Genomic DNA, 228,003 nt, shown 5'->3' with positions numbered 1-228,003 from the left:
GCCCTGCACCCGACACACCACCACCGGCACCGGCGTCTCGCCCCGCACGTAGCGCACCCCCACCAGCCAGCCATCGGCACTGCCGATCATCAGCGTCGCACGCGCCACACCGATCTTGCGCGTGCCCAGTGCCTGCATCTGTTGGCGCAGGCGCTGACGCTCGCGCTTGATCAGCGGGTCGCCGTCCAGGTCCTTGCGTTCGCGCTTGTGCTCGGAGCGCGTCATGCGCATGTCGCGGCCGAACAGCCAACGCTGCATGAGCACGTCGAATCCGCCGACCAGCAGGAACGCGAGGATCACCGTCACCACCAGCGGGGTGAGAAACGCGTAGAAGGTCGCCTCGACACATCCCGCACCGCACAGCGAGGAAGTCAGCAGCGCCTGCAGGGCCAGCCGGCCGATCACGTAGAAGGCGGTCGCCAGCGCCACGACCTTGAACAGCCCCTTGAGAAACTCCACCAGGTTGCGCATGGCGAAGATGCGCTTGAGGCCTTCGACCGGATTGATGCGCTTGAAGTCCGGCTTGACCGGCTCGGCGGAGAACAGCGCGCCGCCCATGCTGATGACGTTGGTGAGCACGCTGGTACCGAGCGTCACCGCCAGCAGCGGCAGCGTCAGGGTCAGCACCAGTTGCTCGGCGGCATCCAGCAGCCGCGGCCAGACGCTGGCGAAAGGCTCGAGGTAGATCTGCGTGGTCAGGTCGATCAGTTCGCGCAGCTGCGCCTCGGCACGCGGCACCAATACGATCAGGCAGAGGGTGCAACCGAGCAGGGACATGGCCGACACCATGTCCTGGCTCTTGGCGACCTGCCCCTTGTCCCGTGCATCGCGCAGCTTTTTCGGCGAGGCCGGCTGGGATTTCTCCTCGCTGGGCTCAGCCATCCGCGCCTGCCAGGGTCTTGAGCAGCTCGATGGTGCCGCGGAATTCGCTGAGCTGGTCGAGCATCAGCGGGATCAGGAAGCCGACGTAGAGCACCATCAGCACGGCGAAGATGAGGTTCTTCACCGCCAGCGACAGGTCGAAGATGTTCAGCTGCGGCGCCATGCGGGCCAGGTAGGCGAGCATCATGTCCACCACCAGCAAGGCGATGACCAATGGAGCGACCAGCAGCACCCCGATGCGCATCACCTGATCGAGGATCGCCAGCACCGCCTCCAGTGCGGGCGCCGCGATCACCGGCGTGAAGGAGGTGACCGGCCAGAACCGGTAGCTGTGGTAGTAGCCGTCGACCATCAGGATGAAGCCGCCGGACATGAAGAACAGCGTGATCAGCGTGACGGTGAGCAGCGTGGACGACACACCGGATTCGCCGCTCGCCAGTGGATCGAGCAGCTGCGCCATGGTCGAGCCGCGCTGCAGGTCGATCAGCTCGCCGGCCACCTCAGCAGCCCAGAACGGGATGCCGAACAGCAATCCCACCGTCAGGCCGATCAGCAGTTCCTTGAGCAGGAGCCCGACGAGCAGCAGCCCACCCTGCTCCGGCCCGCTGCTGAGCGAGGCGAACACGGGCAGGAACATCGGCACCGAGATCGCCACCGCCACGCAGGAGCGCAGCATGCCCGTCAACCCGAGGCGGTTGAACGCCGGCGTGATCATCACCACGCCCAGCGCACGGGCGGCCGCCAGGGCCGCCGCGGCGATCACCGGATAGGCGACTTCGACGATGCTGAGCCCGAGGCCGGCGTCCATGCGTCAGCGAGTCCAGGCCGCGAAGTTGTTCAGCACCAGATCGCCGAGCGCGACCACCTGCCCGGCCAGCAACGGGCCGGTAAAGATCAGCAGGAGCAGTACCCCGACCAGCTTCACGGCCTGCGGCAGCGTCTGGTCCTGCACCTGGGTCAGCGCCTGGATCAACCCGACACTCAGACCGATGAGGATGGCCAGGCCCAGCGCTGGCGCCGACAGCAGCAATACCGTCATCAGCGCCTGGTTCATCACGGTGAGAAAGACGTCCTGCCCCATGGATCACCCGTAGCTGAGGATCAGCCCGTGCATCAGGCGCGACCAGCCGCTCAACGCCACGAACAGAAAGATTTTTAGGGGAATGGAGATCAGCGTGGGCGAGACCATCATCATGCCCATCGCCATCAGCACGTTGGAGACCAGCAGGTCGATCACCAGAAACGGAATGTAGAGCAGGAAGCCGATCTCGAAGGCGCGCGTCAGCTCCGAGCTGACGAAGGCCGGGATCAGCACCAGCAGGTCGTCTTCCTGAAGTTCCGCACGCGCCTCTTCGGACCAGATGGTTTCGGTGGCCTGCATGAAGAACTGGCGCTCGGACTCGTTGGCATAGCGCGACAGGTGCGCCTGCAAGGGTTCGCGCAGCGCCCCGCCGAGCGCCTTGAGGTCATCGACTCGCTCGACGCTCAACGAGCGCCCCTCCACCGCGCGGTACATGTCGCCGATCAGCGGCGTGGTGACGTACACCGAAAGGATCAGCGCGATGCCGTAGAGCACCAGATTCGGTGGCGTCTGCTGCACGCCTAGGGCGTTGCGGATGAGGAAGAGCACCACCGATATCTTCAGAAAGCCGGTGAGCGTGACCACCGCCAGCGGGATCAACCCGATCGTCGCGACGACCAGGATGATCTCGATGAGATTGGGCTGGTAGTCGGTCATGGGCGCGCAAGACTGATGATTCGAACGCCGAGGCCTTCGCCGATGCGCACCAGTTGGCCACGCCCGACCCGACAACCGTTCACCGTGAGATCGACCGCATCCGGCTCCCGTGCCGCCAGGGGCAACACGCTGCCCTCGCCCAGCTCGCGAAGCTCGGCGAGCGACAACTGGCTGCTGCCCAGCTGACAGACCAGCTGCAATTGCAGGTCGTCCAGCGCGGTGTCCGCTCCCGGGGCGATGGCGGCTTCATTGTTCATGGGAGTCTCCAAAGATGATTGTAGAAATTGCTGGAGGTGCAGGCCGTCGGCCCTGGGCACGCAGAGCGCCTGCAGCTGGTCCTGAATCGACAGGCGCAGCGCGCCGTTTCCGGGGTGATCGAGCATGACCACGTCGCCCGGTTCGAGGCTGTGCAGTTCGCCCAGCGTCAACCATTGCCAACCGGCCTCGACGCGCCGCTGCAGCGGCCATTCATCGAAGGCGTGACGCTGCATCGGGCAGCTCTCGAGCAGCCCGAGCACGCGCTCGGCGACCGCCGCGCTCAGGTGCAGCTCCATCCCTAGGGTCGGCGCATCGCCCAGGGTCAGGCCGACCTTCAGGCGCAACGGCAAGGGCGAGCCCTCGGGCTCGCCGACATCGACCACGCGGATGGCACCGCCAAGCGCCTGCTCGAGCGGCTGGATCAGGTCCAGCAGGGCCTGCTCGGCCAGCAGCGCCCGCGCCAGCCCCGGGGGAACGGACGACGGCAGTTCTACCAGCGCTCCCGGAATGCACAGGCGCAGCGGTTGATCGTCGAGCGTCAGCGAGAGCGCAACCGGCCGCTCGATCGGCGCCGCCACGCATGGCCAGTGCAGCCGTAGCGGCTGATCGCGATAGCGCAGGTCCGGCAGATGGCGACAGCGATGCAGACGGTTGTGCAGCGCCAGCCAGCGCGGGTCGAAGATTTCGCGAGGCCGGTACGGCAACAGCGCCAGTCCGGGGATGGGTTCGGCCAGCATCATCGGGTCACCTCCTGGAACGACCAGGGCCGCTCGCCCTGCTCCTGCTCGTCGTGGCATTCCTCGGCGCGCCAGGCCGCCTGGCGGGCACGCCCCAGCAGGCTGTCCCACGCCTGAAGGCGACGCTGGCAGCGGCGCAATTCACGATCTCGCTCGAGCTGATATTCACGTTGCTGCGAACGTGCCTGGCGCGCGGCCTCGACCGCCTCCAGCGAGGCCAGGTAACACTCGCGCTGCGCCTCGACCTCGGCCTGCGCCGCCAGCCACTGGGGCACCGGCAACGCAGCGGCGACAGCGCTGGCGTTCAGCCTGTCGGCGCGCTGCTGCAGTGCTTGGCGCAGCGCCTCGGCCTCGTCACGCGCATCGGCCAGTGCCGCCTGCGCCGCCGCACAGGCCTGGCGCTGCAACGCGCTGGCGCTGGCCGCCTGCTGTTCACGGCGCTGACGCACAGCGTGCAGCTGCTGCAGGTCGCGCGGTGTCATGCCAACACCTTGCGCATCTGGCGCAGCATGTCGTGCCGGCTGCAGGCCCCATCGGGTTGGCGAAGAAAAGCGTCGATCGCCTCGCGTCGGGCAATCGCCTCGTCCGCCAGGGCGTCGCTGCCGGTGCTGTACTCGCCGATACGCATCAGCAATTCGACCTCGTCGTAGCGCGCCATCAGCTCACGAATGCGACCGGCCATGCGCCGGTGATCGGGGTCGGCGACCCGCTCCATGAGGCGGCTGCGGCTGTGCAGCACGTCGATGGCGGGAAAATGCTCGCGCTGCGCCAGGGCAGCACTGAGCACGATGTGGCCGTCGAGAATCGAACGGGCTTCCTCGGCCACCGGGTCCAGGCTCGCCTCGCCTTCGGTGAGCACCGTGTAGATCGCGGTGATGCTGCCTCGCGCGGCCGGCCCGGCGCGTTCCAGCAGGCGTGGTAGGGCCGAAAAGAAGGAAGGTGGATAGCCGCGGCGGGTCGGCGGCTCGCCCACGGCCAGGCCAATCTCGCGCTGCGCCCGGGCGAAGCGCGTCAGGCTGTCCATCAGCAGCAGCACGTGCCGGCCCTGGTCGCGGTGGTACTCGGCCATCGCGGTGGCGACATAGGCCGCCTTGACCCGCTCGGTCGCCGGCCGGTCCGAGGTGGCGACCACCGCCACGCTGCGCGCCCGCGCCTTGGCATCGAGCCCCTGCTCGAGCAGCTCGCGCACCTCGCGGCCACGCTCGCCGATCAGCCCGATGACGATCACCTCGGCCTCGCAGCCACGCACGATGTTCGCCAGCAGCGAGGACTTGCCCACGCCCGGCTCGCCGAACAGGCCGACGCGCTGGCCACGGGCGACGGTCATCAGGCCGTCGATGGCTCGGATGCCCAGCGGCATGGCCTGGTCGATGGGTTGGCGCGCGAAGGGCGCCGGCGGCTCGGCATGCAGTGGATAACGAGCAAACCCTGCCGAGCTCGAGGGCGGCCGGCCATCCAGGCATTCACCCAACGGGCTGACCACCCTGCCGAGCAGCGCATCGCCGACCCGCACGCTCAGGCTGGCGCCACTGGGGATGACCTCGGTGCGGCTCGACAGCCCATCCAGCGAGCCGATCGGCGCGAGGATCGCGTGCTCGCCGTCGAAGCCGACGACTTCGGCCTGCAGCGCCTGCCCACTCAGCGGATCGTGCAGGTGGCAGAGCTCCCCGATGCTGACGCACGCCACGCTGGCGTGTACCAGCGTGCCGCGGATGCTGATGATGCGTCCACGTGGCGGGCGCGGTTGGGCATCTTGCAGGCGCCGGGTCAGACGCGGCAGCAGGTCCTGCAATGCCGCGTTCATGGCTGGCGCTCCGGCAACGCATGCGGCAGCAGCGCTTCGCGCACCGCCTGCAGTTGGGCATCGACGTCCAGTTCGACCGCGGCCGCCGGACTGGACAGGCGCGCCTGCCCGTCGGCCAGCGTGCGGTCGGCGATCAGGGTCAGCGAGGCGAGCCCGGCGTCCTGCAAGCGCTGACGAACGCCGTCGAGCAACGCTGGCGGCACATGCAGGTCGAGCGCCTGCCCTTCTCGGAAATCGGACAACGCCGCGCGCGTCAGTCGCGCCAGGCGCTCGTCAGGGGCGTATTCGCCGAGCAAACGGCGGGTGATATCCAGGGCGAGGTCGGCCAGCGCCGGCTCCAGCTCGGCCAGGTAGCGGTCGACCTGCGCCTGGGTCCGCGCGAGCAAACCGGCGGCGGCCTGCAAGCCCTCCGCGCGGCCAGCGTCGTAGCCTTCGCGTCGAGCGGCCTCGAGGGCTTCGCGGCGTTCGGTCTCCACTCGATCCGCCTGGGCCTGGGCAGCGTCGAGAAAGGCGAAGCCGTCTGTCCAGGCATCCGCTTCGGCCGCCCGCAGGATGCGCTGGGGCGGCCGGGTGGGCAATCCGCTCATGGCTGCTCCTCCTTGCTTTCGGCGGCCAGCACCCGCGCGACCAGGCGCACGATCTCGCCGGCCCGGGCGTCCGTCGAGGCGGGCAACCCCGGGAGGATCAAGCGGGCCCAGCCCTGCGCGGCCGGGGCCAAGGTCTCGACCCAGGCCCCCAGGCAGGCCTGCCCGTCGCGATCGATGGCGGCAACCAGCGCCTCGGCTTCGAGCAGCAGGTTGGCGCTACGGCCCAGCGTTCGTTGCGCCACGGCAAAGGCGAACAGTTCCCGGCCCAGTTGCTGTTGCAGCAGGGCGACCTGCTCGCGACGAATCTCCCGGGCCAGCGTGGCGCCGTGCAATACCGCGCCACACCAACGCGGCAGCCGGGCCAGCGCCGGCGCCGGCAGCTGCAACACCTGCAGGTCCGCCTCCGACAGCCCCTCGATTGCCTGCTCCAGGTTCGCCAACTCGAAACGTTGCGCGACCAGCTGGGCGATGCGTCCGCGAAAGCGTGACGGCGCGGCGAGCGCCTGGGCCTGCTCCGGCGACAGCGCACCGCCAAAGCACTCGGCCAGACGTTCGGCCGGCAGCCAGGCGGATAGGTCGGCCATCTGCTCGCGCAGCGGCAGCGTTGCCGTGCTCATTCGCTCACCTTCAGGCGGTACAGCGCGCCGCCCTGGCGCTCGCGCCAGAATTGCCAGCCCAGCGCGCCGCCGAGCGCGACGACCAGGCCGGCCAGCACGCCGAACAGCAGTCGTGCCCGTGACAGGTTGGCCTCCAGCACCCAGATGCCGAGAAAGGAGACCATCGGCGGGCGACTGTCGCCGGCCGAGCGGCTGGCCGCCTCGACCGCTGTCACCGACACGCCTTCGTAGCTGAGGCCGGAAATGCCGTTGGCGACCAGGGTCTTGATCTGTGGTATCAGCTGGTCGACCGCCGTGCTGGCCTCGTAGCGGACCAGGACCGAGGCTGACGAGGGTGCGATCACCCGCTTGAGCAGGTCGTTGTCCGGCAGCACCACGTGTACCCGCGCCGAGACCACGCCGTCGATCTGCGACACGGTGTGCGACAGCTCCTCGCTCAGCGCATAGACCATCTGCGCCCGCTCCTGCACCGGCGAGGAGACCAGGCCGTTGTTCTTGAACACCTCGCCCATGTTGGAAAAACGCTGCCGTGGCAGGCCAGCCTGATCGAGCACTTCCATGGCTTCGGCGAAACGGTCCTTCGGCACGCTGAGCGTGATCTGCCCGTCGCTCACCTTGCGCTCGGCCGGTATGCCTTCGCGCAGCAAGGTCGCCAGCATGCTGTTGGCCTCGCGCTCGCTGAGGTTGGTGTACAGGTCGGTGTCGCACGCCTGCAGCAGCAGCGCGAAGACGACGACCAGCACATGACGCCAGGGCGATCCGCTCATCTCATTGCCCCCGCAACAGGGTATTGGCCGAACCGGACACCTGTGTGGCGCCGCGCACCACCATCTGCGTCTCGATGGAGTAGTCGAACATCAGGCTCAGCGAGTGCATCAGTTGGTTGACCTGGGGCTCTGCCACCGTGGCCGGCGCCGGACGGGTCAGCCCGTCGCCCGCAGCGGCCTGCGCCACGGGTGGTTGGTCGACCAGACCGCCGTCGACCCGCTCACTGAAGCGGCGGGAACGGTCGATGAACCCATCGAGCCGCGACATCAGGTTATCGCCGATCTGGTTCGGGCTGGCGCCCTGAGGCATGCCCTGGGCCCGGCCGGCCATGTGCTCGAAGAGGTTCTGCGAGGCCTGCAGCACCTCCTGCCCGCTCCCGGCCGGCACCGCCGTGGTGATTGCCGCACTCGCTGCGCTGGCTGTCATCGTGGGCCTCCGTTATTCATCGTCCTCGCCGGACATGGCTTCGTTGAGGATGTTCTGTGCCATCGGCATGAGGATGAACTGCCCGCCGATGGTGATCGCGCCGGTGATCATCTGTTCTTCGAACTCGGCATCGGTCAGCTCGGTTTCGGCGTTGTCCACCGCCGCGTTGAACTCCGCTTCGGGACTGGTAGGGGTGATAACGCTGTTGTCGACAGGATTGACGGCCATGGGCTTTTCCTCCGCTTTCAGGGTGTCTGGGCTGTGCCCGTTGGGTTGCTCACTTCGCTGACGCTGCCACGAAACACGCGCACGCCGCGCTCACGGGTCTGTCCGCGGGCGACGACGTCAGGGGCCGGGCGGCGCCGTTCGATCCATTGCTCGACCAGCGCCATATAGGGCGGTGGGCCGGAAACCATCACCGGCTCGCCGTCGGCGCCGCCGCGAATGGCCAGGTGATTGCCGGCGACGCCGAGTGCGTCGAGCGCCTGCTCGAGCTCGATCGCCTCGAAGCCATCCGCCATGAACTGGCGGATCTCGACCTCTTCGTCACGCGTGACATGCAGCACGCCGCCGTCGTAGAACCAGGTCAGGCCGTTGTGGGCACACAGGGTGTCGAGGAAGTCGCCAGCGCTGTCGGCACGCAGGTTGCTCGGCGCCTTGCCGCCGACCTGCTTGGCGATCACCACCGGAACGCCGAGGTTGCGGCCGAAGGCTTCCAGCGCGTCACGCAGGCTCTGGTCGATCACCACGTACCCGTAGGGCTGGTCGTACCAGTAAGGCTCCACCGCCCCGACGGCACGCCCGGCCAGGCCGCCGAGCAGCACGATCAGCAACAGCGCAGCGCCGATGCCGCGACAAGGGCTCGATATTGGGCGCGACGGCACTGGCCTGGCGCCGCGCGGCTTGTACAATGGCCGCCCGGTCGCCACCGCGACCGCGCCTGCCGCCCCCGCCGCCAAGGAGCCATGCGTTTGCCCACTCTCAAACCTGTTCGGCCATTGCTGCTCTGCCTGTTGCTCGGCGCTTGCGCGTCCGGCCCGACCGACGACAGCCACGCGCGCCTGATGACCCTTGCACAGGACGTCGAGCGCCGCGGCGATTCGGCCAGCGCCGCCTCGTTGTACCAGCAGGCGACCCAGCAGCCCGGTGCGAACGCCGAAAGCTGGCAGCGCCTGGCTAGAGCCCGCCTCGACAGTGGTGACGCGCGCGGTGCCGAGCTGGCTTACCGGCAGGCGCTGGAGCTGGCCCCGGACGATGCCGAGCTGTTGCTGGGTCTGGGCACCGCACAACTGCACCTGGGCGAACTCGCGCGCGCCGCCACGACGCTCGCCAGCGCGGCGTCCCGTCTGGACGTGCCTGTCGCCCATAGCCGCCTGGGCGTCGTCGAGGCGTTGCGTGGGCAACCGGCTGCCGCCCAAGCTGCCTTCGCACGGGCGGTCGCGCTCGATCCTGACGACCTGGACGCGCGTTACAACCTGGCGCTGGCCTATGCGTTGAATGGGCAGCCGGACAAGGCCCTGAGGGAAATCGCCGACCTCGACCAGTCGCCGCGCATCCTGCCGCGCCATCAACGCAATACCCTGCTGATCCTCGTGCTCAGCGGGCAGCCGGAACGGGCCGCCAGTCTGCGTCTGGATAACGCCACAGCCGCGGAACGCGACGCCCTGATCGCCCAGGCGCAACGCATCGCCGCGATCACAGACCCCGCGGCCCGGGCACGCGCCCTGGGCCTGATCAAAACGGAATAACGTCACCCGCCTCATTGTGCCCCCCGGCGGGTGTCGGTCTGGCTTTGCTGTTCCTGCTGGCGACGCCGCTGTTCCTCGGTCTGCACACCATTGAGATACAGCTGCGCCGCGCGGCCGACCGGCGCGGCCATGGCCGGCCCGGTTTGCCGGCCTTCGAGCAGGTCTTCGCGGCGCTCGACCATCTGCAGCAGGTTGAGGCTGTTGGCGCAGCCGGGCGGAAGCATCGGCGCCGAACCGTCACCTGGCTGATCGACCACGACAGGCTCCAGACACGCCTGTGGCACCAACAGGGTCCGGCCATCGGTGCCGGTCAAGGTGCCATAGCCCTTGGGATATTCACGCGGCTCGAGATGCGTCTGGCAGCCGGCTAGAAGCGCACCGAACAGCACCACGCTGGCCACATTCATCGATAAGCGCCTCATTGGATGTAGAACCCGAACGGGCCGCTGGACAGGTGCGTCACCCCGCTGGCGGTCGCTGGCGCACCGTCCAGCGGCGTGGCCAGCGACGGTTGGCGAACCGGGTCGACCAGGTAGGGCGTGATCAGGATGACCAGTTCGGTCTCGTTGCGCTGGAAGCGCTTGGAGCGGAACAGGTTGCCCAGCACCGGCATGTCGCCGAGCAGCGGCAGCTTCTCGATGTCCTGGCTGCTGTCACGCTGGAACAGCCCGGCGATGGCGAAGGTTTGCCCGCTGCCGACCTCGACACGGGTATCGGCGCGGCGCACACGAAACGCCGGCACGCGAAAGCCCGAGATGTCCACCGGGCTGGTGCCCATTAGGCTGCTCACCTCGGGGCGCACCTGCAGCGCAATGCGACCGCTGGGCAGCAGCGTCGGGTTGAACAGCAGCGAAACGCCGTAGGGCTTGTATTCGATGCCCACCATCTCGCTGTTGACCGGCACCGGAATCGGCACCTCGCCGCCGGCGAGGAAGCTGGCCGTCTCCCCGGTCATGGCGGTGATGTTGGGCTCGGCAAGGATTTCCAGCACCCCGTTGCTCTGCAGTGCCTCGAGCATCGCGTCGATGTTGACGTTGCCCGAGCTGACGCCGGCGCTGATCAGGTTCGCCGCACCGGTCAGGCCGCTGCTGGTGACCAGCCCAAAGGAGAAGGTGCCGTTGTTGAACAGCGCGCTCCAGTTGACGCCGTAGCGCAACAGCTCCTCGCGCGATACCTCGGCGAAGCGCACGCGGATATTGACCTGCGCCGACTGGTCGAGGGTCGCGGCGTTGACCGGCTCTTCGCTCGCCGGATCGAGCAGGGCATTGAGGCTGAGCGCCTCGCCGACGCTGCCCACCTCGCCGCCGGCCATCAGACGGCCGCCGGCGCCGGCCAGGGTGACGCCTGTCTTCGGGTCGAGCCGTCGCATCGCTTCGGCGGCCGGCTGCGCGTTGGCGCTGACCGACAGTTTCAGCGAAGCCAGTTCACGTTCGCCGCTGTCCAGCGCGATCAGGCTGGTCTGCCCGGGCCGCTTGCCAAACACGTAGATCGTCCCGGCGGACACGACCTGCAGATCGGCGATACCGGGCTCAGCCACCAGCACCGAATCCACCGGCGACTCGAAGCGCAGCACGCGCCCCTCGCCCGCCGCCAGCTCGACCGTCGCGGTGCTGCCACGGCCGATCGTCTGGGCGCTCAGCGGGGCGGCGAAAACCAACGCAAGCCACAGGGCGACACATCGAGCAAAGATCGTCATGACGCACTCGCCAGGCTGGTGGTCTTGCGGGAGGCCGTCTCCGGCCGGGAGGCCTGGGGCAGCGCCAGGCTGGCCAGCGCGTGCAGGCTGTATTCGGGCGCCAGTTCACGATAGGAGAGCACGCTCAGTTCGAGTGACTCGCGCAGCGCCAGGCGCCGAATGCAGCGTCGCAGTTCCGGGCGCACCACCAGCACGCCGCGCTGGCCATCCGGCAGCTCGGTGCAGGCCTGCCGTAGGCTCGCGGCCAGGGGGCGGACGAGCTCCTCGGGAAGCATTTCACGAGACGAATCGAGCCGCCGTATGGCGCCGCGCAACCGTTCCTCGGATTCGGGCTGCAAGACCCAGGCGGCGATCACGCGGTTGCGGTCGGCATGCTGATGGCTTATCTGCCGGGCCAGCGAGGCCCGCAGGTGCTCGACCAGCCGCACCACGTCGGCATCCCGCCCACCCCATTCGACCATCGACTCGAGCAGCGCACGCTGGTTGCGAATCGACACGCCCTCCTCGACCAGCAGCCGCAGCGCCTCGGCCATGCGCTGCAAGGAGACCAGGCGCAGCGCTTCCTTGACCAACTCACCGTAGCTCGGCTCGATGCGCTCGAGCAGCTGGCGGGTTTCCTGGATACCGAGAAAGTCCCCGGCATACTGGCGCAGCGTGCGATCGAGCACCTCGCGCAGCAGTTCATCCACGCGCAGGTAACCGATGCCCGCCTGCTGCAGCTGCGCCTCGTGCTCACGCGCCACCCAATGCGCGGCGCGGCGCGTCAGTGGGGAGGTCGCCTCCAGGCTCGGCACGTTCATCAATTCCAGATGCAACGGGTCGTCCTGCAACAGCAGGTGGCCGGCCGGCACCTCACCCTCGGCGACCGGCACGCCTTCGAGGGCGATGCTGAAACGATCCTCGGCGCTGCCGATCTCGACATACAGGCCCGGTACCGGGAAGTTGAGCCCGAGCTCGCTCTGCAGCTGATGACAGAGCGCCTCGAGGCGCTGCTGCATGGGCTGTTGCGGCACCATCGCCGCGAGCCCCGTGCCCAGCGTGAGCAGCACCCGGCAGTCCGGTGCGGGCATCGGCACGGGTGCCGACTCGCTGTCGTCGGCATCCGCCTGCGGCGCCGGTCCCGGCTCCGGCTGCGCCTCGTCGGCAGCCGCTGTGCTGCGGCGCGACAACCGATACGCCGCCACCCCGAGGATCAACGCCAGGCTGAGGAATACCACTGCAGGGAAGCCCGGCAACAGACTCACACCGGCGAGGATCGCCGCGGTCAGCCCCATGGCCCGGGCGCTGGAACCGAGCTGGTGGAAGATCTCGGTGCCCAGGTCCTGATCGGAGCCCTCGTTCTTGACCCGGGTGACCACGGTCCCGGCCGCCACGGAGATCAGCAGCGCCGGAATCTGTGCAATCAAACCATCACCGACGGTGAGCAGCGAATAGGTGTGCACCGCGTCGGAGAAACTCATGCCGCGGTCGAGCATGCCGATGAGCAGGCCGCCGATCAGGTTGACCGCGAGGATCACCAACCCAGCGATGGCGTCGCCCTTGACGAACTTCATCGCCCCGTCCATGGCACCGAACAGCTGGCTCTCGCGTTCGAGGTCCGAACGCCGCTGGCGGGCCGTGGCCTGGTCGATGTCGCCGTTACGCAGATCGTTGTCGATGCTCATCTGCTTGCCCGGCATGGCATCGAGAGTGAAGCGCGCCGCGACCTCGGCGACGCGCTCGGCGCCCTTGGTGATCACCACGAACTGCGCCACGGTGATGATCAGGAAGATCACCAGGCCGACGACCACCTCGCCAGCAATGACGAAGTCTCCGAACGCCTTGACGATGTTGCCCGCATCGCCATCGAGGAGGATCAGGCGGGTGGTGGTGATCGACAGAGACAGCCGGAACAGCGTGCTCAGCAGGATCAACGGCGGCAACGCCGAGAGCTCGACGGCACGGGTGATGTAGAACGCGACGATGAGGATCAGGATGCTCAGTGCGATGTTCGTCCCGATCAGCAGATCCACCAGGTAGGTCGGCAGCGGGATGATCATCATGGTCACGGCCATGAGCATGAACGCCGCGATGACCACGTCGGTACGCTGCGACGCGAGCCGTGCCAGGCCGTTGAGTCGGGAGGTCAAGGTCATGCGCGCCGGCGCTCCTGCAGGTAGTGCTCGAAACTGTCGCGGGCGTCCTGGGGCCGTCCGGCATGCCAGCAGGCGCGGCTGCGCAGCAACCAGGTCGCCGGCGATTCGCCTTCGAGCGCGATCAGTTGGTCCAGGGCGCGCAAGGCCCGTTCGCCATCGCCCTGCGCGGTGAAGGCGATGACCAGGTTGCGCAGCAACGTGGTGTCGCCGGGCAGCACCTGGCTGGCCAGGAGAAACATGACCAGCGCCTTCTGCGCCTGGCCGCAGCGCTGGTAGATCTCGCCCAGCCCTTGCAGCAGCTGGGCCGCCTCGCGGTCGCGTGTCGACATCAGGCCTCCTCCTCGTGTCGATAGCCATCGAGCAGCTGCCGCCACTCGATTTCCTGCGCCAGCACCGCATCGGCCAGTGCGCGGGTCTGCGGGTCGGTCTGCAGGGCGGGAACGATGTGCTCGCGGGCATGTTCGAGCAGGGCCAGGGCTCGCGAGCTGGAAAACAGCGAAGGCTCGACGCTGCCGACCTCGCCGAGCCGCTGCAGGCCGTGCTGCAGCGATCGCCGCTCGCCGGCACCGCGGCCTTTGAGCAGCGCTTCGAAGTCGGCTGTGCGATTGGGCGACTCGGTGCGCGCAGGCGCCTCCGCCGGGCGGACCGGGGCGGAGGACGGGCGAACCGCGGGATCGACCCTCATGCTCAACCTTCGTCCGTACCGGGGCCGTCCAGGGTGAACGCGAAGCGCTCTTCGCCACGCGCCAGCACGAGCCGATCCGCCTCGATCGCTTGGAGAATCCAGCCGTCCTCGAGCGCGGCGCCGGGATACAGATGTTCGCCGGCGGCATCGATCACATAGGGGTTGGCGCCGAACCAGACCGCCTGGAGCCGCACCCGGGGCTGCTTGAACGGCTCGCGCAGGCTGACCTCGCTGTGCAGCGGCACATGGCGACCATGGCGGCCGTCGAATGCGCGCTGCAGCTCGGCCCACTGTGCCTGCTGCTCGGGAGCGACGCTGCCGCGCGCAACGAGGTGGCCGCCCTGGAGAGTGATGCTCACGCCCTCCAACCCGGCGGCCTGGACGTCGCGTTCGAGCTCGGCGCGTATCGCGTCGGGCGCGGGCCGGTCCACCACTGGCCGGATCGCATCCGCCTCACGTGCCAGGCCCGCCTGCACCGGCGCGGCCTCTTCGCGCAGCACGGCCAGGGCGCCGGCACAGATGAACATGAACAGGATGGCCATCATCCATTGCAGGGTGCCGTTCCACACCGGCGGTGCGGCGACCTCCCCTTCACGACCAGGCGCCGCGAGCGCCAGTCGGGCCTGGCCAACCATGAGCTGGAGCGGCAGACGGGCTCGATAGCCGCTGCCCTGAGCGACCGACACCCTGCGGCCATTCGCTGTGATGACGCTGACGTCGCCACCCAGCGCCTCCACCGAAACGTGACGCGCGGCCAATCGCAGCGTCACGTGAAGCTCGGCGACACCTGGGTCACCGAGTACCAGATCCGATTGCTGACCTGCGCCAATGCTGCAGGCCGCCATATCCAGAGGCAGGGACACGCCCTGATGAACCCCTTCGAGCACGGTGAGCATCGAGGTGTGATGGTGTTCAGCGCCTGACGGGAAGGAAGCCATGGCTGTCATCTGGATCACCTATCGAAACCAAACGCGGGCGGGACCAAGCGCTGCGAGGGACGGCCAAACCGTCGTCTCGCAGGCCGTGACGAGAAACGCGTGAGCGATGCCAGGCACCGCCCACGCGCCCAGGTCAGTTCTGAGGACGCTGCTTGGTGGCGTCGAGCTCAGCCTTCTTCGCCGTGGTGATCTCGGTGATCTTGGCGGACTTCTCAATGGCCATGTCGAACACAGCTTCCATCTTGGCGATGGCTGCGTCGGTGTTGCCGCTGCTCACTGGGGGAGTCGTGCTCATCGGTGTCTCCTGAGAATGTGAAAGGCATTTCAGATGAGGTGATGCGGGTGCATCGCGTTACCGCTGCATATCGACACCCGCTTGTGGCGGGCCTGATCGGCGGCGGTGATTTCATCCTAGGAGCAGGCGCCGACGGCCTGTTGTGAAAGGTTGTGAAAGCTCATGAAGCTAAGCCTTGCAAAGCAGTGACTTAGCGTTGCCAACGAATGAGCGTCAAAAATCGGACAGACTTCGAACCGGCCCTACCACTACTGCAGGCCGTACTTCTTGACCTTGTCGAACAGCGTGGTCTTGGCCAGGCGCAGGGCCACGCTGGCCTGGCTGAGGTTGCCACCGTGGCGCTCCAGGGCGGCGGCCAGCAGGCTGCGCTCGAAGGCTTCCACCGCCTCGGCGAAGCCGGGCCCGGGCACGTCGCCAAGTTGGCCCGGCTTCTTGAAGATGGGCAGGCCCAGGGCGAAGCGCTCGGCGACGTTGCGCAGCTCGCGCACGTTGCCTGGCCAGTCGTGCGCCAGCAGCGCCGCCAGGGTCGGACGGTCGAGTTCCGGCGGCTGCCGGTCGAAACGCAGGGCGGATTGCTGCAGGAAATGCTCGAACAACAGCGGAATGTCCTCGCGACGCTCGCGCAGCGGCGGCAGTTCCAGAGTGACCACGTCGAGCCGGTAGTAGAGGTCGCTGCGAAATTCGCCGGTACGGCCCATCTCGGCCAGGTCCGCCTTGGTTGCAGCGATGATGCGGCAGTCCAGCGCGATCGACTCGTTGGAACCGAGCCGCTCCAGGCAATGCTCCTGCAGCACCCGCAGCAGCTTGATCTGCAGATTGAGCGGCATGCTTTCGATCTCGTCGAGAAACAGGGTGCCGCCGTTGGCGTATTCCATCTTGCCGATGCGCCGCTTGCTCGCGCCGGTAAAGGCATGCGCCTCGTGGCCGAAGATTTCGCTTTCGAAGAGATTTTCCGGCAGGCCGCCGCAGTTCAGCGCCACGTACGGCCGGCCGCGTCGCCCACTGCTGTCGTGCAGGCAACGGGCGATCAGCTCCTTGCCGGTGCCGGTCTCGCCAACGATCAACACGTTGGCATCGGTGTCGGCGACGTTGCTGATGAGCCCGCGCAGCTGCTCGATCGCTGGCGAGCGACCGATGATGCGCTGCTCCAGCGCCTGGCGCCCGGCCAGGTGACGCCGCAGTTGCGAGACTTCGCGCGCCAGGGCGCGCTGTTCCAGGGCCCGACGGGTCACCTCGACGAGACGCTCGGGCGAGAAGGGTTTTTCGATGAAGTCATAGGCACCGTTGCGCATCGCGCTGACCGCCATGCCGATGTCGCCGTGGCCGGTGATCAGCACCACCGGCAGCGCCGGATCGTCCTGATGCAGCCGCTCCAGCAGTTGCAGACCGTCCATGCGCGGCAGCCGGATGTCACTGATGACGATGCCAGCGAAGTCCTGGCCGATCTGCTTGAGCGCCTCCTCCGCGCTGGCTACGCCGATGCACGCGATGTCCTCGAGCTCGAGTGCCTGGCGACAGCCGAGCAATACATGGGGGTCGTCTTCGACGATCAGAACGGTCAGGGTTTCGGTCATGAGGCGCGGCTATCCGGGCTCGAACATTGCGTGGACCGCGGCAGGGTGAGGACGAACGCGGCGCCTCCCTCCGGCGGATGAGTGACCGTCAGGGTACCGTTGGCGGCCGCCGCGAGGCTTGCCGAAAGGGTCAGCCCGAGGCCCAGGCCGGCATCGCCGGGTTTGGTGGTGTAGAACAGCTCGAACAGATGATCGCGCGCCTGCGGCGGGACACCGGGACCGTTGTCACGCACCTCGACGGCGTATTCATCGCCGCGCTGCCGCCCGGTGAGCCACAGCCGGGGCGCTTGCTGCTCCCTTACCGCATCGAGCGCATTGGCGATGAGATTGACCAGGATCTGCTCGAGACGTGTCTGGTCGATCGGCAGCTCCACCTGGTCGTAATCCCGCTCGATCAGCGGACGCACCGTCTCGAGGCGCGGATGCAACATCAGCAAAGATGTCTCGATTGCCGTGTGCAGCTGCGCATGACCGGTGTCGTCCGTGCCGCGGGCGAAGGCCCGCAGGCTGCCGGTGATCTTGCCCACACGATCGACCAGTTCGCTGATGGACTCGAGGTTGGCGCTGGCCGTATCGATCGCCCCGCGTTGCAGGAAGCGCACCGCGTTGGCCGACAGCGTACGCAGGGCGGCGAGCGGCTGGTTGATCTCATGCGCGAGGTTGGTGGACATCTGGCCGATGACCGCCAGCTTGCCGGCGCGCACCAGTTCGTCCTGGGCCATGCGCAGGGTCTGCTCGGCCTGCAGCCGCTCGCGAATCTCGGCCTTGAGGCGCTCATTGGTGGCGCACAGATCGGCCGTGCGCACGTCGATCCGCAACTCCAGTTCGCGATTGGCGCGCTCGAGCGCTTCGCGGGCATCCAGGCGGGTGGTGATGACCTTGCGCCGCTGGTTCCAGACGATCAGCAGCACGATCAGCAGCGCGCAGGCAGCCGCGGCCAGCATGGCGTTGCTCAGGGCGTTGCGCCGGACCTCCTGCAACGGAGTCAGCAGGGTCAGGTGCCAGGGCGTGTCGTCCAGCTGCAAGCTCTGCGAGAGGTAGTCGACATCCGAGGCGACAGGGTCGGGCAGCCCGCTGTCGTAGCGAACCTGCTCGAGCCCGTCGCCCAGCGAGTCGCGCGCGCGCAGCCGTAGCTCATCGAGACGCCACCAGGAATATTGCTGACTGTTGGCCAGTCGCTCGCGCGTCGCCAGGCTCAACGGGCGCAAGGACTTGAGCCGCATCGCCGGATCGCTGGACAGGATGATCACGCCGTTCTCATCGCTGATGTAGGCCTTCACCTGGGCGCGTGACCAGCGCTCCTCGAGGGTATCGAGGCGGACCTTGACCACCGCGACGCCGTAGATGTGGCCCTGCGCATCGGCCAGGCCGTGCGCCAGGTAATAGCCGGCCTCGCCGCGGGTGCTGCCGATGCCGTAGAAGCGCCCCGGCAAGCCGGCAATGGCCTCCTGGTAGTAGGGTCTGAAGGACAGGTCCTCCCCCATGTAACTGTCCGGCGCCAACCAGTTGCTGGTCGCCACCACCTGCCCCGCCCGGTCCAGCACGTAGACCGCCAGGCTTCCACCACGCTCGTTGAGGCCCTGCAGGTAGCGATTGACCTGTCGCTGCTGCTCGAGATCGTCGGGGGCGTTCAGCAACCGCCTGATGCCATCGTCAAGTTCCAGCAGGCTGGGCAGATAGATGTACTTGCTGATTTCGCTCTCCACCGCCCGGGCATTGAGCTCCAATTGTCGCTCACCGGTTTCGGCCAGCCGGTCGATGCCGGCCTGCTCGCTGGCGATGAACGCCACGTAACCGCAGGCGAACACCGGCAGCAGCAACAGCAAGGGCAGCAGCAGGCGGGTGGTTGAGCGCGGTTTCACTGTGAATGGCATGCCGAGGCGAAATCCTTTGCAATGACCCCATCCAGTTGCGGGGCGTTCCTCGGCAGGGGCCAGCGGTCGAACGAGCGGAGCGAGTGGTCATCGCGGCGCACTGTGCCGTACAGGCGCTGCGTCTCGTTCGAGTCTTCAGAATGGCTCAGCGCACCTGATCGAGCCACTTGTCCAGATCGCGACGGCTGATCTTGCCGTCGTCCTTGGTGTTGTTGGCGTGGTAGCGGATGGTATCGAGAAACTCGAAGAATTCTGAGTTCTCCATCAGAAAACGTACGGCCTCGCGTTGCTCCTCGGTGGTCTCGAGCTTGCCACTGAGCAGCTTCTCGAAATCCTTGTCGCTGACGATGTCATCGCTGCCCTTCCAGTCAGCCCAGTCATCCCAGCTGTCGACGAGGAGGTCGATCTTGTCCTTGTGCTCCTCGTAGAAGGCCGTGTCGAACCGACTGCTGTGCACCACCAGGTCCTTGGTGGTGTCACGGAACCAGTCGTCACCGATGCGCTTGTCCTTCTCGACCTTCTCGGTGAATTCCTTGAAGTGTTCGGGCTGCGCCTCCCACACCGGCATGGACTCGGGAAACCACTCGCGGTACTGCTCGTTGTTCTTCAGGAAGGTGTAGTTATGCTCGTAACGCACGTGAATGAGGTAGTTGAGCTTGTCGCCCCACCCCTCTTCCAGCACACCGTCTTTCTCCAGCCCGCGGAAGAAATCGCGCACCCCTTCGGCGGTGTTCTCGTTGCGTTTCATCGCGGTGACCCCGCCAATGATCGCCGCGATCAGGCCGATCACCGAGCCCGCAGCGCCCAGCACGGAGGACGCGATGGCCGCGCCGCCCACCCCGAACGCCGCCGCGATACCCGTGATACCCATCCCGGTGCCGAACGCGCCGGCGCCGATCTGCAGACCCTTGGCAGCGAATTCCTCGGGCGTGCCGCCTTCCTTGATGAGCTTGTCCAGGCCCATGCCACCCAGCACGATGTCGAGAATGCCGCCGGCCGAGTCGGCCATGCCGCCAATGGCCGACAGCGCGCCGCCGATCCATTGCAGGCGTTGGTTCTTGGGCACCGAGTCCGCGTCCGGGGCGTTGTTGCTGATCGCATCGACGTGGCTGCTGACACGATCGCGCTGATCGTCCGGCAAGGCGGTGATGGTGTCCTCCAGTGCGGGTCGCGAGGCGGTCAGGCGATTATCGAAGGCCTCCCAGAAATTCTCGGGCGTGAAGGGCTTGCCCAGGTCCGGATCCGGGACCTGCGGTTTGACGTCGGGTGCGCCCAGTGCCGGGTCGAGCATCTGCAGCGGGATATCGCTGGTCAGGTCCGGTTTCTTGGGTGGATGGCGCTTGTCCCAAACGGTTTCCCTCAGGTCCTTGCCGATGCCCAGCGCGTCGGCAAGTCCGGCGTTCTTGAACAGTTGATCGAAGGCGCCAGTGACCATGGTGGCCGTCGGCGCCAGCACACCGACGAACGAGAGGAAGTTGCGCGCCACCTCGATCCGCTCCGCCGCGGTTTCGCCGAAATTCAGCCCGCCATCGGACATCTTGTAGATCCCGGCGACCATGCCCAGCATCCCGGCCGACGAGCTCAGCACGCCATGCTTGGCCAGCGACCCGAGCACCCCACCGACTCCGCCGCGCTGATCCAGCGGGATCTTGGCCTTGTCCATGGCCTTGTTCAGCTCGTCGCCGGTGATGGGCTTGGGCTGGGCACTGGGGTCGTTGAGGTTCGCCACGGCACGATCGCGTACCACCTGCTCGATGGCGGGCCTGGCGTTGGTCAGGTTCTCGACCATTTTCTGTTCGCTGGGCTTGAGCTCCAGCTTTTCCTGACCTTTTTCCTTACCGCCGCCGAAGTAGTAGTTGAAGATGTCCGAGCCACGCTTGGACCCGAACAGGGTGGACATGGTGGTGGCGATCATCGTGGTGACGACGTCGCTGGTGGCCTTGTCGAGGTTTTCCGACCCGACACCCTCGGCCCCATCCTCGAATATCTCGTTGAGCTGCTCGATGGGCACGCCGAACTTCAGTTCGATATCGATCTGCTCGGCGAGGTCGGGGTCCAGCGCACGCAAGGACTGCATGTCGCTCGCGTAGCGTGCTTCGGCGACTTCGCCCTTGCCGTCCGCCTTCAGTTCCTCGAGCGCCTCCTGATATTCGGGGTCGCGCATGGTGTCGGCGATCTTGTCGCGCAGCTCGTCCTTGTCCTTGACCTTGTCGACTGCTTCTTTGAAGAACTTCTCGTTGTCCTCGATGATCTCCGGCTCATTGGCCAGCCGTAGCAACTCTTCACCCAGCGCGCTCTCATCCATCAGCCCGCGCATGTCGGCCGGATCCATGTCGACCTGATCAGGCAGGTACGAGGTGTTGTCGCCCGTGCCGAATGCGTTGCGATTGGTCGTGTATGGCAGATACTTGAAGCCCCCGCTGAGGGTCGCCTGGGCTTCGAGCAGCCGCAGGTACTTGGCCTTGTCGGAATCTTCCGGTTCGTCCTTGTAGGCTTCCTTGAGCTTTTCGTAATAGAGCTCGCCGACCGTCTTGTCCTTCTCGGTGGTCTTGGCCCGCATCAGATCGGTTTCTTCAGCGGTGGGCAGGTCCTTGTCCTTGAACACATCGTCCGCGCCCGACTGCTGGCCTTCCACCTGGTCGCCATGCAGCGTGGCGAACTGATCCGGCGTCAGGCTCTCGATCACGATGAACTTGCCGCGCCCCGGCACCTCGATGGCCTTGACGCCATCGGCCAGGGTTTCGACTTTCGAGTCGCCGGTGATGACGGGAGTGTCTTCGTCCGGCTGCAGCACCGAATACCCCTCGTCGTCGATCTTCTCCATGATCGCCTTCTGCTGCTCGTCCATCTTCTTGAGTTCTTCGTACGCCTCGGCGTTGTATTCCTTGGACACGGCGTAACGCTTGCCGTCGCCGGTTTCGAATATCGCCGTGCCGTGTTCGAACAGGTAGCCGTCGCCCTTCTCGGCCACGGTCAGGTTGAAGCCGGTGTCGAAATAGACGGCCGCATCCATGTCCAGAAAGCCGGGGCCGATGAAGCGCAGCGAGCCGAGTTCCGGTAGCGAATCCCCCGGCTCGACCACTTCGAACCCGCGCGCCTCGTACTGCCCGAGCCACTTGGCGTGCTCCTCCGACAGCCCGGCCTTTTCCCAGGCAGGGCCGCCCTCGACCTCGCCGTTGTCGAGCATCGCCTTGGCCTGCTCGTGGAGTTCGGGATGCAGGTCCGGGTGGATCAAGACTTCCTTGCCGTCCTTGTCGGTGACGAGCAGCATGTCGTCCCACAGCAACAGGCGGTCACCGGTACGGGCCTGCCAGTGATCGTCGACGTTGGCGATGTCGTCCTCGTCGAGCGTGAAGTCGTTCTCCGCCAGCGGCGGCTTGTTGTCCAGGTAGGGGCCACGATCTTCGAGGATTTCCTCGCGCCGCTGATCGCGTGCCTTGCCCTCATCGGCACGCTTGAGGATGGCTTCGAAGACATCCATCAGGATATTTTTTTCAGGCAGGGTCTGGGTATCGCGATTGACGACCGGATCGGTTTTGCTCATGGCACGGGGCTCCCTGGGCCAGGACGAGGGGCGCAGGACGACTACGAGGAATGCACCCGGCCACTGCCGTCAGAGCGAAACAAACGCTGATCTACTGCGTCGTGGACGTCCTTATCGATCGGTCCGAGTCGAGCAACCGGCCATGAGCATCCCTCATGTCCGCTGGTTTCGGATCATTGAAGCAACCGCTCCGACCCCGCTCAACGCACAACTGTCATATTTCACAGGTTTTCACAGCCTGACCTGAAAGGCCCGAGCCCTGACGCCCTCTACGCACGCTCGCTCAGCCCCAGACGAACGCCAAGACCGATCAGCACCGAGCCCAGCACCCGGTCCAGCCACAGACCCAAGCGCCGGTTCGCTCGCAGGGCCGAGCTGGCCCGCGCCGCCAGCAGGACCAGCGCGCATTCGATGACGATCGCCACGAGCACGACCAGCCCGCCCAGGACCAGCAATTGCACGGCCACCGCGCCCTGCTCCGGTCGCACGAACTGGGGCAGAAAGGCCATGAAGAAAATCGCCGCCTTGGGATTGAGAATGTCGACGAGGATGCCCTGCCGATACGCCTGCAGCGCGGAGGTACGCGGCGCCGGACGCAGGTTGAACTGGCCGCCGGCCGAACGCAGCGCCTGGATCCCCAGGTACAGGAGATAGGCTGCGCCGACGTACTTGACCACCGCGAAGGCGAGCGCCGAGGTCGCCAGGATCGCCGACAAGCCCAGCGCCGCCGCGGCGACGTGCACCAGTGCCCCGCTGCAGACGCCGCATGCCGAGGCCACCCCGATGCGCCGGCCGCCGCTGAGCGTACGCGACAAGACGAACAGCAGGTCAGGCCCCGGCGCAAGGTTCAGCGCCAGCGCCGCCGAGAAGAACACCCACCAATAGGCTGCATCGGACATAGCGCCCTCCCACCTCAGCCGGCATGAACACAGGGCTGCCGCCCGGTTCGAAGGCGAAGCCGTTGCGGCGCTTCGCCACGCCTTTTTGCCCCGAAAGCGATCAATGTAGTCCCGCTGCCTGAAAGGTGCCAGGCGACGCTCATCCAGATTTACGAAGCAGTTCGTCGGAAAACCGGCACAAGCTCGCGTTTCCGACTATTTATTGTCACAACCCTGAACTACTTTTCGATGACAATTGTCGAAGCCGTCAGCCCGCGGCAGGGAACAGGGCACCCCAGGCGTGCCCACTCAAAGCAAAGGAAATGCTCATGAACGACAAAGCGTGCTCAGCCCTCGTATCCACTCCCTCGCGAGTCACCCTGTTGTCCCACAGCGAAGTTCTGGACACCGCCCTGCGCCAATACCTGCATGAACTGCCGCACCTGCGCATGAATCGCAGCGCCACCGTGCGCACAGACCAGGCCGACGCCGAGCTGGTACTGGTGGATGTCGCCAGCTTCGACAACGCCGAGTGCGAACGCATCCTGCGCAAACTGCGTGACGTGCCCATCGCGCTGCTCAATGCGCAACCGGACCAGGCCCGCCTGCTGCTGGTCAAGCACCCCTGGGTCAGAGGCGTGTTCTACCCCTCGACCACACGCAGCATCCTGCACCGCGGCGTCACGACGATCCTCGAGGGCGGCGACTGGCTGCCCCGCGCGCTGATGGAAAAACTGCTGGGCCGTTACCGCGAGCTGACCAGTGCCTCGCGTGCCATCGACGACCTGTCCGAGCGCGAAAAGCAGATCCTCGCGCTTGCCGGTAAAGGCCTGTCGAACGCCGAGATCGCCGAACGCCTGCACCTGAGCACCCACACCATCAAGAGCCACATCCACAATGCCTTGGGCAAGCTGGGTGCCTCCAATCGGGCCCAGGGCGCATCCCTGGTGCTCGGCCACGCTGGCGAGGCGCTGAGTTGACAGCCGTCGCGCGTGGTCTGGCCCGGCTCGGCAGGGCTCCAGCGACCGGCACCGGCCCGCGCGACATTTCCCCTCCCTTCCTGCACGACATCCAGCGTCCCGCTCGGGAGGACGCTGCGCTGTCGCGCACGATGAATCGTAACGAGATCAACGCATCGTTCGAACACGACCCTGAACTTGCGAAGGAGCTGTCATGAACCGGCGATACCTCCCCGGCGGCCTGCTGGCCAGCCTGTTGCTCAGCACCAGCGTCGGTGCGACCGAACTGGTCTACACCCCGGTCAACCCCTCGTTCGGCGGCAACCCGCTCAATGGCGCCTGGCTGCTGGGTAACGCCCAGGCGCAGAACGACACCAAGGACCCGGACGCGATCGACCGCTCGTCACTGACCGGCACCTCCGCGCTGGACCGTTTCACCAGCCAGCTCGAGTCCCGCCTGCTGTCGGATCTGCTCGGCGACGTGCGCGACGGCAAGACCGGCTCGATCACCACCGATGACTTCATCGTCAACATCATCAACGACGACCTGGGCAACCTGGTCGTGAACATCACCGACCGGTTGACCGGCGAAACCTCCGAAATCGTGATCGGACAGAACTGACCGGGAGCTTAAAAGGCCATGAGAAGCCTATTCGTCGCCGTCGGGATGATGGCCTTGCTGCAGGGGTGCGCCGTACGCGAACCCATGTCCGCCGACCAGGAAACCCCCACCCTGACGCCGCGCACCTCGACCTACCAGGACCTGCTTGAACTGCCTCGCCCCAAAGGCCCGCTGGTGGCCGCCGTGTATGGCTTCCGCGACCAGACCGGGCAATACAAACCGAGCCCGGCAAGCTCGTTCTCCACTGCCGTGACCCAGGGAGCGGCCAGTATGCTGGTCGATGCCATGCAAGCCAGCGGCTGGTTCATCGTGCTCGAGCGCGAAGGCCTGCAGAACGTGCTCACCGAGCGCAAGATCATCCGCGCCTCGCAGGCCAAGCCCGACGTGGCGCCGAACATCCAGAACGAGCTGCCGTCGCTGCTGGCGGCGAACATCATCATGGAAGGCGCCATCGTCGCCTACGAGACCAACGTGCGCAGCGGCGGCCAGGGTGCGCGTTACCTGGGCATCGGCGTGTCGCAGGAATACCGGGTCGACCAGGTGACGGTGAACCTGCGCGCAGTGGACGTGCGCAGCGGTCAGGTGCTGTCGAACGTCATGACGACCAAGACGATTTATTCCATCGGCCGCAACGCCAACGTCTACAAGTTCATCGAGTTCAAGGAACTGCTCGAGGCCGAGGCCGGCTACACCACCAACGAACCCGCCCAGCTCTGTGTGTTGTCGGCCATCGAAGCAGCCGTCGCGCACCTGATCGCACAAGGCGTGGACAGGCGCCTCTGGCAAACCGCTGACAGCTCACCGGCGGTCAAGGACGCCCTGGCCAAATACCGCAGCGTGCCGGCCAAACTCTGACCCATCCCCCGCCGCCGGTCTGGCGGCGGGTCCCTCCCGCCCCCCTCACGCCCTAAAACGGAGCAGCCTGTCTGCCCGCTCCGCTTATTTGAGGCATCGGTCAGGAAATTGCGCCCGGACGGGCTACGCCCAGCGACCTCATCGCCATCGCAATCCCATGAAATAAAAGGGTTTCTGTGTTATTTACGCTGCGCCTTATCACTTGGCGCGGGCATTGCTTTACGAGCAAAGCCTGACCGCTTGGACAACTAATACAAGCAGTCTCAACTGCACCCCAAGGAGCACACGATGAAACGCAGCCTCACCACCGCCGCCTTCGCGGCCGGGTTGATCCTCAGCGGCCAAGCCATGGCCGCGCCGATGCTGTGGCAGAACAACAGCCTGACGTACCTGTACGGCAAGAACTTCGCCGTCGACGCCGGCGAAATCCAGCAGACCATCACGTTCGAACACGCCAGCGGCTGGACCTGGGGCGACATGTTCCTGTTCGTCGACAACAAGTGGTACAACGGCATCTCCGGCAGCGACGGCCACACCTACTACGGCGAATTCAGCCCGCGCCTGTCGCTGGGCAAGCTCACCGGCACGGACCTGTCGTTCGGCCCGGTAACCGACATCTTGCTCTCGGCCACCTACGAGCGCGGCGAAGGCCGTAACCGCAACTACCTGCTCGGCCCAGCCGTCGACCTGAAGGTGCCCGGTTTCGACCGCCTGGCGATCAACACCTACTACCGCAAGCCCGACGGCATCACCGGCAAGCCGGGCGGCCAGTGGCAGATCACGCCGACCTGGGCCATCACCGTGCCGGTCGGCAAGTCCGATATCCTCATCGACGGCTACATCGACTGGGTCGTCAACGACGCCGGCTCCAAGTCTAGGGGCGACTACCTCGCCAAGAATTTGCACATCAACCCACAGGTGAAGTACGACCTGGGCAAGGCGCTGGATTACACCCCCGGCAAGCTCTACGTCGGTATCGAGTACGACTACTGGTCGAACAAGTACGGCATCGAGGACAGCAGCGCTTTCAACACCGACAACAACGTCACCAACTTCATCGTCAAGGCGCACTTCTAAGGCAACGGCCCGCCGGGCCGCCCGTCCTTACGACAAACGATCAACGGCCGCTGGCAGACCCCAGCGGCCGTTTTTCATCCCACCCGATCAGGCGGAGGCCAGGATTGACTAGGCACCCGCCCGCGTCATGAGCCGTGCCACCGCCTCGCGCGATTGCCGACCCAGCTCGGCCAGGTCCAGCCCGGGGAGGCGGTCATCTTCGACCACCCGGCGCCCACCGACGAGCAGCGCCTTGAGCGGCGCACGCCCACCGCTGGCGATGGGGCCGATGGCCGGGTCGTGCAGGCCGAAATAGCGCGGGTCATCCAGCCGGTAGATCGCCAGGTCCGCGGCCTGGCCGACCGCCAGCGTACCGATGGCATCGAGCCCCAGCACCTTGGCCCCACCGGCAGATCCCCAGCGCAACACATCCTCGATGCTGGCCGCATCGGCGCCGCCTTCGAACTTGCCGCCTGCGTAGCGCGGCCGCGCCTGTTCGCCCTTGCGCGCCCGCTGCAGCAGCCAGGCGGCATGGGCTTCGGACTGCATGTCTGCCGCTTCATTGGAGGCAGCGCCGTCGACACCCAGCGACACCGTGACACCGGCCGCTTCCAGCGCCGGCAGGTCGGCGATGCCGCTGCCCAGGCGACCGTTGCTCTGCGGGCAGCTGGCGATGCCGGTGCCGGTTTCACCGAGCAGCCGGATCTCCTCGGGCAGCAGCTTGACCAGGTGCGCGAACCAGACATCCGACCCGAGCCAGCCCTGCTCGGCGCAGAACTGCACCGGTGTCATGCCGAACTTGCCGCGCGCGGCGTCCAGGTAATCGACCGTCTCGGACAGGTGGCTGTGCAGGCGGATGCCGAGTCGGCGCGCCACGTCCGCCGTCAGGCGCAGCTCGTCCGGTGTGGTGGAATGCAACGTCGTGGTAGGGGCCATCACCACGCGGCGCCAGGCGTCGGCCGCCGGGTCGTGATAGCGCGAGACCAGCCGCTCGACATCCGCCAGGTAATCATCGATACGCTCCGGGCGCAGCGCCTGCGGCAGGTCGGCTTCGAGCTGCCGCGTCTGGGTCGCACCGCCACGGCAGAGCACGAAGCGCACTCCCAACGCCTCGGCCTCCTCGAACAGAATGGCCGCGCTGTCGAAGGGCATGCCGGGGTAATAGAGGTAGTGATGATCGGCCACGGTGCCGCAACCCGAACGCACCAGCTCGACCAGGCCGATGCGCGCGGCCAGCCGGAAGCTGTCCTCGTCGAAGGCTCCGCGGAAGCGATAGGGCGTGGCCGCGAGCCAGGGGGTCAGTGTCTGGTTCAGGCCCTGGGGCTCGCCCTTGAGCAGCGACTGGAACAGGTGATGATGGGTGTTGACCCACGCCGGGTAGATCACGCAATCGCGGGCGTCGATGAGGGGTTCGCCGGGCTGGGCTTCGAGCGAGCCGATGGCCGCGATGCGACCGTCGACGACGCGGATGTCGGGCCCGATGTGCCGCGCCCCGTCGTCCGGCAGGCCGGTGAGAATGGCGCTGGCGTTGCGGATCAGCCAGTTGTTCATTTGCATCTGTGTTGTCCTGTCAGAAAAAGAATCGGGCCGGTTTGGTCCGGAAGGACGGTGCCGGTGCGGACTCAGCGTGGCGCTTATCGTCGCAGTGAAGATGGAAGTGCACAGCGACATCCCCCTGCCGCGGCCTCGGCTTCGACGTAGGGTGGAAAACCGCACCGCGTTCTCCACCGCCCGCCTGCATCGCTTGCCGCCCTACCCCTGCTCGCTCTCATGCCAGTGCCCGAGGCTCGCCCGCGCCAGCATGGCCATCAGGCTGAACAGCAGCACGCCGGTCAGGGCGATGAGAAAGAGCGCGGCGAACAGCCGCGGGATGTTCAGCTGAAAGCCGGCCTGCAGGATCTGGTAGGCCAGCCCGGCGCCCGTGCCGCCGGTGCCGGCGACGAACTCGGCGACCACCGCGCCGATCAGTGCCAGGCCCGAAGCGATGCGCAGCCCCCCGAAGAAGTATGGCAAGGCGCTGGGGATGCGCAGGCGCACCAGCGTTTGCCAGCGGCTCGCGCGGTTGAGCCGGAACAGGTTCAGCAGCCCCGGATTGACGCTGCGCAGACCGAGCACGGTGTTGGAAATGATCGGAAAGATCGCCACCAGCGTGGCGCAGATGGTCAGCGCCAGCGTGGTGTTGCTCACCCAGATGATGATCAGTGGTGCGATGGCGACCACCGGCGTCACCTGCAGCAGAATCGCGTAGGGGAACAGGCTCGCTTCGATCACCCGGCTCTGCACGAACAGAAACGCCGCGACCACGCCGAGCACCACAGCCAGCGCGAACGAGAGAAAGGTGATCTTCAGCGTCACCAGCAGCGCGCCGAACAGCATCGGCCCGTCGGCGACCAGCGTACGGGCGATGTCCACCGGCGTCGGCACCAGATAGGTCGGCACCTTCAGCGCCACGCAGAGGAACTGCCAGAGGCCCAGCAGTACCAGGCCGACCAGCAGCGGTGCGGCGACGCGCTGGATGCGCGGGTTGGCCAGCAGGGGTTGGGTGCGTTCGTTCATGTCGTCACCTCAGTGGCCGGCATCGGCGTTGGCTTCGGCGAGCAGCCGGGACAGCTGCGCGCACTGCTGGATAAAAGCGGCGCTGGTGGCGAAACGCCTCGTCGCGCTCGTCCGGCCCTTCAATGGCGACATCGGCCAGCACCCGCCCCGGTCGCGCGCCCATCACCACCACGCGCGACGACAGAAACACTGCCTCGTAAATACTGTGCGTGACGAACACCACGGTCAGGTCGCGTGCCCGCCAGAGCTCGCGCAGATCGCTGTCCAGGCGGTTACGGGTGAATTCGTCGAGCGCGCCGAACGGTTCATCCATCAGGAGCAGGTTGGGCTGGGTTGCCAGCGCGCGGGCGATGGAGGCGCGCATCTGCATGCCACCGGACAGTTCGCGCGGATAAACGCCGCCGAACTTGCCCAACCCAACCAGCTCCAGCGCAGCCTGCACGCGCTCGTTGCCCTCGGCCTTCGGCACACCGGCCAGATCCAGCGGCAGGCGCGCGTTGTCGGCTACCCGCGCCCAGGGCATCAGCGTCGCCTCCTGAAACACCATGGCCATGCGCTGGCCGGTTTCGGAGGCATTCAGGTCACCCTTGCCCCACCAGCGCACGTGCCCCGCCGAGGGCGCCTCGAGCCCGGCGAACATCTTCAGCAGGGTGCTCTTGCCGCAGCCGGACGGGCCGAGCAGCGAGACGAACTCACCGCGGCCAATCGACAGTTTCAGCCGCTGCAACGCCTGGGTGCCGTTGGGATAGGTCTTCTCGACGCCGTTCGCCAGCAGCACCGGCAAGGGTTCGTGGGCGGCCGCACCCAGCGCGGGGTGGGCCGTGTCGACAGGGATCGAGTGCATCAGCATGACGGCACGCTCCGTTCAGGGTGCAGGAAGGCAACAGGCGTGGCGCGGCGTGTGGATCGGATCGGGTTCATGCACGGTTCTCCAAGGCGGTTGGGCATCCGGCCGGCTCGTCTTTGCGAGCGGGGCCGGGGACGCTAGGCAGTCATGAAGATTTCGCTTTCGCCGTGCGCCTCCAGCAGCGCCAGCAATTGCTTGCGGATCACGATGCCGGGCTTGTCCGATGGCATGTGGAATTCCACCCGCCGACGGGTATCGACGCAGGCGTCGTATTCGGTGGCTTCAAGGATCTCGCGGTCCTCGGCAGTGATCGCCGCGTCCCAGTCGATCAATTCCTGGGTCGGGCATTGCGCTTCGCTGTCGTTGCGGTAGAGCCACTGCACCAGCATCAGCCGGCCGTCGTCGATAGGCGTGGCGCAGTTGTAGATGATGTGGTGGATGCCGCTGTCCGGGTACATGCAGCCAAAACGCCGCGAGAACGGCAGGTAGTAGCGGTTGATCAGATGGCGGTTGGTGATCGGCGCGGTGGTGCCGGTGATGCGATAACTCGCCTCGGGGTTGCGGATCGGCACCAGCGTTTCGGCCTCGAAGCCGTAATCGGTCTCGCGGAACTCGTAGGAGGACGGCTTGGGCTGGTCGAACAGGCCGAAATTGGCCTTGTGCACGAAGGAGAAGTGCGAGTTGTCGAAGGAGTTCTCCATGACCCGCAGCGGGCTGGTCTTCCACTCCTCGTAGAACTGGAAGATGCGTCGGTAGCCGGGCGCGCCGTCTTCCGGAAAGTCCGGGATCGGCCGTAGCGGGTCCTCGAGCGCGACCCAGACGTAGCCGTAGCGGTCCTGGCAGTGGAAGGTCTCGACCTTGGCGCCAGGCGGAATCATCCCTTCGGGATTTTGCGGGATCTTCACGCAGGCGCCGCTGCAGTCGTACTCCCAGCCGTGGTAGCCGCAGGCCAGGTTGCCGTCTTCGCTGATGAAGCCTTTCGACAGCTTGGCGGTGCGGTGGCAGCAGCGGTCGCGCATGGCGACCGGCGTGCCGTCCGGCTTCTGCCACAGCACCAGCGGCTCGCCGAGCAGGGTGAAGGGTTGCGGTCCCTCGGCGAGTTTCGCGGTGGGCATGAGCGCGTACCAGAAGCGGCGCAGTACGGGTTGTTTGGTGACCAGCATAGCGGTGTCCTCATCGATCTTGGCGTGGCCCGGCTTCAGGCGCCGGGCTCGTAATTGGCCCGGGCGGGTTACGGCAGCACCTTCTGCGCGCCCTGGACGAAACGCAGGTCGTAGCCCTGCTTGTAATCGACGCCCGCGCCGAGCAGGCCGGCCTCGACCATGTAGTCGCGGGTCTTCTGCCAGCGCGCGGCGGTCATCACACCGATGCCCGCGGTGGCCGCATCGCCCCCGGTGACCAACTGAAATTCCTTCATCCGTTCGAGGCCCCAGGCGATCTGCGCATCGCTCATGTTGGGGTTGTCCTGCTTGATCAACGCGTTGCCCGGCGCGGGATTGGCCAGGTAGCTTTTCCAGCCTTCCATGGTGGCGTCGTAGAAGCGCTGCAGCACCTCGGGCCGCGCTTCGATCAGGTCGCGGCGGGTCACCAAGGTCGAGCCGTAAGGCGGATAGCCGTGGTCGGCGAACAGATAGAAGTTGGCCTCCACCCCCTGCTGCCGGGCCTGGAACAGCTCGGAGCTGGCGTAGGCCTGCTGCGCCACGTTCGGGTCGGCGAAGAACGGCTGCAGGTTGAAGGTGTAGGGGCGGGTCTGGCTGTCGTTCAGCCCGTACTTGGCCTTGAGCCAGGGCCACCAGGACGTCTGCCCGGAGGTGGCGACCAGGATGGTCTTGTCCTTCAGGCCGTCCAGGCCCTTGACGTCGCCATGGGTGAGCAACCCCTGCGGATCGCCCTGGAAGCAGGCGCCGATGGCCACCACCGGCAGGCCCTGCTCGAGATTCTTCAGCACCTGGAAGTCGTAGCCGACGATCACATCGGCCTTGCGCGCCAGCAACAGCTGCATGCCGTTGACCTGCGGCCCACCCATCTTCACGGTCACGTCCAACCCGTGCTTTTCGTAAATGCCCTCGGCCACCGCCTGGTAGAAGCCGCCGTGCTCAGCCTGGGCGTACCAGGAGGTGAGCAAGGTGAGCTTGTCGTTGGCGTGCGCCGAGGCAGCCGCCAGCGTGGCGCCCAGCAGGATAGCGGGCCACAGGGCCCGACGCAGCAGCGTGCGCAGCGGGGACGCGGCGCGTCCCGATTCCGTCGTTTTCATAGGGTGAACTCCATCGGCAAGGCACGGGAATGCCGCCGGCTGCAAAAAGCGGCCGGCAGGCGAACGAAGCAAGGGAAAGCGAGGCGAAGGCATCCGGCCGGTCGGCACGGGTGGGCTGAAGCGAACGAGCGGCACGGCATGATGCATGGCGGTGGTCCTCTCTCCTGTCGAACCCTGGCGGGCATGAACAAGCACCCGCAAACGGGGTGTGCGGCCATGGAGCCGCAAGAGCAATGTCCCGCGCCACCGGCGAACCGGGCGGCGCTAACCGCTTCTACTCGAAGGGTCACGTAGCAGAAGCTGTGCCAGATCGATGTGGCGCGCGGAGCACGGCGCGCCAGGGCCGATAGTTGACGGATCGGCCAGTTTCGCCGCCGCGCTGGCTGCGTCATGGCGCGCCGGTACGCGCGCGACAAAACCGAGCAGCCCGTCTTCACCGGAGCCGCGTTTTGGTGCAAGAAGCGCAAAGCCACCCATGGCGAAGGTCCTCCATCTGATCCGCCCGCACGACCCACGACGCCCGTCAGCTCCCCATCTGACGCGGGCTGGCGATGCATGCGGCGCGCGTTCCAGCGATAAAACCTAAGCAAGTGGTCAGCTTCTTGCACTCACCCGGCTACCGAGACAGGCACGCGAGCCTGCAACCACCGTTGTCGCATTTCGAGGCCACTGCCATGCACGAACGAACCGAAGCCGACCTGATCCACGGGCTGGACGACCGCCCCGCTCCCCTGCCCGCCCTGTTCGCCGCCGTCCAGCACCTGCTCGCCAGCTTCGTCGGGATCATCACCCCGCCGCTGGTGATCGGCGCCGTGCTCGGCCTTGGCGAGCATCTGCCATACCTGATCAGCATGGCGCTGATGGTCTCCGGTGTCGGCACGTTCATCCAGGCGCGCAGCCCCTTCGGCATCGGTGCCGGGATGATCTGCCTGCAAGGCACCAGCTTCGCCTTTCTTGGCGCAGTGCTCTCCGCCGGCCTGTTGGTCAAAGGCCGCGGCGGCAGCCCTGACGACATCCTGGCGATGATCTTCGGCGTGTGCTTCTTCGGTGCCTCCGTGCAGATCGTGCTGAGCCGCTTCATCGGCCAGCTGCGCCGCGTGATCACCCCGCTGGTGACCGGAATCGTCATCACCCTGATCGGCGTCAGCCTGATCAAGGTCGGCATCACCGACCTGGGCGGCGGCTTCAAGGCCGACGACTTCGGCGCGCCGCGCAATCTGGCGCTCGGCGCGCTGGTGCTGCTGACCATCATCCTGCTCAACCGCTCGCAGCAACCGTGGCTGCGCCTGTCAGCCATCGTCATCGGCCTGGGCGTGGGCAGCCTCGCGGCCCTGTTCAGCGGCAAGCTGGTTCCGCAGCCTCTGCCCGACCTGCCGCTGGTGAGCCTACCGGTGCCCTTCCGTTTCGGCTTCGCCTTCGACTGGACGGCATTCGTCCCGGTGGCGCTCATCTACGTCATCAGCACCATCGAAACGGTCGGCGACCTGACCGCCAACTGCATGCTTTCGCGCCAGCCGATCGAAGGCCCGAGCTACCTGCGCCGCCTGCGCGGCGGGATTCTCGGTGACGGCGTCAGCTGCCTGATCGCCGCCACTTTCAGCGCTTTTCCCAACACGACCTTCGCGCAGAACAACGGCGTGATCCAGATGACCGGCGTGGCCAGCCGCCATGTCGGGCTGTACATCGGCGCCCTGCTCTTCGCCCTCGGCCTGTTCCCGCTGCTCGGCGCGGTGCTGCAGCAGATCCCTAAGCCGGTGCTCGGCGGCGCCACCCTGATCATGTTCGGCAGCGTCGCCGCCGCCGGCATCCGCATCCTGGCCCAGATCGAACTGGACCGGCGCAGCATGCTGATCATCGCCGCCTCGCTTGGAGTCGGCCTGGGAATTGCTGCGCAACCGGAGCTGCTGCATCAGATGCCCACCCTGGTACGGAATCTGTTCGAGTCGGCCATCACCTGCGGCGGCCTGACCGCGATCCTGCTGGACCTGCTGTTGCCGCGCGATCGAAGCGAAGCGGTTATCGTCGCCCACTCCCATCAGGCATGATCACCACCACGGTGGCGGCCGGACGCCACCGCCTCACGGGGCAAAGGGACCAATGAACAAGAACGAAGCCACACTGCCGCTCTACACTTCGACCGGAAAGCCCGCTGGACGCATTCGCCAGAAGAACGAGGAAACCATCCTCGCCGCTGCAGCGGAGGAGTTCGCCCGCCACGGATTCAAAGGCACCAGCATGAGCGCCATCGCGCTGCGCGCCGGGTTGCCGAAGGCCAACCTGCACTATTACTTCACCAGCAAGCTGGGGCTGTACGTCGAGGTCATGCGCCACATTCTGGAACTCTGGGATACGGCCTTCGACGATTTGACCGTCGACGACGACCCGGCCCAGGCGCTGGCCAACTACATCCGCGTGAAGATGGAGTTCTCCCGACGCAACCCCGAGGCGTCGAAGATCTTCGCGATGGAGGTCATCAGCGGCTGCGAGTGCCTGTCGGAGCACTTCAACCAGGACTACCGCAACTGGTTCCGTGGCCGTGCCGCCGTGTTCGACGCCTGGATCGCCGCCGGCAAGATGGACCCGGTCGATCCGACGCATTTGATCTTCCTGATCTGGAGCGCCACGCAGCACTACGCGGACTTCTCGCACCAGATCCAGCGCGTCACCGGCAACAAGCGCATGACCCGCGCCGACTACACGCTGGCGACCGACAACCTGATCCACATCATCCTCAAGGGCTGCGGGCTGACGCCGCCTCCCCCGACGAGTTGAGCTTCAGACCGGCGGAAGGCGCCGGAACACCAGCGCCTTCAAGCCGCTCTCCGGGCTGATATCGGGAAATTCCGGCGGGTTTTCCAGGCGCGACTGGAAGGCCAGCTCGGGCGCTTCGGCGGCCATGCCCTGAATCAGGAAATCCGGACCCGTGTCCGGATCATTGATGCAGGCCAGGACGCTGCCGGTGTCGGTCAGCAGCTCGGGCAAGCGGCGCAGGATCTTGGCGTAATCCCGGCTGAGCGCGAAGCTGCCCTTCTGGAAGGACGGCGGGTCGATGATCACCAGGTCGTAGGGGCCGGTCTTTCTGACCTTGCCCCAGGACTTGAACAGCTCGTGACCGAGAAAGCTCACCCGGCCCAGGTCCTGGGCGTTGAGGCGATGGTTCTCCCGCCCGCGGGTCAATGCGGCTCGCGCCATGTCCAGATTGACCACCTGCTCGGCACCCCCGGCCATGGCCGCCACGGAAAAGCCACAGGTATAGGCGAACAGGTTGAGCACCCGCTTGCCCCGGGCCTGCTCGCGAACCCAGCGCCGGCCGTAGCGCATGTCGAGGAACAGGCCATTGTTCTGCTTGGTGCCGAGATCGAGCCGGTAGCGCAGCCCGTCCTCGGTAATCACCCACGCTTCGACCGGTTCACCAATCAGCGGCTGCATGAGGCTGTCGGGCCGGTAGCGATGCTGCAGCAGCAGGGTATGCGCCCCACTCGCCTGCCAGGGTTGCCCATCGGCAAGCGACACGAGCAGGCGAATCAGCGCGTCGAGCTCCGCCTCGGCCGGCTGGCGAAACAGCGAGACCAATACCACCCCCTGCAGCCAGTCCACGGTGATCTGCTCGAGCCCGGGCCAGCAGCGCCCGCGCCCGTGGAACAGCCGCCGGGCTTCGTCCGGCACCCGCGTCAGCGCCTGGGTGAGGTGATCGTGGAGCGTGGCAAGAGCGTCAGGGTGCATGGGTGGCGTGCCGTTCGGAAAGGCCGCGCATTCTAAACCCCAAGAGCCAGCGCTGCAGCCTGACGGGTCAGGCCGGGCTGGCTGCCTCGGCCGGGCGCCGACCGCGGGAGGCCGGCTTGCCAGCCTTGCGCTTCTTCTTCCAGGGCGCGCCGCGCCCGGCCGGCACCGCGGGACCGCTGATGGACAGGCGCACCGCCTTGCACCGCTCGACCTGCTTGCTCATCCACGCCGACTGCTTGGCGACGAACTCCTCGAGGCTCATCTCGCCGCTCTGCACCATGTCCAGTGCCTGTTCCCAGATCGCCGTGGTGCCCGGATCGGCGATGGCGCGCGGCACCGCGTCGATCAGGCTGAAGGCCGCTGGCGTCGCGGCCAGCGCCTTGCCCTGCTTGGTCAGGTAACCGCGATCGAGCAACCCCTGGATGATGCCGGCGCGAGTCGCCTCGGTGCCGATGCCGGTGGTGTCCTTGAGCTTTTGCTTCAGCTTGGGGTCTTCCACCAGCTTGGCAACGTTCTTCATCGCCTTGATCAGGTCGCCTTCGGTGAAGGGCTTGGGTGGCTGGGTCCAGAGGTCCTTGGTCTGCATGTCGAAGATCGGGCACCGCTGCCCCTGACGCAGCGCGGGCAAGGGTTGTGGCGAAGGCGCCTCACGTCCACGACTGGCCGCCAGCGCTTCAGGCAGTGCCCGCTTCCAGCCAGGCTCGACGATCTGCTTGCCCACCGCCCGCAACGCCTCGCCGGCACATTCGAAGTCGGCCTGGGTGCGATCGTATTCATGATGAGGCAGGAACTGCGCGAGATACCGCGCGCGAATCAGCGTGTAGACCGCCCTCGGCTTGCCTGTCAGCTGTGCGAACCCCCGTGCTGCCGCGGTGGGAATGATGCCGTGGTGCGCGCCGACCTTGGCATCGTTCCAGGCGCGGGACTTGCGCTGGGGCTCGAGGTGCGGCCTGAGCGCTGCCAGCGACGGGTCGGCGTCGGCCAGCGCCGCAAGAATGCCGGCCGCCTCGCCATGCTGGCTGAGCGGCAGGTAACCGCAATCGCTGCGCGGATAGGTGATCAGCTTGTGGGTCTCGTAGAGCGCCTGTGCGATATCGAGCGTCTCCTGCGCACCAAGGCCGAGCTTCTTCGAGCAGACTTCCTGCAAGGTACCGAGGTCGAACGGCAGCGGTGGCGCTTCGCGCACGCGCTCGGTCTTGAGCGCCTGCAGCACCGCGCTGCCCTCCGCGCGCATGGCGTCGGCGGCACGCAGCGCGAGGGCCTGATCGAGGCAACGGCCCTGGTCATCGCAGTGCTCATCCGGCGCGCGCCATTGCGCGGTAAAGGGGGTGGGATCATCGCCAAGCAGCTGCACCTCGATGGTCCAGAACGGCTGCGGGACGAAGTCGGCGATGCTGCGATCACGGTCGACCACCAGCCGCAGCGTCGGTGTCTGGACGCGGCCTACCGGCAGCACGCCCTGGTAACCGGATTGCCGCCCGAGCAGGGTGAACAGCCGGCTCATGTTCATGCCGATCAGCCAGTCCGCCCGCGACCGGCCCAGCGCCGACTGATAGAGATTGAAGGTATCCGCCCCGGCTCGCAGCGCGCCGAGTGCCTTGCGGATCGAGGCTTCGTCCAGCGCCGACAACCACAAGCGCTGGATAGGCCCGCGGTAACGACAGTGCTCGACCAGCTCACGGGCAATCATTTCGCCCTCGCGGTCGGCGTCGGTGGCGATCACCAGCTCGCTGGCCTCCCCCAGCAGCCGCTTGACCGCCTTGTACTGGCTCGCCGTCTTGGGCTTGACCTGCATCTTCCAGCGTTCCGGCACGATCGGCAGGTCAGCCAATACCCAGCGTTTGTAGCGGGCGTCGTAGCTGTCCGGCGGCGCGGTTTCCAGCAGATGCCCGATGCACCAGGTCACGGTCACACCGGCGCCCATCCAGCAGCCCTCCCCGCGCCGCCTGGCGCCGAGCACCTGGGCGATGTCCTTGGCCTGGGAAGGTTTTTCGCAGAGAAACAGCCGCATCACGTGATCACTGGGTCATTTGCCTGGCGCATAGCATGCGCAGCGGCAGGCATGCAGGCAAGAAATATCTGTATGGATATACAGATATATGACGGCGACGGCGATGCCGAGACGCGCCCGCAATGGTGCCGCTCGGGCTTCGCATGATCACAGGGATGCCGAGCGCGAGCCTCGGCATCCCTGAGCTGCTTTCAGGCCCGGCGCGCGGGTGGCTGGATACGGCCGCAGCCGCCCCGTCGGGGTCAGACCTGAACCACACCGATCGCCACGGCGAAGGCGAGCATCACCAGGCTCACACCCCACGCCCAGAAGAATGTGAAGGCGATGTGCTTGCGCAACTCCACGCCGGCCAGCGCCAGGGCCAGGTAGACGCTTGGCACCACCGGGCTGATGGCGAAGCCGGTGTTCTCGCCGATCAGCATGGCGCGGGCGACGGCTTCAAGCGGTACGCCGGCGGCAACAGCCACGTCACGAATGACCGGCAGCAGCGCGAAGTAATAGGCATCAGGGGAGAAGATCATCCCCAGCGGCACGCCGAACGCACCTATGATCAGGTGCAGATACTGCGCTGAGCCCGCCGGCAGCACATCGATCAACGCCAGAGCCATTCCGTCGGACATCTTCGTGCCGGAAAGCACGCCCAACAGAACCGCCGCGGCCATCATGACCAGCACCATCTGCAGCGCATCGGCGGCGTGGGCACGCAAACGCCCGGCCTGCTCGTCCAGCGAGCTGAAGTTGAGTGGGAGTGCGATCCCCAGGCCGACCATGAAGCAGGCATAGAGCGGGAAGATGCCCGTGAACAAACAGCCGAGGATGGCGGCCGTCAGTGCTACGTTGAGCCAGTAGCGAGGCGTCCGTGGCGAGAGGGCGAACTCGCGAGGCTCGCTTTGGGTTGGCGCGAAGTCGATGGTCGCGGCGGCGCCCAGGGAGACCGGCTGCTGGCGCCGCGCCCGATTGCCGAGGTAGGCGGCCACCAGCAGCATGCATGCAAGGCCCACCAGTTGCACCGGCACTAGGCCGAGCCAGAGCTCGGTGGCATCGAGCCCGGCAACGGCCGCGGCACGCGCTGTCGTGCCGCCCCAGGGGACCATGTTGCCGACACCGGCGGTGGTGCCTACCAGACAGAGCAGCATGACCGGGCTCATGTTGAGGCGACGGTACAGCGGAAGCAGCGCCGGGATCGTCAACAGGAAGGTGGCGGCGCCAACGCCATCCAGATGCACCACCGCCGTGATCAGCACCGTTACCAGGGCCACGGCGAGAGGCTTACCTCCTGTGCTGCGGATCAGCAGCCCGACCAGCGGATCGAACAGCCCGCGATCGCGCATGATGCCGAAGTACAGGATGGCGAAGAGAAACAGCGCGGCGGTAGGCGCCACGGTAGTCAGACCCGCCTTGATGAACTCGCCGATCTGCGGCGGCGTGAAGCCCGCCAGCAGGCAGATCGCAACGGGAATCGTGGTGAAGGCCACGACCGGAGAGATGCGGCGCAGCAGGATCAGGACGATGATGCCGAGCATCATTACAAAACCCAGGGTGGTGATCATTGGAGCCTCGTCTTGTTCTTATTGTTGGGGCCGGCAAGCGCGCCGGCGGGAAAGATCGCCTCACGCCTCCGGAGGGGTGGGCAGACGCATCGACAGCAGCAGGTAACTCAGGCTCTTGCCATGACGGTCGAGCCCGGCGCTGCGGTTGACGCCACCCTCGAGCGCATCCTCAAGAACGAAGTTGAGCGCCCGCAGGTTGTCTAGCGCGTAGCGTCGCACCGTGCTCGGGCGGCGAGTGGCGAACTGTTCGGCGACCCGTTCGCAGGTCAGCTCATGCAGCAGCCATGCATAGTGCGCGTCGTCCAATGGGAAGACGGCGATGCTCAGGACATTGCCCTTGTCGCCGGCGCGGGCGTGGGCATAGTCGGCCAGGGTGACGAAGGTGTTCATCAGTACCACTCCAGCTCGGTTTGGATTTGCGTACGCGGGATCAGGAACGCTTGCGTGGTGATGCTTTCGGCGATGTGCCGCCGTACGCCACCGCCGCCGGCCGGGCCGTTGGTGTAGAGCGACTCGACTTCGGCCAGCAGGACATCGATAACGCCGCGTTCGTCATGCACCAGCCCGACCCGCAGGCGAACGTCCTGCAACGGCTGCATCTGCTCCAGCTGCTGGTTGAGGTAGAGGCCGGCGTGATCGTTGAACAGGCTCGCGACGCCGGACAGATCGATCCAGGGCTGTACCTGTGGCGCCAGCAGGTCGAAGCGCTGCAGCAGAATCTGCCGCGCCAGGGCGGCCCGTTCCAGCGCCGCCGGGCCGGCATAGGAAATCTCGCCCTCGCCGAACCACAGCCCACGCAGGCCAAGCAAGCCCTTGAGTTGATCCGGTCTCCGGTGCCCGGCAATGCCGCCAATCGCCACGCGGTCCTTGCCGGCCTGGCGTACCCAGGCGCTGCCCAGATCGAGCATCACGTCGGGGGTGAGGTAGCAGCGCGGGTCATGCACCTCGTACAGCAGCTGCTCGCGAACGGTGCGCTCGGTGACGAAGCCGCCGCTCGTTGCGGTCTTGGTCAGAACCAGGCTGCCATCGCTGCTGATCTCGGCGATAGGGCAGCCGAGATTAGCCAGGTCGGGAACATCCTTGATGCCGGGGTGTGCGAAATAGCCGCCCGTGACTTGGGTGCAGCATTCCAGGAGGTGGCCGGCGACAGTGGCAATGGCGATCTTGTCCCAGTCGTCGGCGACCCAACCCAGCCCATGCCGCACCGGGCCGACCGCAAGCGACGGGTCAGCGACGCGGCCACAGATGACGACATCCGCACCTTCGGCGAGCGCCATGGCGATGCCGTCGGCACCGGTGTACACGTTGACCGACACCACGCGGTCGCCAGCAACCTCGCCCGGCAGCCAGCCATGCAGGGCGTCCGGCTCCCGGCCTCGCAGGTCATCACCCAGTACGCAGGCGATCCGTGCCTCGCGCTGGCGCGCGTCGAGAATGTCTCGCAGCCGACGCGCGGCCGCCTGGGGATTGGCTGCGCCACCGTTGGTGACAATCGGAATCCGTTGCGACAGGCAGGTTTCCAGGATCGGCTCGAGAAAGTCGAACAGCCTCGTCGAATAACCGGCGTCAGGGTCGACGTCCTTGCGCAATTGCGCTTCAGCCAGGGTGCGTTCGGCGAGCAACTCCAGGATCAGGTAGCGCTGCCCGGCGCGCTGGGCCAGATCTTCGGCCAAGCGACGCGCCGCGTCGGGGCGGTCGTTGGCGAAGCCAGCGCCGCAGCCGATGTGAATAGTTGTAGTCATCGGTGACCCCTCTCGTTTGCATGCATCCTGGCGCTCGGTCATTCTTTTGTGAATTCGAAAGGAATTACCAATTCATCAAATTGCTTTATAGGCGGCTTATGAATGTTTCGTTTCGGCAGTTGCGCGCCCTGGTCATGGTCGCCGAGAGCGCCAGCTTTACCCGGGCGGCCGAACGCCTCCACCTGTCGCAGCCGGCGCTGAGCTACACCATCCGCAAGCTGGAGGACGCCCTTGGCCTGCAACTGCTGGCACGCAACACGCGTATCGTCGAGCTGACGCCGGCCGGGCAGCATTTTCTGCTCCAGGCCCGGCGGATGCTGCGTGACATGGACGACGCCGTGCGTGACGCCAGGGATACCGTCGCTCTGACCCGCGGCGTGGTCCGCCTCGCCGCGCTGCCAACGGTCGCGGCATCCCTGCTGCCGCAGGCGATCGCCGACTTCGCCCAGATTCATCCTGGCATCGAGGTCAAACTGCGCGATGGTCGCGCGGGCGAGATGCTGCGCTGGGTCAGGGACGGCGACGTGGATGCCGGTATCACTTCCGCCCTGGATGACGCCGCGGGGCTCAGCTTCGAACCGCTGTTCGACGACAACCTGATGCTGCTGGTACGCGAGGATGGGCAACGGCTGGCACGCTGGACCTCGTTGCCCTACATCGCGCTGCTGCCCGATACGAGCATTCGCCCCCTGGCCGATGCCGCGCTTCGCGCCGTAAACGTCGACCCGAAGCCGGCCTGGGAAGTGGCTCACATGAGTTCGGCGGTCGCGCTGGTGAGGGCTGGGCTCGGGTTCTCCCTGCTGCCTTCAAGCTGTGCCGCGGTGTTCAACATGCAGAGCTGCAGTGTAGTGGCGCTCGAACACCCGGCCTCACGCACGATCGGCCTGCTGGAAACTCGCCCAGTCGCCCGCTCGCCATCGCTGGCCGCGTTTTTGCAATTTTTCAAAGCGCGGCTGGCCGAGGCGCAGACGTACGGCAACTGAACTGGGCAAACGAACAGCGCATCGCGGCTCCCACCGAAGCGCTCCAGCGGAACCAGCCGATGACGCGCTAGATCGAGCGCTGCGGCCGCAATATCGAGCACGTCATCGGTGTAACGGGGCGGATGCTGTACTTGCGCAGGCAGGCTGCGCCGCTGCGTGCCGCGGCTCGCTGATAGGATTGGGCAATACTCCAATCCGATCCCGCATAGTGCTTCGACCCTCCTCGCCCTAGCATGGCCGCACCCCATCTGTTCAGGAGTGTGAGCCATGAATGCAGTCAAAACCCTGTTTGTTACGGGCGTCAGCAGCGGCTTCGGTCAGGCCCTGGCCAGAGAATCGCTCAACCAGGGCCATCGAGTAATCGGCACTGTTCGCAGTGAATCCGCCCGGGCAGCCTTCGAGGCGCTGTCGCCGGAGCGGGCCCATGCTGTGCTGCTGGATGTGACCCACTTCGATGCCATCGACGCGGTGGTCGCCAAGGTGGAGGCCCAGCACGGCCCCGTGGATGTGCTGGTCAACAATGCCGGCTATGGCCATGAAGGCGTGTTCGAAGAGTCGTCGCTGGCGCAGATGCGCCAGCAGTTCGACGTAAACGTGTTTGGCGCGGTGGCGGTGACGAAGGCCTTTGTGCCGTACTTTCGCCAACGGCGGGCGGGGCATATTCTCAATATCACCTCCATGGGCGGCCATATAACCATGCCAGGCATCGCCTATTACTGCGGCAGCAAATTTGCCCTGGAAGGCATCTCCGACACCCTGAGCAAGGAGCTGGCGCCCTTCAACATCTTCGTCACCGCCGTGGCGCCAGGCTCGTTCCGCACCGACTGGGCCGGTCGCTCGATGCAGCGCACGCCGAGAAGTATCAGCGACTACGACGCAAGCTTTGACCCGGTGCGCAAAGCCCGTGAGGAGAAAAGCGGCCACCAACTGGGCGACCCGCAGAAAGCCGCCCGCGCCATGTTGACGATCATCGCCACCCCCAACCCGCCAGCTCACCTGCTGCTAGGCAGCGACGCCCTGGCCCTGGTGCGTGACAAGCTGCAACGCACAGCGGAGAGTATTGAGCAATGGCAGGCGCTCAGCTGCTCCACCGATGGCTGAGCATTGACGGGATAACAGGGCAGCCAATGGCCAAAGCCAAAGACCCGAGCACCGCGCGCATGGTGCAGTTGATAAGCCAGTTGGCGCCGCTGGAGGGCTACAACCTGAGCCCGCTGGACGATGTGCGTTTTCTGCGCTCCAACCGTCCGCTGACGCGCACGCCGGTGCTCTACGAACCGGGCATCGTCATCCTCTGCCAAGGGCGGAAGCGCGGCTATCTGGGGGATGAGGTTTACGTGTACGACGCCCAGCACTATCTGGTGGTTTCGGTACCGGTGCCCTTCACCATGGAGACTGATGCCAGCGAAGCGGAGCCAATGCTGGCGGTGTACCTGCGACTGGATTTCACCCTGGCTGCCGAGCTGATACAGCAAGTGGATGAAGTACGCGGCTTCGCTACAGCCGAGCCGATGGGCATGTACGCCTCACCTATGGATGAACCGCTGCGGCAGTCGACGCTACGTTTTCTGCAGGTAATGGCTGACAGCACCGACGCGCAGATCCTCGGGCTGGCCATGCTGCGCGAACTCTATTACCGCATTCTCACCGGCGAACAGGGCGGCACCCTGCGCGCGGCCATCGCCCAGCAAGGTCATTTCGGCAAAGTGACGCGTGCCATTCACAAGATCCATCGTTGCTACCACGAGCACCTGAACGTCGAAACCCTGGCCCGGGAAGCGCAAATGAGCGTGCCCAACTTTCACCTTCACTTTCGAAAAGTGACCGACTCCTCGCCGATGCAATACCTCAAATCCACACGGTTGCATCAGGCAAGGCTATTGATGCTGCGTAACGACATTACGGCAGCCAAGGCCGCGTATCTGGTGGGCTACGAAAGCGCCTCGCAATTCAGCCGCGACTTCAAACGCCTCTTTGGTCGTACTCCGCTGTCGGAGGTAGCTTGGATGAAAGCAGCGTATGCGTTGCCCGTTCCGCAGACCCCGTCGCCCTTTGTGTCATCACATTAAAACTGCGTCGACTCAACCACGGCTCGTGCGTGATCAGACCCAGCCGCCCGCCCCGTATCAACATGAGAAACCGCTACTGGCCGCTTTTGGCTGATAGCGGGCGGATAGGCCGCTACCGGCCAAGAGCAGTCATCGGGCGGATTCAGCGCAATGACCGCTTCCGGCTGGGCCGTACACCTGTTGAAAAAACGTGCCAAGAGTAGCTGTCCGACGCGCGGCTAGATGCGGGCGTCAGGAATGCTGCGGGCGTTGTTCTTCTGCAGAATCACCGACGCTTCGTTGTAGGCATGCTGGAAGGTGTCGCCGCCGATCCAGGCCACTGCCGCGTCTTCGTCTTCATCGTGGAAGATCCCACGATAGGTAACCAGCAGACCCATCATAAAGTCGATGGCAGCGTCTTCAGCTTCCTCAGCGACCACCAGCTCCAGCACTGGGTATTGCAGGAATACCAGGCACATCGCTAGCAGGCTGATGCCTTCACCGACGTTCATCGCCTGGAACAGGTCGTCGAAGTCCGCGGGGTCGAAACCATTTTCCTCAATGTCTTTGAAGTCGAAGGTGCTCAGGTCGATTTCGACATCGTCGAACGGCTCGTTGACCAGTGGATTGGCCAGCAGCGGATGGACGACATTGGCTTTGGTCTTGCCCGAACGGTTCTGCTTGGCCTTGGCTTTGGCCCGCTGGGCGCGTTTTTGCTGTTTATTTGGGGAGGCCATGGAGGCGAGTTCCTTGATCGAGGCAGCCATATTCATGGCCCAGGGTAGTCGGGCACATATTCTATTCAGTCCTGGCTGGGGGCGTCGGCTAAAGGGAACAGATTTTCCCTGCTTTAGACTTCCGCTTTCGGCAGCTGGCGGACGCGATAATTGAGCACCCGGCATCAGACCCCATTACCACTCCAACTATTACGCGCCTTATATATTGGCCTCTGACGGAGTGAATCTGGAAGCCGTTTGCCATCTACCGGCTTAAACGCCGGGGTCTGTACCCGCCCCAACTGGACCACTGCTAGGGCAACCTTCATCGATCTGGTCCTGCATCGCTAGAGCTTAGATGATGGACGCCCTGGCTCACGGTTGAGACCGGCCGCAAGGCGTGCTGATGATCGAGACCAGACGACACTTTCGGCGAGCACCATCGCGGCCCATCTAATCTCCCATCTGCTCACCAATGGTGCGCAATGATCTTCGCTCAGCCCATTTTTCCCATCCGGCAACCTGTCCACAGGCTGGCACGCTTCATGCTCTTGTACATTTATTCAAGTTGCTTGAATAAATATCCATCTCTTCAAGAAGAGGTCTTGCCATGCAACGCCGTGCCGTGAAAAACCTGACATTTGCCCTGGCCACTCTGCTCGCCAGCTCCCTGGCCCACGCCGACGACCTGCTGCAACGCGTCCAGCAGAAGAAGCAAATTACCATCGCCACCGAAGCCCGCTTCGCACCGTTCGAATCGGTGGAGAACGGCAAGATCGTCGGCTATGGCGCTGATCTGATGACCTACGTGCTCAAGGATCTGCCGGAGGTCAAGGTCAAGCAACTCGACCTACCCTTCCAAGGCATTTTGCCGGGTCTGGATACAGGCAAGTTCGATTTCGTGGTGACCTCTGTGACCGTCAACAAGGCGCGCTTCGAACAATTCGCCTTCACCGTGCCGATCGCCGAGTCCACCGTTGCACTGCTCAAGCGTGGCAATGACGACTCGATCAGCAGCCTGAACGATCTCAACGGCAAGGTGGTCGGTTCGCAGAGCGGCTCCGGCCAATTGCAGGTTCTGCAGGCCTATGACCAGAAACTCAAGGACGCCGGCCAGCCTGGCCTCAAGGCCATTCGTGAGTACGTCAGCTTCGACGAGGCGTACGCCGATCTAGCGCTGGGCCGCCTGGATGGCGTTGCCCAGTCGCTGTCCAACCTCGGCCCGCTGATCAAGTCGCGTCCTGGCGTGTTCAGCACGCTCAGCGACATGCTCGGCCCGCAGACCTATTACGGTTGGGTCGGCCGCAAGGATGCCGACAGCGCCAGCCTGGTCAAACTGTTCAGCGACGGTATCGCCCGTGCTAACCGTGACGGCACCATGAAGGCTCTGCAGGAAAAATGGTTCGGCTTCACCATGGATGTGCCGGCCGACGCCATGCCCGAGCCGAGCATCTGAGTCGCTGACCATGGATGACTTCGGCGTTCGCTTCGCACTCTACTGGCCTGCTCTGCTCGACGGTGCGCTCACCACACTGTGGCTGTGCCTGGCCGGGATGCTGCTGGGCTTCGTTCTCGGCGTGCTGATCTATCTGCTGGGCAGCAGTCGCAGCCGAGGTTGCGTAGCGTTCGCCAGGGTTTATGTGAGTTTCTTCCGTGGCACGCCGATGTTGGCGCAGTTGCTGCTGCTCTTCTATTTGCCTGCCGGGCTGGGCATGGACGTGCCGGCGCTGGTCGCCGCCGGTCTGGCATTGGCCCTGAATACTGGGGCCTACCAATCGCAAATCCTGCGTAGCGGTTTCGCTGCTATCCCGGCAGGGCAGCTGGAGGCCGCTGCGGTGTTCAGCATCGGTCGCTGGCGCACGCTGCTGCACATCCAGTTGCCGCAAGTGGTACGTCTGACCCTGCCGGCGCTGATTTCCGAGCTGATCGATGTGATCAAGGTGTCGGCAGTGGTCTCGGTGATCTCCATCACCGACCTGATGCGGGTCAGCCAGCAACTGGTTTCGCAGACTTACCGCCCGCTGGAGGTATATCTCGTCGCCGCACTGTTCTACCTGGCGCTGACCAGCCTGCTGGCTCTGCTCGGGCGCCAGCTGGAGCGTCGCTGGCAGGCGCGCAGCTGATGGAGAACTGGATGAATCACCTTCCCGATTTCGGCCATGCGCTGCTGGTCACCCTTGGCATCAGTTTTTCCGGTGCGGCGCTGGGCCTGCTGCTGGGCTTTACCCTCAACGCGTTGCGCCTGGCGGTACCTGGCTTCATTGCTGTGTATCGGTTGTATGTCTGGCTGGTGCGCGGCACACCGTTCCTCGCGCAACTGTTGCTGATCTACTTCGGTCTGCCAGTGCTTGGTGTGACCCTGGACGCCATCGAGGCCAGCATTCTTGCACTGTGCCTCTACAGCGCGGCCTATTTCGCCGAGTTGCTTCGTTCGGCCTGGGCCAGCGTGCCGATTGGTCAGCTAGAGGCCGCGCAGGTGCATGGTCTGAGCGGCATCCAGACCTTCTGGCACATTCAGACGCCCCAGGCGCTGGCGTTCGCGCTGCCGCTTTTGGGCAATCAGGTGATCCTGACCATCAAGGAAAGCGCGGTGGCGTCGATCATTACCGTGCCGGAGCTGACCATGACCGCCGGACAGATCGTGTCCAACACCTTTTCCTATGTCGTGCCCTACGTGCTGCTGGTGCTTTCGTACTGGCTGCTGACGCTGCTGGTGGGTTTCGCCGCCGCTGCGCTCGGCCGTCGCGCAACGCGCTACCTGCGAGGATGACCCGATGAGCAACCTGCCCCTTCTTGAACTGCGCGGCGTGGGCAAGTCCTACGGCGCCAATACCGTACTGCAGCGCTTCGACCTCAGTGTCCGGGCTGGTGAGATCGTCTCGCTCATCGGCCCCTCCGGCTCCGGCAAGACCACTGCCCTGCGCTGCATGAATTTCCTCGAAGCCTATGACCAGGGCGAGGTATGGATCGATGGCCAGCTGCTTGGTTACAGCGGCCCCGGACGGCGCCCAACCGACCAAGACAGCGCCGCCATCATCGCCGAGGTACGTCGACCGCTGGCCATGGTGTTTCAGCAATTCAATCTCTGGCCGCACATGACGGTGCTCGAAAACGTCATGGCGCCGTTGCTGCTGGGCAAGCGTCTGAACCGAACCGACGCGCGCTCGCTGGCCGAGGCCGCTCTGCAAAGGGTTGGCCTGGCAGCCAAGATTGGCGCCTATCCGGCACGACTGTCCGGTGGGCAGCAACAGCGCGTCGGTATCGCCCGGGCGCTGGCGGTCAAGCCTCGCCTAATGCTGCTCGACGAGCCGACGTCGGCGCTTGATCCGGAATTGGTAGAAGAGGTACTGCAGGTAATTCGCGGCCTGGCCAGCGACGGCATGACCATGGTCATGGTAACCCACGAGATGAGTTTCGCCGCACAGATATCCAGCCAGGTGGTGTTCATGGAAGCTGGGCAGATCGTCGAAACCGGTGCGCCGGCGACGATGTTCCAGGCACCCGCCACCGACCGCCTGAGGCAGTTCCTCAAACCCTGGTTCAACCGCAGCCTGACGCCACGCCAGGAGATGTGCCAATGAATGCCGAACGGGTGATGGCGGCGGTGCGTGCCGAGCGTCTGCATGGCCTGCTCGATACCCTGGCCGGGTTCGGCGCGTTACAGGCCGGCGGGATGAATCGCCAAGCGCTTTCCGCAGAAGATTTCGAGGCGCGTGCCTGGCTGATCGGCGAGGCGCAGCGTATCGGTTGCCGCGTATGGACGGATGCCTGCGCCAATCTGTTCATCCGCCTCGACGGCCTGGAGGATCTGCCGCCAGTGATGACCGGCAGCCATATCGATACCCAGCCCAGCGGTGGTCATCTGGACGGCTGCTACGGCGTGATGGCCGGTCTGGAGTGCCTGCTGGCGCTGCACGATCAGGGCTTGCGCACGCGCCGCCCCATCGAATTGGTGGTGTGGACGAACGAAGAGGGAAGTCGTTTCAGCCCCGGAGCCATGGGCTCCAGCGCCTTCGTCGAACCGACCCGCATGGCTGCCTATCGAGACAGCCTGGATGCTTCGGGCGTCAGTGTCGGTGAGGCTCTGGACGAGCATGCCCGACGTTTCGCCGGGCTACCGCTGCGCGACAGGATCGCCGCGCATGCTTTCATCGAACTGCATATCGAACAGGGGCCGGTGCTGGAACGCGCGGGTGTGCCGCTTGGCGTGGTATCCGGCATTCAGGGTGTGCGCTGGTACCAGGTCCGCTGCCATGGGGCCTCCGCCCATGCCGGCACCACGCCGATGGACATGCGTCAGGATGCGATGCTGCTGGCTACCGGCTGCCTGCCAGCCATCGACGCCCTGGCCGAGCGCCTGGCGGGCACCGACAAGCGCCTGACCTTCGGACGCTGGCACGTGCTGCCCAACTCGATCAACACAATAGCCGGAGAGGTGACTTTCAGCATCGACTTCCGGCACGCCGACAGTGCCGTGCTGGACGCCTTCGACGCGGCGCTGGCCGATTGCCTGCCCGCGCAGGCCGAACTGCAGATGCTCTTTAGTCATCCGCCAGTGGCGTTCGATGCAGCTGTCGTCGACGTGCTTCAGCAGGCCGCCGACGCCACTGGCGAAGCATCCCTGAGCCTGCGCTCGGGCGCCTTTCACGATGCCATGTACCTGGCGACGCATTGCCCGACCGGCATGCTATTCGTGCCGAGCCGCGACGGCATCAGCCACAACCCCAAGGAATACACCGAACCTTCCCAGCTCGAAGTCGGCGCCCGTGCGCTGGCCTGGAGCCTCGTCCAACTGGCTGAACAAGCCTGACCTGTCCTTGCCCACCTAGGAGCGACCATGAGCCATTCGAACCACGCCCACGATTACCCCGCCTGCTGCCAGCTCGACAACGGCGCCTCGCTGGGCACCAACGCCACCCTCAACGAGCCGCTGTCGGCCGACGGTACGCCGGAACTCGGCAAGACATACACCGTGCCGGCACGCTGCGGCCGTGCCGTGCGCTTGAAGGCGGGTGAGGTCATCAAGATCATCAACACCCACGGCACCCAGGTGTGCGACACCTGGCTGTTCAATGCCAAAGACCTCAGTGAATTTCTCTCCATGGAACATGCCCGCGCGCATATCGACCGAATCATTCCGAAGGCGGGTGACGAGCTGTTCAGCAACCGCCGCCGGTCCATCGGCACGCTGCTCACCGACACCTCGCCAGGCGTGCACGACACCCTGATCGCCGCCTGCGATCTGCATCGCTACACCAACCTCGGTGTTGAGGGTTACCACGATAGCTGCGCCGACAATATGCGCCTGGCCTTGCAGGCCATCGGTTTGCGTGCCCGCGAAGTCCCTCAGCCATTCAACCTGTGGATGAACATTCCGGTCAATTCGGACTACAGCATCGAGTGGCTGCCTCCGGTATCCAAGGCCGGTGACTACGTGGAGATCCAGGCAGCTATAGACTGCGTGGTGGTCATGTCGGCCTGCCCACAGGACATCGTGCCGATCAACGACCTGAATCCGGTGGAAGTGCACTTTGTGGTCAGTGCCGGCTAATCGGCTGGCAGGTTTGAGCCCTCTGGCACGGGCTTGGCTTGACGGCTAGCAGTGGCGGTGAGGTGGGCACGGCTTAAACTTCGCGCCCGCCTTGGACGATACTGCGCCGCTCATGGCTGCTCCCCTTCGTCACTCATTGATTGAGATGCGCATGCGTAAACCCAGTCCTACCCCTTCTTTCAAGGCTCACCACACCGACGGTCTGCCCAGCCTGGGCATGCGCCTGCGCCATGCACGCAAGGTTGCCGGGCTGACCCTCAAGCAGGTGGCCGTCGCCGCCAGCTGCTCGGAGAGTCTGATCTCCAAGCTGGAGAACGATGCTGCGTCACCTTCGCTGGCGATGCTTCACCGCCTGGCAGGGGCCCTGGGTAGCAACGTGTCGACACTTACATCGGAGGAGTGGGTATCCGATGAGCCGGTGCTGCGTGCTGGAGACAGGCCGGTGAAGCGTTTCGTCAAACGCAACAAGGATGGCGAGATCGGTCTGGAGCGCATCACCCATCTGCAGAAGGGCGGCCTGCTGCAGGGCAATATCCATATTGTGGCTCCAGGGGTGGCCAGCGATGGTCTGATTGAGCATCCCGGCGAGGAAATGGGTTACGTACTCACGGGCAGTATCGAGCTTACTATCGGTGAGCACACCTACAGCCTGACGGCGGGCGATGCTTTTCATTTCCCCAGCAACCTACCCCATGGTTACCGAAACGGTGGCGATAGCGAAGCGCGTATTCTCTGGGTCAATACCCCAGTTACGTTCTGATCGTGTGTCCCTCTGCCTGCCAGGAAATGGCGCAACGAGCTGCCAGCCAGGCGCTACTCGCCAAGAGGCCGCGGCAGATGCCCTCTCTAGCGTCCAGTCAGCGCCCTACGAGACAACGGGAACCGTTGCCGTCCAGCCATCTCCGGTCGAGTCAGTTGATGCATTGGAAGCCGCAGCTAACACCGTAGCGAACCTTGACAGTCAAGTGGGACTGCCATCTAAAGCCCGCTTTTGGCCGGTTAGCGACGGCCTGGCTTCGACCGTCGCTATGCATGGTCAAACCTCGGTCTGTTCCGCCATCTCTAGGGCATCATCGACCTCAATCCCCAGATATCGAACGGTGCTCTCCAGCTTCGTATGGCCGAGCAACAGTTGAACTGCCCGCAAGTTCTTCGTCCTGCGATAGATCAGCGATGCCTTCGTACGTCTCATTGTGTGAGTGCCATACAGAGCTGGATCAAGGCCAATGGCTTTCACCCAACCTTTGACGATACGAGCGTATTGACGAGTGGATAGATGGTCTGAGATATGCAGCCGGCTCGGAAAAAGGCAATCCTCGCTGCGGAGCTGGGCTTGATGTATCCAGGCCGCGAGAGCAGACCGTGTTTGCTCAGTGATCTCGAACTGCACCGGCCGCTGCGTTTCTGCTGCATAACCATGGCTCGTGATGACACGTGCTCACCATGAGCAACGTCGCGCACACGAAGTTTGGTTAAGTCGCAGGCTCGAAGCTTGCTGTCGATGGCCAGATCGAAGAGAGCCAGATCCCGTGTTTTTTCCGCAATTTGCAGCCTGACTCGGATGGCCCAAATATCTCTAAGTCGGAGCGGGATTTTCTGCCCGACCAGTTTTCCTTTGTTCCAGGGCTGACGGCTGCAGGTAGCGATGGCGTTCATGGCAAGTCCTCCACGTGTGGGAGGACAAGGATGGCTAGCCAGAGCAGTGGTCGCTAACCGGCCAGAAGCGGCCGGTCAGCAGCGCTCGTAACGGCGGCGCGTCGTCACCCCGAACGCATTTGCAATGCCCGCACACTCGCCGCTCAGCGTTATTCGCGTAAGAAAATCTCAATGCTGCCCTGCTTGCGCGGCTCAAAGATGCATCTCGCCGTGTAGCCGATCTCCGTACCATAAACGTTCTTGGCATCAAAGTTTAAGAGCACCTGGACGTTCCCGGTGGTCTTGGCGGTCGTTGCACTGGTACCAGTGAAACTGTGGAAGCTGACCGAGCTCGGGATGGTCGCGCTCCGTTTCGTCATGTCCCTACACGCAACAATGGCCTCACCTTCGTCCCAAGAGTTTTCTGCCTGTGTACGCACCTCGGCGCCGCTCTTAAGTTCAGCCTCGGTCAGGTAGATCCGGTTCTCGTTGGCGCAGTCAATGAAGAACTTGAGTGATCGCAGCGAGCTTTCGTCGCTGAGCTGGACATTCTCGACGTAGTCGCATTTGCTGCTGTCAATCACGCGCTCAGCCGCTGTGCGGCGGAAGTTTTTAATCTCCGTTAGCCGGCTGCGATATTTGGCCGTGAGCTTCGGATACTGTGCCGAAGTGTACTCGTCGATCGCGTAGTCTCGGATGCGAGTGGTGTAGTTCTCCTGGCGCTTCCGCTCGGCCTTGGCAGCGGCCTCCTTGGCTTCGAAGGCTTCCTTTTTCAGTTCGTATTCACCCTTGAGCGCGACCAGATCAAAATCAGAAACCGCGCTGTACTTGTCCATGATCGCTTTCGCGTCCGTAAATCGCTCTTTTTGGATGGCCCGACTTAGGTTATCGAGGACCTCTAAGCGCTTCGCCGCGAACTCATTGGTGGCTTGAGCCTCTGCCGCCAGCCTTTTCTGTTCGGCATCCACGCGACGCTGCTCGGCAACTCTCTGTTGCTCAACCGTCCGCTGCTTTTGCTGTTCGGCAAGGAGGGCCTGGCTCTCGTCGTAGACCGCCTGGGCATGCTGAAAGTAGGAGATGTTGGCCAGTAACACGATGCCCAGAATCACCCAAACTCCGAGGTTGTATCGGTCGTACCACGGTGCTTTCTGTACCAGTTTCTGGTGTGTCAGCGGGTTGAACACCAAGCCGGCAACCAGCATCAGTAAGGCCCCCAGCCAGCCTTGGTGGATGGCGGTGTAGACCGCGACGGCGACGAACACTATCGAGAAAAGCCAGCGGGCCGGGATCAACAACTTTTCAGCCTCGCCGGCCGGCTGGATCGCGCCGGCTGCATACTCTTCGACAGGGAACTGACGGGGGAACACATCGCCGTCCAACAGTTGGAGAAGCATGGTCGTGGCGAATTGGTGGAAGACAGCCTGATCGGCCCGGGTCCTGATGAAACCCTCGACCTTCGGGCGGACGATCATAGTGATGAACTTGTCGAGCTCAGCTTTCCACTTCGAGTCGTCGACTACCTGATATCCCTTATCTTCGACCAGCAAAACCGACTTGTCTTTCAGCTCAACGTAATGCGTTTCAACGGCGGCCATCACCGCCTTGCCGTAGGCGACCCCCTTTTTCTTGGTCTGCATCGCAGCCAGTTGTTCACGGGTCAGCCAGAAAAGGTAAGCACCCAGCGCCAGCAGCACCAGAACGAGATAGAGCTTGGGACTCATGCGGAACTCCTTTTCAGAGCATTTGTTTGCGGTTCTTTTGCACACACACCATAGCATTCCGCCAGCAGCGGGAGCTCGCCTGCATGGGTAGTTGTTGTTACATATCCGAGGAAGCGTGGGGCTGTGGGAAAAGGCAAAAGGGGCCAGATTTACTTTCCTAACCTTAACGCCCGTTCCTGGCCGGTTAGCGACGGCCTGGCCTCGACCGTCGCGCTGCATTGCATTGTCAAACTTCAGTCTGTTCCGCCATTTCCAAGGCGTCATCGACCTCAATCCCCAGATATCGTACGGTGCTCTCCAGCTTCGTATGGCCGAGTAGCAGTTGAACCGCCCGCAGGTTTTTCGTCCTGCGATAGATCAGTGAGGCCTTCGTACGTCTCATTGTGTGAGTGCCATACATGGCTGGATCAAGGCCAATGGCTTTCACCCAACCTTTGACGATACGAGCGTATTGACGAGTGGATAGATGGTCTGAGGCATGCAGCCGGCTCGGGAAAAGGCAGTCCTCGCTGCGGAGCTTGGCTTGATGTATCCAGGCCGCAAGAGCAGACCGTGTTTGCTCAGTTATCTCAAACTGCACTGGCCTCTGCGTTTTCTGCTGCATCACCATGGCTCGTGATGACACATGCTCGCCGTGTGCAACGTCTCGCACACGGAGCTTAGTTAAGTCGCAGGCTCGAAGCTTGCTGTCGATGGCTAGATTGAACAGAGCCAGATCTCGGGTTCGTTCTGCAATTTGAAGCCTTACTCGGATGGCCCAGATATCTCTCAATCGGAGCGGGGTTTTCTGCCCGACCAGCTTTCCTTTGTTCCAAGGCTGACGGCTGCAGGTAGCAATGATTTTCATGGCAAGTTCTCCACATGCGGAGAACAAGCATGGCTAGCCAGAGCAGTGGTCGCTAACCGGCCAGAAGCGGACATTAGCGAGCAGCTGCTTCTGACCCATTGCTGCCTGTCGCTGGTGAGCGACAGTTTCCGATCCGTTCCCGCTTCGAAGTCATTCTCAGCTCTCTGTAGAGGCACTTTGCCCGCAGTGGTATGTATCTTCTCATGGCATCATCAATTCCTCTAACTGCGTAGCCAGGGAAGACAGCCAGTGATTTCTATCGGCGACATCTATAACCAAGACATCAATTTTCTATTCGGATCGGGTGCATCGTTCGGTCTGCTCCCAACCCTCCAATTGCAGGTTCAGACCGGTGAGGGCGACTCTCGCTATACGCTGGAAGATCTAGCAACCAAGTTTGAGCGTGAGCACGACCGGCGTCTGATCCCGCTGTTCATGCACTACTACGCCAGTTGCATACGTCCCGCCGAGCGGCTCAGCCTGGAACAGGCGTTGGCCGGAGAGCCAGGCGCCACGGTTATTAAGAACTACCGCATGTTTCTAACTACAGCACTTGAAATGGTGAAGCGCCGCAAAGCGCTGGATCGTCGCTGCAATGTGTTCACAACGAACTACGACGGCTGTTTCCCGCTCGTGGCTGACGCGCTTATCAAGGAGGGCAACATTGACTTCGTGCTGAATGACGGCGCGCGAGGATTCACGCAGCGCATCCTACAGGCCCGAAACTTCGGGTCTTACCTTTGCCAAGCCGGCGTCTTTGGGCGTTATCAGAACAGCATCCCTCAGATCAACCTGATCCATTTGCATGGGTCGGTCTACTGGAGCAAGTTGGATGCCGCTATTAAGGTTGGCTACGACCTGTTTGGCCGCGAAGGCCTGCTGGATGACGACGCGATGGAGTTATTGCAACCATTTTCGGCGGCACTTAATAATCCTGCATCGACACTTGCCGACGTGCCAGACACAGATTTTTCCGATGCGGAGCTGGAAGCGTTCTGGGCAAAGTACGAGCAGATCCCTATCGTCAACCCTACCAAATGGAAGTTCCACGAGACGGTATACGAGGAACATTACTATCAGATGCTGCGGTTGCTCAGCTACGAGCTTGAGAAGCCCAACGCCGTACTCATCACCTTCGGCTTCTCGTTTGCCGACGAGCACATCCTCAATTTGGTGATGCGTTCTCTTTCCAATCCAGGCCTGCAGGTGTTTGTCTGCTGCTACAGCACGTCAGGACACGCGGCGATGGAAGATAAGTTCAAGGGACACCGCAACGTCGAGTGCCTGATGTTGCAAGGTAGCGAGATGGACTTCACCGCGTTCAATGAGCAGGTATTGGTCTGGCCGAAAGCCGCGGTTCTTAAATCGAATACACACGCAGCTCCCGCTCGCGCGCTCCCGCCTGCGCCCGATGCAGATGTCGAGGATTTGATATGAGCATCCGGGTTGGCGAGGTCATCGCGGTCCATGGCACCAAATTGGTTTTGAAGATCGACGAGCAGTCGAGCAAGGAAACGCTGTTCTATGAGGGAGAGAAATACAAAGGGGTCTCAATTCGCGAATACTTGTCCATCCAGCGCGGCTTCCGTGACATCGTCTGCATGGTCGAAGGCGAGTTCCTAGACGAAAGCCGCACTGAGATGCATGAGGGCCGGCAGACGTTTGTGCGGAAGGTAGAGGCTAGGCCGATTGGGTACTTTGACAGCTCTGGCTTCACTCAGGGCATCAAGTATTTGCCAATGATCCAGGATGCGGCCTACCTGCTTTCCGAGGAAAAAATCAGATCCATCTTCGACCGCAAAGCGGATAGCGATTTCAAGATCGGCTCCATGCTTAAAGAGGAGATAGCGGTCGGACTGCCATGGAAGCGCCTCTTCAACAGTCATATTGGCATATTCGGCAATACCGGAAGCGGCAAGTCGAATACGCTGGCGAAGTTATATACCGTTCTTTTCGATCAGAAACTCCCTCTTATTACAGGTAAGAGCCGCTTCATCATCCTAGACTTCAATGGTGAGTATGGAGGCGAGCAGCTCGCTGCGGCAGATCACAAGACCGTCTACCAACTGTCAACACTAACCAACCCAGACCTGACCGACCCCACTTCCCGCTTTCCGCTGGCACTGCGGGAGTTCTGGCAGCTAGAAACTATGTCCCTGCTCTTTCAAGCCACGCCCAACACACAAAAACCTTTCCTCAACCGCGTCATCTCAGGCTGGGAGCGCTATGGGGCAATTCCTGGCTCACTTGCGAACTATGCGAAGTGGACGTTCAAAGCGTCGTTCTGTGCCGGAGAGGTCAAGCCAGCGACTCTGGATTTGATGCGAACCGTCGCGCGACGAATGGAAAACCAGCAAGTGCTGGACATGTTGACAAACGTCACTTGGCACCGGACTGGCGGCCGCTTCACTTACAACGGAGCGTTCATCGGTACCGATGGCGCGCAATACGCAATGCACATAGCTCCAACCGTGGAAACGCTTGACGTTGTAGGTCTCGATGAATTCGACCAGCTTGTACTGCGCGTCAACCTGCAGCTGATTTCCGACCTGAACTCCGGGTACGTTCAGGTCGAGCATATTCAGCCACTTCTGAAACGCGTCGAGTCCTCGCTCGCCAGCCTGCGTAAGGTTCTGTCGGTATCAGATGTTCCGCCAGAGGAGCACCTGCTGACAGTCATCTCAATGCGCCGCTGCAATAACGAAGTCAAGAAGGTTCTACCTCTGCTGTTCGCCAAGCACTACTACAACAGCCACAAGAATACGGTCGCCAATCCGCCCAACCGCACCATCCATCTCATCGTTGATGAGGCCCACAACATTCTGTCCGACCAGTCGGCGAGAGAAAGCGAAACGTGGAAAGACTATCGGCTTGAGCAGTTCGAGGAGATCATTAAGGAGGGACGCAAGTTCGGTATGTTCATCACTATCGCCAGCCAGCGCCCAGCAGACATATCGCCCACTATCGTCTCGCAACTCCACAATTTCTTCATTCACCGCTTGGTGAATGACCGCGACCTGTACTTAGTCGACAACACGATCTCTACGCTGGATGCTCTGTCACGCAACCTTATCCCTGGGCTCTCACAAGGATGTTGCGTGGTCACTGGCACCGCCTTTGAGCTGCCAATGGTGATCCAAGTTGATCGGCTGCCAAGCAGCAAGCAGCCTGCCAGCGAGGATGTCGATCTCGAAAAGCTGTGGAGCGATGATCTGGCAGTTGAGGCGGAGTAATCTATGCAGGCGAACCCGATAGGTATTACAGCGGAGGGTGAATAGCCAGCGCTTTTGAATTCTCAGCCAACGGTGCGGCACAGCGGACCATAGCGAGCGTCCGCTTCTGGCCGACAGCCGCCTTCCAAGAACAGTCGTTACCGCCCAGAAGCGCCCCCTCTTTCGACGACAACCAATCTCCTTAGCCGAGGCCCGTCGCGCTCCAGCATCACCGAAACTGCCGATACAGGATCGGCACCAGGCGTACCGCATCTTTGGCGTAGCGCTTGGTCAGGCGCCGGGGTTCGGTGCACATCCGATGCAGCCACTCGAGCGACATGCGTTGCATCCATCTCGGCGCTCGCCTGACCTTGCCGGAGAGAAAGTCGATGGAGGCGCCCACGCAGAGCCCCACCCCTCGCGCTCGGCCATCGGCCTGGATGAGCCGTCCGAGAATTTCCTGACGTGGGCAACCCACGGCCAGCACGACCAGCTCGGCGGGGTGATCGATGACGAAGTCCAGGCACGCCTGGACGTCCTGTGAATGGTCAAAAAAGCCCATGGGCGGGTTGTGATGGAAGAAGGTCACGTTCGGGTACAACCGACGCATCGTTCGTATTTGCGACGGGTCGCTGCCGATGACCGTGACTCGCCACCTCTTCGCCTCGGCGAGGTCCATCAGTTCCCCAGTCAGGCTGCTGCCGGGGATGACGTCCGGGACTGGGATGCGCAGCAGCGTCATCAACCCTCTGAGCACCTGGCTGTCGCAGATCCGGTGGCTGGCGTTTGCATAGGCGCGGCGAAGCTCGGAGTCCTCCTCGAGCCGGACCACGTGGTTGACGTTCGGGGTGACGATATAGCTGAACTCGCGGCTGCTCGCCTCGATGATGTGGTCGATGAGTTCAGCATTCGATCCGTCGAAGAAATCGATATCGAACCCTCTTATGGTGCGTTGTCTGCTGCAACAGGACGGTCGCTCGTCTGCATGAGCCTCCTTGCGTCCCAGGTGCTTTTGCAAAAGATTGGTCCTCGTTCGGCACGTGGCACGGCATCCAGGTGCGTTCAAATCAACCCGGCGTTGCCACTGCTGTAGCGTTCGTTGTCTTTAAACTGAACCCAGTCGAGCGCAGAGGTTCGTGTCAAAGACCGAGAAACGGACCCCGGCCAGCGGGATCAAGGGCCGTTTTGCAGGGCCCGCGCATGAGGTACGAGCCCCGCTTCCGCTGGTGGTGAAGGCGATGCGCACTCAGCAGATGCCCACACAGCTGCCAGTAATAGTCCGGCGTGCGGGCCACGACCTGTTCCGCTGACCATGGCGCCTAGCCCCATTGCCCTTCAACGGATGCGAGGCGGCGCAAGCCTCGTCCCTACCAGGGCAACGCGTCGCCGCTGTACGCATGGAACTCACCGCTCGCGTCCGGCCCCAGCCCATCGATCACCCGCAACAGGTCCTGCGCGGCATCGGCGGGTGCGCGGCCGATTTCGGCGCCGCGGAAGGGCTGCGACAAGCGGGAGTTCACGGTGCCCGGGTGCAGCGCGAGCAATACCGCGTTGGGCTGGCTGCGGCGCACCTCGATGGACGCGGTCTTGATCAGCATGTTGAGCGCGGCCTTGGAGGCGCGGTAGCTGTACCAGCCGCCGAGGCGGTTGTCGCCGATGCTGCCGACCTTGGCCGACAGCATCGCCAGCACCCCGCGCTGACGGTCCAGCAGCCCGCAGAAGTGACGCAGCAGCAACGCCGGGCCGAACGTGTTGATCTGGAAGGTGGCCAGCAGTTGGGCCTGGTCGAGATCGGCGAGGCGCTTTTCCGGCATGAAATCCGCGCTGTGCAGCACGCCGGCGGCGTTGACGATCAGGTGGAACGGCCCCTGCCCCGCCACGGCGTTCGCGGCCCGTTCGATGCTCGCCGGGTCGGCGAGATCGAGTGCCGGGTCGGACGCGCGGCTCAGCCCGATCACCGCCGCGCTGCGCGGATCGGCCTGCAGAGCCGCCACCAGCGCCGCACCAATGCCACCGGAAGCGCCGATCACCAGCGCACGAAACCCATCGGGGAAAGACTGCAGCGGCATGGCGAACTCCAATATCAAGGCCGAGAGGCGTCGGCTCCGTTGCGCCAGCGCGCGATGTGCTCGGCGAGCAGGTCGGCGATGGGCAGGCAGGCGCCCAGTCGGTAGAGGTTCCAGTAGTGGCCTTCGAGGGTGCGGTTGATCAGCAACGTGCCGGAGGCCGGTTGCAGGCTGCCCAGCGCGGACATCAGCAAGGGGAACAGCTCGGACAACTGCTGGTGGAGCGCCGCACTGCGGAAATCCCACTGCGCACCGGGTTGCAGCAAGGGGTGCAGCATCAGATGAATGCGCCGGTATAGCCCATGCGGCGGCGTGCTGCCCGGCTGGCGTCCGCCGAGCATCTGGAAGCCCGCCTCGAGCGCCTCGCTGGACGGGCCGCGCAGCGCCTCGAATATCTGCACGTAGCCAGCCAGCAAGCGCGGCTCCAGGCGCAGTACGCTGCCGAAGTCGTAGACCACCAGCGCGCCGGTCTCGGTCCAGGCCAGGTTGCCCGGGTGCGGATCGGTGTGCAGCTGCTGCAGACCAAAGACCTGCTCGGCCAACCACTGGCAGAGGGTTTCGGCCAGACGTTGGCGCACGTCGGCAGGCGCCTGTTCGACGTCGGCCATGGAGCGCCCGGGCCGGTCTTCCAGCACCAGCACGCCGGGGCGGCAGAGTTCGGCGGCGGCGAAAGGGATCGCGATGCCGGGCCAGTCGTCGAAGTGGCGGCGGAAGGTATCGAGGTTGTCGCGTTCGGCCGCGTAATCGAGTTCCTCGTCGATCGCTCGTTTCAGTTCGCTGTACACCGCCTCCAGCCGCGCCGGCGGGGTGCCGAACAGGCGCCCGAGCGGCATCAGGCGGCGCAGCTGGCGCAGATCGGCCGCGCAAATGGCGTGGATGCCCGGGTACTGGACCTTCATGACCAGTGCCCTGCCCTGGCGATCCCGCGCACGGTGCACCTGCCCCAGCGAGGCAGCCGCGGCGGGCGTCGGCTCGATGGACTCGAACAGCTCATAGAGTCGGCCGTCGTAGAGCCGCTGGAGGTTGGTTTCCAGCGCCGTGAACGGCAGCGAGGGTACCTGGTTCTGCAACCGCGCCAGCGCAGCGCTGACCGGTTCGGGCAGGAGGTCCTGCCATTGCGAGGCCTGCTGGCCGAGCTTGAGCACCGGACCTTTCATCTGCCCGAGCGCATCGCCCAGCAGGGCGCCCACCGGTTCCCAGTCGACACCCGCCCTGCCGGGGGTGATGCGCTGCACCAGCAGGTTGCAGGCGATGCGCGCACCGGTTCCGCCCAGCCGCAGGAAGCGGCCCAGCGCGGAAGCCGAAGGGCGCGAAGATCGAGACATGCCGGCCACCTGAAAAGGCAAAGGCCGATCATGGAACAGCCGAGGCCTCGTTCCAAGGTGCAATGGTTGCAGCCTGTTGCGTTGCGGCGGCGACTCAGCCCTGCCGAAGGGCGGAAAACCATCTGGGGAACAGACGCGTCGGCGTCGCCACGCGGAACGGCGCGGCAAAAGTCCAGTCGGAGTAGGTGACTGCGCCCCTCGGTTATCGCCTGCCGAACTCGTCCGCACTGAGACACCGGCCTCGTCACGGCGAACCGCATCGGGGGCTTTTTGCCCGGCCGCAGTGCGGCATTGACGGGCGCGTTCCACTCACCTGCCGCCGTCCAAGCGCGAGGTGTGGAACCCAGGACAACGCAGCCTCTGCAGAGACGTCTGCGTAAGGAGTATGGATATGACCGATTCTCCCGATCTTCACGTCCCCATGGACGACGAAACCACGCGCATTTCGACGGGCAGCGAGGGGCTGGATAACATCCTCGGCGGTGGCCTGGACCCCAACCGCATGTACCTCTATGAGGGCAGCCCGGGCTCGGGCAAGACCACCATTGCGCTGCAATTTCTGCTCGAAGGGGTCCGTCATGGCGAGCGCGTGCTCTACGTGACCCTTTCTGAAACCCAAGCCGAGCTTGAGCTCGTCGCCAAGCGGCACGGCTGGAGCCTCGAGGGGATCGACGTTTTCGAGCTGGTGACCCCGGAAGCCAGCCTCGACCCCGAGCTGGAGCTGACGGTGCTGCATCCGGCGGAAATGGAGCTGACCGAAACCACCCAGCAGGTCTTCGACCGGGTCAGCGAAACCAACCCCACGCGGGTGATCTTCGACAGCCTTTCGGAAATGCGCTTGCTGGCACAGAGCCCGCTGCGCTACCGCCGACAGGTGCTGGCGCTCAAGCACTTTTTCACCACGCGCCGCTGCACGGTGATCCTGCTCGATGACCAGACCTCGGAGATGGGCGACCTGCAGTTGCACTCCATCTCCCACGGCGTCGTCCTGCTGGAGCAGCTGGCCATCGACTATGGTGCCGAGCGCCGGCGTCTGCGGGTGGTCAAGATGCGCGGCATTCAGTTCCGCGGGGGGTATCATGATTTCATCATCCGCAAGGGTGGCTTGCAGATATTCCCTCGCCTGATCGCGGCCGAGCATCACTCGAGCTTCATCGGTGCGCTGGCGTCTTCGGGCAATGCTGAGCTGGACCGTACGCTGGGGGGTGGCCTGGAGCGCGGCACCAATGCGCTGCTGGTGGGGGCTGCGGGCGTCGGCAAGTCTTCCCTGGCGCTGGGCTTCGCCGTGGCGGCGTGCCAGCGCGGCGAGCACGTGGCGTTTTTCGTCTTCGATGAAAATACCGCCACGCTGCGAGCCCGTGGCAAGGCGTTGGGGATGGACATCCAGCCCTGGATCGACTGCGGCCTGCTGCATCTGCAACAGGTCGACCCGGCCGAGCTCTCCCCTGGCGAATTCACCGCGGCGGTACGCCACAGCGTCGAAGAGCAGGGCTCGAGCCTGGTGGTGCTGGACAGCCTGAACGGCTACCTGCACGCCATGCCGGACGGCAGGTTCCTGATCCTGCAGATGCACGAGCTGTTGAGCTATCTGGGGCAGAAAGGCGCCATCACCATCATGGTGCTCGCCCAGCACGGCCTGGTTGGCATGATGGATACGCCGATCGATATCAGCTACCTCAGCGACGCGGTTATCATGCAGCGCTATTTCGAGCACGCGGGCGTCGTTCGCCGAGCCTTGTCAGTGGTGAAAAAGCGCAGCGGGCGACACGAGAACACCATTCGCGAGTATCGCTTCAGCTCGACGGGTATCCAGGTCGGGCCGCCACTCAGCCAGTTCAACGGCATCCTATCGGGCATACCGGAATACGCCGGCGATGCGACCCAGTTACTGACAGACGAGCATGACGACGCCCATTAAACGAGAAACCCCCACCGTAGTCGTCTATGCCCCCATCGGCCGGGACGGTCCCGCCTCGGCCGACCTCTTCAGCCGCAGCGGAATGGACGCCGTGGTCTGCCACAGCGTCGAGGAGGTGCTGCACCGCGCGGAAACCGACGCCGATGCCGTCTTCATCGCCGAAGAAGGCCTGTTTGGCCAGGACCTGCAAAAGCTCGCCGCCTGGGTGGACGGACAACCGGCCTGGTCCGACTTTCCTTTCGTGGTGCTCACCAGCAAGCATGAGCAGCCGGCCGTGGCCGCCTGGCGTCAGCGCATGGTTGCCGCGCTGCGCAACGTCTCGCTGCTGGAGCGCCCGGTACAGAGCATTACCCTCACCAGCGCAATGAAAGCCGCGCTGCGTGGGCGGCATCGACAGTACGAAGTGCGGGCCCTGCTGGAGGCGCGCGAGCGGGCCTCCAACGAGCTGGAGGCCCTGGTCGTCGAGCGCACCATCGAGCTGGAACGGGCCAACCAGGAGTTGCGCACCCAGATGGCCGAGCGCGCCCGCATCGAAGAAACCCTGCGCCAGGCGCAGAAGATCGAGGCGATCGGCCAGCTGACCGGTGGCATCGCCCACGACTTCAACAACCTGCTGATGGTCATCGCCGGTGGGCTCGACATGCTCGACCGCCGCGCCGACCCCGAGCGCCGCGAACGGCTGATGGCCGGGATGCGCCAGGCGGCCCAGCGTGGCACCGCCCTCACCCGCCAGCTGCTGGCCTTTTCCCGTCGCCAGTCTTTGGCGCCCGAATCCGTCGACCTGGTGCTGCGCATCGGACGCATGCGCGAGCTGCTCGATCGCAGCCTGAGCGGCGACGTGCACGTGGATGTGCAGTTCAGCCCGGACCTCTGGCCGGTGGAGGTCGATCCGGGCGAGCTGGAACTGGTGATCCTCAACCTGGCAGTCAATGCCCGCGACGCCATGCCGGACGGTGGCTCGATCCTGATCGAAGCCAGTAACGCGCCCAATGAAACGGTGCAGGGCCATCAGGGTGATTTCGTCCGCCTGACGGTGACCGACTCGGGCACCGGCATCCCGGAGGAAGTTCGCGCCCGGGTATTCGATCCCTTCTTCACCACCAAGGAGATTGGCAAGGGTTCTGGGCTTGGGCTCGCCCAGGTCTACGGCTTCGCCCGCCAGTCCGGCGGTACTGTCTGGATCGAGAGCGAGTGCGGCCGCGGCACCCGCGTGATCATGCTCCTGCCGCGTTCGACGCGCGTGCCCGAGCAGCCCGCCGCTGACGAGCGTGGCGTGGACACCCCCGGTGACCCCTCCATCGGCCGCGTGCTGCTGGTGGACGACGACGAAGAAGTGGCGGCCCTGGTCGGGGAGATGCTGGAACACCTGGGTTACCGAGTCACCCATGCGGCCAGTGCTGCGGCCGCCCTGAGTACCTTGGCCAACGGCTGCCGGGTGGACGTCGTGTTCTCTGACGTGATGATGCCCGGCGGCATGAACGGCGTTGAGCTGGCGCGGGAAATCCGCACCCGCGACTTCGGCGTTCCGGTGCTGCTCACCAGCGGCTACGCCGAGGCCGCACAGCAGTCGGCTGCAGCCGAAGGCGTGCTCGTGCTGGCCAAGCCGTACCGCCTCGAAGAACTGGCGACGGCGATGCGTGACGCCATGGAGCGCCCCGGCTGAGGCGCCGGCGATAGTTGTCGTGATGTAACGACCGGCGAACTCATCCACCCCCTTACCGTCGAAACGCCAGCCAGAGCCGCTCCCGGAGCGGCCCGCCCCTGCACTGACAGAAGGATCCCGCCATGCGCGTTTCGTGGCACGCGGCCTATTCCCTTACCCCTCGCCCCTCCGGCAAACGCCGCGCCGCGCTGGTCGGCGCCCTGCTGATCGGCTGCTCGTTCGGCGTGGTCGCGGCCGACGCGAACCTCGCCGAGCGCGATGCCCGCAACAAGCGCCTTACCGCCGAACGGGTCGAAGCCCCCAACAGGCTGTCACCGGAGCTCAGCGCGAAGTACAACCACATCGTCACCTTCGGCCAATCCCTCGCCTCGGGCGCCGAAGGCTGGCCAGCGCTGAGCACCGAGCCGGGCTACGACAACCTGATGCTGGGCGAGGCGACTCGTTCGGCGACCTACAGCGGTGACCGCTTCGTTCCCGTCGGCGGTCCGGTGTTCAAGCCGTTGAAGGCGGTGGTGCAGCGCAAGACCGATCCCAAGGAGCTGCTGACCGAGCAGGAGGTGGCCCAACTGGAGAAGCATGCCCAGGAAGAAGGTGAGTCGGTGGAGGTCGGTGCATTGAACCTTGCGCGCCGCCTGTATCTGGAGGGCAAGGGGGTCGAGTCCGATCCCGAGCACCTGTTCGTCGCCAGCAATGCGGCCACCTCCGGACGGTCGATCGCCCAGCTGTCGAAGGTGGGCGGGACCCACGAATACCGACGCGTGCTGCAAGCGGTGGATCAGGCCCGTCAGGCTGCCGAAGCCGAGGGCGGCCGCTACGCGCTGAGTGCCTTCTTCTGGCTGCAGGGGGAGCACGACTATGCCGAGGTGCAGGGCGGCATCAACGACAAGGCGACCTACAAGCGCATGCTGCGCCAGCTCCGCGAGAACCTGAACGAGGACACCGCCAGGGCTATCGGCCAGGCGCGGATGCCGGCGTTCATTACCTACCAGACCGATGCCAAGTCCTCGGTGGTCAATGGCAGTCTCGACATCGGCATGGCGCAGTGGGAGCTCGCCCAGCAAGAGCCAAACTGGTACCTGGCCGGACCGGTCTACCCCTACGTCGACAAGGGCGTGCACCTGTCCGCCAACGGCTACCGCTGGTTCGGCCAGATGCTCGGTAAGGTCTATCACCGGGTAGTGATCGAGCGCCGGGGCTGGGTGCCGCTGTCACCGATCGGGGCGACGGTCGAAGGTCGCGAGATACTCATCGACTTTCACGTACCGCACCCGCCGCTGGCGTTCGACGAACCCTACCTGGGCCACCAGGCACGGATGATCGAAAACTATGGCTTCGTGCTGACCGACGCGAAGGGCAAGGTCCCGGTCGAATCGATCGAGGCGGTCGCCGACACCGTGGTACGGCTGGTCGTGGCGCGTGACCTCGTGGGTGCGCCGACCATCCGCTACGCCAGCCATGAAACGGGCGGGGCCGGCGAGCTGCACGACAGCGACCCGACCCAGGCGGACGCCCGCTACGAGTACCTGCCCGAGCAGGGCATGCCGCCCGAAGCGGACGTCGAGGCGCTCGTCGGCAAGCCCTATCCGTTGCACAACTGGAGCATCGCCTTCGAGCTCCAGGCTCGCGAGGGCCACGATCGGGCGCGCTGATTCCGCCCTGCCCCGTCTTGACGCGACCCTGGCCCGCGCCTGCCCGTAAAGGGTGCAGGCCGGCCATTTCCTGTTGCCAGCCCGGCTGCGGCAAACGTCCGCAGGCGGGCCTGCAGGCCCCGGTACATCAGCATTTGCGCCAACTGGCGAAATTTTGTGTACGCAAGCGTGCCAAATCTGTCGCGCTTATTGCATACGGTTTGAAGCCAACAGCCTTCAAGGAATCGCCGCATGCTCAAGCACACCCTGGTCGCCAGCGCCCTGCTGGCCCTGCTTTCCCAATCAGCACTGGCCGCGGACAAGATCCGCTGGCTCAACGACTGGCTGCCAGCCGGCGATAAGGCCGCGATCTACCTGGGCGTCGAACAGGGGCTGTTCGCCGCCGAAGGCATCGAGGTGGAGATCGCCAGTGCTCGCGGTGGCAGCGACGTGGTGACCAAGCTGGCGACCGCCAGCGCCGACTTCGGCTCCGCCGGCCTGGCCTCGGTGCTGCAGGCCAAGGCGCAAGGTGACGTGCCGGTCGTGGCCGTCGCGCCGATCTACAACAAGCAGCCCGATGCCTTCTTCACCACCGAAGGCTCGGGCATCGAAGGCTTCAAGGACATCGTCGGCAAGACGGTCGCCACGCCGACCTTCTCCGCCTCGAACGTGGTCTGGCCGCTGCTGCTCGAACGCAACGGCATTGCCGCCGACAGCGTCAAGCTGCTCAAGCTCGACCCCGGCGCGCTCGCCCCCATGCTCGCCACCGGCAAGGTGGACGCCACCATCAACTGGATCCCCGTCGCGCCGGGCTTCGAGCGCGCGCTGGGTGAGGCGAACAAGACACTGAAGATCCTGCCCTGGTCCGAATACGGCTTCGAAGGCTACGGCCTGTCGCTGGTCGCCTCGCAACGCTTCCTGCAGAGCAACCCGGACCTGGCCAAACGCTTCGTGAAGGCCTACCTGCAGGCCAACGCCAATGCCATCGCCGATCCCGCTGCCGCCGCTGCCGCGCTGAAGAAAAGGGTGCCGGAGGTGGATCAGCAACAGGCCGAAGAGCAGTTCGCGGCATCCGTGGCACTGATGCAGAACGAGATCAGCGAAGCCGAAGGCAAGGGCTTCGACGCCAAGCGTCTGGCCACCACCTGGGACTGGGTCGCCCGCGCCCAGGGCCTCGCTCCGGACAGCCTGGACCCGGCGAGCGCCATCGACTCACGCTTCGCCGAGTGACGCCATGACCGCTGCCCTGCAAACCAGCCGCCCGAGCATCGTCTTCGATGGCGTCACCCAGGTCTTCACCTCCTCCGATGGCAGCGAGGTGACGGCCCTGGACAACGCCAGCTTCGGCATCGGCCGGCATGAATTCATCGCCGTCATCGGCCCGTCCGGCTGCGGCAAGTCCACGCTGCTGCGCATCCTCGCCGGGCTGGTCCGGCCAACCCGCGGCGAGGTGAGCATCTACGGCAAACCGGTCACCGGCCCGCGCGACGAGATCGGCATCGTCTTCCAGAAGCCGACGCTGCTGCCTTGGCTCAGCATTCGCGACAACCTGACCTTCCCCATGCGCCACAAGTACGGTCGCGTCACGCCGCAAGAAGAGCAGCGCGGCGAGGAGCTGCTGGAGATGGTCGGGCTCGGTGAGTTCGGCGGGAAGCGGCCGGACGAACTCTCCGGTGGCATGCAGCAGCGTGCTGCGATCGCCCGTGCGCTGCTGCACGATCCGGAGATCCTGCTGATGGACGAGCCCTTCTCCGCGCTGGATGCCCTGACCCGCGACGAGCTGAGCCTGGAGCTGTTGCGCATCTGGACTCAGCGCCCGAAGACGGTGCTGTTCATCACCCACTCGATTCCCGAGGCGCTGCTGCTGGCCGACCGCATCCTGGTGATGTCGGCGCGCCCCGGCCGCGTGCAGGAAATCATCGACGTCGACCTGCCGCGCCCGCGGTCCCTGGAAACCCTGACGGAGCCCCGCTTCAATGAGCTCGCCAACCATATCCGCCGGCAGGTCTTTTCCCGCCATGTCGTTGTTTAAGGGCTTCGGTGGGCGACTCGCGCCCTGGCTGGCGTTGCTGGCCTTGCTGCTGGTCTGGGAGGCCGCCTGCCGGTTGTTCAAATTGCCGAGCTTCGTCCTGCCCTCGCCCAGCGCGATCGTTGCGGCGACTGCCAAGGTCGGCTTCGCTGGCTGGGTCGAGCACATCTTCGCCACCCTGCGCGTGACGCTGATGGGTTACGCGCTGTCGATCCTGATCGGCATTCCGCTGGCCATCGCCCTGGCGTCGTCGAAGCTGCTGTCGCGCACGCTCTATCCGCTGCTGGTCATCGTGCAATCGACGCCCATCGTCGCGGTGGCGCCGATCATCGTGGTGGTGATGGGTGCCGGCGACCTGCCGCGCGTGTTCATCACCTTTCTGATCGCCTTCTTCCCGATCGTGGTGTCCTGCGTCACCGGGCTGCTGGCGACGCCGGAGGAACTGGTCGAACTGTCGCGCTCGCTGGGTGCGCCGCGCTCGCGTGAGTACCGCAACATCCGCCTGCCCTACGCCATCCCGCACCTGTTCTCGGCGCTGCGCATCTCCATCACCCTCGCGGTAATCGGCGCGGTGGTGGCCGAGTTCGTCGCAGCGGAAAAGGGCCTGGGTTACTTCATCAACTTTTCGACCTCGATGTTCCAGGTCCCCCAGGCGTTCGCGGCGCTGATGATGCTGGTGGTGATCAGCCTGGTGCTGTTCCACCTGATCGGCATGCTGCAGAAGTTGCTGTTCCCCTGGAGCCTGCCGAAGGGACAACCGGCATGAGTGTCGGGGTTGTGTAGGGGATGAACGTGTTCGCCCGCTGGGGTGCGATGTCCCGCTTGGGCACCGTTGCCCGGCTGGGCGCTGATGGGCGAATGAATTCGCCCCTACAAGGTGTGCATGGCCGAGGACGGCGTCCACGGTCGCTCGGAGACGACCTGTAGGGGCGAACTTGTTCGCCCGCTGGGGTGCGATGTCCCGCGTGGGCACCGTTGCCCGGCTGGGCGCTGATGGGCGACTGAATTCGCCCCTACAAGGTGTGCATGGCCGAGGGCGGCGTCCACGGTCGCTCGGAGACGACCTGTAGGGGCGAACTTGTTCGCGCGCTGGGGTGCGATGGCCGCTTGGGCGCTGATGCCCGGCTGGACGCTGATGGACGAATGAATTCGCCCCTACAAGGTGTGCCTGGCCGGGGACGGCGTCCGTGGTCGTTCGGAGAACGACCTGTAGGGGGCGAACGTGTTCGCCCGCGGGGGTGCGATGGCCGCTTGGGCGCTGATGCCCGGCTGGACGCTGATGGACGAATGAATTCGCCCCTACACGGTGTGCCTGGCCGGGGACGGCGTCCGTGGGCGTTCGGAGAACGACCTGTAGGGGCGAACGTGTTCGCCCACTTAGGTTGCGATGGCCGCGTTGACGCCGATGCACGGCTGGACGCTGATGGGCGAATGAATTCGCCCCTACAAGGTGTGCATGGCCGAGGGGTGGCGTCCATGGGTCGTTCGGAGACCGACCTGTAGGGGCGTACGTGTTCGCCCACTTCGGGTGCGATGGCCGCGTGGGCGCTGCTGCCCGGCTGGACGCTGATGGGCGAAGGAATTCGCCCCTACAAGTTCGGTGCATGGCCGAGGGGCGTCCATGGGTCGTGCGGAGAACGACCTGTAGGGGGCGAACGTGTTCGCCCGCTGGGGTGCGATGGCCGCTTGGGCGCAGATGCCCGGCTGGACGCTGATGGGGAATGACTTCGCCCCTACAAGTTAGGTGCATGGCCGAGGGGCGTCCATGGGTCGTTCGGAGAACGACCGGTAGGGGCGAACTTGTTCGCCCGCAGGGGGTGCGATGTCCGCTTGGGCGCCGAGGCCCGGCTGAAGTCGATGGGCGAATGAATTCGCCCCTACAAGTTCGGTGCATGGCCGAGGGGCGTCCATGGGTCGTTCGGAGAACGACCTGGAGGGGCGAACTTGTTCGCCCGCTGGGGGTGCGATGTCCGCTTGGGCGCCGATGCCCGGCTGAAGTCGATGGGCGAATGAATTCGCCCCTACAAGATGTCCCTGGCCGACGGCCCTCGGTCGTTCGGAGACGACCTGTAGGGGCGAACTTGGTCGCCCGCTGGGGTGCGATGGCCGCTTGGGCGCCGATGCCCGGCTGACGTCGATGGGCGAATGAATTCGCCCCTACAAGATGTCCCTGGCCGACGGCCATCGGTCGTTCGGAGACGACCTGTAGGGGCGAACTTGTTCGCCCGCTGGGGGTGCGATGTCCGCTTGGGCGCCGAGGCCCGGCTGAAGTCGATGGGCGACTGCATTCGCCCCTACCAGAGGTCCCGGGGCGACGGCCATCGGTCGTTCGGAGACGACCTGTAGGGGCGAACTGGGTCGCCCGCGGGGGGTGCGATGGCCGCTTGGGCGCTGATGCCCGGCTGAAGCCGATGGGCGAATGAATTCGCCCCTACAAGTTAGGTGCATGGCCGGCGTCCATGGGTCGTTCGGAGAACGACCTGTAGGGGCAAACGAATGAAATCAACAAAGGCAGTGCCCACAGGCCTGCCCACCCGTAACGATGATGAGGTGTACATGACTGACCGAGACCTTACCCTTCTGCGCCAGAGCTTCGACGTGGCACGTCGGGCGCTCGAAAGCGGCACCCACCCCTTTGGCGCGCTGCTTGCCGGGCCGGACGGTGAGGTGCTGATGGAACAGGGGAACGCCTACCTGCCCGATCACGACATGACCGGCCACGCCGAGCGGGTGCTGATGACCCGCGCGTCCACGACCTATACGCCCGATTTCCTCGCCGGTTGCACGCTGTATACCTCGGCCGAGCCCTGTGCCATGTGCGCAGGCGCGGCCTACTGGGCCGGGATCGGTCGGGTCGTCTACGGCCTGTCCGAACACCGGCTCAAACAGCTCACCGGCGATCACCCGGAGAATCCGACGCTGGATCTGCCTTGTCGCGTCGTCTTCGGCAGCGGACAGCGTGCTGTCGAGGTCGTGGGTCCGCTGCTCGAAGACGAGGCGGCCGCGCTGCACGATGGCGTCTGGTGACGCCAGAATCAGGCAAGCACCTCACAGGATCAGCCTAACGCCCGCCCGCTCACCTCCCTAACCTGTGATCCACGGCACCGCGATGCCGAATCAACTGCAACGGGAGGTACGCTCATGTCCAATATCGAAGGAAAAGTCATTGTCATCACCGGTGCCAGCAGCGGCATCGGCGAAGCCACCGCTCGCCTGCTGGCGCGCCAGGGTGCGCAGGTCGTGCTGGGCGCACGCCGGCTCGATCGGCTCGACGCGCTGGCCAAGAAAATCAATGCCGCCGGCGGCACCGCCGTCGCGCGCGCCCTTGACGTCACCCGACTCGATGACATGCAGGCCTTCATCGATAGCGCCGAGCAGCGCTTCGGCCGGGTCGATGTGATCATCAACAACGCTGGCGTCATGCCGCTCTCGAAGCTCGAAATGCTGAAGGTCGACGAATGGGATCGCATGATCGACGTGAACATTCGTGGCGTACTGCACGGGATCGCCGCCGGCCTGCCCCTGATGCAACGCCAGCGCAGCGGACAGTTCATCAATATCGCCTCGATCGGCGCCTATGCGGTGAGCCCGACGGCCGCGGTGTACTGCGCCACCAAATACGCCGTGCGCGCCATCAGCGAAGGGCTGCGGCAGGAGGTCGGCGGCGACATCCGGGTCACCCTGATCGCGCCCGGCGTGACCGAATCCGAACTGGCCGACAGCATCTCCGACGAGGGCGCCCGCGCCGCCATGCGGGAGTTTCGCAAGGGAGCCATCCCGGCCGACGCCATCGCCCGGGCCATCGCCTACGCCGTCGACCAGCCCGCGGATGTGGACGTCAGCGAGCTGATCGTGCGCCCGACGGCCAGCCCCTACTGAGTGCAGCCGCTCAGGCGATGCGGCGCAGGCGGGCCATGTCCTTGACCGGGGAAGCGCCGAACAGCCGGCTGTATTCGCGGCTGAACTGCGACGGGCTTTCGTAGCCGACCCGGTAGCCCGCAGCCGCCACGTCGAGCCCCTCGGCCATCAGCAGGCGTCGGGCTTCCTGCAAGCGCAGCTGTTTCTGATATTGCAGGGGGCTCATGGCGGTCAGCGCCTTGAAACGGTGGTGCAGGCTGGAGGTGCTCAGGTTGACCCGCCGCGCCAGCTCGTCGATACGCAGCGGCTCGACATAGTTGTGGTTGAGCCACTCGATGGCGTCATTGACCCGGTGCGACTGGCTGCCCTGCAGGACCACCGCCTGCAGGCGTCCGCTCTGGGGACCTCGCAGCAACCGGTAGAAGATCTCGCGCAAAGCCAGCGGCGCCAGCACCGGGATGTCGTCCGGTGCATTCAGCAGCCGGACCAGCCGTAGCATGGCGTCCAGCAACGGCGCGTCGATACGGTCGAGGTACAGGCCTCGCACATCGCATTCGACCGCTGCCGGCACGGGATCGACTTCCGTCACCAGTCCGGCGATGAGTGCGGGATCGATATCCAGGCGGATGCACAGGTAGGGCTCGTCCGCGGAGGCGCGGATCACGCAGCCCGCGACAGGCAGCGGCACCGAGACCACCAGGTAATGCAACGGGTCGTAACGGTAATGTTCCTCGGCCAGCCTGACGTCCTTGCCGCCCTGCACGATGATGCACAACGCAGGCTTGTGCACCCCATAAACCGTCTCGCCAGGGTTCGCACAGCGGACCAGATGCAGCGGCTCGATGGCCGTCGCGTGTACGCCGTCATCGTCGACCAGCCCCTCGATCAGCCGCGCCAGTTCCGCACGCTGCGCGCCAACGCCGTCGTCGAGAGGAGTGATGAAAGAATTCATGAGGCCGCCTCCTGGACACGAAGGCGGAAAGCTTAGCAGCTCACCGATGATTCGCACGCCCCAGGGGGCGCCTTCCGCAGGCTGAGGCTTTTCGAGGATAGGCGCGGCCGGCGTTGCCCGCCAGGGCGGGGCCCATACAGGCGCCGCGCGAACGCAGCATCCCGGGCCCGCCCTCGGCGGAAACTTTCAGGCGCTGTCAGCTGCGAGCGCGTTCAGCGTCGCGCAGCGCCTTCACCTGGTCATGGTTGCGTTGCACGCCCTGCATCTGGCGCTCGACCACGGCGCGAACGTCGGTCGGCAGGTCCTTCTCGAGAGCCTTGCGGTAGCTCTTGAGGGCAACGTCCTCACCGCGTTCGCATTCGTTGAGGATGGCCTTGTCATCCTTGCCGGTGATCATCGACTTCAGGTCGACCCAGCGACGATGCATGTCGGCGGCGGTGCTGGTGCTGGTTTCCGGATCGCCACCGAGCGAACGAACCAGCTGCTGCAATTCGGCAGCCGCGGTCGCGCAGTCCTGGGCACGCTGGGTCATGGTGGTCTTGAGCTCTGGGTTCTTCAGGTCATCGGCGCATTCGCGGAAGCCCTTTTCCCCATCCTTGCAGGTTTCGATGAGGTCATTGAGCACGGAAACGGTGTCTTTGGTATCCACTGACGATTCTCCATTTGCGTTGACGATGGGCCAAGGCGAATCTCGGCCAGCCTGAAAAGTCGACTGCCCCGTTTCGGCAAAGGTTCAGGCGTCCCGCCCGACGGGGCCCCGCTTGACGAGCCAATCACGCTAAATTTGAATAATTCTCAATAACGGCCGTAGACTACTCGCGTTCGTATGCACCGGCCGCTTCTCATGTCCCAGGATTGCCACGACCTCCATCACCTGCTGCATATCGCCGCGCGGGCCCTGCCCGGCCTGACGGGCGAGATCGGTATGGCCGACCGGCACCAGCTCATCTGCGGCGAGCCGGGCAATACGACACGGGTCGCACAGCTCCACGCCCATTGGCAACGCTCGCATCCAGAAGCCGGCCCGCACTACTGGTCGGCACGCAGCTGGTCCCTGCTGATCTGGCAGCCGATCTACCTGAGCGTCCTGGCCGTGTACCTGTGCGGCCGCGCACCCTGCCTGGCGAACATGGGCCAGTCGATGAACGAGGGCTCGGTGCATGGCTTCCGACTGCCAGCCCACTGCCCGTATCGCGGCGATCGCAAGGCACTGATGGGCTGCGCCAGCGAGCAGTTGACGGCCTTCGTCGAAACCCAGCTCGCGGAATTCAACCTGGTCGCCACGATCTACCCGAAGATGGCTCGCCTGCTAGCTGCCGATTGCCTGCGCGCCGCCCTGCTCCTGGCGCAGCGCAACGAACCGATCAGCGACGAAGCCTTGCTCGAAGCCGAGCGCGACTGGCTCGGCGCATTGGGCCTGCCAGGGGGTGGCGCCCTGGCCGTGCTGGACCTGGATGACGGCCGCACCTGCCTGGGCATGGGTCGCAAGGTCTGCTGCCAGCACTTTCGCCGCGCCGATGGCGAGCTCTGCGACAGCTGCCCGAAACTCGACCGCGACGAGCGGCTGCAACGCTTGCGAGCGCTGGCATGCTGAGCCTGCAGGACATCGAGGTGCGCCGCGACGGGCGCAGTGTGCTGGCGCTCGATGCGCTGCAGCTGGAGGCCGGCAGCTTCACGGTCATCCTCGGCCACAACGGCTCCGGCAAGTCGACCCTGATGAACCTGCTCGCCCGGCAATTCCCGCCGGATCGCGGTCGCATCGAACTCGACGGCAAGCCGCTGGCCAGCTACCGCCAGCGCAACTTCGCGCAGAAAGTGGCTTTCCTGCCGCAGCATCTGCCGGACGTCGCCGGGCTCACCGTGCGCGAGCTGGTGCGCCTCGGGCGCTTCCCCTGGCGCGGCCTGCTGGCTCGCTGGCAGCCCGAGGATGAGCACGCCATCGACCAGGCGCTGCAGCAGACCGACATCGCCCACTACGCCGACCACCTGGCTGACAGCCTGTCCGGCGGTGAGCGACAGCGCGCCTGGGTCGCCATGCTGCTGGCCCAGCAGGCGCCACTGCTGCTGCTCGACGAACCCACCTCGGCGCTCGACCTGGCCCACCAGTACGGGCTGATGACCCTGCTGCGCGCGCTCAACCGCGAGACGGGCCGGGCCATCGTCGCCATCCTGCATGACGTCAACCTCGCCGCGCGCTTCGCCGACCGCATCGTCGCGCTCAAGGGCGGTCGCTGCTTCTTTGACGGCTCGCCGGACCAGCTGCTCTCGGGCGAGCGCCTGAGCGCGCTCTACGACGTCGAGATCCGCCTCGTCGAGCAGCCCGGTCAGGCCAGAAAGATCGCCGTGGTGCAGTGATGCACGCAACGTCCCTTTCTGCCCGGTTCGCCCCGCCGTCCGTGCCCCTGCGCTATTTGCTCGCCCTCGCGGCCATCGCGCTGCTCGCGCCGCTGCACCTTAACCTCGGTATGACGCACTGGGCGCCGGCGCAATGGTCGTTGAGCCCGCCGGCCAAGGGCAGCTTCGATGCGCTGGAGTTCGGCCTGTCTGTGCTGCCGCGGCTGGTCATGGCCTTGCTGGTCGGCGCGGCGCTGGGGCTGTCCGGCAGCGTGCTGCAGCAACTGACGCAGAACCGCCTGGCCTCACCGATGACGCTGGGCGCCGCCGCTGGCGCCTGGCTCGGGTTGACGGCCACGGCACTTTTCGCCCCGGCCCTGGCGGCCACGCACGGGCATTGGGCGGCGCTGGGCGGTGCGCTGGGGGCGGTCGGGCTGGCGCTCTTGATCGCCGGCCGCAATGGTGCGTCGGGATTGCCGTTCATTCTCGCAGGGATGGCGCTGAACCTCCTGCTCGGCGCCATCGCCACTGCCATCCTGCTGGTGCACACCAAGCAGAGCCGCGGGCTGTTCCTCTGGGGCGCGGGTGACCTGGGGCAGATCGATTGGCACTGGGTGCAGTGGTTGTGGCCGAAGCTGCTGGTCGGCCTGGTACTGATCGCCCTGGCGCCGCGCCCGCTGACGCTGCTGCAGCTCGGCGGCGCCGGCGCGCGAGCCAGAGGGCTGTCGCTGTTCCCGGTGATGCTGGCGCTGTTCCTCGCTTGCCTGTGGCTGACCTCGGTGGCCATCACCGCGGTGGGGCTGATCGGTTTCATCGGCCTGATCACGCCGAACCTGGCGCGGCTCTGTGGCGCCCGTACCGCGCGCGACGAACTGCTGTTCAGCGCCCTGCTCGGCGCGTTGCTGCTGCTCGGCGCCGATGCCATCACCCTCGCCCTGAACCGCTGGTTCTCCGCGCTGATTCCGAGCGGCGCGGCGGCCGCGCTGATCGGCGCCCCGGCGCTGCTGTGGTTGTCGCGGCGCCAGCTGGGTGCCGAGGATCGCCAGAGCCTGACGCTGCCGCCGGGCGCGGAATCACTGAATCGACAGCGGCTGGCGTGGCTGCTGCTGGTCGGCGCTGCCGTCACGATGCTCACGCTGCTCCTGCAGCGCGCCCCGGATGGCTGGCAGCTGGGCTGGCCCTCGACGGTACTCTGGTCGCTGCGCTGGCCCCGCCTGCTGGCGGCCGTTGCGGCGGGCAGCGGGCTCGCTGTCGCCGGGATGATGCTGCAGCGGCTGTTGCGCAATCCGCTGGCAAGCCCGGACATTCTCGGCCTGACCGCTGGCGCGACCTTGGCCGTCGTCGCCGCAGTGATGCTGTTCGGCGCCGGCATGATGCAGCAGGTCGCGCCCGTTGCCGCCTTCGGCGGTAGCCTGCTGGTGCTGGGCCTGCTCATGTTGTTCGGCCGCCGCCATCGTTATTCACCGGGGATCATGGTGCTGGTGGGCGTATCGCTGACCGCGCTGCTGAACACCGCGCTGCAGATCGGCCTGACCCGCGGCGAGTCCGATGCCCTGGCCCTGCTCGGCTGGCTGGCCGGTTCGACCTACCGGATCGAGGCGGGCGAGGCGGTCATGCTGAGTCTGGCAGTCGCCGCCCTGGTCGCCCTCAGCCTGCTCTTTCACCGCGCGCTGACACTGGTCTCGATAGGCGACGGGGTGGCGGTCAGCCGCGGGCTGGATGTGCCCCGTGCCCGCCTGGCATTGCTGCTCCTGGTGTCGTTGCTCTGCGCCGTGGTCACCAGCGTGCTCGGGCCGGTGGCCTTTCTCGGTTTGCTCGCGCCGCACATGGCCGCGCTGCTCGGTGCCCGGCGGGTGCTGCCGCAACTCTGGCTCGCGGCCCTGCTCGGCGGCTGGCTGATGCTGGTTTCCGACTGGCTCGGCCGTTCGGCGCTCTACCCGCTGGAGGTGCCGGTCGGGCTGGTCGCCTCCATCCTCTGCGGGCTGTATTTCCTCTACCTGCTCATCCGGCAGCGCCTCGCATGAAGGCCTGGCTCGCACTCCTCACCCTTTCGCTGCTGCTCATCGGAGCGCCGGCGCGTGCCGACGACCCGCCACGCATCGCCGCGCTCAGCTGGGAGCCGATCGAGCATCTGCTCATGCTTGGCGTCACGCCGGTGGCGGTCGCCGACAGCAATGACTACCGCGCCTGGGTGGTGCGCCCGCCCCTGCCCGACGCGGTGATCGATGTCGGCACCCGTACCGAACCGAACCTGGAGCTGCTGGCCCAGCTCGACCTCGACCTGATCGTCATCACCCCACTGCTGGAGGACCTGCGTGACAAGCTCGAGCGCATCGCGCCGGTGGTGGCCTACGGCGATTTCACTCAAGAACGCGACAATTACCAGATGCAGCGGGAGAACTACCGGGCGCTGGCCGAGCGCATCGACCGGCTCGACCGGGCCCGTGGGACGCTCGAGGAAATGGACGCCCGCCTGGAAGAGTTGCGCACCCGGCTGCGCGCCCACTTCGGCGAACGCCTGCCGGAGGTGACGGTGGTGCGTTTCTCGACGCCGACGGCGGTGCTGGTCTACGGACCGAACTCGATGCCCTGGCACGCGCTGGACCTGCTCGGGCTGGGCAATGCCTACGCCACGCCGGTCAGCCGCTGGGGCAACCTGCAGCTGCCGGTAACGGTGCTCAGCGAGATCGATGAGGGTGTGGTGCTGCACATCGAACCCTTCGCGGTCGGCGAGCGGCTGTTCAGCAGCCCGCTGTGGCAGGGCATGCCGGTGGTGCGCGGCGGGCGTTTCACCGGCATGCGCCCTACCTGGACCCACGGCGGCGTGTTCTGCGTGCAGTTCCTCGCCGAAGCCATCACCGAGGCGTTGTTGAAGATTCCGCCCACCGCCGTGCAGGCGGCGGGCGGCGAGCCTGCGCTGTCGGCTCAGTAGGCCCAGCTCAACGTAACCGTCGCGTTGCGCGGCGCCGCGTAGTAGGTCTGCTCCCAGTAGAGGCTGGTGTAGTACTTCTCGTCGAACAGGTTGTTGACGTTCAGCGCCACGTTGAAGTGCTCGTCGATGTCGTAGCTGGCCATGGCATTGACCACCGCATAGCTGTCCTGGCGGGTGACGATGGTGTCGCCGCCGGCCGTGGTGCCCTGCTCGCGGGAGATGTCGTCCTGCCAGGTGACGCTGCCGCCGACCTTCAGGCCCTGCACCACCGGGACCTTGTAGGTGGTCGCCAGGTGCAGGTAGTTGCGCGGCACGTAGGTGCGCACCGTGCGGCCTTCTTCATCCTCCAGCGAGAAGAGGTGGGTAAAGCCGGCGCTGGCTTCCCAGTTGTCGGTCAGCTGCCCGGCGACGGTCAGCTCGTAGCCCTGGGAAATGGCGTCCACGGTGTTGTAGTAGGACACCCCGGCGCCCGCGTCGAAGCCGCCGTATTCCGGCGTGTTCTGCTGCTTGGTGCGGAACGCCCCGGCGCTGGCATTCAGCCGGCCGCCGAACCACTCGCCCTTGACCCCGCCCTCGACGCTGTGGCCCTCGATCGGGTCGAGCAGCGTCAGGTTCTCGCCCAGCTGGTGCTGTGGGCTGAAGATCTTGGTGTAGCTGGCGTAGGCCGAATAATGCTCGCCGAAGTCGTAGGTGGCGCCGGCGTAGGGCGTGGTCTTCGATTCGGTGTAGTTGTGCTCGTCGCCGACCTGGTAACCGTTACTGTCGAGCCGGGTGTGGTTGGCGCCAAGGATCAGCTTGAGCCGGTCGGTCACGCTGAAGTGCCCGGCGCTGTAGAAGCTGCGGCGGTAGGTGGTGTAGTCCGCGCCGCTGGTCAGGCCGTTGTCGAAATCCGGCCGCGGGAAGTCACCGTCGAAGCCGGCCGGCAGCGGGACGTTGATGGCGTCATCAAAGGACGACCAGCGCGAGGTCGAGCGCGACCAATTGGCCCCGACCACCGCCTCGTGCGTGCGGCCGAACAGCACGAACGGCCCCTTCAGATAGGCGTCGCCCAGCAGCTGGCGCTCGATGCGGTCGTACTTGGAGGCATAACTGAACAGCCCCGTCCCGGTGCCGGCATCCGGCACGCCGTAGCCAAGGAACTGCTCGGCGTCGGAGGTGATTTCCCGATAGTTCAGCGACAGCCGCGATTGCCAGCCGCCGCCCCACTGGGTGGTCAGCTCGGTGAAGGCCTGTTTGTCCTTGGTATCCCAGTAGGTCCAGTCCGGCGAATAGCTCTTCGAGCGGCTGTAGTCGATCGGGTTGCCTTCGCTGTCGTACACCGACAGCGCGCCCCACATGATGCCGTTGGGCCGGTTGCGTTGTTCCGAATAGCCGAACAGCGCCGTGTTGCGGTCGTTCAGGTCCGCCTCGAGCATGGCAGAGAACACCGTCTTTTCCAGCGAATAACGGTCCAGGTAGGAATCGCCGTCCTGCTGCACGGCGAGCACGCGACCGCGGATGCGACCGGCCTCGTCCAGCGGGCCGGAGACGTCCAGCTCGCCGCGCGCGGTGTCCCAGGAGCCATAGCTCAGCGAGGCCCCGGCCTGGACGTCGCGCGTGGGGCGCTTGCGCACGAAGTTGACGGTCGCCGCCGGATTGCCCGGGTTGGCGGTCAGGCCGTTGGCGCCCTTGAGTACCTCGATGTGGTCGTAGAGAAAGGTGTCGATGTCGCCCATCTGCTCTTCGGTGGTGAACGGCAGGCCGAGGCCGTCGACCTGGAAGTTCGACACGTCGAAGCCGCGCACCGAGTAGTAGGTGCGATCGGTCTCTACCCGCTGCACGTTGACGCCCGCCGCCTGCAGCGCACCGGTGGCGTTGGTCAGGTCGAAATCGTCGAGCTGCTCGCGGGTCAGGGTGATGGTGGTCTGCGGGGTCTCGCGCGGTGCCAGATCCAGGCGCGTGGCGGTGCTGGTCGCGCCGATGGTGTAGGAGTCGCTGCGCTCGGTCACGGTCGGCGCGGCCTGTTCGGCGGTGACGTTCACCGGCTCGAGCTGCAACGGGTCTTCGCTTTCCTGGGCGAGCGCCAGCGGCGAGGCGAGCATAAGCGCGAGGGGCGCCAGCCGGCAGGCCAACGCCAGAGCGGACGGATGCGAGACGGGGATGGCGGCCTGTGCCGACAGGTTGGGGATCACTTCGGTCATGGTCTTGAGTTCTAGTCGGTTGACGTTCGGGTGCTTGCGGAGAAAGGGGTCGAGTCAGCTCATGGAATCCGTTCCTGCGTGGGTCAGAGGGTGGCGTCATGCCGGTGTCGGCTGGGTTTGCATGACCGCCCGATACCAGCCGTGGAAGTGCTGCATGCCCTCCTCCAACGGCACCTGGTAGGGCCCGCGGTCATCTTCGCCACGGCGGTAGAGCGCGCGGCGGCCGGCGTCGGTGCGCTCGGCGATCTCGTCGTCTTCCAGAGCGGTTTCCAGGTAGGCGGCACGATGCGCCTCGCACAGCTCGCGGTTGGTCTGGCGCAGCTCGGCGGGGTAATAGAACTCGATGACGTTGAGCGTCTCGTGGACCCCCTGCGGGTACAGCGTCGACAGCACCAGCGCGTGCGGAAAGACCTCGATCATGTGGGTCGGGTAGTAGCTGGCCCAGATCGCGCCGAAGTCCGGCGAGCGACCGCCGAAATGCGCCATCAGCCCCTCGTGCCACGCGCGGTAGGCCTCGGTGCCGGCACGCGCGAGGTTGGGCGCCACCGCGATGCGCTGCAGGCTGTACCAGTCGCCGTATTCCCAGCTCAGCCCGCCGCTGTGCACGTAGCGGCGCAGGCCGGGATGGAAGGAGGCGATGTGGTAGTCGTCGTTGTAGATTTCGATGAAGGTTTTCCAATTGCAGTGGCAGGGGTGCGCCTCGACGTGGTCGAGCTCGTAGTCGGCGAAGTCCATCTCCGGGCGATCGAACAGCGGGCCGATGTCAGCGGCAGGATCGCGTTCACCCTCGAAGAGAAAGCCGCCCACGTTGAACAGCGGGTAGCGCGGCAGGTTGCGGCAGGGCCGCTCGGGAAACTTCGGCGCGCCGACGATCAGGCCCTGGCTGTCGTAGGTCCAGGCGTGCAGCGGGCAGAGAATGCGCCCGCCAGTGGCGCGCAGGTTGCCGCGGCGAATGGCGCAGGGGTCGCTGTCGAGGCTGTGGTCGCCGAGCATCAGCGCCTGGCGGTGCCGGCAGACGTTGGAGATCAGCTCGACGCCGTTTTCGTTGCGCACGAGGATGCGGCTGTGCGCGTCCTGCGGCAGCGCGTACCAGTCGCCGGGGCTCGGGACCATCTTCTCGTGGCCGACATAGCGCGCGCTGCGACGGAAGATCAGCGCCTGCTCGCGTTCGTAGATCGCCGGGTCGCAGTAATCACGCACGGTCAGCTGCGGCAGATCGTCGGCCAGGCGCATGGGCGGTTCGGACAGTCTGTTGGGGTTGAACATGCAAGGCTCCTTGATGCGGGCCCGGCGCACCGCATTCGATCGAACGCGGGCGGCTGGGCCGGCATGGGCTTCTCGAGTTCGCCGGCGCAGGGCCGGTCGCAGGGGGCTACACCGTCAGCGCGGATTCACTGCTGGTTTCGCGCCGCTGCCGGGCCGGCCCATACGGCGCCACCGGGTTGTCCAGCGGGTCGGCCATGATCAGGCTGCCGGCCGGGTTGGCCAGGTCGACCATCTGCAGGTTGTTCTTCAGCTGCAGCCGGTTGAGGCACGAGTGCAGGAAGGTCGGCGCGAAGAAGTCGTAGCGCGCGAATCGCTCGGCCAACTCCGGGTGCGCACGCTGGTAGTCGAGCACCGACTCGGCGACGGTGCGCCAGAACCGCGCCTCCTCCAGCGTGCCGCTGTCGTCGAGCAGCTGGGCCATGTGGCGGAACACGCCGTCGAAGATGTCGATGAAGATGCCGAGGATCTTGAAGTCCTCCGGCACGTCGACCGCCAGGCGCTCGAGCCCTTCGGGCATCTGCGCGTCCTTGTCGAGAATGGCCGACTCCTCGGCGATGTCCTTCATGAACACCCGTGTCGGCACGTGGCCTTCGAGCACCAGGATGAGGTTCTCGCCGTGAGGCATGAACACCAGGTGATGCGCATAGAAGCAGTGCACCACCGGGATCAAGAAGGCCTCGAGATAGCGCCGCAGCCAGGCCGTCGCGGTGAGCCCCGAACGGCGGATCAGCTCGGGCAGCAGCGGCGCGCCTTGCGGGTCGACATGCAGCAGCGCGGCCATGGTCATCAGCCGCTCGCCGGGTTGCAGCCGCGGGATCGGGCTTTCGCGCCAGAGCGCCGAGAGCATTTTCTTGTAGGGGCTGTCGGTTTCCAGCGCCGCCTCGTAGTAGCGGTTGCGATAGCCGACCGAGGCCACCTCGCGCAGGATGCCGAAGCCGTAGGCCTGCAACACCGGGTCGGCGCTGATCAGGGCGTCGAGGTAGGCGTTTATCGCCGGCGTACCGGCCATGTAGTACGGCGACAGCCCGCGCATGAAGCCCATGTTGAGCACCGACAGGGACGTTTTCACGTAGCAGCGCTCGGGCGCGGACAGGTTGAAGTAGGTGCGCACCGACTGCTGCGCACAGTAGCGATCCTCGCTGAGCCCGAGCGGCACGATGCGGCGCTCGGCGACATCGGCGGCGAACATGATCGACAGCTTGTTGAGCCACTGCCAGGGATGCGCCGGTATGAACAGGTAGCTGGCCGGGTCCAGTCCCTCCCCGGCCAGCTGCTGGCGGAACGAGATGAGGCGCTCATCGCCCAGCTCCTGACGTAGCAGGGCTTCATGGTCGAGCCCGGGCACGGCGGCGAAGTGCGCGTTGTCCCGGTGCACCGCCAGCCAGACGATGGCAAATCGGCCGCCGGTTTCCGGCGCGTAGGCGTGGTAGTCGAGCGCGTCGAAGCCCAGCCGCCCGTTGTTGGCGACGAAGCCGGGATGGCCTTCGATCATTGCCGCCTCGAGCGTCTGGTAGTCGGCATCGGCCAGCTCGGCGCTGCTCAACCCCGGGCGCGAATGCTTGTAAGCGGCGCCATAAAGCGTGCTGCTGATCTCGTCGAGGTACACCGGCAGCTTGTCGGCAGGAATGCCCAGGGTGCGCTTGAAGTCGATGACGAAGGTCAGCGCATCGAGCGGCTGCGGCTGCCCGTCCAGCTCGCGTTCGATGCTGGCCGCGTCCACATGCCAGTGGCGGAGCGCCATGCGCCGGGCCTTGAAGCGGTAGCGGCAACCGGGCGTGTCGGCAACCAGCTCGTAGCGGCTCCAGGCCCCGGCCGCGTCCTCATCCAGGCGCGACGGCGCGAACACCTGCTCATGGGCGAACTCGGCGATTGCCTTGCGCACCAGCAGCCGGTTGACCTTGCGCCAGACGTCGGGGTGCAGATGCGTGACCGCCGATGCGGGGCGATCGAGACTCGGGGACATCGTCATGGGGCCTGTTCCTCCAGTGAGTGAGCGAAATCGTGGGGCGTGCAGAACGCCAGCCGGGCGGTCTTGCCCGGCAGCTGGACGGTGCCGGCGTCGACGAAGCCGACCAGCCGGTTGAGGCGGTGTACCCGTTCGTTGCGCGCATCCGGCTCGACCACCACCCGCTCGGCGCCGAGCGCATCGAAGAGGAAGGCCATGACGGTGCGCAGCACGTCGCGGGTGTAATGGCGGATCGGCCGCTGGGCCGGGCCGACGAAGAAATGCATGCCGATGTCGCCGGGCTGCACCGGGTAGCAGTCGCCGAGCGGGTCGCGGCGCGGGTCGTAGCACTCCATGACGAACGCCGGGCGACCTTCATGGAAGCCCAGATAGGCCTGCAGGCCATGGCCCGCGGCATCGCGATAGAAGTCGGCAGTCGCCTCGACGCTCATGTTCTGCATGTTCCAGAAGTGCGCGTAGTCCATCTGGTACCAGGGCTGGATGATCGCGATGTCTTCATCGAGGCGCAGCGGGCGCAGGCCGAAGGCCGCGTTGAGCGCGGCACGGTTGTCCGCCGGGGTGATCAGTTCAGGCATGGCAGGCCTCCGCCGGCGTGCGATGGCGGCGGTCGACCCCGAACCAGCCGCGGTCGATGGCGGCGGTCAGCAGCATGCCGGCCGCCGCGATGGCGAAGCTGGCCGGCACGCCGACCCAATCGACCAGGTAGCCGGCACTGAATGACGAGAGCAGCACGCCGAGGTTCTGGAAGAAGTTGGTCACGCCGAAATCGCGCGCATACATCGGCGGTGTGCTGACCTTGAACAGCGTGACCTCGAGCTTGACGATCACCTGGTACAGCGCCCAGCCGTACAGACAGCGACCCAGCACGATCAACCACAGGGATTCGCTCGCCTGCAGGGCCAGCCCCACCGCGCCGAGCAGCAGGTTGAGCAGGGTGTGGTCCACCCAGCGCGGCTGGCTCGCCATGCGGTGGCGCAGCGCCAGGGCGACCAGTGCGACGATGCCGGGAATGGCGAACACCACGCCGGTCAGCATCTGCTCGGAAATCCCGGTGCGTGCTTCCCAGTACACCGTGAAGAACGGCCGCACCAGGTAGGCGCTGAAGTCGAACAGGAACATCAGCAGGCTCAGCTTGAGCAACGCCGAGAGTGCCTCGGGTGTGCGTCGCGGAGCCGGTGCGGCGCGTTCGGCCGCATCCTCGGACAGCACGCGCACCACCCGCCCGCTGCGGATCAGGTAGGTGCACAGGCCGAACTGGGCGAGATCGCCCGCCGCCATCAGCGCCACGCAGAAACGCGGGCCGAATTCCTGCAGCGCCAGCCCGCCCACCGCGGCGCCGAAGATGGCACCGATGTGAATCACCACCGACAGCAGCCCGATGGTCACGCTGTGCCGGTCGGCCGGCTCCAGGCGCATCAGGTAGGGGAACATCAGCAGGTAGCTGGCCTTGGTCATGAACATCAGCATGGTCAGCAGCCAGTACGCCTCGACCGTCGGCGCCCAGATCGCCAGCAGGCAGAAACCGGTGGCGGCCAGCTGCGTCCAGGCCAGCAGATGCATGGTCTCGACGTGCCGCGCCACACGGGCCCAGACCGGCAGCATGCACATCACCGCGATGGAGATGGCGGCGATGTAGGCGCCTACGTGCACCGAGCTGGTCAGGCCATAGCGGAGCTCGAAGAACTGGGGGTAGAAGGCGATGAGGATCGAGTCGCTGATCACGCCGAAGGCGGACATGATCAGGATGGTGGTACGCAGCGTCACGAGCCGACGGCCTCCCGCTCCAGCGCGACGAAGCCGCTGTCCTCGCCCGGTACGAACTCCTGGAACGCGGTGCGCGGCTCGCTCGGGTAGTGATCATGGCCGGTCAGCTCGGCCAGCAAGCGGCTGTTGCGGTGACACGCCAGGCCCAGGTCGGGGTTGGTCAGCCCGTGGCTCTGCAAGCCGACGTTCTGCACATAGATGTCCTGGTTCAGGTGGTCCACCGCCCAGCGCCTGGACGGGACGTACTGGCCCGCGCCATTCCAACGGATGCGGTCCCGGATGCCGTCGACGAAGGCCGGCACCTGATAGCGATAACCGGTGGCGAACACCACGGCATCGACGCGGTGGCGGTAGCGCCGGCCGAGCTGGGTGTGGTGGAAATCCAGCTCCCAGCCACGACCGTCCGGGGCGCGGCGGCAGCCGTCCAGCGCCATGCAGGTCAGCAGGTGCGTCGGCGGCGCGTCGCGGTGGCGGCGCTCGTCGAGCAGCGCGTAGAGGCGTTCGATCAGTGACTGGTTGATGCCGTTGTAGATGCTGCGCTGGTCATCGAGCACCTCGGCCTTGGTCGCCGAATCGAGGTCATAGAAGTAGTCGCCGTATTCGGGGGTGATGAGTTCGAGGGTGAGCTTGGCGTCTTCCATCTGGAAGAAACGCGGCGCACGGGTGACCCAGTTGAGCGTGTAGCCGTGGCGCTCGGATGCCTGCAGCAGATCGTGATAGACCTCCGCCCCGCTCTGCCCGCTGCCGATCACCGTGATGCTGCGCCCGGCCTGCAAACGTGCGCGCGCGGCGAGGTAGCCGCTGCTATGCACCAGTTGCGCCTGGTCGTGCACGGTGCAGCCATCCGGAAAGCGCGGCACGCCGCCGATGCCGATCACCAGCTTGCGTGCCTGGTAGCCGAACGACGCGCCGTCAGCCGTCTGGCCGGCGACGTGGTACAGGCCGGTCTGCGCATCGTGGTGGATGGCACGCACCTCGTGGCCGCAGCGCAGGTTGTCCAGGCGCGACGCGGCCCAGCGGCAGTAGCGGTCGAACTCCTGACGGTCGAGGTACCAGTTTTCGCGGATGTAATAGGTGTAGAGCCGGCCCTGCTGCTTGCAGTAGTTGAGGTAGCTGAACGGGCTGGTGGGATCGGCCATCGAGACCAGATCGGCGAGAAAGGGGTTCTGCAGCGTGGTGCCGTCGAGCAGCATCCCCGGGTGCCAGCTGAACGCCGGCTTGCGTTCGAGAAACAGGCTGCGCACGCCGGGCAAGGGCGCCGTCAGGCACGCCAGCCCGAGATTGCAGGGGCCAACGCCAATCGCGATGAAGTCGTAGGGCGACTCGGTCATCGGTCGTCATCTCCGCTCAACCATTCAAGGTCAACGGAGGCTAGACTTAATGAGAATCATTGTCAAAGGTCAATGTTTATCATGACGCTTTGCCAGCATGATCTTCCGCGTGGCCCGTACGGCCCGGACGCCTATCCGACGTCAGCCAGCGGCATGGGCCGTCCCAGCAGGTACCCCTGCGCCTTGCTGACTTGCAACTCGCGAAGGATGTCCAGCTCGGCTTCCGTTTCCACGCATTCGGCGACGATCTTGCTGCCGGTTTCCTGTCCGAAGCGGATCAGTGCCGAGGCCAGCGCACGGCAGTCGCGGTTGCTATCGATGTCGCGGATCAGGCTGCCATCGAGCTTGATGACGTCCGGTTTGAGCTTGAGGATGTGGCGAAAGCTGGCATAGCCGGCCCCGGCGTCATCCACCGCCAGCTTCAAGCCCCGGGCACGCATCGGCTCGAGGGTTTGTGCGATGAGGCCGTAGTCGCGCACCGAGGCGTGCTCGGTCACCTCGAGCATCAGGCGTTCGAGCGGCTGGTCTTGCAACAACTGCCCCACCGCGCCACCAATGATGGTGTCCGGCGAGACGTTCAGCGACAGGTAGCGATCCGCGCGAATGTCGGCCAGGCCTTTGAGTGCCTGGGCGACCAGGGCGATCTCCAGCTCGCACTGCAGGCCGACCTTTTCCGCCTCGTTGAACCAGTGCTCCGGGCTGCGCAACGGACGGCCCGCGAAGCGCGCCAGCGCCTCGTAGCCGACCACCTCGTTATGCATCAGGTTGACGATTGGCTGGTAGACCACCTCATAGGCCCGCTCGTCGAGCACACCGCGGATGCGGGCGGTTCTCTCGTCGCGCTCGCGCTGTTCGCTGGACTGGGTTTCCAACAAACGCCCGGCGAAATCGGCGAACAGCCGCAAGGTGTCGAGGTCGCGCTCGTTAAGCGTCTCGTCGGGCTTGGCGCTGAAACAGCAGAACATTCCGTACAGGCGTCCGTCGCTGAAGCGGATCGGCACGCTGATGTAGGAGCCGATGGCGAGGATCGCCGTGATCGGCAGGCTCGCCGCCTCGGGCAACTGGCTGGTGTCTGGGATGAGCTGTGGTAACCGCCCATCGATGACCCGCTGGCAATAACTGTCCGAGAGCGGATCGGCACCTCCCACGCAGATCGGCAGGGGATCGCTGCGACCGTCCACATGACGGAACACCCGCAAACCCTGCACCACCTCCGCCACGAAGGCGACGTCCATATCCAGGTGCGAACGGACCGAGCGCAGCACCTCGCAGAGCATGTCGCCCACCGAATGCCCGGCTGATTCGATATTGCGCAGCATTGCGGCCGGATCGCCGGCCGTTTCGAACATCTCGGGGCCCAGCCGAACGTTCTGAAGCATCCACACCTCCGGTGAAAAGCGCCGTTTCGCATCGACGGCTGATGGCTGACCACCCGCGCCCAGCGGCAGACGGGCCTCTCAGCAGTGTCGTCGGTTTCCCTGGTGCCGGCGTCCTAACGGACGACCGGTCGTCGCCGAGTCTGACCACATCGGCACATCCCGCTGTACTGACCGATGGCAACCGTCGGCCAGACCGCCCGCCTTCTCCCGTCCGCCGGGTTTGACAGATGACGCCGGGGATTCCTAGTATCGGTCGCAGATGCAAAACTCAGTACCGCACTGCAAAACAATAAGAGGCTTTCCAAAGCCGAGGAGTGAACATGCGTCGCCTTGCCCGTCCTTTCCTGATTGCATCCCTACCTGTCTGCCTGAGCCTCGCGACGACCCTCGAGGCAAGAGAGATCGAACTCCCCCGAACCATGGCCTGGACCGCCTATGGCACCAACTCCAGCGGTTACGCGCAGGCGGTCGCGATTGGCGGCATGCTGCAGAAGGAGTACGGGACGTCGGTGCGCGTCCTGCCGGGCGACAACGACGTCTCGCGCATGACCCCGCTGAAGAACGGCCGCGTGCAGCTCTGTGCCTGCGGCATCGCCAGCTACTACGGCGCCGAAGGCGTGCTGATGTTCGCCAACCGCGATTGGGGCCCGCAGCCGCTGCGGGTGCTGACCACCTCCAGCGCCACCTTCGCCCTGTCGCTGGCGGTGGCCGGCGACCTCGGCGTGAAGACCCCGGAGGACCTCAAGGGCAAGCGCATCGCCTATATCCGCGGTGACGACGCGCTGAACAAGGGCACCGAGGCCTTTCTCGCCTTCGGCGGCCTGACCTGGGACGACGTGACCCGCGTGGATTACCCCGGCTACGCCCGCTCGTTCGACGGCATCATCGCCGGCGACGTGGATGCCTCCTTCACCACCACCGTCACCCCGCCCGCCCAGCAGCTGGCCAGCAGCCCGCGCGGCGTGACCTGGCCGGTGCTGGACCCGAACGATGAGGCCGGCTGGCAGCGCATGAAGGCTGTGGCGCCCTACTTCCAGCCACTGAAAGCCACCTCGGGCGCCGGCGGCATTTCGCCGGACACCCCGGTCGATAGCGCGAGCTACCCCTACCCCATCGTCGTCGCCAACGCCGACCTCGACGACAACACCGCCTACGGCCTGGTCAAGGCGCTGCAGGACAACTACGACAGCTACAAGAACAGCGCCCCCGGCGCTGCGGGTTATGCCGCCGACAACCAGGACATGACCTGGGTGGTGCCGTTCCATGACGCCGTGGTCGAGTACTACAAGGAAATCGGCACCTGGACCGACGAGATGCAGGCCCACCAGGACCAGCTGATCAAGCGCCAGAACCTGCTGCTCGACACCTGGAAAACCTTCACGGCTGGCGACACGCCCGATGACGAAGAAGCCTTTGCCGCGGCCTGGATGAAGACGCGCGCCGCCGCGCTGACCGAGGCCGGCTTCACGCCTGTCTTCGAGTAACCACGCGGTCCGAACCTGACCCGGCCCCGTGCCGGGTCACCTCGTCGCCACCCTCGGCAGCCCAGCACGGAACATCCCCATGAATAGCGAGACCCCAGAAGCCAAAGCGGTCGAAGCCAAGGAAATGATCAGCCGCGTGCGCACCTTGCCACGCGCGCTGCGCTGGTTGCCCGCCGCGGTCACCGTGGCGCTTGTGCTGATGACCCTGGACTACCTGTTCAACATCGGTCTGCTGCGCGTCATCACCGGGCTGGAGACCCAGTTCTACTACGCCGTGGTCGCGCTGCTGCTGCCGCTGGTCTACCTGCTGTGGCCGGCATCGGCTTCCGGCCAGGACAAGCCGGTGCCCTGGTACGACTACCTCTTGTTCGTCGCCACGGCCATCGTCAGCGGCTTTTTCGTGGTCAATGCCGAAGCCATCCTCGAGCGTGGCTGGGGCTTCGACGCCCCGACCCATGCGGTCTGGTTCAGCTACGCCTTCTGGATCCTGATTATCGAAGCGGCGCGGCGCGCCGGCGGCTGGCCCATCGCGGCCATCGTCGCGGTGTTCTCCTGTTACCCGATGGTCGCCGACATCATGCCCGGCCCGATCCAGGCCTTCCCCTCAACGCTGGAACAGGCCGCGGTCTACCACACCATGAGCACCGAAAGCGTCATGGGGGTGCCGCTGCAGGCCTTTGCCGGGCTGGTCATCGGCTTCCTGATTTTTGGTGTGGTGCTGCAGAAGTCCGGGGGCGGCGCCTTCTTCATCAACCTCGCCTTCGCCCTGCTGGGGCACGTGCGCGGCGGGCCGGCCAAGGTGTCGATCTTCGCCAGTGGCCTGATGGGCTCGATGAGCGGCAGCGTCATCACCAACGTGCTGACCACCGGTGTGCTGTCGATACCTGCCATGCGCCGCATCGGTATGAGCCGCTCGTTCGCCGGGGGCGTCGAGGCCTGCGCCTCCACAGGCGGTGTGCTGATGCCTCCCGTGATGGGCGCCACGGCGTTCGTCATGGCGATGTTCCTCGACGTGCCCTACGCGGCGGTCGCGCTGGCCGCGGTGATCCCGTCGGTGCTGTATTTCCTCGGCCTGTTCATCCAGATCGATGCCTACGCCGCGCGCCACAAGATCGAAGGCCTGCCGGAAGCCGAGCTGCCGTCGGTGAAGCAGACGCTAAAGGAAGGCTGGTACTTCATCTTCGTCTTCGCCCTGCTGGTCTGGATGCTGCTGGTGATGCAGCGCGAAGCGGTGGCGCCCTTCTACGCCACGGCGCTGCTGCTGGTGATGAATCAATTCTCGAAAAAGCACCGCTGGGGCTGGAGCGAAGTGGGCGACACCCTGGGCTCGGCGGCGAAGCTGTTCGCCGAGCTGATCGCCATCCTCGCCGGGGTCGGCATGCTGGTCGGCGCCCTGTCGATGACGGGCCTGTCGGGCACCATCGCCAACGACTTCATCCACCTGGCCGGCGGCAGCGTGCCGCTGCTGCTGATCATGGGCGCGCTGACCAGTTTCGTGCTGGGCATCGGCATGACCGTCACCGCCGCCTACATCTTCCTTGCCGTGGCGCTCGCCCCGGCGCTGATCCAGGGCGGCGGGCTCGACCCGATGGCCGTGCACATGTTCATTCTCTACTGGGGCATGCTCAGCTTCATCACCCCACCCGTGGCGCTGGGCGCCTTCGCCGCCGCCACGGTGGCCGGCGCGCGGCCGATGGAGACCGGGCTGCAGGCGATGCGGCTGGGCAGCGTGATCTACTTCATTCCGTTCATGTTCGTGCTCAACCCCGCGCTGATCATGCAGGGGCCACTGTGGGAGATCGCGCTGGTGTTCTGCCAGGCGGTGCTCGGCATAATCCTCTTCGCCTCGGCGATGCAGGGCTATCTGATCGGCGTCGGCCGGCTGGGCCACAGCATCGCGGTCGAGGCGGTGACCCGGACACTGATCCTCATCGCCGGGCTGTGCGTGGCGATTCCCGGCGGCGGGCCGATTCCGTTCAGTCACTTGCAGCTGCTGATTGTGGGTGTCGCCGCTGCTGTCCCGGCGATCCTGCTGGCGAGGTGGAGCCAGCGGCGAGAAGGGGTTCAGCCGACGGTGGTTGTTTGAGGTGGAGCTTTCGGCGCCCGACCCGCGCTGATCGAGGCTATTGGTCAGTGGCGGGTGATTGCTGTCGATTCAGTTTGTAATGCTGGTTTAGGCGAATGGTGGTGTTTGAGGGCATGGTTTCGCCCTGCTGATGCGATGGTGCCTGATGGCAGGGTTTCGCCCTGCGGGGCGACTCACTTTTTTCAGTCGCGAAAAAAGTAAGCAAAAACGCTTGCCCCGCCATCCGGCCCCGGCTGCGCCGGGGTTCGTTCACTCCCTCGCCGCTCCAGGGGCCGGCTTACAAGGGCCATCCATGGCCCTTTAAGCCTCTCGCCGCATCCATGCGGCTCGCTCCCTTACGCAACGATTGCGCTCACCCTCCTGAAAGGGGCAGTTGGTGTCGTCTGACAGCATGTGCGGTCACAACGAAACGCAAGAGCCGTAGGGTGGTCGGCCGAAGCCGTCCACCGAGTTGATTTGACAACAGATCCTCAGACGACTCGGACCCAGCCCCTCTTCAGGAGGAAGGGGAGTTTTGCGAAGCAAACCGGAGAGGCCCAATCCGCATGTCGGGGTCGCCTTCTCTTTGGTTACTTTCTCTTGGCGAAACAAGAGAAAGTGACTCGCCCAGCAGGGCGAAACCAAGCGCTCAAACAACTCGCCAATCGCCCAAACTAACGGCGCTCAGGCGTCGCCCAGGCCAGATCGGCTCTCCATAGCATTAACCAGCCGAGCTCAACGGCGCCAGAGGACTACCCATCGCCTGCGCCCGCTCCCGTAACTTCCCCTTGAGAATCTTGCCAGTCGCCGTCGCCGGCAACGCCTCCACCAGCACGATCTGGCACGGCCGCTTGTAGGGCGCCAGCCGCTCGGCCGCGAAGCGCGCCAGCTCCGCCTCGGTCAGCGCGGCCCCAGCCGCACACTGGACGAAGGCCACCACCTCCTCGTTACCGGGGATCTGCCGCCCCACCACAGCCGAGAGCGTGACCAGCGGATGCGAGTTGAGCACCGCCTCGACATCGGGCGGGTAGATGTTGAAGCCCGACCGGATGATCAATTCCTTGCTGCGTCCGACGATGAACAGCTCGCCGTGTTCGTCGACCCGGGCGATATCGCCGGTGTTCAGCCAGCCGTCCTCGGTCAGGCAAGCCCGAGTCGCTTCCGGCTGACGGAAATAACCTTTCATGACGTTGGGACCGCGAATCCACAGCTCGCCGGTTTCCGGTGCATCGGCATCGGCGCTCTGCAGCGGCTCGAGGCGGTATTCGAGCATCGGCAGCACGCGCCCCACTGTGGTGCTGGTGTGCCGGTCGTCGATACGGGTCTGGCTGATCGTCGGGCTGGCTTCGGTGAGGCCGTAGCCGTTGTGCAGAGTCAGGCCGAAACTGGCCTCCACGCGCCGCTTGGTCTCGCCATCGAGGGGCGAGCCGCCGGCCGAGATGTAGATCAGGTCCGGCGCGTGCAGGCGCAGGCCCGCTTGATTGAGGTATTCGAGCAAGCGCGCATACATCGCTGGAACGCCCTGCAATACGGTGATCCGCTCCTCGCTCAGCGCGCGCAGCAAGGCCGCCGGTTCGAAGCGTGGCGCTGGGTACAGGCAAGCGCCGTTGTACAGCGAGCCGATGCAGACCGACGCCAGGCCGAACACGTGGGACATCGGCAGCACGCCATAAACGCGCTGCCCTTCGCTGAGGTGGCGCATGCCGCCGGAGATCGAGGCGATGTAGAGGATGCCGCGGTGGGTGAGCATCACGCCCTTGGGCGTGCCGGTGGTGCCGGACGTGTAGATCATCGCCGCCACCTGCTCGGCGCCGCTGGCATGCACCGGTTCCGGCTCGGCCGGGGCCAGCGCGCCGATCATCAGCTCGCCCAGCCCCGGGTGATCCACCATTGCCGCGCCGTGGCGCTGGCCATGCTCGCGCGCCTCGGGCGAGGCGCCGACGGTATAGAAGATCCGCCGCGGCTCGCAGTTCTCGCGTATCGCATCCACCTCGGCGGCGGATAACCGTGCGTTGACGATGGCCAGCCAGGCGTCGAGTTCGCTGGCCGCCAGCAACAGCACGACCAGCGCCCGGCAGTTCTCGCCCACGCTCATCAGCCGATCCCCCGGGCGCACACCCAGCTCGGTGAGCCAGATCATGGCTGCACGAATCTCCTCCGCGAGCGTGGCATAGCTCCAGCGCACCTCGCCGTCGACCAGCGCCGCCAGGTCAGGCGACTGTTGGGCATGCTGAAGGATGCGCGTACTCAACCGCTGCGGCAGTTCGGCGAGCAGCTCGCTCGCCCAGCGTCCGTTGATGCGCTCGTCCGGCGCCATTTTCCGTTCCGACAGGAGCATCAGTTCCCCTCCCTGGCAGACGATGGGCATCGCCCGGGAAGCGCTTTCAGCATCGGGAAGCCGGGCCTGCTCGCCCGAAATGGAGTACGCATGGCAATTCGTCCTGACCGTCTTGTCGTTGTAATCGGCGATACACGGAACTACACGGTAATTTCGCAGTGCGAAATTACATTCCGTAAAGACTCCAGCGACTTTTGCATAGCCATTGCCGCCCGTCAATTCATCCGGTCACGGGCTGCCGAGTGGCTGACCGCGGTGTGAACACACCGCCGGAGGATCAACCGGCCGGAGCAGGGATCATTTGGTTTTAGAATGTGACCAATCATTTCCTGCATTCATTGTCCGAACTGGACCGGCAGTGCCAGAGGCGTAGCCGCGCCGTTCCAGTTTCAGAGCCGTACCAACGATGCCGCACTACCTTGAACCCGTGCCGCGCTGGGAGCCCCACGAGCGCCCCTCGATGCCCGGATCGCCAGCGATCCTCGTGCATCCGATGCGGCTGCGCGTCGCCTATGCGCTGGTCGCCGTGCTGGTCGGTATCACCGGCGGGCTGGGCAACGCGCTGTTCATTGCCAACCTGCCAGCCATCCAGGGCGACCTGGGGCTGACGCCGTCGCAAGGCGCCTGGCTGCCAGCGGCCTATTTCATGGTCAACGTGTCAGCCAACCTCTTGCTGATCAAGGTCCGCCAGCAGTTCGGCCTGCGCCGCTTCGCCGAGGTCGGGCTGACGATCTATGCCCTGCTGAGCATTGCCCACGTGTTCGTGGAGGGGCTGGAGATGGCGGTGTTCGTGCGCGCTGCCAGCGGCCTGGCTGCGGCGACCACCTCGTCGCTGGGCCTGTTCTACATGCTCCAGGCGTTCGGCAAGGCCGGGCTGCCGAAGGGCGTGATCTTCGGTTTCGGTATTTCTCAACTGGGCACACCGCTGGCCTGGCTGCTGTCGCCGGCACTGCTCGACATGAGCGAATGGCACCGTCTGTACGTCTTCGAGAGCGGCCTGGCGCTCTGCTCGCTGGCGGCGGTGGTGGTGCTCAAGTTGCCGCTGGGCGAGCGCATCAAGGTCTTCGAGCCGCTGGATTTCGTCACCTTCGCCCTGCTCGCTCCGGCGCTGGCGCTGATCGCCGCGGTACTCGCCCAAGGCCGCATCCTCTGGTGGACCGAACAACCCTGGCTGGGCTACGCGTTGATCGCCGCCCTCCTGCTGATCAGCGCGGCCTTCATGATCGAGCACCATCGGCGCAACCCGCTTCTGCAGACGCGCTGGCTGGGCACCGCGGCCATGTTGCGTTTCGCCTTTGGCGCGTTGGCCCTGCGCCTGTTGCTGTCCGAGCAGACCTACGGCGCGGTCGGCCTGCTGCAAACGCTCGGCATGGGCGCAGAGCAGCTCCAGCCGCTGTATGCGGTGATCCTGCTGGGGCTGGTGCTCGGCATCGCCGGCAGCGCCCTCACCTTCAGCCCGGCCATGGCCTTTCCGCAGATCCTGCTGTCGATCGTGCTGATCGCGATTGCCAGCTTTCTCGATATCGATGCCACCAGCCTTACCCGCCCGCACGACATGTTCCTCAGCCAGGGCCTGCTCGCCTTCGCCAGCGGCATGTTCCTCGGCCCCCTGCTGCTCACCGGCATCGGCAGGGCGCTGAGCAACGGGCCGAACTACCTGGTCAGCTTCATCGTGTTGTTCACCATGACGCAGAGCCTGGGCGGGCTCGCCGCGCCCGCGCTGTTCGGCACCTATCAGGTGGTACGCGAGAAATATCACTCCAGCCACCTCACCGAGCAAATAGTGCCGGGCGATCCGCGTCTCACGGCGCGGCTGCAGGCCGGCAGCCAAGCGCTCGCGCCCCGCCAGAGCGACCCTGGGTTGCGCCAGGCGCAGAGCGCGGCGCAACTGAGCCAGGCCATCACCCGCGAAGCCAATGTGCTGGCCTTCAACGACGTGTTCCGGCTGATCGGCATGCTCGCCATCGGCGTGTTCGGCTGGACCCTTTTCCACACCCTGCGCATCGCGCGGCAGAACAGGAAAACTGCAGCTTCATGAGCGACAACAGGCCCACCCCCGACGACACCCCACCCGCCACCCAGGCTCCCGGCGCTACGGACGCCGGCCCCGTGCCCGACGACCCGCCCAAGACGATCAAACCCAGCCGCCGCTCGGTGATCCTGATGGTGCTGGTGGCGCTGGTGGGCGTGCTCGCCATTCTGTACGCCTGGCAGCTCTGGCCGTTCGGCGGACGCGTGGCGGTGACCGAGAACGCCTACGTGCGTGGGCAGATCACGGTGCTCGCGCCGCAGGTCAACGGCTACGTCACCGAGGTACGGGTGCAGGATTTCGAAGCCGTGCAACAAGGCCAGCCGCTGGTGCAGATCGATGATCGCCAGTATCGGCAGATCGTCGAGCAGCGCCGCGCCGAACTGGCCGCACGCCGCTTCGAGCTGGAGAACCTGGAGCAGACCCTCGCCTCCAACCGCGCCACGCTGGCGTCGCGCCGCGCCGAACTGGCCGCCGCCGAAGCCGAACTGCAGCGGGTACGCACCGACGAGCGACGGGTGAACGAGCTGGCCGAGCGCGGTTCGGTCTCGATTCGCGAGCGCGATCAGGTCCGCGCCACGGCGCGCGCCGACAGCGCGCAGGTGGCACAGGCACGCGCAGCGATCGCCATCGCCGAGCAGACCCTCAAGGCCAGCGAGGTCTCCCGCGGCGGCCTGCAGGCGCAGGTCGAAATCGCCGAAGCGAACCTCAGGCGCGCACAGATCGACCTGGACAACACCCGGATCATTGCGCCGCGCGACGGCCGCGTCAGCGAAGTCACGGTGCGCCAGGGCCAGTACGTCACGGCCGGTTCGCAGCTGCTCTACCTGGTGCCGGAGCAGCGCTGGGTGATCGCCAACTACAAGGAAACCCAGACCTTCGCCATGCGCCCGGGCCAGCCGGTGCAGATCGAAGTGGATGCGCTGGACGGCGCACGCCTGACCGGGCGGGTCGAGCGCCTGGCTCCGGCGACCGGCTCGGAATTCAGCCTGTTGCGCGCCGACAACGCCACCGGCAACTTCACCAAGGTGGTCCAGCGCGTGCCAGTGCGCATCAGCCTCGATCCGGACCAGCCGCTGCTCGAGCGGCTGCGGCCCGGGCTGTCGGTCGTGACGCACGTGGATACAGGCGCCGAGCCTCTGGCCGAGGACGCGCCGCGATGAACAGCGCCGCGTGCCTGCTGTTGAGCGGCCTGGTCGCGACCGCCCTGCTTGGCTGCGCACCGCCGCGCCAGCCGATCCCGCCCGAGGCACAGGTCGAGACGCCGCCTGGCTGGCGTGACGAGGTGGCGCGGCCCGCCCCGGTGTCCGCTTACTGGTGGCGCCAGTTCGGCGACTCGCAGCTGACCGCGCTGGTCGACGCAGCCCTGGCGAACAACACCGACGTGCTCATCGCCGCCTCCCGTGTCGAACAGGCACGCGAGCAGATCCGCCTGTCTCGCGCCTCGCTGCTGCCGAACCTGGACGCGGTCTTCGGCGCCCAGCGCACACGCGAACTCAGCGTGCTGGGCCTGACGCACACCACCGCGTTCCAGCCGGGCGTGCAGGTGTCGTACGAGATCGATCTCTGGGGCCGGCTGCGGCGCCTGCGCGACGCCGCCGAGCTGCAATACCAGGCCAGCGAGGCGGAGCGCGACACCCTGCGTCTGGCGATTGCCAGCACCACCGCGCAGGGCTATGTCTCGCTGTTGTCTCTGGACGACCAGTTGCGTGTCACCCACGAGACGCTCGAATCACGCGCCGAAGCCCTGCGTGTCGCCGAGGACCGCGCCGCGCTCGGCTACACCTCCGAGCTGGAACTGAGCCAGGCCCAGTCCGAGTACGAGGCCACCGCCCAACTGGTACCGCAGCTCGAGCAGGCCATCCGCGAGCAGGAAAATGCATTGAGCCTGCTGACCGGCCGCCTACCGGGCGACATCCGGCGCGGCGCGGCGCTTTTCACCCTCGAGGCACCGCCCGCGCCCGGCGCGCTGCCTGCGACGCTGCTGCGCCGGCGGCCGGACATTCGCCAGGCCGAGCTGTTACTCGCCGCCAGCGACCTCAACCTGCAGGCGCAGCGTGATCGCTACCTGCCGCAGGTGCAGCTGTCGGCGAGCCTCGGCCGGTTGTTCGTCGATTCGCTGGACTACGACCCGGTGCGGGTCTGGGACCTTGGCGCCAGCGTGCTCGCGCCGATCTTCGATGCCGGGCGTCTCGAGGCGGGCGTGAACCTGGCCACCGCGCAGCGCAACCAGGCGGCGTTCGCCTATCGCGCCGCAGCACTGCAGGCATTTCGCGAAGTGGAGGACAGCCTGTCCGCGGTAGACAATCTCGCGCAGCAGCGCGAACGCGTCGACGCGCGCCGCGAGGTACTGGAACGGTCGCTGACCTACGCCCAGGACCGCTACCGCGGCGGCTACTCGTCCTACCTGGAAACCCTGGATGCTCAGCGCAACCTGTTCAACACCGAGCTGGCCGCCGTGCAACTGAGGGAAAGCCAGCTCAACGCGCTCATCCGCCTGTACCAGGTGCTCGGTGGCGGCTGGCAGTCCGCAGGCGCCGATCAGCCCGACTGACGCACCGGCGCCGGGCGGGCCAACCCGTCACGCAGCGCTTCGATCGCCAGGAACAGCAACAGGCTGACACCCAGTACCGGCAGGCAGACGCCCAGCAACAGCGCCAGCGCGAGGACCGTGCCCCTGGCGCGCGACGACAGACCCGCCAGCGACTCGCGCAAACCGATCCGCCGGACCGGCGCAGGACGGCGCCACCACATCAGGTAGCCGATGACCACCAGGCTCGCGAGGCCAAACGCGGTGACCGCCAGTAGCAGCTGGTTGGCCAGCCCGAACAGCGAGCCCATGTGGGCATCGATGCCCCAGCGGGTCAGCTTCGCCGCCAGCGGAAAGGTGGCGAAATCGATGCGATCCGTGATGCGCAGGCTGCGCGGGTCGACCGCCACGGCATCGACCTGCGTCGGCCAGCGGCGATCGATTTCCGTCACCGTCCAGGCCCGATCCGACGCCGCCGCGGGGACGATCTCGACCTTGCCCGCCTCGATACCCGCCTCGCGTGCCGCGGCGAGAACCTGATCGAACAGCGCCGGCGTGGCGGGCTGCAGCCCGGACATGGTCATCGCGCCGTGGTGCGCATGCTCGCCAGCCGCCGCGACCGGCTCGCCCCCCTCCAGCGCGGTGGAGACGCTGGGCGTGGACATGCCCAGCGCGGCACGCGCGACGCCGATGTTGTCGCCCGCCCAGCGCGACCAGGTCAGCCCGGTGGCCGAGAAGAACAGCAGGCCCATCAACAGCCACAGCCCCAGCGTCGAATGCCAACGACGCAGCCCCGACGGCCGCGTCGATCCGGCTGCGCGCCGGCGCCGGATCAGCCACAGCGCCAATCCACCCAGTGCCGCGACCCACAGCCAGGACGCGGCCAGTTCGCTGTACAGCCGCCCCGGCTCGCCGAGCAGCAGGCTGCGGTGGAACTGATCGAGCCAGGTCCGTAACGGCAGCACACCGCTGGTGCCATAGACCAGCAGGTCACCCCGAATCTCGCCGCTCACCGGATCGACGAAGATCGCGCGGCTTTCGGATTCGCCCAGGCCTGGCGCCTTGAACATCACCCGCGTGGTGGTGCCGGGCCGCGGTGCCGGACGCACCGCCGACAGCGTGGCGGTGTCGCCGATATGCGTTTGCGCAACCTCGATCTGCCGCGCCAATGGCAGGGGTACGCCCATGCCGTCGGTATACAGCTGCTCGGCATAGAGCCGCTCTTCCAGCTGCGGCGTCAACGCATAGACGAGGCCGCTCAGCGCGGCAACGAAGATGAAGGGGCCGACCAGCAGGCCGACGTACAGGTGCAGACGAATCAGCAGCGCCATCAAGGGCTGCTGCGTGCGGGCCGCCAGTGGTTGCGCCTCGGGGCGCGCGTCGCCGGTAGTTGAAGTCATGAGTGCTTACTCGATCGAAATGGCTGCAGCTTCTCTGTAGGCGCCAGCTTGCAGGCGGCCACTGCAATGGCTCGGGATCGCGAGCAAGCTCGCGCCTACAAAGGCGGGTCCGTATGTTCACGCTGCCGCCCGGACGCGGGCCTGCAGCGAGGGCCGGCAACGGTCAGCGGCGCGAACGCAACCACCGGCGGCTACCGGACAGACAAGACAGGATCGATCAGGCGAATGGAGAGGCGCGGGGGTTCAGGCTGGGCCAGCGATATCGGGGCGATACCGGCGGCGCGGCGGCCGGCAGCAGGCTGCCGTGTGGCACCAGCCGAGGGTCGTGCAGCACGGCCGAACTGGCCGGAATGGCAGCCAGCGATCCCGCCCCGGCAGCGCAGCAACAGGGCATGCCCTGGTGATGGCTCCGGTCCGGCGCTGGCTCGCCTGCCGCGTGCTGGGATGCGGCGTGTTCGATGGGGTCCGCGTGCGTGGCATGCGCCCCGTGCCCGGCGTGCCGGCTCGCCTCGGCCATCGGGCAGTGCCCTCCCGACGCGCCACTCGCGCGCATCTGTGCACCCATCAGCGGCATCGCGAACAGATGCAGCAGGACAGCGAAGGCGGCTATCCAGGTGGGAACACGACGGGGGCGGTGCATGGGGCGGCAGGCTCCAGCGGAAGCGGAAAGCGCCGGCTGATTGCTGGCACCGGCCAGTTTAGCCCTTTTTGGGGCTGCTTTTGGCTGTGCTGCGTTTGGCGGGTTTGTCCGGTTTCGCTTCGTCGCCCGCCTCGCCGCGTAGCGTAATCCAGGTCGGCGCATGATCGCTGGCGTGCTCCTGATCACGCACCCAGCGATCCACACCGGCATCGATCAAGCGCGGCGCCAGATCGGCGTTCAACAGCAGGTGATCGATGCGCAGGCCTGAGTTCTTCTGCCAGTGCTGGCGAAAATAATCCCAGAAGGTATAGATGCGCTCGTTCGGATACCTGGCGCGCAGGGCATCCGTCCACCCCTGATCCAGCAGCCGCTGGAAACAGGCACGACTTTCCGGCTGCAGCAGCGCGTCCTTGGTCCAGGAGCGCGGGTTGTAGATGTCCTCGTCGGTTGGCACCACGTTGTAGTCACCGGCCAGGACCACCGGGTGGCCATTGGCGAACAGGCCGGCGGCGTGCTCGATGAAGCGTTCGAACCAGGCGAGCTTGTAATCGAATTTCGGCCCCGGCTGGGGGTTGCCGTTGGGCAGGTAGAGGCAGGCGACGATGACCCCGTGCGCGGCCGCCTCCAGATAGCGGCTGTGGGTGTCGTCCGGGTCGCCCGGCAGGCCACGGCGGATCTCCAGAGGATCGTCGCCCTTGGCGAGAATCGCCACACCGTTCCAGGACTTCTGCCCCTGCCAGATAGCGCCATAACCGGCGGCGCGGATGTCATCGATGGGAAAGTCGGCGTCCTGTGCCTTCAGTTCCTGCAGGCAGACCACGTCGGGCTGCTCGCGCTCAAGCCATTCGAGCAGGTTGGCCCGCCGCGCGCGGATGCCGTTGATGTTGAAGGTGGCGATTTTCAAGGATTCCACAGGTAGCCTCGCACCGGTCGATGACCCTTGTTGTGACTCGTCCCGGCGCGGCGAGGTTCGCCTCAGCGCACCTCCCAATACCCCGGTGCGTTGTAGACGCCCTTCAGGTAGTCGATGAAGTAGCGCACCTTGGCCGGCAGGTAACGTTGCTGCGGGTAGACGGCCTGGATGTCGTAGGCCGGCAAGGCGTACTCGTCGAGCACCGTCACCAGCTCACCGCGCTTGAGTTCGGCCTGGATCTCCCAGGTCGAACGCCAGCCGATACCCAGGCCCTGCTTGACCCAGTCGAACAACAGTTCACCGTCGTTGCAGTCCAGGTTGCCGGCCACGCGGATCGCCACCTGTTTGCCGTCGCGCAGGAAGGTCCAACCGCGCTGCTGGCCGCCCTGCAGGTTGAACGCCAGGCAGTTGTGCCGCGACAGGTCTTCGAGCGTACGCGGTACGCCCTGGCGCTCGAAGTAATCCGGCGCGCCGCAGACCACACGGCGATTGGGAAACAGCTTGATGGCTACATAGTTGGGGTCGGTCACCTCGCCGATGCGGATGCCCATGTCATAGCCATGACGCACAAGGTCCACCACGCTGTCGGTAAAGTTGAATGACAGCTGCAAATCGGGGTATCGCGCCTGGAAGGCCGGTGCGTGCGGGCCGATGTGCCGGCGACCGAATGCCGCCGGGGCCGAGACCACCAGATGGCCGCGAACCGAAGTGCCGTGGTGGCTGATGCTGGCATCGGCCTCCTCGAAATCCTTCAGCAACCCGCGGGCGCGCTCCAGGTACTGCTCGCCCAGATCGGTCAGTGCCAGCCCGCGCGTCGAGCGGTGCATCAGCTTGACGCCCAGGTGCCGTTCCAGCGCGTCCAACCGGCGGCCCATGACGACGGGCGTCACACCCTCCTTCAGCGCAGCGGCGGCGAAGCTGCCGCTCTCGGCGACCAGTACGAAGCTGTGCAGGGTCGTGTAACGATCCATTCGATACTCCTGATATCGACAGAACTGAAGTCTCGACCAATTCCCTCGTTCCTGCCAGCCCTTCATGCTTGGGCCACGTATAAAAACTATCGAATAGGAGCCGTTCACGACGCGCAGCCGATCGTGCACAGGCTCCAAGCCAGGAGGAACGACCATGGCCCGCATGAGAGCTATCGACGCCGCCGTCGCGGTGTTGCGAAAGGAAGGCATCGACACCGCCTTCGGCATCCCCGGTGCCGCGATCAACCCGCTGTATTCCGCCCTGCGTGCCGACGGGAGCATCCGTCACATCCTGGCGCGCCACGTCGAAGGCGCCTCGCACATGGCCGAGGGCTACACCCGTACCAAGGCCGGCAACATTGGCGTGTGCATCGGCACCTCGGGCCCGGCCGGCACCGACATGATCACCGGGCTCTACTCCGCCTGGGCCGATTCGATACCTATCCTCTGCATCACCGGCCAGGCGCCGCGTGCGCGGCTGTACAAGGAAGACTTCCAGGCCGTGGACATCGAGTCCATCGCCAAGCCGGTCACCAAGTGGGCCGTGACCGTTCGCGAGCCGGCGCTGGTGCCGCGCGTGTTCCAGCAGGCCTTCCACGTGATGCGCTCCGGTCGCCCCGGCCCGGTGCTGATCGACCTGCCGTTCGACGTGCAGATGGCCGAGATCGAGTTCGATGTCGACACCTACGAGCCGCTTTCCGTCTACAAGCCGGCCGCGACGCGCAAGCAGATCGAGAAGGCCGTGGACATGCTCTGCGCCGCCGAACGTCCGCTGATCGTCGCGGGCGGCGGTATCTACAATGCTGGCGCCGAAGCCTTGCTGGTGGAATTCGCCGAGGCCCTCGGCGTGCCGGTGATTCCGACCCTGATGGGCTGGGGCTCGATCCCTGACGACCATCCACTGATGGCCGGCATGTGCGGGCTGCAGACCAGCCACCGCTACGGCAACGCCAACCTGCTGGCCTCGGACTTCGTACTCGGCATCGGCAACCGCTGGGCCAACCGCCACACCGGTTCGGTCGACGTCTACACCAAGGACCGTACCTTCGTGCACGTGGATATCGAGCCGACCCAGATCGGCCGGGTGTTCTCGCCGGACTACGGCATCACCTCCGACGCCGGCGCCGCGCTCGAGCTGTTCGTCGAGGTCGCCAAGGAACGCAAGGCCGCCGGCCGGCTGCCTGACCGCAGCGCCTGGGCCGCCGACTGCCTGGAGCGCAAGCGCACGATGCTGCGCAAGACGCACTTCGACTCGGTGCCGATGAAGCCCCAGCGCGTCTACCAGTGCATGAACAACGCCTTCGGCCGCGACGCCTGCTACGTCAGCACCATCGGCCTGTCGCAGATCGCCGCCGCGCAATTCCTGCACGTCTACAAGCCGCGCCACTGGATCAACTGCGGCCAGGCCGGCCCGCTCGGCTGGACGATTCCGGCGGCGCTCGGCGTGGTCGCGGCGGACCCGACCCGCAAGGTGGTGGCGCTCTCGGGCGACTACGACTTCCAGTTCATGATCGAGGAACTGGCCGTGGGCGCGCAGTTCAAGCTGCCCTACTTGCACATCCTGGTGAACAACGCCTACCTCGGCCTGATCCGCCAGGCGCAGCGCGGTTTCGAGATGGATTACTGCGTGCAGCTGGGCTTCGAGAACATCAATGCCGACCAGAGCGGCATGGAAGGCTACGGCGTCGATCACGTCGCGGTGGTCGAGGGCCTCGGCTGCAAGGCGATCCGCGTGTTCAAGCAGGAAGACCTGCGCCCGGCCATCGAACAGGCCCAGGCCTGGATGGCCGAGCACCAGGTGCCGGTGGTGATCGAGGTGATCCTCGAGCGGGTGACCAACATCGCCATGGGCACCGAGATCGATGCCATCAACGAGTTCGAGCCGTTGGCCGAAAGTCGGGAAGACGCCCCGACCGCGGTCGCGTTGTTGGATTGATACGCAAGCGCGACGCACCTGCAGGAGCCAGCTTGCTGGCGATCCAGATGCCATGACGGACAGATCGCCAGCAAGCTGGCTCCTACGAAAAGCGCAACGTGCCAGATCGACGTCCCTACAGCGAACCCAGGGTGGATATCGCGAAGCATATCCACCGCATGCAACACCGAGGGTGGTCATCGCACCACCGCAACGCAACACCGAAATGATCCGTACAGATCTCAAGGAGTTACCCATGCCCCGCTTTGCCGCCAACCTGTCCATGCTGTTTACCGAGCTGGACTTCATGGACCGCTTCGCCGCTGCCGCCGAGGCCGGCTTTTCCGGTGTCGAGTACCTGTTCCCCTATGACTACCCGGCCGAGGAGATCAAGGCGCGCCTGGATGCCAACGGGCTGACCCAGGTGTTGTTCAACCTGCCAGCCGGTGATTGGGCGAATGGGGACCGTGGCATCGCCTGCGATCCCGAGCGCGTCGAGGAATTCCGTGCCGGCGTGGACCGCGCCATCGCCTACGCCAAGGTGCTGGGCAACACCCAGGTCAACTGCCTGGCCGGCATCGCCCCGAAGGGCGCCGATCTCGGCAAGCTGGAGATGACCTTCATCGAAAACCTGCGCTACGCCGCGCAGAAGCTGGAAGCCGAGGGCATCCGCCTGGTCATGGAAATGATCAACACCCGCGACATCCCGCGCTTCTTCCTCAACAACACCTCCCAGGCGCAGGAGATTCGCGGCAAGGTCGGCCACGCCAACCTGTTCCTGCAGTACGACATCTACCACATGCAGATCATGGAGGGAGACCTGGCGCGCACCATCGAGAACAACCTGGCGGCGATCAACCACGTGCAGCTGGCCGACAACCCCGGGCGTAACGAGCCGGGCACCGGCGAGATCAACTACCACTTCCTGTTCGAGCATCTGGACCGCATCGGCTACCAGGGCTGGGTCGGCTGCGAATACAAGCCGGCCACCACCACCGAAGCTGGCCTCGGCTGGCTGAAGAGCCACAACGCCATCTGACCGCTTGCGCTCACGCCGCAACGCAGGCCGAGCAGCGGCCTGCCCCACAGAATCGAGGAGAACACACATGGCTAAGATCGGATTCATCGGCACCGGCATCATGGGCCTGCCCATGGCTCAGAACCTCCAGAAAGCCGGGCACAGCCTCTTCCTGTCCGAACACCACGACCCGGCCCCGGCCGCGCTGGTCGAGGCAGGCGCCGTCGCCCTGGCGAACCCGAAGGAAGTCGCCCAGGAAGCCGAATTCATCATCATCATGGTGCCGGACACCCCGCAGGTCGAAGACGTGCTGTTCCGCGAGAACGGCATCGCCGAGGGCGTCGGCCCGAACAAGCTGGTGATCGACATGAGCTCGATCTCGCCCAGCGCCACCAAGGGCTTCGCCGAGAAGATCGATGCCACCGGTGCACGCTACCTCGACGCGCCGGTTTCCGGTGGCGAAGTCGGCGCCAAGGCCGCGACGCTGTCGATCATGGTCGGCGGTAGCGAAGAGAGCTTCGCCCGCGCCCTGCCGCTCTTCCAGGCCATGGGCAAGAACATCACCCTGGTCGGCGAGAACGGCGCCGGGCAGACGGCCAAGGTCGCCAACCAGATCATCGTGGCGCTGAACATCCAGGCGGTCGCTGAAGCGTTGCTGTTCGCCGCGAAGAACGGCGCCGACCCGGCCCGTGTTCGCGAAGCGCTGATGGGCGGCTTCGCCGGCTCGAAGATCCTCGAGGTCCACGGCGAGCGCATGATCAAGGGCACCTTCGATCCGGGCTTCCGCATTGCCCTGCACCAGAAGGACCTCAACCTCGCCCTGGCCGGTGCCCGCGAGCTGGGCCTGAACCTGCCCAACACCGCCAACGCCCAGCAGGTGTTCAGCACCTGCGCGGCGATCGGCGGCAGCGGCTGGGACCACTCGGCGCTGATCAAGGGTCTGGAACACATGGCCAACTTCTCGATCCGCAAGGACTAGACCAGCCCCCGCCTTCGAGCGTGCGGCAGCAAGGCTTTCGACCCCACCTTCAGGGACAGACAGACCGGGTGGTGGACAGTCGCAAGCCGGAAGCCGCTCCGCTCCAAGGGTCGGGTTGCAGGTGCACGAGGTCGGAATCATCGCGTCTCCCCACGACCAGAAGCCCCGTGTGCTCAGCCCGATCGCCGTCGACAGACGGCACCCTTTCGATCCGCCCGGCAGAAGGAGTCACGGCCCGACTGCCGGGTGGGTCGATTCCAACCCTTAGTGCTTGGCCTTAACGCTTGCGTTATCGAGCCCTAAGGTCTGGAATCGGCTGCAGACCTCATACAAGGAGCATCAGATGACCCTCGATCCACAAGCCCTGCTGCGCGAGCTTTTTACCGCCGCCATCGACGCGGCCCACCCGCGCCAGGTGCTGGCCGACCATCTCCCGGCAGACCGCAGCGGCCGCGCCATCGTCATCGGTGCCGGCAAAGCCGCGGCGGCCATGGCCGAAGCCATCGAGGCGGCGTGGGAAGGCGACCTTTCGGGTCTGGTGGTCACGCGTTACGGCCACGGTGCCGACTGCCGCAAGATCGAGGTGGTCGAGGCCGCGCATCCCGTGCCGGATGACGCCGGCGAGCGCGTCGCCCGTCGCGTGCTGGAGCTGGTGAGCAACCTCGAAGAGAGCGACCGGGTGATCTTCCTGCTGTCCGGTGGCGGCTCGTCGCTGCTGGCGCTTCCCGCCGAGGGCATCAGCCTCGCCGACAAGCAGGCCATCAACAAGGCGCTGCTGCGCTCCGGCGCCCACATCGGCGAGATGAACTGCGTGCGCAAGCACCTTTCGGCCATCAAGGGCGGCCGCCTGGCCAAGGCCTGCTGGCCGGCCAGCGTCTATACCTATGCGATTTCCGACGTACCGGGGGACGAGGCCACGGTGATCGCCTCCGGCCCCACGGTGGGTGACCCGACCACCTCGGCCCAGGCGCTGGCGATCCTGGCGCGTTACAACATCGAGATTCCCGAAAACGTCCGCGCCTGGCTGGAAGACCCCCGCTCGGAAACGGTGAAACCGGACGATCCTTGCCTGTCTCGCAGCCATTTCCAGCTCATCGCCAAACCGCAACAGTCACTGGACGCGGCGGCCGACAAGGCCCGCGCCGCCGGCATCACGCCGTTGATCCTCGGCGATCTCGAAGGCGAATCGCGCGAAGTCGCCAAGGTCCATGCCGGCATCGCCCGCCAGGTGGTGCTGCACGGCCAGCCGATCGCACCGCCCTGCGTGATCCTCTCCGGTGGCGAAACCACGGTAACGGTGCGCGGCAACGGCCGCGGCGGGCGCAACGCCGAGTTCCTGCTGAGCCTGACGGAAAACCTGCAAGGCCAGCCCGGCGTGTATGCGCTGGCCGGCGACACCGATGGCATCGACGGCTCGGAAGACAACGCCGGCGCGTTGATGACGCCGCAGAGCTACGCCCGCGCCGAAGCGCTGGGCCTGAAGGCCGCCGATGAACTGGCCAACAACAACGGCTACGGCTACTTCGAGGCACTCGACGCGCTGCTGATGACCGGCCCGACCCGCACCAACGTCAACGACTTGCGCGCCATTCTGATCCTGCCGCCCCAATAGCGGCCATACACGACAACTGCCAACAGAGCCTGCCATGACACCTGACAAGAAGGTCAAGATCCTCGCCACCCTCGGACCGGCCACTCGCAGCATCGAGGAGGTGCGCGACCTGGTAGACCAGGGCGTCAATCTGTTCCGTCTCAACTTCAGCCATGGCGAGCATGCCGATCACGCCCAGCGCTTCGCCTGGATCCGCGAGGTAGAGCGCCAGCTGAACCGGCCGATCGGCATTCTCATGGACCTGCAGGGCCCGAAGCTGCGGGTCGGACGGCTGGCCGAGGGCAAGGTGCAGCTCAAGCGCGGCCAGACCCTGCGTCTGGATCTCGACCCGACGCCAGGTGATAGCACGCGGGTCAACCTGCCACACCCGGAGATCATCGACGCGCTGCAGCCGGGCATGAGTCTTCTGGTGGACGACGGGCGGCTGCGCCTGACCGTCATCACCAAGCACGCCGACGCCATCGACGCGCGCGTGGTGGCCGGCGGCGAGCTGTCGGACCGCAAGGGCGTGAACGTGCCCGAGGCCGTGCTTGAGCTGAGCCCGCTGACCGAGAAGGACCGCCGCGATCTGGCCTTCGGCCTGGAGTTGGGCGTCGACTGGGTCGCGCTGTCCTTCGTGCAGCGGCCGCAGGACATCCACGAGGCGCGCGAGCTGATCGGCGGGCGGGCCTTTCTCATGGCGAAGATCGAGAAACCTTCGGCCGTGCAGCATCTGCGCGAGATTGCCCGCCTGAGCGACGCGATCATGGTGGCGCGCGGCGACCTCGGCGTCGAGGTGCCGGCCGAGAACGTCCGGCGCATCCAGCGCAACATCGTGCGCACCTGCCGCCAGTTGGGCCGGCCAGTCGTGGTGGCGACACAGATGCTCGAGTCCATGCGCTTCTCCCCCGCGCCGACCCGCGCGGAGGTCACCGACGTGGCCAACGCCGTGGCCGAGGGCGCCGATGCCCTGATGCTCTCGGCGGAAACGGCCTCGGGGGATTACCCGCTCGAGGCGGTGAGCATGATGAGCAAGATCATCCGGCAGGTGGAAAGCGGCCCGGACTTCCAGGCCCAACTTGACGTGAATCGACCCAATGCCGAAGCGACGCTGCCGGACGCCATCAGCTGCGCGATCCGCCGAATCAGCGGCATTCTGCCGATCGCGGTGCTGGTGAACTACACCGAGTCCGGCCGTTCCAGCCTGCGCGCTTCGCGCGAGCGGCCAAGCACGCCGATCCTGAGCCTGACACCCAACCTGGCGACAGCGCGCAAGCTCACCGTGGCCTGGGGCGTGTATTCGGTCATCGATGCGCGCATGCACGACATGGAGCAGGTCTGCCTCAATGCGCTGGAGCTGGCCCGTGCGCAGGGCATGGCCGGGACCGGCGATACCGTGCTCATCACCGCGGGCGTGCCGCTGGGGCAGTCGGGCACCACCAATTCCTTGCGAATCGAGACGCTCAACTGAAACGCGACGGCCGCCCGCCCATGGTCGCCCTTATCGCTGCTTCGTTGCGCGCCACGCTGAACGGTGCCAGCCAGATCCTGTTACAGACCCACCCGGGTTGCGGACTGCTCGTGCTCGTCGCCATCGGCTTGCAGGACCGCGCCCTGCTGGCTGGCGCCCTGGTCGGCCTGCTGGCCGGGACCGGCTTCGCCTGGTTTTGCAGCTACCCTCGCCGGGACATCGAAACCGGGCTTTACGGCTACAACGCGACGCTGCTCGGCCTGCTGATCACCCTGGTGCTTGACGGTGCGCCGCTGGCCTGGCCGCTGATCCTTGTCGCCAGCATGCTTTGCGTGCCATTGCAGCGCCGGTTGCTCGAGGGCATGCGGCGGCAGGACCGACTGCCGGGGTTCACCCTTCCGTTCGTGCTGCTGGGCTGGTTGACGCTGGGATTGTGCGGCATGCTGGGCGGGCTGATCGAGGCGCGCTTGCCCGAGCCGGAGATCGGCGGATGGGGTGCGCTGGGCGGGATGTTGCGGGGTATCGGGCAGGTGCTGTTCCTCTCGGCGCCAGCCGCGGGACTGTGCCTGCTCGTCGCGTTGTGCTGGGCTGATCGAAACGCCGCGCTCTGGGCGCTCTGCGGTTCAGCCATCGGTATCTACGCCGCGCTGTTGTCCGGCGCGGCCGAATCGCAGGCGCTGGCCGGACTGGCCGGCTACAACCCGGCGCTGGCAGCCGTGGCGCTGAGTCAGATACACCGCTCGGCCCTGTTTCCGGCCCTCGGTATCGCGCTGGCGATTGCCGCCCGGCTGGCCTTCGAGCAACTGGGTATCGCGCCACTGACGATGCCCTTCATTCTGGCCTGCTGGGCGGTCGCCTTCGGGCTGCGCCTGGCCAGGCAGCACGCCCGGCGGACGAACCCAGGCATCCCCCCTTCGCTGTCGCGCTAGCCCTTGGTCGCGCGCGGATCCTGGTCGCGCGGATAGGTTCGTTCTTCTTCAATCTGGCCGTCGAGGGTATGAATCTTCACCGATGCCGTGCGCAGCTTCATGTAGTCGCGCGTCTCGGCAATGATGTCCTCCTTGGTCGCGGCCTCGATCAGGGCGCGCTTGTCGCCCTCCTCGCGCAGCACCCAGCGATCGTCGTCATGCGTGATGTGGTAGTTCTCCATAGGCGACCTCCTCAGGCTTTCAAGATGGCTAAAGCTATAGAGCCTGCCGCGCCGCCGCGGTTCGATCATCCATCACATGGGCGAAATAAGGGTGCGCACTACCCAGCCGGGTCATGAAAACCCTGAAGCGCCAGGGTCTTATTTACCCTGCCTAGGCTGTCGCCCTTGATTTCCGTCAATTCCAGAACTGGAACGATAGTTGAAACAGGCCGATACCTGCCCGCATCGCACTCCCGCGAGACGAGAGGCAGGCCTACTCACTATCGGAGTCTTCCATGCTTTGTGCCGAACAACGTGCCCTGATCAAAGCCACCGTGCCGCTGCTGGAAACCGGCGGCGAAGCCCTGACCGACCACTTCTACAAACTCATGCTGGCCGAGCATCCCGAAGTGCGCCCGCTGTTCAACCAGGCCCACCAGGCCAGCGGCGACCAGCCGCGCGCATTGGCTAACGGCGTCCTGATGTATGCCCGACACATCGATCGCCTCGAACAGCTCGGTGGGCTGGTTTCGCAGGTCGTAAACAAGCATGTCGCGCTGCAGGTGCAGCCGGAACACTACCCGATCGTCGGTTCCTGCCTGCTGCGGGCGATCCGCGAGGTGCTCGGCGCGCAGATCGCCACCGACGCGGTCATCGACGCCTGGGCCGCTGCTTATGGCCAGCTCGCCGGCATCCTCATCGAAACCGAAGAGCAGATCTACAGCGCCACGGCCGACGCGCCCGGTGGCTGGCGAGGCGCCCGTCGCTTTCGGATCGCACGCAAGGAGGTCGAGAGCAGCGAAATCACTTCGTTCTACCTGACGCCGGAAGACGGCGAGCCGGTGGTCGCTCACCAGCCCGGCCAGTACATTGGCCTGCGGCTCTGGGTCGACGGCAAGGAGCAACGCCGCAACTACTCGCTGTCAGCCATGGCCAACGGGCGTGATTACCGAATCAGCGTCAAGCGCGAGCCCGGCGGCGTGGTGTCCAACGCCCTGCATCGCATGGTCGAGGGCGAGTCGCTCGACCTCTTCGCCCCGGCTGGCGATTTCACCCTGCAGCCGAGCGACAAGCCGCTGGTGCTGATCAGCGGTGGCGTGGGCATCACCCCGACGCTGGCGATGTTGGAAGCGGCACTGCAGAGCGAGCGGCCGATCCACTTCATCCACTGCGCACGCAACGCCGACGCTCATGCCTTCCGGGCCACCATCGACGCCCTTGCCGAGCGCCACGACCAGCTCAAGCGGTTCTACAGCTATGACGAGCATGCCGGCGATGCCAAGCAGCCCGACGCCGTCGGGCTGATGACCGCAGATCGCCTGGATCAATGGCTGCCAGCCGACCGCGACCTGGACGCCTACTTCCTCGGCCCGCGCCCCTTCATGGCGGCGATCCGCCGGCAGCTGAGAGCGCTCGGCGTGCCCGAAGACCAGGCGCGATACGAATTCTTCGGCCCCGCGGCCGCGCTGGACTGAACCACCGGGGCCTGCAGGAGCGGGCCCTCACCCACGCCAACCCTAGCGAGGTACCTTCGAATGATCGTTCAACCGCTCGAGCCTCACCGCCTGCTGGTCTTCGCCAACCTGACCATGCTCGTCGGCCTCGTCCTGCTCCTGCTTGGCATAGCCGGTGCCTATGTGCTGGATCGCCAATTGACGCTCGGCCTGGTTGTCGCCAGCCATGCCCTGGTGATTCTCGGTCCGACCGCGGTGAAGGTCGGCTACGTCATGCGCCTGGCGGCGCAGCGCCAGATAGGGCTGTCGACCTGAAGTAATCAGTAATAAAAAGTTGGACGAATAGTTATACAGCTATAACTGTTCGTATTAGTTTGCCGTTTCGCTGTCATAACAAAATGCCATGCATCATTAATGTGAGCTTTTACCATTCGTCTGCCGCTTGTTCGCAACAGGAAACTCCTGCGCGCAAAGTCCTCTCTGAAAACGTGAAGGCTGAGGAAAGTTGTCCAGCCCCGCAGAAGTCTGTATCCATTGAGGAGAAATGACATGGCGAACAAAAATCCTGGCAACTTTGCAAACGACCGCGAAAAAGCCTCTGAAGCAGGCAAGAAAGGCGGCCACAACAGCGGAGGCAACTTCGCCAACGACCGCGAAAAGGCATCTGAAGCTGGCCGCAAGGGCGGGCAGAACAGCCACGGCGGTGGTCGTAGCAGCAATAGCTGAATGAAGCTATTGGAAAAAGGCAAAGGCATGTCCTTTGCCTTTTTTTATGGATAACTCGTTAACTTTCTTATAAAGCTCACCTGCAACTAACGGATTCGAAGTAATTATTGAAATCCTCACTTCGAACCCTATTGCAGTGTGTACCGAAATTATCAGGGAGGCATCGCGCATGACCGACCGAAGCGTTCCGCCCAGTCCCGGCGACCAGGCCCCACCCGGCACGCCTGGAACCGGCGAAAACATCTGCCCGGCCTGTCACGGAAGCGGCCGTATCGACACCCAGGCGTGCCAAAACTGTGGTGGGACCGGTAAGGTAGTCGAAGGCATCGGCGGCGCCTGAAGCCTGCCACGGACCCAGGAGCACCCCAATGAGCGTCAGCGCGTTTTCCGAGCGGATCATCCAGAGCCTGATGGATACCGATTACTACAAGCTGACGATGATGCAGGCCGTGCTGCACCACTACCCCAACGCCGAGGTCGAGTGGGCTTTCCGCAGCCGTTCGGAAGAAGATCTTTCACCCTACCTCGGTGCCATCCGCGAGCAGATGGAAGCGCTGGCAGAGTTGCGGTTCGAGCCGGCGGAACTGGCGTTCCTCGAACGCATTCCCTACATGCAGCCGGATTTCATCCGCTTTCTCGGCCTGTTCCGCTTCGACCCCCGCTACGTCCGAGTCGAACTCGAGGACGGCGAGCTGGTGGTGTATCTGCGCGGTCCCTGGTTGCACGTCATCCTGTTCGAAGTGCCGCTGCTGGCGATCATCAGCGAGGTACGAAACCGGGTTCGCTATCCGCAGGTCACGCTGGAGCAGGCCGAAGCCCGCCTCGAGGAAAAGCTCGAATGGTTGCGCCAGGAAGCCAGCGAGGCCGAGCTCGCCGGCTTCAACCTGGCCGACTTCGGCACCCGGCGACGCTTTTCCTTCGCCGTGCAGGCCCGCGTGGTGGAGCGGCTGAAAGCCGACTTTCCCGGCAATTTCGTCGGCACCAGCAACGTCCACCTCGCGCGCACGCTGAACCTCAAGCCCATGGGCACCATGGCCCACGAATGGATCATGGCGCACCAGCAGCTCGGCCCGCGCCTGATCGACAGCCAGAGCGCCGCGCTGGACTGCTGGGCGCGCGAATACCGCGGCGCATTGGGCATTGCCATCACCGACTGCGTCACCATGGATGCCTTCATGGCCGACTTCGATCTGTATCTGGCCAAACTGTTCGACGGGCTACGTCACGACTCTGGGGACCCTGTCGAATGGGCCGAAAAGGCCATCGCGCACTACAAGCGGCTGGGCATCGACCCGATGACCCGACAGCTGGTGTTCTCCGACGGTCTGGATTTCCGCAAGGCGCTGGGCATCTACCGGGCGCTGCTCGGGCGCAGCAACACCAGCTACGGCATCGGCACCCAGCTGACCTGCGACATCCCGGGCGTCGAGCCGACCAACATGGTCATCAAGATGACCAGCTGCAATGGCCAACCGGTGGCCAAGATTTCCGATTCGCCCGGCAAGACCATGTGCCGAGACGAAGCCTTCGTCGCCTACCTCAAGCACGTCTTCGGCGTGAAATGAGCCTCAGGCGTGCGAAGGCGGCTCGGCCAGGGCGGTGCCGGCGGTGCCGTCTTCGCCGCCGGTGCACAGGCGGTTGCGACCGCTCGCCTTGGCCAGGTGCATCCGGCGGTCGGCCAGTGCCATCAGCTCTGCCGAGGACTCGGTGAAATCGCGACACCGCTCGGCCAGCCCGATGCTGGCGGTCAGCGGCGTACCATCGGGCCGGCCCCCCAGCCCACGGCGCACCATACGGTCGAGCACCAGCCGGGCCTGGTCCATGTCGGTATCCGGCATGATGATCACGAAGGCCTCCCCACCCCAGCGCAGCACGCTGTCGGTGCTGCGCAGCGTGGCCAGCAGGTGGCGGCCGAACTCACGCAGGACAGCGTCGCCAGCTTCGTGGCCGAAGCGGTGGTTGATCGCCTTGAAGTGGTCCAGGTCGAGCAAGGCGACAGCGAGCCCCGTATCGTGTCGGCGAGAGGTATCCCACTGCAGCTGCAGGATCTCCTGGCCGCTTGCTCTGGCGAAGGTGCCGGTCAGCGGATCACGGATGGCCTGGCGTACCAGCACGATCATGAAGGCGAGCTGGCTCAGGCTGGCCAGTGCCGTCACGCCGGCGATCAGCAACGCCAGCCAGAAGACCGCGGCGAACGACGGCCAGTCCAGGGTCGCCCAGCTCAGATAAGCGGCCACCGCCTGCGCCAGCAGCAGCGCGCTGGCGAGCACGGCGTTTTCCAGCAGCGTCAAGGGAAAGATCGCGAGGCCAGCCATCAGTAATAAGGGCAAAAAGGCATAGCCGGCGGCGGCAACCGCGGACAGCTCGGTCAGTTGATAGCCGCCGAGCAGCGTATGCGAAGCGATGTAGAACAAGGTCGGGATGGCAAAAAGGCAAGCTACCGCCCGATAAGCGCCGTACAGGCTGCCGTTGGGCCGGTGCAGGAGCAGCAAACAGGCGAACGCCGCACATGCCAGCAGGCGAAAGGTCACCAGGCTCAACCACAGCGGATACGGGAAGACCATCAGGTCGACGAGGCCCCAAATGGGCGTCAGTACGGCGAACAGGAAGGCAAGCAGCCGCACCCGATTGACGATCAGCGTCGCGCGTCTTTGGGTCAGCAGCATCGAATGTCGATGGGGCAGGAGCAGTTTGACCAGTTCCTCGGCCCGCAGCTCGCTGGGCAGCAACGTCGCCAGACGGCCCCGCAGAAGGTCGATCAGTGAAGGCATTGTTCTCGTTACCTGAAAGCGCGTCATGCGGCCAGCTACACTGCTGGAAGCGGCGGATACTATCACTTTGATACTGACGCGGTTCGGGCTCATGGCCCGGCACCGTCCGTCGGCGCACCCGGTCGATTGGCGCGCACTACCTTAACGACCGCTCACCCCAATACCGCAGTGTCTATTCTGTTTTTTCGGAGTCCGTCGGGAATTGGCCGATGGACGGCGCCCGCTCATTCCTTCGAGGGACAGCGCCAACGCCCAAAATGCCGCTAAAGAGCGCTTATCGATCGCCCTATTCACCGTTAGCGTGAATGGCGACGCTCAAGACGTCCGGCCCACAAGAACAACAATACGGAGACCGCCACGTGCCCAACGCACTCAAGCCTCTTGCTTTCGTCATCGCTGCCACCCTGCCGCTCGCAGCGGCTGCCGACGGCAGCCCCTATAGCCAATTCGTCAACTTCGGCGACTCGCTCAGCGATGCCGGCAACTTTCCGGATGTCGGCGGCCCCCTGCTAGGTGGCAATCCGACTGGCGGCCTTCGCTTCACCAACCGTACCGGTCCTACTTACGCTGCGAACAACACGGAGTACTTCGGTCAGGTTGTTACCCAGGTACTCGCAGGCCGTTTGGGCCTTCAGTCGCTGCCCTCTACACCGCTATTGCCAGAGCTGCTCACCGGAAACGCTGACGGTACCAACTACGCCGTCGGGGGTTACCGAACGGATCAGATCCTCGCCTCGATCAATGACCGCTCGACGGTCGAGGCGAATGGGCTGTCGCGCAGCCGCCTGGGTTATCTGGTGGAAAACCCTCGGGTCGACCCCAACGGCTTGTACTACCTCAACGGCGGTGCGAACGACATATTCCAGCTCGTCCAGAATGGCCGCCCCGTCACCATGGCGCAGGCGGCCGACAACATGGTCCAGGCCGTCGAGGCGCTACAGCTCGCCGGCGCGCGTTACATAGTGGTGTCGGATCTGCCTAATGTCGGCGATACGCCACTGGGCAACAGCCTGCCCGGACTCGGCGCCCTGCTCAACGGACTGAGCGATGAATTCAACGACGAATTGGCCGCCGGGTTGCAGGCGCAGGGCGGCAATTACGTGTTGCTGAACAACCGATTGCTGCTCTCCGAAATCCGCGCCGATCTCGCGCTCTACGGCTTCGACCCCACGATCGACCAGACGGCCGTGTGCTTCAGCGGTGACGGCTGTACACCGGACCCGACCTACGGGCTCGGCAGTGCCGCGGCCGACCCGAGTCGCCTGCTGTTCAACGACGCGGTGCATCCAACCACGGCGGTCCACCAAATCAGTGCGGACTACATCTACTCGATCCTCGAGGCGCCGGCCCAGGTCTCCCTGCTTCCTGAAATGGGCCGGGCCGCCCTCAGCAATCACTGGCAGATGCTCGATACCGAGTTGGCTGTGCAGCGCGCCAATCGCCAGGCGATCGGCAGTTGGAGAGCCTTTGTCCAGGGCGACTACAGCCGTTCGGAATACGATGGGTTCGGCGGTGGCGATGGCAAGCGCCCGGCACTCACGGTCGGATTCACCCACCGCCTGAACGAGGCATGGCTGTTCGGAGCGGGCCTCGGCGTTGCCGAGAACTCACTCACGCTCGGCGATGCCGATTCCGACTTCGACATGCGCAGCTACCTGGGCACTATCATGGCCGGCTATCAACAGGATCGCCTGTTCGCGCAGATCGCAGTCAGCGCCGGCTATCTCGATTACGACTCGCTGAACCGCCGCTTCGCGCTAGGTGTAGCCGAGCGCACCGAGAAGGGCAGTACAGAGGGGACGCTTTGGGGCGTAGCAGGCAAGACCGGCTTCAACCTGATGCAGCCCGGCGACGCCCTGACGTTCGGTCCCTTCATCGGCGCCAGCTATCAGAAAATCGAAGTGGACGGCTACCGCGAGGATGGCGCCAGCGCGACAGCGCTGACTTTCGACGACCAGTCGCTGAAATCGCTGCGTCTCTCGGCGGGCCTGTTCGGTGAATACGCACTGACTGGGCGAACCCAGCTGTTCGGCGAGGTCGCACGAGAAGTCGAGCGGGAGGATGACGATCGGGAGGACCTGCGCCTGTCCCTGAACAGCGTGGCCGGCAACAGTTTCGAACTGCCGGGCGCAGTGCGGACTGGCGACCAGACGCGCTTCAAACTGGGTCTGGCGCATCAGTTGACCGACGGCATCAGCCTGCGTGCGAACTATCACTACATCGGCAACGACAACCGCAACCACGGCATCGGTCTGTCGCTCGCGGTCGATCTGTAAACCAATCCTCGTTTGGCTTGCCTTGCCCGGCCGCTACGCCTCGCTGCGTAGCGGTTTTTTTTCGTCAGCGCTGTTGCTGCAGGTTGGCGATCTGGCTCTGCAACGTATTGATGCTGCGGGTCATCTGAGCGCGGAAGGCATCGAATTCGCCGGTGTTCACCCCCGGGGTCGGGGTCGGACGGTTGTCCAGCTCGCTGCGCAGGACCAGCAGATCCTGCTCCAGGCGACTGACAGCCTGGCTGGGGTCGCCTTTCTGCTTCAGCGCCGCGATGTCCTTGCTCATCCCCTCGATGCGCGACGCGAGCGACGGTACGGAATCCACCGCGCCCTTGAGGTCGCTCACGGCGCGCTTGAGCGTCGCCTGCTCGCCATCGAGCCCCTTGAGGCTTTCAGCCAGCTCGGCCGTGCTGGCCTGCTGGGTACGCACCTCCGAGGACACGGCCTCGACACGTCGCCCCTGCTCTTCCAGCCGCTGCTGCTGATTGTCCTGCTTGCCGACCAGGCTCTGCTGCTGCGTGGTGATGGCGCGCTGTTGCTCGGCGAGTTCCTGGGCCTGCTTTTCCAGTTGCTTGATGCGCAGCTTGAGCGCTTCGCCTTCGGTGGTGACATTCGATTCGGTGGCCACGACCTTGCCGGAGATGTCCTGCAGCCGCCCGGCCGCGTCCTCACTGATGCGAGCAAAGCTCTCCTGGGTCGCTACCAATTGTGCTTCGAGGCGGTCGATCTGCTGCATGCTCCACCAGCCCAGACCGCCCAGCGCGACGGCCAGCACGACGATCATCAGCCAGAGTGGCGCCGTGCTGACGTTGCGACGCTTCTGCCGGGAACGTCCTTCGTCCGCCCGCAGGTCAGGTGCGGGGCGACGAATCGGTTCCAGCTCGGGGGCTGGATAGGGCCCATCTTGGTCGCGAGCGGCGGTCAGGCTGGGTACGTTTTCCAGTTCGTCGTGAGCATCGTTGCGCATGGGATACCTTCGAGGGGGCGCGGAGCGAAAACAACGCGCAGTATAACGATTCGACCAGGCGACTTCAGCGCCCTGGATGTGACGCCGCACCAGGAACAGGCGCCGCCGACGCGGCGAGCCTCACCGCCGTGCAACCCGCCCCCCGGCTATGCGGAGATCAGGCTCGACGAAAAGAAGCCTCGCATCTACTGCAAGCCGCATTCCGCCTGGCGTTCATCCGCCCCGCAGCGGCCAAAAGCGTGAACTGGTACGCCCATTGCTACACCCGTCATGCCAGCGGATAGCGTTTTCCGACAAGGAGGTCGGGCCCAAGGCGTGACAGTGACAACAAGAAGGAGCGAGTCGGTATGGAGATCAACAAGGCCGTTCTCGACTGTATGCAGAGCTTGCGCCGTCGTCTGCGCGACGAACAGCGGCTGGACATTCGCCTGAGCCAGCCGGACGCCGTCACGGCCATGCTCACCGCTTGCCTCGGTTCCGGCGACGAACTGACCCGCGAACTCGGTCGCCAGTTGGCGGCCTACACCGACCAACCCACTCCCGTCGCCATCAAGCCCTCCAGCGCATCCGCCCATGTTCCGTCGGTACGTATCTATCGCGGCCAACGCGTCATGGCCTGAGCCTACCCGACCAACCACTGACCGGCTGACCGCTGCAACTGGCGCGTGAACTCGGCCAGCAGTTCGCCGCCATTGCGCCAGTGATGCCAGTACAGCCGCACGTCGATCGGCGGGCCACTGTACACATCGACCAGCGCCCCGCTGCGGTACAGCTCCTGCACTTGCAGCTCGGGCACCAGCCCCCAACCCAGGCCGCTCTGAATCAGGCGCACGAAGCCTTCCGACGATGGGCAGAGATGGTGACTGAACGGCCCTTCCAACCCCAGCGACGCCAGGTAGCGATGCTGCAACTGATCATCCGGGCCGAACACGATGGCCGGCGCGCGCAGCAGCGCCTCGGCTGGAGGTGCATCGCGCAGGTGCCGCTCGACAAAAGCCGGGCTGGCCAGGGCGCGATAGCGCATGGCCCCGAGAAACTCGCTACGGGCGCCGCCCAGCGGACGCTCCACGGCGCAGACGCAGGCCGCCACCTCACCTGCGCGCATGCGCTTGAGGCCAACGTCCTGATCCTCCAGCACGTGGTCGAGTACCACGCCATGGGCTGCGCAAAAAGGCGCAACCGCCGGTGCCCACCAGGTCGCCAGGCTGTCGGAATTAAGCGCGATGCGCAGCCGCTCCGGCAGATGGCTGTCGTCGAGCTGCGGCACCTGGGCCTGCAGGTCGCGCTCCAGCAGCCGCACCTGCTGTACGTGGTTAAGCAGGCGGCGCCCCACCTCGGTGGGCTTTGGCGGTGTTGCACGAAGCAGTACCGGCTGCCCGAGCCGAGCCTCGAGCAGCTTGATCCGCTGCGAAACGGCCGATTGCGAAAGACCCAGACGCTGTGCCGCACGATCGAACCCTGCCTGTTCCACCACAGCCGCCAGGGCAGCGAGAAGCTTGTAATCGAACATTAGCTCACCTTATGCCGCATAACGATTTTTCGTTTTTCTTATAGAGCGGCTGCACCGAAACTGCCAGCCACTCTTTCGGATAAAGGCAACAGCGTCATGTGGCAGAGCTATTTCAACGGGTTGATCGTCACCGCAGGACTGATCGTGGCAATCGGCGCGCAGAACGCCTTCGTCCTGGCGCAGAGCCTGCGACGCGAGCATCACCTGCCGGTCGCGGCGCTGTGCATCCTGTGCGACATCATCTTGGTCAGTGTCGGCGTGTTCGGCCTCGCCGCCGTACTGGCCCGCAGCCCCCTGTTGCTCGAAATCACCCGCTGGGGCGGCGCGGCGTTCCTGCTGTATTACGGCGTGGTTGCCCTGCGTCGCGCCGCTCGCCCGCAAAGCCTGAAGGAAGACGAACGCAACGGCAGCCGCCCGCTGCGCCGCGTGCTGCTGGCGGCGCTGGCCGTGACCCTGCTCAACCCGCATGTGTACCTGGACACCGTCCTGCTGATCGGCACGCTCGGTGCCCAACAACCGGAACCGGGCGCCTACACCCTCGGCGCGGCAAGCGCCTCGACGATGTGGTTCATGATCCTCGCGCTCGGCGGGGCCTGGCTCGCCCCCTGGCTGGCTCGTCCCCTGACCTGGCGACTCATTGACCTGGGCGTGGCCGCGATGATGTTCGCCGTCGCCGCTCAACTCATCGTCGCCTCCTGAGGAACGACCGCCACAGGCGAAGGTCCACGCAGAGGGTTCTCCCCGGCCCAGCCCGCCAGACCGTCGCTTTCACAGGCTCTGGCTCGGCTTTCCCACACAGTTGGCGCGTGGTTTTGCCGCAGGGCCGGTGCTATGATCCCGGGTTCGCGGGCATGGAGCGGAACGCTTCAGCCCGCCACCACGGCCGCCCGTGAACGGCCAAGAGATTGCGCACGCATGCAGCGAGCGAAGGGAAAAGACAGACGCAAACGGACGACTTCGTGCAGTTTCATCCGTGGCGCAAAGCGCTGACCTCCAGTGCAACTGCCTCCTTCCAGCTGGCCGCATCAATCCTCGACACCTGAGCAGGAGATACACCATGGCTTTCGAATTGCCCCCGCTTCCGTTTGAAAAGAACGCCCTCGAGCCGCACATTTCCGCCGAGACGTTCGAGTATCACCATGGCAAGCATCACCAGGCCTACGTGACCAACCTGAACAACCTGATTCCGGGTACCGAGTTCGAAGGCAAGGACCTGGAAACCATCATCAAGACCTCTTCCGGTGGCATCTTCAACAACGCCGCCCAGGTCTGGAACCACACTTTCTTCTGGAACTGCATGGCCCCGAACGCTGGCGGCCAGCCGACCGGCGCTCTGGCTGATGCCATCAACGCCGCCTTCGGCTCCTTCGACAAGTTCAAGGAAGAGTTCACCAAGACCGCCATCGGCACCTTCGGCTCCGGCTGGGCCTGGCTGGTGAAGAAGTCCGACGGCAGCGTCGGTCTGGCGAGCACCATCGGTGCCGGCAACCCGATGACCGCTGGCGACAAGCCGCTGCTGACCTGCGACGTCTGGGAACACGCCTACTACATCGACTACCGCAACGCCCGTCCGAAGTTCGTCGAGGCGTTCTGGAACGTCGTGAACTGGGACTTCGTGGCGAAGAACTTCGCCTGAAGTCCGGCCTGCCAGCGGTAGCCTGAACCGGTTGCCGTCAGCATGCTAATGAAATGCCCGCATCCTTCCGATGCGGGCATTTTTCGTTGTGGCGCAGGGTAGCGGCAGGCGACGCCCTCTACTCAGCACAATGCCCCGCACGGCGCCCTGAAGCGGTGCGGCACGCCTGGCAGCCTGTCGGCAAAGCACCATTTCGGCGCAACGACTATCATCGCCACGAACGTTCGGCCCGGCTCACGCCGATTCGCCGGAGCGCGGGCGACGTTTCCTGACTGCTTGGCCAGCTTTTTGCTTTTCTCTCGACCACGAATCACAGCGGAACCCTGTTCATGTCTGACTCATCCACCGCCCGGCTGCAGCTTCGAGGCATCACCAAGCAGTACCCGGGCTGCCTGGCGAACGACCGTATCGACCTGTCCATCGAACCTGGCGAGATCCATGCGCTGCTGGGCGAGAACGGCGCAGGCAAGAGCACGCTGATGAAGATCATCTACGGCGTGACGCAGCCGGACGCCGGGCAGATCGTCTGGCAGGGCGAGCCGGTCGTCATGCGCGACCCGGCACAGGCGCGCGAACGCGGCATCGGCATGGTGTTCCAGCACTTTTCACTGTTCGAGACGCTGACCGTGGCGGAGAACATCGCCCTCGCGCTGGGGGCCGCGGCCGGCTCACCCAGGCAGCTGGAGCCGAAGATCCGTGAGGTGTCTAAGCGCTACGGCATGCCGCTCGAACCGCACCGCCTGGTGCACAGCCTGTCGATCGGCGAGCGCCAGCGGGTGGAGATCGTCCGCTGCCTGATGCAGGACATCAAACTCTTGATCCTCGACGAACCCACCTCGGTGCTCACGCCGCAGGAAGCCGATGATCTCTTCGTCACCCTGCGCCGCCTGGCCGGCGAAGGCTGCAGCATCCTGTTCATCAGCCACAAGCTCAACGAAGTACGGGCCCTGTGCCAGACGGCCACCGTCTTGCGTGGCGGCAAGGTGTCCGGAGACTGCATACCGGCCGAGTGCTCGGATCTGCAACTGGCACGGCTGATGGTCGGCGACGCCGAAGGGCTCGAAGCGGAGTACCCAAAGGCCGAGGGCGCGGCGCCCTTCCTGCGTGTCGAGCGTCTGTCGTGGCACAACGCCGACCCGTTCGGCGTGTCACTGCGCGAGGTCGACCTCGAAGTCCGCGCCGGCGAGATCGTGGGCATTGCCGGCGTGGCCGGCAACGGTCAGGACGAACTGCTCGCCCTGCTCAGTGGCGAACGTCCGCTGGTGCCGAGCGAAGGCGACACGATCCGCTTCCTCGGTGACCCGGTCGCACACCTGCGGCCCGACGCGCGCCGGCGCCATGGCATGGCTTTCGTGCCGGCCGAGCGCCTGGGCCACGGCGCCGTGCCAAGCATGAGCCTGGCAGACAATGCCCTGCTCACCGCGTACCAGCAGCGCGGAATGCTGGGCAAGGGGCTGATCCAGCGCAGCCGAGTCAAGGCGTTCGCCGAGCGCATCATCCAGCGCTTCGCCGTGAAGACGCCGGACGCCGAAACCACCGCGGCCAGCCTGTCCGGTGGCAACCTGCAGAAGTTCATCCTGGGGCGCGAGATCCTTCAGCAACCCAAGCTGCTGATCGCCGCGCACCCGACCTGGGGCGTCGACGTCGGCGCCGCCGCGGCGATCCATCGGGCGCTGATCGAGCTGCGCGACGCCGGCGCCGCCATCCTGGTGATTTCGGAGGACCTGGAAGAACTGTTCCAGATCAGCGACCGGATCGCCGCACTCAGCCACGGCGCGCTGTCGGCCCAGTACCCGACCGCGAGCACCACGCCGGCGGAAGTCGGGCGCTGGATGGCCGGCCAGTTCGATACCCGCATTCCCGCATCCACTCCCGCTGCCTGACGAGACCGCCTCAATGCTGCTAACCCTCGAACCGCGCGGCCAGCAGTCGCGCGCCATGCTCTGGTTCTCGCCGCTGCTGGCGGCCCTGCTGACCCTGCTCAGCGGCGCACTGCTCTTCGCGGTCCTCGGCCATCCGCCTCTGGAAACACTGAAGGTGCTGCTGATCGATCCGGTGAGCGACCTCTACGGTCTCTCCGAGCTGCTGGTCAAGGCACTGCCGATCATGCTTTGCGCGCTTGGCCTGGCGGTGGTCTACAGCGCCCGTATCTGGAACATCGGGGCGGAAGGCCAACTGCTGATCGGCGCGCTCGCCGGCAGTGCCGTGGCGGTCAATATCATCGAATGGGAAAGCCAGTGGGCACTGGTCATCACGCTGCTGGTCGGCACCCTCGGCGGCGCGGCGTGGGGGGCGCTGTGCGCCTGGTTGAAGACGGCGTTCAACGCCAACGAAATCCTCACCAGCATCATGCTCAACTACATCGCGTTGAACCTGCTGCTGTTCTGCGTCCACGGGCCGCTGAAAGACCCGGAAGGCTTCAACTTCCCGGAATCCGCCATGTTCGGCGACGCTACCCGCCTGCCGCAGATCGTCGAGGACCTGCGCGTCCACGGCGGCCTGTACTTCGCCCTGCTGGCGCTGGTCGCGGTCTGGGTCCTGCTGCAGCGCAGCTTTCTCGGTTTCCAGATCAAGGTCATGGGGCTCGACAAGCGCGCGGCGGGCTTCGTCGGCTTCCGTGACAAATGGCTCGTCTGGGTCACCCTGCTGATCAGCGGCGGACTCGCCGGCCTGGCCGGTGTCGCGGAAGTCACCGGCCCCATCGGCCAACTCGTGCCGCAGGTCTCGCCGGGCTACGGCTATGCGGCGATCACCGTCGCGTTCCTCGGACGGCTGCATCCGCTTGGCATCGTCTTCGCCAGCCTGCTGATGGCGCTGCTGTACCTGGGCGGTGAAAACGCCCAGATGGCCGCCAATCTGCCGCAATCCATCACCCAACTGTTCCAGGGGATGGTGCTGTTCTTCTTGCTGGCGTGCGATGTGCTGATTCTGTATCGCCCGCGTCTCAAGGGCATCGCAAAGCTCAAGGCGGGCCGCTCGACGAAGGAAGCCACGGCATGACCCGGACCTCAACCCTATCTATTTCCAGCCTCATGCCTCCAGTCTTAGACGGCATCCGGGAGTAACCATGGACATCGACCTGCTGACCAATATCTTCTACGCCATGATCCGCACCGGTACGCCGCTACTGCTGGTCGCGCTCGGCGAGCTCGTCTGCGAAAAGACCGGTGTCCTCAATCTCGGCCAGGAAGGCATGATGCTGTTCGGTGCAGTGATCGGCTTCATGGTCGCCTTTTCCACCGGCAACCTCTGGCTCGGCGTGCTGTTCGCCTGCCTCGCCGGGGTGCTGCTCTCGCTGCTGTTCGCCATGGTCGCGCTGGGCTTCAACGCCAATCAGGTGGCGACCGGGTTGGCCCTGACCATCTTCGGGGTCGGCCTGTCATCCTTCGTTGGCGCGAGCTGGGTGGGCAAGCCGCTGGCCGGGTTCGAGCCGATCGCCATCCCGCTGCTCGCCGACATTCCGGTGATCGGGCGGATGCTGTTCGCCCAGGATCTGCTCGTCTACCTGTCCTTCGCGCTGTTCGCCCTGGTCGCCTGGGTGCTGCTGAAAAGCCGCATCGGCCTGATCATCCAGGCCGTCGGCGAGAACCCGAACGCGGCCAGCGCCATGGGCCTGCCGGTGCTACGCGTACGCACCCTGGCCGTCATGTTCGGCGGCGCCATGGCGGGCCTCGCCGGCGGCTACATGTCCCTGGCCTATACCCCGATGTGGGCGGAAAACATGACCGCAGGCCGCGGCTGGATCGCCCTGGCGCTGGTGGTGTTCGCCAGTTGGCGCGTCAGCCGCGTGCTGCTCGGCGCCTACCTGTTCGGTCTCGCCAGCATCCTGCATCTGGTCGCCCAGGGCATCGGCCTCGCCATCCCCGGCAACCTGCTGGCGATGCTGCCGTATGTGGCCACCATCCTGGTGTTGGTCATCCTGTCGAGGGATGCGATCCGCACCCGGCTCTACGCACCGGTTTCGCTCGGCCAGCCCTGGCAACCGGGGCATTGATCGGATAGTCCGTCCCTGAAGCCTGGCGCCACCACGCCCCGGCGGTTGTCGACTATGCTCTCCAGCCCACCCCCAACGGAGAGCGAAGCAATGTCCAAGACTGTATTGATGGTCGGCGCATCACGCGGGCTCGGCCTGGGCCTGGCCAAGCAATTCAGCGCCGAAGGCTGGAAGGTGATCGGCACCGTTCGCGATCCCAGCCGGGCCGAGGCTTTGAAGGCAGCGGGCGTGCAGGTCGAAGCGCTGGACATCGCCGATGCCGCCAGCGTCGAGGCGCTCAACGAACGGCTTTCCGGCACCGAACTGGACGTGCTGTATGTCAACGCCGGCATTTCCGGTTCGCGGCAACTCTCGGTTGACAACGCCAGCGACGAGGACGTCGGCCAGCTGTTCGTCACGAACGCCATCGGGCCCGTGCGCCTGGCCAAGCGGATGACGCCGCGGGTCAAACCGGATACCGGCGTGATCGTCTTCATGACGTCGATCATGGGCAGCGTGGAGACCGGGCCGGGGATGGGCATGCCGCTCTACGGCGCCAGCAAGGCCGCGCTGAACCACCTGACGCGGACGTTCGTGGCCGAACTCGGCGAAGATTCAGGTCTGACCGTCATCTCCATGCACCCCGGCTGGGTGAAAACGGACATGGGCGGTGAAGAGGCGCCGCTGGACATCGAGACGAGCTGCCGCGGAATGGTCGAGCAGGTGACCCGCGCGAGCGGCCAGGGTGGTCACCGCTATATCGACTACCAGGGCCAGCCCCTGCCCTGGTAAGCCATGAAACGACGATGCGGATGGCAACAGCGTCGCCATCCGCATCGGTGTGTCGTGCCGGGCCTGGCTCAGGCTGCCGTCACGCCTTGGGCAGGGTCACGCCGCGCTGGCCCTGATACTTGCCGCCGCGGTCGCGGTAGGAGGTTTCGCATTCCTCGTCCGATTCGAGGAACAGCATCTGCGCCACGCCTTCGTTCGCGTAGATCTTTGCCGGCAGCGTGGTGGTGTTGGAGAACTCCAGGGTCACGTGGCCTTCCCATTCAGGCTCGAGCGGCGTGACGTTGACGATGATGCCGCAGCGCGCGTAGGTGCTCTTGCCCAGGCAGATGGTCAACACGTTGCGGGGAATCCGGAAATACTCGACGGTGCGCGCCAGGGCGAAGGAGTTCGGCGGGATGATGCAGACGTCGCTCTTGATGTCGACGAAGCTCTTCTCATCGAAATTCTTCGGATCGACCGTCGCCGAGTTGATGTTGGTAAATACCTTGAATTCATCCGCGCAGCGCACGTCGTAGCCGTAGCTGGACACGCCGTACGAGATCAGTCGCTCATTACCCTCGGTGCGCACCTGGCGCTCGACATAGGGCTCGATCATGCCGTGCTCCTGGGCCATGCGGCGAATCCACTTGTCCGATTTGATGCTCATGGGCGGGCGTCCTGATCTCTGCTGGGCGGTGAATGGAAGGTGCGCATCTTACCGAGCACAAGGGGTTGGTTAAAGCCCGTGCGCCGGCACCACGCGCCGCATATCTGACGCTTCGACCGGAAACTGAAAATAATGCTCGCATTGCGTCAGAAATGGAGTATCTTGCGTTGGCTGCTGCTGCATGTGTCACCGTGAATCGCTACATGTTTAGATTTCGATCCGATCATTGCTACGACTCCTTTAACTCCTTGCACACAGTCACCGTTCGGGGTATTTGCCCGTTCAACAAACATCTACATTGTTCAAGGAGACATTCAAATGTCTAACCGCCAAACCGGTACCGTTAAGTGGTTCAACGATGAAAAAGGCTTCGGCTTCATCACTCCGCAATCCGGTGACGACCTCTTCGTACACTTCCGCGCCATTCAGGGCGAGGGCTTCAAGAGCCTGAAAGAAGGCCAGCAGGTCTCCTTCGTCGCTACTCGCGGCCAGAAGGGCATGCAAGCTGAGGAAGTTCAGGTTATCTAACCTGCCACTTCTCGAAAAAAGCCCCGCTTCGGCGGGGCTTTTTTTTGCCTGCGATTCAGCCTCGAGACAAAGCGATCGGCCCTCATGGGCGCGGAGGGAGGCCCGGCCAGGACCTCCCCCGTCGATGACCTCAGTCGTCAGTCACGACGATGTTGGGCATCGACTGCGCGACGATCTGCCCGCTCTGCGCGATCCGCGCCCCAACACGACGGGCCATCTGCTGATAGATCATGGCGATCTGGCTCTCTGGATCGGCGATGGCGGTCGGCTTGCCGGCATCGGCCTGGCTGCGAATGGCCATGGAAAGCGGTAGCGAGGCCAAGAGTTCGACGTTGTACTGCCCAGCCAGCTTCTCGCCGCCCCCTTCACCGAACAGGTGCTCGGCGTGCCCGCAGTTCGAGCAGATGTGCACCGCCATGTTCTCCACCACGCCCAGCACCGGAATATTCACCTTGCGGAACATCTCCACACCCTTCTTGGCATCGAGCAACGCCAGGTCCTGCGGCGTGGTGACGATGACGGAGCCGACCACCGGCACCTTCTGCGCCAGGGTCAGCTGGATGTCGCCAGTGCCCGGCGGCATGTCCACGATCAGGTAATCGAGGTCGTCCCAGGCCGTCTGGGTGATCAGTTGCAGCAGCGCGCCGGAGACCATCGGACCGCGCCAGACCATGGGCGTCTTGTCATCGGCGAGAAAGGCCATCGACATGATCTGCACGCCGTGCGCCTGCAGCGGGATGAAGGCCTTGCCGTCACGGATTTCCGGGCGCGTGCCTTCGGGGATGCCGAACATGATGCCCTGGCTCGGTCCGTAGATGTCCGCATCCAGCACGCCTACCCGCGCGCCTTCACGGGCCAGCGCCAGCGCCAGGTTCGCTGCGGTAGTGGACTTGCCGACGCCGCCCTTGCCGGACGCCACGGCGATGATGTTCTTCACGTTGCCCAGCGACTCGAGCTGATCCTGCGCCTTGTGCGGGCGGATCACGCAATCGACCTGCACGTCCGCGCGGGTCACACCCTCGAGTCCTTCGATGGCCATGGCGAGCATCTGCGCCCAGCCGCCTCGAAACAAACCGGCGGCATAGCCGAGTTCGAGCTGCACGCTGACACGATCCCCCTGGATCTCGATCGATCGTACGCAACCGGCACTCACCGGGTCCTGGTTCAGGTTAGGGTCGGTGTACTGACCCAGTACGGCTTCCACCGCTTCGCGTGTGACGGTCATGACTGCTCCCAAGAAAAACCAACCAAAACAGACGGGCATCTTACCCCGCTGCACCCGCCGCGGCCCAATACCGGCATCCGGCGGCAACAACTGCGCCATTCGACCCGCGCCCACCGTGCCAGTGCGGATGAAAAATAACGCCTGCACCTTTATAGTTACCCGCTCACTTCGCCACCCCGACTGCAGATTTCCCAATGTCCGAAGCTCGCCAGATCCTCGTTACCAGTGCCCTGCCCTACGCCAACGGTTCGATCCACCTTGGCCACATGCTCGAGTACATCCAGACGGACATGTGGGTGCGGTTCCAGAAGCTGCGCGGCAACCAGTGCATCTATGTCTGCGCCGACGACGCCCATGGCTCAGCCATCATGCTGCGCGCCGAGAAGGAAGGCATCACGCCGGAACAGCTCATCGCCAACGTCCAGGCTGAACACAGCAAGGACTTTGCCGACTTCCTCGTCGACTTCGATAATTTCCATTCGACCCATTCGGACGAGAATCGCGAGCTGTCCGAATTGATCTACACCCGCCTCAACGAAGCCGGCCACATCGCCACCCGCTCGGTGACCCAGTACTTCGACCCGGAAAAGGGCATGTTCCTCGCCGACCGCTTCATCAAGGGCACCTGCCCGAAGTGCGCCGCCGAAGACCAGTACGGCGACAACTGCGAGAAGTGCGGCGCGACCTACGAGCCCACCGACCTGAAGAATCCGCGCTCGGCCATCTCCGGCGCCACGCCGGTGCTGCGCGATTCCAAGCATTTCTTCTTCAAGCTGCCCGACTTCGAGGCCATGCTGAAGGAATGGACCCGCGGCGGCAGCCTGCAGGAATCGGTCGCCAACAAGATCGCCGAGTGGCTCGACGGCGGCCTGCACGAGTGGGACATCTCCCGCGATGCGCCCTACTTCGGCTTCGAGATCCCGGGCGAGCCGGGCAAATACTTCTACGTCTGGCTGGACGCGCCGATCGGCTACATGGCCAGTTTCAAGAACCTCTGCGCGCGCCGCCCGGAGCTGGATTTCGATGCCTTCTGGAAAAAGGACTCGACCACCGAGCTCTACCACTTCATCGGCAAGGACATCATCAACTTCCACACCCTGTTCTGGCCCGCCATGCTCGAAGGCGCCGGCTTCCGCAAGCCCACCGCCGTCGCGGTACATGGCTACCTGACGGTGAACGGGCAGAAGATGTCCAAGTCGCGCGGCACCTTCATCAAGGCGCGCACCTACCTGGAACACCTGAACCCCGAGTACCTGCGCTACTACTACGCCGCCAAGCTTGGCCGCGGCGTGGACGACCTGGACCTGAACCTCGAGGACTTCGTGCAGAAGGTCAATTCCGACCTGGTCGGCAAGGTGGTCAACATCGCCAGCCGCTGCGCCGGCTTCATCCACAAGGGCAACGGTGGCCTGATGGTCGATCGCAATGCCGCACCGGAGCTCAGCGACGCCTTCCTGGCGGCCGCGCCTTCCATCGCCGAAGCCTATGAAACCCGCGATTTCGCCCGCGCCATGCGCGAAATCATGGCCCTGGCCGACCGCGCCAATGCCTGGATCGCCGACAAGGCACCCTGGGCCCTGAACAAGCAGGAAGGCATGCAGGATGAAGTGCAGGCGATCTGCGCCACCGGTATCAACCTGTTCCGCCAGCTGGTGATTTTCCTCAAGCCGGTGCTGCCGAACCTGGCCGCCGACGCCGAGCGTTTCCTGAACGTCCAGCCGCTGGGCTGGGCTGACTTGCAGACACCGCTGGCCAACCACCAGCTGAACGCCTTCACCCCCCTCCTGACCCGTATCGAGCCTGCAAAAATCGACGCCATGATCGAAGCCTCCAAGGAAGACCTCGCCGCCACCGAAACCACCGCGCCTGCTGGCAACGGTGAATTGACGAAGGAGCCGCTGGCTGCCGAGATCGCTTTCGACGCTTTTGCCGCCGTGGACCTGCGCATCGCGCTGATCGAGAAGTGCGAGTTCGTCGAAGGCGCCGACAAGCTGCTGCGCCTGACCCTCGACATCGGCGATGCCAAGCGCAACGTGTTTTCCGGCATCAAGAGCGCCTACCCGGACCCAAGCAAGCTGGAAGGTCGCCTGACCCTGTACGTCGCCAACCTCGCCGCGCGCAAGATGAAGTTCGGCGTCTCCGAAGGCATGGTGCTGGCTGCCGGTCCCGGTGGCGAAGAAATCTACCTGCTCAGCCCGGACAGCGGCGCCAAGCCCGGCCAACGCGTCAAGTAATGACGTAGCATGAGAAGCCCGGCGCAATGCCGGGCTTCTTTTTCGATTCCAACCAACCGCTTCACCACCCGGAGCCGGTTATGACCCATACGCCCGATCCCAGCAGGCCGTTGAAGAACGTGACCGAGGCAGGCAAGACAAGGCAAAAGCAGCCGGGCACGCGGACCGGGCTGGCCTGCGAGTCAGGTGCTCTAAATGAACATTCCGGGGCTGTTTTCAACGACGTATCGCCAGCGCAGGTACCTTTACAGCCGCCGGCTAATCGATGCCCGATTTGTGGCGAGCCGAATCAATGCAGCCTCAGCAACCCCGCGACCGCCACGCACGCATGCTGGTGCTTCACCACCGAGATAGCGCCCGAAGCCCGCGAACGGATTCCGGCAGATGCACAGGACAAAGCCTGCATCTGCCCACGCTGCGCGCGCGGTGAGCTGCCTGAAAAACCCTGATGCGCCTCGACCGCTTTCTCGCCAACCTCCCCGCCTGCAGCCATCGCCAGGCACGCCTGCTGCTGGCGTCGGGCCGCGCTTCGGTAAACGGGCAGCCCGTACGCGACGGCACCCATGACATCCGTGTGTTCGACCGCATCGAGCTGGACGGCGAGCTGTTGCAAGCCGGCAAGCCCGCACGCTTCTACATGCTGAACAAACCCGCCGGCTGCGTCAGCGCCACCGCCGATCCAGCGCATCCCACCGTGCTCGACCTGTTGAACGAGCCTGACAAGGCCGAGCTGCATATCGCCGGCCGGCTGGACTTCAACACCACGGGCCTGATGATCCTCACCAACGACGGCCTCTGGTCCCGCCGCCTGACCCAACCCGAAAGCCTGCTGGGCAAAACCTATCTCGTGGAAACCGAAGACCCCATCGACCCGATCTGCGTCGAGCGCTTCGCACAGGGGCTGTATTTCGGCTACGAGAACCTCACCACACGGCCCGCCGAACTCCAGCTGCTTGGCTCGCGCCAGGCGCGCCTGACCCTGCACGAAGGCCGCTACCACCAGGTCAAACGCATGTTCGGCCACTTCCGCAACAAGGTCACCGCCCTGCACCGTGAACGCATGGGCCCGCTCACCCTCGACCCCACCCTCGCGCCCGGCCAATACCGCCGCCTGACGCCAGCAGAAATCGACCCCATCTGAACCAACCGGCGAATAGTCTCGCCAACCGCTTCAACTCGGCCCCCGCTTCTGGTAAAAAGGCACCCATCGCGGGCGTCGTATAATGGCATTACCTGAGCTTCCCAAGCTCATGACGAGGGTTCGATTCCCTTCGCCCGCTCCAGATCAAAAAAGCCCTGCACTTGCAGGGCTTTTTCGTTTAGGGTTTGGCTTGTTTCGGTTGGGGTTGCGGTGGGCTTGGCGGAAAGATAAATCTGTCCCCTCTTTTTTTTCCAAATCTGTCTCCTTTTTCCAAACGAAAATCTAGCGACACGCGTTGCAAGTAGCTAGAACACACCAAGGAAGAAACATGGAAAAAAATATTAAAGGCGCGTGGCTCCTCCATCATGGTCGTAAAATACAAGCGACCACCAACCAAGACTTTGACGGGATCAGCTTCGCAGGCAAATGCGGCGTCTTACTTTCTGCTATTTCAGGCGCCAACCAAGAACAAATTAATACAAAGCAGCTTGATGCTCTCGCACGGGCGAACAATATCAGCCCCAAAACAGAGCTACCAGTAATTGTCTCCGAATTGGAAAAACAGCGGGTAGTGCTTACCGGGACTGGAGGCATAGAAGTACTAGGGCTTACTGGCAGAAAAGTACTAGACTCAACAGCCACTATCTTCGAAGAAACCGACCATGAAGCCTACGAGGAAGCTGTAATCTCGCTATCTGAAATCAGTTCTGACACACCGATTACAGACAAATATGCAATCGAATTAATCTCTGACACGCACAAACTCACCAATCTCGAAGCAACAACCACGCTAAAATTAGGTAGCAACATCGGATTTTTTGATACCGAAGCTTTGTCAGCCTCAGAAAATCTTATCTTCAACGGGAATTTATTTCGCAGAGAAGATGCAAAAAAGGCCAACAACATACTAAATTCACTTACAGTCGCAGAAGCTCAGCTTCTGAGAGAAGTAAACGAAAAACTCGATTCCAAGGGGTGCATGACCCACGCCTCAGTCAAAAAAATCCTTGGGGCAGAGCTTTTTACGCGCCTGCATTCAATCGGCCTATTCGACATAAGCGTTGTCGGCAACGAAAGTGGAAAGAATTTCTTTGTTACTAGGCCCGCTGCATTTTCCAAATTCTCAAACACAATAGCCGACGACGCTTTAGATCTAGCAAAGGCTTTTGTTGCCTCGTTAACGTATGGAATGACGGTAAGCAGTTATTATAGAGGGCGCATACAAGCCATATCCCTACTCATGGAAAAGCTTATAAACGGTGGAACCGTTGGCCCAGCGACTGCGATTGGAAATGACTACCAAGCATTAGAGCTTAAAGGTGTGTTGAAGGTCATACCGTCAGGCAGCATGTTCAAAATGAGGCTTTTAAAGCCCGAAGTTGGAAAGCTTGCGCTTGAAGTCATTCGCAGCGGAAACATCACCGGAGAAATGATAGCCCAACTTCCCGGAGCAAAAATAACGGAATATGTTTCGCCAGAAGCGACAAGGGAAGTTGTCCGAAAAAACTCTACCGACGCTGTAAAACTCAAGACTCGCGATCTTCTCAACGACATCCGAACTGGCGGGCTAAGCCAATGAAAGAACCACTACTAAAAGGCCCCGCAGCTGAAGAAGCCCTGAGAAACTACTTCTTAAGCATTGGCTTTTATACTGCAAGAGGCTGCAAGTTCAAATTCAACAATTTTGATGTTACTGACATCGATCTGTTTCTGTACGGAAAGAGCTCCTCTTTAAACAGAGAGCGGATAAATGTTGACATCAAGAACAAGAGAACCCCGCAAGCACTCGAGCGCATATTTTGGGCAAAAGGACTTCAGCAGACATTGCAATTCGAAGGCTGCATAGTCGCAACAAACGACACCCGCCCCGATGTACGAGAGTTCGGCTTACAGAATAAAGTGAGTGTGCTTGATGGAAGGTTTTTGTCGCGTCTCGTAAAAAGCAATCGAAGCCATCTGGACCGAATAAATGAGGAAGAGCTTCTTGATGAATTAGATCGGGCATCACTGGGCAAGCTGGGCGGTGACTGGCGAGGGCGATACGAAAAAGCGAAAACACGCCTTGTCACGTCACTTAATTTTGATGGCGCTAATGCCTGGCTTAACGACATACATTATTACTTTGCAGAAATAGCCAAAGGAAACCACTCCCCTACCGCTTGGCGCATAACATACGTAAGCATCGCTCAGCTCGCCATCTGCCTAGATTTTATTTTAAGGGAGCATGTAACAGCCGAGCATGATCAGCGTTACCGATTGCTAGATGAGGGATTTAGATACGGAGCAGCCGGGCGAAGCTTAGCTACGAAAGTAGGGAAAATGGCTTCCTCTCTCGTTAGCACCGTTGTTTCTGACCCAGAACTCGGACGGACCCTGGAGCATGAAATATTGAGGCAAGCCGAAGAACTTAAGGCAGATATCCTCGCGGAATACTTCTCCAAAGCAGCGGTACAAAGCTCCCTGTTTGATCTCGCTAAATTTTTCGACGTAAACGCTTACGCACGAGAGGTCCCTCCGGCATCAACCCTGCCAAGCCAAGCACTGAGCATTATCGGAGTTCTTGCAGACTTTTTTGAGATAGACCGTAAACAGATACTCAAGTGAATGCTTGGGCAAGGAAGCTTCATTACTAAAGGTGACAGGTTTATTAAGCACCAACTCATTGAGCAAGGACGCGACATGAGATCAGAGTGAGACGATGCACCCAAGTATCTACGCAGCAAGAAGAAACAAGGACCATGGCGATTCCTAGCGATACTGAGGATCGGTTCGGCGGTTATCGGGGCACTGGCATTGACGTTCGGAAAGCCGATAGTCCTAGACATAAACCAGATCAAGCAAGGCATCCATATCGGCGGCAGGCCTCTATTCAAAACCAGAGCCTGCACACCCACAGCACATTCAGCCGATTAGCCAGCCGTCCGTTGCAAGCTACGAAGCCGCAGCGGCAGAACCGACAGCGCCCCAGCAGCGTCAGATGAGCCAGGACGAAATCGAGTGGTTCGCAGAGCGTTCGACGGAGGCAACGAAGTAACCACATTTACCACGGATAGCACTTCTCTAAACTTGAGCGTTTAAACTGGCAGAACTGCTCACCAATATAAGGCCTCATATAACGCGCCGTGGAATATACAGCCGCGGCCACGGCAATCATAAGTGTAATTTCAACTATTTTCATAAATTTGCTGCCAGTGAATCTTCTCGCCCAGCGATTTACGACAGCGAAAAAAAGAGGTAAAGAAAAGGAATGGTACACAGCGCAATAGCAAGGCCTGTGAGGGTAATCGGCTTGGTGGATAGCACCGCTACGAGAATTAGCATCCCTGCCGTTGGGAAATGCTGAAGTCTTCGCGGCCACGGATTATTTTTCATTACGGGACGCATATTTATCCTTCTGTATTGCGTGCGGCAAGTAGCTTTAATCCTATGTTTGGACAACTTTTAGTCACTGAGGACCAAGACAAAAATAAATGCGCATCCCCATATCACCGCCAGTGCGTTACCGACCTTCTTAAACATAGGCTTTTGTGCGTGATTTATGAAACACGCATAGACCGCGATGGCCGAAAATGCGCCTAGGAAAAAGTAGCCCGCCCATATGTTCTTACCGCTGACTGAAAATTTCAGCTTTGTACTATCGACAGCAATGAAGCCCTTATCAATCGTGCTCAAGGTCAAGGTCCAAAAGCCTATCAGCAAAGTGACAGCAATCAGCGTTACAAATAAGAGCTTTTTGCCTGCCAGTTTCACAGGTTGCCGTTCAGTACTGTCCGGCTCAGGTGGCGGAGGCTCTTGAATATTAGGATCGTCAAAGCGGCGGCGAAGCCAAGCTAGGTACGCGCGATCTATGCGACCAGAACGTGGCGATGCCGAGTCGGCCTTGTATCGGTGTAGCAAACGTTGGCGATCTTCATCCTGGTGCATCATGTCTTCCTTGAGCGAACCGTGCGGCGTGGAAGATACGGTCTAGCGTTGCGGCAAGCTAGTGGCAACAGAATGGTGCCGATAAAGTGTCGAAATCACTGTGACGCATTGCGACGAAACGAGCAGGCGGGTCAGCCGGGAAACCGCATAACGACACGCTTTGCGACGGAACGACACACCAAGCAAAAGGCTTCGATTCCCTCGCCCACCCAACTTCCGAAGAGTCCTTAAAGCGAAGCTTGGCGCTCGGGGATTCGTTGCGGGCGAACGAGGACGCATTCTCCGCTCCTAGGATGCCGTGAGGCTGAACGGCCACTTAAGGCCTAATCCGGCACCGCCCATCACTTGATCCGTTCAGCCTATATCGCGAGGGCGATTGCGCGACAACACTCCTTTTGCTTCGCCTGTGATGTACGGAGCCCATCCAATGCAAACAGGAGAGTTCAATGAACAGATCAATCGCTTTGTCCGCCGCGATCTGGCTGGCGTTAAACGGCCATGCGCTGGCCAACGGGCATGTGGCCGAGGTGGAGCAGACCGGCCTCGACAATCGCGCGGAACAGACGCAGAGCGGCGTCATGCAGCGATCGTTCATCGCGCAGGACGGCGTTGCGAACAGCGCGATCACGGACCAGTCCGGGACCAGCAGCGCGAGCGATCAGGCGCGGGTCGAGCAGATCGGGTCGCTCAATTCGGTCGAGATCTATCAGGTGAACGGCAGCCAGCCAGGCACGGCGGACGCGCAGGTGTACCAGGCGGGCACGTCGAACAGCGTCGTGCTCGAGCAGCAGGCCTACCTGGGTGAGCTGGCCGGCACGGCGCGCATTGAGCAGGACGGCACGAGCAACCAGCTCGAAGCCAGACAAGCCTGGGTGGGCAACCAGCTCGAGGCGGTGTCCAGCGGGCAAGACAATCGCGTGCAGGTCGAGCAGTCCGGGTTCAGCACGGCCAGCATTCAACAGACCGGCACGGCTAATCAGGTGCAGTTGGAGCAGGTCAGCGGCGGTCTGGGGGGCGGTGCTGCGGAAATCGAGCAGGACGGCACCGGCAACCAGGCATTCATCCTGCAGATATCCGGACGCTACCCGGCGGCCGATGTGTCCCTCGACCAGGTGGGCGTGGCCAACATCGCACGCGTCGAGACGCGGGACGGCTACAGTGCGCTGGCTTACACGCAGCGCGGTAGCGGAAACGAGCTCGACGCGTACATGGTCGGGCAGAACAGCAACCTGAGCGGGTATTCGGAAGGCGATTACAACCGGGTCTCGACCTCGCAGGTCGGCGATGGCAACCAGCTGGATATCGCGCAGGTAGGGGACTACAACCGGATCGAGGCCTCGCAGGGTTTCGAGGCCAACGAAGCGATGATCAGCCAGACGGGGCAAGGCCACCAGGCCTTTCTGACGCAGTCATTGGGTAGCCATACGGCCAGTATTGTCCAGACCGGCAACGGCAACCTGGCCAACGTCGTGCAGCAATAGCGGGCAACGCGATCGCCCGCTTACGGCCGGCCGCCGGACCATTCGGTCGCCAGGGCGAGGTGTGGGCCTCGCCCTGGCGAGCCCCGGTCTCAGCTTTCCGGGCAGGCCGGCAGCAACGCGCGGGTCGGTACGCCTTCGTTGCGAGTGAAGGTGCAACCGTACGCCGGATCGGCCACGACACGCGGGTTCAGCACTTCGTCACCCGCCGGCTTGATGCCCTCCTGCTCCCAGCGCAGCATGTCCGCCATGGCCTCGACCTGCTCCTGGTAGCTGAAGTCGCAGTGGCTGGGCGCACGGATCGCGCGTTGCACGAGTAGCTCACCGTTGCCGTTGGCCTCGGCGTTGCGCCGGTAGATCTGCTGGTGCTTGAACGGCACGTAGAGGTCGCCCAGGGTGTGGATGCTGACCACCGGGACGTTGAACTGGCCGTTGACCACCGGAATCCAGCGCAGGCCATCCGGGCGGATGCTGTTGGCCGGGGCGTAGCCGATGACGCGGATGATGGAGTCGTTGAACTCGCGTTCCTCGCGAGACATCGCCTTGTTCGTGTCGAACTGATAGCGCGTGGCGAGGTTGCCGGACAGCGAATCGGCGAGGATGCCGTCGACGGTGCCGTCCCGCCCGCCAGTGCCGAGCACGACGCTCTGCAGGCTGGTGCGGAAGCCCTCGGCGAAGATCGGCCGATCGCCACCGCTGAGCTCACGGACAATGCCTTCGAGCTTCTCGCCTTGCGGCGAAGGATCGGTGGGATAGCTGTCCCACAGCGCGCCGATGATCTGCGGCAGCTTGGCCTGGAAGTCGGTCGCCGGGAAGCTGGTCGGCCCCTGCCCGGCCAGGTGTTGCGCGGCCAGGGTGAAGTTCATCAGGTACTCGAACTCGTAGACGTCGCCGGTCACGCCGCACATGGGCACCGAGCCGTCGTACACGACGCGGTTGTTGGCCGTCGCGTAGGTTTCCGCCTCGACGGCAGCGGCCGCGACATGGCCGCCCATTGAATGGCCGGTGATATAGGTCTTGCTCGGCGCAGCCTTGCCGGTCAGGTCACTGAAGGCCAGCGCCAGCGCGTTGGTGTCTTCGATGCCGGCGCGCACATCGTAGTAGTTCTTGCTGTAGCTGGAGGCGGCCCAGGCGTAGCCCTGCTGAAGCAGCCAGGGACGGATCGGGGGCGGCCCGACCGTGAGCTCCGGTCCCTGCCCACGAAACCCATGGGCGTACATGACCAGCATGCCGTTCCAGTTCGGCGGTACCTCGATCTGGTAGGACGAGCCCTCGTAGATGCCCGTCCAGCGTTCGCTGGGCAAGCCGGGAAGCTCGGCCAGCGGTGACACGATGGGGACGAAGACACGTGAATCCTGCGCGCGAGATTCGCTGTGCGAGACCGGCGGTTTGATGGGTCTGGGGCGGGCGTTCGCATCGGCCGCGACGCCGATCGTGCCGAGGATCATCACGCCAGCAAGGGCGCGTGCGCAGGCCGAAGCCAGGTTGCTTGGACGCATGGAGACTCTCCTGATTGTTGTTCTTGTTCTAGCGATGCGGGCATTGCGCCAAAGGCCGGTCGAGCCGATGCACTGCACGCTCAGCTAACCGTGGCAGAGGGTTTCGACCTGTCAAACGCCTCGGCTGTTGGGCGGACGATCGGTACCGCAGGGCTGGGAATGTCTCGACTGTGGCCCCGCTTATGATGGCGTCGGAGCAACGAGCGAGATGAATCAGGCAGGACGGGCCCGGCATTGCGCCGGGCCCTGATGTGGCGACCACGCAGCGGCGCGGTACGGGCCGGTGCAAGCGGCCCCGACGGAGTGGATCAGCAGTTGCCCTTCTTGGCCTGGCCGGGCGGGCAATGGGTGCCGCCGTGGTGGCCGTCGCGGTCGCCGACGTCGACGGCAACGCCCGGCAGGCGCAGGCTGCAGCCGGTCATCAACAGGGCCGCCAGGGCCACGACCAGGGTACGGGTGGTCAGGTGGTGCAGTGCTTTCATCGGAATACTCCTTGGCTTTCCTGAAGCCGGCTTGCTCGGCACCTCGCTGGCGCCGTTACGCTTGCCACTATGGGCCATTCGAGCGGCCGCATCCAACTGGCCCGACCGATCGCCAGCACGCGGGCTCGTACAAAGGCGGGCGCAAGCCCGCGCCCTACGCTGGATTGGGCCGGGCGATACCCCTCGAGGCATCGCCCGGCGACGGCGTCATCAGCCTGCGCGGTACTCCGCATCCGCCGCATCGAAACGCTGCTGGATACTGTCTGCCGGCGCCTTGTCCATGAGGCTGACCAGGTAGATCGCGACGCTGGCGAAGATGAAGCCGGGGATGATCTCGTACAACCCGAGGCCGATGAACTCCTTCCACACCACCACGGTGATAGCGCCAACCAGCATGCCGACGAGCGCGCCGTTGCGGGTCATGCGCTTCCATACCAGGGAGATCAGCACCACCGGGCCGAAGGCCGCACCGAAACCGGCCCAGGCGTAGGACACCAGGCCCAGCACCTTGCTCTCCGGATTCGAGGCGATGCCGATGGCGATCAGGGCGATCAGCAGCACCATGGCGCGGCCGACCCAGACCAGTTCGGTCTGCGAGGCACCCTTGCGCAGGAAGGCCTTGTAGAAGTCCTGGGTCAACGCACTGGAGCTCACCAGCAACTGGGCGCTGAGCGTACTCATGACGGCCGCGAGTACGCCGGAGAGGATCACCCCAGCCACCCAGGGGTTGAACATCAGCTTGACCAGTTCGAGGAACACCCGCTCGCCATTCTCAGTCACCGCGCCGGCCACGGCCGGGTTGTCGGCGAAGTAGGCGATGCCGAGGAAGCCCACGGTCACGGCGCCGGCCAGGGTCAGGATCATCCAGGCCATGCCGATGCGGCGCGCGTTGGGAATGGTCTTGACGGAATCGGCAGCCATGAAGCGCACCAGGATGTGCGGCTGGCCGAAGTAGCCCAGCCCCCAGCCGAGCAGGGAGATGATGGCGATGAAGGAGAGGCCCTTGAACATGTCGAAGTTCGACGGATCCTGCGCGGCGATGGTGTCCATCACGGCGCCCATGTCGCCCAGCGAGAAGATGACGAACAGCGGCGTGATCAGCAGCGCGAAGATCATCAGCGTGGCCTGCACGGTGTCGGTCCAGCTCACCGCGAGGAAGCCGCCGATGAACACGTAGAGAATGGTCGCCGCGGCGCCAACCCACAGCGCGGTGCCGTATTCCATACCGAAGGTGGACTCGAACAGGCGCGCACCGGCCACCACGCCCGAGGCGCAGTAGATGGTGAAGAACACCAGGATCACCAGAGCGGAGAAGATACGCAGCAGGCGGCTCTCGTCTTCGAAGCGATGGGAGAAGTAGTCCGGGAGCGTCAGCGCGTTGTGGTTGTACTCGGTGTGCACGCGCAGGCGGCCGGCGACGAACAGCCAGTTGAGCCAGGCGCCGGCAATGAGGCCGATGGCGATCCAGCTTTCCGACAGGCCGGCAACAAAGATCGCGCCGGGCAGGCCCATCAGCAGCCAGCCACTCATGTCGGAGGCACCGGCCGACAGCGCCGTGACGAAACTGCCCAGGCTGCGGCCGCCGAGAATGTAGTCGTCGAAGTTCTTGGTGGCGCGATAGGCGATGAAGCCGATGAGGATCATCGCCACGATGTAGATCACGAAGGTGATCAGTGTCGGGTTACTCAGGTTCATTTGTATTTATTTCCTTGTGCTGCGGAGGCATCGCTCCGCCTCCACTGACGACACATTGCAGGGCGTCGGCAACGGATGGCCGAGTCAGCGCGCAAGGATAGCGTTTCGATTGCAAAACCGCTCGTGACCGGGAGGTTTCCGATGCCCTGGACGCCAGGTCGTACGAGGGGGCGCCCGCCTCCGGTTATCGGTCGATCACCTGACCGCGCATGGGCGCCAGGCGCGCCAGCAGGCGATTCTGCACCGGGATCGGCACCGCTTCGGCGGTCATGGCGGCCTGCAGGTTTTCCACCAAGGCGTTGAAATCCGCCGGGGTCAGGGCCAGGCCCTTGTGGCTTTCCTCCATGCTGTCACCGGTGTAGACGCAGGGCCCACCCGCTTCGGCGCACAGTTTCTCGATCAGCTTGTCGCGCACCCGCTGGATGTCGACACGCTGGAAATGCTCGACGATCCGCTGGTCCGCGGCGACGCGCAGCAACATGCCCTCGACGATGCGGGTGATGCCCGGCGCGCCACCCAGTTGGCGATACAGGATGTCGTCGCGTGCCGGCTGCTGGGCGCAGGCCGCGAGCAACAGGCAGACCAGCAGGATCAGCCGCGGCATCAGAAACTCCCCTGCACGGACAGATAGACGCCGTCCTGATTGCGTAGCGTGGCGATCTCGCCGAGGCGGGCATAGGCGAGCACGAGGGCCAGACGCTTGCTTGGGAAGTAGCCGACGAAAAGGTCGGCCCAATCGCTTTCCCGGGCGAACGACAGGTTGTCGGGTTTCTCGCGGTACTCGACGCCAACGGCCCAGCGAGGATTGAACAGCACCGCCACCGAACCTTCTTTCAAGAGACTGCGGCTGTCGCGCCGATCGCCGCCGAAGCCGAGCAGGCCGAGCTCATTGGCCCGGCTATAGCGCACGCCACCGTTGAGCAGCAGGTTGTAGCCGAAGGCGCCGCCGAGGACGAGGCGGCTCGCGGTCAGATAAGCCTCGGCATCCTCGTCACGCTGCGCACCGATCAGCGAGGGAATCAGGAAATCCTTCTGCCGCTTGTACTGCACGCCCAGCGACACCTGCGGCAAGCGGTCGTAGACCAGATCGCCGAACAGCCGCCACTTGGCGCCGAATATGTCCTGGCTGAGGCTGTTTTCGGGCAAAGACAGGTCTCGCGCCAGCGTACCGAGGTCGAAGCGCTGGCGAGCGAAGGAAAGCTCCAGCCGATTGCCGTAGGCCACGGCGGCACCGGCCACTTCAAGCCGGTAGTCGCCAGTCTCGACGCGCGTCGCGAAGACGTCACCGCCCCACTCACCCCTCTCGCCATAACCGGCCAGCACCGCCCAGGGGGTGATGCCGCCACCGGCCGCGCCTTCGAGGCTGGTGGCGCCGCCTGTCGCCAGCAGGCGGCCCTGCCCGGCGTAGGCCAGCAGCGGCAGGCAGCAGGCGAGACACAACAGGGAACGTAGCGGTTTCACGAATGCACCTTCAAACGGGCCGAGGCAGGGTGAACAGGCGGTTGCGCGACCCAGGCCTCGAATGCCTCGGGCGGCAGCGGGCGGCTGTAGAGATAGCCCTGCAGCGTGTCGCAACCCCAGGCGTGCAGCAGATCGCGGGTTTCGTCGTGCTCGACACCCTCGGCCACGACCTTCAGCCCGAGCGCATGGCTCATGTCGATGGTCGACCGCACGATCACCGCATCGCCGCGCGCCTCGCCCAGTTCGCGGATGAACGACTGGTCGATCTTGAGCTCCTGGACCGGCATGCGGCGTAGCTGGGCAAGCGATGAATAACCCGTCCCGAAATCGTCGACCGACAGCCGTATACCCAGCCCGCGCAGGCGATGCAGCATGGCCAGCGCCCGTTCCGGGTCGCGCATGATCGCGCTCTCGGTGATCTCGAACACCAGCTGCTCACCCTTGATCGCATAACGGCCCAGAAGCTCGGCCACCTGATCCTCCAGGGTTTGCGAAACCAGGTCCTCGGCGGAAATGTTCAACGAAATTTCCAGATGCAGGCCCCGCCCATTCCACTGATGCAACTGCCGGATCGCCGCCTCCACCACCCAGGCGGTCAGCAACTGGATGCTGCCGGTGCGTTCGGCCAGCGGGATGAATTCGCCGGGGGAAATCGCGCCATGCTGCGGATGGTGCCAGCGCAACAGGGCCTCGGCCTGGTACACGCGGCCCTGCTGCAGGTCGATCTTGGGCTGGAACAGCAGGCTCAGCCCGCCCGTTTGCGGCGCATGGCGCAGATCGCGGATCAGGGTGATCTGCCGCTGGTGGGCCACGTCGCTGCCCTGCTGGTAGAGCTGCAACCCATCGGGAAGCTGAGTGGCGTCCTGCATGGCGATGCGCGCACGGCGCAGCAACTCATCGACGCTGCCGGCATCGGTCGGGTAGCTCGCCACGCCGATATGGGCCTCCAGCCGCACTTCCAGCTCGGCGATGCGCATCGGCTGGGCGAGCACCTGCTGTACCGCGACGGCCACGCTGAAGGCATGGTCGGCGGCCGTATCGCTGACGATCATGAGGAATTCGTCGAACAGCAAGCGTGCCAGGTGATCGCCCGGTTGCAGGCTGGCCTGCAGGCGCTGGGCAAGCTGTCGCAGCGCCTGGTCCACACCCTCGGAACCGGCGCTGTCCTGCAGGCCGTCGAGGTGGCTTACGCCGATATAGAGCACCGTCGTGGCACGCCCGGCCTCCAGCGCACTGGCGAGCAACTCGGCCACCAGCGAGCGATTGGGCAGGCCGGTGACATCGTCGTGGAGCATGTTGTGTGCGATCAGTTGCTCACGCTCGGCGATGCCCTGCTGCATCTGGTTGAGCGCGTTGGCGAGGCTGCCGAGCTCGTCACCGCGGTCGAGCTCGATGGGCGTCTGGTAGTCGCCACGCCCGACCCGCTCGGCGGCCCGCGCCAGGGCATTGACCGGCTCGGCCAGGCTGCGCGCAAGCAACAGCGCGCCCACCAGCGAAGCCACCAGACCGACCAGCGCGATCAGCCCGATACGCGAATCCAATTCGTGAAACCCCTCGAGCGCGTCATCCAGCGAGCTGTGGACGATGGCGATGACGCCGTGGCCGGCGCCGCGTGACAGCACCACGTCCTCGTTGAGGTAGCGCTCATCGCCGAGCAGCAACTGCTCGATGCCGTTGGCATGCTCGTGGCCACGCCAGCCGAGTATCAGGTCGTCGTGCCTGTCGAGGGCGAGCGTGCTGGTCAGCTCGGCCGGGCCGGCGTCTTCCATCGTCAGGAAGGACACGTCCAGTCCGGTCAACTCCTTGAGCTCTTCGGCCAGGGTCCGGTCCATGACGAACCCCATCACCACCCGCGCGATGGGCAACGGGGTGCGTACCTCCGCCTCCACCAGCAGATGGGCGTGGCGATCGAGCGCCAGCACCAACAGGCTCCGCCCCTGTTCGCGCGCGGCACGCAGCTCATCGGCATAGCGGAAGGGTTCACCGGGGATGACACCTGGCAGGCTGGACGCCAGCACACGGCCATCGAGCCCGAGCAGCATGGCTTCGGACGCATTGATTCGCGCCGCCTGGTTGGCCATTACCGATTGCAGCGTCGGCGTGTCACCGCTGGCCACCGCCTCCTTGAAGCCGAAGTCGGCGGCCAGCACCTGGACGCCATCGCGCAACTGGCGTCCGCGCATGTCGAGGAGCTGTTCGAAGACCCGCAGACCGGCCTCCAGCCGTTGTGCCGCCTGCCCGCGCACGGCCGATTCGGTCACCAGGCGCACGGACAGGTACAGCGCCGCGATCACCACCAGGAGAAAGGCAGCGAATACGCCAGCCAGGCGGGCGTGAAAACTAAGGCTGCGCTTCACGAGTGGCGTCCCTGAACGCATCGGCAAAGGCGCTTGGCGCAGGCGGCGAAGGTTGCAGCGGCGCCGTGACGGCCACCGGCAGGCGCAGCTCGACCGGCTCCGCCGAGCTGCTGAGTTGCCCGGCGGGCTGCGGTTGCATGCCGCTCAATGCCGGGTGCCAGAGCGTGGCGGGATACTCGCCGGACGGCACCTCCAGGCGCACCTGGCCTTGTGCGTCGCTGACGCCAAAGGCCGCATCTTCGGTGACGTACACGTAGCCCAGCATCCAGTCATGGATATTGCAGCCCAGCACCACCAGGCCGGGTTGGTCGAAGATGACAGGCTCGCTCGGCGTGCCCTCGTAGAGACGCAGCTCGAAGCGTTTGGCGGGGGAAAAGGAATAGACCTGATGGCGAATGTCGTCGCGGTTGGGAAAGCTGACCGCCGTGCCGACGCGGACCGGCAGCACGGCCGGGACGAACTGCTTGCCGACCTGGTCCATGACGGCGGCCGTCGCCGTCTGCGCGGGCCGCGTCAGCCCGCCGAGACTGAGCACCGCACCGGCTACAGGATTGCCAGCGGCATCGACGATTCGCGCTTGGAACGGCTGAGCTTGTACGCCGATGGCATAGGCACCCAGCAAGCCGGTCAGACACAGCGTTGTGCAGCGTTTGAACATAGGGGATCGACCCGACATCGTGGCGTCTTGCGTTGGACTGCAACCATCCATGGCACCCTTCTGCCGTCAGGCTAGCCTATTGCCACTACCTGATCAGCTTTTTTTCATCTCGCCGCGCCGAGTCGCCGCCTCGATACAGGGCATGAAACGGCAAACGGATCTGCTCCCCCGGGGTCTTAACAGCAACGGTCGCGCATTCCTGCGCGGCTCCTTCGAGTGCGAGACCCAGGAGGTTGCCATGACCCTCGAGATCGATACCGCTTCGGGCACCTGTTCCACCGTCATCGACGGCACCACCTACCGCAGCGCGATCATGGACGTGCGCATCAGCACCGACCCGGCGGCCCGCATGTCGGTTGCGCATGTCGATGGCGCCAGCACCCATCTCACCGAAGACCAGGCCGAACACCTGATCGCCGCTGGCGCGAAAGACGATCGCGAGAACCTAGTTGTCGACGACTGACGCCGCCGCATGAGGCGACGCCGACCGGCGGTCGCAATCGATGGGACAGCAAAAACCCCGCTGCCGGACGCTCCGACAGCGGGGTTTCTTCACCCGCAGAGAGGGATCAGCGCCCCTGATACTCCTGCTCGGCGTCCTCGAAGCGTTTGATCATGGCCGGCGAGGCGCCGCGGCCGACCTTGCTGAAGACGACGATGGCGATGCTCGCGAGGATGAAGCCGGGAATGATCTCGTAGAGGCCGAGCCCGATGAACTCCTTCCACACCACCACGGTGACGGCGCCGCCGATCATGCCGGCCAGCGCACCGTTGCGGGACATGTTCTTCCACAGCAGGGAAATCAGCACTACCGGCCCGAAGGCCGCACCGAAACCGGCCCAGGCGTACGACACCAGGCCGAGCACCTTGCTGTCCGGATTCGAGGCGATGCCCAGGGCGATGAAGGCGATCAGCAGCACCATGGCACGGCCGACCCAGACCAGCTCGGTCTGCGAGGCGTTCTTGCGCAGCATGGCCTTGTAGAAGTCCTGCGTCAGGGCGCTGGAGCTCACCAGCAACTGGGCGCTGAGGGTGCTCATCACCGCGGCCAGCACACCGGAGAGGATCACGCCAGCCACCCAGGGGTTGAACAGGATTTTCACCAGTTCCATGAACACGCGCTCGCCGTTCTCCGTGACCGGCCCGGCCTGCTCGGGATGGCCGGCGAAATAGGCGATGCCGAAGAAGCCGACCGCCACCGCGCCGGCGAGGGTCAGGATCATCCAGGCCATGCCGATGCGGCGCGCGTTGGGAATGGTTTTGACCGAATCGGCCGCCATGAAGCGCACCAGGATGTGCGGCTGGCCGAAGTAGCCCAATCCCCAGGCCAACAGCGAAATGATCGCGACGAAGGACAGCCCGTCGAACATGTCGAAAGCCGCCGGGTTCTGCGTGGCGATGGTGTCCATCGCCGCGCCCATGTCGCCCAGCGCGAGGATCACGAACACCGGCGTGACCAGCAGCGCGAAGATCATCAGCGTGGCCTGCACGGTGTCGGTCCAGCTCACCGCGAGGAAGCCGCCGATGAACACGTAGAGGATGGTTGCCGCCGCGCCGATCCACAACGCCAGGTCATAGGGCACGCCGAAGCTGCTCTCGAACAGGCGCGCCCCCGCCACCACCCCCGAAGCACAGTAGATGGTGAAGAACACCAGCACGACCAGCGCCGAGAAGATGCGCAGCAAGCGGCTCTCATCCTCGAAACGATGCGAGAAGTAGTCCGGCAGTGTCAGCGCGTTCTTGTTCCGCTCGGTGTGCACGCGCAGGCGGCCGGCGACGAACAGCCAGTTGAGCCAGGCACCGGCAATGAGGCCGATGGCGATCCAGCTTTCCGAGAGGCCGGCAACGAAGATGGCGCCGGGCAGGCCCATCAACAGCCAGCCACTCATGTCGGAGGCACCGGCGGACAGCGCGGTGACGAAACTGCCCAGGCTGCGGCCACCGAGGATGTAGTCGTCGAAGTTCTTGGTGGCGCGATAGGCGAAGAAGCCGATCAACAGCATGGCGCCGATATAGACCACGAAAGTGATCAGGGTGGGAGTACTGATGCTCATGTTGTTCCCTCATTAGTTGTTGTCGTCGATGGGCGCGAGGGTATTCCCGATCCCACCTGGCAGAGGGCGACGGCGGATCGCGCCATCACCGGTGACAGACCCAAACAGGCCCATCAGTGGCGGAAGAGCGATCCGCCGACTGTTCTCATTGTTCTGCAGCCCAGCGACCCTTGAACCCGGGCCGCTGGTGATTTCAGTCGCGGGTCAATCGTCGACCAGCGACAGCAGCGAGGCGTTACCGCCCACCGCCGTGGTGTTGGTCGAGGTGGTGCGCTCGTTGGCGAAGCGCAGCAGGTAGCTCGGCCCACCCGCCTTCGGGCCGGTGCCGGACAGGCCGCAACCGCCGAAGGGCTGCACGCCGACGACCGCGCCGACCTGGTTGCGGTTGATGTACAGGTTGCCGACCCGCGCCAGCGCCTCGATGCGCGCGGCGGTCTCCTCGTTGCGGCTGTGCACGCCGAGGGTCAGGCCGTAGCCGGTGGCGTTGATGTCACCCACCACTTTTTCCAGGTCCGCCGCATCGAAGCGCACCACGTGCAACACCGGGCCGAACTGCTCTTTCTTGAGGTCCAGGATGCTGCCGATCTCGAAGGCCACCGGCGCCACGAAATGGCCGTTTAGGCTGCCCGGGAGCTGGGCTTCGGCGATCAGCCTGCCTTCGGCCTTGAGCTGCTGGATATGCGCCAGCAAGCCTTCGCGGGCTTCGGCGTCGATCACCGGGCCCAGGTCGTTCTCGCGCAGGTGCGTTGGGCCGACCTTCAGCTCGGCCATGGCGCCCTTGAGCAGCTCGATGACGCGGTCGGCGATGTCGCGCTGGACGTAGAGCACACGCAGCGCCGAGCAGCGCTGGCCGGCACTGGTGAAGGCCGAGGCGACGGCGTCCTTGACGACCTGCTCGGGCAGCGCGGTGGAGTCGACGATCATCGCGTTCTGGCCACCGGTTTCGGCGATCAGGGTGGCAATGGCACCCTCTTTCTCGGCCAGCTGGCGGTTGATGATGCGGGCGGTGTCGGTCGAACCGGTGAAGCAGACGCCGACCACGCGCGGATCACGGCAGAACACGCTGCCCAAGGTCGCACCGTCGCCTGGCAACAAGGCGATGGCGTCCTTTGGCAGCCCGGCTTCGAACATCAGTTCCAGGGCGCGCGCGGCGATCAGGCTGGTCTGTTCGGCCGGCTTGGCCAGCACGGTATTGCCGGCGACCAACGCCGCGGTGATCTGCCCCAGGTAGATGGCCAGCGGGAAGTTCCAGGGGCTGACGCAGACGAACACGCCGCGGCCTTCGTGGAACAGCTCGTTGCGCTCGCCGGTTGGGCCCTTGAGTTCTTCGCGCCCGAGTTTCAGGCGAGCCTGCAGCGCGTAGTAGCGGCAGAAATCGACCGCTTCGCGGACCTCGTCGATGCCGTCCTGCAACGTCTTACCGGCTTCGAGGGTGCACATCGCCATCAGCTCGGCGCGGTTGGCTTCGAGCAGGTCACCCAGGCGCTCGAGAATCTGCGCGCGCTGCTCGACCGGCGTGGCGTTCCAGCGCGGCCAGTAGGCAGCCAGGCCGTCGATGGCCTGCCGGGCCTGCTCGGCGCTGGCGAACTGCGCCGTGCCGACTTCCTGGCTGAGCTGGTACGGGCAGTGCACCTTGTGCGGCGTGCCGGTCAGTTTCTGCCCGCCGATCACCGGGGCGGCCTGCCACTGGCGGTCAAGGAAGGTCTGGTAGGCGCTGGACAGTTCGTTCCACTGGGTCTGGATGTTCATGTTGATGCCTTGTGAATTGGTCCGGTTGCCGTACAGCGCCGGCGGGAGCGGGATGCGTTGGTTGCCGAAGGTCTTGAACTGGCGAAGCTGAGTCACGGGGTGATCGATCAGCGTCTCGATCGGCACACGCGGGTCGACCAGCTGATGGACGAAGGACGAGTTGGCACCGTTCTCCAGCAGGCGGCGCACCAGGTACGGCAGGAGGTCCTTGTGGGCGCCGACGGGCGCATAGATGCGCACGTTCTTGCGGTACTTCTCGATCACGGTGTCGTAGAGCGCATCGCCCATCCCGTGCAGGCGCTGGAACTCGAAGTCGCGCGGTGTCTGCAGCTCATCGGCCATCGCCAGGATGCAGCTGACGGTATGGGCGTTGTGGCTGGCGAACTGAGGGTAGATCACGCCGCGGGTCTGCTCGGAAAGCAGATAGCGTGCGCAGGCGAGGTAAGAGGTATCGGTGCCTTCCTTGCGGGTGTAGACCGGATAGCCCGGCAAGCCCTGGACCTGGCACTGCTTGATCTCGCTGTCCCAGTAGGCGCCCTTGACCAGCCGCAGGGGGATGCGCGCACCCAGTTCCTTGCCCAGCAGAGTCAGCCATACCAGCACCGGCAGGCAGCGCTTGGAGTACGCCTGGATCACCAGGCCGAACTCGTCCCAGCCGGCGATGGCCGGGTCACGCATCAGTTTTTCGTAGAGTTCGAGCGACAGTTCGAGGCGATCGGCTTCCTCGGCGTCGATGGTGATGCCGACATCGAGCTTGCGCGCCAGGATGGCCAGTTCGCGCACGTTGGCGAACAGTTCGGTGAGCACGCGCTCGCGCTGGGCGACCTCATAGCGCGGGTGCAGCGCCGACAGCTTGATCGATACGGAGGGCCGCGGGCCGGAGCCGACCTGCGGCTCGGCGCCGACGGTTTCCACGGCCTGGCGGTAATCGGCCATGTACTTGCGTGCATCTTCGGCGGTCAGCGCGGCTTCACCGAGCATGTCGAAGGAATAGGTGTAGCCCTTCTCGCGCTCCGGGCGGCCGTTCTTCAGGGCTTCGGAGATGGTGCGACCGAGGACGAACTGCTTGCCCATCAGTTTCATCGCCTGGTTCATCGCCGCGCGAATCACCGGCTCGCCGGAACGCTTGATGAGGCGCCCGATGACATTCTTCGGCCGGCCGTCCGCGCTTTCCGGGTCGACGACCCGGCCGGTCATGACCAGGCCCCAGGCAGCGAAATTGACCAGCACGTTGTCGCTCTGGCCGAGGTGACGCTCCCACTCGGCCGCGTTCAGCTTGTCGCGAATCAGGGCATCGGCGGTGGCCGCATCCGGAACGCGCAGCAGGGCTTCGGCCAGGCACATGAGCATCAGGCCTTCCTGGGTGTCCAGGCTGTACTGGCGCAGCAGGGCATCGAGGGTGTCGACGGCGTTTTCACGGCCCCGCACGGCCTCGATCAGGTTGCGCGCCTCGCGGCGGATGGTCTCGATGCCCGCTTCGCCGGGGTCGGCCAATTGCAGCAGCTCGGTGAGGTATTCGGCCTCGTCAACGCAATAATTCGCGCTGATGGCGGGAAAGAATTCGGCGGCTTTCAGGTTGGCGAAATCGCCCTGCAAGACTTTACCGGCTTTGAACATCGCGCCGCTCCTCTGGTGGAGGTTGTTGTGCTGGTTCGGCACGCTGCGACACGGAAAAGGGCCGCGCTCGCCGAACGGGTAGGCGAATCTAAGGCGGCGGCGAATGGCGTTGTTTCGCAAAACTACGGAACTTTTGCAGAAAACTATGGCTTTTGAGCACGGTCATTTGCCCGTCACCAAGATTCACTATAGCGGTGCGGAAACACTGGCCTTACGCCACGAATGCACCGGCTCGGTGCGAGCGGGACGGCTCAGCTGTCGCGCTTGCGCAGCCGTTTCGGCGTCAGCCCGAGGTAGCGGCGCGTCGCCGTGGTCAGGGCGCTCTGGCTGGAGAAGCCGCACTCCTCGGCGATCCTGACCAGCGGTAGCGGGCTCTCGCGCAGCAGGCGAGTCGCGCGATCCAGACGGCTCTTGAGCAGATACTGGTGAGGCGTGAGGCCGATACTGTCCTTGAATTGCGCGTGGAAGTGGCTGGGGCTCAGGCAGGCCACCTGGGCCAGCTCCGCCACCGTGATGCGCCGTGCCAGGTTGCGTTCGATGTGCGCATCGAGCCGGGCAATGTCGAGCGGGCCGACCGGACGATGGGTGGTTTCGCCAAACACGCGCAGGTGCAGCGCGCGTAGCAGGACCCCGCCCAGTGCACGTGCCAGCAACGGATCACTGCCATAACGCGCCAGCTCGGCGCCCGCGTAGTTGAGCAGGTTCTGGAAATCGGCATCCAGTGCCGGGTACCGCGGAATCTCGAACAGCTGCGCGAGCAGGCGGGGATCGTCTTCGCTGAGGTCCTGCTCATCCAGGTCGATGATCAGCATACGATTTTCGCCCTTGCCGGCGAATTCGTGATCGGCGTGACCGGGCACGAGGCAGGCACGCATGCGACACACCTCGCCACCGGCACCGTCCACCTCGAATTCCGCGCTGCCCGCGAGCGACAGCACCAGCTGGTGGTAGTCGTGCGCGTGTTCGTGGGCCTGATCATCGAGGCGAAGCAGACGGGCGTTGAGCATGGCGGGGTACCTGAGGTGTCCGGGCACTCTACCGGAGGCCGGGCGCTTTTTACAGCGGCGGCCAAGGGCGCCGGCGACGATTCGTATTGAAATCATTCGTCCGATACCCATCTAAAGAGCACGTACTCGCCACAGGTGCCGCATGAACGACGACATCCATCACGACTTCGAGCAAGACGCATCGTCCACGGGCCTGGTCCTGCCGGATCAGAACCTGCCTGACAAGCTGTACATCATCCCGGTGCACAATCGGCCGTTCTTCCCGGCCCAGGTGTTGCCGGTGATCGTCAACGAGGATCCCTGGGCCGACACCCTGGAGCTGGTCGCCAAGACCCCGCACCAGCGCCTCGCCCTGTTCTACATGGACACGCCGGCGCAGGACGCCGCCAGTTTCGACCCGGACAGCCTGCCCGAACACGGCACCATGGTGCGCGTGCACCACGCCTCGAAGGAAGGCGGCAAACTGCAGTTCGTCGCCCAGGGCATGGCCCGGGTGCGGATCCGTGGCTGGCTGCGCCGCAAGCCGCCGTACCTCGTCGAAGTCGAATACCCGCAGAGCGACGAGGACCCGCGCGACGAGGTCAAGGCCTATGGCATGGCGCTGATCAATGCGATCAAGGAACTGTTGCCGCTCAACCCGCTGTACAGCGAAGAGCTGAAGAACTACCTCAACCGCTTCAGCCCGAATGCGCCGTCCCCGCTGACCGATTTTGCCGCCGCGCTGACCACCGCCCCGGGTGCCGAACTGCAGGAAGTGCTCGACACCGTGCCGGTGCTCAAGCGCATGGAGAAAGTCCTGCCGCTGCTGCGCAAGGAGGTCGAGGTCGCCAAGCTGCAGAAGGAACTGACCGGCGAGGTCAACCGCAAGATCGGCGAGCGCCAGCGCGAGTTCTTCCTCAAGGAACAACTGAAGATCATCCAGCAGGAGTTGGGCATCACCAAGGATGACCGCAGCGCCGACGCCGATGAGTTCCGCTCGCGCCTGGAAGGCAAGGTGGTGCCACCCGCGGCGCAGAAGAGGATCGATGACGAACTGAACAAGCTGTCCGTGCTCGAGACCGGCTCGCCCGAATACGCCGTGACGCGCAATTACCTCGACTGGGCGACCTCCATGCCCTGGGGGCTGTACAGCGAGGACAAGCTGGATCTCGAACATGCGCGCAAGGTGCTCAACGCCCATCACGCCGGGCTCGATGACATCAAGAGTCGCATCATCGAGTTTCTCGCCGTGGGTGCGTTCCGCGGCGAGATTGCCGGCTCCATCGTGCTGCTCGTCGGCCCGCCCGGTGTCGGCAAGACGAGCATCGGCAAGTCCATCGCCGAATCCCTCGGCCGCCCCTTCTACCGGTTCAGCGTCGGCGGCATGCGCGACGAGGCGGAGATCAAAGGCCATCGACGCACCTACATCGGTGCCCTGCCCGGCAAGCTGGTGCAGGCGCTGAAGGAAGTCGAAGTGATGAACCCGGTGATCATGCTCGACGAGGTCGACAAGCTCGGCAGCAGCCACCAGGGCGACCCGGCTTCGGCGCTGCTGGAAACCCTCGACCCCGAACAGAACGTCGGATTCCTCGACCACTACCTGGACCTGCGGCTGGACCTGTCCAAAGTCCTGTTCGTCTGTACGGCCAACAGCCTCTATTCGATCCCCGGGCCGCTGCTCGACCGCATGGAAATCATTCGCCTGTCGGGCTACATCACCGAGGAAAAGCTGGCGATCGCCAAACGCCACCTGTGGCCGCGCCAGCTCGAGCGCGCCGGTATTCCGAAGAAGCGCCTGACGATCAGCGACAGCGCCCTGCGTAACCTGATCGAAGGCTATGCCCGGGAGGCCGGCGTGCGGCAGTTGGACAAGCAGCTCGGCAAGGTGGTGCGCAAAGCCGTGGTCAAGCTGCTCGACGAGCCCGAGGCGAACATCAGGATCGGCCCGAAGGACATCGAAAGCTACCTGGGCATGCCCTTCTGGCATCCCGAACAGTTGCTCACCGGGGTGGGTGTCGTCACCGGGCTCGCCTGGAACAGCATGGGCGGCGCGACGCTGCCGATCGAGGCGACACGCATCCACACGCTCAACCGGGGCTTCAAGCTCACCGGCAAGCTCGGCGACGTGATGAAGGAGTCGGCGGAGATCGCCTTCAGCTACGTCAACTCACACCTGAAGGAATTCAAGGGCGACCCGACCTTCTTCGATCAGGCCTTCGTGCACATGCACGTGCCCGAGGGCGCGACGCCGAAGGATGGTCCCAGTGCGGGCATCAGCATGGCCAGCGCCCTGCTCTCGCTGGCGCGCAACCAGGCGCCAAAGAAAGGCGTCGCCATGACCGGCGAGTTGACGCTGACCGGCCTGGTCTTGCCGATCGGCGGCCTGCGTGAAAAGGTCATCGCCGCGCGCCGGCTGAAGCTGTTCGAGCTGATCATCCCCGAGCTGAACCGGGGCGACTTCGAGGAGCTGCCCGACTACCTGAAAGAAGGCCTGACGATGCATTTCGCCAAGCGCTTCAGCGACGTGGTCAAGGTGCTCTTCTGACAGCCGTGCCGGCGGGGCGGATGGTCGCCCTGCCGGCAAGACGGCCCTTGCCGCGACTTTACGATCAGCGCCAGGCCCCTTAAGGTTCGGTACGTTCCCCGTCGCCAGAGCCGCTTTGCCCATGTCCAGTTCCCTGCCCCGTCTGCTATCGCTTGTCCCGCTGCTCATGCTTGCCGGCTGTGCCAGCAACCCCACCGCCAGCGTCACCCTGAGCGACGATGCGAAGTGTCCGGTGCAGCTGAAACGCGGCCAGACCCTGATCGTCAGTCTCCCCAGCAACCCGACCACGGGCTATCGCTGGAACGTTCAGGAGGTGTCGGAGGCACAACTGAAAAGCCTCGGCCCCGAGGTGTTCAGCTCACCCGAAAAGGACGTGATCGGTGGCGAAGGCGTGTCCACCTGGCGTTTCCAGGCCGCCGAGCCCGGGCAGGGGCGCCTGTATTTCACCTATCTGCGCCCCTGGGAGTCCGACGGCGAGCCGGCCGGGCTGTTCGACTGCCGCGTCGAGGTCGAGTAACCCGCTTCGTCGGCACCCGGCCAGCAGGCGGCCATCGATACGGCTTTCCGTTACAATGCCGCCCCTGTTTTCCAGCCCTAGACGCCGCCGTGAGCCACGAACCTGATCGCCTGTTCGCCCAGCCCCTCGCCCAGCCCCAGGACTTCGTCTTCAACGAGGCGGTGGCGCGCGTGTTTCCCGACATGATCAAGCGCTCGGTGCCGGGCTACCCGACGATCGTGGAGAACATGGGTGTGCTCGCCGCTCAGTTCGCCCAGCCCAATACCCGGCTCTATGACCTCGGTTGCTCACTCGGGGCGGTCACCCAGGCCTTTCGCCGCCATGTGAAGACCGACGGTTGCCGAGTGTTGGCCGTGGACAACTCGGCGGCCATGGTCGAGCGCTGCCGTGAATACCTGCACGCCCAGAACTCGATGTTCCAGGAGCTGCTGCCCGCCGAGGTGCTCGAAGCCGATGTCCTTGCATTACCCTTCCAACCGGCTTCGGTCGTCGCGCTCAACTTTACCTTGCAGTTCATCCCTCCTGAGCAGCGCCCCACCCTGCTGCACTCGATTCGCCAGGCGCTGGTGCCCGGGGGCGCGCTGATCCTGTCGGAGAAACTTCGCTTCGAGGATGCCGATGAGCATGCGCTGCTGAACGACTTGCACATCGCCTTCAAACGCGCCAACGGTTACAGCGAGCTGGAAATCGCCCAGAAGCGCAGCGCCATCGAAAACGTGATGAAACCCGACAGTCTCGAGACGCACCGCCAACGTCTGCTCGATGCCGGCTTCTCCAGGGTGATGCCCTGGTTCCAGTGCCTGAACTTCGCCTCACTGATCGCCCTGCCATGAATCTCGACCTCACGCCCCTCGCCTGGCGCCTGGCCGGCACCCCGCTGGCCGCCTGGGCAAACGACCTGCAACGACAACTGGACGCCAAGATCGCGGTCGGGCACGGCGACCTGCCCCGTTGGCGCCGCGCCGTTGACGCGCTACCGGACATCCAGCCCACCACTATCGAACTGCGCGAGGCATTCCGCCTGGTTGGTCAAGTGACCGACGACACCCGCGAGGCCGTCCGTGATGCGCTCTTCGGGCTGTCACCCTGGCGCAAGGGCCCGTTCGACGTGTTTGGCGTTCACGTCGATACCGAATGGCGCTCGGACTGGAAGTGGGAGCGCGTCGCACCGCACCTGGCGCTCTCTGGCAAGCGCATCCTCGACGTCGGCTGCGGCAATGGCTATTACATGTGGCGCATGCTCGGAGCCGGCGCCGATTCGGTCGTGGGCATCGACCCCAACTGGTTGTTCTTCTGCCAGTTCCACGCCATGAAACGGTACCTCGAGGAGCTCCCCGCCTGGCATTTGCCGCTGGCGCTGGAAGAGCTGCCGGCCAGGCTCGAAGGCTTCGACACGGTGTTTTCCATGGGAGTGCTCTATCACCGGCGTTCGCCGATCGACCACCTGCTGGATCTCAAGGATTGCCTGCTGCGCGGCGGCGAGCTCGTCCTCGAGACCCTGGTGGTCGAGGGTGACGAGCACACCGCCCTGGTGCCTGAAGATCGCTACGCGCAGATGCGCAACGTCTGGTTTCTGCCGTCGGTCGCCGCCCTCGAGTGCTGGCTGCGCCGCGCCGGCTTCGTCGAGGTGCGCTGCGTCGATGTCAGTGTCACCAGCATCGAGGAGCAACGCAGTACCGACTGGATGCGCTATCAGTCACTACCCGATTTTCTCGACCCGCACGATCCCGGCAAGACGGTCGAAGGTCTACCCGCCCCGACCCGCGCCGTACTCATCGCTCGCAAGCCCTGACGCGACTTGCCGCACTGCGCTGCTCGGCTACGATCTGACGCAGCGGCATGCGGGCTTTGTTCTGCAGCAGCGGCCGACTCAGATCGCGCATGCGCAGCTGCCGGTCGCTGAGCCTTAGCAGGCGCCGGTACAGACGCCGCCATCGCCAGGCCTTCACCCAGTCGAGGGCCTTCTGCTGGAACTCGACCGGCCACATGGCCGGCATATAGACCTCGGGCATCGATGGCTCCTGCCGCTTGGCCACACATGCCTGGATGGGTCGCTCTTGATCGCTCATCGCACTCCTCCTGCTGACAGGTGCCTGAGTGCACCCGGTACCAGCCGACAGGTGTGTCGGCAGGCTCAGGTTGAGCGCGCTTGACCTTTCATACAAACGACTAGAATAGAAGCATCAGTTCAGGAAAATTGAAGGAAGCCACCATGCCCGGAATGCCCGAGTCGTTGCCGCATAGTGCCATGCCGACGCTGGAAATCGACGTGCTGCGCACCTTCGTCTGCATTGCCGAGAGCGGCAGCTTCACCCGCACTGCCGGCCAGGTCTTCCGTACGACTTCCGCCGTGAGCATGCAGATCAAGCGCCTTGAAACCCTGCTGGGCTGCATGCTGTTCGTTCGTGAGGCCCGCCGCATCAGCCTCACGCCCGAGGGCGAGCGGCTGCTTGGCTACGCGCGCCGCCTGCTCAAGCTCAACGAGGAGGCGGTCAGTGCATTCGTCCGGCCCAGCGTATGCGGCCAGGTTCGCTTTGGGACACCTGCCGATATCGGCACCCATGTCCTGCCCGGGCTGCTGTCGCTCTTCGCGCGTACCCATCCGGGCATCGAAGTGAACGTCTCGGTTGGCCGCAGTGTGGACATGATCGAGCGCATCGATGCCGGCGAACTGGACGTGGCGCTTGTCAGCGTCGGCAATCTCGGCCAGGACGATTCCCGTGGCGAGGTCATCTTCAGCGAGCCGCTGGTATGGGCCGGCCGTGCCGGCGGTATCGCGGCGGAGCGCGATCCCCTGCCGCTCGCGCTGGCCAGTCCGGAGTGCGCGTGGCGACGGCAGGCCCTGGATGTGCTCGACCGCGCTGGCAGGTCATACCGCATCGCCTATTCCAGCGAACAATGCGCCGGCCAGGAGGCCGCGATGGTGGCCGACCTGGCTATCGCACCTTATCCGCTAAGCCTGGTCCGGGCTCCACTGAAACGCCTCGACGAGTGCGCAGCGTTGCCACCGCTTGGCAACTATCAGATCAAGCTGCTTTGCACGCCACAATGCAGCGAGCCAGTCGAAGTGCTGGCCCGCCATGTGGTGGCAGCCTTTGCCACTCATCATTGAGGCACGGAGGGCGACACCGATGGCGAAAGGGTTGATGGTGACGGGCCTGGTGCTGTTGGCGCTGGGTGCCACCTTGCACTATGCGCCCGGCCTGCTGGGCTGGTTCGGCAAATTGCCGGGCGATATCCGGATCGAGTCGGAGCGCAGCAGGACGTTCATTCCCGTCACGTCAATGATCATCCTGAGTCTGGTCGTGACCGTCCTGGTGAATCTCTTCCGGCGCTGAGGCCACCCTGCTCAGCCGCGAGCTGCCGCGGTGAGGATGAGGTGCTTCATCTCCTTCACGGCCTGCTTGAAGCCGACGAAAAGCGCGTGGGCCACGATGGCATGGCCGATATTCAGCTCGTTGACCCCTCGGATGGCCGCGATGGCCTCGGCGTTGTGATAGTGCAATCCGTGGCCGGCGTTGACGATCAGGCCATGGCTGAGCCCGGCCTCGACGCCATCACGAATGCGCGCCAGCTCGCAGGCGCGCTCGGCCAGGCTGTGCGCGTCGGCGTAACGCCCGGTGTGCAACTCGATGGCAGGGGCGCCGATGCGCGCCGCGGCCTCGATCTGCGCCGGATCAGCGTCGATGAACAGCGAGACCTCTGCGCCACAGGCCGCAAGCCGATTGACCGCCTCGCGGATACGCGACTCCTGGCCAGCCACATCAAGGCCGCCCTCTGTGGTCAGCTCCTGCCGGGTTTCCGGAACCAGACAGACATGCTCCGGACGCAACTGCTCGGCAAAGGCCAGCATCGCCTCGGTCACGCCCATTTCGAAGTTCATCCGAGTTTGCAGCGCATCCTTCATCATGAGCACGTCGCGCTCCTGGATGTGGCGGCGATCCTCGCGCAAGTGAACGGTGATGCCGTCCGCTCCCGCCTCCTCAGCATCCAGCGCTGCCTTGACCGGGTCCGGGTAACGCGTGCCACGGGCCTGACGCAGCGTGGCGACATGATCGACGTTGACGCCGAGCAGGATTCGATTGGCTTCAGTCACGCGGAATCTCCTTGGTATTCATGAACAATTCTCGGCTGACCAGTGGCCGGCCTCCCAGGTGCGGCGCCAAGGCCTGCCGCATCAGTCGTTTCGCCGCTGCCAGCGCACCCGGTACCTCCCAATCGGCCTCAGCCATTGCCAGGAGTTCCGCGCCGTTGAACAAGCCGGGCTGAAACTGTCCGACTGGCTCGAGGCCGGTGTCAGGTAGCAGCCGATAGGCGCCGGTCTCGGCAATGGGTTGACCCGCAATATCGGTATCCAGCGAAAAACCGTAGCCGAGCTCGCTCAGCAAGCGCCACTCGAAGGCACGCAGAATGGGTTCCAGTGGGCGCTTGGCCGCCAGCGCCGGCAGCGTTGCGGCGTAATGATCGAACATGGCCGGATGAGCATCTTCGGCGGGCAACAGGCGGATCAGCAACTCGTTGAGATACATGCCGCTGAACAGTGCATTGCCGTCCAGCCAATAGGCCAGACCGGCACTTTCCATGCGCCCCACATTCTTCAGGTCACCACGCCCACGAAACTCGACCTCGAGCGGTACGAAGGGCCTGGCCAGCGTTCCCGCCTTACCGCGCGCACCGCGCAGCACCGCTCGCGACCGTCCCTGTGGCGTGAAAAAATCCACCAGCGCGCTGCTTTCGCGGTAGGGCCGACTGTGCAAGACGAAAGCGGAGTGGACGGTCATGGGCTGGGGCTAAGGCTGGAAAGCTGGACGCGAGCGCGCGGGGGTAGCAGAGCTCGTACTGTACATCACATCGGAACGCGGAGAGCGACGCGCCGCCCAGGCAATGCAGAACGCTAGGCACCCAGCGTCCTATGTCTAGCTTTGAACCTGCAATTTCGTAGCCTTCAGCGCTTGGCTCTCATTGATACCCGAGCGAATGCAGTGCTCGCTCGTCATCCGACCAACCGCCCTTCACCTTGACCCAGAGGTTGAGCATGACCTTGGAGTCGAACAGCACCTCCATGTCCTTGCGGGCCTCCTGACCGATGCGCTTGATACGCTCGCCCTTGTCGCCAATGATGATCTTCTTCTGGCCGTCCCGCTCGACGAGAATCAGCGCATGGATATGCAACACATGGCCCTGCTGCTTGAAATCCTCGATCTCGACGGTGATCTGATAAGGGACCTCGGCGCCGAGCTGCCGCATGATCTTCTCGCGTACCAGCTCCGCCGCCAGGAAGCGGCTGCTACGGTCGGTGATCTGGTCTTCGGGAAAGAAGTGCTCCCCCTCCGGCAGGTGCGAGGCCACGAGCTTCTCGAACAGCTCCAGGTTCTGCCCATGCTGCGCGGAAATCGGAACGATTTCCGCCTTGGGCAACTGCGCTGCCAGCCATTCGAAATGAGGCAGCAGCTCGCCCTTGTCCTCGACACGATCGGTCTTGTTGACCGCAACGATGACAGGGCATTCGACATACTGGACTCGCTCGAGCACCAGTTGGTCCTCGTCCGTCCAACGAGTGCGGTCGACCACGAACACCACGACGTCGACATCCTTGAGGGCAGACGAAGCGGTACGGTTCATATACCGATTCAGCGCCGTTTCACCATTCTTGTGCAGACCGGGAGTGTCGACGTAAACGGCCTGAACGGCGCCTTCGGTCTTGATGCCCAGCATGTTGTGGCGCGTGGTCTGAGGCTTACGCGAAGTAATGGCGAGCTTCTGGCCCAGCACATGATTGAGCAGGGTCGACTTGCCCACGTTCGGACGACCGACGATCGCCACGTAACCACAGCGGCTTACGTCGTCGCCGACCAGCTGTTCATCAGTCATGACCATTCTCCACGCCCAGCGCAATCAGTGCGGAGGCTGCAGCGACCTGCTCGGCAATGCGTCGGCTGGCGCCCTGCCCCTGGGTCTTTTCATTGAGCAAAGTGACCTGGCACTCCACGAAGAATGTCCGGCAATGCGGATCTCCCTGGATAGCCACCACCTCGTATTTGGGGAGTTCACAGGCACGTGATTGGAGGAATTCCTGCAAGCGCGTCTTGGGGTCCTTGTTCGTATCGACCAGGGTCAGGCCTTCGAGCTCGTTGGCGAGCCACGCCAGAACCCGATCGCGTGCGGCTTCGATCCCGGCGTCGAGGTAAATAGCGCCGATCAGCGCCTCGAGCGTGTCGGCGAGGATCGACTCGCGGCGGAAACCACCACTCTTAAGCTCGCCTGAGCCGAGCCGAAGGTACTCACCGAGTTCGAAACCACGCGCCAGCACGGCGAGGGTCTCACCCTTGACCAGACGGGCGCGCAAGCGTGAAAGCTGCCCTTCCTTGGCTTGAGGGAAATGGTTGAACAGGGCTTCGCCTGCAATGAAGTTGAGAATGGCGTCGCCAAGAAACTCCAGTCGCTCGTTGTTGCGTCCGGCATAGCTGCGATGCGTCAGGGCCAGGAGCATCAGCTCCTGATCCTTGAATTGATATCCGAGCTTGCGCTCGAGACGGGCTAACGAAGTGCTCACGGCATCCTTAGGCGATATTCTTTATCGAAGTTCGCCACTAGATCGAGGTTACGGATCAGCGGCTCGCGTTTTTCGTAGTCCAGGTGAACCTTGAACTCGTTATTTTCGATCACGACCTCCATCGCCTCGTCGAGGTTCAGGTCGCGAATTCCGTTGACATCCATGCCTTTGCGGACATGGCTGTAGAAATCGCGCACGGTGCGTATCTCCAAAGCCTGCTCACTTTCGACCCCGGAGATGATCTTGTCCATGGACATATAGTCGAAGTAATGCGGCAGCATCTTGAAAGCGGTACTGGCAAAAAAAGCGACCACTGCGAGCACCATGATCCAGCTCAGCATGGAGAGCCCTTTTTGCGAACGAGCGAAACTCATGTCGACCTCTATGTCGTACGTTACCCACGGAGCGGGGCTGCTCAAATATAGCGAGCCGGGCCGCGGGAACCGGGCCCTGATTCACAGCTTAGTGAATCAGTCCGACCCGGGAGAAATGCGGCAGGTTGCTGAACTTGGGATCCGGCCAGCTCATCCATACGGCAAACGCCTTGCCGACGATGTTGCGGTCCGGGACCATGCCGACGAGGTTCGCGGGAATGGCCGCGTCCTGCCAGTACCGGCTGTCGTTGGAGTTGTCTCGATTGTCGCCCATCATGAAGTAGTAACCGGCCGGCACTGTCCATTCACGATCCGGCTCGACGCGGTAACGTCCCATCTCCTTGCGGATCAGATGCTCGACATCGCCGAGACGCTCCTTGTAGAGCTTGGCGCTACCCAGGCTGCCAGGCTCTTCACCGACCAGCGTCTCGGCTACCAGCTCGCCGTTGACCGTCAAGCGCTTATCGCTGCTGTAGCGAATCACGTCACCAGGCAGGCCGACCACGCGCTTGATGTAATTGATATTCGGGTCGCTCGGGTAGCGGAACACCATGACATCGCCCCGCTTCGGGTCGCTGACCTCGATGATCTTGGTATCCACTACGGGAAGACGTATGCCATAGGCAAACTTGTTGACCAGAATGAAGTCACCGACTTCGAGGGTCGGAATCATCGAGCCTGACGGAATCTGGAACGGCTCGACCAGAAACGAGCGCAACACGAGCACGATGGCGAGCACGGGAAAGAACGACTTGCCGTACTCGATCAGCACCGGCTCCTTGTTCAACGCATCGAGCGTCGATTGGTCGGGCTCGCCGGCGCGTCCCTGATAATTCGCTACCGCTGCCCGACGACGCGGTGCGAAGAACACCAGGTCGAGGAGCGCAAGAAAGCCGCATACCGCTACGGCAATCACCAGCAACAGCGGAAAATTTATCGACATATCAGCTATCTACCTTAAGCACCGCGAGGAAGGCTTCTTGCGGAATCTCGACGTTGCCGACCTGCTTCATCCGCTTCTTACCGGCCTTCTGCTTTTCAAGCAGCTTGCGCTTGCGGCTCACGTCGCCGCCGTAGCACTTGGCCAGAACGTTCTTTCGCAATGCCTTGACCGTGCTTCGCGCGATGATCTGGCCACCCAGCGCCGCCTGGATCGCGACATCGAACATCTGACGAGGGATCAGCTCCTTCATCTTTTCGACCAGGATCCGCCCTTTGTACTGGGCATTGTCGCGATGCACGATCAGGGCCAATGCATCGACCTTGTCGCCGTTGATCATGATGTCCAGCCGCGTCAGGTTGGCCGACCGGAAGCACTCGAAGCTGTAATCCAGCGACGCATAACCGCGACTGACAGACTTCAAGCGGTCGAAGAAGTCCAGCACCACTTCGCTCATCGGCAGGTCGTAGCGCACCTGCACCTGAGATCCCAGGAACTGCAGGTCGATCTGAATGCCGCGTTTTTCGACGCAAAGGGTTATCACACTGCCCAGATGCTCCTGCGGCACGAGGATGTTGGCGCGCACGATAGGCTCGCGCATGTCCTCGATGGCAGACAGATCGGGGAGCTTGGATGGGCTGTCGACGTAGATCACGTCGCCGTTTTTCAAGGCCAACTCGTAGACCACCGTAGGCGCGGTGGTGATGAGATCGAGGTCGTACTCTCGCTCGAGCCGTTCCTGGATGATCTCCATGTGCAGCATGCCGAGGAAGCCGATGCGGAAACCGAAGCCCAGCGCGTCGGAGCTCTCGGGTTCGTACTGCAGCGCGGCGTCGTTGAGGGTCAGCTTCTGCAACGCCTCACGAAAATCCTCGAAATCATCCGAACTGACCGGAAACAGGCCAGCGTACACCTGCGGCTTGACCCGCTTGAAGCCGGGCAGCATTTCGACGTCGGGCGTATTGGCCAGGGTCAGGGTATCGCCAACCGGAGCGCCGAGGATGTCCTTGATTCCGGCGATGATGAAGCCGACTTCGCCCGCCTTGAGGTCGGTGGTGGTGGTGTGCTTGGGATTGAACACACCGACGCTGTCGACCTGATGGATCTTGCCGGTCGACTTCACCAGGACCTTGTCGCCCTTCTTGATTCGCCCATGACGAACCCGAACCAGGGAAACCACACCCAGGTAGTTGTCGAACCAGGAATCAATGATGAGCGCCTGCAACGGTGCGTCGATTTCGCCGACAGGCGGAGGAATCACCTCGACGAGGCGCTCCAGAACATCCTCTACGCCCATACCGCTCTTTGCACTACAAGGTACCGCGTCGGTCGCGTCGATACCGATGATATGCTCGATCTCGCCTTTGACCTTCTCGGGATCGGCCTGCGGCAGGTCCATCTTGTTCAGAACCGGCATGACCTCAAGTCCCTGCTCGATCGCCGTATAGCAGTTGGCGACCGACTGAGCCTCCACGCCCTGCCCCGCATCCACCACCAGGAGCGCGCCTTCACAGGCAGCCAAAGACCGGCTGACTTCATAGGTAAAGTCCACGTGACCTGGCGTGTCGATGAAATTCAGCTGGTAGGTCTTACCGTCTCTAGCCGTGTAATACAGCGTGACGCTGTGCGCCTTGATGGTAATGCCGCGCTCGCGCTCCAGATCCATGGAATCGAGGACCTGAGCGTTCATCTCACGTTCGGTCAAGCCGCCACACATCTGGATGAAGCGGTCAGCCAGGGTCGACTTACCATGATCGATATGCGCGATGATGGAAAAATTGCGGATATGACTCAGGTCACTCACAGCTCAACACTCGAATACATCGCAGGCACGTTGCCCGCCGAAAATAGCCGCCAAGTCTACCCGATAGGTCTATTCGGCGTCACGCCGTGCAATGGCAATGTTTCCAACCCGGCTGAACGGCGTAACGCCTGCCGGGAAGACGAAGGCCTGAACAGAGCAACGCAGCAGCGTGGGCGAGCCGAAGGCAGGCTGGAACGACTTTGAACGCGGGCAAATCGCAGCCGCCCTCTATAAAAGCCGCTCGACCGCGCTACACCCGAACAGATCGCGCGGTCCCGGTCCCTCGCGGCTCTACTCAGCCAGCTTGAACGTGATGAAACTCGCCCGCCCCTGGCGTAGCACACGCATCGATACCGAGCGGTTCTTGGGCAGCCCTTCGGCAACGCGGCCGAACGTCGATGCGGAATCAATCGCCTGGTTGTTCAGATGAGTGATGACGTCACCTGCACGCAAACCGATCATGGCTGCCGGCCCGCTCTGCACCTCAGTGATCACCACGCCGCCGGGGAGGTCTAGACTGCGCTTCTGCTCGGCGGTCAGCTCCGACACCTTCACCCCCAGCCGGTTGCTGCTTTTCTCCGCGCGATCCACGCCAGCGACCACTTCTTCACCTTCCTCAGGCAGCGTGCCGACCGCAATATCAAGCGTCTCGCGGTCTCCATCGCGAACGATACCGAGCCGAACCTTGCTGCCCGGCTTGATCGAGCCGATGAGATGAGGCAAATCAGCAGACATGTTGATGGATTCACCGTTGACACTGAGGATGACGTCGCCGACACGCAGCCCACCCTTTGCGGCCGGCCCACCATCAAGGACTTGCGCAACCAGCGCACCGGCAGGACGATCCAGCCCGAACGACTCGGCCAGGTCGCGATTGACTTCCTGGATAACGACCCCCAGCCAACCCCGACTGACCCGGCCTTCGGTACGCAACTGATCGGACACATCCATCGCCACGTCGATCGGAATCGCGAACGACAGACCCATGAAGCCACCCGAGCGGGTGAATATCTGCGAGTTGATGCCGATCACTTCGCCCTGCAGATTGAACAACGGACCGCCCGAATTGCCCGGATTGATCGCGACGTCCGTCTGGATGAACGGCACGTAGCTTTCACTTGGCAGGTTGCGCCCGGTGGCGCTGACGATACCGGCCGTCACCGTATGGTCGAAGCCGAACGGAGAGCCGATGGCGAGCACCCACTCACCTACTTTCAATGCGCTCGAATCGCCCAGCCTGACGGTCGGCAACCCTTCGCCCTTTACCTTGATCAAAGCAACGTCCGTCCGCGGGTCCGCGCCTACCAGCTCGGCCTCCAGCTCACTACGGTCAGGTAGCCTGACGATGATCTCATCGGCGTCGGCCACGACATGGTTGTTGGTCAGTACGTAGCCATCGGGCGAGATGATGAACCCGGAGCCCAGCGACTGGGCCTCACGCTGCTGGCCCGGCGCCCCCTGTCCCGGCACACCGGGAATGCCGTGCTCGAAGAATTCGCGGAAGATTGGCGGCAGTCCTTCGAGCTCCGGTATTTGCGCCGCGGCGCCGCGAGCTGGTGCGTTCTGCTTGGTGCTGATGTTTACGACCGCAGGTGAGGCGCTCTCTACCAGCCCAGTAAAATCGGGCAACTGCGCTTGTGCAACCGCAGCCGTACCCAACAGCAACAGCGCGGCCAGAATCGCGACACCCCTATGGTTTCGAGCCTTCAAGATCACTCCCCCTTGGAAACAGTCCAACCCCGTCCACGCGCATCATTCGTAGCACGACCGGCTGCAACTGTGGATCGGCAACGCGCCGCCGAGCATGCGCGCGCACAGCCAACCAAGCCAGCACAAAGCCGATCAGGCCCGCAGCGATTACGTATGGTTCACCGAGCGCCATCCGGGACGCCACGAACGAGGCGGCCAGCAATGCAAGCAGGGGTAGGAGATAAACGAAAACAGCCCAACGCACCAGCGCATCTTCGCGGACACCGACGACGACGGAATCCCCAACGTCAAGGTTGAGAGCCGAACTGGCGCGAAGCATTTTTCGCTGCTGACCAATGCCGATGCTGTCCATCAAGCCTTGGCCACAGCCATTACGTGCCGAGCATGCCGAACAGGTACTGCTGCGATGCGTTTCAACCCATACGGCGCCGTTTTCCAGCGCCACGACCCGGCCCTGCTGTTCGATCATTGCGACGCCTGATCGGAGCCCGCGCGCATGGACAGGGCGACTCGCTCAGCCGTTCCAAGCGGAATCTCACCGACCACGGTCACCATGACGTCACCGTCGGCCGTCGTGATTCGTTTGGAAACCGCTACCGTGGGACCCATCTGGCTACGGGCGTCCTCCACCACTGCTCCCCGAAGCGGCTCGAGAAAAACTGAAAAACGGGCCAACCCGTCACCGTACGAGAGCCAGGCAACAGGCTCGCTCGAAGCTGGACTGGGTCGAACATTCGAATCGAGCAAGCGAAAACCGGCGGGCAGCCATTCGGAGCGCCACTTCGGCGCCTCGGATTTAGCCTCGGACGATGAGGATATCGCCACCGGCTCGCAGTCCTGCCCGGCCTCGATATCGGACGGCTGGACGGGCCCGGAGGAGAACTGAGTGAACTGGAAGCGCTCGAGCAGTTGGCCACTTTCGCTCAGCATCAGCGATTTGAGCGGGAGGGAAGTTTCCTTGTCGAGGTGCAGCTCGAAGCCGTAGCGATGCTGATCTTTCGGGCTCACCACGATCGCGACCGTCGGGCGACCGGCTACGCGGGACTCGCCAATCATGTGCAAGTCATAGGATTCCGATAACTGCGCGGGGTCGAGCTGTTGCCGGCGCCACGGCTGAGCATCGCTGACTTGGGATGCGAGCTCTTCGGTTGCGCAAGCGACTTGACCACCCTTCAGTACGACTTCGGCCGCTGGACCGTCAAGCTGAAGCAACCGCTCTCGAACGGCCCCGTCTTGCACCAATTGCCAGACGGAATGGCTTGAAAAGCTTCCGTTGCGTTCGTAAACGAAGGTGCCGAAATAGCTTTGCTGCTCCTCGGCCTTGACCAGACGCTGGAGCCAGGAATCGGCGCCAGCATCAGCAGCGAAGGCCGGCATTGATAGCCAGCCTCCGAGCACCACACACAGCGGTATTACACGCATGTTCTTCCTTAACGATCTTCCATACTTGCAGCACGTGCGTACGGCAGAGCGCTTTCTGACCCGCTACCGAATGCTGCCTGCTGCGCATGCTGGCGAACATACGCCGGCAGGCGCTGATCATGCCAGCCTTCGGCAGGTGCCTGTGCCGCCTCAGCCTCGGGTGCAGAGGCGCCTTCACTGTAACCGGCCAGTACCGCCGGCCCCTGGTTAGCAGCTTGAGGCACAGCAATCGAGGGCTGCGGGGCCTGCTGGGCCACCTGAGGACCGGCAACCTCGTTCTGATTGTAAAGGCGCACACCCGCCAGCACGGCAACTGTCACCGAAGCGGCAACAGCGATGCGTCCCAGGTTACGCCAGGCAAAACGCTGCTGCTTGGCAGGCGTCAGTGCAGGCTCGTCGGCCAGCGCAGCGGATACGGCCGAAGCAATATCCAACCGCGGCTCGGTCAGTTCCTTGTGCATCGCGGCACGAGCAATATGGTAGCGCGACCAGGTTGATCGCATATCCGAGTCGCCATGCGCGGCGAGAACTCGACGTAATTCCAACTCGTCCGCTTCGTTATCCATCACCGCGGACAGCGATTCATGCAGGGCTTCACGACTCATGGCGGTTCCTCTCTTGGCTATCGCCGCTGTCTCAGGATTCATGCAACAAGGGTTGCAATGCTTTATCGATGGCCTCCCGCGCTCGGAAAATCCGGGAGCGGACTGTACCAACTGGACACTGCATCACATTTGCAATGTCTTCATAACTAAGACCATCAAATTCACGCAGTGTTAGAGCCGTACGCAAATCTTCTGGAAGTTGTTGAATGGTTCTGTGAACCGTGTCCTCAATCTCATCCCTGAGTAGCGAGCGCTCTGGCGATTCGATGTCCTTGAGCGCGTGGTCGCCCTCATAGAACTCGGCATCCTCTGAACTGACATCGCTATCGGGCGGCCGCCTTCCACGCGCCACCAAATGATTCTTCGCCGTATTGATGGCGATGCGGTACAGCCAGGTATAAAAGGCACTGTCACCGCGAAAGTTGGCTAGCGCTCTATACGCTTTGATAAAGGCTTCTTGCGCCACATCCTGCGCTTCATGAGAATCATGAACAAAGCGCACGATCAACCCAAGAATCTTGTGTTGGTACTTGAGCACCAACAAATCAAAAGCCCGCTTATCGCCCCGCTGTACTCGTTCGACCAGTTGCTGGTCTTGCTCCTGGGTTAGCATGAGCACTCCTCCTTGACCTGGAAGGGGTGCCGCTGTCGCCTGCGAGCTGACCTGCCAGAATAGACCCGGGCTTTACACAAAAGTTCTCCCCCTCCTAGCAAGCTTTCCTGCAACACATCTGAAGACATGACGAGCAACGCCGCGAGACAGGTGTCGGTAAGGATCCTTCGAAAATCCACACCTTACCCGTGCCGCCCACCGCATGGTGACCAGCCGGCTTGCATCCACAACTGTCTATAGAGACGAACCTGCAAGAAAAGTTCCAGTCCTCAAAGACATAAAGCAACAGCCCGCTATTTTGCAGGCATTGGTGCCCGATATACTACCTCGGCCTTCCTTGCGAGCCCGAACATGAGTCGACACCATCAATACGACGTCCTCGTCATCGGCAGCGGCGCCGCCGGCCTGACTTTGGCGCTGAACCTGCCGACCGATCTGAGCATTGCCGTGCTGAGCAAGGGCGATCTTTCTAATGGATCGACCTACTGGGCACAAGGGGGCGTCGCAGCCGTGCTGGATACGGCCGACACTGTCGAGTCGCACGTTGCCGACACGCAGGTCGCCGGCGGAGGGCTGTGCCACGAGCAGGCCGTGCGCTTTACGGTGGAACACAGCCGCGAAGCCATCGAATGGCTGATCGACCAAGGCGTGCCCTTCACGCGAGATGAAGCCGACCGAGAAGATGGCGCATTTGAGTACCACCTGACGCGCGAGGGTGGCCACAGCCACCGACGCATCATCCATGCGGCCGACGCAACCGGTGCCGCCATCTTCAACACCCTGCTTTCCCGGGCTCGCGAGCGGCACAACGTCGAGCTGCTGCAGCAACGTGTCGCCGTCGATCTGATCACCGAACACAAGCTCGGGCTAGCGGGCAGACGCTGCCTTGGCGCCTACGTACTGGACCGCTCGACCGGAGAGGTCGACACCTTCCATGCACGGTTCGTCGTGCTGGCGACCGGCGGCGCTGCCAAGGTTTACCTTTATACCAGCAACCCGGACGGTGCCTGCGGCGATGGCATCGCTATCGCCTGGCGCGCCGGCTGCCGGGTGGGCAATCTGGAATTCAACCAGTTCCACCCGACCTGCCTGTACCACCCCCAGGCCAAGAGCTTCCTGATAACCGAAGCGCTACGCGGCGAAGGCGCGCTGCTCAAACTGCCGAACGGCGAGCGCTTCATGCCACGCTTCGATGAGCGTGCGGAGCTGGCCCCACGAGACATCGTTGCCCGCGCCATCGATCATGAAATGAAGCGTCTGGGAATCGATTGCGTATATCTCGACATCAGTCATAAGCCGGCCTCCTTCATCCAATCGCATTTCCCGACCGTCTACGAACGCTGCCTCGAATTCGGCATCGACATCACTCGCGAACCGATTCCCGTGGTTCCCGCCGCTCACTATACGTGCGGCGGCATCGTGGTGGACCAGGCCGGGCGAACCGATATTCCCGGCCTGTATGCGATAGGCGAAACCAGCTTTACCGGTCTGCACGGTGCCAACCGCATGGCAAGCAACTCCCTGCTGGAGTGCTTCGTCTATGCGCAGGCTGCAGCCAAGGACATTCAGCAAAAACTCGACCGCAGCGTCATGCCGGACAGCCTGCCGACCTGGGACGCCAGCCTCGTCACCGACTCGGATGAAGATGTCATCATTGCGCACAACTGGGACGAGCTGCGGCGATTCATGTGGGATTACGTCGGCATCGTGCGCACCACCAAACGCTTGATGCGGGCACAGCACAGGGTTCGCCTGCTGCTGGCCGAGATCGATGAGTTCTACAGCAATTACAAGGTCTCACGGGACCTCATCGAGCTGCGCAACCTGGCACTGGTCGCCGAACTGATGATCCGCTCGGCCATGCAGCGTCGAGAGAGTCGCGGCCTGCATTACACGCTCGATTACCCGACACAGCTCCCCAAGGCGATGGACACTATTCTGGTGCCGCCCACCTTCGCCGACTGTACTTCAGCCTGACTCGCAGGCGCCGATGCTGGTCCGATGCAAGCGCTCCCTTGGGAATGCAACATCCTCGGGCAAACCGCTCACCGGGCAGCCTGTAGCTCAGAATGACCGCCGATGGCAGTGCAAGACTGTCGGGGCGCAACTGAATGGGCTGCCAGCCGGTCCGCTGACTCCACAACGCCCAGCCGGACTGATCATGGCGCAAGCCGACCCAAGCTGTGTCGTGCGTCAGCAGGATATGTCGGGGCAGCGACCAGCAGGCGTGCCCGAAACAGAGCGCGAGACCCACAGCGGCGATCCAGAGCGGGACCGGCAAACCGAGCAGGCAGCCAATGGCCAGCCCCTGCACGACCAGATACCCGGCCAGCAACGACCGGGAAGCGCGCCAGCGGCATTCGAACGTGGAATCAGTGTGGCTGGACACGATCCAGAATCATGCGAACGATGCGGCGCAGATCTTCATCTTCCGGTTCGGAACGCTCCATGAACCAACCAAACATGTCCTGATCTTCGCAGCTCAGCAATTTCCGATAGCGTGCCCGGTCTTCGTCATCCAACTGTGCGTAAACCTCCTGCACGAAGGGGACCAGCAACACATCGAGTTCGAGCATGCCACGGCGGCTGTGCCAGAACAGGCGGTTGAGTTCGGATTGTTCGACCATGACAGGCTCCTGAGTTGAGGCGCAGCATTATAGCGGCTGACGGCAGCGGAAGAACGATGCGATCTGTCATCTGGCGCACGCTGTGTTCCGGCGTCGGCCTGCTATGATGCCCGTCCGGATTTTCACGGCGTGACCAGTCATGACCGACTCTGCTTTTTTCTGTGTGTTGTCGCACGAAGGCGTCCTGGCCGTACGCGGTCCCGATGCCAACAAGTTCCTGCAGGGCCAGCTGACCTGCAACCTCAACTACCTCGATGCCAACCAATCCAGCCTCGGCGCACGCTGTACGCCGAAGGGTCGCATGCAATCGAGCTTTCGCATCGTCCCCCAGCCTGACGGTTACCTGCTGGCAATGGACAAGGTGCTCGTGCAGCCGCAACTGGCAGACCTGTCCAAATTCGCCGTATTTTCCAAGTCCAAGTTGACGGACGAAAGCGAAGCCTGGGTCCGATTCGGGTTGGTCGAGGGTGATGGCGCGCTTGTCAGCCTTGGCCTGGAGCTGCCGCAGAGCGACGGCCAGGTTGTCATTGGCCACGGCCTGATCGCGATTCGGCTGGGTGCGCTTCGCACGGAGCTTTGGGCACCGGCAGCCGAGGCCGAGACCCTGCGCGCGAGACTGGCCTCGCAACTCGCCGAGGCGCCTCTTGAACGTTGGCTACTGGCGCAGATTCGCGCTGGGATCGGGCAAGTGGTCGCAGCGACTCGAGAGCTCTTCATTCCGCAAATGATCAATCTGCAGGCGGTTGGTGGCGTCAGCTTCAAGAAGGGGTGCTACACCGGCCAGGAAATCGTGGCGCGCATGCAATACCTCGGCAAGCTGAAGCGGCGCATGTATCGCTTGTGCGCAAATGCGAGCGAGGCGCCTACGGCCGGCACGGAACTGTACTCGCCGGTCCACGGCTCGAGCGTGGGTGAAGTGGTGCTTGCGGCCCAGGCCGACGACGATACCGTCGAGTTGCTCGCTGTGGTGCAACAGGACGCCGTCGAGGATGGCCGCCTCCACTTAGGTACACCCGATGGCGCCCTGCTCGAACTGCTCGAACTGCCCTATACACTGGACGCGGACAAAGAGATCCAGCGCTAGATAACAACCTGCCAACACCGCACATCTTTAAAGGAACGACATGAGTACCCTCGCCGATAAAGTCCAGCAGAAGCTGATGCAAGCGATCGAAAACGACCAGCTTGTTCTGCCCACACTTCCGGAAGTTGCCCTGCGTGTACGCGAGGCTGCGGAAGACCCCGACGTGAGCATCCCGACGCTGGCCAAGGTGATTGGCAACGATACAGCGTTGACGGCCCGCATCATCAAGGTGGTCAATAGCCCCTTGCTGCGCACCAACCGCGAGATCAACGACCTGCAGATGGCGATCAGTCGCCTCGGCATCAACTACACCTCCAATTTGGCGACCGGTCTCGCCATGGAGCAGATGTTCCAGGCCACCACGGACGTGGTTGATCGCAAGATGCGGGAGGTCTGGAACAAGAGCACCGAAATTGCCGCCATCAGCCACGTACTGTGCCGCAACTTCACGCGCCTCCCCGCTGACCAGGCGACGCTGGCCGGCCTCGTCCACCAGATCGGCATCCTGCCGATCCTGACCTATGCCGAGGAGCACAGCGCACTGCTCAGCGACTCGATCAGCCTCAACCACGTCATCGATCGCATCCATCCGATGCTGGGCGAGAAAATCCTGCGCACCTGGGAGTTTCCGGAGGCCATCGCCATCGTTCCCGGTCAGCACCTGGACTTCACCCGCGTATCGGACAAGGTCGACTACGTCGACATCGTTCAAGTTGCCACGCTGCAAAGCTACATCGGCAGCGCACATCCCTTCACTCAGCTCGACTGGAATGAGATTCCAGCATTCGACAAGCTGGGGCTGGACCCGAGCTCGTTGCTGCAAGAGGACGAGGACTTGTCCGCTGCAATGGACGCCGCGATGAGCATGCTGCAGTAAGCCCGACTCGGTTTCTTCGTCTTTCCTTGACCACTCGCCGGAGCACTGGAACCGCCACGACTCGGTCCCAGTCACAAAATAGACGGCGCTTTTGCCGCACCCGCTCGCGAAGCACATTGCACCCGCGAGCGAGGTCAGGTCTCTGAAGGAGAACGCACATGATCCGAGCAAACAAGACACTATGGTCCGGCACGACAGCTCTTCTATTCGGCGTAGCTGCAAACCTTGCGCTCGCCGCTGACGGCGAGAACTTCGTCGACGAGGCGTCAGCCAAGGGCATGGCGGAAATCGAAACCGCACGCATGGCGCTGGACAAGGGCACCTCGGAAGACGTGAAAAGCTTTGCCCAGAAAATGATCGACGATCATACCAAGTCCAATCAGAAACTGGCCGAACTGGCCGGTCAACATGAAGATCTGGAGATCTCCGACGAAGCCACGCTGATGGACAAGGCCAAGGCCATGATTCTCAAGCTGCGTGACGGAGAAAACTTCGATCAGGCATACGCCAATAATCAGGTCGTCGCGCACGAACAGACGATCGAGCTGTATCGTGAATATGTCGAGGATGGGGAGAACGCCCAACTCAAGCAGTTCGCAGAGTCGACACTGCCCGAGCTGGAGGAGCACCTGAAACATGCCCAGGAGCTGGCCAGCAAGCATGGCAGCAAGCAGTAATTGCCAGACCGGAAGCGGGCTTCGGTTGATTTGAGGCCCGCTTCACACCTGCTCAGGCAATCGCCAGTCGATCGGTGTCATTCCCTGCTGGGTTAGAAACTGATTGGCGCGGCTGAAATGGCTATTGCCGATAAAGCCCCGATGTGCCGACAACGGCGACGGATGTACCGACTTGAGCATCAGATGCTTGGTCGCATCGATGAGCTTCGCCTTGCCTTGCGCGTGAGCGCCCCAGAGCATGAACACGACGCTCGGGCGCGACTCGCTGACCACCTCGATGATCCGATCGGTCAAGCGCTGCCATCCCGCCTTCGCATGCGATCCCGCCATGCCCTGCTCGACCGTGAGCGAGGTATTCAGTAGCAGCACTCCCTGATCCGCCCAGTGCTGTAGATAGCCGTGGCGAGGCACCGGCAGATTCAAGTCACGCTTGAGCTCCTTGAAAACGTTCTGCAATGACGGCGGCGCCGGCACGCCTGGCTGCACGGAGAAACATAGCCCGTGAGCCTGACCCGGCCCGTGGTACGGATCCTGGCCGAGAATCACCACCTTGACCTGCGGTAACGGTGTGGAATCGAGGGCATGGAAGATCAGTGGCCCCGGCGGGTAGATGATCTTGCCGGCAGCTTTCTCCTGACGCAGGAAAGCACTCAACGCCTGCATGTAGGGCTGAGCGAACTCATCCCGAAGCGCCGCTTTCCAGCTTGGCTCGAGTTTGATGCGGTCGTCATCGCTCATGGTGGCCCCCTTTGACAAGGGCGGAACCCTAAGGAATGCCCGGCGCGGCGTCAATGCAGATGACGCTGAGGCCCCAGGGAGCCACTCGGGCCGACCCAAGCGCTCCATTCTGCGGACCGCCGCACGGCAAGCGAACCGCAATTCGTCTACGACTAATTAAAGAGTGACGAAATGCCGCACCTCGCGGTAAAAAAGCGGCGCCAATAAAACAAATACAACAAGGATCACTGTAATGAAACGGACGACCCTTCTGGCGTTGGCGTTGGGCTTGTGCCTGAGCGCCGAAGCCGCCGATCCCATAACGCTCGGCCTCAACTATCCCCGGACCGGGAGCTACAAGGAAGAAGGCTTGGCGCAAATGCGCGGGGCCTTGTTGGCCATCGACGAGATCAACGCCAAGGGCGGGGTACTCGGCCGGCCGCTGCGGCTGTCGAGCCGCAACTCTGCTTCACGGCCCGAGAAAGCCGTTGCCAATGTCGACAAGCTGGCCGATGAAGGTGCGGTCATGCTATTCGGTGGCGCCTCCAGCGCAGTGGCCATTGCGGCCGGCAAGCGCGCCCGGGAACGAGGCCTGCTGTACTTCGGCACCCTTACCTACTCGAATGACACGACCGGTAAGGATGGCCACCGGTATATGTTCCGCGAGTGCAACAACGCCTGGATGAGCGCCAAAGTGCTGGGCGAGTATCTGAACAAGCACCTGCCGAACAAGCGCTACTTCTACATCACGTCCGACTATACTTGGGGCCATACCAGTGAAAGCTCGCTGCGCCAGGCCACCGGCACGCAGGACAGCGCCCGCCATCCCGGCCTGAAGACAGCGTTCCCGGGCGCCCGGCTGTCGGACTACCGCGACGCCCTAACCCAAGCGGCCGCCAGCGATGCGGAAGTTCTCGTCCTTGTGCTGTTTGGCGAAGACATGGTGCGCGCCATGCGCATCGCCGACGAGATGGGATTGAACAAGCGGATGCAGGTCGCCGTGCCAAACCTGACGCAGAGCATGATCGAAACCGCCGGTCCGGACATCATGCGCGGCGTACTCGGCACCGAGCCCTGGACATGGCGAGTGCCTGAGCTGGAAGGCTCAGAGGCCGGCAAGCAATTCGTGCAGAACTTCGACGAACGCTATCAGACCCACCCCTCCAGCTCAGCCGCCTCGGCCTACAGCATCGTCTACCAATGGGCCGATGCCGCCACCCGGGCACGCAGCCTGAACAGTGAACAGGTCATAGCTGCGCTCGAGGGCCACCGTTACAGGCTATTGAAAGACGAGCAGGAATGGCGCGCCTTCGATCATCAGAACGTGCAGACCGTGTACGCGGTGCGTGTGAAACCGCGCGAGGAGGTGCTCAAGGACCGTTTCAAGCAGGACTACTTCGAGATCGTTCATCGCCTCACCGGGGAGCAAGCCGCTCCCTCCCACGCCCAATGGCAATTGGAGCGCACCGCAGGCGGCCAGAAGCTGGCACTGCAGTGACTCCAGCGCAGCCGGCTCCATACCCCTGGTAGCCGGCTGCCGCACTCGCGCCTGCTTCAGCACGTCACATGGCGCCCGTCTCTGACCGACTAGACTGAAAGGCAACCGCTAGTCGGTGCGCCAGCCAGGCGCTCTGCAACCTGCGCGCCGTTCGGGATTCTGATAGCTGTGTCCCGAACGCATTCGTCTGTCCAGGAGGCCCCATGAGCAACACAGCAGTCGAGCCTTACAAACCCGGCGTCTTCGATCTCACGCATAAACTGACCGTCGAGAAGCACGGGCATACAGCGCTCATTACCATCAATCATCCGCCGGCCAACACCTGGGACCGCGAGTCCCTGATCGGCCTCAAGCTCCTCGTCGAGCATCTGAACCGCGATGACGATGTCTATGCGCTGGTCATCTGCGGCCAGGGCGACACCTTCTTCAGCGCAGGAGCCGATCTCAAGCTCTTTGCCGACGGTGATCGCAACCGCGCACGTGAAATGGCACGTCGCCTCGGTGAGGCGTTCGAAGCGCTCCGTGCCTTCCGCGGCGTCTCCATTGCCGCGATCAATGGATTCGCCCTGGGTGGCGGGCTCGAATGCGCCCTGGCCTGTGATATCCGCATCGCCGAGCAACACGCTCAGTTGGGCCTGCCAGAAGCTTCGGTCGGGCTGCTCCCTTGTGCCGGAGGCACCCAGGCACTGGCCTGGCTGGTCGGCGAAGGCTGGGCGAAGCGGATGGTCCTGTGCGGCGAGCGACTGACAGCGGACACTGCCCTGCGCATCGGTCTGGTCGAACAGGTCGTGGAACCCGGCGAGGCCCGCGGGCATGCATTATTGATGGCCGCGCGAGTGGCGCGGCAAAGCCCTGTCGCCGTGCGTGCGATCAAGCCGTTGATCGACGCCATGAAGGTGCGGGGTCCCGCCACGCTCGCGGCGGATGAGCGGGAAGCCTTCGTCGACTTGTTCGAAGCCGAGGACACCCGGGAGGGCGTCAACGCCTTTCTGGAAAAGCGCGAACCTCGCTGGCGCAGCCGCTAGATAACCTGGCGGCCCCGCCAGCATTCACGATCAGCGTCGATAACCGCCACCGTAGCTGCGTTGCTGAAACGCACGGTAGTCACGCACCGGTGGCCTGTCGTGGCGCCGTCCGTCATCGCGGTGCCAGCGCTGGGGGCGATCCAAACGCCCGTGCCGATCGTGAGACTTCCAGTCGGAACGGCGGTCGCGGTTCCAACCGCGACCATCATGACCGCGGTGGCGATCGTAATAGCGCGGGGGCAGTTGCCCCTGCATGCGCGGCGGCAGGTTCTGCCGATACTGAGGAAAATTGGAGTACGGGCTGCGGGGGTCGTAGACACGAGGCCCCGACTCCACCCGGTAACTTCCTCCATCCGGCTGATAGACCCAGACGCCCCCACGTGAGTCCGCCGATGCCTGGGTTGCCAATCCCAGGCCTACCGCGACCAGCATCATTCGAATGTTCATCGAACACCTCCCATGGCCGGCGCAGCGGGCGACGGCCTCCTCGCATCAGACCACAGGTCGCGGCCGAACTCGAAAGGGGCGGACCACCGGTTCTTTTCCATATATGTCAGCCGCTGGCCGCCGCGGCTTGTATGGCTGACAGCGGTTCCCCGATAATAGCGGGCTTTTAGCCTAGGGCTCAGCGCGAGCGCCACAGGAACCCCTCAATGACCGAACTTGCCCTGATCATGGTTAGCGCCATTCTGGTCAATAACTTCGTGCTCGTGCAGTTTCTCGGGCTGTGCCCGTTCATGGGTGTCTCCAGGAAGATCGAAACGGCCATCGGCCTTTCGCTGGCCACCACCTTTGTGCTGACCTTGGCGGCCATGTGCAGTTATCTGGTTCAGCGCTACGTGCTGCAACCGCTGGATCTGGAATTTCTGCGCACCATCAGCTTCATCCTGGTGATCGCCGTGGTGGTGCAATTCACAGAGATGGTCGTGAACAAGACCAGCCCACTGCTCTATAGGGTGCTCGGCATCTTCCTGCCTTTGATCACCACCAACTGCATCGTCCTCGGCGTGGCGCTGCTCAACGCCAACAAGGCCGAGTTCACCTTCCTCACCGCGACAGCCAACGGTTTCGCTGCTGGCCTGGGCTTTTCACTGGTGTTGGTGCTGTTCGCCGCCATGCGTGAGCGCATCGCCATCGCCGACGTCCCTCGCGCGTTCCAGGGCGCTGCCATCGGCATGATCACGGCCGGCCTGATGTCGCTGGCCTTCATGGGCTTTTCCGGGCTGATCAAGCTATGAGCGCCGTGCTGGTTGCAGTCCTGGCCTTACTGGCCTTGTGCCTGGTGTGCGGCGCGATCCTCGGTTTCGCGGCGGTGCGTTTTCGCGTCGAGGGCGATCCGATTGCCGAGCAGATCAACGCGCTGCTGCCGCAGACGCAATGCGGCCAATGTGGCTATCCCGGGTGCAAGCCGTACGCCGAGGCCATCGCCGGAGGGGACAAGATCAACAAATGCCCACCCGGTGGCGAGGCGACCATCCAGGCATTGGCCGACCTGCTCGATGTCGAGCCGGAACCTCTCGATGCCGCGGAAGGCGAGCTCCCCCCGCGAGTGGCTTACATCCGCGAAGCCGAGTGCATCGGCTGTACCAAGTGCATTCAGGCCTGTCCGGTCGACGCGATCCTCGGTGCGGCGAAACAGATGCACACCGTGATCATTTCCGAGTGCACCGGTTGCGATCTTTGCGTCGAGCCCTGCCCGGTGGATTGCATCGACATGGTGGAACTGGGCAAACCGCTGCAAGGCTGGAACTGGGAGCGCCCGCTGGCGCCGGGCCGCTTGATCGCCAGTGACCGGGAGCGCGCCGCATGAACGCAGCAACTCTCTGGGACATCCACGGCGGCATTCATCCTCCGGAGCGCAAAACGCTATCCAACCGCACGCCAATCCAGCATCCGCCCCTGCCAAGGCAGCTCATCGTGCCGCTGTCCCAGCATCTGGGTGGCGCGGCCGAGCCCTGCGTCGGTGTGGGTGACCGGGTGCTCAAGGGGCAGAAGATCGCCGAGGCAACTGGCTACGTCAGCGCGCCGGTGCATGCACCCACCTCGGGCATCGTCAGCTTCATCGGCCCACAGCCCTACCCGCATGTCTCGGGGATGCTGGCCGACGCCATCGTGATCGAGAGCGATGGCGAGGATGCGTGGGCACCGCTGCGGCCAATCGCCGATTTCCGGCTACTGCAGGCCGACGACCTGCTTGAGCGAATTCGCGAGGCCGGGATTGCCGGACTCGGCGGCGCGGGCTTTCCGACCGCGGTCAAACTGAGTGGAGCCCCGGCGCAACCTATCCGGACCTTGATCATCAACGGGGCCGAATGCGAACCCTACATCACTGCCGATGACCTGCTGATGCGCGAAAAGGCACAGGCGCTGGTGATCGGCATCGACATCCTCGCTCACCTGATTCGGCCCGAACAGGTGTTGATCGGTATCGAGGACAACAAGCCGGAAGCCGTCGCTGCCGTGCGCGAGGCGCTGGGCGAGCGCACCTATGGCCTCAGGGTGATGCCGACCAAATACCCCTCAGGGGGTGAGAAACAACTGATCCAGATACTTACGGGCGCAGAAGTACCCAGCGGAGGCCTGCCGGCTGACATCGGGGTGCTATGCCAGAACGTCGGGACCTGCGTTGCCATTCATGATGCCGTCCTGCTGGGCCGGCCGCTGATTTCCCGCATCACCACCTTGACCGGGGAGGCTCTGGCGCGTCCGATGAACGTGGAGGCCTTGATCGGCACGCCGGTCGCGGATCTGCTGACCCTTGCCGGGCTGGATCACCACAAGCTGAATCGCCTGATCATGGGTGGCCCCATGATGGGCTTCACGCTGCCATCGCTTGAGGTACCGCTGGTCAAAACCACCAATTGCCTGCTCGCCGCTACCCTGGCGGAACTGCCGCCACCGCCAGCCGCATTACCCTGCATCCGCTGCGGCGAGTGCGCCGAGGCCTGTCCGGCTTCCCTGCTGCCCCAGCAACTGCACTTCTTCGCGCTCGGGCAGGAGCACGATCAGCTCAAGGCCTATAACCTCTTCGACTGCATTGAATGCGGCGCCTGCGCCTACGTTTGCCCGTCGAGCATTCCGCTGGTGCAGTACTACCGTGCCGCCAAGGGCCAGATTCGTGCGCTGGAGCAAAAGCAGCAGAAGGCCGAACACTCCCGCCAGCGCTTCGAGTGGCGCCAGGAACGCCTGCGCCGCGCCGAAGAGCAGAAGGAGGCCGATCGCAAGGCGCGAGCAGAACGGGCCGCGCGAGCCAAGGCCGCGCAGGCGGAGACGCGTTCGGTGCCCAGCCAGGACGATCCGGCCCCCCAGGTGCAGAAGGCCGGGCTAACGGAGCAGCAGAAGAAACTCAAGATCGAGGCCAGCATGGCCCAGGTCGCGCTGAAGAAAGCGGAAAAGCAACTGACCGCCCATGCCACAGCCGATCTGGAACAACAGGTCGCCACGCTACGGGAAGTGGCTGCCAAGGCTCAGGCCGCTCTGGAGCAAGCGACAGCGGCTGAAATCCCTCCAGCGCCAGCCCAGCCAGGCGACGACGCGCAGAAGAAGGCCAAGATCGAAGCCGCCATGCTGCGCGCCCAGGTGCGCAAGTTGGAAAAGCTGGATTCTCGAGACGCCAGCCAGGACGCCGAATTCGCCCGCCTGCAGGCTCAACTGACCGCCGTCGAGGCAACCCTGGCCGAAGCCGCACCAGCCGCTGGCAAGCCTGCTGCGACACCCGGAACCGAAGCACTGAAGAAGGCCAAGATCGAGCTGGCGATGAAGCGCGCCGAATTGAAGAAGGCAGAAAAGGCAGGCGCCGACGAAGCCCAGCTGGCCGACTTGCGCGCGGCTCTGTCGGCGGCTGAGCAGGCCTTGCATGACGCCGAGGATAGCTGCGGCAAACCCGTACCAGAACGTATACGTACCGAGAAGCGTCCGGTGGACGAGCAGACCCGCGCGCTCAAGACCGAGCTCGCCTTTGCCCGCGCCGACCTGCGCAAGCTCGAGCGCGACGCCGAGAGCGAGGCACAGGCCATCGACTCAGCCAGGGCGCGACTCGAGGAAGCCGAGCGCAAACTACAGGAACACACCCATTCGTAAGGCGCAGCGTCCCTGACGCTGTCACCACGGGCGCCGTGCTCTGCAACGCGGCGCCCTCGAGGACTCACGGAGAGCCAATGGCCCTGCCACGCATCACCTCACCGCATACCACAGGCAGCAATCGCACGCAGCGTGTGATGCTGCAGGTCCTTGCCGCGACGCTACCCGGAGTAGCTGCGCTGACCTGGATCTACGGCGCCGGCACGCTGATCAACCTGATCTGGGCCAGTGCGGTTGCACTCGCCTGCGAAGCCGGCGTGCTCAAGCTTCGTCAACGTCCTGTCGGCTTCTTCCTGCGCGACGGCAGCGCACTGGTCACCGCCGTGTTGCTTGCGCTGGCCTTGCCGCCCTACTCCCCGTGGTGGCTGACGCTGATCGCCACGGCCTTTGCGATCCTCCTGGGCAAGCAGCTCTACGGCGGGCTCGGGCAGAACCCCTTCAATCCGGCCATGATCGGCTACGTCGTGGTACTGGTGTCCTTCCCGGTGGAAATGACCACCTGGCCGATCCCCCACGCCGTAGGCCTTGGTGCCGGGCTGCAACATATCCTGGGTGTCACTTCGCTCCCGGACGGCTGGGCGCAGGCCACCGCGCTCGATGTGCTCAAGGTGAACAACAGCCTGACCATCGACGAACTCTGGGCCAATCCGGCGTTCGGTCATTTCGGCGGCATCGGCTCGGAAGTGGTCAACCTGGCCTTTCTGGCCGGAGGGCTCTTTCTGCTGCACAAGCGCCTGTTCAGCTGGCACGCCCCTGTGGGCATGCTTGCGGCGCTCGCGCTGATGAGCCTGGTGTTCTGGAATGGCTCGGGCTCCGACAGCCATGGTTCACCGCTGTTTCACCTGCTCAGCGGCGCCACCATGCTTGGCGCCTTCTTCATCGTCACCGATCCGGTCAGCGGTGCTACCAGTACACGTGGCCGGTTGATCTTCGGCGCGGGCGTGGGCGTCCTGGTGTACGTGATCCGCGCCTGGGGCGGTTATCCGGACGGCGTGGCCTTTGCCGTGCTCTTGATGAACCTCTGCGCACCGACCATCGACTACTACACGCGCCCGCGCACCTACGGACATCGAAAGGCCGAGCGCGGCTTCAAGCTGGGCGAATGACATGATGCTCCCGGAAATCAGCCGCTCGATGTTCAAGAACAGCCTGGTGCTCGGCCTGTTCGCCATCGTTACCGTGGGCGGCGTGACACTGCTGCAGCAGTTCACTGCCGAGCGCATCCAGTCGTCCGAGCGGGCGGCGCAACTACGTGCCCTCAACGAGGTCTTGCCGAGAGACAGCTATGACAACCAGCTGCTGGATAACGCCCTCGAGCTGCACGACCCGCTGCTGGGCACTCGCAATCCGCTGCCCGCCTATATCGCAATGAAGGACGGCCAGCCGAGCGCGGTGATCCTCCAGGCCATCGCGCCAGACGGCTACAGTGGGGCCATCCAACTGCTGGTAGGCATTCGCGCCGACGGGCGTATCGCCGGCGTTCGCGTCCTGTCGCACCGGGAGACACCGGGGCTGGGCGACAAGATCGAACTGGCCAAGAGCCCCTGGATCCGCAGCTTCGAGGATCGGTCCCTGGCCGATCCGGGCGATGCTGGTTGGGCGGTGAAAAAGGACCGCGGCGACTTCGATCAGTTCGCCGGGGCGACCATCACCCCGCGCGCCGTGGTCGGCGCCGTGCACCGCGCCCTGCGGTATTTCGACGCCAACAAGCAGGCACTCCTTCAGGCCACGACCCGCCCCGTCACGGCCGAGCAGGCCCTGCAGGACGAGGCGCAGCCCGACGAAGTGACCACGCATAGCCGCGCCGGGGATGCGGGGGCCCGCGACGACAGCCGGGCCGCCACACCGCGCCCTCAGGGAGATGAAACCCGATGAGCAACCCCAGTTTTGGTGAACTGAGCATCAACGGCCTGTGGAAGAACAACCCGGCGCTGGTTCAGCTACTTGGCCTCTGCCCGCTGCTGGGCGTCAGCAACTCGGCCGTCAACGCGCTCGGGCTTGGGTTGGCAACCGCCATGGTGCTGCTCTGCTCGAACATTGCCGTATCGCTGGTAAGGGGTGTGGTGAATACCGCGGTGCGCCTGCCGGCCTTCGTCATGATCATCGCCGCGCTGACGACCTGTATCGAACTGCTGATGCAGGCCTACACCTACGAGCTCTACCAGATCCTCGGCATCTTCATCCCGTTGATAACCACCAACTGCGTGATTCTCGGTCGTGCCGACGGTTTTGCCGCCAAGCACAACCCGCTGGTCGCTGGCCTAGACGGCCTGATGATGGGGATGGGTTTCGCCCTGGTGCTGCTGGTGCTGGGCGGCGCGCGCGAGCTGATTGGTACCGGTGCGCTCTTCGCCAACATGCAGCTGCTGTTCGGACCCGTGGCCGCCGATTGGCAGATCACCCTGGTGAGTGACTACAAGGGCTTCCTGCTTGCCATCCTGCCGCCGGGTGCCTTCATCGTGCTCGGCCTGTTGATCGCGCTGAAAAACCGCATCGACGAGCGATTGGCCGAACGCGCCAGGGCCAGCCAACCGGACATGCCAACGCAAAGCCGACGTGTACGTGTGACGGGCGTGATCGAGTGATGCTCGAAACGCCAGCGACAGTGGCGCAACCCCGTCGGCCCAACCCGCACCCGCCTCTTCGCCTTCCCTCGCGACCCTTCAGCGCCTGGAGCCGTTTCGATGAATGCTGAAAAACGCCGGGAGATCTTCCGCCGCTTTCACGAAGACAACCCCGAACCCAAGACCGAGCTGGCCTACAGCACTCCCTTCGAACTCCTGATCGCTGTGATCCTCTCGGCACAGGCGACAGATGTCGGGGTCAACAAGGCCACCGCCAAGCTCTACCCCGTCGCCAATACGCCAGAGGCCATCTACGCGCTGGGCTATGAGGGATTGTGCAGCTACATCAAGACCATCGGTCTGTATCCCAGCAAGGCAAAGAACGTGCTGGAGACCTGCCGCCTCCTCATCGAACGGCACGGCAGCCAGGTGCCGGACAACCGGGAAGCGCTCGAAGCCCTACCTGGGGTTGGCCGCAAGACCGCGAACGTCGTGCTCAACACCGCCTTTCGTCAGTTCACAATGGCAGTCGACACCCATATCTTCAGGGTAGCCAACCGCACCAACATCGCACCGGGCAAGAACGTATTGGACGTCGAGCGCAAGCTCGTCAAGTTCGTACCTAAGGAGTATCTGCTCGACGCCCACCACTGGCTGATCCTGCATGGACGCTACGTCTGCAAAGCCCGCAAGCCGCAGTGCGGAAGCTGCCGGATCGAGGACCTTTGCGAGTACAAGCACAAGACCTCTGACGATTGAGCAGGCGCTCTGGAAATCTATCGTACGATTGAAAAAATCTTTTTTACGGGCCGATTTTTTGCCGCTATAAGGTGCGCCATCAGCGCGCCTTTGCCGTGGAGTACAGACAAGTGTCCGAGAAAGAAGATATTCAGATTGAAGACGACTTCGTCAGCGATGACGAAGACGATACTACCGACGCTCCGGTCGAAGTCGCCAAGACCAACCTGACCAAGCGCCGCATCATCGACAACCTGCTCGAAGAACGCAGGCTGCAAAAGCAACTCAACGATTTCGACTTCGATATCTGATCCCTGATGTCGCTGCGAAAAGCCCCGGTCGAACCGGGGCTTTTTCGTCTCGCGGATCAGTCGTTACGTGAAGGTGACAACAGCTCCACCTTGTAGCCGTCCGGATCCTCGATGAACGCCAGAATGCTCGAGCCGTGCTTCATCGGACCGGGCTCGCGTGTGATCTTGCCGCCACGCGAGCGGATGTCCTCACAGGCCTTGTAGACATCCTCGACCTCCAAAGCGATATGGCCGTAGCCATTACCCAGGTCATAGGTGTCGACGCCCCAGTTATGGGTCAGCTCGATCACGCTGTTGTGCGCCTCGTCACCATAGCCTACGAAAGCCAGGGTGAACTTGCCCTCGGGGTAGTCCTTGCGGCGCAACAGGGTCATGCCCAGCACCTCGGTGTAGAAGGCGATGGATCGCTCCATGTCACCCACCCGCAGCATGGTATGCAGCAGCCTCATCGATATTCTCCTCTTGGCTAATGACAAGCCCCGGCTTGTGACCGGGGCCTGGATGGGCCAGCACGGCGTCTGGCCCTGAAGCAGCAAGCCCTGGGGCTCGGGCTTAGGATCAGAACTGCGTCCGACCCTTGTTCGCAGCGATGCGCATGCGCAGTGCATTGAGCTTGATGAAGCCACCGGCATCGGCCTGGTCGTAGGCCCCAGCATCATCCTCGAAGGTCGCGATGTTGGCGTCGAACAGCGAATCGTCGGACTTGCGGCCCGCGACGATAACGTTGCCCTTGTAGAGCTTCAGGCGCACCACACCGTTCACATTGACCTGGGAGGCGTCGATCATCTGCTGCAGCATGCTGCGCTCCGGACTCCACCAGTAGCCGTTGTAGATCAGGCTGGCGTATTTGGGCATCAACTCGTCTTTCAGATGGGCCACTTCGCGATCCAGGGTGATCGACTCGATGGCGCGATGGCCCTTGAGCATGATGGTGCCGCCGGGGGTTTCATAGCAGCCGCGCGACTTCATGCCGACGTAGCGGTTCTCGACGATGTCCAGGCGGCCGATGCCGTTCTCGCCACCGACCTTGTTCAGGTAGGTCAGTACCTGGGCCGGGGTCATCTCCTTGCCGTCGATGGCGACGATGTCACCCTTGCGGTAGGTCAGCTCGATGTATGTCGGGGTGTCCGGTGCGGCTTCCGGAGACTTGGTCCAGCGCCACATGTCCTCTTCGTGCTCGGTCCAGGTGTCTTCCAGCACGCCACCCTCGTAGGAGATGTGCAGCAGATTGGCGTCCATCGAGTATGGCGACTTCTTCTTGCCGTGACGCTCGATCGGGATCTCGTGCTTGGCAGCGTAGTCCATCAGCTTCTCGCGCGAGAGCAGGTCCCACTCGCGCCAGGGCGCGATCACCTTCACGCCCGGCTTGAGCGCGTACGCGCCGAGCTCGAAGCGCACTTGATCGTTGCCCTTGCCGGTGGCGCCATGGGAGATGGCGTCGGCGCCGGTTTCGTTGGCGATCTCGATCAGGCGTTTGGCGATAAGCGGACGGGCGATGGAGGTACCCAGCAGATACTCGCCTTCGTAGATGGTATTGGCACGGAACATCGGGAAGACGAAGTCGCGAACGAACTCTTCGCGCAGGTCGTCAATGTAGATTTCCTTGACGCCCATGGCCTGGGCCTTGGCACGGGCTGGCTCGACTTCCTCGCCCTGGCCGAGATCGGCGGTGAAGGTCACTACTTCGCAGTCATAGGTGTCTTGCAGCCACTTGAGGATCACCGAGGTGTCCAGGCCACCGGAATACGCCAGGACTACCTTCTTTACGTCGGCCATTGCCATCCACTCCCGGGATTGAAGGAAAGCGGCAATTCTACTGGTCGCGACGCCCCTTTTACAGGGGCACGGGCCCGACTGGCCTCAGGATGCTGGCGCTGTCGGCGCCGCTGTGGCCGATACGGCGGCTGGCCCTCGGTCGAGCCGCAGGGTGACGCGACGATTCTTGGCGCGATTGGCCTCGCTGCTGTTGGGCACCAGCGGATAGCGCTCACCGTGGAAGCGCACGGTGATCTGCTCCTTCGGCACACCATTGGCGATCAGGTAGGCCTCGACAGAAAGTGCTCGACGCCGTGACAGGTCGCGGTTGGTCAGCCGATTGCCGCTGTTGTCCGAGTGCCCGTCGAGCTGGATGACATTGACGCTCGGATCGGCCTTGAGAAATTGCAGGATGATGTCGAGCTTCGCCTGTCCAAGCGCGTCCAGCGCGATATCACCCGCGGGGAAACCGATCTGCGACTGGCGGATCTGCTCGAAATTGACCGGCAGCAACTTGGTCGTGCAGACCCTGAAATCTTCGTAGGCCTTGCCGAATCGCGCCGGCAGCAGGCGCACCTCGAGCGCATCACCACCCTGCAAGGTTCGATGGCGAATGACCGGGCTGCGCCCTTCGAGCAGGCCCGTCAGCAGGCGCCCGGCCTGCAGCTGCGAACTATTGAACGGGATATCGCCACCGGCCACCGAGACCACGCCGAGGTTCAGATCATTGCGCTCGGGTTGCCAGGGCGCGGCAGCCGCCAACAACGTGGCCGCCCCGGTGCCGAACCAGCGATCAGGGGACTGCAGACGAAAGGTCGGCTGCTCGCCGGCGCGCCGGACGAATTCGCCCTTGCCGAAGCCGGCGATGGCCTGGCTCAGGCGGCATTCGAACTGATCGCCTTCGACTTGCCACTGCGCATTTTCCAGACGGGTCTGGAAGGTAATGGCGTTGGCCGACGGGGCCAACAGGCAGGCCAGAACTAGAAGACGCAGGCGCACAAGAGGCTCCACGATGGGCTGAACATTCAAGGGAGGTATCGGTGCCGACGCCGGAAACTTGAACCGCCCCGGACCACCCTGGCGCAAGGCACAGCGCGAGCACGCCAGGCTTGGCGCCGAGCCTGCGGCGATTTTTTTCTGCGATTCCGGTAGCATTCCTGCACGTTTTACCGCCTTGGAACCCCGCATGTCCGACCGACTGACTCTCCTGCGCCCCGACGATTGGCACATCCACCTGCGCGACGGCGCAGCGCTGCCGCACACCGTGGCAGACGCCGCGCGCCAGTTCGCGCGCGCCATCATCATGCCAAACCTGGTCCCACCGGTTCGCAATGCCAACGAAGCGCAGGGGTATCGTCAGCGCATCCTTGCTGCCCGCCCGGACGGCAGCCAGTTCGAGCCGCTCATGGTGCTGTACCTCACCGATGCGACCCAACCTGAAGAGATCCGCACCGCCAAGGCAAGTGGTTATGTCTTCGCCGCCAAGCTCTACCCGGCCGGCGCGACGACCAACTCGGCCTCGGGCGTCACGCGGATCGACAATATCTTCCCTGTACTCGAAACCATGGCCGAGGTCGGCCTGCCGCTGTTGGTACATGGCGAGGTCACACGCGCCGAGATCGACATCTTCGATCGCGAGAAATGCTTTATCGATGAGCAACTGAGCCGTGTGACCGAGCGGTTCCCGACGCTGAAAGTCGTGTTCGAACACATCACCACGCGCGATGCCGTCCAGTTCGTCCAGGCCGCCGGCAATAACGTAGGCGCCACGATCACCGCCCATCACCTGCTGTACAACCGCAACCACATGCTGGTGGGCGGGATTCGCCCGCATTTCTTCTGCCTGCCGATTCTCAAGCGCAACACGCATCAGGAAGCCCTGCTCGACGCAGCGACCAGCGGCAATCCGAAGTTCTTCCTCGGAACCGACTCGGCGCCGCACGCCCAGCACGCGAAGGAGAACGCCTGCGGTTGTGCCGGCTGCTACACCGCCTTCGCAGCCATTGAACTCTACGCCGAAGCGTTCGAGCAGCGTGGTGCACTGAATCGCCTGGAGGCATTCGCCAGCCACTTCGGCGCGGACTTCTATGGCCTGCCCCGCAACACCGAGACCATCACGCTGGTGCGCGAGTCCTGGAGTGTTCCCGCCAGTCTGCCCTTCGGCGAACACGTCGTCGTCCCGCTGCGCGCGGGCGAAACGCTGCAGTGGCGTCTGGAGCCCCGCTCATGAGCGACGACCAGTTCGACGACGAACTCGAGAGCAACCCGTCCGGCAAGCCCCGCTCACCCATGGCCAACCGATTCCGTGGCTTCCTTCCGGTGGTGGTCGACGTGGAGTGTGGCGGCTTCAATTGCGCAACGGACGCTCTGCTTGAGATCGCCGCGGTAACCATCGGCATGGACGAACAAGGCCTGCTCTATCCACAGGACACGCTGTTCTTCCGCGTGGAACCCTTCGTCGGCGCCAATATCGAACCCGCCGCGCTGGAGTTCACCGGGATCAAGCTCGACCACCCGCTGCGCATGGCGGTCCCCGAGGCGCAGGCGATGAACGAGATCATCCGCAGCGTGCGCAAGGCCGTGAAATCAGCCGGCTGCAAGCGCGCCATCCTGGTCGGTCATAACAGCAGCTTCGACCTCGGCTTTCTGAACGCCGCCATCGCTCGCTGCGACATCAAACGCAACCCCTTCCATCCGTTCTCCAGTTTCGACACCGCGACGCTGGCCGGCCTCGCCTACGGTCAGACCGTCCTCGCGAAAGCCTGCCAGGCCGCCGGCATCGACTTCGATGGACGCGAAGCGCACTCTGCACGGTACGACACCGAAAAGACGGCCGAACTGTTCTGCGGCATCGTCAATCGGTGGAGGGAAATGGGTGGCTGGGAAGAATTCGACGAATAGTATCCGCGTCGCCCCGCCACAAGAAAAAGGCCAGTCACGCGACTGGCCTTTTTTGTTGCTACCGCTGGTTTACAGCGGCTTGCCTCGGTTCCCATGTTCGCTGACGAATGCTTGCATGGTTTTCAGGTCATTCTTCAGCACGGTGCAGCGCTCCGGGCGCTCGAACAGGTCGGCAAGATGCGCGGGCAGTTCGAGCGCCTTACCCACACCTGCCTTCTCGACCGCTTCGGGGAACTTGACCGGGTGGGCCGTACCGAGCGTCACCATCGGCGTGGCAAGGCTGCGGCGACACTCACGCGCAGCATGTACGCCGATCGCAGTGTGCGGATCCAGCAGTTCGCCCGTCGCCGCGAAGACCTCCGCGATCGTCTTGCAGGTCTGTTCGTCATCGACAGCCAGCGAGTCGAACAGTCGGCGCGCCTCGACCCAGCGCTCTTCTTCGACCGAGAGTTTGCCGCTGGCCCTGAATCCGCTCATCAGCTCGGCGATGGCGGCACCGTTGCGGCCATGAAGGTCGAACAACAGACGCTCGAAATTGGACGACACCATGATGTCCATCGACGGCGACAGGGAGGGATGCAGCGTGTCCTTGTCGTAGCGGTTGCCGCTCATGAAGCGGTGCAGGATGTCGTTGCGGTTGGTGGCAACGATGAGCTGGCTGACCGGCAGGCCCATGTTGCGCGCCAGGTAACCGGCGAAAATATCTCCGAAGTTGCCTGTCGGCACCGAGAACGCCACCGAGCGCGCCGGTCCTCCGAGCTGCAGGGCTGCGTGGAAGTAGTAAACGATCTGGGCCATGATCCGCGCCCAATTGATCGAGTTGACCGCCACCAGGCGCGTGCCTTTGAGGAAACCCTGATCGGCGAAGCTGTCTTTCACCATCTCCTGGCAATCGTCGAAATTGCCCTCAATGGCGATGTTGTGGATGTTGTCGCCCAGGATGGTGGTCATCTGGCGACGCTGCACCTCGGAGACGCGGTTGTGCGGGTGCAGGATGAAGATATCGACGTTCTCGCAACGCCGGCAGCCTTCGATTGCCGCCGAGCCGGTGTCACCGGACGTGGCACCGATGATCACTACCCGCTCGCCCCGCTTGGCCAGCACATGATCCAGCAGACGCCCCAGCAACTGCAGCGCGAAATCCTTGAAGGCCAGGGTCGGGCCATGGAACAGTTCCAGCACCCACTCATTGCCGGCGAGCTGGCGCAGCGGCGCCACCGCGCTGTGGGCGAAGACCCCGTAGGTGTCCTCCAGAATCTGTTTGAAATCGGCGTCGGAGATGCTACCGGCGACGAAGGGGCGCATCACCTTGAAGGCCAACTCGTGATACGGCAATCCGGCCCAGGACGCGATTTCCTCGACCGTGAACCGCGGCAGGTTTTCCGGTACGTAGAGACCACCGTCGCTGGCCAACCCGGTCAGCAGCACGTCTTCGAAGTTCAGGGCCGGTGCCTGGCCGCGGGTACTGATGTAGCGCATTGATAAAGCCTCAAAAGCCGATAAGGGCATCGAAGGTTGAAGGACTGGCCGAAGAGCGTTGTCGTTCAGCCTTCAGCCTCAAGCCAATTGCTCGACGCGGATACGGACAACCTTGCCGACCACGTCATCCAGCGATTCAAGCGCGGCGATGGCATCGTCGATGCGCTGTTCGACCACACGGTGTGTCACCAGAATCACTGGCACCAAGCCGTCATGCTCCTCGACTTCCTTTTGCATGATCGACTCGATATTGATGCCTCGCTCCGACAGGATCGTCGCTACCTGGGCCAGCACGCCGGGATGATCCTTGGCCTGGATCCGCAGGTAGTACGCACTCTCGCAGGCGCCGATCGGCAGAATCGGGTGAGCCGACAGCGAATCGGGCTGAAACGCCAGGTGCGGTACGCGGTTGTTCGGATCGGTGGTCAGCGCGCGGGCGACGTCCACCAGATCCGCGACCACGGCGGACGCGGTCGGCTCCATCCCGGCACCCGCCCCATAGTAGAGGGTCGAGCCAACGGCATCGCCGTTGACCATCACGGCATTCATCACCCCATTGACGTTGGCGATCAGCCGGTCGGCAGGAATCAGCGTCGGGTGCACGCGCAACTCGATACCAGCAGCGGTGCTACGTGCGACGCCCAAGTGCTTGATGCGATAGCCCAGCGCCTCGGCATAGTTGACGTCGGCTGTGGTCAGGCGGGAGATGCCCTCGGTGTAGGCCTTGTCGAACTGCAGGGGGATGCCGAACGCGATAGAGGCAAGAATGGTGAGCTTGTGCGCCGCATCGATGCCTTCGACGTCGAACGTCGGGTCAACCTCGGCATAACCGAGCTCCTGGGCTTCCTTGAGAACGTCTTCGAACGTGCGACCTTTCTCGCGCATCTCGGTCAGGATGAAGTTGCCGGTGCCATTGATGATGCCGGCCAGCCAGTTGATCTGGTTGCCCGCCAGGCCTTCACGGATTGCCTTGATAATCGGAATGCCGCCTGCGACCGAAGCCTCGAACGCAACGATAACGCCTCTTTCACGGGCCTTGGCGAAGATTTCGTTGCCATGCACGGCGATTAGCGCCTTGTTCGCAGTGACCACATGCTTGCCGTTGTCGATCGCCTGCAGCACCAGGTCGCGGGCCAGCGTGTAACCCCCGATCAACTCGACAACGATGTCGATTTCCGGATTGCAGGCCACCTCGAGCACATCGGCAGTGATGGGAATGTCACCGGTATCGCACTTGGGGTTGATGCGGCGAGCAGCTATCTGGGCGACTTCGATGCCACGACCTGCGCGACGGGCAATTTCCGCGGCATTGCGCGTGAGCACGTTAAAGGTGCCGCCGCCGACCGTTCCCAACCCACAGATGCCAACTTTCACCGGTTTCAAGCTGCACTCCCCCTTCCAGCGAACGACCGGATACTGCGGCCGAACAAAAGAGTCGCACATTACGAAGCGCACAGGGTTTAGTCAAATCTCCCTCTAGACTAATGACCGTGGGGTCATCAGGCCTTGTCCTGCAGCCCGAGCCGCTGATGCCACTGCGCCAGGGATTCGTCAGGGTAGCGCTCGAAACAACGGTCGTCCGGCCCAAGCTGAGGCTGAACCCAGGATGCCTTGGACGCGAGCATCAGATGCGTCGATTCCGGAGGCACAGGCAGGTCGGTATCGATGGCCGACGCATGCGGGTGGACCAGTTCGGGCCAGTTGGGATCCCACAACCAGAGCGCACTGCCGCAGTGCTTGCAAAAATGCCGCTGGCCATCACTGATCCGAGTTTCGCCCGCGTCGTTGGTGATCCTTGCCTGGTAGATACTGAGATGCTCGCGCCCCTCGACCTGCAACGTGCGCGCATCTCCGCCAAGGTTGATCGCATAGCCGCCACCACCCGCTGTCTTACGACAAATCGAGCAGTAGCAGCGCATGAACGGATAAGGCTCTGCCGATTCGAGCGAGAATCGGACCGCCTTGCAATGACAGGACCCTTCGAGCTTCATGTTCGCCTCCACCGTCTGAGTTTCTGCTTTGAACGCAGCGAGCGCGACAGTTCCCAACGGAGGGAGGCGAAGGCGCCAGAAGATCTATCGCCGGACGATCACTTGGCCTGAAGCACCAACTCGGCCAGCTGTGGGGCGGGCTGGTAACCGGGAATCATCTGGCCGTCGGACAAGACGATTGCGGGCGTACCCTGCACACCGATGAGCTGACCCAGCTCGTACTGCTTGGCCACTGGATTGTCGCAAGAGGCTGCCGGCACGTCTTCGCGCGCCTTGGCCTTGTTCATCGCCGCCTGGCGGTCTTTCGCACACCAGACGCTTGTCAACGTGTTGGCGCCATGGCTGCCCATGCCCTGACGCGGGAAGGCCATGTAGCGAACCTCGATGCCTCGCCGGTTGAGCTCCGGCACTTCGCTGTGAAGCTTCTGGCAGTAACCGCAATCGGTGTCGGTGAAAACGGTGATGTGCGCCTTGGGATTCTCCGGTGCGAACACCACCATCTCGCTAGTCGGCACGGCCTCGATCGCCTTCGCGACGGAGCGACTTTGCGCCTGTTCGGTCAGATTGGTCGCCTGACCGTCCTTGAACTGGTACATGTAGCCCTGAATGAGAAATTGTCCATCCGCGCTGGCATACAGCTGACGCCCACCCTTGAGCTGGACCTGATAGACGCCCGGCATTGGGCTCTCCGCGATGGCCTCGATGGGCATGTCGGGCTGTATCGCATTCAGTGAATCACGGATCGCCTGTTCCGCGTCGGCGGCCAGCACGAAAGAGCTGGCGAGCCCAAAGCTAACGGCAGCGATAAGACGCATCACGCGCATGGAGTCTCCTGGCGACATCGATCAAGGAAAGTCGGCAGCGTACCATAGGGCCCACCCCCCACGCAGCGCGCCCGCTGCGGATATGATCCGGTTGGCAACTAGCCGCGGGGGTGATGCTGCGCATGCAGCGCCTGCAGGCGCGCGCGCGCGACATGGGTATAGATTTGCGTCGTCGACAGGTCACTATGGCCCAGCAACATCTGCACGGTGCGAAGATCCGCACCATGGTTAAGCAGATGAGTGGCAAATGCATGCCGCAAAGTGTGCGGGGAAATCGAAGCGGTGACACCCGCCGCTTTCGCGTGCAGCTTTATGCGGTACCAGAACGTTTGCCGGGTCATCTGGTCGCCACGCTGACTGGGAAACACCACGTCGCCGATCTTTGCCCCCAGCAATTCCCGCCTTGCATCGCGCAGGTAACGCTCCAGCCAGTGGTTCGCCTCCTCGCCCAGCGGCACCAACCGTTCCTTGCTGCCCTTGCCGAACGTACGCAATACCCCTTGCCGCAGATTGACCTGTTCCAGCGTGAGACTAATCAGTTCAGTGATCCGAAGCCCGCATGCATACAGGACTTCGAGCATTGCACGATCCCGAAGCCCAAGGGGATCGCCCAGATCCGGCGCGGCCAGTAGCGCCTCGACGTCGGCCTCGGACATGGCCTTGGGCAGCGGCCGCCCGAGCCGCGGCAAGTCCACCTGCAACGTCGGGTCGATAGCGACCAGCCCCTCACGCACGAGGAAACGATAGAAACCCCGCAAGCCGGACAGCAAGCGCGCCGTCGAACGCGCCTTGTAAGCGTTGTGCAGGCGCCACGCCAGGTGATCAAGGATCACATCACGCCCCGCATCAGCCAGCCGCACGCCCCGCTCGTCGAGCCAGCCATTGAACAGGGCCAGATCGCTTCGATAGGCCTGGCGCGTATTCTCCGCAAGTCCTTTTTCCAGCCACAGGGCATCCAGAAAACGGTCGATCAACGGGTCATCTCGAGCAGGCATTTGTATCCATCGCAGCGTTGGAAGCGCCAGTGTTTCACACCCCGAGCCAGACGTCAGCCAGCGTCGACCAGGCATAAAAAAAGCAGCCCGGAGGCTGCTTTTTTCTGGAAGCACTTATCAGGAAAGCTTTTCCTTGATGCGGGCCGCCTTGCCGGACAGCGCGCGGAGGTAGTACAGCTTGGCCTTGCGCACATCACCGCGACGCTTGACGCTGACGCTATCGACCATCGGGCTGTAGCTCTGGAAGGTACGCTCGACGCCAACACCATTGGAAATCTTGCGAACGGTGAACGCGCTGTTCAGGCCGCGGTTGCGCTTGCCGATCACGACGCCTTCGAACGCCTGAAGACGCTGACGCTCGCCTTCCTTTACCTTGACCTGGACCACGACGGTGTCGCCCGGGGCGAAGGATGGCAATTCCTTGGTCATCTGCTCGGCTTCGAGCGCCTGGATAATCTTGTTGGTCATGCTGTGTGCTCCTAAGGCAGCACCCTTATGGTGTGCCATCGATACGTTAACTATCGTCCCGCTGGCGGATGTATTCCTCCAGCAGCTTCTGTTCTTCTCCAGAAAGCGAGCGGCCATCCAGAAGATCAGCGCGGCGTTCCCAGGTCCGTCCAAGCGACTGCTGCAAACGCCAACGCCGGATGTGTTCGTGATTGCCACTGAGTAGCACATCAGGAACACGTTTATCCGCATACACCTCCGGACGGGTGTAATGCGGGCAGTCGAGCAGGCCGTCGGTAAACGAGTCCTCCTCGGCAGAATCAGCATGACCCAACGCTCCGGGGAGCAACCGAGTCACAGCGTCGATCAGCACCATGGCCGGCAGCTCACCACCGGACAGGACGTAGTCACCGATCGACCACTCCTCATCTACATGCGCCTCGATGAAGCGCTCATCGATACCTTCGTAGCGTCCCGCAATGAGGATCAATGCATCCTGCTTCGCCAGGTCACGGACATCGGCCTGTTTCAGCTGACGCCCTTGTGGCGACAGGTAGATCACCTTCGCCTTTTCGCCAACGGCCTGTCTGGCATCCGCCAGGGCAAGCTCGAGTGGCTTGATCTTCATGACCATTCCGGGGCCGCCACCGAACGGTCGATCATCCACCGTCTGATGCCGATCCTCGGTATAGGCTCGAGGATTCCAGCAGCGCAACTGGAGCAGCCCCTGCTTTACCGCACGACTGGTAATGCCATAGTCACGGATAGCCGCGAACATGTCCGGGAACAGACTGATCACTTCGACACGCATAGTCGTCATGTCGCTCAGAAGTCCGCATCCCACTCGACGTGCATCTCGCCCGCATCCAGATCGATCTTCAAAACACAAGGATCCGTATAGGGCAGCAGTCGCTCACGATCATCCAGGCTGCCGTCGAACGGCTTGACCACCAAGACATCGTTGGCACCGGTTTCGAGCAGGTGGTCAACGCGGCCGAGCACATGCCCAAGCTGGTTGATGACCACAAGCCCCTGAAGCTGGTACCAGTAATACTCTTCGCCGGCCAGATCAGGCAGTTCGCTGCGGGCGATACAGATTTCGAAATCGGCGTAGGTACGCGCAACCTCACGATCCGTCAGTCCTTGCAGCGACGCCACCAGGATATTGCCCTGGACGCGCCCCTTGGCCAGCTCAACCTGCTTGACTTCATCGCCTCGCCGGAGCGTCCAGCGCGGGTATTCGAGCAGGTTGTCGATCGGGTCGGTGAAGGAATAGACCTTCACGTCACCACGCACGCCATGCACCGACACAATCTTGCCGATGACAATCAGGTCCTCGGCCGGAGCAGACGTTGCGCTCATGAAATTAGGCAGCGGCCTTGGCAGCTTCCTTCAGCAGCTGAGCAACACGCTCAGACGGCTGCGCGCCCTGGCTCAGCCAGTAGGCAGCACGCTCCTGATCCACAGACAGCTTCACTTCCGCACCCGAGGCGATCGGATTGAAGAAGCCGATACGCTCAACGAAGCGACCATCGCGCGGGTTGCGGCTGTTGGTCACGGTCAGGTGGTAGAAAGGGCGCTTCTTGGAGCCGCCACGGGCCAGACGAATAGTTACCATGTGAACATCGTTCCTGTAGTCGGTACAGCAAATCTGAATGCAGGGCCCAAGGCCCGAAAGGCCGCATATTCTAAGGATTATCCGGGCTTTTGCAAATGGCTTTTTTGAAATGCCGGCGCGGGCCGCGGCAAGCGGGCCGGCGGCGCCCTTAGGCCGATTCGAACGCCATCAGAACTTGGGCATCCCGCCGCCGGGGAACATCCCACCCATGCCGCGCATCATCTTGGCCATGCCACCTTTGCCGGTGACCTTCTTCATCATTTTCTGCATCTGCTTGTGCTGCTTGATCAGGCGACCAATGTCCTGGACCTGGGTACCCGACCCCAGCGCGATGCGGCGCTTGCGCGAGCCACTGATGATATCGGGATTGCGGCGCTCGGCCGGGGTCATGGAGTTGATGATCGCTTCCATCTGCTTGAACTGCTTTTCAGCCGCACCCTGGGCGTTGCCCATCTGCGACAGATTCATCCCACCGATGGCCGGCAGCTTGTCCATCAGGCCGCCCAGGCCGCCCATGTTCTTCATTTGCTGAAGCTGGTCGCGGAAATCTTCGAGGTCGAACCCCTTGCCCTTCTTCAGCTTTTTGGTGAGCTTCTCCGCCTTCTCGCGATCCAGGGTCTGCTCGGCCTGCTCGATCAGGCTGAGTACATCGCCCATGCCCAGGATGCGGGAAGCGATCCGGTCAGGATGGAAGGGCTCGAGCGCATCGCTCTTCTCACCCATACCGATGAACTTGATCGGTTTGCCGGTGACATGCCGCACCGACAGCGCCGCACCGCCCCGTGCGTCGCCATCGACCTTGGTGAGCACCACGCCGGTCAGCGGTAGCGCCTCACCGAAAGCACGCGCGGTGTTTGCAGCATCCTGACCCGTCATCGCATCGACGACGAAAAGGGTCTCCGCCGGCTTGATCGCACCATGCACGGCCTGGATCTCGGCCATCATCTCGGCGTCGATGGCCAGGCGGCCGGCGGTATCGACCAGCACGACGTCGATGAACTTGAGCTTGGCCTCCCGAATCGCAGCCAGGGCGATATCGACCGGCTTCTGGCTGGTATCCGACGGGAAGAATGTCACCCCGACCTCACCCGCCAGCGTTTCCAGCTGCTTGATGGCAGCCGGTCGGTAAACGTCCGCCGAGACCACCAGGACCGACTTCTTCTTGCGTTCCTTGAGGAAGCGGGCCAGCTTGCCGACCGTGGTCGTCTTGCCCGCACCTTGCAGGCCCGCCATCAGCACGACGGCCGGCGGCGCCACGTTCAGGGCCAGGTCTTCGTTTGCAGCGCCCATCAGCGATTCGAGCTCGGCACGCACGATCTTCACGAACGCCTGACCGGGCGTCAGACTCTTGGACACCTCGGTGCCGACCGCACGATCCTTGACCCGGGCAACGAAGTCCTTGACCACTGGCAGCGCGACATCGGCTTCCAGCAGGGCCATGCGTACTTCACGCAAGGTGTCCTTGATGTTCTCTTCGGTCAGCTTGGCCTTGCCGGTGACATGGCGAAGCGTCTGAGAGAGGCGATCGGTTAGATTTTCAAACATGAGCCGTTCCACGCTGAATGTGGTGAAGGCGGCGATTATAGAAGCTGCGCACCCTGCGTCGGTACCCCATCGACAGGCTTTTCATCGCGCCCGGCCAGAACAGACCCCACCAGCAGTCCTTCCATGTCGTCAAAGTGAGAAGGACCGGCCTCCGCGCGCTTTTGCGTGTCAGACGTTTGTGCCACACTCAACGCCTTTCCGAGCCGCTTTGAACATCTATGCATCCTTTGCTACCGAGCCTAGCTGCCGCCTGCCTCTATGCGGGCGTCACCGGATACCAAGGCCTGCGCTTGGTGCAACGCACCATGCCGGACAAACGTCTGCTGCTGCTGCTGGGCACGCTGGCCCTGGTGGCGCACGGTGTCAGCCTGTTTGTCCAGCTGCTGTCACCGAGCGGCCTGCATCTCGACTTTTTCAACGCTTCGAGCCTGATCGCCGCGGCAGTGATCCTGCTGATTCTGCTCGCGCTGTACCGCATGCCGGTCGAAAACCTGCTGTTACTGCTCTTTCCGCTGGGGTGCCTGACGGTGCTCTTCGCCGAATTCGCCCCGTCTGGCACGGCTCCGGCGATCAGTGAACAACCCGGCATCCTCGCGCACATCCTGCTGTCGATCCTGGCCTATGGAATGCTGACGATCGCCGTGTTCCAGTCCTTGCTCCTGCTCTTGCAGGACCATCATCTCAAGCACAAGCACCCCTCTGGACTGATCAAAAACTTCCCGCCACTGCAGACAATGGAAAGCCTGCTGTTCGGCTTCCTGCTCGCTGGCTGGCTGCTGCTTTCCGCATCGCTGGTCTCGGGCTGGATTTTTCTGGACAACCTGTTCGCCCAGCATCTGGTACACAAGACTCTGTTATCGGTACTGGCATGGGTGGTGTTCGGCCTGCTGCTCTGGGGTCGCCACCAACTGGGTTGGCGCGGCTACAAGGCCATCCGCTGGACGCTGGCGGGCTTTTGCCTGCTGATGTTGGCGTACTTCGGCAGCAAACTCGTCCGCGAATTCATCCTGCACATCTAAGGCAGCCACGTGGAACATTTACACCCCGGCTTTCTCGTCGGACTGCTGGTCTTCCTGCTTCTTTGCTCGGCATTCTTTTCCAGTTCGGAAACCGGGATGCTCAGCCTCAACCGCTACCGTCTTCGCCATCAGGCGAAAGAGGGTCACCGGGGCGCCAAGCGCGCCAGTGCGCTGCTGGCCCGCCCCGACCGACTGCTCGGCACCATTCTGGTCGGTAACAACTTCGTCAACATCCTCGCCTCCTCCATCGCCACGGTGCTGGCAATCAAACTGTGGGGCGAAGCCGGCATCGCGATCGCAACGGTCGGCTTGACGATCATCCTCCTCATCTTCGGTGAAATCACACCCAAGACGCTCGCCGCGCTGAGACCGGAGGTGGTGGCCTACCCGGTCAGCCTGCCCCTGCTGCTTCTACAAAAGGTGCTCTATCCGCTGGTCGCGCTGCTGAGCGCCATCAGTAATGGATTGCTGCGCCTGCTGGGCGTGGACCTGAACAACAAGGGCAATGAGAGCCTTTCGACGGAAGAGCTGCGCAGCGTCGTCCGCGAATCGGGCAGCAACATGACGATGAATCGACAGAGCATGCTGCTCAGCATCCTCGACCTGGAAAAGGTTACGGTCGATGACATCATGATTCCGCGCAACGAAGTGGCCGGCATCGATATCGAGGATGACTTCGAGAGCATTGTCACCCAGCTGCGCACCACGCCGCATACGCGTCTGCCGGTCTTTCGCAAGGACATCAACCAGATCGAAGGGATTGTCCACATGCGGCAGATTGCGCGCCTGCTCAGCCATGATCAGCTGACGCGTGAAAGCCTGCTCGAGGCCTGCAACGAGCCTTATTTCGTACCGGAAAACACGCCGCTGTCGATCCAGCTACTCAACTTCCAGAAGCAGAAGCGCCGGATCGGGATTGTCGTTGACGAGTACGGTGATGTGCTCGGCATCGTCACGCTGGAAGATATTCTCGAAGAAATCGTTGGCGAGTTCAGCAATCAGGATGCCTTGCGCAGCCCTGACGTGCATGCACAGGACGACGGCACTCTGGTGATCGATGGAGCCGCCTATCTGCGCGAACTCAACCGGGCGCTCGGCTGGCAGCTACCTTGCGGAGGCCCGAAGACGGTCAACGGCCTGATCACCGAAGCACTCGAGCACATCCCCGACAGCGGCACCTGTCTGCAGATCGGGCAGTACCGCTTCGAAATCCTTCAAGCAGCAGACAATCGGGTGAAGAGCGTGCGAGCCTGGGTCATCGATGACACGGTGACGTCGCCGGACGAACAACCCTAGCCCTCTGCCGTTCAGAATTGTGTGTCAATCGCTGCGGCGACGCGCAGCGCCTTGGCGCGTGCCGTCTCGATCGACTCGTCACGTGCCAACGCGACCCCCATCCGTCGCTGCCCCTTGACTTCCGGCTTGCCGAACAAGCGCAACGCGGTGTCCGGTTCGGCCAACGCTGCGTCCAGGTTGCCGAAGCTGACCTGCGAGGACTCGCCCTCTACCAGCAGCACGGCCGAAGCGCAGGGGCCATTCTGGCGAATGACCGGGATGGGCAGCCCGAGGATTGCGCGGGCGTGCAGGGCGAACTCGGACAGATCCTGGGAGATCAGCGTTACCAGCCCGGTATCATGTGGACGGGGCGAAACTTCGCAGAACCAGACCTGGTCCCCTTTCACGAACAGCTCGACACCGAACAGGCCTCGCCCCGACAGGGCACCGGTTACCGCCAGGGCAATGCGCTCGGCCTCGGCCATCGCCGCCGCGGACATCGGCTGCGGTTGCCAGGATTCCTGATAATCGCCCTTTTCCTGTCGATGTCCAACCGGCTGACAGAAGGTGGTACCGCCCGCATGACGGACCGTGAGCAAGGTAATTTCGTAGTCGAAGTCGACGAAACCCTCGACGATCACTCGCCCCTTTCCAGCACGACCGCCAGCTTGCGCATAGTCCCAAGCCCCGTTCACGTCCTCCTCGCTGCGCAAGACGGACTGGCCCTTGCCCGACGAACTCATCACCGGCTTGATCACGCAGGGAAACCCGAGCGCCAGCGCCGCCGCGCGGCACTCCTCGAGCGAGTCGGCAAATCGGTAAGGCGACGTCGGAAGCCCCAGCTCCTCGGCGGCCAGCCGACGAATACCCTCGCGGTTCATCGTCAATTGCGCAGCGCGTGCGGTCGGAATGACGGTATAGCCCTCGGCCTCGAGCTCGACCAGCGTAGCCGTGGCGATAGCCTCGATCTCCGGCACGATGTAGTGCGGCCGTTCCCGCTCGATGACCGCACGTAACGCAGCGCCGTCGAGCATGTCGATGACATGGTGCCGATGGGCCACTTGCATGGCGGGTGCGTTGGCGTAACGATCCACGGCGATGACTTCGACCCCCAGGCGCTGAAACTCTATGACGAGCTCTTTGCCCAGCTCGCCTGAACCACAGAGCAATACGCGGGTCGCGCTGGCCGATAATGGGGTGCCGATTCGGGGCATGGTGTTCCTCGTCAGTTGATCAGGGTGATTCCACAGCAGTGCAAATCAAAGCAGCATGCCGCTGGCCCGGGCACGCTCATGGCAGCGCAACAGCACCTGACGCCGCTCGTCATTGTCCATACTTCGCCAGCGTCGAATTTCCTCGACAGTGCGCTGGCAACCCGTGCAGATGTCATCCTCGTCCAGAGCGCAGATGCTGACGCACGGCGAGGCAAGGGGTCTTTCCTCGCTGCTCACTCCGACTGCTCCGCCAGGTCCCGAGCGTAGCGCTGGGCATTGTGAACATAGTGCGCGGCGCTGGCCTCGAGCATCTTGCGCTGCTGTTCGGTCAGCTCACGCACCACCTTGCCTGGCGACCCCACCACCAGCGAGCCGTCAGGAATTTCCTTACCCTCGGGGATCAGCGCGTTGGCGCCGATGATGCAGTACTTGCCGATCTTCGCACCATTCAGAATCACCGCATTGATGCCCACCAGGCTGTAGTCGCCGACAGTGCAGCCATGCAGCATGGCATTGTGACCAACGGTCACTCCGGTACCCAGCGTCAATGGATGCCCCATGTCGGTGTGCATCACACTGCCGTCCTGCACATTACTGTTGCGACCGACGTGGATCAGTTCGTTGTCACCGCGCAGGACCGCGCCGAACCAGACACTGGCCCCCGGCTCCAGACGGATCTTGCCTACCAGCGTGGCGTTGGGCGCCACCCAGCTCTCGGGATCCGCATCGACGCGAACCTCTCCCAGGCGATATTTCATGGTCAGGATTTCCTCTGGCTCAGGTCAAGGTAGCTGGCAGGTGCGCGACGCATCTCGATGCCGGCGTCATAGATCAGATTAACGAGCTCGACGATCATGATCGCCGTCAGCCCCCAGATCCGGTACTCACCATAACGATAGGAGGGCACGTACCAGACGCCGCCCTGATAGTCGATTCGGTGCGTGATCTCACGTGTGTCCTGGCAGAAGAAATCCAGCGGCACGGAAAACACCGAGGCGATCTCGGCATCGTTGGCACGATAGTCGACATAGTCGGGCACGATCCCGACGAAAGGCGTCACATGGATACCGTGAAGCGACACCAAGCTGCTCATGGGGCCGACGATCTCCACCATACCCGGCGCCAGCCCGACCTCCTCCTCTGCCTCACGCAGCGCCGTCTGGATGAGATCGTCGTCTTCCGGATCGCGGCGACCACCAGGGAAAGCCACCTCGCCACCATGTGTCGACAGCCCACTGGCACGCAGGGTCAGCACCAGCTCGGGCGAGTCGCTCCGTGTAATGGGCATCAGCACGGCCGCCTCAGGCATCCGCGCTTCCGGCTCCAGGAGATGCGGAGAATAGTCGCGCACCCGTTGGAGAATCCTGTCCAGCATGGATCTTCTCTTTCTGTCTTTGCGGGCATCATGGCATGAATCACCGAAGCGCCCAAGACGCAGGAAACGCCTCCTCACACCAATGAGGGCACCTAAGGGAATCGGCTTGAAAACTTCCCGGGCGCCAGCCACTCTCAGCCTTGATTGGGCAAACGGCTCCGGCTGGGCCGCCGAGCCCGGTATCGAAAAGGGAAGCGCGATGAAATTCTGTAGCCAATGCGGCGGGTCCATTACCGAGCTCGTGCCGGCGGGTGACAACCGCCCCCGCCACGTCTGCAACAATTGCCAGACCATCCACTACCAGAATCCGCGGATTGTCGCCGGCTGCTTGCCCGTTTGGCAGGGTCAGGTCCTGCTCTGCCGTCGAGCGATCGAGCCTCGACGGGGCTACTGGACGCTTCCGGCCGGGTTCATGGAAAACGGTGAAACGGTCCGGCAAGCCGCTGAACGAGAAACGTTCGAGGAAGCCTGCGCACGAGTCACCGGACTGCAGCTTTATACGCTTTTCGACCTGCCGCACATCAATCAGGTCTATATGTTCTTCAGGGCAGAACTCGTCGATGACGATTACCGCGCGGGTGACGAGAGTTTGGAAGTGCAGCTTTTCGACCAAGCTGACGTCCCTTGGTCCGAGCTGGCTTTTCCCACCGTGGGGCGTACCCTAGAATACTTCTTCGCTGACCGGGTCCAGCAGGCCTTCCCGGTACGAAACGAAGCCATCGAAGCGATGCGAGTAGTGCGAAAACAGGCCTGATGCAGTAACGATTCAGGACGTACCTCGATGCGCTGGCTGCTCGCTATAGTCTGCTTCACCTTCGCCACCCTCTCTCATGCCAACGCGACCCAGGTTTTCGACGATCACTTCATCGACAAGGTGCTGGTCGTCAAATCGGAGCGTCAGCTGCACCTGATCAGCCGGGGCGTGACCATGAAAAGCTACCGAGTTTCCCTGGGCAAGCAACCGGGCCCGAAAGAGCGCGAGGGCGACCAGCGCACCCCGGAAGGCTTCTACTGGATCGACTGGCGCAAGGAGTCGGACAAGTACAACCTCGCAATGCACATTTCGTATCCGAACGCGAAAGACCTCGACCGCGCCAAAAGAACCGGCGACAAGCCCGGCAGCATGATCATGCTGCACGGGACGCCACTGGACGAAGAATATCCAGAGTGGTTCTTCCATACGCTGAACTGGACCGAGGGCTGCATCGCGCTGAAGAACGACGACATGCGCGAGATCTGGGGCCTGGTGAAGAACGGCACGCTCATTGAAATCCGCCCCTGACGCCCCGCTTTGCGCACGCTGTACATGCGGGGTAACGTCGGGCCACCTAATCCGTTATCCGGTCACTCATGAACGACGCCTCATCCGACGAACAGCTACAGCTCGACAATCAGCTTTGCTTCGCACTCTATTCCGCCTCGCTGCAGATGACCAAGGCCTACAAGCCCTTGCTGCGCAGTATCGGCCTGACCTATCCCCAGTACCTGGCGATGCTTGCCCTGTGGGAGCGCGACGGCCAGACCGTCGGCGAAATCAGTGCGCGCTTGTTGACCGAGCCAGGCTCCCTGACGCCGCTGCTAAAACGGCTGGAAGCTGAAGGGCTGATCAACCGGGTCCGCAGCAGCCAGGACGAACGTGTAGTCGAGCTGCACCTGACCGAGGCCGGTAAGGCCTTGAAAGGACGCGCCGCCGGCTTCCCCGACTGCATGTTGCAGTGCACCGGCCAATCGCCCGAGAAGCTGCGAGCGCTTCACACTCAGTTAGTCGCTTTGCGCAACGCACTCCTTCAAGGCGGCTGAGCCTCGGCTCGCACGCACGTTCCTGCCGCGCCCATTTAACTTGCGCGATAAATAACATCGCACTAATATCTTGGCACACCTTTACGCAGGAGAACGTCACCATGCAACGTATCAACGCTTTGTACACCGCTTCAGCGACCGCCACAGGCGGTCGAGACGGGCGCGCACGCTCATCGGATGGCGTGCTCGACGTGAAGTTGTCCACACCACGGGAGCTCGGCGGCGCAGGCGGCGACGGCACCAATCCCGAGCAATTGTTCGCAGCCGGCTATTCGGCCTGCTTCATAGGCGCGCTCAAGTTCACCGCTCAGCAGCTGAAGGTATCCCTGCCGAGCGACACTTCCGTGACCGGCAAGGTTGGTATCGGGCAGATCCCGGGAGGTTTCGGATTGGAAGTCGAGTTGGCCGTCCTGCTGCCAGGGCTCGACCAGGCACAGGCGGAGCAACTGGTGGAGGCTGCTCATCAGGTATGCCCCTATTCGAACGCCACCCGCGGCAACATCGACGTGCGTCTGAGCGTCAGCGTCTGATCCACGCCGACACGCAAACGAAAGAACCCCGGGCTGCTCAACCCGGGGTTCTTTGCATCAAGCGACAGTCAGAACTGCATGTCGGACAGGCGCCACACCTCGAACGCCGGCGTCTCGTAGGGATGGGCCTTCTTCAGCGCCTTCACGCAGTCGTGGATCAGCTCGTCGGCAACCACGAGCTCGATCTTCCACTCCGAGACGGTCTGCACGTGCCCGTGCTGGCCCAGGAAGGGCTGGCTACCCTCCAGCGGGCGAAACTGGCCATGCCCCAACACTTGCCAGCAGCAGTTGTCATAAGCACCGATGCGCCCGGCACCCGCTGCAAAAACCGCTTTCTTGACAGCGTCCAGATGGCTCTCCGGAACATAGAAACACAGTTTGTACATCAACATCTCCGTACTTAGATACGAGTACCGGCCACTGCCTGGACACCGGCAGAGCGGTAGGGTCCAGCGGCCTTAGGCCGTGCCAGCAAGCGTCGATCACCATGAGACGCAGCCACCGGTGCTTGGTTCAGCCGCCCGGGGGCAGCGGGTCACAGATATGAAAAAAGCCCGAAACGCAACGCGTTTCGAGCTTCTTCGGTTACCTCAATGCTCAATCCACCCAGACCCGAGCATTGCGGAACATCCTCATCCAGCCGCCGTCCTCCTTCCAATCGTCCGGGCACCAGGAATTGGTAACGGCACGGAACACGCGCTCGGGGTGCGGCATCATGATGGTCACGCGCCCATCCCGCGTCGTCAGACCAGTAATGCCGCGCGGCGAGCCACCCGGGTTGAACGGATAGCGCTCGGTCACTTTGCCATGATTGTCGACATAGCGAAGCGCCACGGTCCCGGAAAGGTCGGCCTCGAGCAGTGCCTCTTCGCTTTCGAATTCCGAATGCCCCTCTCCATGGGCGATGGCGATCGGCAACCGCGAGCCGGCCATGCCCTGAAGGAATATGGACGGCGAATCCTGTACTTGCACCATGGCGACACGTGCTTCGAACTGCTCCGAGCGGTTACGCACGAAGTGCGGCCAGGATTCGCTACCCGGCACCAGCTCGTGCAGGTTGGACAGCATCTGGCAACCGTTGCACACGCCGAGCGCAAAGCTGTCCTTGCGCTCGAAGAAGGCACTGAAATCCTCGCGTGCCCTAGCGTTGAACAGGATGGACTTGGCCCAGCCTTCACCGGCGCCCAGCACGTCGCCGTACGAGAAACCGCCGCACGCGACGAGCCCTTTGAAGCGCTCCAGGCTGATGCGCCCGGAAAGGATGTCGCTCATATGCACATCGACCGCAGCGAAGCCGGCGCGGTCGAACGCCGCCGCCATTTCCGTCTGACCGTTGACGCCCTGCTCACGCAGAATGGCAACTTCGGGCCGTACGCCACGTTTGATATAGGGCGCCGCGATGTCCTCGTTGACGTCGAACCCAAGGCTGACGCTCAAGCCCGGATTGTCTTCCTCGAGCAGCGCATCGAATTCCTGATCGGCACAATCGGCGTTGTCGCGCAGGCGCTGGATACGGTAGCTGGTCTCCGACCACTGGCGCTGCAACAGGCGGCGATCTCCGCTGAACACATCCTGACCGTCGAAGCGAATCGCCACATGCCCATTGTTGACCGGTTTGCCGATGACGGACACGCAATCGGCCAACCCTGCCGCGCTGAACTGCGCCAGCACCACTTCAGTATCGCCTTGACGCACTTGGATCAGCGCGCCCAGCTCTTCGTTGAACAACGCCGCCGGAATCGCAGCCGCGTCGTCGACCAGCGCTTCAAGACTCAGATCCAGACCACAATGACCGGCAAAGGCCATCTCCAGCGCCGTGGTGAGCAAGCCCCCGTCGGACCGGTCGTGGTAGGCCAGAAGCAGGCCATCGGCATTGAGCCCCTGCACGACGGCAAAGAACGCCTGCAGGTCCTCAGGGTCGTCCACATCTGGCGCGGTGCGCCCGAGCTGACCATAGACCTGCGCCAGGATCGAACCCCCGATCCGATTCTGACCCCGGCCGAGGTCAATGAGGATAAGGTCCGTTTCGCCCTTGTCCATCCGCAATTGCGGGGTCAGCGTCTTGCGCACGTCAACCACCGGTGCAAAGCCGGACACGACCAACGACAGTGGAGCGGTGACGCTCTTCTCCGCCCCCTCGTCCTGCCAGCGGGTCTTCATCGACATCGAATCCTTGCCCACCGGTATGGTGATACCCAGTGCCGGGCAAAGCTCCATGCCAACGGCCTTGACGGTGTCGTACAGCCGCGCGTCCTCACCCGGGTGCCCCGCCGCCGCCATCCAGTTGGCCGACAGTTTGATGTCAGAGAGCTTTTCGATACTCGCTGCGGCCAGGTTAGTCAGGGTTTCACCGATCGCCATACGCCCCGAAGCCGGCGCATCGAGCAGGGCCAGCGGAGTGCGCTCGCCCATCGCCATGGCCTCGCCGGTGTAGACATCGAAACTGGTCGCCGTAACCGCGCAGTCCGCAACAGGCACCTGCCAGGGCCCAACCATCTGGTCACGCACGACCATGCCGGTAATGCTGCGGTCACCGATGGTGATCAGAAAGCTCTTGCTGGCAACGGCCGGATGGCGCAGGACACGGTCGATCGCCTCCAGCAGCTCCACCTGCCCGGCATCGAAGTCGTCCCCCAGCTCGGCCTCGCGCACCGCGCTGCGATGCATGCGAGGCGTCTTGCCGAGCAGCACATTGAGCGGCATATCCACCGGGTTGTTACCGAAGTGACTGTCCGACACGGTCAACTGCGGTTCAGCGGTGGCTTCGCCGACCACGGCGAAGGGGCAACGCTCGCGCCGGCAGATTTCCTCGAAGCGCTCCAGGTCCGCGGCATCGACCGACAAGACGTAACGCTCCTGGGATTCGTTGCACCAGATTTCCAACGGCGCCATACCCGGCTCGTCGTTAGGTACCTTGCGCAACTCGAAGCGGCCGCCCCGACCGCCGTCGTTGACCAGTTCGGGGAACGCGTTGGACAGGCCGCCGGCGCCCACGTCATGGATGAACTTGATCGGGTTCTTCTCGCCCAGCTGCCAGCAGCGATCGATGACCTCCTGACAACGACGCTCCATCTCGGGGTTGTCGCGCTGTACCGAGGCAAAGTCCAGATCCGCCGAGCTGCTACCGGTGGCCATGGAAGACGCCGCACCACCGCCCAGCCCGATGAGCATGGCCGGACCACCCAGCACGATCAGCTTGCCACCGATCGAGATCTCGCCCTTCTGCACATGGTCTTCGCGAATGTTGCCCATGCCGCCGGCCAGCATGATCGGCTTGTGATACCCGCGCACTTCCTCGCCACGCGGGGTCTTGATCAACTGCTCGAAGGTGCGGAAATAGCCGTTCAGCGCCGGGCGACCGAATTCATTGTTGAACGCCGCACCGCCCAGCGGGCCTTCGATCATGATGTCGAGCGGCGTGACGATGCGCTCAGGCTTGCCGTAAGGCACTTCCCAAGGCTGCTCGAAGCCCGGGATGTTCAGGTTCGACACGGTGAAGCCCGTCAGGCCTGCCTTGGGCTTGGCGCCGCGGCCGGTCGCACCCTCGTCGCGGATTTCGCCGCCCGAGCCGGTTGCGGCGCCCGGGAAGGGCGCGATGGCGGTCGGATGGTTGTGGGTTTCCACCTTCATCAGGATATGTACGGGCTGCTGGTTGGCCCCGTACTTGCCGGTATCGGCATCGGGATAGAAACGCCCGGCGCGGTGGCCGACGATAACCGCCGCGTTGTCCTTGTAGGCAGACAGCACCCCTTCGCCGTGCATCTGGTAGGTGTTCTTGATCATGCCGAACAGCGACTTTTCCTGGCTTTCGCCATCGATATCCCAGCTGGCATTGAAAATCTTGTGGCGGCAGTGCTCGGAGTTGGCCTGAGCGAACATCATCAGCTCGATGTCGTGCGGGTTGCGGCCCAGGTCGGTGAAGCTGTCGACCAGATAGTCGATCTCGTCGTCTGCCAGCGCCAAGCCCAGATCGAGGTTGGCCTGCTCCAGAGCAGCGCGGCCTCCGCCGAGCACATCGACAGCCCGAAGCGGCCGGGGCTGGGCATGGCTGAACAACGCTTCGGCGGCGTCAAAGCCTGTCAGCACCGCCTGAGTCATGCGGTCATGCAGGACCGCAGCAACCATCTCGGCGTCGGAATCGGACAGTTCGCCGGACACGTAATAGGCGATACCGCGCTCCAGGCGCTGAATCTTGTCCAGACCGCAATTGCGCGCAATGTCGCTGGCCTTGCTCGACCACGGCGAGATGGTGCCGAAGCGCGGAACGACCAGGAACAAGCGCCCACCAGGCTCCTGCACAGGAACAGTCGGACCGTACTTGAGCAACCGACCCAGAACCGTTTGTTCATCCGCGCTCAACGCGCCGGAGACGTCGGCAAAATGGGCGAACTCGGCGTACAACCCGCTCACAGCGGAGACCTTCTCGGTCAGTTGCGCCAGGAGCTTGCCGTGACGGAAGGCAGAAAGAGCGGGAGCGCCGCGCAGGATCAACATCGTCGGAACAGCCTCGGAGGGGGGAGCAGTCGGGCCGCGTATTCTAGCCCATGACGGCGTCCGAGGCTAAGGGAGCCGAAGCCGGAAGCGTAGATGAGTGGCGCCACATCGGAGAAGCGATGCCATCGCCAAAACCGCGGCCCTGAGATTGCTCCCAAGGTTCCGCAAGCGCCAGTTACCCGGCACCTGCGAAAGCGCCACCGCTCCCAGCTCGAAGCCCAGCCAGCCTGCTTTCAGTGCAGAATCTGACTGAGGAACAGCTTGGTGCGCTCGTTGCTCGGATTGGTGAAGAAGACCTCCGGATCGGCCTGCTCGACGATCTCACCCTTGTCCATGAAGATTACTCGGTCGGCCACGGTACGTGCGAAACCCATCTCGTGCGTCACGCAAAGCATGGTCATGCCGCTTTCCGCCAGGCCGACCATGGTGTCCAGCACCTCCTTGACCATTTCCGGATCCAGCGCCGACGTCGGTTCGTCGAACAACATGATCTTTGGTTTCATGCACAGTGCGCGAGCGATCGCGACCCGCTGCTGCTGCCCGCCAGACAGCTGGCCCGGGTACTTGTCGGCCTGTTCCGGGATGCGCACGCGCTCCAGATAATGCATGGCGATTTCCTCGGCCTGGCGACGAGGCATCTTGCGTACCCACATGGGTGCCAGCGTGCAGTTCTGCAACACCGTGAGGTGCGGAAAGAGATTGAAGTGCTGAAACACCATGCCAACCTCGCTACGGATCGCCTCGATCTGCTTGAGGTCGTTGGTCAGTTCCACGCCGTGAATAACGATGCGCCCCTGCTGGTGTTCCTCCAGCCGGTTGAGGCAGCGAATCGTCGTCGACTTGCCCGACCCCGACGGGCCGCATAGGACGATGCGCTCGCCCTGGGTAACGTTCAGATTGATGTCCTTGAGCACGTGGAACTGGCCGTACCACTTGTGCACCCCCTGCATCTGGATGATGGCCTCAGGGGCCTGTGCCGGTTGCTGCGGATTGGAAGACATATTGTTCATGAGTGGCTCCTAGTGCCGGTGGCCAGTGTCGAGCTTGCGTTCCAGGTGCATGGAATAGCGCGACATGCCAAAACAGAAAATCCAGTAGACCAGCGCCGCGAAGACGTAGCCCTCGGTCGACATGCCCAGCCAGGCAGGGTCCGAGGTTGCGCGCTTGATGCTGTTGAGAAAGTCGAACAGGCCGATGATGATCACCAGGCTGGTGTCCTTGAACAGGGCGATAAAGGTGTTGACGATGCCCGGGATAACCATCTTCAGGGCTTGCGGCAGGATCACCAGAACCATGCTGCGCCAGTAGCCCAGCCCCATCGCCGCAGCGGCCTCGTATTGTCCCTTGGGGATCGCCTGCAAACCGCCGCGTACCACTTCGGCGATGTAGGCGGCTTCGAAAAACACCACCATCACCATGGCCCGCATCAGCTTGTCGAGGTTCATGCCTTCGGGCAGGAACAGCGGCAGCATCACCGACGACATGAACAGCACCGTGATCAGCGGCACGCCCCGCCAGAACTCGATGAAGGTCACGCACAGCACGCGAATCGCCGGCAGATTAGAGCGTCGCCCAAGCGCCAGCAGGATGCCCAACGGCAAGGCGCCGGCAATGCCGACAGCGGCGATGACGATGGTCAGCATCAACCCGCCCCAGCGGCTCGTCGATACTGTTTCCAGCCCGAGAAAGCCGCCGTGCAACAGCCAGTAGGCCAACAACGGATAAAGCAGCAGGAATGCGATGCCGTAGCGCGCCTTGTGCGGCATCTGACGAAGGAACAGGGGCGCCGCACCGATGATGGCAAGCCAGGCAGTCGCATCCACGCGCCAACGCAGTTCCGGCGGGTAGTAGCCATACATGAACTGGCTGAAGCGCGTCTGCACGAACACCCAGCATGCGCCTTCGCGGGTGCAGTCGGCACGCGTGGTACCGGTCCAGTCGGCCTTGATGATCGCCCACTCGATCACGGGTGGAACGACCAGCCAGATCAGGTACAGCCCCAGCAATGTGAGCAGCGTGTTGAGCCAGCTGGAGAACAGATTCGCACGCATCCAGCCCAGCGCCCCCAGGTTGACCGAGGGAGCCGGCAGATCAGGTTTGAAAGTATGAGTAGTCATGCGCTCGTCCTTACCGCTCGATCAGCGCAATGCGCTTGTTGTACCAGTTCATCAACAGCGAAATGCTGATGCTGATCGCCAGGTACACGCTCATGGTGATGGCCATGGTCTCGATGGCCTGCCCTGTCTGGTTGAGCACGGTGCCGGCAAACAGCGACACCATGTCCGGATAGCCGATCGCGGCGGCCAGCGACGAATTCTTCGCCAGATTCAGGTATTGGCTCGTCAGCGGCGGGATGATCACCCGCAGCGCCTGCGGAATGATCACCAGACGCAGCACGCGCCCGGGGCGCAACCCCAGCGAAGCGGCTGCCTCGGTCTGGCCGTGGCTGACCGACTGGATACCGGCACGCACGGTTTCACCGATGAATGCCGCGGTGTAGATCGACAAGGCCAGCACGATGGAGACCAGCTCCGGGATGACCACCCAGCCGCCGCGAATGTTGAATCGCTGCAACTCGGGGATTTCCCATAGAAAAGGCGCACCAAAAAGCAGCGAGCTCGCTCCGGGGATCGCGACGAACAACGCCAGACTGGCCCAGAGAACAGGAAAGGCCTCACCCGTGGCATGACGACGGGCACGCGCCCAGCGGTTCAGCGCGACGATTGCCACCAGCGCGACGAACAACGCGATCCAGAACGACCAGAAGCCCTCGCCTGCACTGGGTGCGGGCATCTGCACACCACGGTTGTTGATGAACACCATGTCCCACAGGCTCAGGCTCTGCCGCGGACCGGGCAGCGGGCTGAGCACCGCGAAGTACACGAAGAATATCTGCAGCAACGGCGGGATGTTGCGGAAGATCTCGATATAGACAGTAGCGATCTGCCGAATCAGCCAGTTCGGCGAGAGCCTGGCCACACCCAGAATGAAGCCAATGATGGTCGCCAGGATGATCCCGATGACGCTCACCAGCAGCGTGTTGAGCAGCCCGACCCAGAACACGCGCCCATAGGAGTCGCTTTCCTGGTAGTCGATTAGATGTTGGGGAATGCCGAAGCCGGCGGCATTATTGAGAAAACCGAAGCCTGAATTGATGCCTCGGTTGGCAAGGTTGGTCTGGGTGTTGTTGAACAGAAACCAGCCGATGGCTACGACTGTAATAACGGCGATGACCTGGAAGAACCAGGCACGCGCCTGCGGATCCGAGAGTAGCGAGCCGCGCGCTACCCCCGTTTTGGCGATGGTTCGCATCAAGAAACCTCATACGGCATTGCCGGTGCACAGGCACCGGCAAGGCTCATCCTTGAAACAGGGCCGACCGCAACGGCCGGCCCGCTCGGTCAACGCACCGGAGGCGCGTACTGCAGACCGCCATTGGTCCAGAGCGCGTTCAGACCCCGATCGATCTTCAACTCGCTGCCAGAGCCAATGTTGCGCTCGAACACTTCGCCGTAGTTGCCGACCTGCTTGACGATCTGCACCGCCCAGTCCTTCGGCAGTTTCAGATCCTTGCCGTACTCGCCTTCGGCGCCCAGCAAGCGAGCCACGTCAGGATTCTTGGTCGTCTTGGCCGTTTCCTCGACGTTCGATGCAGTCACACCCAGCTCCTCGGCGTTGATCATCGCCAGCAGCGACCAACGCACGATATCGAACCATTCTTCATCGCCCTGGCGTACGGCCGGGCCGAGCGGCTCCTTGGAAATGACCTCGGGCAGCACGACGTAGTCGTCCGGCTTGGCCAGCTTGATGCGCTGTGCATACAGCTGGGACTGGTCGGAGGTGAGCACGTCACAACGCCCGGACTCCAGCGACTTGGCGCTTTCGTCCGACGTGTCATAGGTGATGGGCGTGTACTTGAGGCTGTTCGCTCGGAAATAGTCGGAAAGGTTCAGCTCGGTGGTGGTACCCGCCTGGATACAGACCGTGGCGCCGTCGAGCTCCTTGGCGCTGGATACGCCAAGCGACTTGTTCACCAGGAAGCCCTGGCCGTCGTAGTAGGTGACGCCGGTGAAATTCAGACCCATCGCCGCATCGCGCGAGCTGGTCCAGGTGGTGTTTCGAGACAGCATGTCCACTTCACCGGACTGCAGGGCGGTGAACCGCTCCTTAGCCGTCAGCGGACTGTACTTGACCTTCTCGGCATCGCCGAATACCGCCGCCGCCACCGCACGGCAAACATCCACATCGATGCCTTTGTATTCCCCCTCGGCATCGGTGTAGGAGAAGCCGGGAAGGCCATCACTGACACCGCACTGCACAAACCCCTTGCTCTTGACCGCGTCCAGAGTCGCCCCCGCTTGTGCCAGGCCGCTGGTGCCCAGAATGGTCGCGGCACCAAGCACAGCCAGTGTGGATTTAACCCTTATCATCGAAACCTCCAGTTTGCTTTTATTCTGCTGGGTCTGGCCTTCCACCTGGATCACAGGCTGCCCGTCGACGAGGATCGAGCGGAGCGGCGGAAGCGCCAGCCCTGAGTCTAGCCGCCGATTGGTTATCGGCAACTTTCCCGACACGCTGGCATGCGGGCTTGCCGAAACCATCGACGCGCCGGGTGAACCGAATGAAGCAAGCGGCGTACCACATTGATCGACCCTGACGGTAGATACAGCTGAGCGCTTCATACCCAGGCCAGGCGCAGGTAATCTCGCGTCTGCCTTGCGCACTTGCTATCACGCGCGCCCCACGATGGAGCGCGCCGTCTATACGGAGCCCCAAATGAGCGATCCCTTGATCATCGAACCGGCCGACACAGCCGACTCATGCGTCATCTGGCTGCACGGTCTGGGTGCGGACCGTTACGATTTCCTCCCGGTTGCCGAACTCTTGCAGCAGCGTTTGTCACGAACCCGTTTCGTTCTGCCACAGGCACCGACCCGCGCGGTAACCATTAACGGCGGTTGGGCCATGCCGAGCTGGTACGACATCCTGGCGATGAGCCCGGCACGAGCGATCGATCAGGACCAGCTCGAACAGTCGGCACAGACGGTCATCGGCCTGATCGAGTCGCAGCGCGATGCCGGCATCGACCCGAAGCGCATCATCCTGGCCGGCTTCTCCCAAGGCGGCGCGGTCGTCTACCACACCGCGTTCCTGCGCTGGGCCGGCCCGCTCGGCGGGCTCGTCGCGCTATCGACCTACGCACCGACGTTCGTGCCCGACCTTCAACTGTCGAAGCTCCAGGTCAGCCTGCCCGTGCTCAGCCTGCATGGTTCGCGCGATGATGTGGTGCCGAGTGCCATGGGGCGAGCCGCCTATGATTGCCTGGTAGCCAACCAGGTCCAGGCCGAGTGGAAGGACTACCCGATGGGCCACGAAGTCGTGCCCGAGGAGATCCGCGACATTGGCGACTGGCTCGCGTTACGACTCGCCTGAGTGACGGAGACTGCCGGTTCGACACGAAATGTGATGGTGCGCGCCTGCCGGCGCGGGCGAGAACAGCTACGCTTGCATCATTGAAGGCGAACAGACTGCATAACTGTGCAAGCCAGCTGTAACCGCCAAGAATAACGGAGCGAGTCGACGGTCATGAGGATGTCACCCAAATCGAGTGCAGGGTCATGAAGCTTGCACCGTGGCGGGTCGAGCTTGGACACCTCAAGCGCATACGCCTGCTGGACGGAGTCGACGAGCCTTGCCTGCGATTGCTGCAGGAGGTGTTCGAGCCGTGCCAGGCCGACGCACATGAAGTGTTGCTGACCCCGCTGGAGCACAACCACCACCTTTATCTGGTGCTGAACGGGCAGCTAGGCGTTCACCTCGATTCCCTCGACGGACAACAGGTCAGGGCAATCGAAGCGGGTGATTGCGCCGGCGAGATCAGCTTCATGGACAATCTGCCACCCTCGGCCTATGTCGTGGCCGTCGAGCCCACCACCCTGCTGCGCCTGCACCGGCGCTCGATCCAGTTACTGACGCGGTCACCACAACTGATGCAGAACCTGGCGCAGCTACTCTGCCAGCGTGTACGCCTGAGCGACCGGCTGATCATCAACAGCGAGCAGAACGCCAACGTCGACACCTTGACCGGCTCGTTCAACCGGCGCTGGCTGGAACACATCTACAGCCGCGAAAGTACCCGCTGCGCCTTCAACGACAAGCCACTGTCGGTGCTCATGCTCGACGTCGACAATTTCAAGGAATACAACGACAAGCATGGTCACCTTGCGGGCGATCATGCGCTCTGCCTCGTGGTCGACACCCTTGGTCGGCAGCTGCGCGCCGCCGACAGCCTGGTGCGCTATGGCGGCGAGGAATTCGTGATCCTGCTACCGGAGATGAGCATCGAGGACGCTCGCAACGTCGGCGAGCGCCTGCGCTCGAGCCTTGAGCAAATCAGAAGTTTCCAGTCGCCCATCGGCATGCTGCCGGGTGTGACCGTCTCGATCGGCGTCGCCCCCATGCAGCCTGCCGATAGCCTTGAGAATCTGATACAAATCGCTGACAACGCGCTCTACCGAGCCAAGGCGAGCGGGCGCAACCGCGTCTGTGGCTGATCCGGCGAGCCCGTTCCCTACCCCACCGGCAACGCTTCGCCACATCTGCTTATTGCATTACACTGGCGAACGGAACTTTTGACCGACACAGATGAGATGACCGTGCTCAAAGCACTCAAGAACATGTTTGGCAAAGGCAAGTCGGCTGATCAGCCTGACCAGCCAATCGATGACACGTCAGCCCAGGAAACAACCGATTCCCCGGTAACTGCCACCCCGATTGCAGCGCAACCCTCCGCGACGGCCAAGCCGCGCCGACAGAAGAGCCGAAAACCCGTCCCACCAAGCGCCCCGGCATGGACGCTTGATGATTTCGTGGTCGAGCCCGCTGAGGGCAAGACGCGGTTTCACGACTTCAAGCTGGCTCCAGAGCTGATGCATGCCATTCACGACCTGGGGTTTCCCTACTGCACGCCGATCCAGGCGCAGGTACTGGGCTTTACCCTGAAGGGTCGCGACGCCATCGGCCGGGCGCAGACCGGTACCGGCAAGACCGCAGCGTTCCTCATCTCGACCATCACCCAGCTGCTGCAGACACCACCACCCAGTGACCGCTACATGGGTGAGCCCCGCGCGCTGATCATTGCGCCGACCCGCGAACTCGTCGTGCAGATCGCCAAGGACGCGCAAGACCTGACCAAATACACTGGGCTCAACGTCATGAGCTTCGTCGGCGGCATGGACTTCGACAAGCAGCTCAAGGGACTTGAGTCGCGCTACTGCGACATTCTGGTTGCAACACCGGGCCGCCTGCTGGACTTCCACCAGCGCGGCGAAGTGCACCTGGACATGGTCGAAGTACTGGTGCTCGACGAAGCCGACCGCATGCTCGACATGGGCTTCATCCCCCAGGTTCGCCAGATCATTCGCCAGACCCCGCCAAAAAGCGAACGCCAGACGCTGCTGTTCTCCGCGACCTTCACGGAAGACGTAATGAACCTGGCCAAGCAGTGGACCACCGACCCGGCCATCGTCGAGATCGAAGCCGAACATGTCGCCAGCGACACCGTCGAGCAACATGTGTATGCGGTGGCGGGCAGTGACAAATACAAACTGCTCTACAACCTTATTACCCGTAACGACTGGACGCGGGTGATGGTCTTTGCCAACCGCAAGGATGAAGTGCGCCGCATCGAGGAACGCTTGACCCGCGACGGCATCAGCGCCGTCCAGATGTCCGGCGATGTTCCACAGCACAAGCGCATCCGCGCCCTTGAAGGCTTCCGCGAAGGCAAGATCCGCGTCATGGTCGCCACCGATGTCGCAGGTCGCGGCATTCACGTCGATGGCATCAGCCACGTCATCAACTTCACATTGCCGGAAGTGCCGGACGATTACGTCCACCGTATCGGTCGTACCGGCCGCGCAGGCGCAAGCGGTACGTCAATCAGTTTCGCCGGAGAGGACGACGCCTTCGCGCTGCCAGCAATCGAAGCCCTGCTTGGTCGCAAGATCAGCTGTGAGATGCCACCCGCAGAACTGCTGGCGCCAGTGCCTCCGCGCCGCTGATCGGCACGAAAAAAGCGAAGCGATGGCTTCGCTTTTTTTTTGCCTGCTCCCAGCCCGTCACTGACCTAGATCACGCCCCTGCCGGGAAAAGCGCCTAGAGTGAAATCAGGACCCAATGGCAGGAGGTCGGCTTATGAACACCACCCACCTGATGTTGCTGCTGATCGTTACCAGCTTCGTGTTGATGGGAACGGGCTTCAACTTCCGTGAGCGAAACTGGGGCGTCGCCCTGCTCGCACTCGGCATCATGTCGATGCTGTCCACCTTGCTCTACAAGCTGCAGATCACCTTCGGCTGATCAGCGCCTCCATTTTTGCGCGGCGTCCTGGTCACTGCTGCGCCCTTCGACCCAGCGTGGGCCGGACGGCGTTTGCTCCTTTTTCCAGAAGGGTGCGCGCGTCTTCAGATAATCCATGACGAAGCGGCAGCCGTCGAACGCCGCCTCGCGGTGCGCACTCGCCGCCCCGACGAAGACGATCGGCTCGCCCGGCTCGAGCGGCCCGACACGGTGCAGGATATCGAGCCGGAGTAGAGGCCAGCGTTCGCGGGCTTCGTCGATGATCTTCTGCAATGCCTTCTCTGTCATGCCCGGGGCATGCTCGAGAAACATTCCGGCGACGTCCTCGCCGTCGTTGAAATCCCGCACATAGCCAACGAATCCGGCGACTGCGCCGATGCCCAGGTTGGCGGCGTGCAAGGCATTGAGCTCTGCCCCGGGATCGAACGGCTCATGCTGGATGCGCACACTCATGCTCAGCCTCCGGTCACGGTTGGAAAGAAGGCGACTTCGTCGCCGTCGGCCAAGGGTTCCTGCAGGTCGCAAAGCTCCTGGTTGCGTGCGCACATCAGGTTCTGCTCGGCCAACACCGACCATTCGCCACCGCGGGCCAGCAAGAGCTTTCGCACGTCGTCGAGGCAACGCAGGGTGGGGCTCCACTCCAGCGCCTCGCCATCGCGGCCGAGCGCTTCCCGATACCGGGCGAAGAATTGAACCGAGATCATGCCTGCACCTGCCAATGTCCGCTCTTGCCGCCCACCTTTTCCAGCAGACGAACCGCCTCGATCACCATGCCCTTGTCGACCGCCTTGCACATGTCGTAGATCGTCAGCGCGGCAATGCTCGCAGCGGTCAGCGCTTCCATCTCGACGCCGGTCTGCCCGGCCAGCTTGCAGCGTGCCTCGATCCGCACGCAGTCAGTGCCTTCGGCCTGCAGGTCCAGCTTGATGCTGGTCAGCAGCAGCGGATGGCAAAGCGGGATCAGGTCGTGGGTCTTCTTCGCAGCCTGGATGCCGGCGATACGGGCAACCGCGAAGACATCGCCCTTGGGATGGCCACCGTCCTGGATCATCTGCAGCGTTTCCGGCCGCATGCGAACCCTGGCCTCGGCCACCGCCTCGCGGGCCGTAACGGCCTTGGCGGTGACGTCGACCATGTTGGCGCGCCCCTGAGAATCGAGATGAGTGAGCATGGAAGGCTCCTTGAAAATCGAAGGAGCGATGTTAACCCAGCTGGAAGCTGGAAGCCGACCGACCGCCGCTCCAGGTTCCAGGCCTCCAGATGGGGAACGCGTCGGCTACATGTGTGCCTCGGCGTATTCGGCGAGCACGGAGCGAGGCACGCCCTGCAGGGTAATGTGCATACCGTGCGGAAAATCCTTGAATCGCTCGGTCAGGTAGGTCAGGCCCGAACTGGTCGCCGAGAGGTAAGGCGTGTCGATCTGCGCCAGGTTGCCAAGGCAGACCACCTTCGAGCCGTTGCCGGCACGGGTGATGATGGTCTTCATTTGATGCGGCGTCAGGTTCTGGCATTCATCGATCAGGATCAGACTCTGCTGGAAGCTGCGACCGCGGATGTAGTTCAGCGATTTGAACTGCAGCGGTACCTTCTGAAGGATGTAGTCGACACTGCCGTGGGTGCTCTCGTCATCCATGTGCAGCGCCTCGAGATTGTCGGTGATCGCCCCGAGCCAGGGCTCCATCTTCTCGGCCTCGGTGCCGGGCAGAAAGCCGATGTCCTCGTCGAGGCCCTGCACGCTGCGCGTCGCTATGATGCGGCGGTAACGCTTGCTGACCACCGTCTGCTCAATGGCGGCGGCCAGGGCCAGGATCGTCTTGCCGGAGCCCGCCGCACCCGACAGGTTGACCAGATGGATATCCGGATCGAGCAAGGCGAACAAGGCGAGCGCCTGATGGATGTCGCGCGGCCGCAGCCCCCAGGCTTCCTGGTGCATGAGCGGCTCCCGATGCATGTCGAGCAGCAACAGTTCGTCCGCCTTGATGCCCTTGATCCAGCCGACGAAACCCTGTTCGTCGAGGATGAACTCATTGACGTGCACGGCCGGCAGGTTGTCGATCAACTGGACCCGGTGCCAGGTGCGGCCATGGCCCTGGTGCGTGTCGACCTTGCTCACACGATCCCAGAAAGAGCCGGTCAGACTGTGGTAACCGCGCGACAGCTGGCCAACGTCATCGACCAATTTGTCGGTCTGGTAATCCTCGGCGGCCACGCCGCAGGCGCGGGCTTTCAGCCGCATGTTGATGTCGTTGGTGACCAGCACCACCGGCACATCGCCGCTGCGTCGCTGAAGCTCGACGACCTGGTTGATGATCTTGTTGTCGTTGAGGTCTTCAGGCAACGCGCTGGAATCGGCCCCCTTGCTCATCAGGATCGACAGACTGCCGCAAGACCCGTTCTTCTCCCGCTGGATTGGCACGCCGAGCTCGACTTCCTCCGGCGTGGCATTGCCTAACACCTTGTCGATCAGGCGAATGGCCTGGCGGCACTCGGCAGCCACCGAATGTTTGCCCGCCTTGAGCTGGTCAAGCTCCTCAAGCACCGTCATCGGGATGGCGACTTGATGCTCCTGGAAGTTCAGTAACGCGTTGGGGTCGTGGATCAGGACGTTCGTATCGAGAACATAGAGGGTGGGCTGGGTAGCGCGGGGTCTGCCGTAATCATCCATACGCGATCACCTTTTCGGAGCCTGACGACGGAGAGCCGTATGCGCTCCGCCGAAGAGAAACCGCCATGCGCCAAGATGAGCGGACTTGAGTGGCAGGGGCTTGGGGCCACCCAGAGGCCGCCACCTGTGATGCAGGTTTCGGCGGTCTTGATTCGGTAATACCGCAAAACAGATGACAGGAAAAAGTCTTTTTCACGCAGATGAGATTTTTTTTACAGCACGACGAACAGGCCTTGGCGACGGCCCATCAGCCGACTAGGCTGATGAATCGACCCGTGCGCTTTGGTCGCACCGATTCACCTCCGCCGTGACATGCACCAGCTCGCTGAAGCTCGCCAACGCTGCCTTGTAGTGGTCCGGCGCGTGCGGCTGATGGGTCACCACGCTCAGAACGCAGCTGTACTGCGCGCGCCCCACTCGCCACAGATGAAGATCGGTCACCTCGGTATCGGGGACGGCTTCTAGCTGTCGTCTGACCCGCTCCACCAGCGGATCGTCCATTTCCCGATCGAGTAGCGCCTTGGCGGTATCACGCAACAGGCCCTTCGCCCAGAACAGAATCACTACCGCCCCGATGATGCCCATCAGCGGATCCAGCCATCCCCATCCGAGGTATTTGCCCCCAAGCAAGGCAATGATGGCCGCCACGGACGTCAGGGCATCCGTCAGAACATGCACGAAGGCGGCATGGCGGTTGAGGTCGCGCCCCTCGGATGAAGGATGTGCATGATCGTGATCGTGATCGTGATCGTGATGAGCATGTTCATGACCATGCGCGTGTTCATGCTGATCCTGGAGTAGCCAGGCAGACGCCAGATTGACGAGCAAGCCGAGCACAGCCACCCATAAGGCCTCGTCGAACCCGATCGACGCCGGCGACCACAGTCGCGAAAGAGATTCGCCAATCATCACCAACGCCACCAGCACGAGCAGCACGGCGCTGGCAAAACCGGCGAGCACTTCGATCTTCCAGGTTCCGAAGGCGAAGCGTCTGTCGCCGGCGTAGCGACGCGCCAGCGCATAAGCGAACGCTGCCAGGCCGATAGCCACCATATGAGAGGCCATGTGCCATCCATCGGCGAGCAGCGCCATCGAATTGAACAGGTAGCCGGCGACTATCTCGGCCACCATCGTCAACCCGGTCAGCGTGACCACCGCCCAGGTTCGACGCTCCGCCCTGTGCTCCAGCGGTCGATAGTGGTGCGAGGGATGCCAGTTTGAATGATCGCAGTCAGTCATAATCGCTCCGTCCAGTTGCCACAAGCTTGCGCCATGACCGGGGGCGCAGGTCAACCTCTGGATCAATCGAGGCTATAGCTGGAGCGGCATCAGCCATAACGCCTAGAATCACCGCTCTTGCAAGGAGACCGACGCATGCTGATGGTGATTTCGCCGGCCAAGACCCTGGATTACGACACGCCCCCTACCACCCAACGCTTTACCCAACCGGAACATCTCGACGACGCGCAAGTGCTCATCGAACAGCTTCGCACCCTGTCGCCCGTACAGATCGGCGAGCTGATGCACCTGTCCGACAAACTCGCCGCGCTGAACGTAGCCCGCTACGGCAGCTGGACCCCGTCCTTCACGCCAGCGAACGCCAAGCCGGCACTGTTGGCATTCAAGGGCGACGTGTACACCGGACTCAATGCCACCGACTTTTCGGAACAGGACTTCGATTACGCACAACGGCACCTGCGCATGCTTTCCGGCCTATATGGGCTGCTGCGCCCGCTGGATCTGATGCAGCCCTACCGCCTCGAGATGGGTACCAAGCTGGCCAATAGTCGCGGCAAAGACCTTTATGCGTTCTGGGGCGAACGTATCAGTGGCTGGCTCAACCAGGCCCTGCGTGAACAGGGTGACGACGTTCTGCTGAATCTGGCCTCGAACGAGTATTTCGGCGCAGTCAAACGCAGCGCGCTGTCGGCACGAGTCATTGATGTGGACTTCAAGGACCTGAAGAACGGCCAGTACAAGATCATTTCCTTCTATGCGAAGAAGGCACGCGGGCTGATGGCTCGCTACGTCATCAAGCAACGCATCGAACGCCCGGAACAACTGCTCGCTTTCGATTACGGCGGCTATCGATACAGCTCCGAGCAGTCCCGCGAAGATCACCTGGTGTTCCTGCGCGACACGCCAGCCTGAGCCCCGAATCCGTCCGCGCCCCCCGGCGCGGACAGCACATGCCGCCCTTTGCTGCCGAGGTCGCCGAACGCTCTGTTTCAGGCGTGCGCCGCTGCAGGTGACCCGGTTAACGCCTCGATAAATCTTGCCGATCAGCGGTAGTTCTTCGGGGAACTATCCCGCCGCCTCCGGGTTCATAAGCGCGTACCGACAATTGCGAACGCAAAGGGACGTCGCTCATGAGCATGCCTAGGGATCGGAAGCATCGGCCAGACAGCCATCCAGTCCGGGTAGAACGGTCGCTGGCCACCCGAATCGAACACAGCAAAACATCAACCCAAACAACGATGGCCCAGGGGTGTGGCAGCGCCACATACGCAGCGACTAAGCCTGGCCGCGCCATTCGTCTCGACGGCGCTCTGCCAACCATGGCGAAGCGGCGTGTGGCATCCAGACATTCAGGCTCGGAGCAAGCAGTTCGCCCCGAAGGCGTTTTCCGTTCAGGGAGACGCGGATCGATGGCACGCGGCACCTGAAGGCCCGACCAAGAAGCATCCGGTGGCCCTCCGACAGGGCGCTGTAATGGACAGAAGAACTCACCCTTCTCAACGATTCAGGAGATACGACATGATTCCGGTCATTCTTTCAGGCGGTAGCGGCTCGCGGCTCTGGCCTCTTTCGCGCAAGGCCTTTCCCAAGCAGTTCCTTGCACTCACCGCCGAGCAGACCCTCTTCCAACAGACGATAGAGCGCCTTGCCTTCGACGGCATGCAGCCGCCGCTGCTGGTCTGCAATAAAGAACACCGGTTCATCGTCAAGGAGCAACTGGCCGCTCGTAAGCTCGAGACCCAGGGCTTGATGCTCGAACCCTTCGGCCGTAACACGGCGCCTGCCATTGCCATGGCAGCGATGAAGTTGCTGGCCGACGGCCGAGACGAGCTGCTACTGGTACTGCCGGCCGACCACGTCATCGAAGACCACAAGGCCTTCCAGCGTTCGCTGGCCTTGGCGACCAACGCGGCTGAGAACGGTGGCATGGTGCTGTTCGGTATCCCGGCCACCAGTCCGGAAACCGGATACGGCTATATCAAGTGTGACCATGAAGGGCGTAACGGGCTGCCGGAGGGCGTCAATCGCGTCACGCAGTTCGTCGAGAAGCCGGACGAGGCGCGTGCGCAGGAGTACGTCAATTCTGGCGATTACTATTGGAACAGCGGCATGTTCCTATTCCGCGCCAGCGTCTTCCTGGATGAACTGAAAAAGCATGACCCTGATATCTACGACACCTGCTGGGTAGCCCTGGAGCGCAGCGCCAAGAACGGCCAGGAAGTCCTGATCGACCCGGCCACCTTTGCCTGCTGCCCAGACAACTCCATCGATTACGCGGTGATGGAAAAGACCGAACTGGCCTGCGTCGTTCCGATGTCGGCCGGCTGGAGCGACGTGGGCTCCTGGTCCTCGCTCTGGGACGTCCTGGAAAAGGACGAAAATGGCAACGTGACCCGCGGCGACGTCATCGTCGAGGACAGCCGCAACTGCCTGGTCCACGGCAACGGCAAACTGGTCACTGTGGTGGGCCTGGACAACATCGTTGTCGTCGAAACCAAAGACGCCACCATGATCGCGCACAAGGACAAGGTCCAGGACGTCAAGAAGCTGGTCAACAAGCTCGACAGCATGAAGCGCTCCGAAACGCAGAACCACTGCGCGGTCTATCGCCCCTGGGGCTGGTATGACTCTGTAGACATGGGCGGCCGGTTCCAGGTCAAGCGCATCTGTGTGAACCCCGGCGCGCAGCTTTCATTGCAGATGCACCACCACCGTGCCGAGCACTGGATCGTTGTCTCCGGCACCGCGCAAGTTACTTGCAATGACAAGACCTTCCTGCTGACCGAGAACCAGTCGACCTACATTCCGGTCACTTCCATCCACCGTCTCGCCAACCCGGGCAAGATTCCGCTGGAAATCATCGAAGTTCAATCCGGTAGCTACCTGGGCGAAGACGACATCGAACGGCTGGACGACGTTTACGGACGGGCACCGGAGGGTGAAAAGCACGCCGCTCGCTGACTGTTATTCCACCTAAAAAGAAACGCGCTGAATTCGGCGCGTTTTTTTTGGGCAATCGAAAGTCACGCAGGCAACAAGGCGCACGCTATCGCGTCCATAAACTGATATGACTTGCGCTATTAGTAGCCAAACCCTTATATGCGCTTTGCATTGTCGACGGTCTGCAACTCCTAACTCAGATCATAATGGATCGAGAAGACTTGCAATAACGCACCTCATCCCATACATAACCGGTACGGAGCACGCTGCCGTTCAACGTCAGCAGCAAATGGTTCCGACAACTTCAATCCGCACCAAAGGATCACTCATCGCGTGACAAAAGAAGAACTTCGTGCCGAACTCGAACGACAGGCCACCCGTTTCCAAGCCATCTATGGCGGTGAAATCACGACGTACGCCGCGCAGCCCGAACCGGAACGCAAACCCTGGCGCAAGAAACCCACCGTGCAAGAGCAGGTGTTTCAGCAAGAACTCCAAAAGATAGAAAAGGAGCTGGCGCCACCGACGCCCGAATCCGAAACGCTGTAGTCGCTGTCATGCCAGATCAGTCGCGCAGTGATCCCGTCACCCCCGACCGAGCTAGCGCTTCTTTCCTAACAACGACCCCATCAGACCGCGCACCAACTGACGTCCGAGCTGATTGGCCGCTTGTTGCACGGCGCTTTTGAGCACACGTCCCGCCAGATCACCCAGCGCATCGCCAGTGGCACTGGACTGTACATTTCGCACCCGGGTTTCTTCGTTCGAGGCCTGGCTTGCACGCGCCATGAGGATCTCGTACGCCGACTCGCGATCAACCGCCTTGTCGTACTGCGCGCGAAGCGGCGAGGCCGTAACCACCGCCTGACGCTCCTGGTCGCTCAAGGGGCCCACGCGAGATTGCGGCGGTGCGATCGCAACCCGCTGCACCATGGCAGGCGTGCCGTTATCCTCGAGCCCGCCAAGCAAGGCCTCGCCTATGCCCAGGTCGACCAATACGTCGAGCGAAGTAAATGCCGGATTGGAGCGGAACCCATCGGCGACCGCGCGCAGCGCCTTCTGCTCGCGCACCGTATAGGCACGCAGGCCATGCTGTATCCGCAAGCCCAGCTGAGCCAGGATTTCGTCGGGCAGGTCGGAGGGCGACTGCGTAACGAAGTACACCCCTACACCCTTGGAGCGGATCAGGCGCACAACCTGTACCAGACGGTCCTGTAACGCTTTAGGCGTATCGTTGAATAGCAGGTGCGCCTCGTCTGTTGCCGCTGACCGAAAACTGACCC

The 228,003-nt window shown here is 63.8% G+C and carries 215 protein-coding genes, 1 tRNA gene and 1 pseudogene (1 of these 217 only partly in view); 99 read left to right on the top strand and 118 right to left on the bottom strand.

Going from position 1 to position 228,003, the window contains the following annotated elements:
* The 13 genes from MST27_RS17105 to MST27_RS17045 form a co-directional block, all read right to left on the bottom strand.
* Positions 1-882, bottom strand: partial view of an EscU/YscU/HrcU family type III secretion system export apparatus switch protein gene (locus MST27_RS17105; RefSeq protein WP_243607139.1) — the 5' portion only. Its footprint begins 168 nt before the window's first position; the window shows 882 of its 1,050 coding nt (coding positions 1-882); the start codon lies at positions 880-882; its stop codon lies beyond the left edge, outside the window.
* The gene (sctT, locus tag MST27_RS17100; RefSeq protein ID WP_243607138.1) at positions 875-1,690 is read right to left on the bottom strand and encodes a type III secretion system export apparatus subunit SctT; all 816 of its coding nucleotides are present in this window, start codon (positions 1,688-1,690) and stop codon (positions 875-877) included. Before sctT ends, MST27_RS17105 begins: the two co-directional genes overlap by 8 nt.
* Positions 1,691-1,693: 3 nt before the next feature.
* Positions 1,694-1,963: an EscS/YscS/HrcS family type III secretion system export apparatus protein gene (locus MST27_RS17095; protein ID WP_243607137.1), complete on the bottom strand. Its 270-nt coding sequence runs from the start codon at positions 1,961-1,963 to the stop codon at positions 1,694-1,696.
* Positions 1,964-1,966: 3 nt separating this feature from the next.
* Positions 1,967-2,620, bottom strand: a complete 654-nt coding sequence (gene sctR / locus MST27_RS17090) for a type III secretion system export apparatus subunit SctR (protein ID WP_243607136.1) — start codon at positions 2,618-2,620, stop codon at positions 1,967-1,969.
* Entirely contained in the window at positions 2,617-3,618 is a 1,002-nt protein-coding gene (locus MST27_RS17085) for a FliM/FliN family flagellar motor switch protein (protein ID WP_243607135.1), read from the bottom strand. Before MST27_RS17085 ends, sctR begins: the two co-directional genes overlap by 4 nt.
* The gene (locus MST27_RS17080; RefSeq protein ID WP_243607134.1) at positions 3,615-4,097 is read right to left on the bottom strand and encodes a hypothetical protein; all 483 of its coding nucleotides are present in this window, start codon (positions 4,095-4,097) and stop codon (positions 3,615-3,617) included. The genes MST27_RS17085 and MST27_RS17080 overlap by 4 nt, the downstream gene beginning before the upstream one ends.
* The gene (locus MST27_RS17075) at positions 4,094-5,419 is read right to left on the bottom strand and encodes a FliI/YscN family ATPase (RefSeq protein WP_243607133.1); all 1,326 of its coding nucleotides are present in this window, start codon (positions 5,417-5,419) and stop codon (positions 4,094-4,096) included. The genes MST27_RS17080 and MST27_RS17075 overlap by 4 nt, the downstream gene beginning before the upstream one ends.
* On the bottom strand, positions 5,416-6,006 hold the full coding sequence (locus MST27_RS17070) for a FliH/SctL family protein (protein WP_243607132.1): 591 nt from the start codon (positions 6,004-6,006) through the stop codon (positions 5,416-5,418). Before MST27_RS17070 ends, MST27_RS17075 begins: the two co-directional genes overlap by 4 nt.
* Positions 6,003-6,623, bottom strand: coding sequence for a type III secretion protein (locus MST27_RS17065; RefSeq protein WP_243607131.1), 621 nt, complete (start codon positions 6,621-6,623; stop codon positions 6,003-6,005). Before MST27_RS17065 ends, MST27_RS17070 begins: the two co-directional genes overlap by 4 nt.
* Positions 6,620-7,390 carry a type III secretion system inner membrane ring lipoprotein SctJ gene (gene sctJ, locus MST27_RS17060; RefSeq protein WP_243607130.1) on the bottom strand — a complete coding sequence of 257 codons (771 nt, stop codon included), beginning with the start codon at positions 7,388-7,390 and terminating at the stop codon, positions 6,620-6,622. Before sctJ ends, MST27_RS17065 begins: the two co-directional genes overlap by 4 nt.
* Position 7,391: 1 nt before the next feature.
* Positions 7,392-7,721, bottom strand: a complete 330-nt coding sequence (locus tag MST27_RS17055) for a hypothetical protein (RefSeq protein WP_420864254.1) — start codon at positions 7,719-7,721, stop codon at positions 7,392-7,394.
* A gap of 108 nt (positions 7,722-7,829) precedes the next feature.
* Complete coding sequence (locus MST27_RS17050) at positions 7,830-8,045, bottom strand: hypothetical protein (protein WP_243607128.1); 216 nt, start codon at positions 8,043-8,045, stop codon at positions 7,830-7,832.
* Positions 8,046-8,062: 17 nt separating this feature from the next.
* Positions 8,063-8,701 carry a type III secretion protein gene (locus MST27_RS17045; RefSeq protein ID WP_243607127.1) on the bottom strand — a complete coding sequence of 213 codons (639 nt, stop codon included), beginning with the start codon at positions 8,699-8,701 and terminating at the stop codon, positions 8,063-8,065.
* Positions 8,702-8,788: 87 nt separating this feature from the next.
* Here MST27_RS17045 and MST27_RS17040 point away from each other — a divergent pair, with 87 nt between their 5' ends.
* Positions 8,789-9,565 (top strand): tetratricopeptide repeat protein, encoded by a 777-nt coding sequence (locus MST27_RS17040; protein ID WP_243607126.1) that lies wholly within the window; start codon positions 8,789-8,791, stop codon positions 9,563-9,565.
* Between the two features lie 11 nt (positions 9,566-9,576).
* On the opposite strand, the gene MST27_RS17035 is transcribed toward MST27_RS17040, so the two are convergent.
* The 11 genes from MST27_RS17035 to MST27_RS16985 all read right to left on the bottom strand — a co-directional run bounded on the left by MST27_RS17035 (position 9,577) and on the right by MST27_RS16985 (position 23,205).
* Positions 9,577-9,972: a hypothetical protein gene (locus tag MST27_RS17035; protein WP_243607125.1), complete on the bottom strand. Its 396-nt coding sequence runs from the start codon at positions 9,970-9,972 to the stop codon at positions 9,577-9,579.
* An 11-nt stretch (positions 9,973-9,983) separates the two neighbouring features.
* A complete protein-coding gene (locus MST27_RS17030) occupies positions 9,984-11,261 on the bottom strand; it encodes a type II and III secretion system protein family protein (RefSeq protein ID WP_243607124.1) in 1,278 nt (425 codons plus the stop codon).
* Positions 11,258-13,396: a type III secretion system export apparatus subunit SctV gene (gene sctV / locus MST27_RS17025; protein ID WP_243607123.1), complete on the bottom strand. Its 2,139-nt coding sequence runs from the start codon at positions 13,394-13,396 to the stop codon at positions 11,258-11,260. The genes MST27_RS17030 and sctV overlap by 4 nt, the downstream gene beginning before the upstream one ends.
* The gene (sctY, locus tag MST27_RS17020; RefSeq protein WP_243607122.1) at positions 13,393-13,725 is read right to left on the bottom strand and encodes a type III secretion apparatus assembly chaperone SctY; all 333 of its coding nucleotides are present in this window, start codon (positions 13,723-13,725) and stop codon (positions 13,393-13,395) included. The genes sctV and sctY overlap by 4 nt, the downstream gene beginning before the upstream one ends.
* Entirely contained in the window at positions 13,725-14,081 is a 357-nt protein-coding gene (locus MST27_RS17015; protein ID WP_243607121.1) for a hypothetical protein, read from the bottom strand. Before MST27_RS17015 ends, sctY begins: the two co-directional genes overlap by 1 nt.
* 2 nt (positions 14,082-14,083) lie before the next feature.
* Positions 14,084-15,028, bottom strand: a complete 945-nt coding sequence (locus tag MST27_RS17010) for a SctD/MshK family protein (protein ID WP_243607120.1) — start codon at positions 15,026-15,028, stop codon at positions 14,084-14,086.
* A 124-nt stretch (positions 15,029-15,152) separates the two neighbouring features.
* The gene (locus tag MST27_RS17005; protein ID WP_174236515.1) at positions 15,153-15,314 is read right to left on the bottom strand and encodes a hypothetical protein; all 162 of its coding nucleotides are present in this window, start codon (positions 15,312-15,314) and stop codon (positions 15,153-15,155) included.
* A gap of 248 nt (positions 15,315-15,562) precedes the next feature.
* Positions 15,563-16,888: a two-component response regulator AauR gene (gene aauR, locus MST27_RS17000; RefSeq protein WP_275973270.1), complete on the bottom strand. Its 1,326-nt coding sequence runs from the start codon at positions 16,886-16,888 to the stop codon at positions 15,563-15,565.
* Entirely contained in the window at positions 16,885-18,762 is a 1,878-nt protein-coding gene (locus MST27_RS16995) for a sensor histidine kinase (RefSeq protein ID WP_243607119.1), read from the bottom strand. The genes aauR and MST27_RS16995 overlap by 4 nt, the downstream gene beginning before the upstream one ends.
* 145 nt (positions 18,763-18,907) lie before the next feature.
* Complete coding sequence (locus MST27_RS16990) at positions 18,908-22,306, bottom strand: hypothetical protein (RefSeq protein ID WP_243607118.1); 3,399 nt, start codon at positions 22,304-22,306, stop codon at positions 18,908-18,910.
* 269 nt (positions 22,307-22,575) lie between these two features.
* Positions 22,576-23,205, bottom strand: coding sequence for a LysE family translocator (locus tag MST27_RS16985; RefSeq protein ID WP_243607117.1), 630 nt, complete (start codon positions 23,203-23,205; stop codon positions 22,576-22,578).
* 308 nt (positions 23,206-23,513) lie between these two features.
* On the opposite strand from MST27_RS16985, the gene MST27_RS16980 reads away from it, so the two are divergent.
* The 5 genes from MST27_RS16980 to MST27_RS16960 all read left to right on the top strand — a co-directional run bounded on the left by MST27_RS16980 (position 23,514) and on the right by MST27_RS16960 (position 26,697).
* Entirely contained in the window at positions 23,514-24,164 is a 651-nt protein-coding gene (locus MST27_RS16980; RefSeq protein ID WP_243607116.1) for a helix-turn-helix transcriptional regulator, read from the top strand.
* Positions 24,161-24,361 (top strand): hypothetical protein, encoded by a 201-nt coding sequence (locus tag MST27_RS16975; protein WP_243607115.1) that lies wholly within the window; start codon positions 24,161-24,163, stop codon positions 24,359-24,361. The genes MST27_RS16980 and MST27_RS16975 overlap by 4 nt, the downstream gene beginning before the upstream one ends.
* Entirely contained in the window at positions 24,358-24,765 is a 408-nt protein-coding gene (locus MST27_RS16970) for a curli assembly protein CsgF (protein ID WP_243607114.1), read from the top strand. Before MST27_RS16975 ends, MST27_RS16970 begins: the two co-directional genes overlap by 4 nt.
* An 18-nt stretch (positions 24,766-24,783) precedes the next feature.
* On the top strand, positions 24,784-25,620 hold the full coding sequence (locus MST27_RS16965; RefSeq protein ID WP_243607113.1) for a CsgG/HfaB family protein: 837 nt from the start codon (positions 24,784-24,786) through the stop codon (positions 25,618-25,620).
* Between the two features lie 288 nt (positions 25,621-25,908).
* The gene (locus MST27_RS16960) at positions 25,909-26,697 is read left to right on the top strand and encodes an outer membrane protein OmpK (RefSeq protein WP_243607112.1); all 789 of its coding nucleotides are present in this window, start codon (positions 25,909-25,911) and stop codon (positions 26,695-26,697) included.
* Between the two features lie 108 nt (positions 26,698-26,805).
* Here MST27_RS16960 and MST27_RS16955 read toward each other — a convergent pair whose 3' ends face one another.
* The 5 genes from MST27_RS16955 to MST27_RS16935 all read right to left on the bottom strand — a co-directional run bounded on the left by MST27_RS16955 (position 26,806) and on the right by MST27_RS16935 (position 32,333).
* The gene (locus tag MST27_RS16955) at positions 26,806-28,233 is read right to left on the bottom strand and encodes an amidohydrolase family protein (protein WP_243607111.1); all 1,428 of its coding nucleotides are present in this window, start codon (positions 28,231-28,233) and stop codon (positions 26,806-26,808) included.
* Positions 28,234-28,428: 195 nt separating this feature from the next.
* Complete coding sequence (locus tag MST27_RS16950) at positions 28,429-29,232, bottom strand: ABC transporter permease (RefSeq protein WP_243607110.1); 804 nt, start codon at positions 29,230-29,232, stop codon at positions 28,429-28,431.
* 4 nt (positions 29,233-29,236) lie between these two features.
* The gene (locus MST27_RS16945) at positions 29,237-30,082 is read right to left on the bottom strand and encodes an ABC transporter ATP-binding protein (RefSeq protein WP_243607109.1); all 846 of its coding nucleotides are present in this window, start codon (positions 30,080-30,082) and stop codon (positions 29,237-29,239) included.
* A 134-nt stretch (positions 30,083-30,216) separates the two neighbouring features.
* Positions 30,217-31,242 carry an aromatic ring-hydroxylating dioxygenase subunit alpha gene (locus MST27_RS16940; RefSeq protein ID WP_243607108.1) on the bottom strand — a complete coding sequence of 342 codons (1,026 nt, stop codon included), beginning with the start codon at positions 31,240-31,242 and terminating at the stop codon, positions 30,217-30,219.
* Between the two features lie 68 nt (positions 31,243-31,310).
* Complete coding sequence (locus MST27_RS16935) at positions 31,311-32,333, bottom strand: ABC transporter substrate-binding protein (RefSeq protein WP_243607107.1); 1,023 nt, start codon at positions 32,331-32,333, stop codon at positions 31,311-31,313.
* 674 nt (positions 32,334-33,007) lie between these two features.
* Here MST27_RS16935 and MST27_RS16930 point away from each other — a divergent pair.
* Both MST27_RS16930 and MST27_RS16925 read left to right on the top strand, forming a co-directional pair.
* A complete protein-coding gene (locus tag MST27_RS16930; RefSeq protein WP_243607106.1) occupies positions 33,008-34,378 on the top strand; it encodes a uracil-xanthine permease family protein in 1,371 nt (456 codons plus the stop codon).
* A 52-nt stretch (positions 34,379-34,430) separates the two neighbouring features.
* Complete coding sequence (locus MST27_RS16925) at positions 34,431-35,105, top strand: TetR/AcrR family transcriptional regulator (protein WP_243607105.1); 675 nt, start codon at positions 34,431-34,433, stop codon at positions 35,103-35,105.
* A gap of 3 nt (positions 35,106-35,108) precedes the next feature.
* On the opposite strand, the gene MST27_RS16920 is transcribed toward MST27_RS16925, so the two are convergent.
* From MST27_RS16920 to MST27_RS16900, 5 genes are all read right to left on the bottom strand, one after another.
* On the bottom strand, positions 35,109-36,056 hold the full coding sequence (locus MST27_RS16920) for a class I SAM-dependent methyltransferase (protein ID WP_243607104.1): 948 nt from the start codon (positions 36,054-36,056) through the stop codon (positions 35,109-35,111).
* 67 nt (positions 36,057-36,123) lie between these two features.
* Complete coding sequence (locus MST27_RS16915) at positions 36,124-38,067, bottom strand: DNA topoisomerase III (protein ID WP_243607103.1); 1,944 nt, start codon at positions 38,065-38,067, stop codon at positions 36,124-36,126.
* Positions 38,068-38,309: 242 nt separating this feature from the next.
* Positions 38,310-39,617, bottom strand: coding sequence for a CitMHS family transporter (locus MST27_RS16910; RefSeq protein WP_243607102.1), 1,308 nt, complete (start codon positions 39,615-39,617; stop codon positions 38,310-38,312).
* A gap of 60 nt (positions 39,618-39,677) precedes the next feature.
* Positions 39,678-40,007 (bottom strand): AtuA-related protein, encoded by a 330-nt coding sequence (locus tag MST27_RS16905; RefSeq protein WP_243607101.1) that lies wholly within the window; start codon positions 40,005-40,007, stop codon positions 39,678-39,680.
* Complete coding sequence (locus tag MST27_RS16900) at positions 40,007-41,359, bottom strand: acyclic terpene utilization AtuA family protein (RefSeq protein ID WP_243607100.1); 1,353 nt, start codon at positions 41,357-41,359, stop codon at positions 40,007-40,009. The genes MST27_RS16905 and MST27_RS16900 overlap by 1 nt, the downstream gene beginning before the upstream one ends.
* A gap of 98 nt (positions 41,360-41,457) precedes the next feature.
* On the opposite strand from MST27_RS16900, the gene MST27_RS16895 reads away from it, so the two are divergent.
* The 3 genes from MST27_RS16895 to MST27_RS16885 all read left to right on the top strand — a co-directional run bounded on the left by MST27_RS16895 (position 41,458) and on the right by MST27_RS16885 (position 44,411).
* Positions 41,458-42,342 (top strand): LysR family transcriptional regulator, encoded by an 885-nt coding sequence (locus MST27_RS16895; protein ID WP_243607099.1) that lies wholly within the window; start codon positions 41,458-41,460, stop codon positions 42,340-42,342.
* Positions 42,343-42,609: 267 nt separating this feature from the next.
* Positions 42,610-43,443: an oxidoreductase gene (locus MST27_RS16890; RefSeq protein ID WP_243607098.1), complete on the top strand. Its 834-nt coding sequence runs from the start codon at positions 42,610-42,612 to the stop codon at positions 43,441-43,443.
* 26 nt (positions 43,444-43,469) lie between these two features.
* On the top strand, positions 43,470-44,411 hold the full coding sequence (locus MST27_RS16885; protein WP_243607200.1) for an AraC family transcriptional regulator: 942 nt from the start codon (positions 43,470-43,472) through the stop codon (positions 44,409-44,411).
* Positions 44,412-44,629: 218 nt separating this feature from the next.
* Here the strand turns inward: MST27_RS16885 and MST27_RS16880 are convergent, their stop codons facing one another.
* Entirely contained in the window at positions 44,630-45,127 is a 498-nt protein-coding gene (locus MST27_RS16880) for a hypothetical protein (protein WP_075116987.1), read from the bottom strand.
* A 589-nt stretch (positions 45,128-45,716) separates the two neighbouring features.
* On the opposite strand from MST27_RS16880, the gene MST27_RS16875 reads away from it, so the two are divergent.
* The 7 genes from MST27_RS16875 to MST27_RS16845 all read left to right on the top strand — a co-directional run bounded on the left by MST27_RS16875 (position 45,717) and on the right by MST27_RS16845 (position 51,417).
* Complete coding sequence (locus MST27_RS16875) at positions 45,717-46,562, top strand: transporter substrate-binding domain-containing protein (RefSeq protein WP_023102005.1); 846 nt, start codon at positions 45,717-45,719, stop codon at positions 46,560-46,562.
* A 10-nt stretch (positions 46,563-46,572) separates the two neighbouring features.
* Entirely contained in the window at positions 46,573-47,229 is a 657-nt protein-coding gene (locus tag MST27_RS16870; RefSeq protein WP_023102006.1) for an amino acid ABC transporter permease, read from the top strand.
* Positions 47,230-47,240: 11 nt separating this feature from the next.
* Positions 47,241-47,876: an amino acid ABC transporter permease gene (locus tag MST27_RS16865; protein WP_023102007.1), complete on the top strand. Its 636-nt coding sequence runs from the start codon at positions 47,241-47,243 to the stop codon at positions 47,874-47,876.
* 4 nt (positions 47,877-47,880) lie between these two features.
* Complete coding sequence (locus MST27_RS16860; RefSeq protein WP_023102008.1) at positions 47,881-48,687, top strand: amino acid ABC transporter ATP-binding protein; 807 nt, start codon at positions 47,881-47,883, stop codon at positions 48,685-48,687.
* Entirely contained in the window at positions 48,684-49,916 is a 1,233-nt protein-coding gene (locus MST27_RS16855) for a M20 family metallo-hydrolase (protein ID WP_023102009.1), read from the top strand. The genes MST27_RS16860 and MST27_RS16855 overlap by 4 nt, the downstream gene beginning before the upstream one ends.
* Before the next feature lie 27 nt (positions 49,917-49,943).
* Positions 49,944-50,657, top strand: a complete 714-nt coding sequence (locus MST27_RS16850; protein ID WP_023102010.1) for a DUF1989 domain-containing protein — start codon at positions 49,944-49,946, stop codon at positions 50,655-50,657.
* Positions 50,658-50,808: 151 nt separating this feature from the next.
* Positions 50,809-51,417, top strand: coding sequence for a cupin domain-containing protein (locus tag MST27_RS16845; RefSeq protein ID WP_023102011.1), 609 nt, complete (start codon positions 50,809-50,811; stop codon positions 51,415-51,417).
* Positions 51,418-51,693: 276 nt separating this feature from the next.
* Here the strand turns inward: MST27_RS16845 and MST27_RS16840 are convergent.
* The 3 genes and pseudogenes from MST27_RS16840 to MST27_RS16830 all read right to left on the bottom strand — a co-directional run bounded on the left by MST27_RS16840 (position 51,694) and on the right by MST27_RS16830 (position 54,860).
* Positions 51,694-52,313: pseudogene (locus tag MST27_RS16840) on the bottom strand (tyrosine-type recombinase/integrase).
* Between the two features lie 149 nt (positions 52,314-52,462).
* Positions 52,463-54,013: a hypothetical protein gene (locus MST27_RS16835; protein ID WP_243607097.1), complete on the bottom strand. Its 1,551-nt coding sequence runs from the start codon at positions 54,011-54,013 to the stop codon at positions 52,463-52,465.
* Positions 54,014-54,239: 226 nt separating this feature from the next.
* Positions 54,240-54,860: a tyrosine-type recombinase/integrase gene (locus MST27_RS16830; RefSeq protein ID WP_243607096.1), complete on the bottom strand. Its 621-nt coding sequence runs from the start codon at positions 54,858-54,860 to the stop codon at positions 54,240-54,242.
* A gap of 249 nt (positions 54,861-55,109) precedes the next feature.
* On the opposite strand from MST27_RS16830, the gene MST27_RS16825 reads away from it, so the two are divergent.
* Positions 55,110-56,297 carry an SIR2 family protein gene (locus MST27_RS16825; protein ID WP_243607095.1) on the top strand — a complete coding sequence of 396 codons (1,188 nt, stop codon included), beginning with the start codon at positions 55,110-55,112 and terminating at the stop codon, positions 56,295-56,297.
* Positions 56,294-58,093: an ATP-binding protein gene (locus tag MST27_RS16820; RefSeq protein ID WP_243607094.1), complete on the top strand. Its 1,800-nt coding sequence runs from the start codon at positions 56,294-56,296 to the stop codon at positions 58,091-58,093. The genes MST27_RS16825 and MST27_RS16820 overlap by 4 nt, the downstream gene beginning before the upstream one ends.
* A gap of 208 nt (positions 58,094-58,301) precedes the next feature.
* Here MST27_RS16820 and MST27_RS16815 read toward each other — a convergent pair whose 3' ends face one another.
* The 3 genes from MST27_RS16815 to MST27_RS16805 form a co-directional block, all read right to left on the bottom strand.
* The gene (locus MST27_RS16815; protein WP_243607093.1) at positions 58,302-59,090 is read right to left on the bottom strand and encodes a WecB/TagA/CpsF family glycosyltransferase; all 789 of its coding nucleotides are present in this window, start codon (positions 59,088-59,090) and stop codon (positions 58,302-58,304) included.
* Between the two features lie 349 nt (positions 59,091-59,439).
* Complete coding sequence (locus tag MST27_RS16810; protein WP_243607092.1) at positions 59,440-60,141, bottom strand: SDR family NAD(P)-dependent oxidoreductase; 702 nt, start codon at positions 60,139-60,141, stop codon at positions 59,440-59,442.
* A gap of 14 nt (positions 60,142-60,155) precedes the next feature.
* Positions 60,156-61,463, bottom strand: a complete 1,308-nt coding sequence (locus MST27_RS16805; protein WP_243607091.1) for an ABC1 kinase family protein — start codon at positions 61,461-61,463, stop codon at positions 60,156-60,158.
* Positions 61,464-61,854: 391 nt separating this feature from the next.
* Between MST27_RS16805 and MST27_RS16800 the strand changes: the two genes are divergently transcribed.
* The 8 genes from MST27_RS16800 (at position 61,855) to MST27_RS16765 (ending at position 72,580) form a co-directional block, all read left to right on the top strand.
* Complete coding sequence (locus MST27_RS16800) at positions 61,855-63,381, top strand: ATPase domain-containing protein (protein WP_243607090.1); 1,527 nt, start codon at positions 61,855-61,857, stop codon at positions 63,379-63,381.
* Complete coding sequence (locus MST27_RS16795; protein ID WP_243607089.1) at positions 63,365-65,044, top strand: ATP-binding protein; 1,680 nt, start codon at positions 63,365-63,367, stop codon at positions 65,042-65,044. The genes MST27_RS16800 and MST27_RS16795 overlap by 17 nt, the downstream gene beginning before the upstream one ends.
* 122 nt (positions 65,045-65,166) lie before the next feature.
* The gene (locus MST27_RS16790) at positions 65,167-66,693 is read left to right on the top strand and encodes a sialate O-acetylesterase (RefSeq protein ID WP_243607088.1); all 1,527 of its coding nucleotides are present in this window, start codon (positions 65,167-65,169) and stop codon (positions 66,691-66,693) included.
* A gap of 231 nt (positions 66,694-66,924) precedes the next feature.
* Entirely contained in the window at positions 66,925-67,902 is a 978-nt protein-coding gene (locus tag MST27_RS16785; RefSeq protein ID WP_243607087.1) for an ABC transporter substrate-binding protein, read from the top strand.
* A gap of 4 nt (positions 67,903-67,906) precedes the next feature.
* Positions 67,907-68,704, top strand: a complete 798-nt coding sequence (locus tag MST27_RS16780) for an ABC transporter ATP-binding protein (RefSeq protein ID WP_243607086.1) — start codon at positions 67,907-67,909, stop codon at positions 68,702-68,704.
* Positions 68,691-69,467, top strand: coding sequence for an ABC transporter permease (locus MST27_RS16775; RefSeq protein WP_243607085.1), 777 nt, complete (start codon positions 68,691-68,693; stop codon positions 69,465-69,467). The genes MST27_RS16780 and MST27_RS16775 overlap by 14 nt, the downstream gene beginning before the upstream one ends.
* A 1,790-nt stretch (positions 69,468-71,257) precedes the next feature.
* Positions 71,258-71,728 (top strand): nucleoside deaminase, encoded by a 471-nt coding sequence (locus tag MST27_RS16770; RefSeq protein ID WP_243607084.1) that lies wholly within the window; start codon positions 71,258-71,260, stop codon positions 71,726-71,728.
* A gap of 114 nt (positions 71,729-71,842) precedes the next feature.
* The gene (locus MST27_RS16765) at positions 71,843-72,580 is read left to right on the top strand and encodes an SDR family oxidoreductase (protein ID WP_243607083.1); all 738 of its coding nucleotides are present in this window, start codon (positions 71,843-71,845) and stop codon (positions 72,578-72,580) included.
* Between the two features lie 10 nt (positions 72,581-72,590).
* Here the strand turns inward: MST27_RS16765 and MST27_RS16760 are convergent, their stop codons facing one another.
* Both MST27_RS16760 and MST27_RS16755 read right to left on the bottom strand, forming a co-directional pair.
* Positions 72,591-73,511, bottom strand: a complete 921-nt coding sequence (locus MST27_RS16760; RefSeq protein ID WP_243607082.1) for an AraC family transcriptional regulator — start codon at positions 73,509-73,511, stop codon at positions 72,591-72,593.
* Positions 73,512-73,707: 196 nt separating this feature from the next.
* Positions 73,708-74,160, bottom strand: coding sequence for a PA2169 family four-helix-bundle protein (locus tag MST27_RS16755; protein WP_243607081.1), 453 nt, complete (start codon positions 74,158-74,160; stop codon positions 73,708-73,710).
* A gap of 195 nt (positions 74,161-74,355) precedes the next feature.
* Between MST27_RS16755 and MST27_RS16750 the strand changes: the two genes are divergently transcribed.
* The 4 genes from MST27_RS16750 to MST27_RS16735 are packed head-to-tail and all read left to right on the top strand — an operon-like array spanning position 74,356 to position 78,777.
* Positions 74,356-75,105, top strand: coding sequence for a siderophore ferric iron reductase (locus MST27_RS16750; RefSeq protein WP_243607080.1), 750 nt, complete (start codon positions 74,356-74,358; stop codon positions 75,103-75,105).
* Positions 75,099-75,866: an ABC transporter ATP-binding protein gene (locus tag MST27_RS16745; protein WP_243607079.1), complete on the top strand. Its 768-nt coding sequence runs from the start codon at positions 75,099-75,101 to the stop codon at positions 75,864-75,866. Before MST27_RS16750 ends, MST27_RS16745 begins: the two co-directional genes overlap by 7 nt.
* Complete coding sequence (gene fhuB, locus MST27_RS16740; protein WP_243607078.1) at positions 75,866-77,869, top strand: Fe(3+)-hydroxamate ABC transporter permease FhuB; 2,004 nt, start codon at positions 75,866-75,868, stop codon at positions 77,867-77,869. Before MST27_RS16745 ends, fhuB begins: the two co-directional genes overlap by 1 nt.
* Positions 77,866-78,777, top strand: coding sequence for an ABC transporter substrate-binding protein (locus MST27_RS16735; RefSeq protein ID WP_243607077.1), 912 nt, complete (start codon positions 77,866-77,868; stop codon positions 78,775-78,777). Before fhuB ends, MST27_RS16735 begins: the two co-directional genes overlap by 4 nt.
* Here the strand turns inward: MST27_RS16735 and MST27_RS16730 are convergent.
* The 7 genes from MST27_RS16730 to MST27_RS16700 all read right to left on the bottom strand — a co-directional run bounded on the left by MST27_RS16730 (position 78,771) and on the right by MST27_RS16700 (position 88,663).
* The gene (locus MST27_RS16730; protein ID WP_243607076.1) at positions 78,771-80,957 is read right to left on the bottom strand and encodes a TonB-dependent siderophore receptor; all 2,187 of its coding nucleotides are present in this window, start codon (positions 80,955-80,957) and stop codon (positions 78,771-78,773) included. The two genes, MST27_RS16735 and MST27_RS16730, sit on opposite strands and share 7 nt — an antisense overlap.
* Before the next feature lie 96 nt (positions 80,958-81,053).
* Entirely contained in the window at positions 81,054-82,223 is a 1,170-nt protein-coding gene (locus tag MST27_RS16725) for an aromatic ring-hydroxylating oxygenase subunit alpha (protein WP_275973269.1), read from the bottom strand.
* A 106-nt stretch (positions 82,224-82,329) separates the two neighbouring features.
* Positions 82,330-84,192, bottom strand: a complete 1,863-nt coding sequence (locus MST27_RS16720; RefSeq protein ID WP_275973268.1) for an IucA/IucC family protein — start codon at positions 84,190-84,192, stop codon at positions 82,330-82,332.
* On the bottom strand, positions 84,189-84,764 hold the full coding sequence (locus MST27_RS16715) for a GNAT family N-acetyltransferase (RefSeq protein WP_243607075.1): 576 nt from the start codon (positions 84,762-84,764) through the stop codon (positions 84,189-84,191). The genes MST27_RS16720 and MST27_RS16715 overlap by 4 nt, the downstream gene beginning before the upstream one ends.
* Positions 84,757-85,953, bottom strand: coding sequence for an MFS transporter (locus tag MST27_RS16710; protein ID WP_243607074.1), 1,197 nt, complete (start codon positions 85,951-85,953; stop codon positions 84,757-84,759). The genes MST27_RS16715 and MST27_RS16710 overlap by 8 nt, the downstream gene beginning before the upstream one ends.
* Positions 85,950-87,284, bottom strand: a complete 1,335-nt coding sequence (locus MST27_RS16705; RefSeq protein ID WP_243607073.1) for a lysine N(6)-hydroxylase/L-ornithine N(5)-oxygenase family protein — start codon at positions 87,282-87,284, stop codon at positions 85,950-85,952. The genes MST27_RS16710 and MST27_RS16705 overlap by 4 nt, the downstream gene beginning before the upstream one ends.
* Before the next feature lie 131 nt (positions 87,285-87,415).
* Entirely contained in the window at positions 87,416-88,663 is a 1,248-nt protein-coding gene (locus MST27_RS16700; protein WP_243607072.1) for a sensor domain-containing phosphodiesterase, read from the bottom strand.
* A gap of 320 nt (positions 88,664-88,983) precedes the next feature.
* Here MST27_RS16700 and MST27_RS16695 point away from each other — a divergent pair, with 320 nt between their 5' ends.
* Both MST27_RS16695 and MST27_RS16690 read left to right on the top strand, forming a co-directional pair.
* On the top strand, positions 88,984-90,147 hold the full coding sequence (locus tag MST27_RS16695) for a TAXI family TRAP transporter solute-binding subunit (protein ID WP_243607071.1): 1,164 nt from the start codon (positions 88,984-88,986) through the stop codon (positions 90,145-90,147).
* Between the two features lie 79 nt (positions 90,148-90,226).
* Complete coding sequence (locus MST27_RS16690) at positions 90,227-92,233, top strand: TRAP transporter permease (RefSeq protein WP_243607070.1); 2,007 nt, start codon at positions 90,227-90,229, stop codon at positions 92,231-92,233.
* 700 nt (positions 92,234-92,933) lie between these two features.
* Here MST27_RS16690 and MST27_RS16685 read toward each other — a convergent pair.
* Entirely contained in the window at positions 92,934-94,550 is a 1,617-nt protein-coding gene (locus MST27_RS16685; RefSeq protein ID WP_243607069.1) for a class I adenylate-forming enzyme family protein, read from the bottom strand.
* A 460-nt stretch (positions 94,551-95,010) separates the two neighbouring features.
* Between MST27_RS16685 and MST27_RS16680 the strand changes: the two genes are divergently transcribed.
* Genes MST27_RS16680 through MST27_RS16670 form a run of 3 tightly spaced genes read left to right on the top strand, consistent with a single transcriptional unit; the run spans position 95,011 to position 99,133 of the window.
* Positions 95,011-96,588, top strand: coding sequence for an MFS transporter (locus MST27_RS16680; protein ID WP_243607068.1), 1,578 nt, complete (start codon positions 95,011-95,013; stop codon positions 96,586-96,588).
* Positions 96,585-97,742, top strand: coding sequence for an HlyD family secretion protein (locus MST27_RS16675; RefSeq protein ID WP_243607067.1), 1,158 nt, complete (start codon positions 96,585-96,587; stop codon positions 97,740-97,742). The genes MST27_RS16680 and MST27_RS16675 overlap by 4 nt, the downstream gene beginning before the upstream one ends.
* Positions 97,739-99,133, top strand: coding sequence for an efflux transporter outer membrane subunit (locus tag MST27_RS16670; protein WP_243607066.1), 1,395 nt, complete (start codon positions 97,739-97,741; stop codon positions 99,131-99,133). Before MST27_RS16675 ends, MST27_RS16670 begins: the two co-directional genes overlap by 4 nt.
* Here the strand turns inward: MST27_RS16670 and MST27_RS16665 are convergent.
* The 4 genes from MST27_RS16665 to MST27_RS16650 form a co-directional block, all read right to left on the bottom strand.
* On the bottom strand, positions 99,121-100,509 hold the full coding sequence (locus MST27_RS16665) for a PepSY-associated TM helix domain-containing protein (RefSeq protein WP_243607065.1): 1,389 nt from the start codon (positions 100,507-100,509) through the stop codon (positions 99,121-99,123). The genes MST27_RS16670 and MST27_RS16665 overlap by 13 nt on opposite strands.
* 217 nt (positions 100,510-100,726) lie before the next feature.
* The gene (locus tag MST27_RS16660; RefSeq protein ID WP_243607064.1) at positions 100,727-101,149 is read right to left on the bottom strand and encodes a DUF2946 domain-containing protein; all 423 of its coding nucleotides are present in this window, start codon (positions 101,147-101,149) and stop codon (positions 100,727-100,729) included.
* A gap of 58 nt (positions 101,150-101,207) precedes the next feature.
* On the bottom strand, positions 101,208-102,062 hold the full coding sequence (gene xth / locus MST27_RS16655; protein WP_243607063.1) for an exodeoxyribonuclease III: 855 nt from the start codon (positions 102,060-102,062) through the stop codon (positions 101,208-101,210).
* 62 nt (positions 102,063-102,124) lie between these two features.
* Complete coding sequence (locus MST27_RS16650; RefSeq protein WP_243607062.1) at positions 102,125-103,033, bottom strand: LysR family transcriptional regulator; 909 nt, start codon at positions 103,031-103,033, stop codon at positions 102,125-102,127.
* 154 nt (positions 103,034-103,187) lie between these two features.
* Between MST27_RS16650 and gcl the strand changes: the two genes are divergently transcribed.
* The 6 genes from gcl to MST27_RS16620 all read left to right on the top strand — a co-directional run bounded on the left by gcl (position 103,188) and on the right by MST27_RS16620 (position 110,936).
* Positions 103,188-104,969, top strand: coding sequence for a glyoxylate carboligase (gcl, locus tag MST27_RS16645; protein WP_243607061.1), 1,782 nt, complete (start codon positions 103,188-103,190; stop codon positions 104,967-104,969).
* Between the two features lie 235 nt (positions 104,970-105,204).
* Positions 105,205-105,987, top strand: coding sequence for a hydroxypyruvate isomerase (hyi, locus tag MST27_RS16640; protein WP_243607060.1), 783 nt, complete (start codon positions 105,205-105,207; stop codon positions 105,985-105,987).
* A 67-nt stretch (positions 105,988-106,054) separates the two neighbouring features.
* Complete coding sequence (locus MST27_RS16635; protein ID WP_243607059.1) at positions 106,055-106,945, top strand: 2-hydroxy-3-oxopropionate reductase; 891 nt, start codon at positions 106,055-106,057, stop codon at positions 106,943-106,945.
* A 343-nt stretch (positions 106,946-107,288) separates the two neighbouring features.
* Positions 107,289-108,557 (top strand): glycerate kinase type-2 family protein, encoded by a 1,269-nt coding sequence (locus MST27_RS16630; RefSeq protein WP_243607058.1) that lies wholly within the window; start codon positions 107,289-107,291, stop codon positions 108,555-108,557.
* A 34-nt stretch (positions 108,558-108,591) separates the two neighbouring features.
* The gene (gene pyk / locus MST27_RS16625) at positions 108,592-110,007 is read left to right on the top strand and encodes a pyruvate kinase (RefSeq protein ID WP_243607057.1); all 1,416 of its coding nucleotides are present in this window, start codon (positions 108,592-108,594) and stop codon (positions 110,005-110,007) included.
* 20 nt (positions 110,008-110,027) lie between these two features.
* A complete protein-coding gene (locus MST27_RS16620) occupies positions 110,028-110,936 on the top strand; it encodes an urea transporter (RefSeq protein ID WP_243607056.1) in 909 nt (302 codons plus the stop codon).
* Here the strand turns inward: MST27_RS16620 and MST27_RS16615 are convergent.
* Positions 110,933-111,157: a DUF2188 domain-containing protein gene (locus MST27_RS16615; protein WP_243607055.1), complete on the bottom strand. Its 225-nt coding sequence runs from the start codon at positions 111,155-111,157 to the stop codon at positions 110,933-110,935. The two genes, MST27_RS16620 and MST27_RS16615, sit on opposite strands and share 4 nt — an antisense overlap.
* Positions 111,158-111,432: 275 nt before the next feature.
* Between MST27_RS16615 and hmpA the strand changes: the two genes are divergently transcribed.
* From hmpA to pncB, 4 genes are all read left to right on the top strand, one after another.
* Positions 111,433-112,611, top strand: coding sequence for an NO-inducible flavohemoprotein (gene hmpA / locus MST27_RS16610; RefSeq protein ID WP_243607054.1), 1,179 nt, complete (start codon positions 111,433-111,435; stop codon positions 112,609-112,611).
* Positions 112,612-112,671: 60 nt separating this feature from the next.
* Positions 112,672-112,905 (top strand): hypothetical protein, encoded by a 234-nt coding sequence (locus MST27_RS16605; RefSeq protein ID WP_275973267.1) that lies wholly within the window; start codon positions 112,672-112,674, stop codon positions 112,903-112,905.
* Between the two features lie 234 nt (positions 112,906-113,139).
* Positions 113,140-113,316 (top strand): con-10 family general stress protein, encoded by a 177-nt coding sequence (locus MST27_RS16600; RefSeq protein ID WP_423706585.1) that lies wholly within the window; start codon positions 113,140-113,142, stop codon positions 113,314-113,316.
* Positions 113,317-113,684: 368 nt separating this feature from the next.
* Positions 113,685-114,881, top strand: coding sequence for a nicotinate phosphoribosyltransferase (gene pncB, locus MST27_RS16595; RefSeq protein ID WP_243607053.1), 1,197 nt, complete (start codon positions 113,685-113,687; stop codon positions 114,879-114,881).
* A 3-nt stretch (positions 114,882-114,884) separates the two neighbouring features.
* Here pncB and MST27_RS16590 read toward each other — a convergent pair whose 3' ends face one another.
* Positions 114,885-116,087 carry a GGDEF domain-containing protein gene (locus MST27_RS16590; RefSeq protein ID WP_243607052.1) on the bottom strand — a complete coding sequence of 401 codons (1,203 nt, stop codon included), beginning with the start codon at positions 116,085-116,087 and terminating at the stop codon, positions 114,885-114,887.
* A 359-nt stretch (positions 116,088-116,446) separates the two neighbouring features.
* Between MST27_RS16590 and MST27_RS16585 the strand changes: the two genes are divergently transcribed.
* Positions 116,447-118,363 carry an autotransporter outer membrane beta-barrel domain-containing protein gene (locus tag MST27_RS16585; protein WP_243607051.1) on the top strand — a complete coding sequence of 639 codons (1,917 nt, stop codon included), beginning with the start codon at positions 116,447-116,449 and terminating at the stop codon, positions 118,361-118,363.
* 64 nt (positions 118,364-118,427) lie between these two features.
* Here the strand turns inward: MST27_RS16585 and MST27_RS16580 are convergent, their stop codons facing one another.
* Positions 118,428-119,327 carry an ATPase gene (locus MST27_RS16580; protein ID WP_243607050.1) on the bottom strand — a complete coding sequence of 300 codons (900 nt, stop codon included), beginning with the start codon at positions 119,325-119,327 and terminating at the stop codon, positions 118,428-118,430.
* Between the two features lie 347 nt (positions 119,328-119,674).
* Between MST27_RS16580 and MST27_RS16575 the strand changes: the two genes are divergently transcribed.
* Positions 119,675-119,947, top strand: a complete 273-nt coding sequence (locus tag MST27_RS16575) for a hypothetical protein (protein ID WP_243607049.1) — start codon at positions 119,675-119,677, stop codon at positions 119,945-119,947.
* 2 nt (positions 119,948-119,949) lie between these two features.
* On the opposite strand, the gene MST27_RS16570 is transcribed toward MST27_RS16575, so the two are convergent.
* Positions 119,950-120,837, bottom strand: a complete 888-nt coding sequence (locus MST27_RS16570; RefSeq protein WP_243607048.1) for a LysR family transcriptional regulator ArgP — start codon at positions 120,835-120,837, stop codon at positions 119,950-119,952.
* Between the two features lie 96 nt (positions 120,838-120,933).
* On the opposite strand from MST27_RS16570, the gene MST27_RS16565 reads away from it, so the two are divergent.
* The 6 genes from MST27_RS16565 to MST27_RS16540 all read left to right on the top strand — a co-directional run bounded on the left by MST27_RS16565 (position 120,934) and on the right by MST27_RS16540 (position 127,238).
* Positions 120,934-121,536, top strand: coding sequence for a LysE/ArgO family amino acid transporter (locus tag MST27_RS16565; protein WP_243607047.1), 603 nt, complete (start codon positions 120,934-120,936; stop codon positions 121,534-121,536).
* A 358-nt stretch (positions 121,537-121,894) separates the two neighbouring features.
* Positions 121,895-122,473 carry a superoxide dismutase gene (locus tag MST27_RS16560; protein WP_243607046.1) on the top strand — a complete coding sequence of 193 codons (579 nt, stop codon included), beginning with the start codon at positions 121,895-121,897 and terminating at the stop codon, positions 122,471-122,473.
* A 329-nt stretch (positions 122,474-122,802) separates the two neighbouring features.
* Positions 122,803-124,356, top strand: coding sequence for an ABC transporter ATP-binding protein (locus MST27_RS16555; protein WP_243607045.1), 1,554 nt, complete (start codon positions 122,803-122,805; stop codon positions 124,354-124,356).
* A 13-nt stretch (positions 124,357-124,369) separates the two neighbouring features.
* On the top strand, positions 124,370-125,473 hold the full coding sequence (locus tag MST27_RS16550; protein WP_243607044.1) for an ABC transporter permease: 1,104 nt from the start codon (positions 124,370-124,372) through the stop codon (positions 125,471-125,473).
* 67 nt (positions 125,474-125,540) lie between these two features.
* A complete protein-coding gene (locus MST27_RS16545) occupies positions 125,541-126,467 on the top strand; it encodes an ABC transporter permease (RefSeq protein ID WP_243607043.1) in 927 nt (308 codons plus the stop codon).
* A 90-nt stretch (positions 126,468-126,557) separates the two neighbouring features.
* Positions 126,558-127,238 carry an SDR family oxidoreductase gene (locus MST27_RS16540; protein WP_243607042.1) on the top strand — a complete coding sequence of 227 codons (681 nt, stop codon included), beginning with the start codon at positions 126,558-126,560 and terminating at the stop codon, positions 127,236-127,238.
* 79 nt (positions 127,239-127,317) lie between these two features.
* On the opposite strand, the gene dcd is transcribed toward MST27_RS16540, so the two are convergent.
* On the bottom strand, positions 127,318-127,884 hold the full coding sequence (dcd, locus tag MST27_RS16535) for a dCTP deaminase (protein ID WP_021207353.1): 567 nt from the start codon (positions 127,882-127,884) through the stop codon (positions 127,318-127,320).
* Between the two features lie 318 nt (positions 127,885-128,202).
* Between dcd and MST27_RS16530 the strand changes: the two genes are divergently transcribed.
* Complete coding sequence (locus tag MST27_RS16530; RefSeq protein ID WP_037040365.1) at positions 128,203-128,412, top strand: cold-shock protein; 210 nt, start codon at positions 128,203-128,205, stop codon at positions 128,410-128,412.
* Positions 128,413-128,542: 130 nt separating this feature from the next.
* Here MST27_RS16530 and apbC read toward each other — a convergent pair whose 3' ends face one another.
* A complete protein-coding gene (apbC, locus tag MST27_RS16525) occupies positions 128,543-129,637 on the bottom strand; it encodes an iron-sulfur cluster carrier protein ApbC (RefSeq protein ID WP_243607041.1) in 1,095 nt (364 codons plus the stop codon).
* A 194-nt stretch (positions 129,638-129,831) separates the two neighbouring features.
* Here apbC and metG point away from each other — a divergent pair, with 194 nt between their 5' ends.
* From metG to MST27_RS16495, 6 genes are all read left to right on the top strand, one after another.
* A complete protein-coding gene (metG, locus tag MST27_RS16520; RefSeq protein ID WP_243607040.1) occupies positions 129,832-131,871 on the top strand; it encodes a methionine--tRNA ligase in 2,040 nt (679 codons plus the stop codon).
* A gap of 272 nt (positions 131,872-132,143) precedes the next feature.
* Positions 132,144-132,320: a cysteine-rich CWC family protein gene (locus tag MST27_RS16515; RefSeq protein WP_243607197.1), complete on the top strand. Its 177-nt coding sequence runs from the start codon at positions 132,144-132,146 to the stop codon at positions 132,318-132,320.
* Entirely contained in the window at positions 132,320-133,012 is a 693-nt protein-coding gene (locus tag MST27_RS16510) for a pseudouridine synthase (RefSeq protein WP_243607039.1), read from the top strand. The genes MST27_RS16515 and MST27_RS16510 overlap by 1 nt, the downstream gene beginning before the upstream one ends.
* Positions 133,013-133,080: 68 nt before the next feature.
* Positions 133,081-133,154, top strand: a tRNA-Gly gene (locus MST27_RS16505).
* A gap of 186 nt (positions 133,155-133,340) precedes the next feature.
* Positions 133,341-134,591 carry a hypothetical protein gene (locus MST27_RS16500; RefSeq protein ID WP_243607038.1) on the top strand — a complete coding sequence of 417 codons (1,251 nt, stop codon included), beginning with the start codon at positions 133,341-133,343 and terminating at the stop codon, positions 134,589-134,591.
* The gene (locus MST27_RS16495; protein ID WP_243607037.1) at positions 134,588-135,616 is read left to right on the top strand and encodes a hypothetical protein; all 1,029 of its coding nucleotides are present in this window, start codon (positions 134,588-134,590) and stop codon (positions 135,614-135,616) included. The genes MST27_RS16500 and MST27_RS16495 overlap by 4 nt, the downstream gene beginning before the upstream one ends.
* A gap of 837 nt (positions 135,617-136,453) precedes the next feature.
* On the opposite strand, the gene MST27_RS16490 is transcribed toward MST27_RS16495, so the two are convergent.
* Positions 136,454-136,936 carry a hypothetical protein gene (locus MST27_RS16490; protein ID WP_243607036.1) on the bottom strand — a complete coding sequence of 161 codons (483 nt, stop codon included), beginning with the start codon at positions 136,934-136,936 and terminating at the stop codon, positions 136,454-136,456.
* Between the two features lie 446 nt (positions 136,937-137,382).
* Between MST27_RS16490 and MST27_RS16485 the strand changes: the two genes are divergently transcribed.
* The gene (locus MST27_RS16485; RefSeq protein WP_243607035.1) at positions 137,383-138,417 is read left to right on the top strand and encodes a hypothetical protein; all 1,035 of its coding nucleotides are present in this window, start codon (positions 137,383-137,385) and stop codon (positions 138,415-138,417) included.
* A gap of 89 nt (positions 138,418-138,506) precedes the next feature.
* Here MST27_RS16485 and MST27_RS16480 read toward each other — a convergent pair whose 3' ends face one another.
* The 7 genes from MST27_RS16480 to MST27_RS16450 form a co-directional block, all read right to left on the bottom strand.
* Positions 138,507-139,913 carry an alpha/beta hydrolase family protein gene (locus tag MST27_RS16480; protein ID WP_243607034.1) on the bottom strand — a complete coding sequence of 469 codons (1,407 nt, stop codon included), beginning with the start codon at positions 139,911-139,913 and terminating at the stop codon, positions 138,507-138,509.
* Positions 139,914-140,221: 308 nt separating this feature from the next.
* On the bottom strand, positions 140,222-140,395 hold the full coding sequence (locus tag MST27_RS16475) for a hypothetical protein (protein ID WP_243607033.1): 174 nt from the start codon (positions 140,393-140,395) through the stop codon (positions 140,222-140,224).
* Between the two features lie 210 nt (positions 140,396-140,605).
* Positions 140,606-142,090, bottom strand: a complete 1,485-nt coding sequence (gene putP / locus MST27_RS16470) for a sodium/proline symporter PutP (protein WP_243607032.1) — start codon at positions 142,088-142,090, stop codon at positions 140,606-140,608.
* A gap of 184 nt (positions 142,091-142,274) precedes the next feature.
* The gene (locus tag MST27_RS16465) at positions 142,275-142,694 is read right to left on the bottom strand and encodes a group I truncated hemoglobin (protein ID WP_243607031.1); all 420 of its coding nucleotides are present in this window, start codon (positions 142,692-142,694) and stop codon (positions 142,275-142,277) included.
* Complete coding sequence (locus MST27_RS16460) at positions 142,694-143,551, bottom strand: DUF3034 family protein (RefSeq protein WP_420864253.1); 858 nt, start codon at positions 143,549-143,551, stop codon at positions 142,694-142,696. Before MST27_RS16460 ends, MST27_RS16465 begins: the two co-directional genes overlap by 1 nt.
* Positions 143,548-145,908, bottom strand: a complete 2,361-nt coding sequence (locus tag MST27_RS16455) for a putative bifunctional diguanylate cyclase/phosphodiesterase (RefSeq protein WP_243607030.1) — start codon at positions 145,906-145,908, stop codon at positions 143,548-143,550. The genes MST27_RS16460 and MST27_RS16455 overlap by 4 nt, the downstream gene beginning before the upstream one ends.
* On the bottom strand, positions 145,892-146,566 hold the full coding sequence (locus MST27_RS16450; protein ID WP_243607029.1) for a methylamine utilization protein: 675 nt from the start codon (positions 146,564-146,566) through the stop codon (positions 145,892-145,894). Before MST27_RS16450 ends, MST27_RS16455 begins: the two co-directional genes overlap by 17 nt.
* Positions 146,567-146,804: 238 nt before the next feature.
* Between MST27_RS16450 and MST27_RS16445 the strand changes: the two genes are divergently transcribed.
* Positions 146,805-147,029, top strand: a complete 225-nt coding sequence (locus MST27_RS16445) for a DUF3203 family protein (protein WP_243607028.1) — start codon at positions 146,805-146,807, stop codon at positions 147,027-147,029.
* 106 nt (positions 147,030-147,135) lie between these two features.
* Here the strand turns inward: MST27_RS16445 and putP (MST27_RS16440) are convergent, their stop codons facing one another.
* From putP (MST27_RS16440) to MST27_RS16430, 3 genes are all read right to left on the bottom strand, one after another.
* Positions 147,136-148,620, bottom strand: coding sequence for a sodium/proline symporter PutP (putP, locus tag MST27_RS16440; protein ID WP_243607027.1), 1,485 nt, complete (start codon positions 148,618-148,620; stop codon positions 147,136-147,138).
* A 204-nt stretch (positions 148,621-148,824) separates the two neighbouring features.
* Positions 148,825-151,986, bottom strand: a complete 3,162-nt coding sequence (gene putA / locus MST27_RS16435; RefSeq protein WP_243607026.1) for a bifunctional proline dehydrogenase/L-glutamate gamma-semialdehyde dehydrogenase PutA — start codon at positions 151,984-151,986, stop codon at positions 148,825-148,827.
* 251 nt (positions 151,987-152,237) lie between these two features.
* Entirely contained in the window at positions 152,238-152,993 is a 756-nt protein-coding gene (locus tag MST27_RS16430) for an AraC family transcriptional regulator (protein WP_243607025.1), read from the bottom strand.
* A gap of 142 nt (positions 152,994-153,135) precedes the next feature.
* On the opposite strand from MST27_RS16430, the gene lon reads away from it, so the two are divergent.
* The 4 genes from lon to cmoB all read left to right on the top strand — a co-directional run bounded on the left by lon (position 153,136) and on the right by cmoB (position 157,826).
* A complete protein-coding gene (lon, locus tag MST27_RS16425) occupies positions 153,136-155,517 on the top strand; it encodes an endopeptidase La (protein WP_243607024.1) in 2,382 nt (793 codons plus the stop codon).
* A 121-nt stretch (positions 155,518-155,638) separates the two neighbouring features.
* Positions 155,639-156,034 carry a protease inhibitor I42 family protein gene (locus MST27_RS16420; RefSeq protein ID WP_243607023.1) on the top strand — a complete coding sequence of 132 codons (396 nt, stop codon included), beginning with the start codon at positions 155,639-155,641 and terminating at the stop codon, positions 156,032-156,034.
* 89 nt (positions 156,035-156,123) lie between these two features.
* Entirely contained in the window at positions 156,124-156,867 is a 744-nt protein-coding gene (gene cmoA / locus MST27_RS16415; RefSeq protein ID WP_243607022.1) for a carboxy-S-adenosyl-L-methionine synthase CmoA, read from the top strand.
* Positions 156,864-157,826 (top strand): tRNA 5-methoxyuridine(34)/uridine 5-oxyacetic acid(34) synthase CmoB, encoded by a 963-nt coding sequence (cmoB, locus tag MST27_RS16410; RefSeq protein WP_243607021.1) that lies wholly within the window; start codon positions 156,864-156,866, stop codon positions 157,824-157,826. The genes cmoA and cmoB overlap by 4 nt, the downstream gene beginning before the upstream one ends.
* Here cmoB and MST27_RS16405 read toward each other — a convergent pair.
* Positions 157,807-158,103 carry a hypothetical protein gene (locus MST27_RS16405; protein WP_243607020.1) on the bottom strand — a complete coding sequence of 99 codons (297 nt, stop codon included), beginning with the start codon at positions 158,101-158,103 and terminating at the stop codon, positions 157,807-157,809. The two genes, cmoB and MST27_RS16405, sit on opposite strands and share 20 nt — an antisense overlap.
* Before the next feature lie 152 nt (positions 158,104-158,255).
* On the opposite strand from MST27_RS16405, the gene MST27_RS16400 reads away from it, so the two are divergent.
* On the top strand, positions 158,256-159,146 hold the full coding sequence (locus tag MST27_RS16400; RefSeq protein ID WP_243607195.1) for a LysR substrate-binding domain-containing protein: 891 nt from the start codon (positions 158,256-158,258) through the stop codon (positions 159,144-159,146).
* A 19-nt stretch (positions 159,147-159,165) separates the two neighbouring features.
* A complete protein-coding gene (locus MST27_RS16395) occupies positions 159,166-159,372 on the top strand; it encodes a DUF2905 domain-containing protein (RefSeq protein ID WP_243607019.1) in 207 nt (68 codons plus the stop codon).
* 11 nt (positions 159,373-159,383) lie between these two features.
* Here MST27_RS16395 and pdxJ read toward each other — a convergent pair whose 3' ends face one another.
* From pdxJ to rpoE, 12 genes are all read right to left on the bottom strand, one after another.
* The gene (pdxJ, locus tag MST27_RS16390; protein WP_243607018.1) at positions 159,384-160,130 is read right to left on the bottom strand and encodes a pyridoxine 5'-phosphate synthase; all 747 of its coding nucleotides are present in this window, start codon (positions 160,128-160,130) and stop codon (positions 159,384-159,386) included.
* A complete protein-coding gene (gene recO, locus MST27_RS16385) occupies positions 160,123-160,815 on the bottom strand; it encodes a DNA repair protein RecO (protein WP_243607017.1) in 693 nt (230 codons plus the stop codon). Before recO ends, pdxJ begins: the two co-directional genes overlap by 8 nt.
* A gap of 178 nt (positions 160,816-160,993) precedes the next feature.
* Positions 160,994-161,905, bottom strand: coding sequence for a GTPase Era (era, locus tag MST27_RS16380; RefSeq protein WP_243607016.1), 912 nt, complete (start codon positions 161,903-161,905; stop codon positions 160,994-160,996).
* Entirely contained in the window at positions 161,898-162,587 is a 690-nt protein-coding gene (gene rnc, locus MST27_RS16375; RefSeq protein ID WP_243607015.1) for a ribonuclease III, read from the bottom strand. Before rnc ends, era begins: the two co-directional genes overlap by 8 nt.
* Complete coding sequence (locus tag MST27_RS16370) at positions 162,584-162,961, bottom strand: DUF4845 domain-containing protein (protein WP_243607014.1); 378 nt, start codon at positions 162,959-162,961, stop codon at positions 162,584-162,586. The genes rnc and MST27_RS16370 overlap by 4 nt, the downstream gene beginning before the upstream one ends.
* Positions 162,962-163,049: 88 nt before the next feature.
* On the bottom strand, positions 163,050-163,904 hold the full coding sequence (gene lepB / locus MST27_RS16365; RefSeq protein WP_243607013.1) for a signal peptidase I: 855 nt from the start codon (positions 163,902-163,904) through the stop codon (positions 163,050-163,052).
* A gap of 1 nt (position 163,905) precedes the next feature.
* Entirely contained in the window at positions 163,906-165,705 is a 1,800-nt protein-coding gene (gene lepA, locus MST27_RS16360; RefSeq protein ID WP_243607012.1) for a translation elongation factor 4, read from the bottom strand.
* 291 nt (positions 165,706-165,996) lie between these two features.
* Positions 165,997-167,415, bottom strand: a complete 1,419-nt coding sequence (locus MST27_RS16355; RefSeq protein ID WP_243607011.1) for a DegQ family serine endoprotease — start codon at positions 167,413-167,415, stop codon at positions 165,997-165,999.
* The gene (locus MST27_RS16350; protein ID WP_243607010.1) at positions 167,396-167,884 is read right to left on the bottom strand and encodes a SoxR reducing system RseC family protein; all 489 of its coding nucleotides are present in this window, start codon (positions 167,882-167,884) and stop codon (positions 167,396-167,398) included. Before MST27_RS16350 ends, MST27_RS16355 begins: the two co-directional genes overlap by 20 nt.
* The gene (locus MST27_RS16345) at positions 167,881-168,837 is read right to left on the bottom strand and encodes a MucB/RseB C-terminal domain-containing protein (RefSeq protein ID WP_243607009.1); all 957 of its coding nucleotides are present in this window, start codon (positions 168,835-168,837) and stop codon (positions 167,881-167,883) included. The genes MST27_RS16350 and MST27_RS16345 overlap by 4 nt, the downstream gene beginning before the upstream one ends.
* An 8-nt stretch (positions 168,838-168,845) precedes the next feature.
* Positions 168,846-169,442, bottom strand: a complete 597-nt coding sequence (locus MST27_RS16340; protein WP_243607008.1) for a sigma-E factor negative regulatory protein — start codon at positions 169,440-169,442, stop codon at positions 168,846-168,848.
* A gap of 31 nt (positions 169,443-169,473) precedes the next feature.
* The gene (gene rpoE / locus MST27_RS16335; RefSeq protein ID WP_222909169.1) at positions 169,474-170,055 is read right to left on the bottom strand and encodes an RNA polymerase sigma factor RpoE/AlgU; all 582 of its coding nucleotides are present in this window, start codon (positions 170,053-170,055) and stop codon (positions 169,474-169,476) included.
* A 351-nt stretch (positions 170,056-170,406) separates the two neighbouring features.
* Here rpoE and nadB point away from each other — a divergent pair, with 351 nt between their 5' ends.
* On the top strand, positions 170,407-172,032 hold the full coding sequence (nadB, locus tag MST27_RS16330) for an L-aspartate oxidase (RefSeq protein WP_243607007.1): 1,626 nt from the start codon (positions 170,407-170,409) through the stop codon (positions 172,030-172,032).
* Here nadB and MST27_RS16325 read toward each other — a convergent pair.
* Together MST27_RS16325 and MST27_RS16320 are read right to left on the bottom strand one after the other, a co-directional pair.
* Positions 171,989-172,444: a protein YgfX gene (locus tag MST27_RS16325; RefSeq protein ID WP_243607006.1), complete on the bottom strand. Its 456-nt coding sequence runs from the start codon at positions 172,442-172,444 to the stop codon at positions 171,989-171,991. The two genes, nadB and MST27_RS16325, sit on opposite strands and share 44 nt — an antisense overlap.
* On the bottom strand, positions 172,428-172,682 hold the full coding sequence (locus MST27_RS16320; RefSeq protein ID WP_243607005.1) for an FAD assembly factor SdhE: 255 nt from the start codon (positions 172,680-172,682) through the stop codon (positions 172,428-172,430). Before MST27_RS16320 ends, MST27_RS16325 begins: the two co-directional genes overlap by 17 nt.
* A 139-nt stretch (positions 172,683-172,821) precedes the next feature.
* Here MST27_RS16320 and ygfZ point away from each other — a divergent pair, with 139 nt between their 5' ends.
* The 3 genes from ygfZ to MST27_RS16305 all read left to right on the top strand — a co-directional run bounded on the left by ygfZ (position 172,822) and on the right by MST27_RS16305 (position 175,320).
* Positions 172,822-173,766, top strand: a complete 945-nt coding sequence (gene ygfZ, locus MST27_RS16315; RefSeq protein ID WP_243607004.1) for a CAF17-like 4Fe-4S cluster assembly/insertion protein YgfZ — start codon at positions 172,822-172,824, stop codon at positions 173,764-173,766.
* A gap of 40 nt (positions 173,767-173,806) precedes the next feature.
* Positions 173,807-174,643 (top strand): HDOD domain-containing protein, encoded by an 837-nt coding sequence (locus tag MST27_RS16310; protein ID WP_243607003.1) that lies wholly within the window; start codon positions 173,807-173,809, stop codon positions 174,641-174,643.
* 158 nt (positions 174,644-174,801) lie between these two features.
* Positions 174,802-175,320 carry a DUF4142 domain-containing protein gene (locus MST27_RS16305; RefSeq protein WP_243607002.1) on the top strand — a complete coding sequence of 173 codons (519 nt, stop codon included), beginning with the start codon at positions 174,802-174,804 and terminating at the stop codon, positions 175,318-175,320.
* A 42-nt stretch (positions 175,321-175,362) separates the two neighbouring features.
* Here MST27_RS16305 and ung read toward each other — a convergent pair whose 3' ends face one another.
* Complete coding sequence (gene ung / locus MST27_RS16300) at positions 175,363-176,058, bottom strand: uracil-DNA glycosylase (protein ID WP_243607001.1); 696 nt, start codon at positions 176,056-176,058, stop codon at positions 175,363-175,365.
* 232 nt (positions 176,059-176,290) lie between these two features.
* On the opposite strand from ung, the gene MST27_RS16295 reads away from it, so the two are divergent.
* Positions 176,291-177,535: a substrate-binding protein gene (locus MST27_RS16295; RefSeq protein ID WP_243607000.1), complete on the top strand. Its 1,245-nt coding sequence runs from the start codon at positions 176,291-176,293 to the stop codon at positions 177,533-177,535.
* A 203-nt stretch (positions 177,536-177,738) separates the two neighbouring features.
* Positions 177,739-178,560 carry an enoyl-CoA hydratase gene (locus tag MST27_RS16290; RefSeq protein ID WP_243606999.1) on the top strand — a complete coding sequence of 274 codons (822 nt, stop codon included), beginning with the start codon at positions 177,739-177,741 and terminating at the stop codon, positions 178,558-178,560.
* Positions 178,561-178,590: 30 nt separating this feature from the next.
* Here the strand turns inward: MST27_RS16290 and MST27_RS16285 are convergent, their stop codons facing one another.
* Positions 178,591-179,007 carry a hypothetical protein gene (locus tag MST27_RS16285; RefSeq protein ID WP_243606998.1) on the bottom strand — a complete coding sequence of 139 codons (417 nt, stop codon included), beginning with the start codon at positions 179,005-179,007 and terminating at the stop codon, positions 178,591-178,593.
* Between the two features lie 206 nt (positions 179,008-179,213).
* Between MST27_RS16285 and rsxA the strand changes: the two genes are divergently transcribed.
* From rsxA to MST27_RS16245, 8 genes are all read left to right on the top strand, one after another.
* On the top strand, positions 179,214-179,798 hold the full coding sequence (gene rsxA / locus MST27_RS16280; RefSeq protein WP_243606997.1) for an electron transport complex subunit RsxA: 585 nt from the start codon (positions 179,214-179,216) through the stop codon (positions 179,796-179,798).
* Positions 179,795-180,370, top strand: coding sequence for an electron transport complex subunit RsxB (rsxB, locus tag MST27_RS16275; RefSeq protein WP_243606996.1), 576 nt, complete (start codon positions 179,795-179,797; stop codon positions 180,368-180,370). The genes rsxA and rsxB overlap by 4 nt, the downstream gene beginning before the upstream one ends.
* A complete protein-coding gene (rsxC, locus tag MST27_RS16270; RefSeq protein WP_243606995.1) occupies positions 180,367-182,640 on the top strand; it encodes an electron transport complex subunit RsxC in 2,274 nt (757 codons plus the stop codon). The genes rsxB and rsxC overlap by 4 nt, the downstream gene beginning before the upstream one ends.
* Before the next feature lie 77 nt (positions 182,641-182,717).
* Positions 182,718-183,746 (top strand): electron transport complex subunit RsxD, encoded by a 1,029-nt coding sequence (gene rsxD / locus MST27_RS16265; protein WP_243606994.1) that lies wholly within the window; start codon positions 182,718-182,720, stop codon positions 183,744-183,746.
* Position 183,747: 1 nt separating this feature from the next.
* Positions 183,748-184,515, top strand: coding sequence for an electron transport complex subunit RsxG (rsxG, locus tag MST27_RS16260; protein ID WP_243606993.1), 768 nt, complete (start codon positions 183,748-183,750; stop codon positions 184,513-184,515).
* Positions 184,512-185,225, top strand: coding sequence for an electron transport complex subunit E (locus MST27_RS16255; protein WP_243606992.1), 714 nt, complete (start codon positions 184,512-184,514; stop codon positions 185,223-185,225). Before rsxG ends, MST27_RS16255 begins: the two co-directional genes overlap by 4 nt.
* Positions 185,226-185,324: 99 nt before the next feature.
* Positions 185,325-185,963, top strand: a complete 639-nt coding sequence (gene nth, locus MST27_RS16250) for an endonuclease III (protein ID WP_243606991.1) — start codon at positions 185,325-185,327, stop codon at positions 185,961-185,963.
* Between the two features lie 110 nt (positions 185,964-186,073).
* Complete coding sequence (locus MST27_RS16245; RefSeq protein WP_243606990.1) at positions 186,074-186,253, top strand: PA3496 family putative envelope integrity protein; 180 nt, start codon at positions 186,074-186,076, stop codon at positions 186,251-186,253.
* Positions 186,254-186,309: 56 nt separating this feature from the next.
* Here MST27_RS16245 and gloA read toward each other — a convergent pair whose 3' ends face one another.
* The 3 genes from gloA to MST27_RS16230 all read right to left on the bottom strand — a co-directional run bounded on the left by gloA (position 186,310) and on the right by MST27_RS16230 (position 189,007).
* Positions 186,310-186,702 carry a lactoylglutathione lyase gene (gloA, locus tag MST27_RS16240; RefSeq protein ID WP_243606989.1) on the bottom strand — a complete coding sequence of 131 codons (393 nt, stop codon included), beginning with the start codon at positions 186,700-186,702 and terminating at the stop codon, positions 186,310-186,312.
* A gap of 109 nt (positions 186,703-186,811) precedes the next feature.
* A complete protein-coding gene (locus MST27_RS16235) occupies positions 186,812-188,029 on the bottom strand; it encodes an argininosuccinate synthase (protein WP_243606988.1) in 1,218 nt (405 codons plus the stop codon).
* Between the two features lie 84 nt (positions 188,030-188,113).
* Positions 188,114-189,007, bottom strand: coding sequence for a flagellar protein MotY (locus tag MST27_RS16230; RefSeq protein WP_243606987.1), 894 nt, complete (start codon positions 189,005-189,007; stop codon positions 188,114-188,116).
* A gap of 187 nt (positions 189,008-189,194) precedes the next feature.
* On the opposite strand from MST27_RS16230, the gene pyrC reads away from it, so the two are divergent.
* Together pyrC and rnt are read left to right on the top strand one after the other, a co-directional pair.
* Positions 189,195-190,238, top strand: a complete 1,044-nt coding sequence (pyrC, locus tag MST27_RS16225; protein ID WP_243606986.1) for a dihydroorotase — start codon at positions 189,195-189,197, stop codon at positions 190,236-190,238.
* The gene (gene rnt, locus MST27_RS16220) at positions 190,235-190,909 is read left to right on the top strand and encodes a ribonuclease T (RefSeq protein ID WP_243606985.1); all 675 of its coding nucleotides are present in this window, start codon (positions 190,235-190,237) and stop codon (positions 190,907-190,909) included. Before pyrC ends, rnt begins: the two co-directional genes overlap by 4 nt.
* 69 nt (positions 190,910-190,978) lie before the next feature.
* On the opposite strand, the gene thrC is transcribed toward rnt, so the two are convergent.
* The 10 genes from thrC to ffh all read right to left on the bottom strand — a co-directional run bounded on the left by thrC (position 190,979) and on the right by ffh (position 199,808).
* The gene (gene thrC, locus MST27_RS16215) at positions 190,979-192,388 is read right to left on the bottom strand and encodes a threonine synthase (protein WP_243606984.1); all 1,410 of its coding nucleotides are present in this window, start codon (positions 192,386-192,388) and stop codon (positions 190,979-190,981) included.
* Between the two features lie 78 nt (positions 192,389-192,466).
* Positions 192,467-193,771, bottom strand: coding sequence for a homoserine dehydrogenase (locus MST27_RS16210; RefSeq protein ID WP_243606983.1), 1,305 nt, complete (start codon positions 193,769-193,771; stop codon positions 192,467-192,469).
* Positions 193,772-193,887: 116 nt separating this feature from the next.
* The gene (locus MST27_RS16205; RefSeq protein WP_243606982.1) at positions 193,888-194,379 is read right to left on the bottom strand and encodes a GFA family protein; all 492 of its coding nucleotides are present in this window, start codon (positions 194,377-194,379) and stop codon (positions 193,888-193,890) included.
* Positions 194,380-194,477: 98 nt separating this feature from the next.
* Entirely contained in the window at positions 194,478-195,203 is a 726-nt protein-coding gene (locus tag MST27_RS16200) for a DsbC family protein (protein WP_243606981.1), read from the bottom strand.
* 98 nt (positions 195,204-195,301) lie between these two features.
* The gene (xerD, locus tag MST27_RS16195; RefSeq protein ID WP_243607194.1) at positions 195,302-196,198 is read right to left on the bottom strand and encodes a site-specific tyrosine recombinase XerD; all 897 of its coding nucleotides are present in this window, start codon (positions 196,196-196,198) and stop codon (positions 195,302-195,304) included.
* 117 nt (positions 196,199-196,315) lie between these two features.
* The gene (gene rplS, locus MST27_RS16190) at positions 196,316-196,666 is read right to left on the bottom strand and encodes a 50S ribosomal protein L19 (RefSeq protein WP_243606980.1); all 351 of its coding nucleotides are present in this window, start codon (positions 196,664-196,666) and stop codon (positions 196,316-196,318) included.
* Between the two features lie 46 nt (positions 196,667-196,712).
* On the bottom strand, positions 196,713-197,465 hold the full coding sequence (gene trmD / locus MST27_RS16185) for a tRNA (guanosine(37)-N1)-methyltransferase TrmD (RefSeq protein ID WP_243606979.1): 753 nt from the start codon (positions 197,463-197,465) through the stop codon (positions 196,713-196,715).
* 5 nt (positions 197,466-197,470) lie between these two features.
* Positions 197,471-198,007, bottom strand: coding sequence for a ribosome maturation factor RimM (rimM, locus tag MST27_RS16180; RefSeq protein ID WP_243606978.1), 537 nt, complete (start codon positions 198,005-198,007; stop codon positions 197,471-197,473).
* Positions 198,008-198,011: 4 nt separating this feature from the next.
* Positions 198,012-198,263 carry a 30S ribosomal protein S16 gene (gene rpsP, locus MST27_RS16175; RefSeq protein WP_243606977.1) on the bottom strand — a complete coding sequence of 84 codons (252 nt, stop codon included), beginning with the start codon at positions 198,261-198,263 and terminating at the stop codon, positions 198,012-198,014.
* Between the two features lie 168 nt (positions 198,264-198,431).
* Entirely contained in the window at positions 198,432-199,808 is a 1,377-nt protein-coding gene (gene ffh / locus MST27_RS16170) for a signal recognition particle protein (RefSeq protein WP_243606976.1), read from the bottom strand.
* A gap of 218 nt (positions 199,809-200,026) precedes the next feature.
* On the opposite strand from ffh, the gene MST27_RS16165 reads away from it, so the two are divergent.
* Together MST27_RS16165 and MST27_RS16160 are read left to right on the top strand one after the other, a co-directional pair.
* Positions 200,027-200,827: a cytochrome C assembly family protein gene (locus MST27_RS16165; RefSeq protein ID WP_243606975.1), complete on the top strand. Its 801-nt coding sequence runs from the start codon at positions 200,027-200,029 to the stop codon at positions 200,825-200,827.
* A gap of 9 nt (positions 200,828-200,836) precedes the next feature.
* Positions 200,837-202,123 (top strand): HlyC/CorC family transporter, encoded by a 1,287-nt coding sequence (locus MST27_RS16160; RefSeq protein WP_243606974.1) that lies wholly within the window; start codon positions 200,837-200,839, stop codon positions 202,121-202,123.
* Between the two features lie 11 nt (positions 202,124-202,134).
* Here the strand turns inward: MST27_RS16160 and purT are convergent, their stop codons facing one another.
* The 4 genes from purT to MST27_RS16140 are packed head-to-tail and all read right to left on the bottom strand — an operon-like array spanning position 202,135 to position 204,691.
* On the bottom strand, positions 202,135-203,316 hold the full coding sequence (purT, locus tag MST27_RS16155; RefSeq protein WP_243606973.1) for a formate-dependent phosphoribosylglycinamide formyltransferase: 1,182 nt from the start codon (positions 203,314-203,316) through the stop codon (positions 202,135-202,137).
* Positions 203,317-203,361: 45 nt separating this feature from the next.
* Positions 203,362-203,553 (bottom strand): DUF1289 domain-containing protein, encoded by a 192-nt coding sequence (locus MST27_RS16150; RefSeq protein WP_243606972.1) that lies wholly within the window; start codon positions 203,551-203,553, stop codon positions 203,362-203,364.
* The gene (locus tag MST27_RS16145) at positions 203,550-204,074 is read right to left on the bottom strand and encodes a gamma carbonic anhydrase family protein (RefSeq protein WP_243606971.1); all 525 of its coding nucleotides are present in this window, start codon (positions 204,072-204,074) and stop codon (positions 203,550-203,552) included. Before MST27_RS16145 ends, MST27_RS16150 begins: the two co-directional genes overlap by 4 nt.
* A 2-nt stretch (positions 204,075-204,076) precedes the next feature.
* On the bottom strand, positions 204,077-204,691 hold the full coding sequence (locus MST27_RS16140) for a CoA pyrophosphatase (RefSeq protein WP_243606970.1): 615 nt from the start codon (positions 204,689-204,691) through the stop codon (positions 204,077-204,079).
* A 199-nt stretch (positions 204,692-204,890) separates the two neighbouring features.
* Between MST27_RS16140 and MST27_RS16135 the strand changes: the two genes are divergently transcribed.
* The 4 genes from MST27_RS16135 to MST27_RS16120 all read left to right on the top strand — a co-directional run bounded on the left by MST27_RS16135 (position 204,891) and on the right by MST27_RS16120 (position 207,021).
* Positions 204,891-205,445: an NUDIX hydrolase gene (locus MST27_RS16135; RefSeq protein WP_243607193.1), complete on the top strand. Its 555-nt coding sequence runs from the start codon at positions 204,891-204,893 to the stop codon at positions 205,443-205,445.
* Positions 205,446-205,472: 27 nt separating this feature from the next.
* Positions 205,473-205,973: a L,D-transpeptidase family protein gene (locus MST27_RS16130; RefSeq protein WP_243606969.1), complete on the top strand. Its 501-nt coding sequence runs from the start codon at positions 205,473-205,475 to the stop codon at positions 205,971-205,973.
* A 68-nt stretch (positions 205,974-206,041) separates the two neighbouring features.
* Positions 206,042-206,491, top strand: a complete 450-nt coding sequence (locus MST27_RS16125; protein WP_243606968.1) for a MarR family winged helix-turn-helix transcriptional regulator — start codon at positions 206,042-206,044, stop codon at positions 206,489-206,491.
* A 101-nt stretch (positions 206,492-206,592) separates the two neighbouring features.
* Complete coding sequence (locus MST27_RS16120; protein WP_243606967.1) at positions 206,593-207,021, top strand: organic hydroperoxide resistance protein; 429 nt, start codon at positions 206,593-206,595, stop codon at positions 207,019-207,021.
* A gap of 68 nt (positions 207,022-207,089) precedes the next feature.
* Here MST27_RS16120 and MST27_RS16115 read toward each other — a convergent pair whose 3' ends face one another.
* The 6 genes from MST27_RS16115 to MST27_RS16090 all read right to left on the bottom strand — a co-directional run bounded on the left by MST27_RS16115 (position 207,090) and on the right by MST27_RS16090 (position 215,945).
* Entirely contained in the window at positions 207,090-207,407 is a 318-nt protein-coding gene (locus MST27_RS16115) for a YqfO family protein (RefSeq protein ID WP_243606966.1), read from the bottom strand.
* Positions 207,408-207,618: 211 nt separating this feature from the next.
* Positions 207,619-211,515, bottom strand: coding sequence for a phosphoribosylformylglycinamidine synthase (purL, locus tag MST27_RS16110; protein ID WP_243606965.1), 3,897 nt, complete (start codon positions 211,513-211,515; stop codon positions 207,619-207,621).
* Positions 211,516-211,748: 233 nt separating this feature from the next.
* The gene (locus MST27_RS16105) at positions 211,749-212,516 is read right to left on the bottom strand and encodes an amino acid ABC transporter ATP-binding protein (RefSeq protein WP_243607192.1); all 768 of its coding nucleotides are present in this window, start codon (positions 212,514-212,516) and stop codon (positions 211,749-211,751) included.
* An 18-nt stretch (positions 212,517-212,534) separates the two neighbouring features.
* Positions 212,535-213,632 (bottom strand): amino acid ABC transporter permease, encoded by a 1,098-nt coding sequence (locus MST27_RS16100; RefSeq protein WP_243606964.1) that lies wholly within the window; start codon positions 213,630-213,632, stop codon positions 212,535-212,537.
* Between the two features lie 10 nt (positions 213,633-213,642).
* Positions 213,643-214,827, bottom strand: a complete 1,185-nt coding sequence (locus tag MST27_RS16095; RefSeq protein WP_243606963.1) for an amino acid ABC transporter permease — start codon at positions 214,825-214,827, stop codon at positions 213,643-213,645.
* 89 nt (positions 214,828-214,916) lie between these two features.
* Positions 214,917-215,945 (bottom strand): amino acid ABC transporter substrate-binding protein, encoded by a 1,029-nt coding sequence (locus MST27_RS16090; protein WP_243606962.1) that lies wholly within the window; start codon positions 215,943-215,945, stop codon positions 214,917-214,919.
* Positions 215,946-216,291: 346 nt separating this feature from the next.
* Here MST27_RS16090 and MST27_RS16085 point away from each other — a divergent pair, with 346 nt between their 5' ends.
* From MST27_RS16085 to MST27_RS16070, 4 genes are all read left to right on the top strand, one after another.
* Positions 216,292-216,948, top strand: coding sequence for an alpha/beta hydrolase (locus MST27_RS16085; protein WP_243606961.1), 657 nt, complete (start codon positions 216,292-216,294; stop codon positions 216,946-216,948).
* A 185-nt stretch (positions 216,949-217,133) separates the two neighbouring features.
* Complete coding sequence (locus tag MST27_RS16080) at positions 217,134-218,069, top strand: GGDEF domain-containing protein (protein ID WP_243606960.1); 936 nt, start codon at positions 217,134-217,136, stop codon at positions 218,067-218,069.
* A gap of 102 nt (positions 218,070-218,171) precedes the next feature.
* Positions 218,172-219,578 carry an ATP-dependent RNA helicase RhlB gene (rhlB, locus tag MST27_RS16075; RefSeq protein ID WP_243606959.1) on the top strand — a complete coding sequence of 469 codons (1,407 nt, stop codon included), beginning with the start codon at positions 218,172-218,174 and terminating at the stop codon, positions 219,576-219,578.
* 133 nt (positions 219,579-219,711) lie between these two features.
* Positions 219,712-219,876, top strand: a complete 165-nt coding sequence (locus MST27_RS16070; protein ID WP_243606958.1) for a hypothetical protein — start codon at positions 219,712-219,714, stop codon at positions 219,874-219,876.
* On the opposite strand, the gene moaE is transcribed toward MST27_RS16070, so the two are convergent.
* The 5 genes from moaE to dmeF all read right to left on the bottom strand — a co-directional run bounded on the left by moaE (position 219,877) and on the right by dmeF (position 223,780).
* Positions 219,877-220,329 carry a molybdopterin synthase catalytic subunit MoaE gene (gene moaE / locus MST27_RS16065; protein ID WP_243606957.1) on the bottom strand — a complete coding sequence of 151 codons (453 nt, stop codon included), beginning with the start codon at positions 220,327-220,329 and terminating at the stop codon, positions 219,877-219,879. It abuts the gene before it with no gap.
* A 2-nt stretch (positions 220,330-220,331) separates the two neighbouring features.
* The gene (locus MST27_RS16060) at positions 220,332-220,580 is read right to left on the bottom strand and encodes a MoaD/ThiS family protein (protein WP_243606956.1); all 249 of its coding nucleotides are present in this window, start codon (positions 220,578-220,580) and stop codon (positions 220,332-220,334) included.
* Entirely contained in the window at positions 220,577-221,047 is a 471-nt protein-coding gene (moaC, locus tag MST27_RS16055) for a cyclic pyranopterin monophosphate synthase MoaC (RefSeq protein WP_243606955.1), read from the bottom strand. The genes MST27_RS16060 and moaC overlap by 4 nt, the downstream gene beginning before the upstream one ends.
* 105 nt (positions 221,048-221,152) lie before the next feature.
* Entirely contained in the window at positions 221,153-222,541 is a 1,389-nt protein-coding gene (locus tag MST27_RS16050) for a PhoH family protein (RefSeq protein WP_243606954.1), read from the bottom strand.
* Between the two features lie 255 nt (positions 222,542-222,796).
* On the bottom strand, positions 222,797-223,780 hold the full coding sequence (gene dmeF, locus MST27_RS16045) for a CDF family Co(II)/Ni(II) efflux transporter DmeF (protein WP_243606953.1): 984 nt from the start codon (positions 223,778-223,780) through the stop codon (positions 222,797-222,799).
* A 135-nt stretch (positions 223,781-223,915) separates the two neighbouring features.
* Here dmeF and yaaA point away from each other — a divergent pair, with 135 nt between their 5' ends.
* The 3 genes from yaaA to MST27_RS16030 all read left to right on the top strand — a co-directional run bounded on the left by yaaA (position 223,916) and on the right by MST27_RS16030 (position 227,269).
* Positions 223,916-224,692, top strand: coding sequence for a peroxide stress protein YaaA (yaaA, locus tag MST27_RS16040; protein ID WP_243606952.1), 777 nt, complete (start codon positions 223,916-223,918; stop codon positions 224,690-224,692).
* 606 nt (positions 224,693-225,298) lie between these two features.
* The gene (locus MST27_RS16035; RefSeq protein WP_243606951.1) at positions 225,299-226,741 is read left to right on the top strand and encodes a mannose-1-phosphate guanylyltransferase/mannose-6-phosphate isomerase; all 1,443 of its coding nucleotides are present in this window, start codon (positions 225,299-225,301) and stop codon (positions 226,739-226,741) included.
* A 312-nt stretch (positions 226,742-227,053) separates the two neighbouring features.
* Complete coding sequence (locus MST27_RS16030) at positions 227,054-227,269, top strand: hypothetical protein (protein WP_243606950.1); 216 nt, start codon at positions 227,054-227,056, stop codon at positions 227,267-227,269.
* 51 nt (positions 227,270-227,320) lie between these two features.
* On the opposite strand, the gene MST27_RS16025 is transcribed toward MST27_RS16030, so the two are convergent.
* Positions 227,321-228,003: helicase HerA-like domain-containing protein (locus MST27_RS16025; RefSeq protein WP_243606949.1), on the bottom strand; the 683-nt coding region annotated here is incomplete at its 5' end.

The sequence above is a fragment of the Stutzerimonas marianensis genome (assembly GCF_022810315.1).
GTDB lineage: Bacteria > Pseudomonadota > Gammaproteobacteria > Pseudomonadales > Pseudomonadaceae > Stutzerimonas > Stutzerimonas marianensis.
Note: the sequence above shows the minus strand (reverse complement) of the source record. Positions and strands in the feature narration are given on the sequence as shown.

Excerpts from the sequence above, each read along its gene's own strand:
- MST27_RS16530 (WP_037040365.1), top strand. The coding sequence starts at position 128,203 with ATGTCTAACCGCCAAACCGGTACCGTTAAGTGGTTCAACGATGAAAAA.
- MST27_RS16085 (WP_243606961.1), top strand. The coding sequence starts at position 216,292 with ATGAGCGATCCCTTGATCATCGAACCGGCCGACACAGCCGACTCATGC.
- MST27_RS16320 (WP_243607005.1), bottom strand. The coding sequence starts at position 172,682 with ATGGTCGAACAATCCGAACTCAACCGCCTGTTCTGGCACAGCCGCCGT.
- MST27_RS16680 (WP_243607068.1), top strand. The coding sequence starts at position 95,011 with ATGCCCGGATCGCCAGCGATCCTCGTGCATCCGATGCGGCTGCGCGTC.
- MST27_RS16590 (WP_243607052.1), bottom strand. The coding sequence starts at position 116,087 with ATGCCTTCACTGATCGACCTTCTGCGGGGCCGTCTGGCGACGTTGCTG.
- ffh (WP_243606976.1), bottom strand. The coding sequence starts at position 199,808 with ATGTTTGAAAATCTAACCGATCGCCTCTCTCAGACGCTTCGCCATGTC.
- MST27_RS16500 (WP_243607038.1), top strand. The coding sequence starts at position 133,341 with ATGGAAAAAAATATTAAAGGCGCGTGGCTCCTCCATCATGGTCGTAAA.
- MST27_RS16580 (WP_243607050.1), bottom strand. The coding sequence starts at position 119,327 with ATGCGCAACGATGCTCACGACGAACTGGAAAACGTACCCAGCCTGACC.
- MST27_RS16605 (WP_275973267.1), top strand. The coding sequence starts at position 112,672 with ATGATCGTTCAACCGCTCGAGCCTCACCGCCTGCTGGTCTTCGCCAAC.
- MST27_RS16290 (WP_243606999.1), top strand. The coding sequence starts at position 177,739 with ATGAGCAACACAGCAGTCGAGCCTTACAAACCCGGCGTCTTCGATCTC.
- MST27_RS17065 (WP_243607131.1), bottom strand. The coding sequence starts at position 6,623 with ATGAGCACGGCAACGCTGCCGCTGCGCGAGCAGATGGCCGACCTATCC.
- rsxG (WP_243606993.1), top strand. The coding sequence starts at position 183,748 with ATGATGCTCCCGGAAATCAGCCGCTCGATGTTCAAGAACAGCCTGGTG.
- pyrC (WP_243606986.1), top strand. The coding sequence starts at position 189,195 with ATGTCCGACCGACTGACTCTCCTGCGCCCCGACGATTGGCACATCCAC.
- MST27_RS16735 (WP_243607077.1), top strand. The coding sequence starts at position 77,866 with ATGAAGGCCTGGCTCGCACTCCTCACCCTTTCGCTGCTGCTCATCGGA.
- rpoE (WP_222909169.1), bottom strand. The coding sequence starts at position 170,055 with ATGCTAACCCAGGAGCAAGACCAGCAACTGGTCGAACGAGTACAGCGG.
- MST27_RS16820 (WP_243607094.1), top strand. The coding sequence starts at position 56,294 with ATGAGCATCCGGGTTGGCGAGGTCATCGCGGTCCATGGCACCAAATTG.
- MST27_RS16495 (WP_243607037.1), top strand. The coding sequence starts at position 134,588 with ATGAAAGAACCACTACTAAAAGGCCCCGCAGCTGAAGAAGCCCTGAGA.
- MST27_RS16920 (WP_243607104.1), bottom strand. The coding sequence starts at position 36,056 with ATGCACCCTGACGCTCTTGCCACGCTCCACGATCACCTCACCCAGGCG.
- MST27_RS17055 (WP_420864254.1), bottom strand. The coding sequence starts at position 7,721 with ATGGCCGGCCGGGCCCAGGGCATGCCTCAGGGCGCCAGCCCGAACCAG.
- MST27_RS16900 (WP_243607100.1), bottom strand. The coding sequence starts at position 41,359 with ATGACTACAACTATTCACATCGGCTGCGGCGCTGGCTTCGCCAACGAC.
- MST27_RS16050 (WP_243606954.1), bottom strand. The coding sequence starts at position 222,541 with ATGGATGATTACGGCAGACCCCGCGCTACCCAGCCCACCCTCTATGTT.
- MST27_RS16400 (WP_243607195.1), top strand. The coding sequence starts at position 158,256 with ATGCCCGAGTCGTTGCCGCATAGTGCCATGCCGACGCTGGAAATCGAC.
- MST27_RS17030 (WP_243607124.1), bottom strand. The coding sequence starts at position 11,261 with ATGACGATCTTTGCTCGATGTGTCGCCCTGTGGCTTGCGTTGGTTTTC.
- putA (WP_243607026.1), bottom strand. The coding sequence starts at position 151,986 with ATGTTCAAAGCCGGTAAAGTCTTGCAGGGCGATTTCGCCAACCTGAAA.
- MST27_RS16715 (WP_243607075.1), bottom strand. The coding sequence starts at position 84,764 with ATGCCTGAACTGATCACCCCGGCGGACAACCGTGCCGCGCTCAACGCG.
- thrC (WP_243606984.1), bottom strand. The coding sequence starts at position 192,388 with ATGCGCTACATCAGTACCCGCGGCCAGGCACCGGCCCTGAACTTCGAA.
- pyk (WP_243607057.1), top strand. The coding sequence starts at position 108,592 with ATGACACCTGACAAGAAGGTCAAGATCCTCGCCACCCTCGGACCGGCC.
- rnt (WP_243606985.1), top strand. The coding sequence starts at position 190,235 with ATGAGCGACGACCAGTTCGACGACGAACTCGAGAGCAACCCGTCCGGC.
- MST27_RS16925 (WP_243607105.1), top strand. The coding sequence starts at position 34,431 with ATGAACAAGAACGAAGCCACACTGCCGCTCTACACTTCGACCGGAAAG.
- MST27_RS16510 (WP_243607039.1), top strand. The coding sequence starts at position 132,320 with ATGCGCCTCGACCGCTTTCTCGCCAACCTCCCCGCCTGCAGCCATCGC.
- MST27_RS17015 (WP_243607121.1), bottom strand. The coding sequence starts at position 14,081 with ATGAGGGTCGATCCCGCGGTTCGCCCGTCCTCCGCCCCGGTCCGCCCG.
- MST27_RS16865 (WP_023102007.1), top strand. The coding sequence starts at position 47,241 with ATGAATCACCTTCCCGATTTCGGCCATGCGCTGCTGGTCACCCTTGGC.
- MST27_RS16965 (WP_243607113.1), top strand. The coding sequence starts at position 24,784 with ATGAGAAGCCTATTCGTCGCCGTCGGGATGATGGCCTTGCTGCAGGGG.
- MST27_RS16675 (WP_243607067.1), top strand. The coding sequence starts at position 96,585 with ATGAGCGACAACAGGCCCACCCCCGACGACACCCCACCCGCCACCCAG.
- trmD (WP_243606979.1), bottom strand. The coding sequence starts at position 197,465 with ATGACGACTATGCGTGTCGAAGTGATCAGTCTGTTCCCGGACATGTTC.
- MST27_RS16445 (WP_243607028.1), top strand. The coding sequence starts at position 146,805 with ATGACCCTCGAGATCGATACCGCTTCGGGCACCTGTTCCACCGTCATC.
- aauR (WP_275973270.1), bottom strand. The coding sequence starts at position 16,888 with ATGACCGAAACCCTGACCGTTCTGATCGTCGAAGACGACCCCCATGTA.
- MST27_RS16395 (WP_243607019.1), top strand. The coding sequence starts at position 159,166 with ATGGCGAAAGGGTTGATGGTGACGGGCCTGGTGCTGTTGGCGCTGGGT.
- MST27_RS17085 (WP_243607135.1), bottom strand. The coding sequence starts at position 3,618 with ATGATGCTGGCCGAACCCATCCCCGGACTGGCGCTGTTGCCGTACCGG.
- MST27_RS16485 (WP_243607035.1), top strand. The coding sequence starts at position 137,383 with ATGAACAGATCAATCGCTTTGTCCGCCGCGATCTGGCTGGCGTTAAAC.
- MST27_RS16295 (WP_243607000.1), top strand. The coding sequence starts at position 176,291 with ATGAAACGGACGACCCTTCTGGCGTTGGCGTTGGGCTTGTGCCTGAGC.
- MST27_RS16570 (WP_243607048.1), bottom strand. The coding sequence starts at position 120,837 with ATGTTCGATTACAAGCTTCTCGCTGCCCTGGCGGCTGTGGTGGAACAG.
- MST27_RS16235 (WP_243606988.1), bottom strand. The coding sequence starts at position 188,029 with ATGGCCGACGTAAAGAAGGTAGTCCTGGCGTATTCCGGTGGCCTGGAC.
- MST27_RS16205 (WP_243606982.1), bottom strand. The coding sequence starts at position 194,379 with ATGAAGCTCGAAGGGTCCTGTCATTGCAAGGCGGTCCGATTCTCGCTC.
- MST27_RS16145 (WP_243606971.1), bottom strand. The coding sequence starts at position 204,074 with ATGAAATATCGCCTGGGAGAGGTTCGCGTCGATGCGGATCCCGAGAGC.
- metG (WP_243607040.1), top strand. The coding sequence starts at position 129,832 with ATGTCCGAAGCTCGCCAGATCCTCGTTACCAGTGCCCTGCCCTACGCC.
- sctV (WP_243607123.1), bottom strand. The coding sequence starts at position 13,396 with ATGACCTTGACCTCCCGACTCAACGGCCTGGCACGGCTCGCGTCGCAG.
- MST27_RS16880 (WP_075116987.1), bottom strand. The coding sequence starts at position 45,127 with ATGGCCTCCCCAAATAAACAGCAAAAACGCGCCCAGCGGGCCAAAGCC.
- MST27_RS16775 (WP_243607085.1), top strand. The coding sequence starts at position 68,691 with ATGTCGTTGTTTAAGGGCTTCGGTGGGCGACTCGCGCCCTGGCTGGCG.
- MST27_RS16310 (WP_243607003.1), top strand. The coding sequence starts at position 173,807 with ATGAGTACCCTCGCCGATAAAGTCCAGCAGAAGCTGATGCAAGCGATC.
- MST27_RS17095 (WP_243607137.1), bottom strand. The coding sequence starts at position 1,963 with ATGGGGCAGGACGTCTTTCTCACCGTGATGAACCAGGCGCTGATGACG.
- MST27_RS16105 (WP_243607192.1), bottom strand. The coding sequence starts at position 212,516 with ATGTCTTCCAATCCGCAGCAACCGGCACAGGCCCCTGAGGCCATCATC.
- MST27_RS16945 (WP_243607109.1), bottom strand. The coding sequence starts at position 30,082 with ATGCTGATGCACTCGATCCCTGTCGACACGGCCCACCCCGCGCTGGGT.
- gloA (WP_243606989.1), bottom strand. The coding sequence starts at position 186,702 with ATGAGGCTGCTGCATACCATGCTGCGGGTGGGTGACATGGAGCGATCC.
- hyi (WP_243607060.1), top strand. The coding sequence starts at position 105,205 with ATGCCCCGCTTTGCCGCCAACCTGTCCATGCTGTTTACCGAGCTGGAC.
- apbC (WP_243607041.1), bottom strand. The coding sequence starts at position 129,637 with ATGACCGTCACACGCGAAGCGGTGGAAGCCGTACTGGGTCAGTACACC.
- MST27_RS16730 (WP_243607076.1), bottom strand. The coding sequence starts at position 80,957 with ATGACCGAAGTGATCCCCAACCTGTCGGCACAGGCCGCCATCCCCGTC.
- MST27_RS16575 (WP_243607049.1), top strand. The coding sequence starts at position 119,675 with ATGGAGATCAACAAGGCCGTTCTCGACTGTATGCAGAGCTTGCGCCGT.
- rpsP (WP_243606977.1), bottom strand. The coding sequence starts at position 198,263 with ATGGTAACTATTCGTCTGGCCCGTGGCGGCTCCAAGAAGCGCCCTTTC.
- MST27_RS16430 (WP_243607025.1), bottom strand. The coding sequence starts at position 152,993 with ATGCTCAACGCCCGTCTGCTTCGCCTCGATGATCAGGCCCACGAACAC.
- MST27_RS16060 (WP_243606956.1), bottom strand. The coding sequence starts at position 220,580 with ATGATCTCGGTTCAATTCTTCGCCCGGTATCGGGAAGCGCTCGGCCGC.
- MST27_RS16720 (WP_275973268.1), bottom strand. The coding sequence starts at position 84,192 with ATGACGATGTCCCCGAGTCTCGATCGCCCCGCATCGGCGGTCACGCAT.
- MST27_RS16630 (WP_243607058.1), top strand. The coding sequence starts at position 107,289 with ATGACCCTCGATCCACAAGCCCTGCTGCGCGAGCTTTTTACCGCCGCC.
- rsxA (WP_243606997.1), top strand. The coding sequence starts at position 179,214 with ATGACCGAACTTGCCCTGATCATGGTTAGCGCCATTCTGGTCAATAAC.
- MST27_RS16350 (WP_243607010.1), bottom strand. The coding sequence starts at position 167,884 with ATGATCGAACAGCAGGGCCGGGTCGTGGCGCTGGAAAACGGCGCCGTA.
- putP (WP_243607027.1), bottom strand. The coding sequence starts at position 148,620 with ATGAGCATCAGTACTCCCACCCTGATCACTTTCGTGGTCTATATCGGC.
- MST27_RS16255 (WP_243606992.1), top strand. The coding sequence starts at position 184,512 with ATGAGCAACCCCAGTTTTGGTGAACTGAGCATCAACGGCCTGTGGAAG.
- MST27_RS16915 (WP_243607103.1), bottom strand. The coding sequence starts at position 38,067 with ATGCGGCTGTTTCTCTGCGAAAAACCTTCCCAGGCCAAGGACATCGCC.
- purL (WP_243606965.1), bottom strand. The coding sequence starts at position 211,515 with ATGTTGATCCTGCGCGGCGCTCCCGCTCTTTCTGCCTTCCGTCACGGC.
- MST27_RS16705 (WP_243607073.1), bottom strand. The coding sequence starts at position 87,284 with ATGACCGAGTCGCCCTACGACTTCATCGCGATTGGCGTTGGCCCCTGC.
- MST27_RS16090 (WP_243606962.1), bottom strand. The coding sequence starts at position 215,945 with ATGATAAGGGTTAAATCCACACTGGCTGTGCTTGGTGCCGCGACCATT.
- dcd (WP_021207353.1), bottom strand. The coding sequence starts at position 127,884 with ATGAGCATCAAATCGGACAAGTGGATTCGCCGCATGGCCCAGGAGCAC.
- MST27_RS16130 (WP_243606969.1), top strand. The coding sequence starts at position 205,473 with ATGCGCTGGCTGCTCGCTATAGTCTGCTTCACCTTCGCCACCCTCTCT.
- MST27_RS16800 (WP_243607090.1), top strand. The coding sequence starts at position 61,855 with ATGACCGATTCTCCCGATCTTCACGTCCCCATGGACGACGAAACCACG.
- MST27_RS16420 (WP_243607023.1), top strand. The coding sequence starts at position 155,639 with ATGTCCAGTTCCCTGCCCCGTCTGCTATCGCTTGTCCCGCTGCTCATG.
- fhuB (WP_243607078.1), top strand. The coding sequence starts at position 75,866 with ATGCACGCAACGTCCCTTTCTGCCCGGTTCGCCCCGCCGTCCGTGCCC.
- MST27_RS16100 (WP_243606964.1), bottom strand. The coding sequence starts at position 213,632 with ATGACTACTCATACTTTCAAACCTGATCTGCCGGCTCCCTCGGTCAAC.
- MST27_RS16870 (WP_023102006.1), top strand. The coding sequence starts at position 46,573 with ATGGATGACTTCGGCGTTCGCTTCGCACTCTACTGGCCTGCTCTGCTC.
- sctJ (WP_243607130.1), bottom strand. The coding sequence starts at position 7,390 with ATGAGCGGATCGCCCTGGCGTCATGTGCTGGTCGTCGTCTTCGCGCTG.
- MST27_RS16805 (WP_243607091.1), bottom strand. The coding sequence starts at position 61,463 with ATGTCTCGATCTTCGCGCCCTTCGGCTTCCGCGCTGGGCCGCTTCCTG.
- MST27_RS16940 (WP_243607108.1), bottom strand. The coding sequence starts at position 31,242 with ATGCTGGTCACCAAACAACCCGTACTGCGCCGCTTCTGGTACGCGCTC.
- moaE (WP_243606957.1), bottom strand. The coding sequence starts at position 220,329 with ATGAGTGTGCGCATCCAGCATGAGCCGTTCGATCCCGGGGCAGAGCTC.
- MST27_RS16540 (WP_243607042.1), top strand. The coding sequence starts at position 126,558 with ATGTCCAAGACTGTATTGATGGTCGGCGCATCACGCGGGCTCGGCCTG.
- MST27_RS16950 (WP_243607110.1), bottom strand. The coding sequence starts at position 29,232 with ATGAACGAACGCACCCAACCCCTGCTGGCCAACCCGCGCATCCAGCGC.
- MST27_RS16830 (WP_243607096.1), bottom strand. The coding sequence starts at position 54,860 with ATGAAAATCATTGCTACCTGCAGCCGTCAGCCTTGGAACAAAGGAAAG.
- MST27_RS16565 (WP_243607047.1), top strand. The coding sequence starts at position 120,934 with ATGTGGCAGAGCTATTTCAACGGGTTGATCGTCACCGCAGGACTGATC.
- MST27_RS17050 (WP_243607128.1), bottom strand. The coding sequence starts at position 8,045 with ATGGCCGTCAATCCTGTCGACAACAGCGTTATCACCCCTACCAGTCCC.
- MST27_RS16910 (WP_243607102.1), bottom strand. The coding sequence starts at position 39,617 with ATGATCACCACCCTGGGTTTTGTAATGATGCTCGGCATCATCGTCCTG.
- MST27_RS16285 (WP_243606998.1), bottom strand. The coding sequence starts at position 179,007 with ATGAACATTCGAATGATGCTGGTCGCGGTAGGCCTGGGATTGGCAACC.
- MST27_RS16165 (WP_243606975.1), top strand. The coding sequence starts at position 200,027 with ATGCATCCTTTGCTACCGAGCCTAGCTGCCGCCTGCCTCTATGCGGGC.
- MST27_RS16790 (WP_243607088.1), top strand. The coding sequence starts at position 65,167 with ATGCGCGTTTCGTGGCACGCGGCCTATTCCCTTACCCCTCGCCCCTCC.
- MST27_RS16725 (WP_275973269.1), bottom strand. The coding sequence starts at position 82,223 with ATGTTCAACCCCAACAGACTGTCCGAACCGCCCATGCGCCTGGCCGAC.
- gcl (WP_243607061.1), top strand. The coding sequence starts at position 103,188 with ATGGCCCGCATGAGAGCTATCGACGCCGCCGTCGCGGTGTTGCGAAAG.
- MST27_RS16750 (WP_243607080.1), top strand. The coding sequence starts at position 74,356 with ATGTCCCAGGATTGCCACGACCTCCATCACCTGCTGCATATCGCCGCG.
- MST27_RS16780 (WP_243607086.1), top strand. The coding sequence starts at position 67,907 with ATGACCGCTGCCCTGCAAACCAGCCGCCCGAGCATCGTCTTCGATGGC.
- MST27_RS16980 (WP_243607116.1), top strand. The coding sequence starts at position 23,514 with ATGAACGACAAAGCGTGCTCAGCCCTCGTATCCACTCCCTCGCGAGTC.
- MST27_RS16995 (WP_243607119.1), bottom strand. The coding sequence starts at position 18,762 with ATGCCATTCACAGTGAAACCGCGCTCAACCACCCGCCTGCTGCTGCCC.
- MST27_RS16135 (WP_243607193.1), top strand. The coding sequence starts at position 204,891 with ATGAAATTCTGTAGCCAATGCGGCGGGTCCATTACCGAGCTCGTGCCG.
- MST27_RS16120 (WP_243606967.1), top strand. The coding sequence starts at position 206,593 with ATGCAACGTATCAACGCTTTGTACACCGCTTCAGCGACCGCCACAGGC.
- rsxD (WP_243606994.1), top strand. The coding sequence starts at position 182,718 with ATGGCCCTGCCACGCATCACCTCACCGCATACCACAGGCAGCAATCGC.
- MST27_RS16885 (WP_243607200.1), top strand. The coding sequence starts at position 43,470 with ATGGCCAAAGCCAAAGACCCGAGCACCGCGCGCATGGTGCAGTTGATA.
- MST27_RS16405 (WP_243607020.1), bottom strand. The coding sequence starts at position 158,103 with ATGAGCGATCAAGAGCGACCCATCCAGGCATGTGTGGCCAAGCGGCAG.
- MST27_RS16125 (WP_243606968.1), top strand. The coding sequence starts at position 206,042 with ATGAACGACGCCTCATCCGACGAACAGCTACAGCTCGACAATCAGCTT.
- sctT (WP_243607138.1), bottom strand. The coding sequence starts at position 1,690 with ATGGACGCCGGCCTCGGGCTCAGCATCGTCGAAGTCGCCTATCCGGTG.
- MST27_RS17080 (WP_243607134.1), bottom strand. The coding sequence starts at position 4,097 with ATGACACCGCGCGACCTGCAGCAGCTGCACGCTGTGCGTCAGCGCCGT.
- recO (WP_243607017.1), bottom strand. The coding sequence starts at position 160,815 with ATGACCGTCCACTCCGCTTTCGTCTTGCACAGTCGGCCCTACCGCGAA.
- MST27_RS16550 (WP_243607044.1), top strand. The coding sequence starts at position 124,370 with ATGCTGCTAACCCTCGAACCGCGCGGCCAGCAGTCGCGCGCCATGCTC.
- MST27_RS16480 (WP_243607034.1), bottom strand. The coding sequence starts at position 139,913 with ATGCGTCCAAGCAACCTGGCTTCGGCCTGCGCACGCGCCCTTGCTGGC.
- ygfZ (WP_243607004.1), top strand. The coding sequence starts at position 172,822 with ATGACCGACTCTGCTTTTTTCTGTGTGTTGTCGCACGAAGGCGTCCTG.
- MST27_RS16700 (WP_243607072.1), bottom strand. The coding sequence starts at position 88,663 with ATGCTTCAGAACGTTCGGCTGGGCCCCGAGATGTTCGAAACGGCCGGC.
- ung (WP_243607001.1), bottom strand. The coding sequence starts at position 176,058 with ATGAGCGATGACGACCGCATCAAACTCGAGCCAAGCTGGAAAGCGGCG.
- MST27_RS16795 (WP_243607089.1), top strand. The coding sequence starts at position 63,365 with ATGACGACGCCCATTAAACGAGAAACCCCCACCGTAGTCGTCTATGCC.
- MST27_RS16620 (WP_243607056.1), top strand. The coding sequence starts at position 110,028 with ATGGTCGCCCTTATCGCTGCTTCGTTGCGCGCCACGCTGAACGGTGCC.
- MST27_RS16345 (WP_243607009.1), bottom strand. The coding sequence starts at position 168,837 with ATGCGTGTAATACCGCTGTGTGTGGTGCTCGGAGGCTGGCTATCAATG.
- nadB (WP_243607007.1), top strand. The coding sequence starts at position 170,407 with ATGAGTCGACACCATCAATACGACGTCCTCGTCATCGGCAGCGGCGCC.
- pncB (WP_243607053.1), top strand. The coding sequence starts at position 113,685 with ATGAGCGTCAGCGCGTTTTCCGAGCGGATCATCCAGAGCCTGATGGAT.
- MST27_RS16555 (WP_243607045.1), top strand. The coding sequence starts at position 122,803 with ATGTCTGACTCATCCACCGCCCGGCTGCAGCTTCGAGGCATCACCAAG.
- MST27_RS16200 (WP_243606981.1), bottom strand. The coding sequence starts at position 195,203 with ATGCGCGTGATGCGTCTTATCGCTGCCGTTAGCTTTGGGCTCGCCAGC.
- MST27_RS16970 (WP_243607114.1), top strand. The coding sequence starts at position 24,358 with ATGAACCGGCGATACCTCCCCGGCGGCCTGCTGGCCAGCCTGTTGCTC.
- MST27_RS16465 (WP_243607031.1), bottom strand. The coding sequence starts at position 142,694 with ATGCCGCGGCTGATCCTGCTGGTCTGCCTGTTGCTCGCGGCCTGCGCC.
- MST27_RS17010 (WP_243607120.1), bottom strand. The coding sequence starts at position 15,028 with ATGACAGCCATGGCTTCCTTCCCGTCAGGCGCTGAACACCATCACACC.
- putP (WP_243607032.1), bottom strand. The coding sequence starts at position 142,090 with ATGAACCTGAGTAACCCGACACTGATCACCTTCGTGATCTACATCGTG.
- lon (WP_243607024.1), top strand. The coding sequence starts at position 153,136 with ATGAACGACGACATCCATCACGACTTCGAGCAAGACGCATCGTCCACG.
- MST27_RS16890 (WP_243607098.1), top strand. The coding sequence starts at position 42,610 with ATGAATGCAGTCAAAACCCTGTTTGTTACGGGCGTCAGCAGCGGCTTC.
- MST27_RS16140 (WP_243606970.1), bottom strand. The coding sequence starts at position 204,691 with ATGCTGGACAGGATTCTCCAACGGGTGCGCGACTATTCTCCGCATCTC.
- MST27_RS16895 (WP_243607099.1), top strand. The coding sequence starts at position 41,458 with ATGAATGTTTCGTTTCGGCAGTTGCGCGCCCTGGTCATGGTCGCCGAG.
- MST27_RS16860 (WP_023102008.1), top strand. The coding sequence starts at position 47,881 with ATGAGCAACCTGCCCCTTCTTGAACTGCGCGGCGTGGGCAAGTCCTAC.
- MST27_RS16450 (WP_243607029.1), bottom strand. The coding sequence starts at position 146,566 with ATGTTCAAACGCTGCACAACGCTGTGTCTGACCGGCTTGCTGGGTGCC.
- MST27_RS17070 (WP_243607132.1), bottom strand. The coding sequence starts at position 6,006 with ATGAGCGGATTGCCCACCCGGCCGCCCCAGCGCATCCTGCGGGCGGCC.
- MST27_RS16370 (WP_243607014.1), bottom strand. The coding sequence starts at position 162,961 with ATGAGTTTCGCTCGTTCGCAAAAAGGGCTCTCCATGCTGAGCTGGATC.
- MST27_RS17005 (WP_174236515.1), bottom strand. The coding sequence starts at position 15,314 with ATGAGCACGACTCCCCCAGTGAGCAGCGGCAACACCGACGCAGCCATC.
- rsxB (WP_243606996.1), top strand. The coding sequence starts at position 179,795 with ATGAGCGCCGTGCTGGTTGCAGTCCTGGCCTTACTGGCCTTGTGCCTG.
- MST27_RS16070 (WP_243606958.1), top strand. The coding sequence starts at position 219,712 with ATGAACACCACCCACCTGATGTTGCTGCTGATCGTTACCAGCTTCGTG.
- MST27_RS16665 (WP_243607065.1), bottom strand. The coding sequence starts at position 100,509 with ATGACTTCAACTACCGGCGACGCGCGCCCCGAGGCGCAACCACTGGCG.
- rimM (WP_243606978.1), bottom strand. The coding sequence starts at position 198,007 with ATGAGCGCAACGTCTGCTCCGGCCGAGGACCTGATTGTCATCGGCAAG.
- moaC (WP_243606955.1), bottom strand. The coding sequence starts at position 221,047 with ATGCTCACTCATCTCGATTCTCAGGGGCGCGCCAACATGGTCGACGTC.
- MST27_RS16545 (WP_243607043.1), top strand. The coding sequence starts at position 125,541 with ATGGACATCGACCTGCTGACCAATATCTTCTACGCCATGATCCGCACC.
- cmoB (WP_243607021.1), top strand. The coding sequence starts at position 156,864 with ATGAATCTCGACCTCACGCCCCTCGCCTGGCGCCTGGCCGGCACCCCG.
- nth (WP_243606991.1), top strand. The coding sequence starts at position 185,325 with ATGAATGCTGAAAAACGCCGGGAGATCTTCCGCCGCTTTCACGAAGAC.
- MST27_RS16905 (WP_243607101.1), bottom strand. The coding sequence starts at position 40,007 with ATGAACACCTTCGTCACCCTGGCCGACTATGCCCACGCCCGCGCCGGC.
- MST27_RS16115 (WP_243606966.1), bottom strand. The coding sequence starts at position 207,407 with ATGTACAAACTGTGTTTCTATGTTCCGGAGAGCCATCTGGACGCTGTC.
- MST27_RS16475 (WP_243607033.1), bottom strand. The coding sequence starts at position 140,395 with ATGAAAGCACTGCACCACCTGACCACCCGTACCCTGGTCGTGGCCCTG.
- MST27_RS16560 (WP_243607046.1), top strand. The coding sequence starts at position 121,895 with ATGGCTTTCGAATTGCCCCCGCTTCCGTTTGAAAAGAACGCCCTCGAG.
- MST27_RS16875 (WP_023102005.1), top strand. The coding sequence starts at position 45,717 with ATGCAACGCCGTGCCGTGAAAAACCTGACATTTGCCCTGGCCACTCTG.
- hmpA (WP_243607054.1), top strand. The coding sequence starts at position 111,433 with ATGCTTTGTGCCGAACAACGTGCCCTGATCAAAGCCACCGTGCCGCTG.
- dmeF (WP_243606953.1), bottom strand. The coding sequence starts at position 223,780 with ATGACTGACTGCGATCATTCAAACTGGCATCCCTCGCACCACTATCGA.
- MST27_RS16930 (WP_243607106.1), top strand. The coding sequence starts at position 33,008 with ATGCACGAACGAACCGAAGCCGACCTGATCCACGGGCTGGACGACCGC.
- MST27_RS16955 (WP_243607111.1), bottom strand. The coding sequence starts at position 28,233 with ATGCAAATGAACAACTGGCTGATCCGCAACGCCAGCGCCATTCTCACC.
- MST27_RS16305 (WP_243607002.1), top strand. The coding sequence starts at position 174,802 with ATGATCCGAGCAAACAAGACACTATGGTCCGGCACGACAGCTCTTCTA.
- sctY (WP_243607122.1), bottom strand. The coding sequence starts at position 13,725 with ATGTCGACACGCGACCGCGAGGCGGCCCAGCTGCTGCAAGGGCTGGGC.
- era (WP_243607016.1), bottom strand. The coding sequence starts at position 161,905 with ATGACTGATGAACAGCTGGTCGGCGACGACGTAAGCCGCTGTGGTTAC.
- MST27_RS16985 (WP_243607117.1), bottom strand. The coding sequence starts at position 23,205 with ATGTCCGATGCAGCCTATTGGTGGGTGTTCTTCTCGGCGGCGCTGGCG.
- MST27_RS16765 (WP_243607083.1), top strand. The coding sequence starts at position 71,843 with ATGTCCAATATCGAAGGAAAAGTCATTGTCATCACCGGTGCCAGCAGC.
- rplS (WP_243606980.1), bottom strand. The coding sequence starts at position 196,666 with ATGACCAACAAGATTATCCAGGCGCTCGAAGCCGAGCAGATGACCAAG.
- MST27_RS16960 (WP_243607112.1), top strand. The coding sequence starts at position 25,909 with ATGAAACGCAGCCTCACCACCGCCGCCTTCGCGGCCGGGTTGATCCTC.
- yaaA (WP_243606952.1), top strand. The coding sequence starts at position 223,916 with ATGCTGATGGTGATTTCGCCGGCCAAGACCCTGGATTACGACACGCCC.
- MST27_RS16810 (WP_243607092.1), bottom strand. The coding sequence starts at position 60,141 with ATGCCGCTGCAGTCTTTCCCCGATGGGTTTCGTGCGCTGGTGATCGGC.
- MST27_RS16855 (WP_023102009.1), top strand. The coding sequence starts at position 48,684 with ATGAATGCCGAACGGGTGATGGCGGCGGTGCGTGCCGAGCGTCTGCAT.
- lepB (WP_243607013.1), bottom strand. The coding sequence starts at position 163,904 with ATGTCGATAAATTTTCCGCTGTTGCTGGTGATTGCCGTAGCGGTATGC.
- rsxC (WP_243606995.1), top strand. The coding sequence starts at position 180,367 with ATGAACGCAGCAACTCTCTGGGACATCCACGGCGGCATTCATCCTCCG.
- MST27_RS16650 (WP_243607062.1), bottom strand. The coding sequence starts at position 103,033 with ATGGATCGTTACACGACCCTGCACAGCTTCGTACTGGTCGCCGAGAGC.
- MST27_RS16845 (WP_023102011.1), top strand. The coding sequence starts at position 50,809 with ATGCGTAAACCCAGTCCTACCCCTTCTTTCAAGGCTCACCACACCGAC.
- MST27_RS16080 (WP_243606960.1), top strand. The coding sequence starts at position 217,134 with ATGAAGCTTGCACCGTGGCGGGTCGAGCTTGGACACCTCAAGCGCATA.
- MST27_RS16690 (WP_243607070.1), top strand. The coding sequence starts at position 90,227 with ATGAATAGCGAGACCCCAGAAGCCAAAGCGGTCGAAGCCAAGGAAATG.
- purT (WP_243606973.1), bottom strand. The coding sequence starts at position 203,316 with ATGCCCCGAATCGGCACCCCATTATCGGCCAGCGCGACCCGCGTATTG.
- MST27_RS16745 (WP_243607079.1), top strand. The coding sequence starts at position 75,099 with ATGCTGAGCCTGCAGGACATCGAGGTGCGCCGCGACGGGCGCAGTGTG.
- MST27_RS16670 (WP_243607066.1), top strand. The coding sequence starts at position 97,739 with ATGAACAGCGCCGCGTGCCTGCTGTTGAGCGGCCTGGTCGCGACCGCC.
- MST27_RS16770 (WP_243607084.1), top strand. The coding sequence starts at position 71,258 with ATGACTGACCGAGACCTTACCCTTCTGCGCCAGAGCTTCGACGTGGCA.
- MST27_RS16935 (WP_243607107.1), bottom strand. The coding sequence starts at position 32,333 with ATGAAAACGACGGAATCGGGACGCGCCGCGTCCCCGCTGCGCACGCTG.
- MST27_RS16990 (WP_243607118.1), bottom strand. The coding sequence starts at position 22,306 with ATGAGCAAAACCGATCCGGTCGTCAATCGCGATACCCAGACCCTGCCT.
- sctR (WP_243607136.1), bottom strand. The coding sequence starts at position 2,620 with ATGACCGACTACCAGCCCAATCTCATCGAGATCATCCTGGTCGTCGCG.
- xerD (WP_243607194.1), bottom strand. The coding sequence starts at position 196,198 with ATGCCTGCTCGAGATGACCCGTTGATCGACCGTTTTCTGGATGCCCTG.
- MST27_RS16490 (WP_243607036.1), bottom strand. The coding sequence starts at position 136,936 with ATGCACCAGGATGAAGATCGCCAACGTTTGCTACACCGATACAAGGCC.
- MST27_RS16835 (WP_243607097.1), bottom strand. The coding sequence starts at position 54,013 with ATGAGTCCCAAGCTCTATCTCGTTCTGGTGCTGCTGGCGCTGGGTGCT.
- MST27_RS16785 (WP_243607087.1), top strand. The coding sequence starts at position 66,925 with ATGCTCAAGCACACCCTGGTCGCCAGCGCCCTGCTGGCCCTGCTTTCC.
- MST27_RS16660 (WP_243607064.1), bottom strand. The coding sequence starts at position 101,149 with ATGCACCGCCCCCGTCGTGTTCCCACCTGGATAGCCGCCTTCGCTGTC.
- MST27_RS16600 (WP_423706585.1), top strand. The coding sequence starts at position 113,140 with ATGGCGAACAAAAATCCTGGCAACTTTGCAAACGACCGCGAAAAAGCC.
- MST27_RS16850 (WP_023102010.1), top strand. The coding sequence starts at position 49,944 with ATGAGCCATTCGAACCACGCCCACGATTACCCCGCCTGCTGCCAGCTC.
- MST27_RS16685 (WP_243607069.1), bottom strand. The coding sequence starts at position 94,550 with ATGCTCCTGTCGGAACGGAAAATGGCGCCGGACGAGCGCATCAACGGA.
- MST27_RS16615 (WP_243607055.1), bottom strand. The coding sequence starts at position 111,157 with ATGGAGAACTACCACATCACGCATGACGACGATCGCTGGGTGCTGCGC.
- MST27_RS16760 (WP_243607082.1), bottom strand. The coding sequence starts at position 73,511 with ATGAATTCTTTCATCACTCCTCTCGACGACGGCGTTGGCGCGCAGCGT.
- MST27_RS16695 (WP_243607071.1), top strand. The coding sequence starts at position 88,984 with ATGCGTCGCCTTGCCCGTCCTTTCCTGATTGCATCCCTACCTGTCTGC.
- MST27_RS16035 (WP_243606951.1), top strand. The coding sequence starts at position 225,299 with ATGATTCCGGTCATTCTTTCAGGCGGTAGCGGCTCGCGGCTCTGGCCT.
- MST27_RS17075 (WP_243607133.1), bottom strand. The coding sequence starts at position 5,419 with ATGAACGCGGCATTGCAGGACCTGCTGCCGCGTCTGACCCGGCGCCTG.
- MST27_RS16635 (WP_243607059.1), top strand. The coding sequence starts at position 106,055 with ATGGCTAAGATCGGATTCATCGGCACCGGCATCATGGGCCTGCCCATG.
- MST27_RS16340 (WP_243607008.1), bottom strand. The coding sequence starts at position 169,442 with ATGAGTCGTGAAGCCCTGCATGAATCGCTGTCCGCGGTGATGGATAAC.
- MST27_RS16095 (WP_243606963.1), bottom strand. The coding sequence starts at position 214,827 with ATGCGAACCATCGCCAAAACGGGGGTAGCGCGCGGCTCGCTACTCTCG.
- MST27_RS17035 (WP_243607125.1), bottom strand. The coding sequence starts at position 9,972 with ATGAATGTGGCCAGCGTGGTGCTGTTCGGTGCGCTTCTAGCCGGCTGC.